General features: G+C 62.2%; 197 protein-coding genes, 6 tRNA genes, 5 pseudogenes and 1 riboswitch (2 of these 209 only partly in view). Of the genes and pseudogenes, 120 read left to right on the top strand and 88 right to left on the bottom strand.

The window, feature by feature from the left end:
* Positions 1–1,340, top strand: partial view of a PqiB family protein gene (locus ABRP30_RS24515; RefSeq protein WP_267818932.1) — the 3' portion only. 961 nt of this gene lie to the left of the window's left edge; the window shows 1,340 of its 2,301 coding nt (coding positions 962–2,301); its start codon lies beyond the left edge, outside the window; its stop codon occupies positions 1,338–1,340.
* A 392-nt stretch (positions 1,341–1,732) separates the two neighbouring features.
* Here the strand turns inward: ABRP30_RS24515 and rpsT are convergent, their stop codons facing one another.
* Positions 1,733–2,011 carry a 30S ribosomal protein S20 gene (rpsT, locus tag ABRP30_RS24510; RefSeq protein ID WP_003247625.1) on the bottom strand — a complete coding sequence of 93 codons (279 nt, stop codon included), beginning with the start codon at positions 2,009–2,011 and terminating at the stop codon, positions 1,733–1,735.
* Positions 2,012–2,261: 250 nt separating this feature from the next.
* On the opposite strand from rpsT, the gene murJ reads away from it, so the two are divergent.
* The 6 genes from murJ to ispH all read left to right on the top strand — a co-directional run bounded on the left by murJ (position 2,262) and on the right by ispH (position 9,597).
* Positions 2,262–3,800, top strand: a complete 1,539-nt coding sequence (gene murJ / locus ABRP30_RS24505) for a murein biosynthesis integral membrane protein MurJ (RefSeq protein ID WP_349976624.1) — start codon at positions 2,262–2,264, stop codon at positions 3,798–3,800.
* A gap of 118 nt (positions 3,801–3,918) precedes the next feature.
* Positions 3,919–4,869, top strand: coding sequence for a bifunctional riboflavin kinase/FAD synthetase (gene ribF, locus ABRP30_RS24500; protein WP_349976623.1), 951 nt, complete (start codon positions 3,919–3,921; stop codon positions 4,867–4,869).
* Entirely contained in the window at positions 4,866–7,697 is a 2,832-nt protein-coding gene (ileS, locus tag ABRP30_RS24495; protein ID WP_267818925.1) for an isoleucine--tRNA ligase, read from the top strand. The genes ribF and ileS overlap by 4 nt, the downstream gene beginning before the upstream one ends.
* Positions 7,690–8,205 (top strand): signal peptidase II, encoded by a 516-nt coding sequence (lspA, locus tag ABRP30_RS24490; protein ID WP_241807161.1) that lies wholly within the window; start codon positions 7,690–7,692, stop codon positions 8,203–8,205. The genes ileS and lspA overlap by 8 nt, the downstream gene beginning before the upstream one ends.
* Positions 8,198–8,635, top strand: a complete 438-nt coding sequence (gene fkpB / locus ABRP30_RS24485; RefSeq protein ID WP_103445784.1) for an FKBP-type peptidyl-prolyl cis-trans isomerase — start codon at positions 8,198–8,200, stop codon at positions 8,633–8,635. Before lspA ends, fkpB begins: the two co-directional genes overlap by 8 nt.
* Positions 8,636–8,649: 14 nt before the next feature.
* Entirely contained in the window at positions 8,650–9,597 is a 948-nt protein-coding gene (gene ispH, locus ABRP30_RS24480) for a 4-hydroxy-3-methylbut-2-enyl diphosphate reductase (protein ID WP_241807162.1), read from the top strand.
* Here the strand turns inward: ispH and ABRP30_RS24475 are convergent, their stop codons facing one another.
* Positions 9,598–10,089: a GspH/FimT family pseudopilin gene (locus ABRP30_RS24475; RefSeq protein ID WP_349976622.1), complete on the bottom strand. Its 492-nt coding sequence runs from the start codon at positions 10,087–10,089 to the stop codon at positions 9,598–9,600.
* A gap of 109 nt (positions 10,090–10,198) precedes the next feature.
* Between ABRP30_RS24475 and ABRP30_RS24470 the strand changes: the two genes are divergently transcribed.
* The 5 genes from ABRP30_RS24470 to thiO are packed head-to-tail and all read left to right on the top strand — an operon-like array spanning position 10,199 to position 13,064.
* On the top strand, positions 10,199–10,408 hold the full coding sequence (locus ABRP30_RS24470) for a prepilin-type N-terminal cleavage/methylation domain-containing protein (RefSeq protein WP_349976621.1): 210 nt from the start codon (positions 10,199–10,201) through the stop codon (positions 10,406–10,408).
* The gene (locus ABRP30_RS24465; protein WP_349976620.1) at positions 10,405–11,052 is read left to right on the top strand and encodes a prepilin-type N-terminal cleavage/methylation domain-containing protein; all 648 of its coding nucleotides are present in this window, start codon (positions 10,405–10,407) and stop codon (positions 11,050–11,052) included. Before ABRP30_RS24470 ends, ABRP30_RS24465 begins: the two co-directional genes overlap by 4 nt.
* Positions 11,049–11,522, top strand: coding sequence for a hypothetical protein (locus tag ABRP30_RS24460; RefSeq protein ID WP_267818909.1), 474 nt, complete (start codon positions 11,049–11,051; stop codon positions 11,520–11,522). Before ABRP30_RS24465 ends, ABRP30_RS24460 begins: the two co-directional genes overlap by 4 nt.
* A gap of 1 nt (position 11,523) precedes the next feature.
* Complete coding sequence (locus ABRP30_RS24455; protein ID WP_349976619.1) at positions 11,524–11,913, top strand: type IV pilin protein; 390 nt, start codon at positions 11,524–11,526, stop codon at positions 11,911–11,913.
* A gap of 53 nt (positions 11,914–11,966) precedes the next feature.
* Positions 11,967–13,064: a glycine oxidase ThiO gene (gene thiO / locus ABRP30_RS24450; protein ID WP_267818905.1), complete on the top strand. Its 1,098-nt coding sequence runs from the start codon at positions 11,967–11,969 to the stop codon at positions 13,062–13,064.
* A gap of 99 nt (positions 13,065–13,163) precedes the next feature.
* Here thiO and ABRP30_RS24445 read toward each other — a convergent pair whose 3' ends face one another.
* Both ABRP30_RS24445 and ABRP30_RS24440 read right to left on the bottom strand, forming a co-directional pair.
* Positions 13,164–13,394, bottom strand: coding sequence for a PP0621 family protein (locus tag ABRP30_RS24445; RefSeq protein ID WP_241807169.1), 231 nt, complete (start codon positions 13,392–13,394; stop codon positions 13,164–13,166).
* Between the two features lie 93 nt (positions 13,395–13,487).
* A complete protein-coding gene (locus ABRP30_RS24440) occupies positions 13,488–14,507 on the bottom strand; it encodes an outer membrane protein assembly factor BamD (protein WP_349976618.1) in 1,020 nt (339 codons plus the stop codon).
* Between the two features lie 147 nt (positions 14,508–14,654).
* On the opposite strand from ABRP30_RS24440, the gene rluD reads away from it, so the two are divergent.
* The 6 genes from rluD (at position 14,655) to ABRP30_RS24410 (ending at position 19,737) form a co-directional block, all read left to right on the top strand.
* Positions 14,655–15,617 (top strand): 23S rRNA pseudouridine(1911/1915/1917) synthase RluD, encoded by a 963-nt coding sequence (rluD, locus tag ABRP30_RS24435; RefSeq protein WP_241807170.1) that lies wholly within the window; start codon positions 14,655–14,657, stop codon positions 15,615–15,617.
* On the top strand, positions 15,614–16,354 hold the full coding sequence (pgeF, locus tag ABRP30_RS24430) for a peptidoglycan editing factor PgeF (RefSeq protein ID WP_267818901.1): 741 nt from the start codon (positions 15,614–15,616) through the stop codon (positions 16,352–16,354). Before rluD ends, pgeF begins: the two co-directional genes overlap by 4 nt.
* A gap of 157 nt (positions 16,355–16,511) precedes the next feature.
* A complete protein-coding gene (gene clpB / locus ABRP30_RS24425; protein WP_241807172.1) occupies positions 16,512–19,076 on the top strand; it encodes an ATP-dependent chaperone ClpB in 2,565 nt (854 codons plus the stop codon).
* A gap of 422 nt (positions 19,077–19,498) precedes the next feature.
* Positions 19,499–19,574 (top strand) — tRNA-Asn (locus ABRP30_RS24420).
* A gap of 4 nt (positions 19,575–19,578) precedes the next feature.
* Positions 19,579–19,655 (top strand) — tRNA-Pro (locus ABRP30_RS24415).
* 6 nt (positions 19,656–19,661) lie between these two features.
* Positions 19,662–19,737 (top strand) — tRNA-Lys (locus ABRP30_RS24410).
* Positions 19,738–20,227: 490 nt separating this feature from the next.
* Here the strand turns inward: ABRP30_RS24410 and ABRP30_RS24405 are convergent.
* From ABRP30_RS24405 to ABRP30_RS24395, 3 genes are all read right to left on the bottom strand, one after another.
* Positions 20,228–21,523, bottom strand: coding sequence for an NAD(P)/FAD-dependent oxidoreductase (locus ABRP30_RS24405; RefSeq protein WP_267818897.1), 1,296 nt, complete (start codon positions 21,521–21,523; stop codon positions 20,228–20,230).
* Between the two features lie 84 nt (positions 21,524–21,607).
* On the bottom strand, positions 21,608–21,781 hold the full coding sequence (locus tag ABRP30_RS24400; protein WP_267818895.1) for a DUF3094 family protein: 174 nt from the start codon (positions 21,779–21,781) through the stop codon (positions 21,608–21,610).
* Positions 21,782–21,913: 132 nt separating this feature from the next.
* Positions 21,914–22,543: a DUF1780 domain-containing protein gene (locus ABRP30_RS24395; RefSeq protein WP_012316343.1), complete on the bottom strand. Its 630-nt coding sequence runs from the start codon at positions 22,541–22,543 to the stop codon at positions 21,914–21,916.
* Between the two features lie 34 nt (positions 22,544–22,577).
* Here ABRP30_RS24395 and ABRP30_RS24390 point away from each other — a divergent pair, with 34 nt between their 5' ends.
* Entirely contained in the window at positions 22,578–23,324 is a 747-nt protein-coding gene (locus tag ABRP30_RS24390) for an energy-coupling factor ABC transporter permease (RefSeq protein ID WP_349976617.1), read from the top strand.
* A gap of 36 nt (positions 23,325–23,360) precedes the next feature.
* Here ABRP30_RS24390 and yacG read toward each other — a convergent pair whose 3' ends face one another.
* From yacG to ABRP30_RS24370, 4 genes are read right to left on the bottom strand one after another with little or no spacing between them, the layout of a single operon-like run.
* The gene (gene yacG, locus ABRP30_RS24385) at positions 23,361–23,561 is read right to left on the bottom strand and encodes a DNA gyrase inhibitor YacG (protein ID WP_241807175.1); all 201 of its coding nucleotides are present in this window, start codon (positions 23,559–23,561) and stop codon (positions 23,361–23,363) included.
* Positions 23,558–24,181, bottom strand: a complete 624-nt coding sequence (coaE, locus tag ABRP30_RS24380) for a dephospho-CoA kinase (protein ID WP_349976616.1) — start codon at positions 24,179–24,181, stop codon at positions 23,558–23,560. The genes yacG and coaE overlap by 4 nt, the downstream gene beginning before the upstream one ends.
* Positions 24,181–25,047 (bottom strand): A24 family peptidase, encoded by an 867-nt coding sequence (locus ABRP30_RS24375; protein ID WP_349976615.1) that lies wholly within the window; start codon positions 25,045–25,047, stop codon positions 24,181–24,183. The genes coaE and ABRP30_RS24375 overlap by 1 nt, the downstream gene beginning before the upstream one ends.
* A 2-nt stretch (positions 25,048–25,049) precedes the next feature.
* The gene (locus tag ABRP30_RS24370) at positions 25,050–26,258 is read right to left on the bottom strand and encodes a type II secretion system F family protein (protein WP_349976614.1); all 1,209 of its coding nucleotides are present in this window, start codon (positions 26,256–26,258) and stop codon (positions 25,050–25,052) included.
* Between the two features lie 214 nt (positions 26,259–26,472).
* Here ABRP30_RS24370 and ABRP30_RS24365 point away from each other — a divergent pair, with 214 nt between their 5' ends.
* The 6 genes from ABRP30_RS24365 (at position 26,473) to ABRP30_RS24340 (ending at position 31,669) form a co-directional block, all read left to right on the top strand.
* A complete protein-coding gene (locus ABRP30_RS24365; RefSeq protein ID WP_349976613.1) occupies positions 26,473–26,883 on the top strand; it encodes a pilin in 411 nt (136 codons plus the stop codon).
* Between the two features lie 70 nt (positions 26,884–26,953).
* Positions 26,954–27,029, top strand: a tRNA-Thr gene (locus tag ABRP30_RS24360).
* A 164-nt stretch (positions 27,030–27,193) separates the two neighbouring features.
* Positions 27,194–28,522, top strand: a complete 1,329-nt coding sequence (locus ABRP30_RS24355; RefSeq protein WP_267818882.1) for an integrase arm-type DNA-binding domain-containing protein — start codon at positions 27,194–27,196, stop codon at positions 28,520–28,522.
* A gap of 902 nt (positions 28,523–29,424) precedes the next feature.
* Positions 29,425–30,405, top strand: a complete 981-nt coding sequence (locus tag ABRP30_RS24350) for an integrase domain-containing protein (RefSeq protein ID WP_267818880.1) — start codon at positions 29,425–29,427, stop codon at positions 30,403–30,405.
* A complete protein-coding gene (locus ABRP30_RS24345) occupies positions 30,402–30,695 on the top strand; it encodes a hypothetical protein (protein ID WP_267818878.1) in 294 nt (97 codons plus the stop codon). The genes ABRP30_RS24350 and ABRP30_RS24345 overlap by 4 nt, the downstream gene beginning before the upstream one ends.
* Before the next feature lie 302 nt (positions 30,696–30,997).
* Positions 30,998–31,669 (top strand): hypothetical protein, encoded by a 672-nt coding sequence (locus tag ABRP30_RS24340; protein WP_267818876.1) that lies wholly within the window; start codon positions 30,998–31,000, stop codon positions 31,667–31,669.
* A gap of 1,468 nt (positions 31,670–33,137) precedes the next feature.
* Here ABRP30_RS24340 and ABRP30_RS24335 read toward each other — a convergent pair.
* The 3 genes from ABRP30_RS24335 to ABRP30_RS24325 are packed head-to-tail and all read right to left on the bottom strand — an operon-like array spanning position 33,138 to position 36,827.
* Positions 33,138–34,076, bottom strand: coding sequence for a hypothetical protein (locus ABRP30_RS24335; protein ID WP_267818874.1), 939 nt, complete (start codon positions 34,074–34,076; stop codon positions 33,138–33,140).
* Entirely contained in the window at positions 34,073–35,944 is a 1,872-nt protein-coding gene (locus tag ABRP30_RS24330) for a hypothetical protein (RefSeq protein ID WP_267818872.1), read from the bottom strand. Before ABRP30_RS24330 ends, ABRP30_RS24335 begins: the two co-directional genes overlap by 4 nt.
* The gene (locus ABRP30_RS24325; RefSeq protein ID WP_267818870.1) at positions 35,931–36,827 is read right to left on the bottom strand and encodes a hypothetical protein; all 897 of its coding nucleotides are present in this window, start codon (positions 36,825–36,827) and stop codon (positions 35,931–35,933) included. The genes ABRP30_RS24330 and ABRP30_RS24325 overlap by 14 nt, the downstream gene beginning before the upstream one ends.
* Before the next feature lie 904 nt (positions 36,828–37,731).
* Here ABRP30_RS24325 and ABRP30_RS24320 point away from each other — a divergent pair.
* The 4 genes and pseudogenes from ABRP30_RS24320 to ABRP30_RS24305 form a co-directional block, all read left to right on the top strand.
* Positions 37,732–37,929 (top strand): Arm DNA-binding domain-containing protein, encoded by a 198-nt coding sequence (locus tag ABRP30_RS24320; protein WP_349976612.1) that lies wholly within the window; start codon positions 37,732–37,734, stop codon positions 37,927–37,929.
* Between the two features lie 607 nt (positions 37,930–38,536).
* Entirely contained in the window at positions 38,537–39,001 is a 465-nt protein-coding gene (locus ABRP30_RS24315; RefSeq protein ID WP_267818866.1) for a helix-turn-helix domain-containing protein, read from the top strand.
* Positions 39,001–39,576, top strand: coding sequence for a PIN domain-containing protein (locus tag ABRP30_RS24310; RefSeq protein WP_267818864.1), 576 nt, complete (start codon positions 39,001–39,003; stop codon positions 39,574–39,576). The genes ABRP30_RS24315 and ABRP30_RS24310 overlap by 1 nt, the downstream gene beginning before the upstream one ends.
* A gap of 116 nt (positions 39,577–39,692) precedes the next feature.
* Positions 39,693–39,927, top strand: a pseudogene (locus tag ABRP30_RS24305) (transposase); the annotation flags it as partial.
* Between the two features lie 60 nt (positions 39,928–39,987).
* Here the strand turns inward: ABRP30_RS24305 and ABRP30_RS24300 are convergent.
* Positions 39,988–40,437: a GNAT family N-acetyltransferase gene (locus ABRP30_RS24300; RefSeq protein WP_267818862.1), complete on the bottom strand. Its 450-nt coding sequence runs from the start codon at positions 40,435–40,437 to the stop codon at positions 39,988–39,990.
* Positions 40,438–40,729: 292 nt separating this feature from the next.
* Here ABRP30_RS24300 and ABRP30_RS24295 point away from each other — a divergent pair, with 292 nt between their 5' ends.
* Positions 40,730–40,849, top strand: coding sequence for a hypothetical protein (locus tag ABRP30_RS24295; RefSeq protein WP_372490508.1), 120 nt, complete (start codon positions 40,730–40,732; stop codon positions 40,847–40,849).
* Between the two features lie 1,138 nt (positions 40,850–41,987).
* Here ABRP30_RS24295 and ABRP30_RS24290 read toward each other — a convergent pair.
* Together ABRP30_RS24290 and ABRP30_RS24285 are read right to left on the bottom strand one after the other, a co-directional pair.
* Entirely contained in the window at positions 41,988–43,160 is a 1,173-nt protein-coding gene (locus ABRP30_RS24290) for an MFS transporter (RefSeq protein ID WP_267818860.1), read from the bottom strand.
* Positions 43,153–43,965 carry an alpha/beta fold hydrolase gene (locus ABRP30_RS24285; protein ID WP_241807191.1) on the bottom strand — a complete coding sequence of 271 codons (813 nt, stop codon included), beginning with the start codon at positions 43,963–43,965 and terminating at the stop codon, positions 43,153–43,155. The genes ABRP30_RS24290 and ABRP30_RS24285 overlap by 8 nt, the downstream gene beginning before the upstream one ends.
* 125 nt (positions 43,966–44,090) lie before the next feature.
* Here ABRP30_RS24285 and ABRP30_RS24280 point away from each other — a divergent pair, with 125 nt between their 5' ends.
* From ABRP30_RS24280 to ABRP30_RS24255, 6 genes are all read left to right on the top strand, one after another.
* Complete coding sequence (locus ABRP30_RS24280) at positions 44,091–44,597, top strand: MarR family winged helix-turn-helix transcriptional regulator (RefSeq protein WP_241807190.1); 507 nt, start codon at positions 44,091–44,093, stop codon at positions 44,595–44,597.
* A 25-nt stretch (positions 44,598–44,622) separates the two neighbouring features.
* Positions 44,623–45,561 (top strand): LysR family transcriptional regulator, encoded by a 939-nt coding sequence (locus tag ABRP30_RS24275; RefSeq protein WP_267818857.1) that lies wholly within the window; start codon positions 44,623–44,625, stop codon positions 45,559–45,561.
* Positions 45,562–45,689: 128 nt separating this feature from the next.
* Positions 45,690–46,622 carry a TauD/TfdA family dioxygenase gene (locus ABRP30_RS24270; RefSeq protein WP_267818855.1) on the top strand — a complete coding sequence of 311 codons (933 nt, stop codon included), beginning with the start codon at positions 45,690–45,692 and terminating at the stop codon, positions 46,620–46,622.
* A complete protein-coding gene (locus tag ABRP30_RS24265) occupies positions 46,619–48,100 on the top strand; it encodes an AMP-binding protein (RefSeq protein ID WP_267818853.1) in 1,482 nt (493 codons plus the stop codon). The genes ABRP30_RS24270 and ABRP30_RS24265 overlap by 4 nt, the downstream gene beginning before the upstream one ends.
* A gap of 16 nt (positions 48,101–48,116) precedes the next feature.
* A complete protein-coding gene (locus ABRP30_RS24260) occupies positions 48,117–48,716 on the top strand; it encodes a thermostable hemolysin (protein ID WP_241807186.1) in 600 nt (199 codons plus the stop codon).
* A gap of 49 nt (positions 48,717–48,765) precedes the next feature.
* Positions 48,766–49,956 (top strand): multidrug effflux MFS transporter, encoded by a 1,191-nt coding sequence (locus ABRP30_RS24255; RefSeq protein ID WP_267818850.1) that lies wholly within the window; start codon positions 48,766–48,768, stop codon positions 49,954–49,956.
* A 59-nt stretch (positions 49,957–50,015) separates the two neighbouring features.
* Here ABRP30_RS24255 and ABRP30_RS24250 read toward each other — a convergent pair whose 3' ends face one another.
* From ABRP30_RS24250 to ABRP30_RS24240, 3 genes are all read right to left on the bottom strand, one after another.
* A complete protein-coding gene (locus ABRP30_RS24250; protein ID WP_241807184.1) occupies positions 50,016–50,969 on the bottom strand; it encodes an arsenic resistance protein in 954 nt (317 codons plus the stop codon).
* A 114-nt stretch (positions 50,970–51,083) separates the two neighbouring features.
* On the bottom strand, positions 51,084–52,337 hold the full coding sequence (glyA, locus tag ABRP30_RS24245) for a serine hydroxymethyltransferase (protein ID WP_012316314.1): 1,254 nt from the start codon (positions 52,335–52,337) through the stop codon (positions 51,084–51,086).
* A 243-nt stretch (positions 52,338–52,580) separates the two neighbouring features.
* On the bottom strand, positions 52,581–56,411 hold the full coding sequence (locus ABRP30_RS24240) for a GGDEF and EAL domain-containing protein (RefSeq protein WP_267818846.1): 3,831 nt from the start codon (positions 56,409–56,411) through the stop codon (positions 52,581–52,583).
* A 258-nt stretch (positions 56,412–56,669) separates the two neighbouring features.
* On the opposite strand from ABRP30_RS24240, the gene ABRP30_RS24235 reads away from it, so the two are divergent.
* The 3 genes from ABRP30_RS24235 (at position 56,670) to gdhA (ending at position 60,628) form a co-directional block, all read left to right on the top strand.
* A complete protein-coding gene (locus ABRP30_RS24235; protein ID WP_267818844.1) occupies positions 56,670–57,086 on the top strand; it encodes a hypothetical protein in 417 nt (138 codons plus the stop codon).
* 291 nt (positions 57,087–57,377) lie between these two features.
* Entirely contained in the window at positions 57,378–59,045 is a 1,668-nt protein-coding gene (ettA, locus tag ABRP30_RS24230) for an energy-dependent translational throttle protein EttA (protein ID WP_267818842.1), read from the top strand.
* A 242-nt stretch (positions 59,046–59,287) separates the two neighbouring features.
* Entirely contained in the window at positions 59,288–60,628 is a 1,341-nt protein-coding gene (gdhA, locus tag ABRP30_RS24225; protein ID WP_267818840.1) for an NADP-specific glutamate dehydrogenase, read from the top strand.
* Between the two features lie 491 nt (positions 60,629–61,119).
* Here the strand turns inward: gdhA and ABRP30_RS24220 are convergent, their stop codons facing one another.
* From ABRP30_RS24220 to ABRP30_RS24210, 3 genes are all read right to left on the bottom strand, one after another.
* A complete protein-coding gene (locus ABRP30_RS24220) occupies positions 61,120–61,617 on the bottom strand; it encodes a GreA/GreB family elongation factor (protein ID WP_241806283.1) in 498 nt (165 codons plus the stop codon).
* Positions 61,618–61,716: 99 nt separating this feature from the next.
* The gene (locus ABRP30_RS24215) at positions 61,717–63,570 is read right to left on the bottom strand and encodes a DUF4105 domain-containing protein (protein WP_241806284.1); all 1,854 of its coding nucleotides are present in this window, start codon (positions 63,568–63,570) and stop codon (positions 61,717–61,719) included.
* A 75-nt stretch (positions 63,571–63,645) separates the two neighbouring features.
* Complete coding sequence (locus ABRP30_RS24210; RefSeq protein ID WP_012316307.1) at positions 63,646–64,134, bottom strand: DUF3015 domain-containing protein; 489 nt, start codon at positions 64,132–64,134, stop codon at positions 63,646–63,648.
* A gap of 251 nt (positions 64,135–64,385) precedes the next feature.
* On the opposite strand from ABRP30_RS24210, the gene ABRP30_RS24205 reads away from it, so the two are divergent.
* The 6 genes from ABRP30_RS24205 to ABRP30_RS24180 all read left to right on the top strand — a co-directional run bounded on the left by ABRP30_RS24205 (position 64,386) and on the right by ABRP30_RS24180 (position 70,341).
* On the top strand, positions 64,386–66,824 hold the full coding sequence (locus tag ABRP30_RS24205; protein WP_267818835.1) for a Lon protease family protein: 2,439 nt from the start codon (positions 64,386–64,388) through the stop codon (positions 66,822–66,824).
* Between the two features lie 163 nt (positions 66,825–66,987).
* Positions 66,988–67,326: a hypothetical protein gene (locus tag ABRP30_RS24200; RefSeq protein WP_012316305.1), complete on the top strand. Its 339-nt coding sequence runs from the start codon at positions 66,988–66,990 to the stop codon at positions 67,324–67,326.
* A gap of 173 nt (positions 67,327–67,499) precedes the next feature.
* Positions 67,500–67,988, top strand: coding sequence for a TIGR00645 family protein (locus tag ABRP30_RS24195; RefSeq protein ID WP_008092009.1), 489 nt, complete (start codon positions 67,500–67,502; stop codon positions 67,986–67,988).
* Between the two features lie 144 nt (positions 67,989–68,132).
* Complete coding sequence (locus ABRP30_RS24190; protein WP_267818831.1) at positions 68,133–68,438, top strand: DUF6482 family protein; 306 nt, start codon at positions 68,133–68,135, stop codon at positions 68,436–68,438.
* Between the two features lie 85 nt (positions 68,439–68,523).
* Positions 68,524–69,141, top strand: coding sequence for an FKBP-type peptidyl-prolyl cis-trans isomerase (locus ABRP30_RS24185; RefSeq protein WP_241806287.1), 618 nt, complete (start codon positions 68,524–68,526; stop codon positions 69,139–69,141).
* A 246-nt stretch (positions 69,142–69,387) separates the two neighbouring features.
* A complete protein-coding gene (locus ABRP30_RS24180; RefSeq protein ID WP_372490323.1) occupies positions 69,388–70,341 on the top strand; it encodes an IS110 family transposase in 954 nt (317 codons plus the stop codon).
* Between the two features lie 311 nt (positions 70,342–70,652).
* Here the strand turns inward: ABRP30_RS24180 and ABRP30_RS24175 are convergent, their stop codons facing one another.
* The 3 genes from ABRP30_RS24175 to ABRP30_RS24165 all read right to left on the bottom strand — a co-directional run bounded on the left by ABRP30_RS24175 (position 70,653) and on the right by ABRP30_RS24165 (position 72,452).
* Positions 70,653–70,898 carry a hypothetical protein gene (locus ABRP30_RS24175; RefSeq protein ID WP_012316301.1) on the bottom strand — a complete coding sequence of 82 codons (246 nt, stop codon included), beginning with the start codon at positions 70,896–70,898 and terminating at the stop codon, positions 70,653–70,655.
* 83 nt (positions 70,899–70,981) lie between these two features.
* Positions 70,982–71,323, bottom strand: coding sequence for a zinc ribbon domain-containing protein YjdM (locus ABRP30_RS24170; RefSeq protein WP_267818828.1), 342 nt, complete (start codon positions 71,321–71,323; stop codon positions 70,982–70,984).
* A 160-nt stretch (positions 71,324–71,483) separates the two neighbouring features.
* Positions 71,484–72,452, bottom strand: coding sequence for a polyprenyl synthetase family protein (locus ABRP30_RS24165; protein ID WP_241806289.1), 969 nt, complete (start codon positions 72,450–72,452; stop codon positions 71,484–71,486).
* 245 nt (positions 72,453–72,697) lie between these two features.
* Here ABRP30_RS24165 and rplU point away from each other — a divergent pair, with 245 nt between their 5' ends.
* The 5 genes from rplU to ABRP30_RS24140 all read left to right on the top strand — a co-directional run bounded on the left by rplU (position 72,698) and on the right by ABRP30_RS24140 (position 76,389).
* On the top strand, positions 72,698–73,012 hold the full coding sequence (rplU, locus tag ABRP30_RS24160; protein WP_008092021.1) for a 50S ribosomal protein L21: 315 nt from the start codon (positions 72,698–72,700) through the stop codon (positions 73,010–73,012).
* A 38-nt stretch (positions 73,013–73,050) separates the two neighbouring features.
* The gene (gene rpmA / locus ABRP30_RS24155; RefSeq protein WP_008092023.1) at positions 73,051–73,308 is read left to right on the top strand and encodes a 50S ribosomal protein L27; all 258 of its coding nucleotides are present in this window, start codon (positions 73,051–73,053) and stop codon (positions 73,306–73,308) included.
* 190 nt (positions 73,309–73,498) lie between these two features.
* Positions 73,499–74,725 carry an Obg family GTPase CgtA gene (gene cgtA, locus ABRP30_RS24150; protein ID WP_241806290.1) on the top strand — a complete coding sequence of 409 codons (1,227 nt, stop codon included), beginning with the start codon at positions 73,499–73,501 and terminating at the stop codon, positions 74,723–74,725.
* An 87-nt stretch (positions 74,726–74,812) separates the two neighbouring features.
* Positions 74,813–75,931, top strand: a complete 1,119-nt coding sequence (proB, locus tag ABRP30_RS24145; protein ID WP_241806291.1) for a glutamate 5-kinase — start codon at positions 74,813–74,815, stop codon at positions 75,929–75,931.
* Positions 75,928–76,389, top strand: coding sequence for a CreA family protein (locus ABRP30_RS24140; protein ID WP_267818821.1), 462 nt, complete (start codon positions 75,928–75,930; stop codon positions 76,387–76,389). Before proB ends, ABRP30_RS24140 begins: the two co-directional genes overlap by 4 nt.
* Positions 76,390–76,644: 255 nt before the next feature.
* Here ABRP30_RS24140 and mksF read toward each other — a convergent pair whose 3' ends face one another.
* The 3 genes from mksF to mksB are packed head-to-tail and all read right to left on the bottom strand — an operon-like array spanning position 76,645 to position 81,447.
* Positions 76,645–79,476 (bottom strand): Mks condensin complex protein MksF, encoded by a 2,832-nt coding sequence (gene mksF, locus ABRP30_RS24135; protein WP_267818819.1) that lies wholly within the window; start codon positions 79,474–79,476, stop codon positions 76,645–76,647.
* Positions 79,473–80,180: an Mks condensin complex protein MksE gene (mksE, locus tag ABRP30_RS24130; protein ID WP_241806294.1), complete on the bottom strand. Its 708-nt coding sequence runs from the start codon at positions 80,178–80,180 to the stop codon at positions 79,473–79,475. The genes mksF and mksE overlap by 4 nt, the downstream gene beginning before the upstream one ends.
* Positions 80,170–81,447: an Mks condensin complex protein MksB gene (gene mksB / locus ABRP30_RS24125; protein WP_241806295.1), complete on the bottom strand. Its 1,278-nt coding sequence runs from the start codon at positions 81,445–81,447 to the stop codon at positions 80,170–80,172. Before mksB ends, mksE begins: the two co-directional genes overlap by 11 nt.
* A gap of 221 nt (positions 81,448–81,668) precedes the next feature.
* Between mksB and ABRP30_RS24120 the strand changes: the two genes are divergently transcribed.
* Together ABRP30_RS24120 and rimI are read left to right on the top strand one after the other, a co-directional pair.
* Positions 81,669–82,457, top strand: a complete 789-nt coding sequence (locus ABRP30_RS24120) for an energy transducer TonB (protein ID WP_241806373.1) — start codon at positions 81,669–81,671, stop codon at positions 82,455–82,457.
* Complete coding sequence (gene rimI, locus ABRP30_RS24115; RefSeq protein ID WP_012316291.1) at positions 82,454–82,909, top strand: ribosomal protein S18-alanine N-acetyltransferase; 456 nt, start codon at positions 82,454–82,456, stop codon at positions 82,907–82,909. The genes ABRP30_RS24120 and rimI overlap by 4 nt, the downstream gene beginning before the upstream one ends.
* A gap of 72 nt (positions 82,910–82,981) precedes the next feature.
* Here rimI and ABRP30_RS24110 read toward each other — a convergent pair whose 3' ends face one another.
* Positions 82,982–84,136 (bottom strand): hypothetical protein, encoded by a 1,155-nt coding sequence (locus tag ABRP30_RS24110; protein ID WP_349976561.1) that lies wholly within the window; start codon positions 84,134–84,136, stop codon positions 82,982–82,984.
* A gap of 66 nt (positions 84,137–84,202) precedes the next feature.
* Between ABRP30_RS24110 and ABRP30_RS24105 the strand changes: the two genes are divergently transcribed.
* Positions 84,203–84,787: a D-Ala-D-Ala carboxypeptidase family metallohydrolase gene (locus ABRP30_RS24105; protein WP_267818812.1), complete on the top strand. Its 585-nt coding sequence runs from the start codon at positions 84,203–84,205 to the stop codon at positions 84,785–84,787.
* On the opposite strand, the gene ABRP30_RS24100 is transcribed toward ABRP30_RS24105, so the two are convergent.
* Positions 84,727–85,641, bottom strand: a complete 915-nt coding sequence (locus ABRP30_RS24100; RefSeq protein ID WP_267818810.1) for a LysR substrate-binding domain-containing protein — start codon at positions 85,639–85,641, stop codon at positions 84,727–84,729. The genes ABRP30_RS24105 and ABRP30_RS24100 overlap by 61 nt on opposite strands.
* A 145-nt stretch (positions 85,642–85,786) precedes the next feature.
* Here ABRP30_RS24100 and ABRP30_RS24095 point away from each other — a divergent pair, with 145 nt between their 5' ends.
* On the top strand, positions 85,787–86,398 hold the full coding sequence (locus tag ABRP30_RS24095) for a LysE family translocator (RefSeq protein WP_267818808.1): 612 nt from the start codon (positions 85,787–85,789) through the stop codon (positions 86,396–86,398).
* A gap of 75 nt (positions 86,399–86,473) precedes the next feature.
* Here the strand turns inward: ABRP30_RS24095 and ABRP30_RS24090 are convergent.
* Both ABRP30_RS24090 and ABRP30_RS24085 read right to left on the bottom strand, forming a co-directional pair.
* Positions 86,474–86,550, bottom strand: a tRNA-Met gene (locus ABRP30_RS24090).
* Between the two features lie 95 nt (positions 86,551–86,645).
* Positions 86,646–87,472, bottom strand: a pseudogene (locus ABRP30_RS24085) (FecR domain-containing protein).
* Positions 87,473–87,650: 178 nt separating this feature from the next.
* Between ABRP30_RS24085 and ABRP30_RS24080 the strand changes: the two are divergent.
* The 3 genes from ABRP30_RS24080 (at position 87,651) to ABRP30_RS24070 (ending at position 90,559) form a co-directional block, all read left to right on the top strand.
* Entirely contained in the window at positions 87,651–88,862 is a 1,212-nt protein-coding gene (locus ABRP30_RS24080; protein ID WP_349976560.1) for an MFS transporter, read from the top strand.
* 308 nt (positions 88,863–89,170) lie between these two features.
* Positions 89,171–89,314 carry a hypothetical protein gene (locus tag ABRP30_RS24075; protein WP_267818804.1) on the top strand — a complete coding sequence of 48 codons (144 nt, stop codon included), beginning with the start codon at positions 89,171–89,173 and terminating at the stop codon, positions 89,312–89,314.
* 84 nt (positions 89,315–89,398) lie between these two features.
* Positions 89,399–90,559, top strand: coding sequence for an MFS transporter (locus tag ABRP30_RS24070; RefSeq protein ID WP_241806300.1), 1,161 nt, complete (start codon positions 89,399–89,401; stop codon positions 90,557–90,559).
* 52 nt (positions 90,560–90,611) lie between these two features.
* On the opposite strand, the gene ABRP30_RS24065 is transcribed toward ABRP30_RS24070, so the two are convergent.
* The 3 genes from ABRP30_RS24065 to ABRP30_RS24055 form a co-directional block, all read right to left on the bottom strand.
* Positions 90,612–93,086 carry a TonB-dependent siderophore receptor gene (locus tag ABRP30_RS24065; RefSeq protein ID WP_267818802.1) on the bottom strand — a complete coding sequence of 825 codons (2,475 nt, stop codon included), beginning with the start codon at positions 93,084–93,086 and terminating at the stop codon, positions 90,612–90,614.
* Between the two features lie 94 nt (positions 93,087–93,180).
* Positions 93,181–94,137: a FecR domain-containing protein gene (locus ABRP30_RS24060; RefSeq protein WP_267818800.1), complete on the bottom strand. Its 957-nt coding sequence runs from the start codon at positions 94,135–94,137 to the stop codon at positions 93,181–93,183.
* Positions 94,124–94,639 (bottom strand): sigma-70 family RNA polymerase sigma factor, encoded by a 516-nt coding sequence (locus ABRP30_RS24055; RefSeq protein ID WP_267824101.1) that lies wholly within the window; start codon positions 94,637–94,639, stop codon positions 94,124–94,126. The genes ABRP30_RS24060 and ABRP30_RS24055 overlap by 14 nt, the downstream gene beginning before the upstream one ends.
* A 169-nt stretch (positions 94,640–94,808) precedes the next feature.
* On the opposite strand from ABRP30_RS24055, the gene ABRP30_RS24050 reads away from it, so the two are divergent.
* From ABRP30_RS24050 to ABRP30_RS24040, 3 genes are read left to right on the top strand one after another with little or no spacing between them, the layout of a single operon-like run.
* On the top strand, positions 94,809–95,435 hold the full coding sequence (locus ABRP30_RS24050) for a DNA-3-methyladenine glycosylase (protein ID WP_267818798.1): 627 nt from the start codon (positions 94,809–94,811) through the stop codon (positions 95,433–95,435).
* A gap of 29 nt (positions 95,436–95,464) precedes the next feature.
* A complete protein-coding gene (ada, locus tag ABRP30_RS24045; protein WP_267818796.1) occupies positions 95,465–96,517 on the top strand; it encodes a bifunctional DNA-binding transcriptional regulator/O6-methylguanine-DNA methyltransferase Ada in 1,053 nt (350 codons plus the stop codon).
* A 56-nt stretch (positions 96,518–96,573) separates the two neighbouring features.
* Positions 96,574–98,973, top strand: coding sequence for a DUF3772 domain-containing protein (locus tag ABRP30_RS24040; RefSeq protein ID WP_267818794.1), 2,400 nt, complete (start codon positions 96,574–96,576; stop codon positions 98,971–98,973).
* A 141-nt stretch (positions 98,974–99,114) separates the two neighbouring features.
* Here ABRP30_RS24040 and ABRP30_RS24035 read toward each other — a convergent pair whose 3' ends face one another.
* The 3 genes from ABRP30_RS24035 to ABRP30_RS24025 all read right to left on the bottom strand — a co-directional run bounded on the left by ABRP30_RS24035 (position 99,115) and on the right by ABRP30_RS24025 (position 102,542).
* Positions 99,115–100,545: an aldehyde dehydrogenase family protein gene (locus tag ABRP30_RS24035; RefSeq protein WP_267818792.1), complete on the bottom strand. Its 1,431-nt coding sequence runs from the start codon at positions 100,543–100,545 to the stop codon at positions 99,115–99,117.
* A gap of 13 nt (positions 100,546–100,558) precedes the next feature.
* On the bottom strand, positions 100,559–102,061 hold the full coding sequence (locus ABRP30_RS24030; RefSeq protein ID WP_267818790.1) for a cytosine permease: 1,503 nt from the start codon (positions 102,059–102,061) through the stop codon (positions 100,559–100,561).
* A gap of 91 nt (positions 102,062–102,152) precedes the next feature.
* A complete protein-coding gene (locus ABRP30_RS24025; protein ID WP_267818788.1) occupies positions 102,153–102,542 on the bottom strand; it encodes a nuclear transport factor 2 family protein in 390 nt (129 codons plus the stop codon).
* Positions 102,543–102,769: 227 nt separating this feature from the next.
* Between ABRP30_RS24025 and ABRP30_RS24020 the strand changes: the two genes are divergently transcribed.
* From ABRP30_RS24020 to ABRP30_RS24000, 5 genes and pseudogenes are all read left to right on the top strand, one after another.
* Positions 102,770–103,759, top strand: a complete 990-nt coding sequence (locus tag ABRP30_RS24020; RefSeq protein ID WP_267818786.1) for a Fic family protein — start codon at positions 102,770–102,772, stop codon at positions 103,757–103,759.
* 107 nt (positions 103,760–103,866) lie between these two features.
* Positions 103,867–104,487, top strand: coding sequence for an isochorismate family cysteine hydrolase YcaC (gene ycaC / locus ABRP30_RS24015; protein WP_046784574.1), 621 nt, complete (start codon positions 103,867–103,869; stop codon positions 104,485–104,487).
* 51 nt (positions 104,488–104,538) lie between these two features.
* Positions 104,539–105,357, top strand: a complete 819-nt coding sequence (gene ppk2 / locus ABRP30_RS24010) for a polyphosphate kinase 2 (RefSeq protein WP_267818783.1) — start codon at positions 104,539–104,541, stop codon at positions 105,355–105,357.
* Between the two features lie 77 nt (positions 105,358–105,434).
* Positions 105,435–105,581, top strand: coding sequence for a DUF2955 domain-containing protein (locus ABRP30_RS24005; protein WP_267818781.1), 147 nt, complete (start codon positions 105,435–105,437; stop codon positions 105,579–105,581).
* Positions 105,563–105,891 (top strand): annotated as a pseudogene (locus ABRP30_RS24000) (hypothetical protein); the annotation flags it as partial. The gene ABRP30_RS24005 and the pseudogene ABRP30_RS24000, both read left to right, overlap by 19 nt.
* A gap of 4 nt (positions 105,892–105,895) precedes the next feature.
* Here ABRP30_RS24000 and ABRP30_RS23995 read toward each other — a convergent pair.
* Positions 105,896–107,617: a SulP family inorganic anion transporter gene (locus ABRP30_RS23995; RefSeq protein WP_267818778.1), complete on the bottom strand. Its 1,722-nt coding sequence runs from the start codon at positions 107,615–107,617 to the stop codon at positions 105,896–105,898.
* A 553-nt stretch (positions 107,618–108,170) separates the two neighbouring features.
* Between ABRP30_RS23995 and ABRP30_RS23990 the strand changes: the two genes are divergently transcribed.
* On the top strand, positions 108,171–108,440 hold the full coding sequence (locus ABRP30_RS23990) for a hypothetical protein (RefSeq protein ID WP_267818776.1): 270 nt from the start codon (positions 108,171–108,173) through the stop codon (positions 108,438–108,440).
* A 53-nt stretch (positions 108,441–108,493) separates the two neighbouring features.
* A pseudogene (locus ABRP30_RS23985) lies at positions 108,494–108,739 on the top strand (DUF1016 domain-containing protein); the annotation flags it as partial.
* Positions 108,740–108,877: 138 nt separating this feature from the next.
* On the opposite strand, the gene ychF reads toward ABRP30_RS23985, so the two are convergent.
* The 8 genes from ychF to ABRP30_RS23945 all read right to left on the bottom strand — a co-directional run bounded on the left by ychF (position 108,878) and on the right by ABRP30_RS23945 (position 115,668).
* Complete coding sequence (ychF, locus tag ABRP30_RS23980; RefSeq protein WP_008099042.1) at positions 108,878–109,978, bottom strand: redox-regulated ATPase YchF; 1,101 nt, start codon at positions 109,976–109,978, stop codon at positions 108,878–108,880.
* Positions 109,979–110,000: 22 nt separating this feature from the next.
* A complete protein-coding gene (gene pth, locus ABRP30_RS23975) occupies positions 110,001–110,585 on the bottom strand; it encodes an aminoacyl-tRNA hydrolase (protein ID WP_176512175.1) in 585 nt (194 codons plus the stop codon).
* 76 nt (positions 110,586–110,661) lie between these two features.
* Positions 110,662–111,258, bottom strand: coding sequence for a 50S ribosomal protein L25/general stress protein Ctc (locus ABRP30_RS23970; protein ID WP_267818769.1), 597 nt, complete (start codon positions 111,256–111,258; stop codon positions 110,662–110,664).
* 118 nt (positions 111,259–111,376) lie between these two features.
* Entirely contained in the window at positions 111,377–112,318 is a 942-nt protein-coding gene (locus ABRP30_RS23965) for a ribose-phosphate pyrophosphokinase (protein WP_003247410.1), read from the bottom strand.
* A 48-nt stretch (positions 112,319–112,366) separates the two neighbouring features.
* Positions 112,367–112,441, bottom strand: a tRNA-Gln gene (locus ABRP30_RS23960).
* Between the two features lie 19 nt (positions 112,442–112,460).
* Entirely contained in the window at positions 112,461–113,321 is an 861-nt protein-coding gene (ispE, locus tag ABRP30_RS23955; RefSeq protein ID WP_267818767.1) for a 4-(cytidine 5'-diphospho)-2-C-methyl-D-erythritol kinase, read from the bottom strand.
* A gap of 3 nt (positions 113,322–113,324) precedes the next feature.
* Complete coding sequence (lolB, locus tag ABRP30_RS23950) at positions 113,325–113,942, bottom strand: lipoprotein insertase outer membrane protein LolB (protein WP_267818765.1); 618 nt, start codon at positions 113,940–113,942, stop codon at positions 113,325–113,327.
* Between the two features lie 4 nt (positions 113,943–113,946).
* A complete protein-coding gene (locus tag ABRP30_RS23945; protein ID WP_267818763.1) occupies positions 113,947–115,668 on the bottom strand; it encodes a tetratricopeptide repeat protein in 1,722 nt (573 codons plus the stop codon).
* Between the two features lie 433 nt (positions 115,669–116,101).
* Between ABRP30_RS23945 and hemA the strand changes: the two genes are divergently transcribed.
* From hemA to ABRP30_RS23915, 6 genes are all read left to right on the top strand, one after another.
* Entirely contained in the window at positions 116,102–117,379 is a 1,278-nt protein-coding gene (hemA, locus tag ABRP30_RS23940) for a glutamyl-tRNA reductase (RefSeq protein WP_241806319.1), read from the top strand.
* Positions 117,376–118,458: a peptide chain release factor 1 gene (gene prfA / locus ABRP30_RS23935; protein ID WP_267818761.1), complete on the top strand. Its 1,083-nt coding sequence runs from the start codon at positions 117,376–117,378 to the stop codon at positions 118,456–118,458. Before hemA ends, prfA begins: the two co-directional genes overlap by 4 nt.
* Positions 118,458–119,288: a peptide chain release factor N(5)-glutamine methyltransferase gene (gene prmC, locus ABRP30_RS23930; protein ID WP_267818759.1), complete on the top strand. Its 831-nt coding sequence runs from the start codon at positions 118,458–118,460 to the stop codon at positions 119,286–119,288. The genes prfA and prmC overlap by 1 nt, the downstream gene beginning before the upstream one ends.
* Positions 119,282–120,037 carry a molybdopterin-synthase adenylyltransferase MoeB gene (locus ABRP30_RS23925; protein ID WP_241806322.1) on the top strand — a complete coding sequence of 252 codons (756 nt, stop codon included), beginning with the start codon at positions 119,282–119,284 and terminating at the stop codon, positions 120,035–120,037. Before prmC ends, ABRP30_RS23925 begins: the two co-directional genes overlap by 7 nt.
* Complete coding sequence (gene murI / locus ABRP30_RS23920; protein WP_267818756.1) at positions 120,030–120,827, top strand: glutamate racemase; 798 nt, start codon at positions 120,030–120,032, stop codon at positions 120,825–120,827. Before ABRP30_RS23925 ends, murI begins: the two co-directional genes overlap by 8 nt.
* Before the next feature lie 104 nt (positions 120,828–120,931).
* Positions 120,932–121,450, top strand: coding sequence for an acyloxyacyl hydrolase (locus tag ABRP30_RS23915; protein ID WP_267818754.1), 519 nt, complete (start codon positions 120,932–120,934; stop codon positions 121,448–121,450).
* 57 nt (positions 121,451–121,507) lie between these two features.
* Here the strand turns inward: ABRP30_RS23915 and ABRP30_RS23910 are convergent, their stop codons facing one another.
* From ABRP30_RS23910 to ABRP30_RS23890, 5 genes are all read right to left on the bottom strand, one after another.
* Complete coding sequence (locus tag ABRP30_RS23910) at positions 121,508–122,206, bottom strand: SDR family oxidoreductase (RefSeq protein WP_267818752.1); 699 nt, start codon at positions 122,204–122,206, stop codon at positions 121,508–121,510.
* A 17-nt stretch (positions 122,207–122,223) separates the two neighbouring features.
* Positions 122,224–123,645, bottom strand: coding sequence for a deoxyribodipyrimidine photo-lyase (gene phrB, locus ABRP30_RS23905; RefSeq protein ID WP_267818750.1), 1,422 nt, complete (start codon positions 123,643–123,645; stop codon positions 122,224–122,226).
* A 7-nt stretch (positions 123,646–123,652) separates the two neighbouring features.
* A complete protein-coding gene (locus ABRP30_RS23900) occupies positions 123,653–124,534 on the bottom strand; it encodes a MerR family transcriptional regulator (RefSeq protein WP_267818748.1) in 882 nt (293 codons plus the stop codon).
* Entirely contained in the window at positions 124,524–125,492 is a 969-nt protein-coding gene (locus ABRP30_RS23895) for a DUF523 and DUF1722 domain-containing protein (RefSeq protein ID WP_267818746.1), read from the bottom strand. Before ABRP30_RS23895 ends, ABRP30_RS23900 begins: the two co-directional genes overlap by 11 nt.
* 106 nt (positions 125,493–125,598) lie before the next feature.
* Positions 125,599–126,585 (bottom strand): NAD(P)/FAD-dependent oxidoreductase, encoded by a 987-nt coding sequence (locus ABRP30_RS23890; protein WP_012316253.1) that lies wholly within the window; start codon positions 126,583–126,585, stop codon positions 125,599–125,601.
* Between the two features lie 186 nt (positions 126,586–126,771).
* On the opposite strand from ABRP30_RS23890, the gene ABRP30_RS23885 reads away from it, so the two are divergent.
* Together ABRP30_RS23885 and hemH are read left to right on the top strand one after the other, a co-directional pair.
* Complete coding sequence (locus ABRP30_RS23885) at positions 126,772–127,677, top strand: TIGR01777 family oxidoreductase (RefSeq protein WP_241806329.1); 906 nt, start codon at positions 126,772–126,774, stop codon at positions 127,675–127,677.
* Between the two features lie 13 nt (positions 127,678–127,690).
* A complete protein-coding gene (gene hemH / locus ABRP30_RS23880) occupies positions 127,691–128,704 on the top strand; it encodes a ferrochelatase (RefSeq protein ID WP_349976559.1) in 1,014 nt (337 codons plus the stop codon).
* A gap of 46 nt (positions 128,705–128,750) precedes the next feature.
* On the opposite strand, the gene ABRP30_RS23875 is transcribed toward hemH, so the two are convergent.
* Positions 128,751–130,016, bottom strand: a complete 1,266-nt coding sequence (locus ABRP30_RS23875) for a uracil-xanthine permease family protein (protein ID WP_241806331.1) — start codon at positions 130,014–130,016, stop codon at positions 128,751–128,753.
* 2 nt (positions 130,017–130,018) lie between these two features.
* Positions 130,019–130,657 (bottom strand): uracil phosphoribosyltransferase, encoded by a 639-nt coding sequence (upp, locus tag ABRP30_RS23870; protein ID WP_011532223.1) that lies wholly within the window; start codon positions 130,655–130,657, stop codon positions 130,019–130,021.
* A 159-nt stretch (positions 130,658–130,816) separates the two neighbouring features.
* On the opposite strand from upp, the gene ABRP30_RS23865 reads away from it, so the two are divergent.
* The 4 genes from ABRP30_RS23865 (at position 130,817) to ABRP30_RS23850 (ending at position 132,732) form a co-directional block, all read left to right on the top strand.
* Entirely contained in the window at positions 130,817–131,374 is a 558-nt protein-coding gene (locus ABRP30_RS23865) for a hypoxanthine-guanine phosphoribosyltransferase (RefSeq protein WP_012316248.1), read from the top strand.
* A 2-nt stretch (positions 131,375–131,376) separates the two neighbouring features.
* Positions 131,377–131,850 (top strand): WbuC family cupin fold metalloprotein, encoded by a 474-nt coding sequence (locus ABRP30_RS23860; RefSeq protein WP_349976558.1) that lies wholly within the window; start codon positions 131,377–131,379, stop codon positions 131,848–131,850.
* A gap of 53 nt (positions 131,851–131,903) precedes the next feature.
* A complete protein-coding gene (locus ABRP30_RS23855; protein WP_349976557.1) occupies positions 131,904–132,374 on the top strand; it encodes a hypothetical protein in 471 nt (156 codons plus the stop codon).
* 67 nt (positions 132,375–132,441) lie between these two features.
* Positions 132,442–132,732: a PA4642 family protein gene (locus tag ABRP30_RS23850; RefSeq protein ID WP_241806334.1), complete on the top strand. Its 291-nt coding sequence runs from the start codon at positions 132,442–132,444 to the stop codon at positions 132,730–132,732.
* Positions 132,733–132,930: 198 nt separating this feature from the next.
* On the opposite strand, the gene ABRP30_RS23845 is transcribed toward ABRP30_RS23850, so the two are convergent.
* The 3 genes from ABRP30_RS23845 to ABRP30_RS23835 all read right to left on the bottom strand — a co-directional run bounded on the left by ABRP30_RS23845 (position 132,931) and on the right by ABRP30_RS23835 (position 136,694).
* Positions 132,931–133,884: an IS110 family transposase gene (locus ABRP30_RS23845; protein WP_372490346.1), complete on the bottom strand. Its 954-nt coding sequence runs from the start codon at positions 133,882–133,884 to the stop codon at positions 132,931–132,933.
* Between the two features lie 466 nt (positions 133,885–134,350).
* Positions 134,351–135,856, bottom strand: coding sequence for a malate dehydrogenase (quinone) (gene mqo, locus ABRP30_RS23840; protein ID WP_349976596.1), 1,506 nt, complete (start codon positions 135,854–135,856; stop codon positions 134,351–134,353).
* 604 nt (positions 135,857–136,460) lie between these two features.
* Positions 136,461–136,694 carry a hypothetical protein gene (locus ABRP30_RS23835; protein WP_267818731.1) on the bottom strand — a complete coding sequence of 78 codons (234 nt, stop codon included), beginning with the start codon at positions 136,692–136,694 and terminating at the stop codon, positions 136,461–136,463.
* A 192-nt stretch (positions 136,695–136,886) separates the two neighbouring features.
* Here ABRP30_RS23835 and ABRP30_RS23830 point away from each other — a divergent pair, with 192 nt between their 5' ends.
* Positions 136,887–137,471, top strand: a complete 585-nt coding sequence (locus ABRP30_RS23830) for a YajG family lipoprotein (protein ID WP_241806337.1) — start codon at positions 136,887–136,889, stop codon at positions 137,469–137,471.
* A gap of 72 nt (positions 137,472–137,543) precedes the next feature.
* Here the strand turns inward: ABRP30_RS23830 and ABRP30_RS23825 are convergent, their stop codons facing one another.
* Positions 137,544–137,750 carry a hypothetical protein gene (locus ABRP30_RS23825; RefSeq protein ID WP_267818729.1) on the bottom strand — a complete coding sequence of 69 codons (207 nt, stop codon included), beginning with the start codon at positions 137,748–137,750 and terminating at the stop codon, positions 137,544–137,546.
* 160 nt (positions 137,751–137,910) lie between these two features.
* On the opposite strand from ABRP30_RS23825, the gene ABRP30_RS23820 reads away from it, so the two are divergent.
* The gene (locus ABRP30_RS23820) at positions 137,911–138,171 is read left to right on the top strand and encodes a hypothetical protein (RefSeq protein WP_349976597.1); all 261 of its coding nucleotides are present in this window, start codon (positions 137,911–137,913) and stop codon (positions 138,169–138,171) included.
* Between the two features lie 31 nt (positions 138,172–138,202).
* Here the strand turns inward: ABRP30_RS23820 and ABRP30_RS23815 are convergent, their stop codons facing one another.
* Positions 138,203–139,372: a 1-acyl-sn-glycerol-3-phosphate acyltransferase gene (locus ABRP30_RS23815; protein WP_241806340.1), complete on the bottom strand. Its 1,170-nt coding sequence runs from the start codon at positions 139,370–139,372 to the stop codon at positions 138,203–138,205.
* A gap of 122 nt (positions 139,373–139,494) precedes the next feature.
* On the opposite strand from ABRP30_RS23815, the gene ABRP30_RS23810 reads away from it, so the two are divergent.
* The 5 genes from ABRP30_RS23810 to ABRP30_RS23790 all read left to right on the top strand — a co-directional run bounded on the left by ABRP30_RS23810 (position 139,495) and on the right by ABRP30_RS23790 (position 143,035).
* Entirely contained in the window at positions 139,495–139,680 is a 186-nt protein-coding gene (locus tag ABRP30_RS23810; protein ID WP_012316238.1) for a CPXCG motif-containing cysteine-rich protein, read from the top strand.
* Complete coding sequence (locus ABRP30_RS23805) at positions 139,680–139,940, top strand: putative signal transducing protein (RefSeq protein ID WP_115273872.1); 261 nt, start codon at positions 139,680–139,682, stop codon at positions 139,938–139,940. The genes ABRP30_RS23810 and ABRP30_RS23805 overlap by 1 nt, the downstream gene beginning before the upstream one ends.
* 15 nt (positions 139,941–139,955) lie before the next feature.
* On the top strand, positions 139,956–140,576 hold the full coding sequence (locus ABRP30_RS23800; protein WP_349976598.1) for an SOS response-associated peptidase: 621 nt from the start codon (positions 139,956–139,958) through the stop codon (positions 140,574–140,576).
* A 108-nt stretch (positions 140,577–140,684) separates the two neighbouring features.
* A complete protein-coding gene (locus ABRP30_RS23795) occupies positions 140,685–142,019 on the top strand; it encodes a M60 family metallopeptidase (protein WP_349976599.1) in 1,335 nt (444 codons plus the stop codon).
* A gap of 200 nt (positions 142,020–142,219) precedes the next feature.
* Positions 142,220–143,035: a M48 family metallopeptidase gene (locus ABRP30_RS23790; RefSeq protein ID WP_267818717.1), complete on the top strand. Its 816-nt coding sequence runs from the start codon at positions 142,220–142,222 to the stop codon at positions 143,033–143,035.
* Positions 143,036–143,156: 121 nt separating this feature from the next.
* Here ABRP30_RS23790 and ABRP30_RS23785 read toward each other — a convergent pair whose 3' ends face one another.
* The 3 genes from ABRP30_RS23785 to ABRP30_RS23775 form a co-directional block, all read right to left on the bottom strand.
* Entirely contained in the window at positions 143,157–143,741 is a 585-nt protein-coding gene (locus tag ABRP30_RS23785) for a TMEM165/GDT1 family protein (RefSeq protein WP_267824099.1), read from the bottom strand.
* Between the two features lie 91 nt (positions 143,742–143,832).
* A riboswitch (yybP-ykoY riboswitch) is annotated at positions 143,833–143,952 on the bottom strand.
* 42 nt (positions 143,953–143,994) lie between these two features.
* Entirely contained in the window at positions 143,995–144,990 is a 996-nt protein-coding gene (locus ABRP30_RS23780; RefSeq protein WP_267818715.1) for a class I SAM-dependent methyltransferase, read from the bottom strand.
* A 53-nt stretch (positions 144,991–145,043) separates the two neighbouring features.
* Positions 145,044–146,009 carry a 2-hydroxyacid dehydrogenase gene (locus ABRP30_RS23775; protein ID WP_241806344.1) on the bottom strand — a complete coding sequence of 322 codons (966 nt, stop codon included), beginning with the start codon at positions 146,007–146,009 and terminating at the stop codon, positions 145,044–145,046.
* 161 nt (positions 146,010–146,170) lie between these two features.
* Between ABRP30_RS23775 and ABRP30_RS23770 the strand changes: the two genes are divergently transcribed.
* The 8 genes from ABRP30_RS23770 to ABRP30_RS23735 all read left to right on the top strand — a co-directional run bounded on the left by ABRP30_RS23770 (position 146,171) and on the right by ABRP30_RS23735 (position 158,501).
* Positions 146,171–147,853 (top strand): fatty acid--CoA ligase, encoded by a 1,683-nt coding sequence (locus ABRP30_RS23770; protein ID WP_241806345.1) that lies wholly within the window; start codon positions 146,171–146,173, stop codon positions 147,851–147,853.
* Between the two features lie 331 nt (positions 147,854–148,184).
* Positions 148,185–150,071 carry a DUF1302 domain-containing protein gene (locus ABRP30_RS23765; RefSeq protein WP_241806346.1) on the top strand — a complete coding sequence of 629 codons (1,887 nt, stop codon included), beginning with the start codon at positions 148,185–148,187 and terminating at the stop codon, positions 150,069–150,071.
* Positions 150,072–150,096: 25 nt separating this feature from the next.
* Entirely contained in the window at positions 150,097–151,461 is a 1,365-nt protein-coding gene (locus tag ABRP30_RS23760; RefSeq protein WP_349976600.1) for a DUF1329 domain-containing protein, read from the top strand.
* 273 nt (positions 151,462–151,734) lie between these two features.
* The gene (locus ABRP30_RS23755) at positions 151,735–154,452 is read left to right on the top strand and encodes a LuxR C-terminal-related transcriptional regulator (protein WP_349976601.1); all 2,718 of its coding nucleotides are present in this window, start codon (positions 151,735–151,737) and stop codon (positions 154,450–154,452) included.
* Positions 154,453–154,611: 159 nt separating this feature from the next.
* A complete protein-coding gene (locus ABRP30_RS23750) occupies positions 154,612–156,219 on the top strand; it encodes a tetratricopeptide repeat-containing response regulator (RefSeq protein WP_241806349.1) in 1,608 nt (535 codons plus the stop codon).
* A complete protein-coding gene (locus ABRP30_RS23745; RefSeq protein ID WP_267818707.1) occupies positions 156,216–156,908 on the top strand; it encodes a sensor histidine kinase KdpD in 693 nt (230 codons plus the stop codon). The genes ABRP30_RS23750 and ABRP30_RS23745 overlap by 4 nt, the downstream gene beginning before the upstream one ends.
* A 116-nt stretch (positions 156,909–157,024) precedes the next feature.
* A complete protein-coding gene (locus tag ABRP30_RS23740; RefSeq protein ID WP_241806351.1) occupies positions 157,025–157,669 on the top strand; it encodes an MBL fold metallo-hydrolase in 645 nt (214 codons plus the stop codon).
* Between the two features lie 109 nt (positions 157,670–157,778).
* Positions 157,779–158,501 carry an OmpA family protein gene (locus ABRP30_RS23735; RefSeq protein ID WP_241806352.1) on the top strand — a complete coding sequence of 241 codons (723 nt, stop codon included), beginning with the start codon at positions 157,779–157,781 and terminating at the stop codon, positions 158,499–158,501.
* A 227-nt stretch (positions 158,502–158,728) separates the two neighbouring features.
* On the opposite strand, the gene pta is transcribed toward ABRP30_RS23735, so the two are convergent.
* Together pta and ABRP30_RS23725 are read right to left on the bottom strand one after the other, a co-directional pair.
* Positions 158,729–160,816: a phosphate acetyltransferase gene (gene pta / locus ABRP30_RS23730; RefSeq protein WP_349976602.1), complete on the bottom strand. Its 2,088-nt coding sequence runs from the start codon at positions 160,814–160,816 to the stop codon at positions 158,729–158,731.
* 31 nt (positions 160,817–160,847) lie between these two features.
* Complete coding sequence (locus tag ABRP30_RS23725; RefSeq protein ID WP_241806354.1) at positions 160,848–161,150, bottom strand: DUF3565 domain-containing protein; 303 nt, start codon at positions 161,148–161,150, stop codon at positions 160,848–160,850.
* Here ABRP30_RS23725 and ABRP30_RS23720 point away from each other — a divergent pair.
* The 3 genes from ABRP30_RS23720 to ABRP30_RS23710 all read left to right on the top strand — a co-directional run bounded on the left by ABRP30_RS23720 (position 161,149) and on the right by ABRP30_RS23710 (position 163,487).
* Positions 161,149–161,634 (top strand): peptidylprolyl isomerase, encoded by a 486-nt coding sequence (locus ABRP30_RS23720; RefSeq protein WP_267818700.1) that lies wholly within the window; start codon positions 161,149–161,151, stop codon positions 161,632–161,634. The genes ABRP30_RS23725 and ABRP30_RS23720 overlap by 2 nt on opposite strands.
* Before the next feature lie 142 nt (positions 161,635–161,776).
* Positions 161,777–162,259: a glutathione peroxidase gene (locus tag ABRP30_RS23715; RefSeq protein WP_046784531.1), complete on the top strand. Its 483-nt coding sequence runs from the start codon at positions 161,777–161,779 to the stop codon at positions 162,257–162,259.
* Positions 162,260–162,383: 124 nt separating this feature from the next.
* A complete protein-coding gene (locus tag ABRP30_RS23710; protein ID WP_267818697.1) occupies positions 162,384–163,487 on the top strand; it encodes an NADH:flavin oxidoreductase in 1,104 nt (367 codons plus the stop codon).
* On the opposite strand, the gene ABRP30_RS23705 is transcribed toward ABRP30_RS23710, so the two are convergent.
* Positions 163,456–164,670, bottom strand: a complete 1,215-nt coding sequence (locus ABRP30_RS23705; RefSeq protein ID WP_349976603.1) for a glycosyltransferase family 1 protein — start codon at positions 164,668–164,670, stop codon at positions 163,456–163,458. The genes ABRP30_RS23710 and ABRP30_RS23705 overlap by 32 nt on opposite strands.
* Positions 164,671–164,844: 174 nt before the next feature.
* Between ABRP30_RS23705 and ABRP30_RS23700 the strand changes: the two genes are divergently transcribed.
* The gene (locus ABRP30_RS23700; RefSeq protein ID WP_349976604.1) at positions 164,845–166,161 is read left to right on the top strand and encodes a PAS domain-containing methyl-accepting chemotaxis protein; all 1,317 of its coding nucleotides are present in this window, start codon (positions 164,845–164,847) and stop codon (positions 166,159–166,161) included.
* A gap of 64 nt (positions 166,162–166,225) precedes the next feature.
* Here ABRP30_RS23700 and ABRP30_RS23695 read toward each other — a convergent pair whose 3' ends face one another.
* Together ABRP30_RS23695 and cysZ are read right to left on the bottom strand one after the other, a co-directional pair.
* Positions 166,226–166,603 (bottom strand): hypothetical protein, encoded by a 378-nt coding sequence (locus ABRP30_RS23695; RefSeq protein WP_349976605.1) that lies wholly within the window; start codon positions 166,601–166,603, stop codon positions 166,226–166,228.
* Between the two features lie 92 nt (positions 166,604–166,695).
* Positions 166,696–167,421, bottom strand: a complete 726-nt coding sequence (cysZ, locus tag ABRP30_RS23690) for a sulfate transporter CysZ (protein WP_241806360.1) — start codon at positions 167,419–167,421, stop codon at positions 166,696–166,698.
* 330 nt (positions 167,422–167,751) lie between these two features.
* On the opposite strand from cysZ, the gene trxB reads away from it, so the two are divergent.
* Positions 167,752–168,714, top strand: coding sequence for a thioredoxin-disulfide reductase (gene trxB, locus ABRP30_RS23685; RefSeq protein WP_003247318.1), 963 nt, complete (start codon positions 167,752–167,754; stop codon positions 168,712–168,714).
* A 333-nt stretch (positions 168,715–169,047) separates the two neighbouring features.
* Here trxB and nadC read toward each other — a convergent pair whose 3' ends face one another.
* Entirely contained in the window at positions 169,048–169,896 is an 849-nt protein-coding gene (gene nadC, locus ABRP30_RS23680; protein ID WP_267818691.1) for a carboxylating nicotinate-nucleotide diphosphorylase, read from the bottom strand.
* Between the two features lie 242 nt (positions 169,897–170,138).
* On the opposite strand from nadC, the gene ABRP30_RS23675 reads away from it, so the two are divergent.
* The 5 genes and pseudogenes from ABRP30_RS23675 (at position 170,139) to ABRP30_RS23655 (ending at position 175,904) form a co-directional block, all read left to right on the top strand.
* The gene (locus ABRP30_RS23675) at positions 170,139–172,304 is read left to right on the top strand and encodes a DUF1631 domain-containing protein (protein ID WP_349976606.1); all 2,166 of its coding nucleotides are present in this window, start codon (positions 170,139–170,141) and stop codon (positions 172,302–172,304) included.
* 85 nt (positions 172,305–172,389) lie between these two features.
* Positions 172,390–172,962, top strand: a complete 573-nt coding sequence (gene ampD / locus ABRP30_RS23670; RefSeq protein WP_267818687.1) for a 1,6-anhydro-N-acetylmuramyl-L-alanine amidase AmpD — start codon at positions 172,390–172,392, stop codon at positions 172,960–172,962.
* The gene (gene ampE, locus ABRP30_RS23665) at positions 172,959–173,789 is read left to right on the top strand and encodes a regulatory signaling modulator protein AmpE (RefSeq protein ID WP_349976607.1); all 831 of its coding nucleotides are present in this window, start codon (positions 172,959–172,961) and stop codon (positions 173,787–173,789) included. Before ampD ends, ampE begins: the two co-directional genes overlap by 4 nt.
* 135 nt (positions 173,790–173,924) lie before the next feature.
* Positions 173,925–174,998, top strand: a pseudogene (locus tag ABRP30_RS23660) (methyl-accepting chemotaxis protein); the annotation flags it as partial.
* Positions 174,975–175,904 (top strand): methyl-accepting chemotaxis protein, encoded by a 930-nt coding sequence (locus tag ABRP30_RS23655; protein WP_372490507.1) that lies wholly within the window; start codon positions 174,975–174,977, stop codon positions 175,902–175,904. The pseudogene ABRP30_RS23660 and the gene ABRP30_RS23655, both read left to right, overlap by 24 nt.
* 39 nt (positions 175,905–175,943) lie before the next feature.
* On the opposite strand, the gene ABRP30_RS23650 is transcribed toward ABRP30_RS23655, so the two are convergent.
* Both ABRP30_RS23650 and cra read right to left on the bottom strand, forming a co-directional pair.
* The gene (locus ABRP30_RS23650) at positions 175,944–176,720 is read right to left on the bottom strand and encodes a TatD family hydrolase (protein ID WP_241806366.1); all 777 of its coding nucleotides are present in this window, start codon (positions 176,718–176,720) and stop codon (positions 175,944–175,946) included.
* 2 nt (positions 176,721–176,722) lie between these two features.
* A complete protein-coding gene (cra, locus tag ABRP30_RS23645; RefSeq protein ID WP_241806367.1) occupies positions 176,723–177,718 on the bottom strand; it encodes a catabolite repressor/activator in 996 nt (331 codons plus the stop codon).
* A 296-nt stretch (positions 177,719–178,014) separates the two neighbouring features.
* On the opposite strand from cra, the gene ptsP reads away from it, so the two are divergent.
* Genes ptsP through ABRP30_RS23630 form a run of 3 tightly spaced genes read left to right on the top strand, consistent with a single transcriptional unit; the run spans position 178,015 to position 183,551 of the window.
* Positions 178,015–180,867, top strand: coding sequence for a phosphoenolpyruvate--protein phosphotransferase (gene ptsP, locus ABRP30_RS23640; protein ID WP_349976609.1), 2,853 nt, complete (start codon positions 178,015–178,017; stop codon positions 180,865–180,867).
* Positions 180,868–181,815: a 1-phosphofructokinase gene (pfkB, locus tag ABRP30_RS23635; RefSeq protein ID WP_349976610.1), complete on the top strand. Its 948-nt coding sequence runs from the start codon at positions 180,868–180,870 to the stop codon at positions 181,813–181,815.
* A complete protein-coding gene (locus ABRP30_RS23630) occupies positions 181,812–183,551 on the top strand; it encodes a PTS fructose-like transporter subunit IIB (protein WP_267818673.1) in 1,740 nt (579 codons plus the stop codon). The genes pfkB and ABRP30_RS23630 overlap by 4 nt, the downstream gene beginning before the upstream one ends.
* Before the next feature lie 206 nt (positions 183,552–183,757).
* Here ABRP30_RS23630 and ABRP30_RS23625 read toward each other — a convergent pair whose 3' ends face one another.
* Together ABRP30_RS23625 and ABRP30_RS23620 are read right to left on the bottom strand one after the other, a co-directional pair.
* Positions 183,758–184,711, bottom strand: coding sequence for an IS110 family transposase (locus ABRP30_RS23625; protein WP_372490323.1), 954 nt, complete (start codon positions 184,709–184,711; stop codon positions 183,758–183,760).
* A gap of 293 nt (positions 184,712–185,004) precedes the next feature.
* Positions 185,005–185,226, bottom strand: a complete 222-nt coding sequence (locus ABRP30_RS23620) for a DUF3820 family protein (RefSeq protein ID WP_012316204.1) — start codon at positions 185,224–185,226, stop codon at positions 185,005–185,007.
* 201 nt (positions 185,227–185,427) lie between these two features.
* Between ABRP30_RS23620 and ABRP30_RS23615 the strand changes: the two genes are divergently transcribed.
* Positions 185,428–185,904, top strand: coding sequence for a PA2169 family four-helix-bundle protein (locus tag ABRP30_RS23615; RefSeq protein WP_267818670.1), 477 nt, complete (start codon positions 185,428–185,430; stop codon positions 185,902–185,904).
* Here ABRP30_RS23615 and ABRP30_RS23610 read toward each other — a convergent pair.
* The 7 genes from ABRP30_RS23610 to ABRP30_RS23580 all read right to left on the bottom strand — a co-directional run bounded on the left by ABRP30_RS23610 (position 185,901) and on the right by ABRP30_RS23580 (position 195,915).
* On the bottom strand, positions 185,901–187,397 hold the full coding sequence (locus tag ABRP30_RS23610) for a sensor domain-containing diguanylate cyclase (RefSeq protein WP_349974838.1): 1,497 nt from the start codon (positions 187,395–187,397) through the stop codon (positions 185,901–185,903). The two genes, ABRP30_RS23615 and ABRP30_RS23610, sit on opposite strands and share 4 nt — an antisense overlap.
* A gap of 302 nt (positions 187,398–187,699) precedes the next feature.
* Complete coding sequence (locus ABRP30_RS23605; RefSeq protein WP_349974837.1) at positions 187,700–189,034, bottom strand: OprD family porin; 1,335 nt, start codon at positions 189,032–189,034, stop codon at positions 187,700–187,702.
* 204 nt (positions 189,035–189,238) lie between these two features.
* Entirely contained in the window at positions 189,239–189,460 is a 222-nt protein-coding gene (locus tag ABRP30_RS23600; protein ID WP_349974836.1) for a hypothetical protein, read from the bottom strand.
* 131 nt (positions 189,461–189,591) lie between these two features.
* Positions 189,592–191,004: a heavy metal sensor histidine kinase gene (locus tag ABRP30_RS23595; RefSeq protein ID WP_267818662.1), complete on the bottom strand. Its 1,413-nt coding sequence runs from the start codon at positions 191,002–191,004 to the stop codon at positions 189,592–189,594.
* Positions 190,979–191,653 (bottom strand): heavy metal response regulator transcription factor, encoded by a 675-nt coding sequence (locus tag ABRP30_RS23590; RefSeq protein ID WP_267818660.1) that lies wholly within the window; start codon positions 191,651–191,653, stop codon positions 190,979–190,981. Before ABRP30_RS23590 ends, ABRP30_RS23595 begins: the two co-directional genes overlap by 26 nt.
* Positions 191,654–191,662: 9 nt before the next feature.
* Positions 191,663–194,755 carry a multidrug efflux RND transporter permease subunit gene (locus ABRP30_RS23585; protein WP_349974835.1) on the bottom strand — a complete coding sequence of 1,031 codons (3,093 nt, stop codon included), beginning with the start codon at positions 194,753–194,755 and terminating at the stop codon, positions 191,663–191,665.
* Positions 194,752–195,915 carry an efflux RND transporter periplasmic adaptor subunit gene (locus tag ABRP30_RS23580; protein WP_349974834.1) on the bottom strand — a complete coding sequence of 388 codons (1,164 nt, stop codon included), beginning with the start codon at positions 195,913–195,915 and terminating at the stop codon, positions 194,752–194,754. Before ABRP30_RS23580 ends, ABRP30_RS23585 begins: the two co-directional genes overlap by 4 nt.
* Positions 195,916–196,358: 443 nt before the next feature.
* Between ABRP30_RS23580 and ABRP30_RS23575 the strand changes: the two genes are divergently transcribed.
* Positions 196,359–196,613, top strand: a complete 255-nt coding sequence (locus ABRP30_RS23575) for a hypothetical protein (protein WP_267818654.1) — start codon at positions 196,359–196,361, stop codon at positions 196,611–196,613.
* Positions 196,606–196,857, top strand: coding sequence for a DUF3077 domain-containing protein (locus tag ABRP30_RS23570; RefSeq protein WP_241804135.1), 252 nt, complete (start codon positions 196,606–196,608; stop codon positions 196,855–196,857). The genes ABRP30_RS23575 and ABRP30_RS23570 overlap by 8 nt, the downstream gene beginning before the upstream one ends.
* Before the next feature lie 115 nt (positions 196,858–196,972).
* Here the strand turns inward: ABRP30_RS23570 and ABRP30_RS23565 are convergent, their stop codons facing one another.
* The 8 genes from ABRP30_RS23565 to norR form a co-directional block, all read right to left on the bottom strand.
* Positions 196,973–197,707, bottom strand: coding sequence for a YkgJ family cysteine cluster protein (locus tag ABRP30_RS23565; RefSeq protein WP_349974833.1), 735 nt, complete (start codon positions 197,705–197,707; stop codon positions 196,973–196,975).
* A complete protein-coding gene (locus ABRP30_RS23560; RefSeq protein WP_349974832.1) occupies positions 197,704–198,015 on the bottom strand; it encodes a hypothetical protein in 312 nt (103 codons plus the stop codon). Before ABRP30_RS23560 ends, ABRP30_RS23565 begins: the two co-directional genes overlap by 4 nt.
* 97 nt (positions 198,016–198,112) lie before the next feature.
* Positions 198,113–199,012 carry a chemotaxis protein gene (locus ABRP30_RS23555; RefSeq protein ID WP_241804138.1) on the bottom strand — a complete coding sequence of 300 codons (900 nt, stop codon included), beginning with the start codon at positions 199,010–199,012 and terminating at the stop codon, positions 198,113–198,115.
* A 242-nt stretch (positions 199,013–199,254) separates the two neighbouring features.
* On the bottom strand, positions 199,255–200,439 hold the full coding sequence (locus ABRP30_RS23550; RefSeq protein ID WP_241804139.1) for an HlyD family type I secretion periplasmic adaptor subunit: 1,185 nt from the start codon (positions 200,437–200,439) through the stop codon (positions 199,255–199,257).
* Positions 200,436–202,604, bottom strand: coding sequence for a type I secretion system permease/ATPase (locus tag ABRP30_RS23545; protein WP_349974831.1), 2,169 nt, complete (start codon positions 202,602–202,604; stop codon positions 200,436–200,438). Before ABRP30_RS23545 ends, ABRP30_RS23550 begins: the two co-directional genes overlap by 4 nt.
* A complete protein-coding gene (locus ABRP30_RS23540; protein ID WP_267818642.1) occupies positions 202,601–204,034 on the bottom strand; it encodes a TolC family outer membrane protein in 1,434 nt (477 codons plus the stop codon). The genes ABRP30_RS23545 and ABRP30_RS23540 overlap by 4 nt, the downstream gene beginning before the upstream one ends.
* Before the next feature lie 63 nt (positions 204,035–204,097).
* Positions 204,098–216,700, bottom strand: a complete 12,603-nt coding sequence (locus ABRP30_RS23535) for a BapA/Bap/LapF family large adhesin (protein ID WP_372490357.1) — start codon at positions 216,698–216,700, stop codon at positions 204,098–204,100.
* Positions 216,701–216,884: 184 nt separating this feature from the next.
* Positions 216,885–218,429 (bottom strand): nitric oxide reductase transcriptional regulator NorR, encoded by a 1,545-nt coding sequence (gene norR / locus ABRP30_RS23530; protein WP_267818640.1) that lies wholly within the window; start codon positions 218,427–218,429, stop codon positions 216,885–216,887.
* Positions 218,430–218,584: 155 nt separating this feature from the next.
* Here norR and hmpA point away from each other — a divergent pair, with 155 nt between their 5' ends.
* The 10 genes from hmpA to ABRP30_RS23480 form a co-directional block, all read left to right on the top strand.
* A complete protein-coding gene (gene hmpA / locus ABRP30_RS23525; RefSeq protein ID WP_267818638.1) occupies positions 218,585–219,763 on the top strand; it encodes an NO-inducible flavohemoprotein in 1,179 nt (392 codons plus the stop codon).
* A gap of 548 nt (positions 219,764–220,311) precedes the next feature.
* Complete coding sequence (locus ABRP30_RS23520) at positions 220,312–220,818, top strand: disulfide bond formation protein B (RefSeq protein ID WP_039601973.1); 507 nt, start codon at positions 220,312–220,314, stop codon at positions 220,816–220,818.
* A gap of 558 nt (positions 220,819–221,376) precedes the next feature.
* On the top strand, positions 221,377–222,321 hold the full coding sequence (gene cyoA, locus ABRP30_RS23515; protein WP_241804144.1) for a ubiquinol oxidase subunit II: 945 nt from the start codon (positions 221,377–221,379) through the stop codon (positions 222,319–222,321).
* Positions 222,322–222,324: 3 nt separating this feature from the next.
* Positions 222,325–224,343 (top strand): cytochrome o ubiquinol oxidase subunit I, encoded by a 2,019-nt coding sequence (cyoB, locus tag ABRP30_RS23510; protein WP_241804145.1) that lies wholly within the window; start codon positions 222,325–222,327, stop codon positions 224,341–224,343.
* Between the two features lie 3 nt (positions 224,344–224,346).
* Positions 224,347–224,970, top strand: a complete 624-nt coding sequence (gene cyoC, locus ABRP30_RS23505) for a cytochrome o ubiquinol oxidase subunit III (RefSeq protein ID WP_241804146.1) — start codon at positions 224,347–224,349, stop codon at positions 224,968–224,970.
* Positions 224,970–225,302: a cytochrome o ubiquinol oxidase subunit IV gene (cyoD, locus tag ABRP30_RS23500; RefSeq protein WP_012316180.1), complete on the top strand. Its 333-nt coding sequence runs from the start codon at positions 224,970–224,972 to the stop codon at positions 225,300–225,302. The genes cyoC and cyoD overlap by 1 nt, the downstream gene beginning before the upstream one ends.
* Positions 225,303–225,313: 11 nt before the next feature.
* On the top strand, positions 225,314–226,201 hold the full coding sequence (cyoE, locus tag ABRP30_RS23495; RefSeq protein ID WP_267818635.1) for a heme o synthase: 888 nt from the start codon (positions 225,314–225,316) through the stop codon (positions 226,199–226,201).
* A 299-nt stretch (positions 226,202–226,500) separates the two neighbouring features.
* Complete coding sequence (alaC, locus tag ABRP30_RS23490) at positions 226,501–227,709, top strand: alanine transaminase (protein WP_241804148.1); 1,209 nt, start codon at positions 226,501–226,503, stop codon at positions 227,707–227,709.
* 153 nt (positions 227,710–227,862) lie between these two features.
* Positions 227,863–228,246 (top strand): YkgJ family cysteine cluster protein, encoded by a 384-nt coding sequence (locus ABRP30_RS23485; protein WP_241804149.1) that lies wholly within the window; start codon positions 227,863–227,865, stop codon positions 228,244–228,246.
* A 361-nt stretch (positions 228,247–228,607) separates the two neighbouring features.
* Positions 228,608–228,635: the beginning of a hypothetical protein gene (locus ABRP30_RS23480; protein WP_267818632.1), read on the top strand. The gene runs 227 nt beyond the window's last position; 28 of the gene's 255 nt are visible here — the first part of the coding sequence; it begins with the start codon at positions 228,608–228,610; its stop codon lies beyond the right edge, outside the window.

Genomic DNA, 228,635 nt, shown 5'->3' with positions numbered 1-228,635 from the left:
GCGCAATGGCTGAACTGACCCTGGACCCCCTGACCGAAGACTATCTCGTCGATGGCACGCAGTTCTGGGTGGTCAAGCCTTCCATTTCCCTGGCGGGTATCACAGGCCTGGAGGCCTTGGTGAAGGGTAACTACATTGCCATCCGCCCCGGTGAAAAGGGGGCCGCCCCGCAGCGCGAGTTCGAAGCAAGGGCCAAGGCACCGCCGCTGGACCTCAAGGCGCCTGGGCTGCACATGGTGCTGTTCGCCGATACGCTGGGCTCGCTGGAGGTCGGCAGCCCGGTGATGTATCGCCAGGTCAAGGTGGGTAGCGTGCAGAGCTACCAGTTTGCCCGCAACAGCAGCCGCATCCTGATCGGAGTGCACATCGAAAAAGAGTACGAGAACCTGGTCAATGGCTCTTCTCGCTTCTGGAACGTCAGTGGCATCACCCTCACCGGTGGCCTGTCGGGCATCAAGATAAAGAGTGAGTCGCTGCAGACCCTGATGGCTGGTGGTATCGCCTTTGACACGCCAACGCCGAACGTACCGCTCAAACGTCATATTCCAAGGTTCCGCCTGCATGAGAGCCAGGAGGCGGTAAACCGTGCCGGCACCCTGATTACCATCCGTGTAGATCGTGCTGACGGCCTCAAGCCGGGCACGCCCATCCGTTTCCGTGGCCTGGATGTTGGCAGTATCGAGAGTGTCGACCTGACCAAGGACCTGCAGGCTGTGTTGCTGCGCGCACGTATCACCGAAGCGGCAGACCGCATCGCCCGTGCTGGCACGCAGTTCTGGGTGGTCAAACCGGCCCTTGGCCTGGTGCGTACCGAAAACCTCGATACCCTGATTGGCGGGCAGTACCTGGAAGTGCAGCCGGCTGTGAAGGACAAAGGCCCGCAGCGTGATTTCATCGCCTTGGCTGACGCGCCTGAGGTCACCGGGGTGGAAGTCGGCCTGCCTTTGACGCTTAGCGCGCCGCGCAGGGGGTCGATCAAGCCGGGCGTGCCGGTGACCTACCGCGAGGTCGCGGTGGGTAAGGTAACGGGCTTCGAATTGGGGCAGACGGCCGACCGCGTGCTCATTCACATCCTGATCGAGCCGCGCTATGCCGCACTGGTGCGCGGTGGCAGCCGGTTCTGGAATAGCAGCGGTTTCGGTTTCGATTGGGGCCTGTTCAAAGGCGCCACGGTACGCACCGAGTCGCTGGAGACCCTCATCGACGGTGGGATTGCCTTCGCCACGCCCGATGGCGAGCAGATGGGCAATCCGGCGCGGCCGCAGCAGACCTTTGCCTTGTTCGACAAGCCTGAGGACGCCTGGCTACAGTGGGCCCCGAAGATTCAGATCGCCAAGTAGGGAAGGGGCCGCGCTGCGGCCCTCATTGATTGAATGAAGCAACCGTTTTGCCCACTTTCTAAAAGCCGGCGCAGTCCATGTGGGAGCCGGGCTTGCCGGCGATGGGCCGCAAAGCGGACCCAGATGCTCGCTGATCCCGACGAGCGTGCAGCTCCGTTATGGGGGCTGTTGCGCAGCCCGTCGCCGGCAAGCCGGCTCCCACCTCGACCGTGCAGTTCTTCAGGTCTGGGCTTTACCTGAGCAAGCAACGGTCTTACCCATTTCTAAAGCTCGGCGCAAATCCCTGTGGGAGCCGGCTTGCCGGCGATGAGGCCACAACAGGCGACACAAGCATCACCAAATCGCAGGCAATAAAAAACCGACCCTAGGGTCGGTTTTTCGACAAGCGTCGCTTAGGCAGCTGCAGCTTCTTTCAGCGCCTTGATGTGGCCATTCAGACGGCCTTTGTGGCGAGCAGCTTTGTTCTTGTGGATGATACCTTTGTCGGCCATACGGTCGATTACAGGTACAGCCAGAACGTAAGCGGCTTGCGCTTTTTCGGCGTCTTTTGCGTCGATGGCTTTGACTACATTCTTGATGTAGGTGCGGACCATGGAACGCAGGCTGGCGTTGTGGCTGCGACGCTTCTCAGCCTGTTTTGCACGTTTCTTGGCGGAAGGTGTGTTGGCCACCGTCGAGCTCCTCGAAAGACTTTAGGTAAATAGCAAACAAAATAGGCCGCGAATCATGCCGATCAGTTGAGCGGATGTCAAGGCCACCTGCAGGGTTCCGCCGAGCGGTGCACCAACAGGAGGGAAATATTCCTTTCTGCTGCACGACCTGTAAACTCGGGAATTTTTGGCTCCCCTGCGAAGGCGCGGGAGTATCGCACATTCGGACGCTGTCTGGCAGCGTCCTCTGCCCTTGGCGTGAATCTTTTCGATGAACCTGCTCAAATCCCTGGCTGCAGTCAGCTCCATCACCATGATTTCCCGGGTGCTGGGGTTCGTGCGTGACACCATCCTGGCCCGTGTCTTCGGCGCCGGCATCGCTACCGACGCCTTTTTCATCGCCTTCAAGCTGCCCAACCTGCTGCGGCGGATTTTTGCCGAGGGGGCCTTTTCCCAGGCGTTCGTACCAATCCTTGCCGAATACAAGACCCAGCAGGGCGAGGAGGCGACGCGCACTTTCATCGCCTATGTCAGCGGCCTGCTGACGCTGGTCCTGGCCCTGGTGACGGTGATTGGCGTGCTAGCGGCACCCTGGGTGGTCTGGGCTACCGCCCCCGGGTTTGTGGACAATGCCGAGAAATACCAGCTGACCACCGACCTGCTGCGGGTGACCTTTCCTTATATATTGCTGATCTCACTGTCGTCACTGGTCGGCGCGATCCTCAATACCTGGAACCGTTTCTCGGTCCCGGCCTTCACGCCGACCCTGCTCAACGTGGCGATGATCATCTTCGCCCTGCTGCTCACGCCGTATTTCGACCCGCCCATCATGGCGCTGGCCTGGGGCGTGCTGGCCGGTGGCCTGGCGCAGTTGCTGTACCAGCTGCCGGCACTCAAGAAAATCGGCATGCTCGTGCTGCCGCGCCTGAACCTGCGTGACACAGGCGTGTGGCGTGTGCTCAAACAGATGCTGCCGGCCATCCTCGGTGTTTCGGTCAGCCAGATTTCGTTGATCATCAACACCATCTTCGCCTCTTTCCTGGTGGCCGGATCGGTGTCCTGGATGTACTACGCCGACCGCCTCATGGAGCTGCCCTCGGGCGTACTTGGCGTGGCCCTTGGCACCATTTTGCTGCCGACCCTGGCCAAGACCTACGCCAACAAGGATCGCGAGGAGTATTCGCGGATTCTCGACTGGGGCCTGCGCCTGTGCTTCCTGCTCGTGCTCCCCTGCACGCTGGCCCTGGCGATACTCGCCGAGCCGCTGACCGTTGCCTTGTTCCAGTACGGCAAGTTCAGCGCCTACGACGCGGCGATGACCCAGCGGGCATTGATCGCCTATTCGGTAGGCCTGCTGGCGATCATTCTGGTCAAGGTGCTGGCACCGGGCTTCTATGCGCAGCAGAATATTCGTACACCCGTGCGGATCGCGATCTTCACCCTCATCTGCACCCAACTGTTCAACCTGGCCCTGGTCGGCCCGCTGCAGCACGCCGGCCTGGCTTTGGCGATCAGCTTGGGTGCCTGCCTGAATGCGGGCCTGCTGTTCTGGAAGCTGCGCAGCCAGCAGCTGTTCCAACCGCAGCCGGGCTGGACGCTGTTCCTGCTCAAGCTGGTGCTGGCGGTGGCGCTGATGGTGGCCGTACTGCTGGTGGGCATGCATTACCTGCCTGCGTGGGAGCAAGGCAACATGTTCGAGCGTTTCGTCCGCCTTGGGGCACTGATCACGGCCGGCATCGTGACCTATTTCGGTTGCCTTTACCTCTGCGGCTTCAGGCCCCGGCATTTCGCCCGTAAGGCCCTGCACTGAGCTACAAGGCGGGTCAGGCGTCGGTTTTTCGTTTTCCACGCCGCACCCAGGCGCTGCTGCCTGTCACCAGCGCCCGGGTGTGGTTATAATCGGCCACTTTATGAGCAAGAAGCGCGTTATGCAGCTGGTTCGAGGTCTTCACAACCTGCGCCCCGAGCACCGGGGCTGTGTCGCCACCATTGGCAACTTCGACGGGGTTCACCGCGGCCACCAGGCGATCCTGGCGCGTCTGCGCGAGCGTGGCCAAGTGCTTGGCCTGCCTACGTGCGTGGTGATCTTCGAGCCGCAGCCGCGCGAGTACTTCGCTGCGGACACCGCGCCGGCTCGCCTGGCGCGCCTGCGCGACAAAATCGAGCTGTTGGCTGGCGAAGGTATCGACAGGGTCTTGTGCCTGGCGTTCAACCAGCGCCTGAGCCAACTCAGCGCCGACGAATTCGTCAAGGCGATCCTGGTCGACGGCCTGGGCGTGCGCCACCTAGAAGTGGGCGACGACTTCCGCTTTGGCTGCGACCGCGCGGGCGATTTCACCTTCCTGGTCGAAGCCGGCAAGCAGTACGGCTTCACCGTCGAGGCCGCCAACACGGTGATCCAGGACGGCTTGCGGGTCAGCAGCACCGAGGTGCGCCAGGCGTTGTCCGAAGGCAATTTCGAGCTCGCCGAGCACTTGCTGGGCCGCCCTTACAGCATTACCGGGCGCGTATTGCACGGCCAGAAGCTGGCCCGCCAGCTCGGCACGCCCACCGCCAACATCCAGCTCAAGCGGCGTCGTGTGCCGTTGTCCGGGGTCTACCTGGCCAGCATCGAAATCGACGGCAAGGCCTGGCCCGGGGTTGGCAATATCGGGGTGCGCCCCACCGTGGCCGGTGACGGCCGCCCGCACCTTGAAATTCATCTACTGGATTATGCCGGCGATCTGTATGGCCGGCGCCTGACGGTGGAATTCCACCACAAGCTGCGTGAAGAGCAGCGATTCGCCTCCCTGGAGGCGCTGAAGTCGGCGATCGATGCGGATATCGCCGCCGCACGTGCACATTGGCACGCTCAACCGCTAACGAAGAGCCTGAAATGACCGACTACAAAGCCACGCTAAACCTTCCGGACACCGCCTTCCCCATGAAGGCCGGCCTGCCTCAGCGCGAACCGCAGATCCTGCAGCGCTGGGACAGCATTGGCCTGTACCAGAAGCTGCGCGAAATTGGCAAGGATCGTCCGAAGTTCGTCCTGCACGACGGCCCGCCCTATGCCAACGGCAAGATTCACATCGGTCATGCGCTGAACAAGATTCTCAAGGACATGATCGTCCGCTCCAAGACCCTCTCGGGCTTCGACGCGCCTTACGTGCCGGGTTGGGACTGCCACGGCCTGCCGATCGAACACAAGGTCGAAGTCACCCACGGCAAGCACCTGACCGCCGACCGCACCCGTGAGCTGTGCCGCGAATACGCTGCCGAACAGATCGAAGGGCAGAAGACCGAGTTCATCCGCCTGGGTGTACTGGGCGACTGGGACAACCCGTACAAGACCATGAACTTCGCCAACGAGGCCGGTGAAATCCGTGCCTTGGCCGAAATGGTCAAGCAGGGCTTCGTTTTCAAGGGCCTCAAGCCAGTGAACTGGTGCTTCGATTGCGGCTCCGCGCTCGCAGAAGCCGAGGTCGAATACGCCGACAAGAAGTCGCAAACCATCGATGTGGCCTTCCCGGTCGCCGACGCCGACAAACTGGCTGCCGCCTTCGGCCTGCCGGCCTTGGCCAAGCCCGCTGCCATCGTGATCTGGACCACCACCCCGTGGACCATCCCCGCCAACCAGGCGCTGAACATCCACCCGGAGTTCAAGTACGCGCTGGTCGATACCGGCGAGCGTCTGCTGGTGCTGGCCGAAGAGCTGGTCGAGTCGTGCCTCAAGCGCTACGACCTGGAAGGCTCGGTCATCGCCACCGCCCAAGGCTCGGCCCTGGAGCTGGTCAACTTCCGCCACCCCTTCTACGACCGTCTGTCGCCGATATACCTGGCCGACTATGTCGAGCTGGGAGCAGGTACCGGTGTGGTCCACTCCGCGCCAGCCTACGGTGAAGACGACTTTGTCACCTGCAAGCGCTACGGCATGGTCAACGACGACATCCTCACGCCGGTGCAGAGCAACGGTGTGTACGTCGAGTCGCTGGAATTCTTTGGCGGCCAGTTCATCTGGAAGGCCAACCCGGCCATCGTCGAGAAGCTGAGCGAAGTCGGTGCGCTGATGCATACCGAAACCATCAGCCACAGCTACATGCACTGCTGGCGCCACAAGACCCCGCTGATCTACCGCGCCACCGCGCAGTGGTTCGTGGGCATGGACAAGCAGCCCAACACCGGCGAGCCGCTGCGTGAGCGCGCGCTCAAAGCCATCGAAGACACCCAGTTCGTCCCGGCCTGGGGCCAGGCGCGCCTGCACTCGATGATCGCCAACCGCCCGGACTGGTGCATCTCGCGTCAGCGCAACTGGGGTGTGCCGATCCCGTTCTTCCTGCACAAGCAGACCGGTGAACTGCACCCGCGCACCGTCGAACTGATGGAAGCGGTGGCCAAGCGTGTCGAGCAGGAAGGTATCGAGGCCTGGTTCAAGCTGGACGCTGCCGAACTGCTCGGTGATGAAGCCGGCCAGTACGACAAGATCACCGACACCCTGGACGTGTGGTTCGACTCTGGCACCACCCACTGGCACGTATTGCGCGGCTCGCATGACATCGGCCACGCCACCGGCCCGCGTGCGGACCTGTACCTGGAAGGCTCCGACCAGCACCGTGGCTGGTTCCATTCCTCGTTGCTGACCGGTTGCGCCATCGACAACCACGCGCCGTATCGCGAACTGCTGACCCACGGCTTCACCGTGGACGAAAGCGGTCGCAAGATGTCCAAGTCGCTGGGCAACACCATCGAGCCGGAAAAAGTCAACAACACCCTGGGTGCCGACATCCTGCGCCTGTGGGTCTCGGCTACCGACTATTCGGGTGAGATGGCCGTTTCCGAGCAGATCCTGCAGCGCAGCGCCGACGCCTACCGCCGTATCCGCAACACCGCACGCTTCCTGCTTTCCAACCTGTCCGGTTTCGACCCGGCCCGCGATCTGCTGGCCCCGGAAGATATGCTGGCCCTGGACCGCTGGGCAGTGGACCGTACCCTGCTGCTGCAGCGCGAGCTGGAAGAGCACTACAGCGAGTACCGCTTCTGGAATGTCTACTCGAAGATCCACAACTTCTGCGTGCAGGAGCTGGGCGGCTTCTACCTCGACATCATCAAGGACAGGCAGTACACCACCGGCGCCAACAGTGTTGCACGTCGCTCCTGCCAGACCGCGCTGTACCACATCAGCGAAGCGCTGGTGCGCTGGATCGCGCCGATCCTGGCCTTCACCGCCGATGAAATCTGGCAGTACCTGCCGGGCGAGCGCAACGAGTCGGTCATGCTCAACGGCTGGTACCAGGGCCTGGCCGAGCTGCCCGAAGGCACCGAGCTGGATCGCGCTTACTGGGACCGCGTGATGGCGGTCAAGGCTGCGGTCAACAAGGAGCTGGAAAACCAGCGCGCCGCCAAGGTCATCGGTGGCAACCTGCAGGCCGAAGTCACCTTGTTCGCCGAAGAAGGCCTTAGCGCCGACCTGGGCAAGCTGGGCGATGAGCTGCGCTTCGTTCTCATCACCTCCGCTGCCAGCGTGGTGCCGTTCGCGCAGGCGCCGGCCGATGCCGTGGCCACCGAAGTCGAAGGCCTCAAGCTGAAAGTGGTCAAGTCTGGCCACACCAAGTGCGGCCGCTGCTGGCACTTCCGCGCCGACGTCGGCAGCCATCCGGAGCACCCGGAAATCTGCAGCCGTTGCGTCGACAACCTGAGCGGTTCCGGTGAGGTGCGCCACTATGCCTAACCCTGCAGTGGGGCGCTTCGGGCGCCTTGCATGGCTCTGGCTCAGCCTGCTGGTCCTGGTCGTTGACCAGGCCACCAAGCTGTATTTCAACAACGCCCTGAGCATGTACCAGCAGATCGTGGTCATTCCTGACTACTTCAGCTGGACCCTTGCCTACAACACCGGCGCGGCGTTCAGCTTCCTGGCCGACAGCTCTGGCTGGCAGCGCTGGCTGTTCGCCCTGATCGCCGTGGTGGTCAGCGCCGTGCTGGTGGTCTGGCTCAAGCGCCTGGGGCGCAACGAGACCTGGCTGGCCGTGGCGCTGGCACTGGTGCTCGGTGGCGCGCTGGGCAACCTGTACGACCGCATCGTGCTGGGCCATGTGGTGGATTTCATCCTGGTGCACTGGAAGAACGTTCATCACTTCCCGGCCTTCAATGTGGCCGACAGTGCCATCACCGTTGGTGCGGTGATGCTGGCGCTGGATATGTTCAAGAGCAAGAAGTCTGAGGATCCGGTCCATGACTGACACCCGTATCGGCCAGAACACCGAAGTTACCCTGCACTTCGCGCTGCACCTGGAAAACGGCGATACCGTCGACAGCACGTTCGACAAGGCCCCAGCCACCTTCAAGGTCGGCGACGGCAACCTGCTGCCGGGCTTCGAGTCCGCACTGTTCGGCTTCAAGGCCGGTGACAAGCGCACGGTCGTGGTTGCCCCGGAGAATGCCTTCGGCCAGCCTAACCCGCAGAACGTACAGGTCATGCCACGGTCCCAGTTCGAGGGCATGGAATTGTCCGAAGGGCTGCTGATCATTTTCAACGATGCCGCCAACACCGAATTGCCCGGTGTGGTCAAAGCGTTCGATGACAACCAGGTGACCATCGACTTCAATCACCCACTGGCAGGCAAGACCCTTACCTTCGAGGTGGAGATCCTCGAGGTGAAGGCCCTGTAAGCCTGGAGCCGAGCATGCAAATCAAACTCGCCAACCCTCGCGGTTTCTGCGCAGGGGTCGACCGGGCGATCGAGATCGTCAACCGTGCGCTGGAAGTCTTCGGCCCACCGATCTACGTGCGCCATGAAGTGGTGCACAACAAGTTCGTGGTGGAAGACCTGCGCAGCCGTGGCGCCATCTTCGTCGAGGAACTGGATCAGGTACCGGACGACGTCATCGTCATTTTCAGTGCCCATGGTGTTTCCCAGGCCGTGCGCCAGGAAGCCGCCGGTCGCGGCCTGAAAGTGTTCGATGCCACCTGCCCGCTGGTGACCAAGGTGCATATCGAGGTCGCCAAGTACAGCCGTGACGGTCGCGAGTGCATCCTGATCGGCCATGAAGGGCACCCGGAAGTCGAAGGCACCATGGGGCAATACGACGCCAGCAACGGCGGCGCCATCTACCTGGTCGAAGACGAGGACGATGTGGCCCAACTGCAAGTGCGCGACCCGGACAACCTGGCGTTTGTCACCCAGACCACGCTGTCTATGGACGATACCAGCCGTGTCATCGATGCCCTGCGTACGCGCTTCCCGAACATCGGCGGCCCGCGCAAGGACGACATCTGCTACGCCACCCAGAACCGCCAGGACGCCGTCAAGCAACTGGCCGGTGAGTGTGACGTGGTGCTGGTGGTGGGCAGCCCCAACAGTTCCAACTCCAACCGCCTGCGTGAGTTGGCCGAGCGCATGGGTACCCCGGCCTACCTCATCGATGGTGCCGAGGACATGCAACGCGGCTGGTTCGACCAGGCGGCACGGATCGGTATAACTGCCGGCGCTTCGGCCCCGGAAGTGCTGGTGCGGGGCGTGATCGACCAGCTCAAGGCCTGGGGTGCCACGGGTGCTGAAGAGCTCGATGGGCGCCCCGAGAACATCACGTTCTCCATGCCCAAAGAGCTACGGGTGCGTTCACTTATCTGATCAGCGGCCTGCGCACAGGGAATCTTCCGGTTCTCCCGTGCGCAGGCTGACCCTACCGCTGGTCGCCAGCACAACATGATGCCGGCTGGTTGCAGACGAACCCTCACAGACCTCAAGCCGCCCCCCAGACAAGTTGTTGTTCTTTCCCAGCGGCACACCCAGTGCGCTGAACCTTATCTGGCTCCCAGTATTGGCCTTCACCCGCTGGGGCCGAGCCGGTCGGTACTCGCGCAGCAACTGCTGGTTATGCTCCAGCAGTACGCGCCAACCTTTGCCCCAATCATCATCCAAAGGCTGGACCACCACCGCCTGGCTCTGCAGGGCCGCGTGGCCGCGTGCGCTACGCAGCGTCTGGGCCAAGTTGCGGGCCACTGCTGCGCTGTGCAGCTCATCGCTCAATTTCGCGTAGGCCGGCACGCCAAGCTGGGTCAGCAGCGCGGCCATAGCCAGCCCGAACATCATTTGTATCAGTGTTACGCCCTGTTGCTTCACCGTGCATTCCTCCCTGGAAGTGCTTGGCTGTAGCTTCAGGCTCGGTAGGCAAGAGGTCCAGTCGAGCAGGTGCAAGGCAATTGCGGGAAATATCGCAGGAGGTGCAGGGATGCACACGAATCAACGGGGCATGACGCTTCTGGAGGTACTGTTGGCCGTAGCGGTCGTGGCACTGGGCATGTTCGCCGCTGCAGGGTTGCAGCTTCAGGCATTGCAGGCCACTGACAGCGCGCGCCGCGACATGCTGGATGCGTTGGGCGCGCATACATCGCTTGAACGGGGCCGAGCCGCGGGCACGCTGAAGGTGCCGAGGCAATGAGGCGTAAGCACGGTGGCTTCGGCCTGGTCGAAACGATGCTTGCGCTGGCCATCGGCCTGATGCTGCTGACTGCAGCCAGCCACCTTTTCATCTCGGCCCACCAGGGCTGGCGCCTTCAATCTGCGGCGCTGCGCATGCAGGCGGACGCCCGTCTGGCATTGCTGCGCATGGCTCAGGATATCCGTATGGCGGGCATGTTCGGTTGTTTGCGCCTGAGGCCTGAGGACTTCAAGGACCCATCTGCGCGGGATGCTTTTGCGCGGCCTGTGCTGGTTGGCCCGGCAAGCCTGAGCCTGGTAGTGGCAGAACTGCCAGGGCACCCCGGGGTCCCGGACTGGACCTTGCTCACCGATTGCGTCAAGAGCGCCGAGGTGCAGAAGGGGCGTGCGAACAGCGCGAGCTTGCCGTTGGCCTTTCCTATCAGCCGGCACCACTACCAACTCTACGACGGCACGCTGAGGTTCGTGCGGCGCAACAACCCTCAGCCATTGGTCGACCACGTGCGTGAACTGCACATTGAGTCTGCCGAAACCGCCGAGGGGCAGCGGGTGGATGTGCAACTGACATTGTTCGATCCTGATCTGGGCATCGAACAGCGTTACGGCATGAGTGTGGCGGTCCGCAATCCGGTTGCCCGGCCATGAAGCGCCAGCGTGGCATGGTCCTGCTGCTGGCGCTGGTGTTCAGCCTTTTGCTTGGCCTGCTGACGGCTTCGGCGTTGCGCGATGCCTTGGTGGAAGCGCGCATGGTCGGCTACCTGCGCGAGGGTTTGCAGGCACTCGATCAGGCCGAAGCCACGCTGCTGGTCGCAGAGGCCGAACTGCAGCGCGCGCCCCCTGGGTTGTGCCAGGCGTGCCTGCCACCCCCGCGCGCGCATGACTTGCCGGGGCAATGGCAAGCCAGCCAGAGCGGTTACTTCCAACTGCAGAACCTTGGCCAGACAACCCTGGCCGCGCATCGGCCGGGGGATGAGCCCGTCACGCTTTACCGAGTGACCGCAGTCAGCCGGCAACTCGCGGCCAGGCAAGTGCTGGAGGCGGTGTATGCCGTGCCAGCGGCTCAAACACAGGCGCCGCAGCGGATTCTGTGGCGGCAGAGACTGAAGGGAGACTGACATGCAGCAAGGCCTGAGCCTGATCGAACTGTTGATTGTCGTGGCTGTCACCGGCATTCTGGCAGCCATTGCCTACCCCAGTTACAGCGACCAGCTCAGGCGAGCCGCACGCAGCGAAGTGGTTGGCCTGCTGCATGACGCTGCCCTGCGCCTGGAACACCACCGTGTACGCACCGGCCAGTACGCCGAGGGCGAACCGGTATTGCCCGTTGGCAACCGCCATTACAGCCTGCATACCGAACGTGGCAGCGATACCTTCACGCTGCGTGCACGGCGGCTGCCGCATGGTTTGATGGCCGATGATCGCTGCGGTGATTTTCAGCTCGACCAGGCAGGTGTACAGAGCAATCCGGGTGGCACCGTGGCCATTGCGCGCTGCTGGGGAAGCTGAAGATTGAATGATGCCCGTGCATCGCGGTTTTACTTCAGGTGTTGGATCGACAGATGAACAAGCAAGTAGTGGTGGTCGGCGGCGGGGTGATCGGCCTGCTGACGGCGTTCAACCTGGCTGCGAAGGTCGGCCAGGTAGTGGTATGTGATCAGGCCGAGGTCGGGCGTGAATCGTCTTGGGCGGGCGGCGGCATCGTCTCGCCGCTTTACCCTTGGCGCTACAGCCAGGCAGTCACCGCGCTGGCGCACTGGTCGCAGGACTTTTATCCACAGCTGGGGGAACACCTGTTCTCCAGCACCGGTATCGACCCGCAAGTCCACACCACCGGCTTGTACTGGCTCGACCTGGACGACGAGGCCGAGGCGCTGGCCTGGGCGGCGCGCGAGCAGCGGCCGCTCAGCCCTGTGGATATCTCGGCGGCCTACGACGCGGTCCCCGTACTGGGCCCAGGCTTCAAGCGCGCCATCTACATGGCAGGCGTGGCCAACGTACGCAACCCCCGGTTGGTCAAGGCGCTAAAGGCGGCGCTGCTGGCACTGCCCAACGTGACCTTGCGCGAGCACTGCCAGATCACCGGCTTTGTTCGCGACGGTGAGCGCGTGACTGGCGTGCAGACGGCAGACGGCGTGCTGCAGGCCGATGATGTCGTGCTCAGCGCGGGCGCCTGGAGCGGCGACCTGCTGCGCACGCTGGGGCTTGAACTGCCGGTGGAGCCGGTGAAGGGCCAGATGATCCTGTTCAAGTGCGCTGCGGACTTCTTGCCGAGCATGGTGCTGGCCAAGGGGCGCTATGCGATCCCGCGCCGTGACGGGCACATTCTGGTGGGCAGCACGCTGGAGCATGCCGGGTACGACAAGACCCCGACCGAGGAGGCACTGGCGAGCCTCAAGGCTTCGGCGGTGGAACTGTTGCCGGAGCTTGCCGATGCCACGGTGGTGGCGCACTGGGCCGGGCTGCGGCCGGGGTCGCCTGAAGGTATTCCGTATATCGGCCAGGTGCCGGGGCATGACGGGTTGTGGTTGAACTGCGGGCATTACCGCAATGGGTTGGTGCTGGCGCCGGCATCGTGCCAGTTGTTCACTGATTTGCTGACGGGGGGCGAGCCTATCATTGACCCGTCGCCTTATGCCCCGGCCGGGCGTTTGGGCTGATATCGCCTGGGCCGCTGGGCGGCCCAATCGCCGGCAAGCCGACCCCACAGGTTGTGCACCTGTTTTGAATGCTACGTAGTGCCTGTGGGCGGTACTGGCTCAGTTTTGCTGGCTTGGCCCCTGCTGAAGGTGCGCCTGGCTGCAATACCACTGGCTGCCTTGCTGCAGCGCCCGGTCATTGGGCAGGTGTACGCCGCAGTGGGCGCAGCGCACCATCTTCAGCGGGTCGTCGAGTTTCGGCTCGGACGGCGACTGCTGGCTGATCTTGAATTTGCGCCACAGCCAGAACGCGGCGGCGATCAGGGCGATCCAGAAAAGTAGGCGAACCATGGTGTCCAGCTTGTCTATTGATTGAGGCGATAGTCTAGGGCGCGGCCAATAAAAAAGGGAGACCTCAGTCTCCCTTTCTCGTACCCCGTTGGATCAGTCGAACAGACCAAAGGTCATGTAGCTGAACCAGGAACGGTCTTTCTCGGCTTCCTTTGGCCCTTCCGGCAGGATCGGGTCGCCGTTTTCATCTTTGGGCAGCAGGTCCTGCGGCATCTCGGAGCGAGCATCCTGGAACTGGCGGACCACGTCCTGGTTGGCGCGGGTTTCACCCGGTGGCAGCGGGGCGTCGGTCTCGATCAGGCCCAAGGTGGCCTTGGACAGCCAGCCGCGGCCGTCAGACTCGGTCTGCTTGGGCTGGAACTCGCCATCGACCAGGCTCGGGTGGTCAGGGTAGTTGAGCTTGAGGGTTTCCAGGCTGGTGGCGGCCAGTTCGTTCAGGTGCATCTTCTGGTACGCCTCGACCATCACGGCCAGGCCGTCGCCGACCGATGGGGTTTCCTGGAAGTTTTCCACCACGTAGCGGCCACGGTTGGCGGCTGCCACGTAAGCCTGGCGGCTCAGGTAGTAGTCGGCCACATGGATTTCATAAGACGCCAGCAGGTTGCGCAGGTAGATCATGCGCTGCTTGGCGTCCGGGGCGTAGCGGCTGTTGGGGAAGCGGCTGGTCAGCTGGGCGAACTCGTTGTACGAGTCGCGGGCGGCACCCGGGTCACGCTTGGTCATGTCCAGCGGCAGGAAGCGCGCCACCAGGCCGCGGTCCTGGTCGAACGAGGTCAGGCCTTTGAGGTAGTAGGCGTAGTCGACGTTCGGGTGCTGCGGGTGCAGGCGGATGAAGCGCTCGGCAGCCGACTTGGCAGCCTCGGGCTCTGAGTTCTTGTAGTTGGCGTAGATCAGCTCGAGCTGCGCCTGGTCGGCGTAACGGCCGAACGGGTAGCGCGATTCCAGGGCCTTGAGCTTGTTCACGGCGCTGTTGTAGCTGGAGTTGTCCAGATCAGCCTGGGCCTGCTGATACAGCTCGGCCTCGCTGAGGTTCTCGTCAATGACCTCTTTATTAGAGGAACAGGCCGCGGTAAGCCCGAGGATGGCGATCAGCAGCAGGTGTTTCACTTGCATAGCGGCTTGCGTCCCTTTGACGGCCGCTGTCTTGGGCGGTGCCGTCCTGTTATGATGAGCGCCCCGGCCAACCCCGGGACAAAAGAAGCCGTATTTAACCACAAGCTCGCAGCCGAAACCAAAGGCTGTGCGCCCGCCGAATCGAGCATGTCCGAGATCATTCAACTTAGCGCAGAGGTACCGTCCGAACTGGGCGGTCAACGCCTCGACCAGGTCGCCGCCCAATTGTTCGCCGAGTACTCGCGTTCGCGGCTTACTTCGTGGATCAAAGAGGGCCGCCTGACGGTCGATGGCGCCGTCGTGCGCCCTCGAGACACCGTCCATGGTGGCTCTGTGCTTGCACTTGAGGCCGAGCAAGAGGCCCAGGGCGAGTGGATCGCCGAAGACATCGAGCTGGACATCGTCTACGAAGACGACCAGATCATGGTGATCAACAAGCCGGCCGGGCTGGTCGTGCACCCGGCTGCCGGGCACGCCAGTGGCACATTGCTCAACGCCTTGCTGCACCATGTGCCGGATATCGTCAACGTACCGCGCGCTGGCATTGTCCATCGCCTGGACAAAGACACCACCGGCCTGATGGTCGTGGCCAAGACCTTGCAGGCGCAGACCAAGCTGGTCGAGCAGCTGCAAAGCCGTACGGTCAGCCGGATCTACGAGTGCATCGTGATCGGCGTGGTGACTGCCGGCGGCAAGATCAACGCCCCGATCGGCCGTCACGGTGGCGCACGCCAGCGCATGGCGGTGACCGAAGGCGGCAAGCCGGCGGTCAGCCACTACCGTGTGCTCAAGCGCTTCCGTTCGCACACCCACGTGCGGGTCAAGCTGGAAACCGGCCGTACTCACCAGATCCGTGTGCACATGGCCCATGTTGGTTTCCCGCTGGTCGGTGACCAGACCTACGGCGGCCGCTTCCGCATCCCGCCGGCAGCCAGCCCGACCATGGTCGAGGCGGTCAAGACCTTCCCGCGCCAGGCCCTGCACGCACGCTTCCTGGCGCTGGACCACCCCACTACCGGTGAGCGCATGGAGTGGGCGTCGGAGCTGCCGGATGATTTCGTCTGGTTGCTGTCGCTGCTGAACCAGGACCGCGAGGCGTTTATCGGATGAGTGGCCTGGCGCAGGCGCTGCTGTTCCCCGACTGGCCCGCACCGGCCACGGTTCGCGCCTGTGTCACGACCCGCCAGGGCGGCGTCAGCTTGCCGCCCTACGCATCTTTCAACCTCGGTGATCACGTGGGCGACGACCCCCTTGCGGTCGCCGAGAACCGCCGCCGCCTGAGCGACGAATTCGTCATTCAGCCCGCCTGGCTCAAGCAGGTGCACGGACTGGCCGTGGCGGATGCCGACCCCTCGGTGGTCGCCGAAGCCGACGCCAGCTGGACCGACCAGCCAGGCATTGCCTGCACCGTAATGACCGCCGACTGCCTGCCCGTGCTGTTCTGCGACCGCGCAGGCACCCGTGTGGCTGCCGCGCATGCCGGCTGGCGCGGGCTGGCCGGTGGCGTGCTGGAAGCCACGCTGGAGCGCCTGGCATTGCCGCCTGAAGAGGTGCTGGTGTGGTTGGGGCCTGCCATCGGCCCGCAAGCATTCGAAGTGGGCCTGGAGGTACGGGATGCCTTCACCGCCGTGCACCCAGAGGCTGCCAAGGCTTTTGTCGAGGGTGAGCGGCCGGGCAAGCTGATGGCCGACATCTATGCACTGGCGCGCATTCGCCTGGCGGCGCGCGGCGTTACTGCCGTCTATGGTGGTGGCCTGTGCACCGTCAGTGATGCACGGTTCTTCTCTTATCGCCGTACCCCGCAGGGCGGGCGATTCGCTTCGCTGGTCTGGCTGGCCCCGCACTGATTGGCTGGCACCGTTAATCCATAAGGCTGACTTTAGTCAACCCCGCTACGCTTGAATCTTCCAGAATCACCCTTATCTATAAGGTCATCTCAGGCAGGTTTCTTCATCAAAGGCGCTGTCCATCGCTCCGACCTGCCCTTATCAGGAAGGTATCCCCATGCGAATAGACCGTTTGACCAGCAAGCTTCAATTAGCGATATCCGATGCCCAGTCCCTGGCCGTTGGCATGGACCACCCTGCCATCGAGCCCCTGCACCTGTTGCAGGCGTTGATCGAGCAGCAAGGTGGTTCGATCAAGCCACTGCTGATGCAGGTTGGCTTCGACATCAACAACCTTCGCCAGACACTGGTAAAAGAACTCGACCAGCTGCCGAAAATCCAGAACCCCACCGGCGATGTGAACATGTCGCAGGACCTGGCGCGCCTGCTCAACCAGGCCGACCGCCTGGCCCAGCAGAAGGGTGACCAGTTCATTTCCAGCGAGCTGGTGCTGCTCGCCGCCATGGATGAGAACAGCAAGCTCGGCAAGCTGCTGCTCAGCCAGGGTGTGAGCAAGAAGGCCCTGGAAAACGCCATCAACAACCTGCGCGGCGGCGCGGCGGTGAATGACGCCAACGCCGAAGAATCGCGCCAGGCGCTGGACAAGTACACCGTCGACCTGACCAAGCGTGCCGAGGAGGGCAAGCTGGACCCGGTCATTGGCCGTGACGACGAGATCCGCCGCACCGTGCAGGTGCTGCAGCGCCGTACCAAGAACAACCCCGTGCTGATCGGCGAGCCCGGCGTGGGCAAGACTGCCATCGCCGAAGGCCTGGCCCAGCGCATCATCAACGGTGAAGTGCCCGACGGCCTGAAGGGCAAACGCCTGCTGGCGCTGGACATGGGCGCGCTGATCGCCGGTGCCAAGTACCGCGGTGAGTTCGAGGAGCGCCTCAAGTCATTGCTCAACGAGCTGTCCAAGCAGGAAGGCCAGATCATCCTGTTCATCGACGAGCTGCACACCATGGTCGGCGCCGGTAAAGGCGAAGGCGCCATGGACGCAGGCAACATGCTCAAGCCGGCGCTGGCGCGTGGCGAACTGCATTGCGTTGGTGCCACCACGCTCAACGAATACCGCCAGTTCATCGAGAAGGACGCAGCCCTTGAGCGACGCTTCCAGAAGGTACTGGTGGAAGAACCGAGCGAGGAAGACACCATCGCCATTCTGCGTGGCCTCAAAGAGCGCTATGAAGTGCACCACAAGGTGGCCATCACCGACGGCGCGATCATTGCTGCGGCCAAGCTCAGCCACCGCTACATCACCGACCGCCAGCTGCCGGACAAGGCCATCGACCTGATCGACGAAGCGGCCAGCCGTATCCGTATGGAGATCGACTCCAAGCCGGAAGTGCTCGACCGCCTCGACCGTCGCCTGATCCAGCTGAAGGTGGAGTCCCAGGCGCTGAAGAAAGAAGAAGACGAAGCCGCCAAAAAACGCCTGGAGAAGCTGACCGAGGAAATCGAGCGCCTGGAGCGTGAGTATTCCGACCTGGAAGAAATCTGGGCGTCGGAGAAGGCAGAAGTGCAGGGCTCGGCGCAGATTCAGCAAAAGATCGAGCAAGCCCGCCAGGAACTGGAAGCGGCCCGTCGCAAAGGCGACCTGAACCGCATGGCCGAACTGCAGTACGGGGTGATCCCGGACCTGGAGCGCAGCCTGCAGATGGTCGACCAGCATGGCAAGACCGAAAACCAGCTGCTGCGTAACAAGGTGACCGAGGAAGAAATTGCCGAAGTGGTGTCCAAATGGACCGGCATCCCGGTGGCCAAGATGCTCGAAGGCGAGCGTGAAAAACTGCTGAAAATGGAAGACCTGCTGCACCAGCGCGTGATCGGCCAGAACGAGGCGGTGACCGCCGTGGCCAACGCCGTGCGCCGCTCGCGTGCCGGGCTCTCCGACCCGAACCGGCCAAGTGGTTCGTTCATGTTCCTCGGCCCGACCGGTGTGGGCAAGACCGAGCTGTGCAAGGCCCTGGCCGAATTCCTCTTCGACACCGAAGAGGCCATGGTGCGGATCGACATGTCCGAGTTCATGGAGAAACATTCCGTGGCTCGCCTGATCGGCGCCCCACCAGGCTACGTAGGTTATGAAGAGGGCGGTTACCTGACCGAAGCGGTACGGCGCAAGCCCTATTCGGTGGTGCTGCTGGATGAAGTGGAGAAGGCTCACCCGGATGTGTTCAACGTGCTGCTGCAGGTGCTCGAGGATGGCCGCCTGACCGACAGCCATGGCCGTACGGTGGACTTCCGCAACACGGTGATCGTGATGACCTCCAACCTGGGCTCGGCGCAGATCCAGGAGCTGGCCGGTGACCGCGAAGCGCAGCGTGCAGCAGTGATGGATGCGGTGGGTGCGCACTTCCGTCCGGAGTTCGTCAACCGGATCGACGAAGTGGTGGTGTTCGAGCCGTTGGGCCGCGAGCAGATCGCCGGTATCACCGAGATCCAGCTTGGCCGCCTGCGCAGCCGCCTGAGCGAGCGCGAACTGGCCCTGAGCCTGAGCCCGGAGGCGTTGGACAAGCTGATCGCGGTAGGGTACGACCCGGTGTATGGCGCGCGGCCGCTGAAGCGAGCGATCCAGCGCTGGATCGAGAACCCGCTGGCGCAAATGATCCTGGCCGGCAAATTCATGCCGGGTTCGGCGATCACTGCCAAGGTGGAAGGCGAAGAAATCGTCTTTGCCTGATCCTTTCGCCGCAAAAACCAGCCCCGCACCTGCGGGGCTTTTTTATAGCTGCAGCCTTTGCCCAGCCATCGGGGAGCCCTGTGCAAGCCAGCCTGCCGGCCAGGATGCCCGGCCAAACCCCGCAAAACCGGGGCCTCGCCAGTTTTTTTCATAACTTGCTGAAATTTTTGAAAAAAGTGCTTGCACAGAAATAAGAGTGCCCCTAATATACGCCGCGTTGTCAGGCACTAAGCGAATCACCAGCAACACCGGTGACCGCAAAACAACTTAGAAATCAGTAAGTTGAATGAAAAAAAGTGGTTGACAAGCAAAACGAAGAATGTAGAATAGCCGGCCTCAGCAGCGACAACGCGAAAGCGGATAGCCAAAGAGATCGAAGCTAACACAGACTTCGAAGCTGTAAAGATGTACCGAAGTTCAGTTCCGCGATAGCTCAGTCGGTAGAGCAAATGACTGTTAATCATTGGGTCCCTGGTTCGAGTCCAGGTCGCGGAGCCAATCTCGGGGTGTAGCGCAGTCCGGTAGCGCGCCTGCTTTGGGAGCAGGATGTCAGGAGTTCGAATCCCCTCACCCCGACCATTTTCAGGGTCGTTAGCTCAGTTGGTAGAGCAGTTGGCTTTTAACCAATTGGTCGTAGGTTCGAATCCTACACGACCCACCATGTAAAAAGGGCATCTCGACTGAGATGCCCTTTTTCTTTTGCCTCGGTTTTATCCAGCGCAAAAAAATGCACCGCCTGGTGCACATCTCCCGCATTCATTCGTCATGAACCTCCCCAAGAAGTTGGACACCCATCCAACGTCCTTGGGCAGTCCATCCTGCGACAGCGACTGTCTTGCTCAACGTCTAAAGCTGGCGCGATCCAGGTGGGAGCCGGCTTGCCGGCGATGGTCCGCAAAGCGGACCCAGATGCTCGCGGGTCCCGTCGAGCGCGCTCGGACTATTACAGGTCCGCTATGGGGGCTGCTGCGCAGCCCATCGCCGGCAAGCCGGCTCCCACCCCGACCGCGCAGCTCTTAAGACCTGCGTTGTACCTGCTGAAGCAACTGTCTTGCTCAACGTCTAAAGGCTGGCGCAATCCCGGTGGGCGCCGGCTTGCCGGCGATGAGGCCAGTACAGACAACCTGAACCTCAAGCCTCTACCAGGCAGGTCAGTGCAGCTTCAGTCGCGGCTCAGTGCCCCGCCCAATCTTGCTACCCAGCATCATCATCGCCGTGCGGAAGAACCCGTACAGCGCCATCTGGTGCATGCGGTACAGCGACACATAGAACATCCGCGCCAGCCAGCCCTCCAGCTTCACGCTCCCCATCAGGTTGCCCATCAGGTTACCCACCGCCGAGAAGCGCGACAGCGATACCAGTGAACCGTAATCCTTGTAGCTGTACGTCGGCAGCGGCTTGTTCTCCAGGCGCGCTTTCAGGCTCTTGGCCAGCATGTCGGCCTGCTGGTGCGCCGCCTGGGCGCGTGGCGGTACATTGCGGTCGCTGCCCGGTTGTGGGCAGGCTGCACAGTCACCGAAGGCGAAGATGTCATCGTCGCGGGTGGTTTGCAGGGTAGGGCGCACCACCAGCTGGTTGATACGGTTGGTTTCCAGGCCGTCGATATCCTTGAGGAAACCCGGCGCACGAATACCGGCCGCCCATACCTTGAGGCTGGCCTGGATCACTTCGCCGCTGGCGGTCTTCAGGCCATCGGCGGTCACTTCGCTGACGGCAGCGTTGGTCATCACCGTAACGCCGAGCTTTTCCAGGGTTTTGTGCACCGGCACGCTGATGCGCTCTGGCAGCGCCGGCAGTACGCGCGGGCCCGCCTCGATCACGGTGATGTGCATGTCCTTGGGTTGGATACGGTCCAAACCATAAGCCGCCAGCTCATGCGCGGCGTGGTGCAGTTCGGCCGCCAGCTCCACACCGGTAGCACCGGCGCCGACGATCGCCACGCTGATCTTCTCACTGGCCTGATCACCGGCATGGGCACGCAGGTAGTGGTTGAGCAGTTGCTGGTGGAAACGCTCGGCCTGCTTGCGGGTATCCAGGAACAGGCAGTGCTGCGCCGCGCCCAAGGTACCGAAGTCGTTGGTGTTGCTGCCCACGGCAATGACCAAGGTGTCATAGCGCAAGGTGCGCGCAGGCACCAGCTCGCGGCCCTCTTCATCCAAGGTGGCGGCCAGTTGGATCTGCTTGCCTTCACGGTCCAGGCCGCTCATGCGCCCCAACTGGAAGTTGAAGTGGTTCCACTTGGCCTGGGCCACGTAGTTCAGTTCGTCTTCCGAGGAGTTGAGCGAGCCGGCGGCCACTTCGTGTAGCAGCGGCTTCCAGATGTGCGTGAGGTTGGCGTCGACCAGAGTGATGTCGGCCTGCTTGCGCTTGCCAAGGGTTTTACCCAGGCGGGTCGCCAGTTCCAGGCCGCCGGCGCCGCCGCCGACAATCACGATGCGATGAGTCATGGGGATATCTCATAAGGTTTACGGAATTCTTGGCCCAAAGGGCCGGCCGCAAACTGCATGAGGGGAGGGCGAGCGCGAGGCAGCTCATAGCACCAGTCCACTCAACAGGCGGCTGAGGAGGCCCAGCCCGATGGTCACGGCCACCACCAGCACAAGGAGCAGCCACGGCCGGAATGGCTTGCGCTCGACTTGGTGCTGAGGGGCTCGCAGATACTCATCGACACGACGCTGATCTTCCGGATTCAGTCGGCTGGTCATGGTGGGCCTCGTCAGGTAGACGTATGTGACTGCCCGAACGCTACAGCGTTCCGGCAAGTACTTGAGACAAATGATAAAGCTTTCTATCCCTGGCGCCGAGTGTACGCCATCGCAAAGCGTCTCGGCACTGGATCAAAGACTGATGCCCACGTCGAACACAATGCTGCGCCCCAGGTTGCCGCGCAGAAAGTCTGGGGCGTCCGGGTGGGCGAACAGCACACGGGCGAAGGTCGGACCCACCAGCGACAGCGAGCGCCAACCCTGGCGCAGGTACTCGGTGGGGGGCGGGAAGTGGGTGTTGAGATCGAGCACTTCACGCTTGAGGCTGGCGAAAGCGATGATGTCCAGCTCGCTCAGGTCCAGCCCGCGTTCGCGATAATTGTGGGCCTTTTTGCGCAAGGTGGGTGCCAGCCGCGCCAGCAGCTCGGTGGCCGCGATACGCCTGGGCCGCGCCTCGCGCCGTACCAGCTGGGCCAGTGAAAAGGCGCTGCGCCTGCGCTGCAGCTCTTCGCGCCACTCATCATTGAGCCGGCGGCCCTCATCGAGCACGAAAAACACCTCGAACGACGCATCGCGGAACAACACATCGGGCGGCTCCTGGCCGGCCGGGGTGAAATCTTCACTGCGATAGGGGATGTTCAGCCCCTGCAGCAGGCGCTGGCATACCCACCGCTCCCGCTCCCATTTGCGAGCATTGGAAAGGAAGGCATTGGCTTGTTCGGCCTGGATGGTAAGCAGGCGCAGGTAGTCTGAGTCATCCATGCTCACAGCTTAGACGCTAAACCATGACGATAAGATGCTGTTTTTGAATGGGTGTAGACTCAGGTATGTCCACAGGCTCGACAGGGGCATTCGTCAAGTGATCAGCGCGCACGTCTTGTCCAGCACCAGCCTCACGCTCGGTTGGGTAGGCTTCGTCCCCTTGCTGCTGTGGGCAGCCAGCCGCACCCGCTGGCTGGAACTGTTCGCCGACAGCCGCCGGCAGCACCTGCTGTTCGGTACGGTGTTCTGCCTGTTCGCACTATGGCTGGTCAGGCGCGACTTCGACACCGGTGTGTCGTACCACTTCATCGGCATGACCGCCGTGACCTTGTTGCTGGACTGGCCGCTGGCGGTGCTCGGCGGGTTTCTGGCCCAGCTCGGCTTGTTGGCGCTGGGGCGCCAGGACCTGGCCGCGCTTGGGGTCAACGGCCTGCTGCTGATCGGCCTGCCGGTGCTGATCACCGAAGTGTGCGCCATTCTGGTCGAGCGGGCGCAGCCGCGTAACCTTTTCGTTTATATCTTTTGCTCAGGGTTTTTTCCCGCAGCACTGACGGTGCTGGTATGCCTGCTGGCCGGGTTGGGCTTGCTGTGGCTGGACGGGCGGTTTGCCATGCCAGAGTGGCTCAGCGACTTTGTCGGTTACCTGTGGCTGATGATGTTCCCGGAGGCCTTCATCAACGGCATGGTGATCAGTGCGCTGGTGGTGTTCTGCCCGGAATGGCTGGAGACGTTCAACCGCACGCGGTACCTGCAGGCACCGTGGAAGGACGATGAGCGGTGATCACTTGCCCCGCTCGGCCCGCCCCGGTGCAGCGCCTTAGTGCCGTGGCTCCAGGTCCCCCGAATACAACTCATCCTCGGCCTCTTGCGACCCCGCGATCTTGTGCTCTTCAGCCGCCCAGGCACCCAGGTCGATCAACTTGCAACGGTCAGAACAGAACGGCCGGAACGCGTTTTTCGCGTCCCATTCCACAGGTGCGCCACAGGTAGGGCAATCGACGGTCAATGGCTGGCTCATGGCTGGCCTCCTCGTAAAGTCAGGTAAAAGTGGTGCAGATGGTCGATCTGCGCATGCAGCGCGGCAAGGTCACTGTCGTTGACCACCACATCATCGGCATGGCGCAAACGCTCTTCGCGGGCCATCTGAGCCTTGAGAATGGCCTGCACCTGCTCGGGGCTGGTGTTGTCGCGCTGCAAGGTGCGTGCAACCTGCAGCGCTTGCGGTGCATCGATCACCAGGACGCGCTGGGTTTTCTGAAACTGGCCAGACTCGATCAGCAGCGGCGACACATACACCGCATACGGCGACTCGGCCTTGGCCAGGTAGCTGAAGATCTCCTGCCCGATCAGCGGGTGCAGCAGCTGTTCAAGCCACTTGCGCTGGGCCGGGTCGGCGAATATCAGCTGGCGCAACGCTGTGCGGTCGAGCTGGCCGTCCTCCAGCAGCACGCCCGGGCCAAAGCGCTCGACGATGCTGGCCAGGGCCGGGCGGCCAGGCTCCACGACCCAGCGCGCTGCCTGATCAGCATCGACCAGGTGCACACCAAGCTCGACGAAGCGCTCGGCGGCGGCACTTTTGCCGCTGCCAATGCCGCCGGTGAGGCCGAGAATCCAGGGGGTGAACGGCGCAGTGGTCATCAGAATCCAAGCAGTTGCAGGTATGAGGCGTATATTTCATCACCCCAGAGCACGGCAATCCACCCCGCAATGGCCAGATAAGGACCAAAAGGTATCGCCGTGCCCATCGAATGGCTACGCAGGCGCAGCATGCACACCCCCACCACCGCCCCGACCAGCGACGACAACATCAAGGTCAGCGGCACTGCCTGCCAGCCGCCCCAGGCTCCGATCAGCGCCAGCAGCTTGAAATCGCCGTAACCCATGCCTTCCTTGCCGGTGACTAGCTTGAACAGCCAATACACCAGCCACAGGCTGAGATAACCGGCCACCGCGCCCCAGATGGCGTCAGGCAATGGCACCACGGTAGCGAAAACGTTGACGATCAGCCCCAGCCACAGCGTTGGCAGCACCACCACATCCGGCAGGATCTGCTTGTCGTGGTCGATAAGGCTCAGCGCCAGCAGGCTCCAGGTAAAGGCCAGCAAGGCCAGTGCTTGCAGCCCGGCACCGGAATGCCAGGCCACCGCCAGCGACAGCAAGGCGCAGGCCAGCTCCACCAGCGGGTACCGTAAGCCGATAGGCTGTTTGCACGCAGAACAGCGCCCGCGCAAGGCCAGGTAACTGAGCACCGGAATATTTTCCCAGGCACGAATCGCGTGCCCACAGTGCGGGCAACGTGAGGCGGGCAGGCACAGGTCGAAGCGCTCGTGCGCATCGCTCGGCAGCCCCAGCGCCTCCTGCGCTTCACGCTGCCATTGGCGCTCCAGCATGATCGGCAGCCTGTACGCCACCACATTGATGAAGCTGCCAACCAACAGGCCAAGCACAGCCGCCACGGTGTAGAAATACGCCGGATGTTCGGCCAGTAACGTCCATAAAGTCATGTTCAGATCAAACTACCCAACTGGAAGATCGGCAGGTACATCGCCACCACCAGGCCACCGACCAGCAGGCCCAGGATCAGCACGATGGCTGGCTCCAGCAGGCTGGTCAACTGGTCCAGCGCCTGGCTGACCTGGTCCTCGTAAAGGCTGGCGGCTTTTTCCAGCATCTGGTCCAAGGTGCCGCTCGATTCACCGATGGCCGTAAGCTGTACCAGCAGCGGCGGGAATAACGGCTCAGCCGCCATCGCCTGGTGCAGCCCTTGCCCATTGGCCATGCCCTGGCGCAGCCGCAAAACGGCCCGTTCGTGCAGCTCGCCGCCACAGGCCCTGGCCACGGTGGCCAGGCCATCCAACAGCGGAACCCCAGCGGCATACGCCGTGGCCAGGCTGCGCGCGAAACGGGCCAGCGCCGCTTGCCCCAGCAGCCGACCGAACACCGGCAGGCGCAGCACATAGCAAGCTATCCACAGGCGCGCTGGCGCATGGCGCCGATACAGCTGGCGCACACCCAACATCACCCCAAGCAGGCTTATCAACAGCAGCGGCCCATGGCGGCCCAGCCCTGTGGACAAGTCGATGACCCATTGCGTGAACGCCGGCAGCCCAGCATCAAAGCCGCTAAACAGGCTTTCAAAGCGCGGAATCACCTCCAGCAACAGCACCGCCGACACGCCCAAGCCCGTGAGCAACAGCAGCAGGGGATACAGCATCGCCTTACGCACCCGTTTGAGCAGTACCTGGCGCTGCTCCAGCATACCCGCCAGTTGCTCGAGCTGCCGGTCGAGCGTGCCGGACTGCTCACCCACCCGTACCAGGTTGCAGTACAGCCCGTCGAACCACTGCGGGTGGCGCTGCAACGCGTCCGCCAACCCCAACCCCGCCGCGACATCCTGTTGCAAACGCTCCAGCAACGCCGCCTGCCCCGCGCTGCACCCACTGCGGCCCATCACCTCAAAGGCTTGCAGCAGCGGTACACCCGCCTTCAGCAACGTAGCCAACTGCCGGCTGAAACCCGCCGGGTCGCTTTTCACCCGACGTTCAGGCCAGCGCCATGCCAGCCCGCCAGCGGGCCGTAAACTGGCAACGCGAATGCCCTGGCGCTGCAGCCCGGCCCGCACATAGGCCGGGCTGCGCCCAGCCATCTGCCCGCGCACTGCCGCGCCATTGGCATCGGTGCCCTGCCAGGCGTACAGCTGTGTTGAATGGTTCATGCAAAGGTCCTTTTCTGCCCGAGCGACAAGCCTGGAAACAGCTTGCCGTGTCCATGAAGGGGCGCGCATTGGCGATGCTCACTAGAGTAGTTCAGCGAAGGTGACGCCCCGGCAGGCAGGGGTGACAAAAGGTGTCTGTTCAGGCCTACTGCGCCGCTGCCAGCCGGGTCGAGCCTGACCCCAACGAACACGCGTATCAAAAAGGAATCCGTTCATGAAAGGGCAACGCGGTATCACCCTGATCGAACTGATGATCGTCGTCGCGATCATCGGCATCCTGGCGACCATCGCCATCCCGATGTACACCAACCACCAGTCACGCACCAAGGCGGCTGCCGGTTTGCTGGAGATCAGCGCGCTGAAGGCAGCGATGGACCTGCGCTTGAATGAAGGGAAAGATGTGGCCGATGCAGCCGCACTGGGCGGCCAGCCCGCCACCGCGCATTGCGCGATCACCGCCGCCGGCAAAGCTGCCGACGGCAGCGCGAGCATCGTCTGCACCCTGGTGGATGCACCGGCCAACGTGGTGGGCAAAGCCCTCACCCTGACGCGTTCGGCTGCCGGCTGGCGCTGCACCACCAACATCGAGGAAGACCTGGCGCCCAGTGGCTGCAAAGGGGCCTGAGGGTAGGGGAATAAGTTAGGCGAAACAGGCGTTTGCGTAACGGCTGCGGCAGTGGTACGTTGCGCTACACGCCGGTGTAGCTCAGTCGGTAGAGCAGCGCACTCGTAACGCGAAGGTCGCAGGTTCGATTCCTGTCTCCGGCACCACATCCAGCTCCACTGCATTCCGCTGAATGCTTTGGAAGCCCTCTAAACCGGCCTTATGGCCGGTTTTTCGTTTCCACGACCCTCCGTCGGTAACCAACTAAATCCCCAATAACCAGGGGTATTTTTGGGGTACAGCGTCTTTCCTGAATGGAGAACGTACCCCTATGCCACGGCTAGCCATTCCGCTCAGCGACCTCAAATGCCGCACGGCCAAACCGCGTGATCGCGCCTACAAACTGTTCGACGGCGGGGGTATGTACCTGTACGTCACGCCCTGTGGCTGGAAGACTTGGCGGCTGCGGTATTTCAAACCCAGTGGCAAGGAAGGCACGCTGATCATCGGCAAGTACCCCATCGTTTCGTTGGCCGTCGCGAGGACCAAGCGTGATGAGGCCAAGGCTTTGTTGCTCGACAACCTTGATCCGATGGAAGAAAAGCAGAAGGCCAAGATCGCAGCCCAGCGGGCGAGCCTTCTCTTTGAAACCGTTGCCCTGGAGTGGCACGTCGAAATGTCCCGGCGCTGGACCGAGGGTCACGCCAAGACGGTGCTGAGCAGGTTGCGCACCCATGTGTTTCCGCTGATTGGCCAGCGGCCTATCGCTGAGCTCGACACTCATGATCTCCTTGAGGTCACCCAACGAATCAAGGATCGCGGCACCTTGGATGTAGCGCTGCGTGTGCAGAACTATCTATCCACGATCATGCGGGGTGCGAAGCGGGCGCGGCAGATCACTCAAAATCCGGCGCTCGATCTGGCCGGCTCGATTCAAGCGCCGCGCACCGTGCATCGTCCTGCACTCTCGCTGAACCGTCTTCCTGAGTTGTTGAGCCGAATCGACAATTACACCGGTCGCGAGCTGACCCGGCTCGCAGTGCTGCTGACGCTGCATGTGTTCGTGCGCTCCAGCGAACTGCGCTTCGCCCGGTGGGATGAATTCGATCTGCAACGGGCGATGTGGGAAATTCCCGATACCCGTAAGCCGATTGAAGGCGTCCGCTATTCCACGCGCGGGACCAAGATGAGTGGGCACATTCAGATAGTGCCGCTGTCGCCTCAAGTCATCGAGATCCTTGAACGGCTGCGCAGCTTGAATCGCTTCTCTGAACTCGTGTTGCCCGGTGATCACAGGTCCTGGAAACCCTTGTCGGAGAATACGCTTAACCAGGTGCTGCGCACTATGGGCTACGACACGACCAAGGACGTGTGCGGGCATGGTTTCCGGACCATGGCTTGTAGTGCCTTGCTCGAATCAGGGCTGTGGACGGACGCGGCGATTGAGCGGCAGATGAGCCATCAGGAGCGTAACCGCGTGCGCGCTGCTTACATCCACAAGGCCCAACTTCTGGAGCAGCGTCGGTTGATCATGGCGTGGTGGAGTAACTACATCGATGCCAACAGATCGGGCCATGTCACCCCGCATGAGTTTGCCCACCCGGTCGGCGACAACGTCACCGCCTTGCCGAATAGTCATGGCGCATTCAATCGCGGGTGAGCCTGCGAGATCGGTGCGGGCTGCTCTTCAAAGTGAGGTCCATCCAAACAGGGCTGCAAAGCCGCCCTGTTTGGATGGACCTCACTTTGAAGAGCTAAAAGCCACGACGTTGTCCCGGATTTACCACTCAATTCCACCGGTGGATAACCGCTTTCAACGTCCTCAATAGCGCTGAATTTCGATCCTTGACCGGGTTTATCCACAGGCGTAGAACTGGCCGTGCAAGCGCTGTCGATGACAGCAACCCAGGTGGCCCGAACCTTGAAGGTCACGCCGCTCCCGCGGTGGTTCTCCCCCCAAATGGCGATTCGCGTCCGGCAGCTCGCCCGGCACCTCCCCGGTGATGGATGCCAACTACATTTCATGGCCCTCGTGCGCCAGACGACACTTTCTATTGCGCTGCCCTGCAGCAACCTATCCGATTGGCCGACTATTGCGCCAACCTGTGCCCGTCTCTTTCTTCTGGAAAGAGACGGGCGCTCCTAAAACTGCTGTAGCCCTTATCGCACATGGCTTTGCGGCAATTCCCCTCGTGACAATCGGCGTGACAAACGCCGATGTCACCAGCAACAGCCTTGTAGATGATGGTGCCGCAGACCAGGGAATGGACTGCACCTGACTGACAGTTAGGCATGCCCCGGTCATCGCATTGCTGCTTGCACCTGGCTCAGGATCTTCAGGTACTGGTTTCGTCAGCCAATGCTGCCTCCACCCGCCCATCGGTAACGGTGCTCAGGAGGTCAGATCATGAGATGCCCTTGCTCCCGGACGTAAGGAGCCGCCAGTCCCGCGTAGAGGACATTCCCCACAGGTCGCAGGGGCCTTGATCCCTGATAACACTCAACATTCTTGGCGGGATGACGTGGGGCGAGGATCGGAGAACGGTAGAGGAGGTGACTGACATGGCATTCGTGGGTAGACGCGATGGTCGTAATTTCGGCTACGGCAGGCAATTGAGCTACGCGGGGCCGCAGGCGCTGAAAGACATGTTCGGCGGCGGTCACTACGGCACGGTGAAGGCACACTGTGATCGGTGGCAGGCATTCGCGAAATGGTGCCGCTCAGAACAGGGGCCGGGTATCAATGATGCGCGGCAGATTGATCGGAAAGTGTTGGCGGACTATGCGGCGTATCTACGCGACGTGGTTAGGCGCGGTGACCTTGCGGTCAGCACCGCACAAAACCGCCTATCCAGCGTTAATAGGACCATGGCGGCGCTTCGCGGTGATCAGTATGTGACATTGCGCAGTCCGAGCAAGGCATTGGATATGCAGCGCACCGGGGTTCGACACTCGGTGCCTCAGGGCCAAGACCGCGAACAGGTTAAGCAGATCGTCGAAGCACTTTGCAGTCGTGATCATCTGCGGGCCGCCGCGATCGTTCTGTTGGCGCGAGCCACCGGCATGCGCTTACGTGAGGGAATCCTGGCAGACCTACCACGGCTAAGTCGTGAGGCTAAAGAGCTAGGCAGGATTAATATTCAGGATGGTACCAAAGGTGGTCGCGCCGGTGCCTCGGCTCCACGCTGGATTGGTGTGGACGAACATGTTCAGAGCGCGCTTGGATTTGCACAGCAGGTGTCGCCCGGAGGTAGTCGAAACCTGATTGCGCCACATGAAAGCTACCTGAATGTTCTGCAAGAAATCATCCGCCCTGCGCGGGACATCCTACATGCACACAACCTCAAAGGCTTCCATGAGCTACGAGCAACGTATGCGTGTGAGCGCTATGAGCGGATCACAGGTCACCGTGCGCCGATCAATGGGGGTGAGCTTTGTCAGGTTGATCGGCGCTTTGATCGTGAGGCCAGGAGGAAAATCAGCTATGAGCTTGGGCACGGTCGGATCGATGTAGTGGCTGCCTACATAGGGGGAAGGCCATGAATAAGCCATTCGATATGGAACTGTTCTTGGCTGGAGTGTTGACCGGCTCGCATGCAACACGGCAACGCCATCTACGACAGGCAAAAATTATCCAAGCTGAGATCGCAGAGCGCTGGCAGCAAGAGACACCGTGGGAATGGCGGAGAAAGCATGTGACTTGGTTCATCGAACATCGCCTAAATCGACACAGCGATGCAACGCGCTATTACTACCTGTTGACCGTACGTTTGCTAGCTCGTCGTTTAGAAAAGTCGTGGGCCTTCAAGCTCAAAGAAAAGATCTTATCTTGAAAATCACGGTCAACTGGATTTGATCCTAATATTCCTGTCGCGATGTCCAGGCAATTAATGATAATAGGGGTATAGCGCATGCAGTTATCTGCAATTATAATTTATTTGGAAGCAATAATTTGCTTGCTGGCTAGTATTGGGTGTAAGCCATTCGGAAGTGGTTGGGTCATTAAGGTGCGAGGTGGTTAGAAGATTTTTTGTTTGTGAGTAGGTGCTTCCAATTTGGTTGTTTTTATAGTAAGTTGTTTCGATTTATGTGTGGAAGAGTAGTTTATTAATTTTGCGCCTGAGATGAGAGCTATATGACGGATCAAGAGAAAACCGCCATTACTAATACTGAAGCTGAGTCAATCTTGAAGCGAGTTAGAGCGATTACTGATGAACTGTTGACGGAGCTAGACCCGGCTATAGCTAGGCGTGCGCAAGAGATTATGAATTTCCGAAGCTCCATTACCCAAGAAACTGCTAGAGGATCGGTGTTGATGTCTGCGGCGTTTCTTGATGATCGCCTTAAGAGCTTGTTGGAAGCAAGGCTGGTAAATAATAAGACTATTGTTTCTCAAGTATTTGATTTTAATGGTGCGCTTGGGACGTTCTCGTCGAGGATTAATTTCTCGTACTTATTAGGTCTTCTGCCTGTAAATGCAAGAACGGATCTGCATACTATTCGTGGTATCAGAAATATTTTTGCGCATAGTGCTTTGCCATTGGAGTTTGAGTATTCTGAAGTTGTCAAGCTGTGCAACAAGCTAAAGTTTCATGGGGTAAATGAGGTAACTGATCCAGGTGCTAAATTTAGGCGATCTGTAATGGCTCTGTTGACGTTTATATTGCAAGCTACCGAAGAGACTAGCCATATAGAACCAAAGGATAACTACGAAATCCCTGATCGTACAGAAGCTTACAAAGTAGTGTCTGCTATTTATAAGGAGGTAACAGGAGAGGAATATCCATTAAAAAGCCAGCATGAATGATGGGGCTGTGCACTAGTTTTATAAGAAGGAATCCGTCTGAATCGTATGGATGATTTATGATGGTCTATAGCCAATCGACCACGCTTGCAGGGAACATCGGTATAAGCACTATGGTTACATCAGGCTAGAGTCTTGCAAATTGACTGGGTTGAGTGCTACTGCTCGCGAAGGGCCACATTGAAGTATGATTAAAAACTTTTCATCCTTCAATTATGAAAAAGAAATACCTTCATGGAGAGAATGACTCATGCGTCGCTCTCCGGAGGTTTGGATGACGAATAAAGCGCAGTAGTGCATGAGAGTTAGGAAGGCGCTTCTGATCATTGAAGCTGCCTCTCTAGCGGGGTTCCATACCTTGTTCTAGATTGATGCAGCGCATTTTAATTGCTCTAAGTTGATGCGATTTTAGCAGTTCAACATAGGGTCAGGGGAGACTCCGATAGTAGAAAGCCAAAGATTCAGTCTTGCCATAGTTATATAACGAGCGCCTGTACCTCGGTAGAGGCCCTTAAATTCAGGCCAGCGAGAGTGAATCCGTTTCTCCGCTTTGATTGCCACCGCCTTTGTCGAGAATTCCAGGGCGATTACACAGTCTGAGAGTTGTACAGTGCAATCCAACTTAATCGCTTTTACGGCCTGACAGTCCGGGAGCCCTACTCTAGGGACTAAAACGACCCACCCTTTTGTCCTTCCTTTAGCCACATTGCGAGTCTTGGATAGACCCTCAAATTTGCCAGCAACTGCAATGTTCTTAAGATCTGTGGAGTGTATGAAGGGTACTCCAGAGGGGTCAGAGACGCTCAGGTGCACTGGAAGGCTGCCACGAACGATTTTGGTCTGGATAAGACCATTGTAATACCTGATTTCTTGATGAGACTGCTGATGGCCTCCAGGTAAAATCTGGACGACGGATGCTTGAACCCTAGCGCCACGAAAAGTACATCGTTGCAAGTCTGTCAATTTTGTAAGTTGATAGTCCTCCGCAAGCGCTTGTCGAGCGTCCTGATCAGTTTCAGAATATAAAAGAGATTCTGGCGCTATAACGATGGCTCCCAGACTGGGCTGAAACAATTCAAAGCTTCGCAGGAGGTGAGCCATGGCGATGCTTCCTCTCATTTTTTTGCCCAAAAACTGGATATCTACGAATTTCTTATGCCCGTGGCTGAATGGTGGGTTTAGGACTAGCAAGTCGACAGGCGGCCGCCAATACGTGGTCTCGCTGGTGCTGGGGTGGAGCAAGTCACCTACAGACAAATGCCAGTCAGGCCTTCTCAGCCGTAGCTGGCTGATCGCTTCCGCATCACGGTCAATTCCAATAGATTCTACTGATCCAAAGACCGCGTTCGCGGCATCTAGAAGCCGCCCTGACCCACACGTAGAGTCGGCACACACCTTAGGCACAAATGGAAACGTGCCGCGCTCTAGGGCGCTAACCGCAACGTCTTCCGGCGTGTAGTACCTATCCAAATCAATAGGCATGGAAGTCCTCAAAATCGTAGACATGGACTATCCCCACCCCTGACGTTCGTCCACTTTTTTTAACGGGATGATCGAACAAAATTTCGGTCGTTTCGGCATGTTTCATCGCGAATAGTACAGATCCTATAGCGTGCGGCTTGGTGCCGACAAGCGCTAAGTATATATAATGCTCGGGGTAATCTCTACGTATCTTGGTCAGTGCTTCGAATGCCGCGAATGGACAGCTTGCACGAGCATATCTGACCTCCGAATGGGCTTTGTACTCATCCAGGAACATCCGGTTGCAACCGACCGTAAAAGCTGGGTACTCAAGTTGAAAGCCCGGAGCCCCAACCACAGGGATGACTTTCGGAACCGGGTCTAGCTGCGCAGCGAGGTGTTCAGGGCGATTACCCTCAAAGCCCAGCATTGCTATGAATAGACACCTGTCTTCGTCATCTGGCCCCGCAAGTTGTGCGAAGCCTGGCAATGGAGCCAATCCACCAAATGTGACGCTCAAATCAAAAATGGCAGAGGATGCTGGGCTGGGATGAGGGGTATAAGACTCTGGTTCAACGTACATCAAGCGTGTGTTGATTTTTTGGGTGTATGCACTTTTGAATAGTGGCGCCCATACGTTGTGGGGGAAGCCCGTTACATCAATTAAGAAATTTTGAGAAGTAAAAATAGAGTTGATAGAGTCTTCGTCTCTAAGTGAGATTCGTACTTCTTGGTTTTTATGATGTACGGCTATTGTCTCTTCATCTAAGCTTTTGATCGAAACGATTCGCTCAGGAGAAGTTCGCTGGACTTCTTCCCATGCTTCGAGCCTGTCCCTATTCTCCGCCAAGTCACCGGCGAGGATTATGGTCTCTTCCGGCTTTAAATCATTGATCGTGAAGGTTTTGAAACGCTTAGTGTGGAGCGACGGCAAAGGCAGTGTGGTCATTTTTTTTGCCCGTCATCATAAAACGCAGAAAAAAGTGCCAACTGCTCAGGCAGATCATCTTCCGTCGTCTGGGGTCTTTCATCAAGAAGTGCAGAAATTGCTCGTGCAGGACGATCTTCCAGTACACTTATTAAGGTCGAGGCTTCGATAGACATACGTCTTTTTTTACGATGTGAGATCTCAAAGAATGCGCTGAAGATTCTGTGCAGGCGGTATTCGTCATCTCTGAGTTCGACGCTGCTGGTGGATTTTGTTCTGGGTGCTGACTCGAATGCGAGATGACCGACGCCTTCTTGCAGCAAGCAGTGAATCTTAGCTGTTTCCGACTGGTTACCTGATAGGACAAAGGATGTAACTTCAGGGGTTTTACCGCTTGGTTCTCTCGCAAGTTCGAAGAACACTTTACCTATAGCTAGAACGAGGCGCTTGAGCTGTACACCATGGTCTGCTAGCCCCTCTAACTGATTGAGGCGTCTCTTTCCAACTTCTCTAGCTGCGAGAGTTTGAGATTTTGCGGAAATAATCAGGGGCTGCTGGGTAGCTCCCTCCTCATCTAGCTGGTAACCGATCGCGGTATCTATCAGTTCCAAGAAATAACGTATGTTTCCAGCTGCGAGTGAGAGCAGCGTCCGTTCACCACAATAGTATTTTCTAATCCTCGCGCCTTTTCTGCCTTTTGAAAGCCAAAAAAGGCTGGCATAGCCGTGATTACCTAGTCTGGTTTTCCATTCGGCCTCATTCTCAAACCAGTCATTTGCTAATTCCTCTAATGAGCCTCCTTCGCTTTGTTGCCAGTACTTAAGAAAGGACAGCTCAGCTTGGGACTTTTGACTGAAATAACCGTAATTCTTGTTGGTTTTAAGTTCGTCGAGCACTGCAGTAGCGACCCGATCTGCTCCTAAAACGACTGCCTCATCAGCAAGCGACAATTCCTGCAAGAAGTCGCGAAGGTTGTCAGAAATCTGCGCGCCAACGCCTTGTGCGTATTTCAGTCTCAACTCTGCAACTGCTTTAGCGAAGAAATCGAAGCCTTCGTCAGCGATTTCAATTTCAAGGCAGTCGTCTGGTACACGCAGCAAATCTTGTCCATCTAAGGTTTGTCTGTTTCTTAGTCCATTTTTTCGGACTCCGACTTTGTAAGATAGTGGTGGTTCAGCATGTTTTATGTATGTGTTAAGTATCGCTTGTTGATAATCTAAAAGATTTTCGTATTCATCGATGCAGCAAAATATTACTCTATTATCTAGCAAGTGTTGAGACTGGATTGCTTCGGCAAAAGTTCGTAGGGGGGACTCCGCCATTGACAGGGTAATCCCGAGGTCCTTCATAGGGTTGTTAACTTGAAGTTGTAGCGCTGAAATTGCCTTCTTTATCAATATTTTCAGTTGATCAAGCGTTTCGCAGCATTCTAAACCTAGCTCTAGTGTGATTGTCTCCAAGTGCTCAGGCTGCAGCCTTAAGCCCTTCTTAGTTTCCAGCCAGAGTGCTAGATTAACCATTTCGCTACAGACTGATAGGTTGAAGTAATGTGCAAATAATTTTGCCCATCTTTCTTCTTCGATGCCGCTACCTGAAAAAGCACGAACCCGATTCTTGTTCATTCGAACAAGTACGCCTAAGTACTCTTGGTCTTCGAAGGATTGACCGCTACCTTCTAGGCGCTCCAGCATTGAGTCGTATCGTAATGATTGTAATGCTGTTGTCTTCCCTGTTCCGCGTCCCCCAACCAAGAAGCAAGGACGCATTACCTCGAGTTTTCCAAGGTAAGCCGGCTTGACAAATAATTCTTTAAAATTGGCAGATGGCCACTCTGCCCGATTATCACCAAAAAGTTGTCTTAGGACACCTGCGGAATTATGTTCGCTCAATTAGGGGCTCCCAGTTGTCTCGCCCTGGTGACCAAAAGATCGGTAGGGTGGCGTCAGGTATTGAATGTTCAAAGCCGAACATAAGGCCTCGATTCTTGTATCCAAACATTAGGTAGTCTTTGTTTCTAGCGATGTAAATTTCTGTCGGCGTAAGTCGAGGCGTATATTTTGCTAAAAATTGCATGATGGGTGCTTTCCAACTGGGGTTTGAATCCATCACGCCTTCTAGAGTGGATTTTTTCTCCAGTATGTGTGTGGCGCAGACCGCAACAGAAGGAGCGCAACCGTTTATATTAATAAGTCCGAAGTCTGTTGTTACTAGGGTCACGTATATAGCAGTGAAGTTGTTTTTTGATTGAGCGTCTGCAAATGATCTTTTCTGCTTGTCCAGCATATTCCACGTCGAGACAAACTGATCCCCAGATCCGACAAAATCATCAATGAAGATCACCGTACCACCCGCATACGCATGGTCAAGTGCAGCGTCAGACTCCACTATGAAGCTGTCATTCAGGTGCAGTAGCTGCCGGGCGCTGCGACATAGAAAGTAGCCGGAGTCAGTAGGGTTGGGGGTTTCCCCTCTTACTGGTGTCAAGACCGCTGAACTGATACTCGCAACAAGTTTCGAGCCACAGGGAGCCGATGGCCCCTTAGCCATTCCATCACCAATTGAATTATAAGAGGCAACCAATAGTGCGTCAGTGAGTGCTTTGTTGTAGAAAGTGAACTTATCTAAAAGAAAAGCGGCAATGTGGACGTCTGAGTCGTCAAAATTTCTGAGCCAAGCCCGAGGACGTAGCTTGGGCTCGGGCGGCCACAAGCCTGCTCGCTTGAGGATGTCACATTTAGACAAGATTTCTTGTACTTGAGTATCAGCGCGCAATCGGGAACTCCATGTTTTGTAGCTGCAGCTCAAGGAGGCCGATGCTCATTCTGGTATCCGCATCCATGTCCAGAAACTGCGAATTGTGGCGAAGAAGCTCTTTTAGCCGGGTATTGTATTGGCCCGAGCCGCTTTGCTTCCGTGTAGAAAGCCTGTTTGAGGCTATCAAAATGCCATGCAGGCGTCTAGCTGCCGTCGACCCGCGCAAGGCGTAACCAACGAGCATTAGTTAAGGCAGTTGAGACGTAGGGCGTGTTTGGCATAGTCGAGGCTACGTAGGAGTATCCTGTCAAAATAGCAATACGCTGCTCAAAATGTGGGACGCCAACCATTGAGCCTAGCCCCCGCCCTAAATCTGCAAAATACGGGCTAGCTCAGCGATGGTCCACTGTTCGCTTTTGGCCGGTAGCTGCCAAAAGCGAACAGTGGTGGATGGGGGCAGTTGAAGTACTCACAGCAGAGCTGTGTTTCGTAGTCTCATCTCATCTGTGTGAAAAGTATCTAAGCTGCGAAGCATGTGAGCTTCCGCTGACTGAGTCGCGCGCTTGTAGTCGACTGGGCTACAAGAGCCACGCACAGGGGCAAATATCCGTTAAACCATGAAAGGGCTTTTCTTACGGCGATCCGCATTCTGGACTAGCCTGGGGATAATTTTAGGGATACAGATATTGGCTATTATCAATAATATCTATAAAATTCAATACGTTATATTGTGATACGATTCCTGTCTCCGCACCAGTCTATAGGTTCATGCACTGCCAAGCAGTCGCATGACACCCCTTTGAAGCCCGCCTAGTGCGGGCTTCTTGTTTCATGCAGTGCCATCCGGTGTCATCCCAGCGCTTATCGTGTGAGTACATATCCGAGCACCTTAGGTTAGTTCAATAATCTATGGGTACTCATCATGCCTTTGACGGCTTTGCAGGTTAAGAATGCTGCACCACGTGAGAGGAACTACGGCCTTGCGGATGGCGGTGGCCTTTTTCTATGGATTCGCGCGGCAGGCGGCAAGTCCTGGCGCTTTCGCTTCCGTCTGGATGCCAAGCAATCTCACATTTCCCTTGGCACAGTCGGCAAGGTAACCCTTGCACAGGCGCGGTAGCTTGCTTCCGAGTCTCGCCCACTTGTGGCGCAGGGGCGGCATCCTAGACTTGAACGGAAGGTTGCGCGAACGCAGGCGGCAATCTCTCGTGGCAACACGTTCAAAAGCCTTGCGCTGGAGTGGCATCAACACAAGTCGCAGCGCTGGTCGGTAGGGTATGCCTGCTAATTGGTGCAAGGGTAGGTTGTCCAGCTCCCTCCCTCCCTCCCTCCCTCCCTCCCTCTCGGATGCGCAGATGGTGAAAACCGCCACGCTCCTGACTAGCGCTGATCTGCAGTAGAGAAGCTTCCTCTCGGGTCGGCGGAGGCCGTCATACCGCAGTGCGGTCAGCATGGTCCCATCGAGTAGCGCCTTGGCCTAGTGGGGCTCTGTGTATCCCTTTATTTCCTGGAGACCGCTTCGGAGCGGGCACTTGCTTTTCAGTCTCAGCGGGAGTAACGGCCGAGGGGCTGTGGGCGACCGGTCACTAGCTCACGGCTATGCTTAGGCCAGCACATCGCTGTGTTTCGTTTATTTCGTTTGTTGCGATTTTCGTTTATTTCGATTATAAAATCTCTACCTGCCGTATGAGACGCCAGGAATTTCAAATCGCTTGTGGAGATACATCATGACCACCGCCGATCTCGCTCGAAGCATCCTTCCAGATGAGAAAGCGATCGCCGCGGCTACTGAATCAAGCCGCCAGATTGCTGCTTTCGTTTCGACGAAGCTGGATACTCAGCGTATTGAACTGGTTGATGAAGCCCAGCAACGCCAAACCGTTGAGCTACCAACGTTCGCTCTTAGACTGCTCGGGGACATACTTAACGAACTGGCCTTAGGCAACACCGTGAAGGTGGTGCCGATCCACGCAGAACTGACTACCCAAGAAGGCGCCGACATGCTCAACGTCTCGCGTCCGCATCTTGTCAAGCTGCTGGACGAGGGTCAGATTCCACACACAAAAACCGGCAGCCACCGTCGCATCAAGTTCACCGATATCATGGCCTACAAAGCCGACCGTGACAGAGCGAGCCAAGCCGCCATGGAAGAACTGGCTGCACAAGCCCAAGCGCTTAATATGGGCTATTAATGAGGCATTCACCGTTCACTGTTATCTATGACGCCTGTGTGCTGTATCCAGCACCTCTGCGTGATTTGCTGATGCACCTGGCCTTGACCGGCGCGTATCGTGCGCGCTGGTCCGGGCAGATCCATGAGGAGTGGACGCGAAATGTGCTGAAAAATCGTTCTGACCTGACAAAAGCTCAGCTTGATCGTACTGTTGAAGCCATGAACCGGGCAGTACCTGATTGTCTTGTGAACGACTACGAGCCGTTGATACAAGGGCTTGACCTTCCTGACGAAGATGATCGGCATGTCTTGGCCGCTGCAATCAAATGCGGTGCATCGGTCATCGTCACATACAATCTCAAGGATTTCCCCGCTGAGATCCTGATGCGCTTTGAGATCGAGGCTTTGCATCCCGATGTCTTTCTTTCTGACATCTGGGACCTAGACCAAGCAGCTGTGCTCGAGGCAGTCCAAAAGCAGCGCGCCTCTTTGAAAAATCCTAGGTACACGCCTCGCGAGCTACTAGATACCCTGCTTAAGCAACGTCTCCCAGAAATCGTCAAGCACCTTTCCAGCTACGAGCTGTTGATTTGATCCTGCTTGGGCCGAGATTCACTCGGTCTCATGCGAACCCCGCATCTTATACTCTCAGGAGTGGCAATCAGAGGGCCACAGGCTGCGCGACACGATGAAACCCGTCTGTCGAAGGCCTGCGCCAGGGCAGCTATTCTTCTGGTTTCCTTGAGCCCCGACGCACTGCTGAGAAAACGATGCCGGTGGGTCTTCAGGGAGGCCTACATCCAAGGCTTTTCAACACGCTCGGTAGGCGGGCTAGTCAAGGTCATGAGCATGACCGGCATCCCTCAAAGCCAGGTATCTCAGCTGGCTGGGGAGATCAATGAGCGCGTTCACGATTTGCTTGAGCGCCCGCTTGAAGGTGACTTTGCCGCCGCCATGGTCTCACTGGCTTGCGCGCGCTGCTTGCCACCTCTCTCCGTACAGAGCCTAGAGCCGTTTTTCCATAACGATGGTGCGCTCCGCCCCATGAAACTCGTCGCGGATTTTCTGATACCCCAACGCGGCATAGAACCCTTCAGCAGTAATCGACGATGGCACACGTACAGCCACAATGCCGGCGTGGGCAGCGGTTGCATGAATGACATCCATCAAATGCCGACCAATCCCGCCTTTTTGGTGAGCTGGATCGACGAAAACACTTCTGACGACATCACCATCGAGCCCAGCAGTGCCGATGATTTTTTCGCCCAGCAGGGCTACGAAAACCCTGCGCGTAGCAAGTTGCGCGGTGACGACCTCAGGAGCAAAACTGCGCTCAACCTGAGCGATCACATCGGGCGCGTAGTCTTGGGAATTTGACTCACGCAGGGCGGCTAGAACTACACGGCTAATCGCTGCTGCATCTCTGCTGGTGGCCGGACGAACGTGGCATTGCATACTGAGACCTCAATCCTAGAGGATCACAGCTTAGCCCATCACACTGAGCCTCCCGAGTCGCTCACCCATCCCTGACAAGCCGCGAAACCTTTTTAACCATACCTTGAAGCACATCGCCGCACACCCGATCAATCGGTTCGATAAACTGCCCCCTTGAAGCGGTTCTTTCACCCTATCCACACTGCGAGGTGGCCGCCCTCATGGTCAAAGCTGTTCGCTCACTCAAACCTGCAGCAAACCTGTTGTTGCTGCACATGAATTGAAATATGTCGAGCCAGCTATCTGGCGCCGCGTGGCGGTGCCGGAAAACATCACCTTGGGCAGATTGCATTCAGTGATCAAAGGCGCGATGGGATGGGAGGGGGGCCATGATGGAATGGCATGGGGATATCTTCGACCCGGCGGCTTTTGACTGTGAAATTACTAATAGTTGGTTAAAGGTAATCAGGGGCTGAAAGTCCCGGGCGGTGCGGATTCTCGCGCAATCGCCGGCGCGGCGCATATCTACGGGGCGCCTCAAAGGGCCTCGGCACGCACTCCCAAATTCGCCACTTCCACGGCAATCAGTGAAGACCCACTGCATTTGCTTTTTGGGGGCGCCGTTTCATGTCATGGCGGCTGTGCGTGGGAGACCCTCGCGTCTGCCGGGTTCCTTTTCCTCGGTTCGCCAACCTGCGTACAGCTGCCACTCTAACCGTTTGGCGACGGTCAGCGTGGTGTTCTAACCGAAAAGGACCTCATGCATGCTTACCCTAAGCCTATCCAGGATCCTCGCATCACTACAGCTGGTGGTGGGCACCAGTCGGCCAACCGACGTGTTCTAGCGTCTCGTGTAACCGCCGCCGTGCGTGGGAGATCCTCGGGTCTACCGGGTGCCTTCTTATTGGTTCGCCAACTTGGTACAGCTTCCACACAAACCGTATTTAACTGCAACTGCCAGTTTTTGATCGCTTCCTACGAGAATCGATGACTTTTCCCACATTATCCAACCTTGCCCTTCTATGGTTACGGAGATAAATTTCTCCTGTCGCGGAAAATTTCGTGACAGGGCGTAGGAACCCGTTGGTAAACTTGGCGCACGCACTAGGCGCCCCCTGCACCGCAGCTGGCGCTTTTTTTGTGCCAGCCGTGCTGTGTCATGGCGGCTGTGTGTGGGCAGGCTTCGGCCTGGCCGGGTTTCCAAGTTTCCCGGTATTCCTACCCCATACACAGCTGCCACCCAATCCCGTAGGAAGGATCGTGACAGCTCCAACTGAAAACTTGGAGTCCCATGCATGCTTACCCTAAGCCTATCCAGGATCCTCGCATCCGTTCTCCGCCGCCGTCGCCCTTCGCCGGCTCCCGAACCCCACCGTCTCTACCCCATCTACGACCCGTCACGTCCGCGGCAGATCAAGGGCTGTCTGTGCCTCCCGTAACAGGGCAAGTCCAGGCGCCCCCGATCAGTCGTTGTAGCCTGTAAGCCCTGCCTTGCAACGCGAACGCGGTCTCCGGTTTGCACCGGAGGCCCGCACGCCCAGCCTGTCCCTCCAATTGAAACCTCACCCCGCTCACGCTTCGTGCGCCGCCCCCGGCAACTGCACGGCCTTAGGCCTCAGCAGCGTGCTCAACCCCAGCAATAACACGGCACCGATCGCCATAATCCCCCAGGCCCAGTGCAACGAACTGAGCTGGTCACGGACAATGCCGGCAACCAGTGGCATGCTCGCAGCGATCAGGTAGCCGCCGCCCTGCACGAACGCCAGCAGGGCGCCCGCTTGGGTTGGTGAGTGGGTGTGGTCAAGGGTGACGATGAGCGACAGCGGGAACAAGGCACCGATGCCAAGCCCCAGGCACAGGGTGGCCAACACGGCCAGTTGCACAGGGGCGAGCATCAGGCAGGCCAGGCCGGCAAGCAATAGCAGTATCACCACGGTCAGTGGTTGCCTGCGGTCTGGGTAGCGGTGAATGAGGGCTGAAACCAGCAGGCCGGCGATGACTTCGGTGACGGTGAGGGCGCCAAGCAGGTAACCCGCCTGGGTGGCCGTCCAGCCCAGTTCCACATAAAACGGCGGCAGCCAGGCCAGCACCAGGGTGTAGGCGCCCGTGCCAATGCCGAAGAACAACAACAGCAACCAGGCCCGGCCGCTGCGGTACGGCAAGGTGGCATCGCTGTGGCTGCCGGGGTCGCTGCCGGCGGCGAGCAACCAGGCGATCAAGCCGACCAGCGCCGGCAAAGCCGCAACCCCCAGCGTCAGTTGCCAGCCGAAGGTGCTGGCACCCGGTGCCGCAAAGGCAGCGGCCAGCGCGGCGCCGCCCATGATGCCGGTGGTGAACAGCCCCATCAGCATGCCTGCGCTTTGCGGGTGGCTGCGCTTGATGAAGGCGGGCATCAATGCCTGGATGACTGCAATGCCGACCCCGCCCAACGCGGCTGTTGCGATCAGCGCCGTGGCGGAGGTGATATAGGCCCGTGCGGCGCAGCTGATGACGATCAGCGTGATCCCCATCGCCACACCCCGCACTTCACCCACCAGGCGCAGCAGCCAGGGGCCGGACAGCGCGAACAACCCCATCATCATCACGGGCAGGGTGGTCAGCAGGCCGCCTTGGGCGTTGCTCAGGCCCAGGTCGTGTTGCAGGGTGCCGAGCAAGGGGCCGATGGCCGCCATGATGGGGCGTAGGTTCAAGCCGATCAGCATGGCCAGTAGGCCTATGCACGCTTTGCTTGGCATATCACGCATGTTGAAGTGGCTCCTGCAGGAAGGTGCATAGCGCCTGGTTGAAGGCCTGGGCGTACGGGATGTTGAACACGTGGCCGTCACCCGGCAGGGTGACCTGGCGGGCATGGGCGATGCGTTGGGTGATGTCTTCGGCTTCCGAGCGTGGGCTGATGAGGTCGCCTTCGGCGGCAAGTACCAGGGTCGCTGCTTGAATGGCTGGTAATTGATCGCGCAGGTCGTAACGCTTCATGCCATTGCACCAGCGGATCTGGCTTTGCGCTGACAGTTGAGCGGCCTGGGCGTGCCAAGCCTGGTAGAGGCATTGGCCGTCGGCCGAGGCGGCATAATCAGCGCCCACCAACGCCGGCCAAGTGGCCTTGAAACGCTTCAGGCAGCCGTCCGCCTGCGCAAGGTTTGCGGCCCACTCGTTCAGCAGCCCTTGGCGATACGGGCTGTTCATGCTGGCGAATGTGCCGGCGACCACCAGTTGCTGTACGGCCTCAGGTGCATGGCAGGCCATTTCCAGTGCCACCATGCCGCCCAGAGAAAGGCCGACCAGGTGGGTACTTTCCAGCCCCAGGTGGTCGAGCAGGGCCAGCATTTCCAGTGCCTGGGCATGGGCCGTGATACCTTCTGGCGCTTCGCTGGACGCGCCGTGGCCCAGCAGGTCGGATACGATAACGCGGTGGCCCAGGCTGAGCAGTGCACTGGCTTGGGGCCCCCAGGCGCGCCCGCTGTTGCCCAGGCCGTGCAGCAGCAGTACTGGGCTGCCGGCGCCTGAGTCGTAGTAATAGTGCCGATGCGGTCCGTGTACGAAAAATGCCATGTGCTCTCCTGATCCTTCAGTCGTATCGCCAGCAAGATAGCTTAACGTTAAGATAGTTTAAAGGCGTCGGCGTTCAGGAGTTTGCACGGGTTAACAGTTGATCAATTGCCCGGTGAAGGACAGCTATGAACGATCATGTGGATTTCGTCGTCGCGCAGTGGGCGCAGGCGATGCCCTCGGTGGACGTCACATCCATGGAGATTTTCGGGCGCATGGCGCGCATCCAGAAGCACCTGGAGCGCATGCGTGCCGAAGCGTTGGCACAGTTCGGCTTCAAGGAAGGCGAGTTCGATGTGCTGGCGACGCTACGCAGGGCAGGGGCGCCGTACCGCCTGACGCCAACCGAGCTTTACCGCTCTTTGTTGATCACATCCGGGGCGATGACCAACCGGCTGGCCCGGCTGGAAAGCGCCGGCATGGTCGAGCGCGTTGCCGACGACCACGACAAGCGCAGCTACCAGGTGGCGCTGACGGCGGCAGGTAAGGTGTTGATCGAGAAGGCTCTGCTTACACATACTGAGATTCAGGAGCTGGTGCTGGCCCCTTTGAGTGCCAAGCAGCGCGCAGGTTTTGCGCAATTGTTGAAGCAGGTGCTCGCGTGCCTGCCTGGCGAAGGGGCGCCCAGCCAATGAACCGGAAAATTCAGGAGGAATTTTCATGCTGCACAGCAACTACCTCAAGCAGTTGGATCTGCAAGACATCGTGGTGTTTCTCAACCTGCTCGAGTTACGCAGCGCCAAGCGCACCGCCGAGCTGATGAGCGTCAGCCAGCCTACCGTCAGTTATTGCCTCAAGCGCCTGCGTGGCTGCTTCGATGACACGCTGTTTTCTTCTTCCCAGGGCGTGTTGCTGCCCACCACCAAGGCCGAGAAAATCGCGCCCTACCTGCGCGTGGTGGTCGAGTCGGTCAACCGCTGCGCGGAAGACGACAGCACGGCTTCGCCGCAGGCGGTGCGCAAGATCTGGAGGCTCTGCGCCCCGGAATATTTCGAGTTGTCATTCCTGCCCCAGGCCTTGGCGGTGTTGTCCCGCAGCCACGGCAATACCTCGCTGCACCTGGACCGCCTGAGTCGCGACTTGCCAGTGGACCGGCTGATATCCGGCGAAATCGACATCGCCATCGGTTTTGGCCCGGGCTACCACCAGATGCACCCCGAGTTGCAATGGCAGCCGGTGCTCAATGACGACTTCGTGTGCCTGACCAGCCAGAACACGCTGGCCAACGAGGGGGCCATGAACCTCGATGAGTTCTGTGCATCGCCCCATGTGTTCCCTACGCCATGGATCTCGGAAAAGAACATGGTCGACAGCTGGTTGGATAAAGTCGGCCGTTCACGCAACGTGCTGGTGCGCGCCAACGGCTATCAGGCCTGCGTGAACATCGTTGCCGCCGTGCCTTGCACCTTGGCATTGCCGGCGCGCTTGTTGCCGCACCTGCGCATCGCCCCGCAAGTAAAAGTTTGCCAACCGCCGCTGGGTTTCCCCAGTTTTACGCTGGACATGATCTGGGCGCGCGATCGCAGTGACAGCAAGGATATTTCCAGCCTGCGCGCGTTGGTCGAACACGTGGCCGAAGCCTTGTTGACGGAACGGTGACACGGCCTATTTAAATTTTCGCAACGCCTTTAGATTTCTTAAAACCAGCAGCGTGCTCATTTCACTTACTGTGTGGTCATCGGGTAGCGGATGTCTACCTGACCCCACAGTTCACGGAGGAATGAGTCATGTTGGCGCAAGTTCAACCCTGGGTGTTCCCTTATTACCGGCAGCCGACCCCCTGTTACGGTTTTGAATGTGTAGTTGCTGTTGACCGTGATATGCGGGTCAGCGACGGTATCAAGGGTGCAACGCTTTACGAAGACCTGGCCCACAGCGGTGCGGTCATCTACCGCGATTTTGCAGATACCCTTGCAGACTTCAATGAGTTTGTCAGCGCACACTCGTCGCGCGTCACCTTTGACCCGGCACGCAAGGCAGCTACCTCCAACACCGCGGAAATCGAAGCGGGTGTGCACGAGATGGGCCTGCACCGCGAGAATGGCAACCTGCCGTTCAACCCTGATCTGCAGTGGTTCTATTGCCTGGAAGCGGCTTCGGTCGGGTCGCAAACTACCCTGTGCGATGGCCAACGGGTGTTGTTCGACTTGTCGGCTAAAACCAGAAAGTTATTTGAACAGCGCGATATTCGTTATGCCCGGCGTATTCCATGGCAGAACGTCAAACGCTTCCTCAGCATCGAACTTCAGTTACCGCTGGAGGCTATTACGGATGACCACCTGCAGCAGGTCAACGACCAAGTAGTGGGGCAAACTTACCGGCGCATCGATCAAAACCTTATTGCGTCAGAGTTGATTATTTCTGCTGTCGAAACCAGTTGCTTCAGCGGGCGCAAGGCCTTCTGCAATTCGATGCTGGGCCCTAGCGTCAATTACGAACCGCCGCGTATTACCTGGGCTGATGGCGAAGATATTGCCCTGGACATCTGGGATGAAATCAAGGAAGTGACCGAACGCAATACCTACAGCCACTTCTGGCAGAAAGGCGACATCGTGGTGATCGACAACACTCGCGTCATGCACGGCCGCCGCCGACTGGAAGACACTTCGCGGCGCATTTTCGGCGCTCAGAGCTACCGCATCGCAGGGACCAGCCAATGATCAGCAAAAAAATGCAGGACTACCTGGCGGCAACGCCCGACCGCATTGTCATCCGTGAAATGAATGGCCGCACCCATACGCTGCACGAACTGCGACGCGATGTGATGCGCCTGGCCAGTGCCCTTGAAGGGCGCGTGGGGCGCTGTGAACGCAAGGTCTTCGGTATCGCCATGCGCTCATGCTACGAGTGGGTCTATACGCTGCTGGCGATTCAGAAAGTCGGTGCAGTGTTGTTGCCGGTGCCTATCGAGTTCTCCGACGACCAGATCGGCAGCCTGCTGGGCAAGGCTGCCGCGGTGTTCGTCAGCGACGAGCAAACTGCCAGCCGGCTGCACGGCATCCTGCCGGGCAAGGCCTGCTTCATTCCTGGCCAGCTGATGAACCAGGCCATCGGCGAGGAGTGGCGCAACGAGGATGAGTTGATCCCGGAGGGCATCGTTTCGATCATCCATACCTCCGGCACCACCTCCAAACCCAAGGGGGTGATGATTCGCGACGAGGCCGTGGGGCTGCTGGTGGACAACGTCATGAAGCGCCTGCCACAGCAACCGCTGCACTACTTCTCGATCGTGCCGATGAGCTTGTTGATCGAACAGGTGCTCGGCGTGTTCATCCCGATTCTGTCGGGCGGTTCACTGACGTTGATGCCCGAGGGCGTGACCGAATATGGCGCGGCGAGCGGCAATGCCCGGCAGTACCTGGAGCTGATCGCACCCAACCAGCCCAACTTCCTGTACCTGCCGCCCAAGTTGCTTGAGGAAGCCAAAGGGCTGCTTGAGCATTGCACGGTCGAGCAACTGTTCGGCCCGCAACGGCCGCACATCATCACCGGCGGCGCGAAGATTCCGGCCACAGTGCTGGAGGCGCTGGACGCGCGCGGCGTGCAGGTGTTCGAGGCGTATGGCCTGAGCGAGAACTCATCGATCATCTCGCTGAACTCGCCCGCCGAGCGGCGCATTGGCTCGGCCGGCAAGCTGCTCGACGGTATCGAACCCAAGCTGGTCGATGGCGAACTACTGGTGCGCACGCCCACCCTGTGTGCGGGGTACTACAACGCTGACGATACCGCCTGCGACCTGTCCGACGGCTACTTGCATACCGGTGATATCGCCGAATTTCGCGACGGTTACCTCTACATCACCGGGCGCAAGAAACACGTGATCATCCTTTCCACGGCGCGCAACATCTCGCCGGAATGGGTGGAGAACGTCTACAAGGAGAGCCCGCTGGTGGACGACATGATCGTCATGGGGGAGGGCAGGGACGAGCCCTGCGCCATCGTGCTCAGTGCTGCGGGTGCGGAGCGCGTACGCAGCGAAATGGCGCGCCTGGAACATCGCCTTGCCGATTTCGCCCGGGTTCGCCAGGTGCGCGTCATCGAGGATATCGCCCTGTTCCGCGAGCAGTTCTACACCGTGACCGGGCGGCCGCGGCGCGCGGAAATCGAAGCCCGCTTCATCGACCAGCTGTACGCCTGAGTACGAGGGAGCCAGCATGTACATCGTGCGTAATTTCTATAAAGGCCGGCCCGGTTACCGATGCCTGCAAGAGGCGGTGCGGGCGCACTACCTCAAGCACTACCAGGCAACGCCAGAACCTGAGCCCGATCTGTTCGTATGCCTGACCGACCCCAATGGTGGCGCACCAGGCTATGCCTGTGCCGGCATCAGTTACGGTGATTCCGGCAAGCTCTTCAGTGAGTACTACCTGGATCAGGGGCTGGATGAGCGCTATGGGCTGGACCGCGCCCGTATCGCCGAAGTGGGCGCCTTCGCTTCATTTCGCAGTGGCAGCGGTGCAGGCAAATACCTGCTCAACAATGTCATCAAGACCTTGGCGCTGCGCAACTTCGGACTGGTGGTGCTGACCGCTACCGAACAGGTGCGCCAGTTGCTGGCGCCGATCGTCGACAACCTCGACGACCTGGGCGGTGCGGACAGGGGGCGGGTAAGAGACCCAGGCGTCAATTGGGGCTCCTATTACGACCACAGGCCGCGGGTGGTGGTGTCGCGTTTGTCATCGCCCAGCATCTGGATGAGTGCACCTGCACCCGGCCTCGCCCATCCCCATTTCGCCAATCAGGCATCTGCCTGACCTGATCACCATGCCGGGCATCACTGTGCCCGGTGTGCTGGAGGTAAACATGAACGCGACCAAGCGTTATGAGAATTTCATTGTGTTCCTGGCGCCGCTGATCAACAGCGTTGGCGGCATCGCCATCGACCTGTATGCGCCCAGCATTCCTTCCATCGGCCGGGAACTGTCGGCCAGCCCTGCATTGATGCAGAACACCATCACCATCACGCTACTGTTCTATGCGATCGGCCAGCTGTTCTTCGGGGTCATGGCCGATGCCCGCGGGCGCAAGCCGGCGGTTCAGTTGGGCCTTTTGGTGTTCCTCGGCGGCAGCGTGCTGGCAACGGTTGCCAGCTCGATAGAAATGCTGCTGCTGGCCCGAGCGCTGCAAGGGTTCGCTATCGGCGCTTGCCAGGTGGTCGCGCGGGCTTTGCTGGTGGACGTCGTCAAGGGGCCTCGCTTCTATGTGGCGATCATCTACCTGAGCCTGGCCTTTGGCCTGGGCCCGGTCATCGCGCCCTACGTGGGTGGGCTGATCGAAGTGCATCTGGGATGGCGCTACAACTTCGTGCTCTATGCGGTATACGCGGTGATCGTGCTGGCCTTCGTGCTGGCGGGGCTCAAGGAGTCGCTGGGGGTGACGGGCAGGCGCAGTGCACTGCAGACCATCGCAGGCTACCGCTGCATCCTGGCCGACAGTCGCTTTCGTTCATCGGTCATCGTGCTCGGTTCCAGTTTCTCTGCCTTTTTGCTGTGGAACGTGTTCGGGCCGCACATCGTCCAGGAGCGCCTCGGGCACAGCGCTCAGTACTTTGGCACCACAGCGCTTGCAGTAGGCAGTTGCTACCTGGTGGGGACCTTGGTCAACCGCGCGCTGGTCCGTCATGTCAACGCGCATGCCTTGATGTGGGCCGGGATGGCGCTGTTCCTGCTCGGTGTGGCGGTGATCGCGGCGATGCCGGGCGGTTTGAACCTGGTGAGTATCCTGGGTGGCATCATGCTGGTCGCATTTGGCCAGGGTTTCATCTTCTCCAATGCCATGGCCCGTTCCATGTCCCTGTTCCCGGACCGGGCAGGGGTGGCGGCAAGTTTGCAGGGCTGCTTGATGCTGGTGTTCGGCTCCCTTGCCTCGGGCATCGTCAGTGCCTTGCCGCTGGCATCCAACCTGGCCATCGCCGGCGTGTTCCTGGTGCTGTGGCTGGTATCGCTCTCGGGCATGCTGAGCGTGCGGATGCAACAGCAGGCGTCGGTGGCCTGAAGCCACGCAGTGCTGGGTGGGTTGGCTGGCGGGGTGGTGCAACCCCCCGCCATGCGCTGTCAGCGGATCAGGGCGGGCACCGCCCTTACGTAAATCAACTCACTGATCAGCTCGATCAATGTTTGCGTGATCACCGCCGCGGCCGCCAGCGTGCGCATGTCTTCGGGCAATGCGAGCGCCAGCGGCAACACCACCAGCGAATTGCGCGTGGCGCTGCTGAACGTTACCGAGCGGGCCTCGGCCACCGGCAAACGCAGCAGCCGCGCCGAGGCAAACCCCAGTACCGGGGCCAGCACCATGAAGCCGATGTACACCGGGATCACCGGCAGCAGGCGGTCGAAATCGCGCACCACCACGGCGATCTGCGAGCCGATCACAGCCACCAGCACCAGTGCCATCGCCGGCACCGGCATCCACGCCCAGGCGTCATTCCACACCGAAACGCTACGTGACTGGCGTGCTCCGGCCGAGGTGAGCACCGCCAGGATCAGCGGCAGCACGATCAGCAGCGCGAACGCCTCCACGAATGGCGTGATGGAAATCGCCACGTCGCTGCTGTCGCCCAGCATCACCGCCAGGTACACCGGCAACAACAGCAGTTGCACCAGTAACAACAAGGGGGTGGCGGCGAGGGTGAGGCGCGAGTCGCCTTTGCCGATGTGGGTGAACACCACCACGTAGTCGATGCAGGGCGTAAGCAGCACCAGCAGGGCGCCGATGAGGATGGCCGGGTGCTCGCCCAGGCCTCGGGTGGCGGCCCACACCAATAGCGGCACGAGGATGAAGTTGGCCAGCAGCAGCGCGGCCATGAAGCGGCGGTTGCCCAGGCCTTGGCGCAGGTCCAGGAAGGGGATTTGCAGAAACATCGCGTACATCAGCACGGCAATGGCCGGGGTGACCAGTGCTTGCAGGTGGCGCGCGGTGTCGGTGGCCAGCAGGCCGAAGGCTGCGGCGGCGAGTACGGCAGCGAAATACAGCGCAATTTGATGGGTTTCGAGTTGCTCTCTGGTCAAGGCGGCGTCCTGGCGTTCGCGGTGGTGTGAGGTTGGCTTGCAAGGGCAAAGCTTGCCCAGGCATGAAAAAGCCCGGCACGAGGGCCGGGCTTTTTCACATCAGGCTACTGCCAATCAGTTGCCGTACACCGGCAGCTTCTTGCAGATGGCCTTGACCTTTTCACGTACGGCGTCGATGACGGCGTCGTTGTTCAGGTCTGCGAGGATGTCGCAGATCCAGCCGGCCAGTTCTTTACACTCGGCTTCTTTGAAGCCGCGGGTGGTAACGGCCGGGGTGCCGAAACGCAGGCCCGAGGTCACGAACGGGGAACGTGGGTCGTTAGGGACCGAGTTCTTGTTGACGGTGATGAAGGCTTTGCCCAGGGCAGCGTCAGCATCCTTACCGGAGATTTCCTGCTTGATCAGCGACAGCAGGAACAGGTGGTTCTGGGTGCCGCCGGAAACGACGTCGAAACCACGCTCGATGAACACACTGGCCATGGCCTGGGCGTTCTTCACCACTTGCTGCTGGTAAGCCTTGAACTCAGGCTGCAGGGCTTCCTTGAAGCAGATGGCCTTGGCCGCGATCACGTGCTCCAGCGGGCCGCCCTGGGCGCCCGGGAAGACGGCGGAGTTCAGCTTCTTCTCGATGTCGGCGTTGGCACGGGCCAGGATCAGGCCGCCACGCGGGCCGCGCAGGGTCTTGTGGGTGGTGGTGGTGACCACGTCGGCGAACGGCACCGGGTTCGGGTACACGCCAGCGGCAACCAGGCCGGCAACGTGGGCCATGTCGACGAACAGGTAGGCACCTACTTTGTCGGCGATGGCGCGGAAGCGCGGGAAGTCCAGGACCTGCGAGTAGGCCGAGAAACCGGCAACGATCATTTTCGGCTTGTGCTCGACGGCCAGGCGCTCGACTTCGTCGTAGTCGATCAGGCCGTTGGCGTCGATGCCGTACTGGATGGCGTTGTACAGCTTGCCCGAGGAGCTTACCGAGGCACCGTGGGTCAGGTGGCCACCGTGGGCCAGGCTCATGCCCAGGATGGTGTCACCGGCCGACAGCAGGGCCAGGTAGACAGCGGCGTTGGCCTGGGAGCCGGCGTGCGGCTGAACGTTGGCGTAGTCGGCGCCGAACAGCTCCTTGGCGCGGTCGATGGCCAGTTGCTCGACCACGTCGACGTACTCGCAGCCACCGTAGTAACGCTTGCCCGGGTAGCCTTCGGCGTACTTGTTGGTCAGGACCGAACCCTGGGCTTCCATGACGGCTGGGCTGGTGTAGTTTTCCGAAGCGATCAGCTCGATATGCTCTTCCTGGCGCAGAGCTTCTTGCTGCATGGCTTCGAAGAGCTCGGCGTCGTACTTGGCAATGGTCAAATCACGGCTGAACATAACGGTCCTCAAGGATCGGGCTGAATTGGGGGGGCATTCTAACCGATTGATTCGCGCCTGGCATATGAAGTGGCATCAAGTCGCGGACCAATGGCTTTCATGTTGCATCCCGCGCCCTGCCTGGGCTGGATGCGGGCGGGAGTTGACCTTGGGGTCCGCTTTTCGGGGCCGCATTGCGGCGGTTCCGCTGCCCGTTCCCTGGAGGGGCCTGCTTGCCGGCGATGAGGCCGGTGCCGGCAACCCTCACTGGAACATGAACAGCGTCTCGTTGCTGAACTGCGCCTCGAACTGGCTGGCCGGCATCGGCCGCCCGAACAGGTAGCCCTGCACCTCGTCACAGCCATGCTCACGCAGGAACTCCAGCTGCTCGTGGGTCTCGACGCCCTCGGCGATCACTGCCAGGTTCAGGCTGTGCGCCATGGCGATGATCGCCCGGGCGATCTGCGCGTCCTGCTCGCCCTCGGGCAGGCCGTCGACGAAGGTGCGGTCGATCTTCAGCACGTCGATGGGGAACTGCTTGAGGTAGTTGAGCGACGAGTAGCCGGTACCGAAGTCGTCCACCGCAATGCTCAGGCCCAGTACCTTCAGGCTGTCGAGTATCTGCATCGCTTCGTTCACATCGCGCATCAGGATGCTTTCGGTCAGCTCCAGCTCCAGGCACGCAGGCGGCAGGCCGGTTTCATCGAGGATGGTGGCGATGCGCTTGCCCAGTTGGCCGTCGGAGAACTGCCGGGCCGAGATGTTCACCGAGACCTTCGGCACGCGCACCTTGGCCTTGTGCCAGGCCTTGAGCTGGCGGCTGGCCTCGCGCAGCACCCAGTCGCCGACATCCACCACCAGCCCCAGCTCCTCGATCACAGGGATGAAGTCGCCCGGCGGCACCAGGCCGCGCGTCGGGTGGCGCCAGCGCAGCAGTGCCTCGGCACCGGTCAGGCGCTTGCCGTCGCCGCTGAACTGCGGCTGGTAGTAGAGGATGAACTCGTTCTGCTCCAGGGCATGGCGCAGGTCGCTTTCCAGCTCCAGGCGCTCCAGGGCGCTGGCGTTCATCTCGGCCTGGTAGAACTGGAAGTTGTTCTTGCCGCGCTCTTTGGCGTGGTACATGGCGGTGTCGGCGTTCTTCATCAGTTGGCTCAGTTCGCCGCCGTCCTGCGGGCTGAGCGCGATGCCGATACTGGCGGTGACGAAGAACTCGCGCCCTTCGAGCACGAACGGCCGCACCAGGCTGGCGAGGATGTTCTCGGCCACATGGATGGCGCGGTTGAGCGCCGTTTCGCGGGTGGCGCGCGATTGCAGCAGCAGGGTGAATTCATCACCGCCCATGCGCGCCACGGTGTCGTCATCGTCGACGCAGGCCAGCAGGCGCAGGGCCATGTCCTTGAGCATGCGATCGCCCGCAGCATGGCCCAGGGAGTCGTTGATCGGCTTGAAACGGTCCAGGTCGAGGAACATCAGTACCACCCACGATTTCTGCCGCTCAGCTTGTTGCAGGGCGGTGTGCAGGCGGTCCTGGAACAGCGTGCGGTTGGGCAGGTGGGTCAGGGCGTCGTAGTAGGCCAGGCGATGAATGCGCTGTTCGCTGGCCTTGCGCTCGCTGATGTCAGTGAAGAAGCATACATAGCTGGCCAGGTCGCCTTCGTCATCGAGCACCGCGGTTATACCGACCCAGGCCGGGTAGTGCTCGCCACTGCGGCGCTTGAGCCACACTTCGCCTTCCCAGCTGCCGCGCTGGTGCAGCTGTTTGAGGACGTAGCGCAGATGGCCCTCCTGCTGGTCGTCGACCGTCAGCATGCTGGGCAGCTGGTCGAGCACATCGCTGACCGAATACCCGCTGACCCGGCTGAACGCTTCGTTGGCCTGCACGATGTAGCCGGCCGGGTCGGTGATGAGGATGGCCGAGGTTGAGTGTTCGAACACCGTGGCGGCCATGCGCAGGTCTTTTTCCGCCCGGCGTTGCTGGCTGATGTCGCGGCCCACGCCCAGCACACCCTCGAAGCGCTCGCGGTCGTCCCACACCAGCACCAGGCGCAGCTCGATGGGGATCTTGCGGCCATCGGCGCGCAGGCAGTCGAACAAGAACAGCTGGTTGGGCAGGTGCTGGCGCAGGTGTGCCAACTGTTCCCGGTCGCCCATGGCCTTGCTGACCCGTTCCATCAGGCTGTAGATGCCGGTGAGCTGGGACGGGTTGGCGACGATGGACTGCCAGCCGTTTTCAAAGATCCAGTCGGTGTTGTAGCCCAGCACTGCCTGCACCGATGGGCTGACGTAGTTGAGCTGCAGCTTGCTGTCGGTGGAGAAGATCACGTCGCTGATGCTTTCGGCGAGCATGCGGTAGCGCTGTTCGCTGTCACGTAGCGACTGGCTGGCCTCGATCTGCACGGTGACGTCCTTGCCCACACCGATGATGCGGGTAACCTGGCCATCGCTGTCGCGGGTCAGTACTTGTTCACGGATGTCGTAGCAGCGCCAACCGCCGTCGCGGTGGCGGAAGCGCAATTGGCAATGCAGCGACTGGCCGTGGCCGTTGTCGCGTTGCTGCTGGCGCAGCGCCTGGTAGTGCGCCGCATCTTCAGGATGCAGCAGCAACTCCCAGAACCGTTCGCCCATCTGCGCCAGCTCGGTGCGGTCGTAGCCCAAGGTCTCGCCGAGGTGGCGGTTGCTGAAGATCATCCGTTGGCTGAGTATGTCCTGCACGTACAACTGGTCGGGCACGGTACGCACCACGTCCGACCAGAAGCTTTCGCGCTCCAGCAGCGACAGCTCCACCTGCTTGCGGCTGGTGATGTCGCTGATGCTCAGGATCACCGCCTGGTAGTCGCGGCGCTGTTCCGGCAGCCGCGCCATCAGCCACAGGTGCAGCTCACCGCCCAGCGGGGCGGGCAGGCGTACTTCGAGTTCGAGCAGCGGGCGCTGTGCGATCAGCGCATCGATCAGCTGCATGCCGACGCTGGCACGGCCGTCGCCGCTGCCCTCGATCAACCGTTGCCAGGCCCCTTCGTGGGAGTCGACGTTGAGCAGGTGGCGCGCCACCTGATTGATTTCGGTGATCTTCAGCTCCAGCAGCAGCGAGCGGCGCAGGCTGGCGTCCAGCGCCAGGCTCTGCTTGAGCGCGGCGAGGTTGCGCAGGTGGTAACGGTCAAGCTGGCCGGGCAAGCTGGAGAGGTCGAGCACGCACAGGGCTACGCCGGTGCCCTCGAAAATTTCCTGGTAGCGCCGGCGGTCATCCTGCAAGGCGCGCTGGCGGCGGCGCATATTGATCAGTGCCAGCACCGGCAGCAGGGCACAGAACAGCGCCAGCAGGCACTTGCCCAGCAGTGCCGGCAACAGTTTCTGCTGGGCAAGGCCTGCATCGAACAGGCCACGCAGCTGCCAGACACTGTTGTCGATGAACACCAGCATCACGCTTTGCAGGGGCTGGCCGCTGGTCTGCGTTGGCGCGTGGCGTTCCAGCACCTCGCCGCTGCGGCTGTTCTCCAGCAGCCACAGAGGGTGCCCGGGGCCGTCCAGGTGCTGGGTCAGGGTGCGGTAAAAATCGTTGGACAGGCGCAGCAGCCAGTAGCCGCGACCCTGCTCGGCGGCCTGGCGCAACAGCAGGTAGACGGTGCGGTTGTCCGCCGAGTTGGCGAAGAAATAAGGCCGGCCCTGGTTCAGCGCGAACAGCTCGTCAATCTGCGCACGGTCGGGGCTGCCGGCCAGGCTGTCGCTCAGTAGCCGCCCGCTGTGGTCCAGCCAGGCCAGGTCGCGCAGGGTTGGCAGGCGCTCGCGCAGCGTGTCGAGCAGGCTGGGCAGGGCGGCAGGCGTCGGCGCTTTGGCATACGGCTGCACCACATTCAGCGCCTGCTGGGCCTTGAGCGCCATGTTCAGGCCCAGGTGGTCTGCCAGTTCGACGCTGGCGTCCAGGTGCTGCTGGCGCTGTTCGGCCTGGGTGTGGCGGAACTGCGAGAACATTTGCCAAAGCAGCAACGCCAGCAGCAGCAGGGCCAGCAGGGCCAATGCACCTTTGACCGAGCCACGCACCGAAGTGGCTGGGGCCGGTGTAACGGTGCGCGGCGAGGACGGATGATTGAGATTGGTCAAGCGTTGGTCCTGCTATTGGGCTGGCGACGGCAGGGATTGATAAGCACGGTGGATACCGGTGCCTGGGCGACCGGACCGTGGTGGCGCACTATAAGGCCGTATACCCGAAACGGGCTAGCATGCCTGTCATTATGGCAAAGTGCCAGTCCTGCTGTCGGGTGCCGACGGTCGTGGTGGCACCTGCCCGTTCGGCAATGCCCGGCTTGCTGTGCGAGAATGCCGGCCGCCTCAATGACAACGCATCGGAGATGTTCGGTTTTGGTTACTCACTTTTCCACCAATGGCCTCGATTCCGCCTGTGGGCGCAGCAGTCAGACCCTTGTCAGCACTGCCGTGACCGAGGATGTATCCTGCAAGTCGTGCCAGCGTTCGCTGGTCAAACCTGAGGCTTCGGCTTCGAAAGCCAAGGCGCCTTCGCTGGCCGAGCTGCGCAAGACCGCCAGGGCGGCTGCAGCACCGGCTGAGATTGAGGCGGCGGCCAAGCCTGCCACCAAGGTCGTCAGCAAAACACCGGCTAGCCAGCCTGCCGTGCAGCCGGCCAAGGTTGCCGAGCAGCCTGCTCGCAGCGGTGGCTTCTGCGTCAAATCCGCCTGGGCCGCGCGCCTGGCCGGGCAGGGCGACCGTTGCCGGCTGCCGCGTGGCACGCGTGGCAAGGCCAAACAACGTCACGTCTGATTTTTGTGTGGTCAGTGCCGGCCTTATCGCCGGCAAGCCGGCTCCCACTGGGGTAGGCGTGCCTTACGGGGCTTTGGGGAGCAGCTGTCTAACGCCATTTCCAGAAGCTAACGCTATCCCTGTGTGCCGGCGTGCCGGCGATGGGCCGCACCATCCGACCACCCTGTGCAACGCCGCGCGTTGGCGTAGAATGGTCGACTTTGTTAAATGACACCCTGTAAACACATCCGCCTGGCCACCTGGCCGGGGCAATCGTCGATGTCTTTACCTATCTGATTAGAGGGCTTGGTTTTGGCTCAATACGTCTACACCATGCATCGGCTGAGCAAGGTCGTGCCGCCGAAGCGGGAAATTCTCAAGAACATTTCCCTGTCGTTCTTCCCGGGCGCCAAGATCGGCGTACTCGGCCTGAACGGCGCGGGTAAATCGACCCTGCTGCGGATCATGGCGGGCGTCGACAAGGAATTCGACGGCGAAGCCCGTCCGATGCCCGACATCAACGTCGGCTACCTGCCCCAGGAGCCGCAACTGGACCCGAGCAAAACCGTACGCGAAGTGGTCGAAGAAGCGGTCAGCGTGATCAAGGACGCCCAGGCCCGCCTGGACGAGGTCTACGCCGCCTACGCCGAACCTGACGCCGACTTCGACAAGCTCGCCGCCGAGCAGGCCAAGCTCGAATCCATCCTGCAGGCTGCCGACGGCCACAACCTCGAGCGCCAGCTCGACGTCGCCGCCGATGCCCTGCGCCTGCCGGCCTGGGATGCGCGCATCGAACACCTGTCCGGTGGTGAGAAGCGTCGTGTGGCCCTGTGCCGTCTGCTGCTGTCGGCCCCCGACATGCTGCTGCTCGACGAACCCACCAACCACCTGGACGCCGACTCGGTGGCCTGGCTGGAGCGCTTCCTGCACGACTTCCCAGGCACCGTGGTAGCGATTACCCACGACCGTTACTTCCTGGATAACGTCGCCGGCTGGATCCTCGAACTGGACCGCGGCGCCGGCATCCCGTACGAAGGCAACTACTCGGGCTGGCTGGAAGCCAAGTCGGACCGTCTGGCGCAGGAATCCAAGCAGCAGAGCGCCCACGAGAAGGCCATGAAAGAGGAACTGGAGTGGGTGCGCAAAGGCGCCAAGGCCCGCCAGTCCAAATCCAAGGCACGTCTGCAGCGCTTTGAAGAAATGCAGTCGCAGGAATTCCAGAAACGCAGCGAAACCAACGAGATCTACATCCCGGCCGGCCCGCGCCTGGGCGACAAGGTCATCGAATTCAAGAACGTGTCCAAAGGCTATGGCGACCGCGTGCTGATCGACAACCTGTCGTTCGCCATGCCTAAAGGTGCCATCGTCGGCGTGATCGGTGGTAACGGTGCCGGTAAGTCGACCCTGTTCCGCATGCTGATGGGCAAGGAACAGCCAGACTCGGGCAGCATCGAGATCGGCGAAACCGTGCAGCTGGCCTGTGTGGACCAGAGCCGCGAAGACCTCGACGGTGCCAAGACTGTGTTCCAGCAGGTCTCCGATGGTTCCGACATGATCCGCATCGGCAACTACGAGATCCCGTCGCGTACCTACGTTGGCCGTTTCAACTTCAAGGGCGGCGACCAGCAGAAGTTCGTCAAGGACCTCTCCGGTGGTGAGCGCGGCCGCCTGCACCTGGCCCTTACCTTGAAAGAGGGCGGCAACGTGCTGCTGCTCGACGAACCGTCCAACGACCTGGACGTCGAGACCCTGCGTTCGCTGGAGGAAGCCCTGCTGGACTTCCCGGGCGCCGCGATCGTGATTTCCCACGACCGTTGGTTCCTGGACCGTGTGGCTACCCACATCCTGGCGTACGAGGACGACTCGAACGTGGTGTTCTTCGAGGGTAACTACACCGAGTACGAAGCCGACCGCAAGAAGCGCCTGGGCGACGCCGCTGCCCAGCCGCATCGGGTACGGCACAAGAAACTGGCCCAGTAAGCCGGTTTCCGATGCACAAGAATGGGGCCATCAGCGGCCCCATTTTTGTGCCTGGCATACAGTGCTATTGCCGCGAAAAGGGCTATTTTTCCACCGTATAGCCACATGCTTTGTATACAGTTATATAAAACGCACCAAATAATTTCATAAAAACGACATTTTGCCCTGTTCCAGTGCAATTGCTTCTTGGTACATTCCAGAAAAACCAATAAGTCCAATCCCTCTTGGTGAGATGTCTGCCCATGATCGAATCTGTCGACCATTTCCTCGAGCGCCTGAAGCAGCGCGACCCGGCCCAGCCCGAATTCCACCAGGCGGTGGAAGAAGTGCTGCGCAGCCTCTGGCCGTTCCTGGAAGCCAACCCACACTACCTGCAGGCCGGCATCCTCGAGCGCATGGTCGAACCTGAGCGTGCGGTGTTGTTCCGCGTATCGTGGGTCGATGACCAGGGCAAGGTTCAGGTCAACCGCGGCTACCGCATCCAGATGAGCAGCGCCATCGGCCCCTACAAGGGCGGCCTGCGTTTCCACCCTTCGGTCAACCTGGGTGTGCTCAAGTTCCTGGCCTTCGAGCAGGTATTCAAGAACTCCCTCACCTCGTTGCCCATGGGTGGCGGCAAGGGCGGCTCGGACTTCGACCCCAAGGGCAAGAGCGACGCCGAAGTGATGCGCTTCTGCCAGGCCTTCATGAGCGAGCTGTACCGCCATATCGGCGCCGACCTGGACGTGCCCGCCGGTGACATCGGTGTGGGCGCCCGCGAAATCGGCTTCATGTTCGGCCAATACAAGCGCCTGGCCAACCAGTTCACGTCGGTGCTGACCGGCAAGGGCATGACCTACGGTGGCAGCCTGATTCGCCCTGAAGCCACCGGCTACGGCTGCGTTTACTTCGCCGAAGAAATGCTCAAGCGTCAGGGCCTGCGTATCGATGGTCGTCGTGTGGCGATTTCCGGTTCCGGTAACGTTGCCCAGTACGCCGCGCGCAAGGTCATGGACCTGGGCGGCAAGGTGATCTCGCTGTCCGACTCAGAAGGCACGTTGTACGCCGAAGCCGGGCTGACCGACGCCCAGTGGGAGGCTGTGATGGCGCTGAAGAACGTCAAGCGTGGCCGCATCAGCGAACTGGCCGATCAGTTCGGCCTGGAGTTCCGCAAAGGGCAGACGCCATGGAGCCTGCCATGCGACATCGCCCTGCCGTGTGCCACGCAGAACGAACTGGGCAGCGAAGACGCCCGCACCCTGCTGCGCAACGGCTGCATCTGCGTGGCGGAGGGCGCCAACATGCCGACCACGCTGGAGGCTGTGGATATCTTCCTGGAGGCTGGCATCCTGTACGCACCGGGCAAGGCATCCAACGCCGGCGGTGTGGCTGTGTCGGGCCTGGAGATGTCGCAGAACGCCATGCGCCTGCTGTGGACTGCCGGGGAAGTGGACAGCAAGCTGCACCACATCATGCAATCGATTCACCATGCTTGCGTGCACTACGGTGAAGAGGCCGATGGCAAGGTCAACTACGTGAAGGGCGCCAACATTGCCGGCTTCGTCAAAGTCGCTGACGCCATGCTGGCCCAGGGCGTGGTCTGATTTGAAAGACTGGGGCTGCGTTGCAGCCCATCGCCGGCAAGCCGGCTCCCACCTCGACCGCGCAGTTCTTCAGGCCTGCGCTTTACCCGTGGTAGCACCCGTCTTGCCCAATTTCTAAAAGCTGGCGCAATCCATGGAGCAACTGTCTTGCCCAACTTCTAAAAGCTGGCGCAATCCATGGAGCAACTGTCTTGCCCAACTTCTAAAAGCCGGCGCAATCCATGGAGCAACTGTTCTGCCCAACTTCTAAAAGCCGGCGCAATCCATGGAGCAACTGTCTTGCCCAACTTCTAAAAGCCGGCGCAATCCATGGAGCAACTGTCTTGCCCAACTTCTAAAAGCTGGCGCAATCCATGGAGCAACTGTCTTGCCCAACTTCTAAAAGCTGGCGTAATCCATGGAGCAACTGTCTTGCTCAACATCTAAAAGCCGGCGCGATACCTGTGGGAGCCGGCTTGCCGGCGAATGGGCCGGGCACCGGCCCCTTGGTTTCAGGCCTCAGTTACAATATCCATCACCTCGATCACCTGATCCCCCGCCGGCCGCCGCCACATCACTTCATCCCCTGGCCCTGCGCCCAGCAACGCCCGCCCCAGCGGTGACCCCCAATTGATCAGCCCTCGGCTGGCATCGGCTTCATCCTCTCCAACCAGTTGCACGGTCTGTTCCTGCCCTTGTTCATCGGCAAAGCGCACCCGGCTGCCAATCTGCACCTTGCTGGTCGAGGTAGCAGCGGGTACTACCTGGGCGCTCTGCACCCTGGCGCTGAAATAACGCAAGTCACGCTCAGCGTCTGCCAGGCGTTGCTTATCACCCTGTTCGCCCAAGGCCTGCAGTTCGGCACGCAAGGCATTGAGTTCGGCCAGGCGCTGCTGCAGCTGGCGCATGCCACTGGCAGTGACATAGTTGGGCTGGTCGCTGACGTGCCGTTCCACCGGCTGGTCGGCCTGGGCGGCGGCTTGGTCTTCGTTGACGAATGCGCGGCTCATAGGGGCCTCCTTGTGCTCGAAACAGCGTCAGAAAGTTGGTAGGTTCACGTTGGCCTCAAGGGCCCTATCGCCGGCTTGCCGGCGATAGGGCCAGTGCGGTCAGTAGTGGTACCACTTCAGCTCCAGCATCACCTCATTCTGGGCTGTAGCCAAGTGGCTGAACGCCCGCGAAGCACTCAGCCTCAACCCCAGGTTCTGGCTGATCTCCCACTGCTGGTTCAGGCTCACACTGCGCCGCACTTCGCCATTGGTGAAGTAATCGCCTTTGGCTTCCAGTGTCATGTTGCCCAGCCCGTTGCGCCACAGCAGCCCGCCATTGAACCCCGCCGCTGGGGCGATGAACTGGGCGAAGTCGTTATGGTGCTCGACCCGCACAGTGCCCAAGGCGAAGCCCAGCAGCCCGTCGGCCAATTGCCAGGTGCCGCCGGCACCGCCATTGACATGGCTCACCAGCACTTCATCGTCATGTTTGCCCGGCACCCGCTCCAGGCCACCGGCGACCTGCCACGACCAGGGCTTGAGCAGTTCGTTGCGAGGGGTCAGCGAGCGAATCGTGGCCAGATCCAGGCGTTGCACCTGCCAATCGTTGCCTTCGTACTGGCGCACCTTGAGTTGCAGGATTTCGATCTGCGCGCCAAGCGGGAAGCCGTAGGCATTGTCGTTCAGGTCGTGATACGCCATGCGCAGCCCGTATTCGGCGTAGGCGCGGTCTTCCCGGGTGCCGACGCCAAGCTGCCAGGTGCGGGAGTCATGGCCATCCTCGGGCAGGCCGGGGCGTTCGATCTGCAGCGGCGGTGGTGGGTTGCGGTTGATCGCCCGCAACAGCTCGAAGCTACGCCGTGCCTGGCCGGGGTCGCGCTCCTGGCCGTTGGCCCGATAACGCTCCAGGCGGTAAGCGGCGTCCTGCACCAGGGCCTGGCGCTCGCGGGGCAGGGCGGTGAAGGCCGGGCTCTGCAGCTGCGCCGTGTCGGCACTGACGGCCAGCACCTGGCGTTTCTCATCCAGGCCCAGCGGTTCGGCCCGGGCCAGCAGTTCCCGCTCACGCGAGGGCCGGTAAGTCTCGCTGGCGACCATGCCCGACTGTTTCACCGCCTTGACCGTGTCGGTGGGGATTGCGGTCAGCGGGAACTGCGAGGTCAGGTCCAGGCCCGGCCGCGCCACCTGCAGCAGTTCCAGCAGGCGGTAGGAGCAGTTTTCGTCGAAGAAGAAATAATCGAACTGGACCTGCTTGAGTTCCCACACATGCTCGACCATGCGCCCGGTTTCTTCTGGCGTCAGGTCCAGCTGGTACTCCCACAGGTCACGGTTTTCCAGGCTGCGGTATTCGGACAGTTTTTCCTGATAGGGCATCAGGGCGAACAGCCCGGGATAGCCACCCATCAGGCCCTTCCAGGCATACAGGATGCTGTTGTCGCTGCCTTCGATGTAGGCGCCGAAGTTGATGGCATAACTCAGCAGCGTGGTGTCGTCGCTGCGGGTATTGGACTGGTCGATGCGCAGCAGGGTATGGCCGAACATCGACGACGGGCTGTTCAGGTAGGCCGCCGGGAAGATCAGCGCCGCGCTGTGCGGGTCGACCGATTCGTACCAGGTCTTGAACTCCTGGCAATCCGGCTGCGGCAAACCTTGCAGGCCCAGTTGCTCCTTCAGCCAGCGGGTGCGGGCGGGGAACACGCATTGGGCATGCTTGTCGCCCAGGCTGGCCGGGGCATACAGCGCCTGTACCGTGGCCCGCAGCTCTTGGTCCGGGTGGTGCGCGCCGTCCTCGGCGAGGAAGAATTTGCGGTCGTCGACATAGCTGCGCCAGCCGCCGAGTTTGGCGGTTTCGTAGTGGCCCAGGGCAATCCAGTAAGGGGTATTGGCCAATTGCTGGAGACGGCCTTCATCCAGCGCAGGCGCGGCATGAACAGGGGCGCAGGCACACAGCGCCAGGTAAGCAAGGCGTTTGAGCATGTCGGGCAACTACTTCTTAACGATGCCGATAAAAAGGCGAAAACCCGCCCCGGGAGGGGGCGGGAGCAGCTGCGCTTAGGCCTCGGTAGCGTACTTGGCCAGGCGTGGGTCGTTCTTCAGAACGGCCAGGGTGTTGCTGTGGACAGTTTCAGCATTTACGTCGGCGCTGCTGAAGATCTGGTTGAAGTGCTGGTGGGTGACCGAGTTGAAGTAACCGCGGTCTTCCGGCGCTACACCCAGTACCACCGCGTAGGTGGTGAGTGCTTCGCCTTGGCCCATGGCCATGTCTTCGGACAGTTCGTTCATCATGCCATTCATGGCGAACCAGGACTTGCCGCCATAGGTCAGCGAGGCCTTGGTGGAGCAGCCGTTGGTGCCGGAGGTCATGCCGAAGGTAGCGTTACCGGATGTACCGTTGGTGGTGGAGGCCAGGAAGTGAGCCGGCGTGCCGCGCTGGCCTTCGAACAGCATGTTGCCCCAGCCGCAGTTCGGGCCGCCCGGCGCTTCGGCCATGGCATTGAGCGAGACTACGGTGAACAGAGTACCCAGAAGAATCCGTTTCATAGCATTTGTTCTCTATTTGTCTTAACCAAGGGTCAGGGTTGCTGGCAACTCGGTTGCCAGGTCGGGAAAGCTTTTCACCCACCCGCGCAGCTTGGAGTTTAGGCACGATCTAAAGGTTGCGTCGTTGATTGCGAAAAATTTGCTTGGGTCGCTGATCGATACTGCGACATAAAGTCCCGCTGAGCCTTGCAAGGCGCGCGCGGGCGGCGCCAGAATGCTGCGTATCTGCCCCGCCGAAGTAAGGAAACCCAATGCCCGATCCTGTCGCTGCGCGCCTGCGTCTCGCGCCTGAAGCTTTGACCAGGCGTTTTTCTCCTGAGCAGTTTGCCTTTGCCAATACCGACGATCTGGAACCGTTTCGCGGAGTCCTGGGCCAGGAACGTGCTGTCGAGGCCCTGCAGTTTGGGGTGGCCATGCCACGCCCCGGTTACAACGTATACGTGATGGGCGAGCCCGGTACCGGGCGCTTCTCGTTCGTCAAGCGCTACCTCAAGGCCGAGGGCAAGCGCCAACAGACCCCTGCCGATTGGGTCTACGTCAACCACTTCGATGACACCCGCGAGCCGCGGGCACTGGAGCTGCCGTCGGGCAGCGCCGCCGCGTTCATCAGCGACATGGGCGGCCTGATCGACAACCTGCTGGCGACGTTCCCGGCGGTATTCGAACACCCGTCGTATCAGCAGAAGAAGGGCGCCATCGACCGTGCCTTCAACCAGCGCTACGACCGCGCCCTGGATGTCATCGAGCGCGCCTCGCTGGAAAAGGACGTGGCCCTGTACCGTGACGCCAGCAATGTCGCCTTCACCCCGATGGCCGACGGCAAGGCACTGGACGAAGCCGAGTTCGCCCAGCTGCCGGAAGAAGTCCGCGAGCAGTTCCACGAGGACATCGCCTACCTCGAGGAGCGCCTCAACGAAGAGCTGGCCAGCCTGCCACAGTGGAAGCGCGAGTCGAACAACCACCTGCGCCAGCTCAACGAAGAAACCATCACCCTGGCTTTGCAGCCTTTGCTGGCGCCGCTGTCGGAAAAGTACGCCGAGAACGCCGCAGTGTGTGCCTACCTGCAATCGGTGCAGCTGAACCTGCTGCGTACCGTGGTCGAGCAACTGGTCGATGACAGCAAGACCGACGCTGTCGCGCGCAAGCTGCTCGAAGAGCAGTACGCCCCGAGCCTTGTGGTCGGCCATCACGCCGTCGGTGGTGCGCCGGTGGTGTTCGAGCCGCACCCGACCTATGACAACCTGTTCGGGCGGATCGAATACAGCACCGACCAGGGGGCGCTGTACACCTCCTACCGTCAGCTGCGCCCGGGCGCGCTGCACCGCGCCAACGGTGGGTTCCTGATTCTCGAAGCGGAGAAGATGCTCGGCGAGCCGTTCGTCTGGGATGCGCTCAAGCGTGCCCTGCAGTCACGCAAGTTGAAGATGGAGTCGCCGATCGGTGAACTGGGCCGCGTCGCCAGCGTCAGCCTGCAGCCGCAGATGATCCCGCTCAACGTCAAGCTGGTGATCATCGGATCGCGTCAGCTGTACTACGCCTTGCAGGACCATGACCCGGACTTCCAGGAGATGTTCCGGGTACTGGTGGACTTCGACGAAGACATGCCGATGGTCGACGAAAACCTCGAGCAGTTCGCCCAGCTGTTGCGCACCCGTACCAACGAGGAGGGCATGGCGCCGCTGACCAGCGATGCGGTGGCTCGCCTGGCCACCTACAGCGCGCGCCTGGCGGAGAACCAGTCGCGCCTGTCGGCGCGTATCGGTGACCTGTTCCAGCTGGTCAGCGAGGCCGACTTCATCCGCCAGCTGGCCAGTGACGACATGACCGATGCCGGGCACATCGAGCGTGCGCTCAAGGCCAAGGCCACCCGCACCGGGCGCGTTTCGCAGCGGGTGCTCGACGACATGCTGGCAGGCATCATCCTGATCGACACCGAAGGCGCCGCTATCGGCAAGTGCAACGGCCTGACCGTGCTGGAGGTGGGTGATTCGGCCTTCGGCATGCCGGCGCGCATTTCCGCCACCGTCTACCCGGGCGGCAGCGGCATCGTCGACATCGAGCGCGAGGTCAACCTGGGCCAGCCGATCCACTCCAAGGGGGTCATGATCCTCACCGGTTACCTGGGCAGCCGCTACGCCCAGGAATTCCCCTTGGCGATTTCCGCGAGCATTGCCCTGGAGCAGTCCTACGGTTATGTGGACGGTGACAGCGCCTCGTTGGGCGAGGCGTGCACGCTGATCTCGGCATTGTCGCGCACCCCGCTCAAGCAGTGCTTCGCGATCACCGGCTCGATCAACCAGTTCGGTGAAGTGCAGGCAGTGGGTGGGGTCAACGAGAAGATCGAAGGCTTCTTCCGCCTGTGTGAGGCCCGTGGCCTGACGGGCGAGCAGGGGGTGATCATCCCGCGTGCCAACGTTGCCACGCTGATGCTCGATGAGCGTGTGCTGCAGGCGGTCGAGAATGGCGTGTTCCACGTCTATGCGGTCAGCCAGGCTGACGAGGCGCTGAGCCTGCTGGTGGGTGAGGACGCCGGGGAGCTGGACGAGCAGGGGCAGTTCACCGAAGGCAGCGTCAACGCCCGGGTGGTCGAGCGCTTGCGCGAGATCGCCGAGATGGTCAGCGAGGAGGATATCGAGAAGGCGGAAAAGGAACGCCTGGAAGAGGTGATTGCCCAGGCCAAGCCAGCCTGAGTCAATAAATCGGCGCTGGCGGCCATGTGCTACCGTTCAGCGCCGGTTTTCCATCTTTTTGCGTTGCTCTTCTATGCTGGAACTTAGGACGGCGTCAGGGTTCAGGATGGAAACAGCCCGAACGTTTCGAGCTGAACACGGCTTATTGGAGGGGGACGCGGCCATGCGCAACCTCTGCCTTACTCGCCAGTGCCTGGGCCTGGTGACGCGTATCGAATGCAGCATTCGCCCATTGGCCGGTGATAACGGCATGTGGACCTTGCTGTTCGCTGCCGGCATGGCCGGTGAGCAACCCTCAGCCATCAAGGCCCAAGGACCGTTCCATGGGCCGTTGGTCGCCGAGTCCGTGCTCAACGCCATTGTCGACAGCCTTACCCTGCATGGGTACCAGGTGGCCGAAGATCCGCAGATCTGGTGCCTGCACCTGCAGGCGCAATTGCGCCGGATCAACGGTGAACGTTGTCGCAACCTGGGGGACTATCAGTTCCACCCTGAAACCTGAGCGCTCGTTCCTGGGGCAATCGCCGGCTTGCCGGCGATCACCGGTGAAGCCGGTGCCATCCACTCCTGCGTTTGCGCTACACGCAGCCCGCTTGAGTCCGGGCTTTTGCTGTAACAGGCGGCTGGCTATACTCGGCGTCGCTTTTTCAGTCACCTGACGAGTCCCAACCCTCCATGGAACGTATTCTCGAAAACGCGATGTATGCCTCGCGCTGGCTGCTCGCCCCTATCTACTTCGGCCTTTCCCTTGGCCTGTTGGCCTTGGCGCTGAAGTTTTTCCAGGAAGTCATTCACGTCCTGCCCAACGTATTCGCCCTGAGCGAAGCCGACCTGATCCTGGTGATCCTGTCGCTGATCGACATGTCGCTGGTGGGCGGCCTGCTGGTCATGGTGATGATCTCTGGCTACGAGAACTTCGTCTCGCAACTGGACATCGATGACAGCAAGGAGAAGCTCAACTGGCTGGGCAAGATGGACTCTTCGTCGCTGAAGATGAAGGTCGCTGCCTCGATCGTGGCCATTTCCTCCATCCACCTGCTGCGGGTGTTCATGGACGCGCAGAACATCTCTACCGACTACCTGATGTGGTACGTGATCATCCACATGACCTTCGTGGTGTCCGCCTTCTGCATGGGTTACCTGGACAAACTCACCAAGCACTGAGCCCTTGCCGGCCCCTGCGCAGGCTTGCCGGGGCTGGGGCCGGCGCGGCCCAACTGACGAGCGGCGTCAGTAATGCCTTGTGTATTCCCAGGTCCTGTACAAAAAATGAGCACTCATGCCGGGTTGCAGCAGCGAGGTGCTCCCATGAACCTGCATCAGCTCAATACCGAGGCCAGGGCCGGCCATGTCGATGAATTGAACCTGATTGCCATCGAAGGTGGTGATTACCTGCTCGAGGCCCGTATCAAGGGCCATGCCCACCCCTTGGCTGATACCCGCGGTGAACGCCTGCGCGTGCACTCGGTGGAAGACGCCCGCACGTTGCTGCAAACCATCCCGATGGTCTCGATGAACCTGGTGCACTGGTCCGTCCAGGACGAAATGTGCGGCATGGGTTCGCACCCCGAAGAAGACCTCAAGGTACCCATTTCCCAGCGTTCGGCCTGGTAGCTGCTCGCAGCGTCCCAGTGTGCTAGGCTGCTCGCCCTTTTCATCAAGGGCGCGGCTGCACTGCGCCCTGCAGTGGAGCACGACAATGTCCGAACTCAACCTGTCCACCGACGAAACCCGCGTCAGCTACGGCATCGGCCGTCAGCTGGGCGGCCAGCTGCGCGACAATCCGCCACCAGGCGTCAACCTGGAAGCCATCGTGGCCGGCCTGACCGACGCCTTCAACGGTGCCGACAGCCGCGTCAGCGAAGCCGACCTGTCGGCCAGCTTCAAGGTCATCCGTGAAGTGATGCAGGCAGAAGCTGCCGCCAAGGCTGAAGCTGCTGCTGCCTCCGGTAAGGAATTCCTGGCTGAGAACGCCAAGCGCGAAGGCATCACCACCCTTGCCTCGGGCCTTCAGTTCGAAGTGCTGACCGCAGGCGAAGGCGCCAAGCCGACCCGCGAAAGCAACGTACGTACGCACTACCACGGCACGCTGATCGACGGCACTGTGTTCGACAGCTCTTACGAGCGTGGCCAGCCGGCTGAATTCCCGGTCGGTGGCGTGATCGCTGGCTGGACCGAGGCCCTGCAGCTGATGAATGCAGGCAGCAAATGGCGCCTGTATGTGCCGAGCGAGCTGGCCTACGGCGCCCAAGGCGTCGGCAGCATCCCGCCGCACAGCGTGCTGGTATTCGACGTCGAGCTGCTCGACGTTCTGTAATGCCTCTGGGGCCGCTTCGCGGCCCATCGCCGGCAAGCCGGCTTGTATGGTTAGACTTGAAGGGGTGGTGGGACTAAATGCCGGATTCTGACTGTTGACGCAGTACAGACTGTGGGAGACATCGCCCCACCCCTTCCACCAAAGCGCCGATAAAGAATGCATCGTTTGCAAACGACGATAGAAGCAAGCCAGCGCCTCTTGGTGAAAACCCTTCAAGCTCAAAAACCATAACGCGAGGAGCCGCCCATGGCAATGCAGGTAAACAAACTGATCGTGGGTGCGGATGTCGCAAAAGCCGAATTAGTGATTCATCACGATGATCGTGATGAAATTATCAGGCTGAAAAATACCAAGCCCGAAATCAAAAGCTGGCTAAAGCAACAGCCCCTCGGCACTGCAATCGCTGTTGAGGCGACCAATGTCTACCATCTGGACCTGGTTGAGCTAGCCCATGGCTTCGGTTTCGACGTTTATGTCATCGATGGTTTCCAACTGAGCAACTACAGGAAAAGTGTTGGAGGGCGGGTTAAAACTGACCCCTCTGATGCTCGGTTGCTGTCCCGATTTTTGAAAAACGAGGGCGACGATCTTCGTCCTTGGACCCCGCCTCCTGCTGTCTACGGCAAGCTTCAGAGCCTCCTTCGACGCAGAGCTGTCTTGGTGACTGCTCGCACTGCATTAGCTCAGAGCTGGACAAACGAAAGCCTGCTGAAGGCCGCCTTCAAAACCTTCGTAACATCGATAGATCGGCTGGATCAGCTGATACAAAAAAAGATTAAGGAAGTGCTACGAGAGGCTGGGCTGCACGAGCAAGTTGCCCGCTGTCAGGCGGTAGAGGGAATTGGGTTTCTTACCGCTACAGCCCTGGTAATGGCTTTTGTAAGGGGCGAGTTCAAGAGCAGTGATTCGTACATCGCATTCCTGGGAATGGACCTACGGGTTAATGATTCTGGAGAGAAGAATGGACGTCGTCGGCTCACCAAGCGCGGCTGCTCGGAAATCCGTCGTTTGCTGCATAACGCAGCAATGGCGGCCAGCAGGTCGGCCGCTTGGAAAGGGGTATATGAGCAGTACAGAAACAGCGGTAAGGCAACGACCCAGGCGTTGGTAATTCTGGCCAGGAAGCTCGCACGAGTGGCATTCGCCCTGATGAGAAATCAGGACGAATACGTTACCAAAGGCGGGAAAATGGCTTGCTGATAACCATAGAATCTCCCACATGGATTGCGCCGCCTTTAGAAATTGGGCAAGACAGTTGCTTCCACAGCTAAAGCGCAGGCCTGAAGAGCTGCGCGGTCGGGGTGGGAGCCGGCTTGCCGGCGATGGGCTGCGCAGCAGCCCCCATAGCAGAGCTGTAATAGCCCGAGCGCGCTCGACGGGCCCTGCGAGCATCTGGGGCCGCTTCGCGGCCCTATCGCCGGTAAGCCGGCTCCCAACAGGGCCGCGCAGAACCTGAGGTTTGCACTGCACCTGGCGCCGACTTGCGGGGGATGAGGCCGGTGCTGCCGGCTTCAATTCCAGTCTGTTCCCACCGGGCGCAACGCCCGCGCATAACAGAACAGGAACAAATTGCGCACCAGCTCCTTGAGCACCACCGGTTCACTCGAATTCAACCCGCTCATGTCCAGGTCACCCTGGTCACGCAGTTCGTCGAGCGCCTCTTCTTCAAGCACGGCGCACACTTCGCCGGTTTCGCGATGCAGGATGCGCAGGTAAGGGTGGGGGCGGTCCAGCCAAGCGTCGATCAGATAAGTCATGGCTATTCTCCTTGGTTAACGGTCCAATGAGAATAATTCTTATTATCAAAATAGCAAGAGACTATTGGCTGTTTTTCAGGTAATCAGACCTTGCGCACGAATTCCGACTTCAGCTTCATGGCGCCAATGCCGTCGATCTTGCAGTCGATGTCGTGGTCGCCGTCGCACAGGCGGATGTTCTTGACCTTGGTACCGACCTTGACCACCAGGGAAGAACCCTTGACCTTGAGGTCCTTGATCACGGTGACCGTGTCGCCGTCCTGCAGCACATTGCCCACTGCATCCTTTTTCACCACGTCATCGCTGCCGGCGTCGGCTTCGCCGGTGGCCGACCACTCGTGGGCGCATTCAGGGCAGATCAGCTGGGTGCCATCCTCGTAGGTGTACTCGGAATTGCATTTAGGGCAGGGCGGCAAAGTGCTCACTTCGGTTCCTTAAACAGACAGACGGTTAAAGGCCCATATTGTATAAGGTTTTAACAGGGAAATGTTTTTGTCCGCACAAATGCATCGCGGGCAAGCCTGCTCCTGCAGAACCCTGTGGATCCTGCGGAGCGGGCTTGCCCGCGAGGAGGGTGGCGCGACCTTAGTGCGTGCGCGCTACGGCAAACTCACTGAGCTCCACCAGTGCATCCCGGTATTGGCTGGCCGGCAGCACTTCCAGGCACTCAATGGCCCGCTTCACGTAATCACGTGCCAGCTGCGCGGTGTAGTCCAGCGCGCCCGAAGCCTCGACCGCCACGCGGATCTGTTCCAGGTCTTCCAGGCCACCCTTCTGGATCGCCTTGCGCACCAGTGCAGCCTGCTCAGGCGTGCCTTCGCGCATGGTGTAGATCAGCGGCAGGGTGGGCTTGCCTTCGGCCAGGTCGTCGCCCACGTTCTTGCCCAGGGTCTGCGAATCGCCTTTGTAGTCGAGCAGGTCGTCGACCAGCTGGAAAGCCACGCCCAGGTGGTCGCCGAAGGTGCGCAGGGCCTCGCGCTGCTCGTCGGTGGCACCGGCCAGTGCGGCGGCGCTGTGGGTCGAGGCCTCGAACAGCATCGCGGTCTTGCCCCGGATGACCTCCATGTACACTTCTTCGGTGGTGCTGGCATCGCGCACCCGCGACAGCTGCAGCACTTCGCCTTCGGCGATCACCCGGGTGGACTTGGAGAGGATCTGCATGACCTGCATGGAGCCCAGCTCGACCATCATTTCGAACGAGCGCGAATAAAGGAAGTCGCCCACCAGCACGCTCGGTGCATTGCCCCACAGGGCATTGGCGGTGGAACGGCCGCGGCGCATGCCGGACATGTCGACCACATCGTCGTGCAGCAGGGTGGCTGTGTGCAGGAATTCGATGGTTGCAGCGAGCAGGCGCAGGTCGTCGCCCTCGCGGCCCAGAGCCTTGCCGCACAGCAGCACCAGCAACGGGCGCAAGCGCTTGCCTCCGGCCGACGTGATATAATCGCCGATCTTCGATACCAGCGGCACGCGCGAGGTCAGCTGCTTCTTGATGATCTCGTCGACGGCGCTGAAATCGTCAGCTACCGCGCGGTAGAAGGTTTGGGGTTGCATCGGCTGCTCCAGTGAGGTTGCGCGGCATGCTAGGTCGCGGGTCCCGGTGTGTCAAGGCACGCCGCCCGGTGAGCGGGGCCGGTACTTGCAAGCAAAACCATGGTTGCGTACAATCGCGCACCCTAACTTCCTGGGCAGCACCTGCCTTACGCAATTGCGCCGGGCCGTTCCAGCCCTGTGCAGCCATGCCAGCCAATACTCATCATATAAAGCGCTGGGTGAGCAGGATTATCGGAGAAATACCCATGTCTTACGCAGTAATCGTTACCGGCGGCAAGCAGTACAAAGTCGCTGAAGGTGAATTCCTCAAAATCGAAAAGCTGGAAATCGCCACTGGCGAATCCGTGACTTTCGATCGCGTTCTGCTGGTTGCCAACGGTGAAGAAGTCACCATCGGCGCTCCAGTCGTCGCTGGCGCTAAAGTTGTTGCCGAAGTCGTTTCGCAAGGCCGTCACGATAAAGTACGCATCATCAAGTTCCGTCGCCGTAAGCACCACATGAAGCGTATGGGCCACCGCCAGTGGTTCACCGAGATCAAAATCACCGGTATCCAGGCTTAATCGCTCAGATCCCCTGAATTTATTTGGAGAATTGAACCATGGCTCACAAGAAGGCTGGTGGTAGTACTCGTAACGGTCGCGACTCAGAATCGAAACGCCTTGGCGTGAAGATGTATGGCAGCCAGGTCGTCAAGGCCGGCAACATCATCGTCCGTCAGCGCGGCACCCAGTTCCACGCCGGCTACGGCGTTGGCATGGGCAAGGATCACACCCTGTTCGCCAAGATCGAAGGCGTGATCAAGTTCGAGAAGAAAGGCGAGTTCAACCGCCGTTACGTGAGCATCGTCGCCGCTTAATCGCGACGTCGCTCCAGAAGCCCCGTCATGCGACGGGGCTTTTTCGTTTGTGGTGAGCCTCTTGCAAAGCTGTTTGTATGGGCTGCCGGCGTGGGTTTCTTCGGTCGTACGGGGCCGCCGCGCTCATTTTTGCAAGAGCCTCAGGTTTTTTAAGTATTCAGCTCGTCGGAAGGCGAGAGGCGGTTTTTGAATGAAGTTTGTTGACGAAGTATCCATCCGGGTCAAGGCCGGTGATGGTGGTAACGGTTGCATGAGCTTCCGTCGCGAGAAGTTCATCGAGAACGGTGGCCCCAACGGGGGTGACGGTGGCGATGGCGGCTCGGTGTACATGGTGGCCGACGAAAACCTCAACACCCTGGTTGACTACCGCTATACCCGTCACCACGAAGCCCAGCGCGGCGCCAATGGTGGCAGCACCGATTGCACCGGCAAGAAGGGCGAGGACCTGTTCCTGCGTGTGCCGGTCGGTACCACCGTGATCGACGCCTCCACGCAGGAAGTGATCGGTGACCTGGTCACCCCCGGCCAGAAGCTGATGGTCGCCCAAGGCGGCTGGCACGGCCTGGGCAACACCCGTTTCAAATCCAGCACCAACCGTGCGCCGCGCCAGACCACCCCAGGCAAGCCGGGCGACCAGCGCGACCTGAAGATGGAGCTGAAAGTCCTGGCCGATGTGGGCCTGCTGGGCCTGCCGAATGCCGGCAAGAGCACCTTCATCCGTTCGGTGTCGGCCGCCAAGCCGAAGGTCGCCGACTACCCGTTCACCACCCTGGTACCGAACCTGGGCGTGGTCAGCGTCGACCGCTGGAAGAGCTTCGTCATCGCCGACATCCCCGGCCTGATCGAAGGCGCATCCGACGGTGCCGGCCTGGGTATCCGCTTCCTCAAGCACCTGGCGCGTACCCGCGTGCTGCTGCACCTGGTCGACCTGGCGCCGCTGGACGGCAGCAGCCCGGCCGACGCCGCCGAAGTGATCATCAACGAGCTGACCCGCTTCAGCCCGTCGCTCACCGACCGTGAGCGTTGGTTGGTGCTGAACAAGGCCGACATGCTGATGGACGACGAGCGCGACGAGCGCGTCAAGGAAGTGGTCGAGCGTCTGCAGTGGGAAGGCCCGGTCTACGTGATCTCGGCCATCGCCAAGCAGGGCACCGAGCAGCTCTCTCACGACCTGATGCGCTACATCGAAGACCGCGCCGATCGCCTGGCCAACGACCCGGCCTACGCCGAGGAACTGGCCGACCTGGACCAGCGCATCGAAGACGAAGCCCGCGCCCAGCTGCAGGCCCTGGACGACGCCCGTACCTTGCGTCGTACCGGCGTCAAGAGCGTGCACGACATCGGCGACGATGACGCGTGGGACGATGATTTCGAGGACGACGAAGACGGCCCGGAAATCATTTACGTGCGCGACTGACCGGTTGCAGTACACTAAACGCCGCTCTCTGGAGCGGCGTTTTTGTATCCACGGTATCTACAGATTCGACATAGGTTGGAAGAGAAGATGCGAAGCAAGGTGACTGGCGCCAAGCGCTGGGTCGTGAAGATCGGTAGTGCATTGCTCACGGCCGATGGCAAGGGCCTCGACCGCGGTGCCATGGCCGTATGGGTCGAGCAGATGGTTGCCCTGCGTGAGGCGGGTGTTGAGTTGGTGCTGGTGTCCTCTGGGGCCGTGGCTGCCGGCATGAGCCAGCTGGGCTGGACCGCACGACCGAGCGCGATGAACGAGCTGCAGGCTGCCGCTTCGATCGGCCAGATGCGCCTGGTGCAGGCGTGGGAGTCGAGCTTTGGCGAGCACGGCAAGCACACCGCGCAGATCCTTCTGACTCACGACGACCTGTCCGACCGCAAGCGTTACCTCAACGCCCGCAGCACCTTGCGCACCTTGGTCGACTTGGGCGTGGTGCCGGTGATCAACGAAAACGACACCGTGGTTACCGACGAGATCCGCTTCGGCGACAACGACACCTTGGCTGCGTTGGTGGCGAACCTGGTCGAAGCTGACCTGCTGGTGATCCTCACTGACCGTGACGGCATGTTCGACGCCGACCCGCGTAACAATCCAGAGGCGCAGCTGATCTACGAAGCCCGTGCCGATGACCCAGCGCTCGACGCCGTAGCCGGCGGTACCGGCGGCGCTCTGGGCCGGGGCGGCATGCAGACCAAGCTGCGCGCCGCACGCCTGGCTGCCCGTTCTGGTGCCCACACCATCATCATCGGAGGCCGTATCGAACGGGTACTCGACCGGCTCAAGGCTGGTGAGCGCCTGGGTACCCTGTTGTCGCCTGAGCGCGGCATGCTGGCTGCGCGCAAGCAGTGGCTGGCTGGCCACTTGCAAACCCGCGGCACTCTGGTGCTGGACGCCGGTGCCGTGCAGGCGCTGCGCCAGGCCAACAAGAGTTTGCTGCCGGTCGGTGTGAAGACCGTCCAAGGCAGCTTCCGCCGTGGCGAAATGGTGGTGTGCGTGGGCCCCGACGGCCTGGAAGTGGCCCGTGGCCTTGCCAACTACAGCGCGCTGGAAGCACAGAAAATCATCGGCCAATCGTCCGATGCCATCGAGTCCCTGCTTGGCTACAGCGCCGAGCCGGAGCTGGTCCACCGTGACAACCTGGTGCTGGTATGAACATGCTCAAACGCGTGATTGCCGTGGCGGCCCTGGCGCTGCCGGTGCTGGCAGGGGCCGAGGAAATCGGCCAGGTATCTACGGTGTTCAAGTTCGTCGGGCCCAACGATCGCATCGTGGTCGAGGCCTTCGATGACCCCAAGGTCGAAGGTGTGACCTGCTACCTGTCGCGCGCCAAGACGGGTGGAGTGAAGGGTGGCCTGGGCTTGGCCGAGGACCGTGCCGAGGCGTCGATTGCCTGCCGCCAGGTGGGGCCGATCAACTTCAAGGGTGAGTTGAAAGATGGCGAGGAGGTGTTCAAGGAACGCACCTCGCTGGTGTTCAAGACCATGCAGGTGGTGCGCTTCCTGGACAAGAAGCGCAATACACTGGTGTACCTGGTGTACAGCGACCGCATGATCGAAGGCAGCCCGCAGAATGCGGTGACGGCGATTCCGATTCTGCCTTGGGCCCATTGAGGCAACAGCGGAGGCCTTCGGCCTCCAATCGCCGGCAAGCCGGCTCCCACAGGGTGGAGTGGCCCGGGCATTGAGCTGGTATCCAGCTTCCTGGTGGCACTCCACACCCCTGTTGGAGCAACTGTCTTGCTCAACGTCTAAAAGTTGGCACCCCTGATGGAGCAACTGTCTTGCTCAACGTCTAACAGTTGGCGCGATACCTGTGGGAGCCGGCTTGCCGGCGATAGGCCGCAAAGCGGCCCCGTCACACACTAATCAGGCCAGCTCCTCGGCCTGATCCTCGCGCACGATCGCCTTCTCCACATCACGACGGCTGATGTACTTCCAGTCCGCTTCGTCGATATAGATGCCATTAGGCCCGCTACCGCCTTCCAGGTCGATCGCCACATGCGCCGATACCTGTGGCTTGACGCTCGCCAGAATCGGTACGAAGCCCAGCTGCAGGCTGGTCTCCAGGAGCGCGGCCTGGTTGCGCTCATCGATGTCCGCCGCTTCGTCCAGGTAGTAAGGCAGGCGAATACGCCCGGCCAGGTCGCGATCCATCAAGTGCAGCAACAGGTACATGTTGGTCAGCGCTTTGATGGTCATCGTGGTGCCGTTGGAGGCGGCGCCGTCGATGTCGGCGTGAATCACCGGCTGGCTGTTGATCTTGGTGATCTCGAACGCCAGTTCGAACAGGTCCTTGAGGCCCAGCTGGTTGTGGTTGGCCGCCACCAGCCGTGCCAGGTACTCCTTGGCTTCTTCGTTCTTGTGATCCTGCTCCGAATTCTGAGTCAGGTCGAACACCGACAGGGTCTCGCCTTCCTCGTACTGGCCGGCGCTGTGGATGATCTGGTCGATATGCTTGAGCGCTTCCTTGTTCGGCGCCAGTACCACGCGGAAGCTCTGCAGGTTGGAAACCTGGCGCTTGTTGATCTCGCGGTTGAACAGCGCCAGCTGGTGCTCGAGGCTGTCGTAGTCGCTGCGGATGTTGCGCAGGGTGCGGGCGATGTCGGTGACTGCGGCGCGGCGCGCCTTGGCCAGGGTCAGCGCCTCGTCGGTGCGGTGGGCGTACGCATTGACCAGCAGCTGCAGGCGCCGCTCCATGTCATCTTCACTGTCGAACTTGGCCACGCCCTTCAGACGCACCTGGGCGTACAGCGCCTCGATCTGGTTGTCGACGCGCTGCAGGGCCTGCCAGCTGTCCTGGTAATCGTTGAGCAGCGGCAGCAGGTTGTCCATGGAGTCGTCAACCGCTTCCATGAACGGCGTGCCGAACGGCAGGTCGGCAGGCAGCAGCTGGCGACGGCGCAAGGCGTCTTCCAGGGTGCGCTGCTTGGCTTCCAGGTCGGCGATCTGCCGCCCGACCAGTTGCAGCTTGGCCGACAGTTGCTGGACGCGCTCGGTGAAGGCATCGCTGGAGCGTTTGAGTTCGTCCTGGGCCGCTTCCAATTGCGCCAGTTGTTCCAGCTTCTCCGGCTCTTCCGCCGCCAGGGTTTCGCTGCGACGGTAGTCTTCCAGGGCCTTCTGCGCGTCCAGCACCTGCTGGTACAGGGCTTCGGTCTGGGCTTTGGAGGCGCTGCGGTCGGCGGCCACCGACTGCTGGGTCTTGAGCTGCTTGAGCTCGCGCTCCAGGCGGTCCTTCTGGTCGCGCAGGGCCGCACGGTCGGCCAGGGCTTGCAGGGCGGGTGGGTCGATGTGCGAAAGGTCGATGGAAATGCCCGGGGCCTCGAAGCGCTCGCCCTTGAAGCTATCGAGCACCGCTTCCAGCGATTTCACCCACAGGTCGCTGTCGTCCAGTTCGATACCGCGCTCGCCCAGCGGCAGGCTGAACAGTGCGCCGTTGAACAGGCGCATCAGGCGGTCGACGTCTGCCTGCGAAAACTCTTCGCGCAGGCGGGCGTAGCTGTTGTTGTCGGCGTGGTCGAGCTGCTGCCTGACCTGCTTGAGGCGTTTTTCCAGGTCGCGTACACGCTCGTCGAGGTCTTCGGCAGAGAACTGCCGCGACTGGGCCAAGGCGCCGGCCAGTTCGTCGTGGGCGTCCTTGGCGGCCAGCAGTTGCTGCTCCAGCACTTTGACGTCATCGATCAGGGCAAAGCGGTGCTTGAGCACCGACAGCTCACCGAGCCAGCGCTGGATACCGGTGATTTCACGTTCCAGGCGCATCAGCTCCTGGGTGCCGCCACGCTGGTCGTTCTGCAGGCGGTCCTGCTCGCCGCGGTAGTGCTCGGCCTGGATCACCAGCTCTTCCTTGCGCGCCATGGCGTATTCCTGCCAAGTGGCCAGCAGGTTGTCGAGCAGTGGCGAGAGGCGGTGCAGCTTGCCGCGCAGGATGTCGCGCTGGGCCACCCCGCCGGCCAGGGCTTCGACCAGCGGGCCGGCGGCAACCAGCGCGTTGTAGTCCTGCTCCATGCGGCGTACGTCGCGGAAGGCTTCTTCACAGGCGGCGATGTAGTCGACGCTGCCCGAGCGCAGGCTGTGCTCGAACGCGTCGAGGAACAGCTGTTTGAGCTTGGCGGCGGTGATTTCGCGCATGTGCAGCAAGTTGATGAACAGTGCCCGGAAGGTTTTCAGGCTCTGTTCGCTGGTCGAGCGCAGCGGGATCATGGTCAGGTCCAGCGGCACCGACGTGTGGCCGCCGACCAGCAACCGGCGCAGCTCGTCCGGCTTGAGCTCGTAGGCTTTGAGGCCCAGGCGTTCGAGGTTGGTGAACAGCTCTTTCTGGCGCAGGCAGGTGTCGTTCTTCTGGTAGTGGTCCAGGTCCAGTTCACCCTTGTAGGCAAAGAACTGGTGGCCGAAACCGCCGCCCGGCCCGCGCCCGACCACGCCAATCACGTGGGGCCCGTGGGGCAGGTTGAGTTCGCAGAGAATGTACGAGGTGTCGCTGGCGAAGTAGAAGCGGCGCGACTGCTCCAGGCTGTACTTGCCGAAGCTCATGTCGGACATGCGCGCCAGGATCGGGAACTGCAGGGCGTTGATCGAAGCGGATTTGCCCAGGTTGTTGGCGCCGTAGACCGACAGCGGGTGCTCCAGCGGGAACAGGCCCAGGCTGTAGCCGGCGGTGTTGAGCAGTGCGAAGCGGCGGATGCCGTAGCGTTCCTGGCTCATGCGTCAATCTCCTGTTGCTCTTCGCGGATGGCCCGGGCCAGGGCCTCTTCTTCGCTTTCTTCGCCCTCGAACGGGGTGAGGTCGAGCGGGTCGTCGGTGTGGGCCAGCGCTTCGGGGCTTTCTTCCTCGACCAGCACCGGCGTTGGCAGCGGTAGATCGCTGTGCAGGCTGGCGGCCAGGTCGCGGTCCTGCTGCACCGACAGGCACACATCGAGGAACCGGTGCATCGGCGGCAGGAAGCGGTAGATCCCGTTTTCCTCGTGGGCGAAGCCGAGCTGGGTCATGCGGCGCATGATCTTTTCTTCCAGCTCGTCGACGGTTTGCACTTCAGCCTGCAGGAACAGGTCACGGTATTTGTCCAGCAGCGAGGGCAGCTCATCGCGCCCGATGCTGCCGCCGTCGAGTACCGCCATCGGGTCGCGGCCCTGGTCGGCCAGGTGTTCGACCAGAATGAAGGTGAACAGCGACAGGCGCTGGGCGGTCTTGTTGACCTGCGCGGCGGCCTGCTCGGGGACGAAGTAATAGAAACCGCGGGTATCGCACACCAGCTCGAAGCCCAAGGCCTTGAACAGGGTGCGGTACTGGTCCTGGAAGTTCGACAGCTGGGCGTACAGCTCCGGGTCGCGGCGGCTGATGTGGAACCCTTTGAACAGCTCGCGGAAGATCGGCGCGAGCTGGGACAGTTCGGAAAGATCAAGATGCATTGGCTGGGCTCGCGTTGGTTTCAGGTTGCGCTTCGCGGCTGGATGTCAGGGCGTACGAGCGCAGGCTGACCAGGTGTTCGTGGGTGGTGTACTCGCGCCGTTCCAGGCGTTCGCGCTTGAAGCGCTTCTCACGTGACAGGCGCGAGAACCAGTACAACAGTTCGTCGGTGGCGCCGTCGGGCTCCTGGTCCAGCAGCCAGACCATCAGGTCAGGCAGCGGCAGGGCATCTTCGCAGCGCTCGAGCATTTCCTTGACCGTGCGTGGCGCGCGCGGCAGCGGGCCAGTCTGGGTCTTGTGCGCCTTGGGGAACCTGGCCGGTTTCGGCTCGAAGCGGGCGAGGGCATAAACGTACGCCTCGACCTGGCTGGCGCTGCCCAGGAAGGTGCTCTGCGGCCGGGTGAACAATGGCATGGCCGCCTGCGGCACCGCGTCGATACCTTTGCGCCGGATCACCGACAGGGCCAGGGCGGCGCCGCGGGTCACGGCATTGTGCCGGCGCGCTTCTTCGCGCAGCGGCAGCAGCAGTTCACGGGCGTGGCGCAGGGTCAACTGGGCGCTGGTCTGCATCTCGAGGATGCGCGCATGGGTGCGCAGCAGCATGTCGTCGTCGACCAGGTGGCCCAGGCGCGCCTGTTCGCCGAGCAGTTTCAGCAGCACGGTCTCGACCTTGCGCACGCCCTGCTCGAAAGCGCCGTCGGCGTTGACCAGCTGGATCATCGGCTCGACGTATTCGTCCCAGGTCGCCAGTACTTCGGCATAACGCTGGCGCAGCGGGATCTGACGGTTGCTGGTCTTGGCCCGTTCGGCCACGGCGACCAGCGCCTGTTCATCGTTGTCGAGCTTCTTCAGCACGTCGCGCACGCGCATGTCGAGCAGGCGCAGCTGGCGCGCCAGGTCATCGCTGTCGCGGTTGTCGAAGGCATCCTGGATATGCCCGGCAAGGCGCTCCAGGTGGCGCAGGTAGGCCTCGATCTCCAGGCACAGGCCCAGACGGTGCTCACGGCGCAGGTAGGCGAGGAAGTCGTGGATCTGGGCGTTGAGCTCGAAACGGTTCGGGCTCTTGGCCACCGGGACCAGGATATCCAGGCGGATCCACACGTCGAGCAGCTGGGTGATGTCCTGCGGCGTGCTTTCCACTTGCTGGCGGCCCAGCTGCTGGCGCAGTTCGACCAGGCTCAGGGTGCCTTGGTCGAAGCGCTCGCACAGCGGCTCGATCAGGGCCCAGTGTTCGGCTAGGGCGCGCAGGACGCGCTTGGGTTCGATCATTGGCGTCTACTCGTTGCCAAGTAAAAAGGGGGCGATTGTACTGCATCCGGGGGTGAGGATTTCACCCCTTGGTCTGTAATCAGGGATAACCCTGAGTTGCCTGGGGGGTTCACTGGCCCCCTGGCCAGTTCAGGCGGCAATTTTCTGCCGACCAGTTGCGGCGCTCGGCAGCCAACAGCGTTAGAATGCCCGCTTGTTCCAGCCCCCCGGATACCCGTGCCTTGCTGACCGAGCCCCGCCGCCGCGCCTACCTTTCCGCCATGCAAGTGGTGCATTGGCTGCCGCGCGCCGAACTGCCGTTCGCTGCGCCGTCGCGGCCCGAGCTGCTGTTGCCGCAGGTTCCGGTCGAGCAGGCCGCGTTCGAGGTCAGGCCTTCGCCAGCCTCTGCCAACGAAGCGCCGGTCGCACCACAGGCGCGCTCCGGTGAGCGGCCGAAAATCGAGATTCCGCGCCCGGGCACTACCCCCAAGCCCGCTGCTAAACCGGTCGAGGCCGAGGAGCAAGCCCCCGCACCACGCCCGGCCCCCGTGCCGCCACCGCGTTTTTCGCTGCAACTGCTGCGCGCCGGCAACTGCCTGCTGCTGGTGGAATTGGCCACCGGCCAGCCGTTCCAGAGCCGCGACCCGTCCTACCTGCTGCTCAAGGACATGCTGCGCGCCGCAGGCCTGCCAGATGCCCCGCAGATCATCGGCGAGCCGGTACGCTGGCCGCTGCTGGTGCGTGGCAACATGGACCAGGGGCCGGAGGCAGCGCGTGATTTCGTCCAGGGCTTCATCCAGGCGCGCCTTGAACAAGCCCCTTGCACCTGCCTTTGGCTGATCGGCATGCCGGCCTTGCGCTTTGCCGCCAATACCGACGCCCAGGCCTATTACCAAGTACTCAAGCTCGACGGCCTGGGCGATGCCTGGGCCTTGCCGGGCCTTGAACTGTTGATGGACGAGCCGCAGCGCAAGGCGGACGTCTGGAAAGCGATGCGCCAGCTGATGGCGCGCTGGAAGAGCGTTGAATGAGTGAATCGATCAGTTTCCGCCCCATGACCGAGGCGGATCTGGATGCCGTGCTTAAGATCGAATATGCCGCGTTCAGCCATCCCTGGACCCGCGGGATTTTCCAGGATGCGCTCAAGTCCTACGAAGTGTGGCTGATGTTCGATGGCCAGCAGCAGGTCGGCCATGGTGTGATCAACGTGATCATCGACGAAGCGCACCTGCTGAACATTACCGTCAAGCCAGAGAACCAGGGGCGTGGCCTGGGGCTGCGCTTGCTCGAACACCTGATGGCGCGCGCGTATCAGCTCAATGGGCGGGAGTGCTTCCTCGAGGTTCGGGCCAGCAACCAGTCGGCCTATCGCCTGTATGAGCGCTACGGCTTCAACGAGATTGGCCGGCGGCGGGATTACTACCCGGTGGCTGGCGGGCGTGAGGATGCGCTGGTGATGGCGTGTACCTTGCTCGAAGACTGACAATGCGTTGCGTTTGCTGGCCTCTTCGCGGGGCAAGCCCGCTCCCTCAGAGACCAGCAAAGGCTGCATCGATCAAAGATCCTGAAGCCTCTCGATTGGTGCACGCAAATCTCTCAGGGCCCTCGTAACCACCCCCGTATTGCACTTGGCCGCCGCCTGCTCTGGTGGGTACTGGCGTACGGTGCGGAAGAACAATTCACAGGTCTGCTTCTTCTGCGTGACCTGCCACTTGTTCGAGCACGCTTCCAGCGTCAGCTTCGCATCGGCTTGCCGATTGCGCCCCATGCCGGCCTGCCAGCACGCCGCCGTCAGGTCCTGGCCCATCATCTTCAGCCCTGCTGCATCAGCTTCGTCCTCGTTGCCACCATGGCTTTGCTTGTCTGCCGCATACCAGATCGCGCTCGGGTGGTTGGCTCCCAGCACCGGCACGCTGGCGCCCGCCTGCGGGCTGATGCTGACCAGGCCCAGCACGCCGACGCGGGGCCCATACTGCTGCTCGACCCAGCTGCGCACGGGGGCGCCGAAAGCCACCATCGGCAGGGCTGATGCATCGAGGGGCGCGGTCATCTCCCTGACCATGCGGGTCTGGTAAGTGTTGAAGTGGCTGTAGGTGTCTTTCAGCGCTTCCCCGGCACTGGCCGGGGCTGCAATCGGGGCGATATCGATGATGGTCTGGTAGGCCGGTGTGTCGCTGGCCGCCACGCCATTGAAGGTCAGCAGCTCTGCCCAGCGGTCCGTGGTGTTGGAGCGCAGGTAGTCCTGGGCCTGGGTCAGCGAATAATCCGGCGGGAAATGCAGCAGCTCAATGCTGCGGCGGTTCTGCAGGGCCATGCCCAACGGCAGGAACAGGTACCAGTCGTAGGACCATTTGCCGTCCCTGTTCAGCTCGGTGGCGCCTTGGTAGGCCAGCTCGCCGCTGTCGAGCAGCTGGCGCAGTGGCTCGGTATAACTGCCTGGCACATCGCTGATGGTCGCGTGCAGGCGGTCTGCGTCGCGGCTCACGTGCACCTGGGCGCCCGCGTAGCCGTCGCGGCGTACGCTCATGGTCAGGTAGTGCTCGACCGTCTGCTCCAGCGTCCATGGGCGAAAGCAGATCACGTGGCAGTTGTTGGGGAATGCGAACAGGCGAGTGACACGCTGGGCATCGCCCAGGTCGAGCTGAGCATCGGCTGCGGCCAGCCCGCTGAAGGCGAGGGCGGCCAGGCTGGGTAAGGCAATCTTGTGCATGCTTAACTCCTTGTAATGGCCGCCCCGATTGGCGGCGATACTCATACTGGGGCAGAGGAAGCGGGGATGAAAAGGACGAAATGGCTGCTGATGGCCACAAGCCTGATGCTGGGCGGCGTGGCTCAGGCCGATGAACGTGACCTGTGGATGTTCGCGCAGTGGGCCGGGGATCATCAGACCCGGCCCTTCCGCGAGATGTTGGTGGATGCCCGCCTGTATGGCGTGGTGCCGATTCATCAGCTGCTGCGCTCGGCTTCCGACTGGCGGCTGTGCAAGGCTTCACCGTTTGCCGTGCCGCCGCCAGGCAACTGGCCGGCGGTGCGTTCCACGCTGGCGCTGATCAAGACGCTGGCTGATGAAGGCATCCTGCGTCAGTTCGAAGTAGTCTCGGCCTACCGTGACCCTGGCTTGAACAGGTGTGCAGGGGGCGCCGTGAACAGCGCCCACACCCGTGCCTTCGCCGTCGATATCCTCTTGCCGGGCTGGGCCGACCCCAATCCGTTGTGCCGCTTCTGGCAACAGCATGGCCAGGCCTGGGGCATGGGGCTGGGGCGCTACCCGACAGGCCGCATCCATATCGACACCGCGGGCTATCGCACCTGGGGCGGTGATGGCAGTCCTGGCTCGTCGTTCTGCAGCAAGCCCAGGTGAGCGAGGCACGCTTGGCTTTCTTCCATCACCCAGTCGGCAAAGCGCTGGCGTTTGCCGCCGTCATCCAGCGGTTGCGGGCTTAGCAGGTGATAGGCGGAGCCATCGCGCACAAAGCCGAACGGCGCCTGTAACTGCCCGCTGTCGAGGTCATCGCGCACCATCAGCGCTGAGGCTATCGCCAGGCCCAGGCCGGCACTGGCGGCCTGCAGTGACAGGTAGAAGTGTTCGTAGTCGCTGCGTTGGCAGTGCCGGGCTTGCTGGCCACTCAGGCGCAACCACGTGGGCCAGGCACTTGGGCGGGTGTTGCTGTGCAATTGGCGTTGGCCATCGAGTGCGGTGCTGCCATCGCGATTGACCGGGCCGATCCATTCGTCGCAGACCTTCCGTGCGTGCAGCATGGGCGGCCAATGGAAATCATCACGTCGCAGTGCCAGGTCGACGCCGCTACGGGCAAAGTCCAGCGGCCCACCGGCGGCCACCAGGTGCAGTTGCAGGTCCGGGTGAGCGGCATGGAAGCGGGGCAGGCGGGGGATCAGCCAGCGCATGGCGATGGTCGGCTCGCAGGAAAGTACCAGCACATTGCCCCGTTCCTGCTGCTGAAGGCGCTGCACTGCGCCTTCGATTTGCTCGAAGACGGCCTGGGTGGTGCCGTGCAGTGCGCGACCGGCCGGGGTCAGGAAGATCGCCCGGTTACGCCGTTCGAACAGCTCGATGCCGAGGCTTTCCTCAAGCAGGCGGACCTGCCGGCTGACGGCGCCATGGGTAACGTGCAGGCGTTCGGCGGCACGCACAAAGCTTTCGGTTTCGGCAGCGATATCGAAGTATCGCAAGGCACTGAGCGGGGGAAGTTTCATGGGCTTGAAGTTGCCGGCGACGGCACTGCACCTGTGTGAGAAAAACTAGCGAATTTGCGTCACTATAAATCGGTTTCCCTTCGTTTTCGCGCTTTCGATAATGGCGACATCTGTGCATTTTCATCGCCTATCGAGGACCTTCTTCGTGACTGAGCTTTTCGCCGTAGCCCTCTTCACCATCTTGGCCGTCATCAGCCCCGGCGCCGATTTCGCCATGGTCACCCGCAGCAGTTATGCACAGGGCCGCGAGGCCGGCCTTGCGGCTGCCGTGGGTATCGCCCTCGGCGTTCAGGTGCATGTGCTGTACACGGTGTTGGGCATCGCCGTGGTCATCAGCCAGAGCCCTGCGCTGTTCCTGGCCATGAAAGTGCTGGGCGCGGGATACCTGATCTATCTGGGTTATCAGTCGTTGACCAGTACCGCTCGCATCAGCCTGGATGGCCAGGAGCCAGCGGCGGGGCTGCTGGCTGCCCTGCGCACGGGTTTTCTGACCAACGCCCTGAACCCCAAGACCATGCTCTTCGTGATCAGTGCCTACACCCAGGTCGTGCAGCCAGGCAGCCCGCTGGCGCTGGATTTTGCTTACGGTGCCTTCATGTCGCTGGCCCACTGGGCGTGGTTTAGCCTGGTGGCGGTGTTTTTTTCCAGCGCCGGCTTGCGCAAAATGATGATCGAGCGCCAGCGGCTGGTCGACCGGCTGATTGGTGTCGCGCTGATTGGGCTCGGCTTGGCAGTGGCGGTATCGGGGGTGCGCTGAAGGCGAAAGAGAGGGGCTGAACGTTTCTGCGGGCAAAAGAAAAGGGCCTACCTTGCGGTAAGCCCTTTTCAAGTTTGGTGGCTACACAGGGACTTGAACCCCGGACCCCAGCATTATGAATGCTATGCTCTAACCAACTGAGCTATGTAGCCGATGGCGCGCATTATTCCCTTGTGATGCCCCTCTGTCAACACTCATTTCAAAAAAAATTTGCACGCTTTCAAAAACTTAGCCGCCCAGCCTGGTTTCAGCGCACGATCAGCCATTGGCCGAGAATGCTGTACAGCTGCAGATGCTGCTCGGCAACCAGCGCGTCGAGGGTTTCCGCTGCGCGGTCAAGGTCGAAGTCGCTTACCCGCCACTGCGCCAGGCGCCCGCGTTTTTGACATCGACCCTTTGCACCGGGCCGATCCGCGCCTCGGTGAAGGTCACCCGCTCACCCGCAGACACCATACGCTGGTCGCTACCCTGGGCGATCAGGGCTTTGCCATTGAGTACCACCAGTTCGTCATGATCGGCATGACGCGCCACCATCAGGCGAGTGCCGAACACCTGGATACGCGAATCATCCACCTGCAGTTCAAGGGCGCGGCCGTCGAGCGCCACGTGCACCTCTACCTGGCCCTGCACAACCTGCAACAGGCGGGTGCGCCCGCGCAGGTCGACATTCAGTGCACTCGCGCTGCCCATGTGCAGGGTAGAGCCATCGGCCAGGCGCACGCTGCGCCGCTCTCCAGCGCCAGTGTGCAGGTCGCTGCCCAGGCGCTGCATCAGTGGCCAGTACAGGTACGCCGCCACGCTCAGCGCCAGCAGAAACAGCAATGCCAGCGCTTTGCCGAGGTGGCTGCGCCGCACGGTGAGCTGGCGCGGGCGGGGCCGTGCCGGTGGCGCCTGCAATTGCTGCCAGCAAGCTTCGAGCTCGGCGTAGGCATGGGCGTTGAGCGGGGCCTGGCACCAGCGGGCGAAAGCCTGCCGTTCACGATCATCGCAGCCCGGCTGGCGCAGGCGGGAGAACCACGCCAGTGCTTCCTGTTGCGCGTCGGCCTGAATCTGCGTGGCGGGCATCGGGCTCATGCTGAAATGTGCTCGCTAAAGGGCGTTATCGCCCAACGATTACGGGAATTGTCGGTAAGGATGCTAAATATATTGAGAACCATTTGCAAGAACGCGATTGGAAGGAATAAAAAGGTAGCTATGTATCCATTTGTTTCCTGATAATCGGATCCTACACCTGAGGACGGAACTCAAACTCATGGCCATCAGCAGCACCTCCACTGCCAGCACCGGTTCGGCAACCCAAGCCAACCCCCTGGTGATGCGCATCATCGCCTTCTGTGCACTGGCGCACCTGATCAATGACCTCATCCAGTCGGTGCTGCCGGCGATCTACCCGATGCTCAAGGCCAATTACGACCTGAGTTTCACCCAGATCGGCCTGATCACACTGACCTTTCAGATAACGGCGTCGTTGCTGCAGCCCTGGGTTGGCTTCTTCACCGACCGCCGGCCGACACCGAACCTGTTGCCGCTCGGCACCCTGTGCACATTGGTGGGTATCGTCATGCTGGCTTTCGTCGGCAGCTTCCCGATGATCTTGCTGGCTTCTGCACTGGTGGGTATCGGCTCGTCGACCTTCCACCCGGAGACCTCGCGGATTGCGCGGCTGGCCTCAGGTGGGCGTTTCGGCCTGGCGCAGTCGACCTTTCAGGTGGGTGGCAACGCTGGCTCGGCCTTTGGCCCGCTGCTGGCGGCTGCCATCGTCATCCCGTTCGGCCAGACCCATGTGGCATGGTTCGGCGTGGCAGGGCTGCTGTTCTTCGCCGTGACCCTGATGCTGCGCCGCTGGTACACCGAGCACCTCAACCAGGCCAAGGCGCGTAAGGTGGTGCAGGCCACCCATGGCATCTCGCGCAAGCGCGTGATCGGGGCGTTGGTCGTCCTGGGCCTGCTGGTGTTCTCCAAGTACTTCTACATGGCCAGCTTCACCAGCTACTTCACCTTCTATCTGATCGAGAAGTTCGACCTGTCGGTGGCCAGCTCGCAGTTGCACCTGTTCCTGTTCCTTGGCGCGGTCGCGGCCGGCACCTTTTTTGGTGGGCCCATCGGTGACCGTATTGGGCGCAAGGCGGTCATCTGGTTCTCCATCCTCGGTGTGGCGCCTTTCACCCTGGCGCTGCCGTACGCCGATCTGTTCTGGACCACCGTGCTTAGCGTGGTCATCGGCTTCATCCTGGCGTCGGCGTTCTCGGCGATCGTGGTGTACGCCCAGGAGCTGGTACCGGGCAGTGTGGGCATGATTGCCGGGGTCTTCTTCGGGCTGATGTTCGGCTTCGGCGGGATTGGCGCGGCGCTGCTGGGGTACGTCGCGGATTTGCGCGGTATCGAGTACGTGTATGGCGTATGTTCGTTCCTGCCATTGTTCGGCCTGTTGGCGGTGTTTCTGCCCAACACGGGTAAGCGCTGAGCAGGGGCTGCTTTGCAGCCCAATCGCCGGCAAGCCGGCTCCCACGAGGGATTCGCGCCAGCTGTTGGACGTTGAGCCAGACATTGGATGGGTGTCCAACTTCCTGGGGGCAGGCCGCCATCTTGTGGGAGTCGGCTTGCCGGCGATCACCGGTGAAGCCGGTGCCATGCGCCACCTTCACCGGCAAGACCGTCACTTGCACTGTCGGGGCAGTGCTGCTGCGCGCGGTGGGCGCGGCAATTGACGGCTCAACCTGGCTTGGCCTAGAGTGCCGCCTCTTGTCTCCAACCTGCGTAGTAGCCAAAGCAATGCGCCGTACCCAATCCCGTCCATACGCCCGCCAGCCTGCCCTCCAGGCCATGCGTCGCGCGTGGCCGAGCGATACGGTGCTCAAGCGTCGCCGCAGTGTGCTGTTTGCCTTTACCTTCTCGCCACACCTCGCCCTGAACTGACCTGCGCCCCTGCGTCACCCGCTTTCCCGGCGTGCGCCCGGGCGCCTGTATCTGCGCGTCTTTTCAGTTTGCTTGGAGTGGTACATGAACATGCGTTTGCTGGCGGGCCTTCTGTTCGCCGTGTCTGTGGTTGGCTTCAGCCTGGGAGCCAGCCTGCCGCTGGTGTCGTTGCGCCTGCATGAGGCCGGCGCCGGCACCTTGCAGATCGGTATCATCTCGGCCATACCCGCGGCGGGGATGATGCTGTCGGCGTTCATGGTCGACGCCTGTTGCCGGTACCTGACCCGGCGCACCATCTACCTGCTGTGCTTCAGCCTGTGCACCGTCAGCATCGCCTTGCTGGAGCTGGCCTTCGATTCGGTCTGGATGCTGGCCCTGCTGCGCCTGGGCCTGGGTATCGGTATGGGCATCGCAATCATCCTGGGTGAGTCGTGGGTCAACGAACTGTGCCCGGACCACAACCGCGGCAAGATCATGGCGCTTTACGCCACCAGCTTCACCGGCTTCCAGGTGCTCGGCCCGGCGATGCTCGCAGTGATCGGCGCCAACAGCCCGTGGATCACCGGTGTGGTGAGCCTGTGCTATGGCCTGGCGCTGGTGTGCATTGTGCTGACCGTGCCGAACGATCATGTGGAGCATGGTGACGAGGGTGAGAAAAGCTTCGGCCTGGCGGGCTTCTTCCGCGTCGCCCCGGCGTTGTGCGTGGCAGTGCTGTTCTTCTCGTTCTTCGATGCGGTCGTGCTGTCGTTGTTGCCGGTGTACGCCACCAGCCATGGGTTTGCCGTGGGGGTGGCGGCGCTGATGGTGACGGTGGTGTTCGCCGGTGACATGGTTTTCCAGTTGCCGCTGGGCTGGCTGGCCGACCGGGTTGAGCGTACCGGGCTGCACCTGGTGTGCGGGCTGGTGGCGATGGCAATCGGTATCGCCTTGCCGTGGCTGCTGCAGATGACCTGGCTGCTGTGGCCGCTGCTGGTGGTGCTTGGCGCCGTGGCAGGCGGTATCTACACCTTGGCGTTGGTGCTGATCGGGCAGCGTTTCAAGGGCCAGGACCTTGTCACCGCCAATGCCAGCGTAGGCTTGTTGTGGGGCGTTGGCAGCCTGGTCGGGCCGCTGGTCAGCGGCGCGGCGATGGATGTGGCGCCGCATGGGTTGCCGATGGCGCTGGCGATCATGGCAGGGCTGTTCGTGTGCGTTGCCCGGCAGTCGTACCGGCGGGCCGGTAAGCTGCGGGCAGTGGCGGACTGAAGCGTGTCGTTGCCAGTGCTTGCCCGGCCGCCGGGCAAGCCGGCAGCCTGCGTCAGAAGCTGCCGCGCAAGGTCACCGAGACATTGCGCGGATCACCCCAGTAATAGCCGGTCGGCGTCGGCGCGACCTGGCGGTAGTACTTCTTGTCGAAGATATTGTTGGCATTGAGCTGCAACGAGTAATGCTCGTTGAACCGGTAATTGACCATCGCGTTATACACCGCATACCCCGCCTGGGAGGCTTCGGCGCTGCCGCTGCGGTTATAGATGTCACTCTGCGCTTGCACGCCGCCGCCAACGGTCCACGCTTGCAGCTCACCCGGCAGGCGATAGCTGGTGAACAGGCGTAGCATGCGCTTGGGGTCGGTGGTGCGGATGGCGTTGCCGGTGTTGCTGATGGTGTCCTTGAGTTGCTTGGTGGTGTTGTAGGTGTAGCCACCGGTTACGTTCCAGCCTGGCAGCACTTCGCCGGAAATCTCCAGCTCGAAGCCTTGGCTGCGGTTCTTCCCTGCAGCGACCTTGCAATAGCCCGAGGTGTAGTTGGGCGGGCAGGGGTTGGGGCCGCTCAGGTCATCCAGGGCGTTGCCGACCTGGTAGATGCGGAAGAACGCCAGCGAGGTGTTCAGCCTTCCTTCGTAGAACTCGCCCTTGATGCCGGTCTCGTAAGCTTCGCCTGTGGTTGGCTCCAGCACCGAGCCGCTGACGTCGGTGGCGGTCTGCGGGTTGAAGATTTCGGTGTAGCTGGCGTAGGTACTGAAGTTGTCGTTGAGGTCATAGATCAGCGCTGCGTACGGCACGATCTTGTTGTCGACGCTGAACTTGCCGTTCGCCTTGACGTTGTTTTCCTGCTCGTAGTCATACCAGTTGGCCCGCGCCCCGATGATTGCCGTGAGCGGGTCGGCCAGGGAAATGCGCCAGGTGGCGTAGGCCGCTTCCTGGGTGGTGCGCGTGCGCACCGGATGGGCGGTGATGTCGATGTCCGGTTCGGCCAGGCTGGTCTTTGGGTCCCATTCGCGGATGTCGAACACCCCAGAAGAGACGAAATTGGTGGCAGAGGCGTAGGAATCGTTGCGGATGCGTTCGACACCCAGCATCAGGTCATGGGTGCGACCCAGCAGCTCGAACGGCCCGTTGAGGGTGGCGCTCAGGTTGTTCTGCAGGCTCTCGCCGCCGTCGCCCTCGGTAACCTGATAGTTCATCAGATAGGGGTTGTTGCCCGGGTTGGCCGCGCCGCTGGCCCGGGTGAAGTAGGTCTGCTTGAACCCGTGGTCATCCAGCTCGAAGTGCGTGCGCTGGGCCATCAGCTTGAGCGACCAATCGTTATCGAAACGGTGTTCGAGCTCGGCAAAGGTCTGCAGGTTGCTGCGGTCCCAGCGGTTCCAGTCGGCACCCAGGTAAGTGCTGCGGCCAAGCGGCAGGGGCGAGCCATCGTAGTTGGCGGGCAGGTTGCCCCAGGCGCCGGTGGCATCGAGCTTGGTCCACTCAAGGCCTGTGGTCAGGGTGGTGCTGTCATTCAGATCGAAGGCCAGCACACCGTAGAACACTTCTTTGCGCTCTTGGCGCGAGTCCTGGAAATGGTCCTTGTCATCGTGCACGGCGATCACCCGGCCGCGCACGTTGCCGGTGTCTGTCAGCGGGCCGGAGAGATCGGCGACATACCGCTGGGCATCCCAGGAACCGAGGGTGACGCTGCCTTCGCCCTGGAATGCGTGCGTCGGGCGCTTGCGCACCAGGTTGACGGTGCCGGACGGGTTACCCGCGCCGCGGATCATGCCGGTGGCCCCGCGCAAGATCTCGGCGCGGTCGATGATGGCCGAATCGCTCTGGATGAATGAGCCTCCGCCGCTGCCCTGCACCACGGTGGCGCCATCGTACTGGATGGCATCGATCGCATAGCCACGCGAGTAGTACTGCACACGTTCGCTGTCGGTGAGGTTCACCACCACACCCGGCGTCTGCTCCAGCAGGTTGCTCAGGTTGGTGATGTTCTGGTCATCTATGCGCTGACGGGTGACCACGGTCACCGACTGCGGGGTGTGGCGAATGCTCTGTGCCGTCTTGCCGATGGTGACCGCACCGGTCGTGTACGAGCCACTGTGCTCGGTGGTTTCGCCCAAGCGATCGCTGGAAATGCTGGTCGCACCCAGTTGCAGTGCGCTGCCCGCGTCCAGTGCCGGTATCAGCAGAAAACTGTTGTCGCCTTCCTGCTGCACTTGCATACCGCTACCCATCAGCACCAGGGTCAATGCCTGAGCCGCCTCATGGCGGCCCTGCACGCCCTGGGTGGTCTTGCCCAGCAGGCTGTTCGCATCGAACGACAGGCTCAGGCCGCCTTGGCGCGCCAACTGGTCCAGTGCCGGGGCCAGAGGGCCTGCGGGGATGCTCCAGTCGATTTGCCGGTGCTCGCTGGCGGGTGCAGCGGTGGCCTGTACAGGCAGTGCCAAGGCGCTGCCCAGACCAATGCCGAACACGGCGGCGCGCACGGCATGGCGCAGCCTGTCGTTGCGGGGGGAACACGGGTGGATCATGGACCGCTCCTGAAGGTTTCGTAGACCACTTTTCGGGTTTTGTTCCTTCAGGCCGAACGAGAATGAGATTCCACCTCATTCTTTTTCAAAAAGTTCAGGCAGCCCCTACGCTGACCCAATAGCGTGTGCGGTAATCGACCCGTACCGGCAGGCTGCGGGTCAGCAGTTGCAGAATCTGCCCTGTATCGTTCAGTTGGTAAGTGCCGGATACCTTGAGCCCTGCCACCTCGCCAGCGCAGCGCAGCAGCCCTGGGCGATAGCGGGCCAGTTCGGCGCAGAACTCGCCCAGTGGCATCTGTTGCACGCTCAGCACACCGTCGGTCCAGCCCCACGGGTCGCCATGCAACGAGGCAAGTGCATGGGCCCCGCGCGGCGACACCTGCAGCACCTCGCCTGCCCGAACCACCCGTGGTGTAGCGGAGGCGGGGAACAAGGTGACTTCGCCGCGGCGCACAGCCAGCAGCAGCCCCTGGTCGTTCTCGCGCAGCAGCAGTTGGCCGTCCCGGGTGGCCATGGCCCCAACCCGGGTGGTGATGCGGAACGGGCGGTTGTCGCCAGGGTTGCAGGCCAGGCTGACTTCACCGCGCAGCAGCGCCAGTTCGCGCAGCTCGGCGCCGTATCGCAGGTCGATAGCGCTGGCGGTGTTGAGCTGGATCTGGCTGCCATCGCTGCCTTGTAAGCGGCGACGTTCGCCAGTGCCGGTGCGGCTGTCGGCCACCAGGGCGGGCAGGCCTAGCGGCTCGCGCGCGGCCCAACCGACACTGCCGCCGATCGCTATCACCGCCAGCAACTTGAGGTGGTCACGGCGATTGATGCGCTGACGTTGGCGGCCATCCAGGGTGCGTCGGCTAAGGTCGCTGGGCAGCCCCGCCAGCTCGTCGCTAAGGGAGCTCACCCGCTGCCAGGCCTTGGCATTGTGTGGGTGGTGGGCCAACCATTGCTGGAACTGCCGTTCGGTAGCCGGGCTGGGGGTGTCGAAGCGCAGCTTCACCAGCCACTCGATGGCCTGGTCGACCTGAGCCTGGGCGGGCGCGTGATCACAGTTCGGCATAGCGCAATCGGTAGCAGACGCCCAGGGCCTTGGCCAGGTCGCGCTCGACGGTGGCGCGCGAAACGCCCAGGCGCAGGGCTATCTGCGCGATACTCAAGCCATCGAGCTGGGCCAGCAGAAAGGCCTGACGGGCGCGTGGCCTGAGCTGGTGCAGGGCGCGGTCAAGGCGCTCGAGGGCATCCAGGATCACCAGGCGATGCTCTTCACTGGGTACTTCGCCTTCAGGTACCTGGGCCAGGCTTTCCTGGTAGGCGCGCTCCAGGGCGCGACGGCGGAACTGGTCGATCATCAGGCCGCGAGCGATGCTGCTCAGGTATGCCCGCGGCTCTTTGATCGGCGAAACCTGGCGCGCACGCAGCAGGCGCACGAAGGTGTCCTGCGCAAGGTCTGCAGCGTGTTCCTGGCAGCCGACCCGGCTGCGCAGCCAGCCACGTAGCCAAGCGTGATGGGACTGGTAGAGCAGGGCGACTTCGGCGGGTTTGAGCGTGTCGTTGAGCTGCATCGTAGCGGCTGACCCCATGAAGCGCACGTGACTGTGAATAGTTCTCAATTCTATGCGTGGATGATGGCACGGGGCAATGGTTGCCAGGAATTAGCTGCGCAAGATTCGGCGTTTCCACGATGCGTGGCTGGGCTAAGCTGGTCCTGCCTTGAACCCACTGGAGTTACGGATGATCCTGGCCGACCTCTCGCCTGAAGCCTACCGCGAAGCCACCGAGTACCTGGCCGCGTTGGACCCTGACTGGGCGCGGCACATTGCTGCGACCGGGCCCTGCCTGCACCGGGCGACGCCGGGGCGCGAGCCTTATGAGGCGTTGGTCCGGGCGATTGCGTACCAGCAACTGCATGCACGAGCGGCCGAGGCGATACTCGGACGATTGCTGGCGTTGTTTCCTGGCGATGGGTTCCCCGGGCCGAGGCAGTTGCTTGAGGTGGCGCCGGAAACGCTGCGTGCCTGTGGGTTTTCCGCCAGCAAGCTGGCGACGATTCAGGGGATTGCCCTGGCCGCGCTGGATGGCGCGGTGCCGTGCCGGGAAGAGGCATTGGGCATGAGCGACGAGGCGTTGATCGAGCGCCTGGTTGCGTTGAGGGGCGTGGGCCGCTGGACCGTCGAGATGCTGCTGATCTACAGCCTGGAGCGTTCCGATGTATTACCGGTGGACGATTTCGCCGTGCGCGAGGGGTATCGTCGCCTCAAGGGGCTGGGCAAGGCGCCGACACCGGCGCAGATGCGTTCGCTGGGCGCCGGTTGGCGCCCCTACCGGACTGTGGCAGCCTGGTATCTGTGGCGGGCCTGAGACGATCAGCTTAGTTGAGGCATACCCCAATGACGCCCTACACCACTGACGAACAACGCTGGCAAGCCGTATACACCCGCGATGCGGCGGCGGCAGGCCATTTCGTCTACGCCGTGCGCACCACCGGCATTTACTGCCAACCTGGCTGCAAAGCGCGCATGGCCAAGCGCGAGAACGTCGAATTCTTCACCGATGCCGCCACCGCGCAGGCCGCAGGCTATCGGCCCTGCCGGCGTTGCCAGGGCAAGCCGTCGAGCGTTCGCCACGGCGAACTAGTAGCACGCGCCTGCCGCCTGCTCGAAACCTCGGACAACCCACCCGGCCTGGCCCAGCTCGGTACCCAACTGGGTGTCAGCCCGTACCACCTGCACCGCCTGTTCAAGGCCGAAACCGGCCTCACGCCGAAGGCCTATGCCACAGCCTTCCGCGCCCGGCGCCTGCGCGAGGGGCTGGGCGAGGGGAAAACATCGGTGACCGATGCCATCTTTGCTGCAGGGTACAACTCCAACAGCCGTTTCTACGAAAGCGCCGATCAGCGCTTGGGCATGCGCCCGCGCCAGTACCGTGCCGGTGGTGCGGGCACGGCCATTCATTTTGCCGTGGGGCAGTGTTCACTGGGGGCGATCCTTGTGGCGCAGAGTGAAAAAGGCATTTGCGCGATCCTGTTGGGGGACGCGCCTGAGGCGCTACTGGAGCAATTGCAGGACCAATTCCCCAATGCGCACCTGGTCGGCGGCGATGCCGAGTACGAACGCCTGGTGGCGCAGGTGGTGGGCTTCGTCGAGGCGCCTGCCCTGGGCCTGGACTTGCCTCTGGATGTGCAGGGCACCGCGTTTCAGGAGCGGGTCTGGCAAGCTCTGTGTGAAGTGCCAGTGGGCGGCCGGGTAAGCTATACCGAGATCGCCGAGCGCATTGGCGCGCCCAAAGCCGTGCGCGCAGTGGCCATGGCGTGCGCGGCCAACCGTATCGCCGTGGCGATTCCTTGCCACCGGGTGGTGCGCCGGGACGGCGACATCAGCGGCTACCGCTGGGGGGTGGAGCGTAAGCGGCAACTGTTGGAGCGAGAAACGGCACTCTCCTGAACGCCGCAAGCCGCGTAGAATCCACCGCCAAATAGCCTTGTGATGAGGAACGTTCGATGAGGCGTGTCTGCCTTGCCCGATTTTACCTGGGTGTAATGGCCCTAATGCTGGCGCTTGCGTCGCCGGCCTGGTCGGCCTCCGTGCCGGTTGCCAACCTGGTTGCCGGCGAGCTGCCGGTGCTTGATGAAAACGCAAGCATCGAGCAGTTGAGCGACAGGCTCGACCAGATTCGTCAGGGCGTTACCAGCAACGCCAACGACGACCTGCTCTCGCAACTGCGCATGGCTACCGTGCAGGTCCAACGCCAGGCTGATGCGCTGAGTAGCTTGCGCGCTGCCGACGTGCAGAGCCTCGACGACAAGCTCAAGGTCATCGGCCCGGTGCAGAAGGACGAAGCCGCCACCCTGGCCTTGCAGCGCAAGGAGCTGGAGGCGCAGAAGAAGTCCGTGCTCGCTGAGCAGGATCAGGCCACCAAGCTGACCCAGTCGGCGCGCGACCTGTCCACGCAAATCGTCAACCTGCGCCGTAGCCAGTTCAACTCGCAAGTTACCAGCCGCGCAGCCAGCCCACTGAGCCCTGCCTTCTGGCAGTCGCTGATCCGTCCTACCGAGGACGATGTGATGCGCCTGCGTGACCTGCGCGGCGAGGCGGTCGATGCCGTCGCCAGTGCCTTCAGCGCTGAACACCGTGTGCTCTTCATCACCAGCCTGGTGGCTGCGACCCTGGTCTGGACACTGGTCCGCCTGGTCCTTGAGCGCTTGCTCGCGGCCGCCATGGTCCGCTGGCTGCCCGAAGGCCGGCTACGTCGAAGCGCACTGGCGTTGAGCGTGAGCCTGGCCACCCTGGGCACCATCGCCGGTGCCGTGTCGCTGCTGCGCTGGGGCCTTGAAAGCAGTGCCAGGTTGGGCTCGGACATGGCCAACCTGACCAACCACTTCCTCCTGCTCGTGGTGTTCAGTGCCTTCATCACCGGCCTTGGCCGGGCCATGTTGATGCTGCAACGGCCGTCCTGGCGCCTGCCGCCGATCCCCGACGAAGTGGCCACTGCTCTGGGTTGGTTCCCCAAGTTGCTGGCCCTGGCGCTGATGGTGATGCTGACCTTCGAGCGCATCAACAGTGTGATCGGCACCAGCCTGGCGCTGACTGTGGCCACCAACGGCCTGACCGCGCTGGTGGTGGCCGCCATCTTCTCGGCAGCCCTGGTACGTTACCGCCGTACCTTGCGTAAACATGGGCTGGCGCGCCCGACCGGCCTGGCAGGGCTGATTCCGTTCGTGATCGTGGTGTGGGTCGGGCTGATCCTGCTCACATTGCTGGCCGGCTACCTCACCCTGGCCTACTTCCTCACTGCCAAGCTGCTGTGGATCAGTGTGGTCGCCACCTGCGCCTACCTGTTGACCACCTTCCTGGCTGACCTGTGCGAAACCCTGCTGTCGCCGCGCCAACCCGGCGGCCTGGCACTGGCGTCGTCGCTGGGCCTGGCACCACGCCACCAGGCGCAGGCCAGCACCATCCTGACCGGTGTCAGCCGCACGGTCCTGCTGTTCCTGGCCGTGATGCTGGCGTTTATGCCGTCTGGCACCAGCCCTGGCGAGCTGCTGCTGAGCCTGGGCGATTGGGACGGCACCGGTGGCAAATTGCTCGGCAACCTGAACATCGTGCCCCAGGACATCCTGCTGGCCGTGGCGTTGCTGTTGGGCGGCATGCTCGGTATCCGTGTGCTCAAGCGCTGGCTGAGCGAGCGCCTGCTGCCGGAAACCGACATGGACGCCGGCATGCGTGCCTCGCTGGTAACGCTGGTCGGTTATTTGGGCTTCCTGTTCCTGGCCATGCTGGTGATGTCGACGCTGCGCATCAACCTCACCAGCCTGACCTGGGTGGTCAGTGCGCTGTCGGTGGGTATCGGTTTCGGCTTGCAGCAGATCGTGCAGAACTTCATCTCCGGTCTGATCCTGCTCACCGAACGTCCGGTGAAGGTGGGCGATTGGGTGAGCCTGGCCGGCGTCGAGGGTGACATACGCCGTATCAACGTGCGCGCCACCGAGATCCAGATGTCTGACCGCTCCACGGTGATCGTGCCCAACTCGCAGTTCATCTCGCAGAACGTGCGCAACGTGACCATGGGCAATGCCTTGGGCGTGGTGGGCATCACCCTGACCTTGCCGCTGGAGACTGATGCCAACCAGGTTCGCGACCTGCTGCTGACTGCTTTTCACGAGCATGAAGCGATCCTGGACGCGCCGGCTGCGTCGGTAACCTTCAAGGACCTGACGGCCAGCGGCATGGTGATCAGTGTCAGTGGCTATGTGGCGGGGCCGCGGCAGGTGTCGGGGGCGCGCAGCGACCTGCTGTTCACCATCCTGGGGCGTTTGCGTGATGAGGGCATCGCCCTGTCTTCACCGCAGAGCATGGTGCTGGTGCAGGAGGGCGCGCGTCAGGGCGACGAGCCGGCGTGAGGGCGTTGCGCGCAAGCCGGCCTGCGGTGGTGCTGTGTCAGGGCTGAGCGTGGGAGCGACTGTCTTGCTGGCGATACCGGTGCAGCGGTGAATGGCACCGGCTTGACCGACGATTGGGCCGCCTGGCGGCCCACAGGGCAATCAGCCCAGGCAACGCGTCACATGCTTGACCGACAGGTAGCCCGACAACCCCCAAGGCCCGAGCTCGCGCCCGATGCCGCTACCCTTGGTGCCGCCCCAAGACGTTTCGACGAACACCGCTTGTACCGAGTTGATCCACACATGCCCGACTTCCAGCGCATCGGCCACCCGCTCGGCGCGCTCCAGGTCCGCTGAGCAAACGGTGGCGACAAGGCCGAAACGGCTGTCGTTGGCCTCGGCAATTGCCTGTGCTTCGGTGGTGAAACGGCGCGCGCACAGCACCGGCCCAAAGATCTCTTCAGTCCACAGACGGCTCCCCACCGGTACGTCGGTATACAGCGTCGGGCTGACAAACCAGCCGTCGCGGTCCAGCGCTTTGCCACCGGCCAGGCACTGCAGCCCCTCTTCACGGGCTGTGGCGAAGTAGCTGGCAACCTTCAGCCATTGCGCCTGGCTGGTCAGCGGGCCCATGTCCACTTCTTCGGTCAGTGGGTTACCGACGCGCAGCGTTTCCAGTGCCTGTTGCAGGCGTGGCAGCAGCGCATCGGCAATGCCCTCGTGCACCAGCAAGCGAGAGGTAGCCGAGCACATTTGCCCTGCGTTCCAGGTAATACCGGCGACAATCCACTCTACCGCCTGGTCCACATCGCAATCATCGAAGACCACGATTGCCGATTTGCCGCCCAGCTCCAGGGTCACCGGCCGGCACTGTGCCGATGCGCTGCGCATCACCTGGCTGCCGACACTGTTGCTGCCGGTGAACGACAGCTTGTCCACACCGCTATGGTTGCTCAGTGCGGCGCCGGTCTCGGCTTTGCCGTTGACAATGTTCAGCACGCCCGCAGGCAGGCCCAGGGTATCGGCGATCTGGCCGTAGGCCTGCTCGATCAGTGGGGTGATCTCCGAGGGTTTGAGCACCACGGTGCAGCCTGCAGCCAAGGCCGGTGCGAGCTTCCACGCGCTGGTCACCAACGGGAAGTTCCACGGCACGATCAGGCCGACCACACCCACCGGCTCCAGCCGGGTGCGGGCGGTGAACCCCGGTGCGGCCAACGCCACTTCGCGGTTCCTTTGCGGCAGTTGCTCGGCCAGGTCGGCGTAATACGCGAAGGTGGCTATGGCATCGTCCAGGTCGATTTCGGCCTCGTGGCGAGGCTTGCCGTTGTTGCGCATTTGCAGGCTGATCAATGCTTCACGGCGTTGCCCGAGCTGCTCGGCAAAACCGCGCAGGTAGGCCGCACGCTCGCTGGCGCTTACCTGCTTCCATGTGGACAGGGCTTCGCGCGCCGCCGCCACGGCCTGGTCGACCTGGGCAACGCTGGCGGCCATCAGTTCGGCGAAAGGTTGGCCCAGTGCAGGGTCATTGACACTGATGCAGTCGCTGCCCAGGCCTTCGACCCAGCGGCCGGCAATGTAGTGGGAAGTGGTCATGATCGTTATCCAGTCAGGCTATTTCGGCCGGGTTCAGCACCGGCGTGTGTGAGGTGCTTTTGCAGCGTACCCAGCGCGGGCCGTTGGGGCCATACACGCCGGCAGGTTCAGGGAAGAGGTTGAGCAGCAGCAGGTAAAGCACACCGGCCATGCTCAGGGTGACCGGCAGGCTCACGTCGATGCCGCCAGCCAGGTCGCCCAGCGGGCCGACGAACTGCCCAGGCAGGTTGACGAAGCTCAGGCCGACCACCGCGCTGGGGATCCACGCCCCCATGCCGCGCCAGTTCCAGCCATGCAGGAACCAGTAGTGGCCGCCGCGTTGGCCGCGGGTGAACACTTGCAGGTCGTCGGCGTGGTAGAAGCCGCGGCGGGTGATCAAGCCGAGAATCATGATGACCATCCACGGGCTGGTGCAGGTAATGATCAGCACGGCGAAGGTCGAAACGCTCTGTACCAGGTTGAAGGTGAAGCGGCCAATGAAGATAAAGGCAATGGCCATTACCCCGATCAGCACGGTGGCGCCCGCGCGGCTGAGCAGGCGGGGGAACACGCTCGACATGTCCAGCCCGGTGCCGTAAAGGGCAGTCGTGCCGGTAGACATGCCACCGATCACCGCGATCAGGCACACCGGCAGGAAGAACCAGCTAGGCGAAATCGCCAGCAGGCCACCCACATAGTTGTTGGCGGCGATATAGTCCGCGGCCTGGGTGGCCACCAGGGTCGCGGTGCACAGGCCGAACAGGAACGGAATCAGCGTGGCAGCCTGGGCGGCGATCACCGCGAGCATGATGCGCGCCTTGGGCGTTTGCCGCGGGATATAGCGCGACCAGTCGCCCAGGAAGGCGCCGAACGAGACCGGGTTGCTCATGGCCAGGATCGCCGCGCCGACGAAGGCTGCCCAGAACCCGGCCTGGCCAAGGCTGACGCTCCCGGCGTAGCCCGCATCGAACGGGCCGGCGAAGGCGAAGATGCCCAGCAGGAACAACAGGCTCGAGGCCCACACGGCAATCTTGTTGACCCACAGCATGAAGCGGAAGCCGAAGATGCACACCACCAGCACCAGTGTGGCGAACAGGCCGTAGGCCAGGCCCAGGGTCAGGTCGGTTTCCGGCAGCCCTGCCAGGCGCTTGGCGCCGCCGACCAGGGCATCGCCGGAACTCCATACCGACAGCGAGAAGAACGCCACGGCGGTGAGCAGCGACAGGAACGAGCCGACGATGCGCCCGTGCACGCCGAAGTGTGCGCCCGACGACACCGCGTTGTTGGTGCCGTTGAGCGCACCGAACAAGCCCATGGGTGCAAGGATCAGCGCACCCACGCCGACGCCGAGCAGGATCGCCCAGACCCCAGCCTGGAACGACAGCCCGAACAGCACCGGGAAGCTGCCCAGCACGGCAGTGGCAAAGGTGTTGGCACCGCCGAAGATCAGGCGGAACAGGTCCAGCGGGGAGGCGTCGCGTTGATCGTCAGGGATCTGTTCGACGCCATTGGTCTCGATACCGGTCGAGTGGCTCATGGTGATGCTCCAGCGCGGTTGTTGTAGGCCGGCGCGGGGCGCGGCCCTCTTGTGGGTGCGATGGCAGGGCGGCAGGGCCGCGTAAGGTGAATCAGGTTGCGGTGACGACCGACAGGTGCTCATGGCAGGCCAGCCAGCGTTCGCCGTGGCGGCGGAACACAATGGTTTCGCGCTCGGCCAGCTGGTGTTCTTCGCCAGCGATGCGGATGCGTGTGGCCACATCGTGCATGAAAACCGCCACCTCACCCTGCAGGCTTACCTGGGCATTGCTCGAAACGCAGCTGAGCACGGCAAAGCCATCGGCCTGCCATTGGGCCCAGAGGTCCTCGTAGGCACCGCGCGACAGCAGCGGTTGCGCCAAGGTGTGGAAAAGGAAGGTGGCATCTTCGCTGAAGCAGGCGAAGTAGCGGGCGGTGTCGTTGCTGGCGAAGGCGGCGACGAGGTCGGCGGCGGCCTGCCGTACCTGGAGTGTCTGGTCCACGGGAGTGGCCTCACGGTTTTTGTGATTGTGGTGAAGCGATTCTGGTGGGGAGGGGCGGGGGGAAAAATCGCTGGGGGGAAATAATTAGTTTAGAAATTCGTGAACCAATAGCCCCGCTTGCTTTACCCATGCCATAGCAGTGGATAAGGTGAAGGCAATTGCATGTGGCCTTTGGGTGGCAATGCAGCCCCTCTTCAGGTCTTTTGAATTCAAAGGAAATACAGGCGATGAGCAATTATCAGCCGCCGCTGACAGTAACGCCGCGAATATTGGCACTGGTCGCCGAGATCAGTGAGTGCGTGGGGCAACTGACGGCTTATCGGGAGGATACCTTCACACCACAACTGCGCCGAGGTAACCGTATACGGACCATCCAGGCTTCGCTTGCCATTGAAAACAATACCCTTACCGTCGAGCAGGTGACCGCGCTATTGGATGGAAAGCGAGTAATGGGTTTGCCACGCGAGATCCAGGAAGTCCGCAACGCCTTCTCTGCTTACGATGCGATGCCGACCTGGCAGCCGGATCGTCAATCCGATTTGCTGACTGCGCACGGTTTACTGATGCAGGGTCTGATTGATGATGCAGGTCACTTCCGCGAGAGTGGCGTGGGTATCTACCGTGAGGCAAAGCTGCTGCACATGGCGCCACCCGCCAGCCGGGTTGCAACGCTGGTACAGGACCTTCTGCATTGGCTGGCCCGCAGTGAGTGGCATCCTCTGATTGTAAGCTGCGTGTTTCATTACGAATTTGAATTCATCCATCCGTTCGCTGACGGTAACGGGCGGATGGGGAGGTTATGGCAGACACTCCTGCTAAGTCGCTGGCGCCCTGTTATGGCATTCATGCCGGTGGAAACTGTTATCCGTGAGCAACAGGACGCCTATTACGCAGCGCTTGCAGCTTCAGATCAGGCAGCTGAGGCAACACCGTTCGCTGAGTTCATGCTGAGTGCTCTGCTGCAGGCACTTGTTGAAGCCAGGGCTACCGATCAAGTAACCGATCAAGTAACCGATCAAGTAGCCAGCCTTTTGAGTATTCTTCCGCCGGGTTCAGCGTTGAAAAGCAATGAGTTGATGCAGCGTCTGGGACTTTCTCACCGCCCCACGTTCAGCAAAAGCTATCTGAAACCTGCTTTGGCTGCAGGGCTGATCGAAATGACAGAGCCAGATTCACCGCGCAGTCCGACCCAGCAGTACCGACGAGTGCGTAACTGACATGCTGTGGACGTGATCATCCAGGCCTTCGCCGACTGACGGCGTATCCCAACCTCAATCCTTGCCTACGCTGAAACTCCCAACCTGCGTTCGCAAGGAGATCTGTCATGGCCTTCCAATACAAACGTCTGGACAAGAACAACGCCGCAGTGCTGCTGGTCGATCACCAGACTGGCTTGCTGTCGCTGGTCCGCGATATCGACCCCGACCGTTTCAAGAACAACGTGTTGGCACTGGCCGACCTAGCCGAGTATTTCAAGCTGCCCACCATCCTCACCACCAGCTTCGAAACCGGTCCCAACGGGCCGCTGGTGCCAGAACTCAAGGAGCAGTTCCCCGACGCGCCTTACATCGCCCGGCCGGGCAACATCAATGCCTGGGACAACGAAGATTTCGTCAAAGCGGTGAAGGCCACGGGCAAGAAGCAGCTGCTTATCGCCGGCGTGGTCACCGAAGTCTGTGTGGCCTTCCCGGCGTTGTCGGCGCTGGAAGAGGGTTTCGAGGTGTTCGTGGTTACCGATGCCTCCGGCACCTTCAATGAGCTGACCCGTGATTCGGCCTGGCGGCGGATGGAGGCAGCCGGGGCGCAACTGATGACCTGGTTCGGGGTGGCCTGCGAGCTGCATCGCGACTGGCGCAATGATGTCGAAGGGCTGGGCACGTTGTTCTCCAACCACATTCCCGACTACCGCAACCTGATGACCAGCTACAGCAAGTTGGCCAAGTAAAACCCCGGGGATCGACCATACTGACTTTCATTCGCCCCAAAGGAGCGTGTCATGGCCAAGCCGTCCAGGAAAAAAGACTTGCAGGCGCCCGCTGAGAAGCTGAGCGGCAAGGCCTATGACAAACAGCTCAAAACCCTGCATGTGGAATTGGTGAAACTGCAGGAATGGGTCGTGGCCAAGGGCCTGAAGGTGTGCATCTTGTTCGAGGGCCGGGACGGTGCCGGCAAGGGCGGTACCATCAAGGCCATCACCGAGCGGGTAAGCCCGCGTGTGTTCCGGGTGGTGGCGCTACCGGCGCCGACTGAACGGGAAAAGTCCCAGATGTACTCCCAGCGTTACCTCAACCATCTGCCCGCAGCGGGGGAGGTGGTGATTTTCGATCGCAGCTGGTACAACCGCGCCGGTGTTGAACGGGTAATGGGCTTCTGCACCGAGGAGCAGGCCAGCAAGTTCCTGTCGGTGGTCCCCTTGCTGGAGAAGCTGATGGTCGAGTCGGGGATCATCCTCATCAAGTATTGGCTCGAAGTCAGCGCCCAGGAGCAGACCCGCCGCCTGCAAGATCGCATCAATGACGGTCGCAAGTTATGGAAACTCTCGCCCATGGACCTTAAGTCCTACACCCACTGGGACGAATACACCCACGCCCGCGATGAAATGTTCGCTGCCTCCGACTCGTCGTGGGCGCCGTGGTTTCTGGCCCACTCCGACGACAAACGCCGTGCTCGCCTGAACATCATCAGCCATCTGCTCTCGCGCATTCCCTACAAGGACGTCACCGGCGACAAGGTGGTGAAGCTGCCCAAACGCGGCAAGATCGGTAAGTACAAAGCCATAGCCTATCCCTTCAAAGTGGTCCAAGAGCGTTTCTGATTCCCTTACTGCGCAAGGTCGCAAGGGTACGAACCTATGCCACATGACGGCAGCCTACTGCAGGCCACGGTGGTCCTATGCCTATTGAGCTGCGCCGCCTGCGCGCGCTGCGCCTGGCGCTAGGCGTGGCGCTCTGCCTGGTGGAGGGTTTCGGCCGTGGCTTGCCGGTGCCCATATTGGCGCCGGTGTTCGCGGTGCTGTTGCGTTCATGCCGCTTGTCATGAAGGCGGTGAGCCTTGGGCAGCAGGCTGGCGAAACCCGGGCTCGGCATGCCAGCCGCGAACTCATCGGCTCGCCGGTGCTGGCAAGGGGCGCAGGCTCTATCAGGTGGCAAGCACGCGGCACAGCCCTGCGTACTGGGTAAGCTGCCTGACCACCCTGCTCATCCTGCTGGGGCAGTCAGTGCAGGACAGTGCCGCTGGCCAGGACGTCTATCGGGCGTTTGCGGTCCGCATGGCGTTGTTTCTGGCCGTGTCGCTGTATGCGAGTGCCTTGCTGATAGGGCTCGACCGGCGTCGGCTCAAGGCCGTTTAGCGGCTCATGGCTTCCAGTCCACCCCGGTGTCTTGCAGATAGGCATCCACCGCCGCGCCGACAGTGGGGTGAAACGCCGTCTCGCCCATGTGCTGGAACAATTCGAACCGTTTCATCTTGTCTTTCACCGGGTCCTTCATCTCGGCGAACTGCAACTCGACCCCCCGGGCCTCCAGGGCCCGGTCGAGCTCGGCCAGCATGTCGGCGGACGTGATATCGATACTGGTCACCGGCTCCGCCGCAATCACCAGGCGCTGCACCGGGGTAGGCGACTCCTCCACAGCTGCCAGCACCTTGGCCTGAAACTGCTCGGCATTGGCGAAGAACAGCGGCGCATCCCAGCGCAGCAGCACCAGCCCCGGTACCCGGCGAGCCTGTGGATAACGCTGCACGTCATGGTAGCCACGGGTGCCGTCGACGCGGCCGAGCACCGCATGGTGCGGCCGCCAGCCATCCCACAGAAACTCGATCACCGAAATCGCCACGGCGATGCAGATACCGGGGATGGCGCCGAACACCGCAACCCCCACGAAGCAGGTGAACGACAGCCAGAACTCCCATTGCTGCATGCGAAAGATGCGCTTGAGGTCGGCGAACTCGAAAAGCCCCAATGCCGCCGCGATCACCACTGCGGCCAACGCACTGATGGGCAGGTGCTGCATGAGGTTGGGGGCGACCAACAGCAGGATGGTCACCGCCACTGCGCCGATGATGCCGGTAAGCTGGGTTTTCGAGCCGGCCGCCTCAGCCACCGGCGTACGCGACGAACTGCTGCTGATCGGGATGCCTTGGAACAGCCCGGATGCCAGGTTGGCTACCCCCAGGCCAAACATTTCCTGGTTCGGGTTGACCGTCGTTTTCAGGCGCGCCGCGTAGGTACGTGACAGCACACTGGTATCGGCGAACGACACCAACGCCACGGCGATGCCGCCCAGCAGCACCTCGATCAGGTCGATGTCGGTTACCCAGGGGAAGGCGAAGCTGGGCAAGCCCTGGGGAAGCTCACCCAGTACTTTGACGCCCATCTGGTCGAGGCCGAACAGGCTTACCGCCAGGGTGGCGAGCACCACGGCGATCAGGATGCCCGGTAAGCGCTTGTAGGGCTTGAGCAGCAGAATCAGCGCCAGGCTGCCGGCACCGATGGCAAAGCTGGGCCAGTGCCCCTGGCCGGCGATCAGGGCCTGTGCCAGCTGCCACAGATCGCGCAGGGGCCCCTGGCTGTCGATCGAGAGGCCGAACAGCTTGGGCAACTGGCTGATCAGCACGGTCAGCGCGATACCGTTCATGTAGCCATAGCGGATAGGCTTGGACAGCAACTCGGTGATGAAGCCCAGGCGCAGCAACCCGGCGATCATGCAGAAGGCGCCGGCCACCAGGGCCATCAGGCTGGCGATGGCGATGGCGCGCTGGGGGTCGCTGGCGGCGTACTGCACCACCACCGCCAGGATCGGCGCGGCCAGCGCCGAATCAGGGCCGAGCACCAGGATTCGGCTGGGGCCGAACAAAGCGTAGGCCAGCAACGGCACGATGGTCGCGTACAAGCCGTAGATGCCGGGTACACCGGAGGCTTCGGCGTAGGCGATGCCCACGGGCACCAGCATGGTGGTCAGTACCAGCCCGGCAGCGATGTCCTTGGGCAGCCAGGCGAGCTGGTAGTGCACCAGGGTGGCCAGCCCGGGGAGCCAGCGTTGCCAGTCGAAGCCGGGGCGTGGAGGTGTTTCATGCATGGTGGGGCTCCTGGGCGGAGGACGCATGAAGTGCTTGTGGTGGGCTGGGGCAAACAGGCGGCACTGCGCCAGCCCCGAGGCGTGGGCCAGGTACTCACTTGAAACCAGATGCTTCAATTCACGATAGCTTGGTAATTGTCCTGCGCGGGCTACAGCAACCCATTACTGTCAACGTTGGCCGGGTTTCTTACCACCATTCGTTTTTTTGGGCACTACTGCCGAGCAAGCCTTCAGGCGTAGGATCTTTCCTAACCTGAAACCAAATGCTTCAGTTCAAGTTAGCTTGGGAATTATCCTACGCGCGCAGCTGCCGTTTCTCTGTTGTCGATGATGAGCATCAGGGCTAATTTCCCCAGGTCGTCATGGTTTGACGATCGGGTGTGAGAGCCCGGTGATACATCGTGCCAGTGTTATGGCAGCCGTTCGTGGGCAGGCGTTTGCCTGGCCGGAATTCCGATGTTCGCCGGTCTCTCACCCCGCGTTCGGCTGCCACCCTGCTTCTGTGAGAGGAAGTTGAGTGGGGGGCTTCGTGTACTGAACTCGGAGAAGCATCATGAAAAAGCTTGTACCTGATCCGCCCACCGCAAAACCCAGCTCCCGCTCGTTCTACACCATCAACAACGACATGCCCTCAGCCGAGGCATTGCTCTATGTCATTCAGTTACTGCGCGGTATTGAAGACACCCTCGACGAATACATCTGCGGCAATGTCGGCGAGCCGGGTATCGGCATGCTGGTCAATTCCGTGCACAACGTGCAGATGGGTCGGGCGTTGACCGAATTGGTGCTGACTCGGGAGGCTGGAGATATTACTTGGCACTGACCGTTTACCCTCAGGTCTCTTAGCGACTGGCCGCGCAGAGGCCTCCTCAATCGCTTCTCAGGGTCGACAGCGACATCGCTCGACAGTGGTACATGAATGAAGCTGCCCTCCAGAATTGGAGCAGCCGTGCGCTGAATCGGCAAATCGGTACGCTGTTTTACGAGCGTCTGTTGGCGAGTCAAGATCGCGCGGCTGTGAGGTAGGAAGCTGTGACCTATGTGCATACGGGGTGCCAGAGTCCGCGTGATTTTGTGCGTGATCCGATTCTGTTGGAGTTTCTTGGTCTCCCCAAGTCCGGGGCTTTTCACTGGCCTGAAACGGCGGCGCCCCGTTCGCGGGTAAACCCGCTCCTACAGGTTTAGCACCAGCCTGAAGCGCGGCGCAGTACCTGTGGGAGCGGGTTCACCCGCGAACGGGGCGCCGCGGATTTACTGCCGTTATACGTTGAAGCGGAAGTGCATCACATCGCCGTCTTTGACGATGTAGTCCTTGCCTTCCAGGCGCCATTTACCGGCTTCCTTGGCTCCGCCTTCACCCTTGAACTGGATGAAGTCGTCATAGGCCACCACTTCAGCGCGGATGAAGCCTTTTTCGAAGTCGGTGTGGATCACGCCCGCTGCCTGCGGTGCAGTGGCACCGACACGCACGGTCCAGGCACGTACTTCCTGCACGCCGGCAGTGAAGTAGGTTTGCAGGTTCAGCAGTTCGTAACCGGCGCGGATCACGCGGTTCAGGCCAGGTTCTTCCAGGCCCAGGGCCTCGAGGAACATGTCCTTCTCTTCACCGTCGTCCAGTTCGGCGATCTCTGCTTCGATCTTGTTGCACACCGGCACCACGACCGCGCCTTCTTCTTCGGCGATGGCCTTGACCACGTCCAGGTGCGGGTTGTTGTCGAAGCCATCTTCAGCCACGTTGGCGATGTACATCACCGGCTTGCTGGTCAGCAGGTGGAAGCCACGGATGACGGCTTTCTCGTCGTCGGCCATGTTCTTCATCAGGCTGCGTGCCGGCTTGCCTTCGGTGAAGTGCGGGATCAGCTTTTCCAGGATTGCCTTTTGCGCCAGGGCTTCCTTGTCGCCACCCTTGGCATTGCGGGTGACCTTCTGCAGTTGCTTCTCGCAGCTGTCCAGGTCGGCGAAGATCAGCTCGAGGTCAATGATCTCGATGTCGCGCTTGGGGTCGACGCTGTTGGAAACGTGGATCACGTTTTCGTCTTCGAAGCAGCGCACCACGTGGGCGATGGCGTCGGTCTCGCGGATGTTGGCGAGGAACTTGTTGCCCAGGCCTTCACCTTTCGAGGCACCGGCCACCAGGCCGGCGATGTCGACGAACTCCATGGTGGTCGGCAGGATGCGATTAGGCTTGACGATTTCCGCCAGCGCAGCCAGGCGCGCATCTGGCATCGGCACGATACCGCTGTTCGGCTCGATGGTGCAGAAGGGGAAGTTCTCCGCCGCGATGCCAGACTTGGTCAGGGCGTTGAACAGGGTGGACTTGCCGACGTTGGGCAGGCCGACGATGCCGCAATTGAAACCCATGGGTATTCCCCTCTCTAGGAAATCAGGCCTTCTGGCTGTGCAGCTCGCGCATTGCCTTGGCGAAATCGCCGGCAAGCACGTCAGGCAACACGCCGAGGGCAAAATCGATGCTGGCGTCGAGCTTCTCCTGCTCGGCGCGCGGCGCGCGGCCCAGGACGAAGTTGGAGACCAGTTTGGCGTCACCCGGGTGGCCGATGCCAAGCCGCAGGCGGTGGAAGTCGTTCTGGTTGCCGAGCTGCGCGATGATGTCGCGCAGGCCGTTATGCCCGCCATGGCCGCCGCCGCGCTTGAGCTTGGCGACGCCCGGAGGCAGGTCGAGTTCGTCATGCGCCACCAGGATCGCTTCCGGCTTGATGCGGAAGAAATTGGCCAATGCCGCCACGGACTGGCCGCTACGGTTCATGTAGGTGGTGGGGATGAGCAGACGAACGTCGTTGCCCTGATGGCTGAATTTAGCCGTCAGGCCGAAATACTTGCGGTCAGCGGTCAAACAGACGCGCTGGGCGCTGGCAATGCGTTCAACGAAAAGAGCCCCTGCGTTATGCCGGGTCTGTTCGTATTCGGGGCCGGGGTTACCCAGGCCGACGATCAACTGGATGGCGGTCACGTAGGGGCTCTTCCTTGGAGTTGGTGGGTTACGGTGCGCGGCACTGTAACCCGATCAACACCGGCGCGCGAGTGGATTACTCAGCGGCGCCTTCTTCAGCTTCTGGAGCAACGCGTGGCGCGTGAACGTTGGCAACAGCTTTGTCATCACCGTGGGCCAGAGCAACGAACTCTACGCCTTTCGGAGCTTTCAGGTCCGACAGGTGGATGATGGTGCCGATTTCAGCATTGCCCAGGTCGACTTCGATGAACTCAGGCAGGTCTTTGGCTTCGCAGGAAACTTCGATCTGCGATTCAACGTGCGAGATCTCGCCGCCTTTCTTGACCGGTGCTTCTTCGTTGATGAAGTGCACTGGAACAACAGCGGTCAGCTTCTGGCCAGCAACGACGCGAACGAAGTCGGCGTGCATGATGAAGCCTTTGGCCGGGTGGCGCTGCATGGCCTTGACTACGACGTTCTGCTTGGCGCCGTCGACGTTCAGCTCGATAACGTGGCTGAAGGCAGCTTCGTTTTCGAACAGCTTGGCGATTTCCTTGGCCACGATGGTCAGGGATTGAGCTTCTTTATCGCCACCGTATACAACGGCTGGGATGTTGGCGGTGTGACGCAGGCGGCGGCTCGCACCTTTCCCCAGGTCACTACGCACTTGGGCGTTCAGAGTGAAATCAGTCATTTTGTTTCTCCAAAATAGCCCCCCGAGGGCGTTTGCGACCAGCGCCAACGGGGATGGCAAAAAAGCCCCGCCCCAACACATGTTGGGGCGGGGCGCTTCATATCAGTACCTGTTCCGCTTAGCGGAACATCGCACTGATCGATTCTTCATTGCTGATACGGCGGACCGCTTCAGCGACAACCGGTGCGATATCCAGCTGGCGGATACGGTCACAGGCTTGAGCAGCGGCGGACAGCGGAACGGTGTTGGTCACCACCAGCTCGTCCAGTACCGACTTCTCGATGTTCTCGATCGCACGGCCCGAGAGGACAGGGTGCGTGCAATAGGCATAAACCTTGGCCGCGCCGTGTTCTTTCAGTGCCTTGGCCGCATGGCACAGGGTGCCGGCGGTATCGACCATGTCGTCTACCAGGATGCAAGTGCGCCCTTCGACGTCGCCGATGATGTGCATGACTTCGGAGTGGTTGGCCTTTTCACGGCGTTTGTCGATGATACCCAGGTCGACACCCAGGGACTTGGCGACGGCACGTGCGCGCACGACACCACCGATGTCCGGGGAGACGATCATCAGGTTCTCGAAACGCTGGTCTTCGATATCGTCGACCAGTACGGGCGAGCCGTAGATGTTGTCGACCGGGATATCGAAGAAACCCTGGATCTGGTCAGCGTGCAGGTCGACGGTGAGAACACGGTCGATACCCACGACAGTGAGCATGTCAGCGACGACTTTGGCGCTGATGGCTACACGTGCCGAACGCGGACGGCGGTCCTGGCGGGCGTATCCGAAGTAAGGAATCACGGCGGTGATTCGGGATGCTGAGGAGCGGCGGAAGGCGTCGGCCATCACTACCAGTTCCATCAGGTTATCGTTGGTCGGGGCACAGGTCGGCTGAATAATGAAGACGTCTTTACCGCGGACATTTTCATTGATCTCAGTGCTGATCTCACCGTCGGAGAATTTACCGACAGAGACGTCACCGAGAGGGATATGCAGCTGACGTACGACACGCCGAGCCAGATCGGGGTTAGCGTTCCCCGTAAAGACCATCATCTTGGACACGCGCAGTACCTGGAGGCTGAGGGTATACCTGGATGAGTATAAGGAAAATGGCAGGGGCGGCTGGATTCGAACCAACGCATGGCAGGATCAAAACCTGCTGCCTTACCGCTTGGCGACGCCCCTGTATCTGTTGCTGCGAGCGCTATGCACTCGACTTCTTGACCAGACTTTGCAGCTTGCGATGCAACATCGAAACATTGCTTCCTTTCGCCACAAACCCTGTTTGGGTCGCTGAAAGAAGGGCCAGAACTTTATCAGCTTCGGCTTTGCTTGGGAAGGCCCCAAACACGCAACTTCCAGTGCCGGTTAATCGAGCTTCAGTAAATTTACCCAGTGAATTCAACGCGTTGCGAACTTCCGGGTAACTTTGCTCTACCACCGGTTGGCAGTCATTTCGACTGTTTCCCTCGGGAACGGGGCGCATCTTAAGGGGGAGGGAATCACGTGTCAACTGTGGATGCGAAAAAATTTCTACTGTGCTGACAGACACTTGCGGCACCAGCACGACGTACCAGGGTTCTGCCGGGTCGACCGGGGTCAGTTGCTCACCCACACCTTGGGCGAATGCAGCATGGCCACGGACGAACACCGGGACGTCGGCGCCTAGTGTCAGGCCCAGGGCCGCCAGGCGATCTTCGTCCCAATCCAGTTGCCACAGGTGCGCCAGCGCCAGCAATGTGGTCGCGGCATCCGAGCTTCCGCCGCCGATACCGCCGCCCATGGGCAGCACCTTGGTCAGCCAGATATCGGCGCCAAGCCCGGTGCCGGACTGTTCCTGCAGCTTGCGCGCGGCGCGCACGATCAGGTTGCTGTCGTGGGGCACCGCTTCGATTTCGGTGTGCAGGCGGATCGCGCCGTCTTCACGCAGGGCGAAGGTCAGTTCGTCGCCGTGCTCGAGAAACTGGAAGACGGTTTCCAGTTCGTGGTAACCGTCCGGACGGCGGCCGATGATGTGCAGCCACAGGTTGAGCTTGGCCGGGGCGGGCAGGGTGAGCCTGTGCATCGGTCAGTGCCCCAGCTGGCGCGGCTGCCAGTCCTTGACCACCAGGGTCACGTCGAGGTCCTTGCCGTGCAGTTTCAGGCGCTCGGGCAGCCAGTAGCCGTTCTGCTCGGTGTAGCTCAGGTACTGCACCTGCCAGCCGTCCTGGTCCAGGCTGGCCAAGCGGCTGTCGCCATCGAGGGTCAGCTTGCTCTTGCTGTCGGGAGCGGGCAGGCCGCGCACCCACCAGACCAGGTGCGACACCGGCAACTGCCAGCCCAGCTGTTCTTCCAGCAACGCTTCGGGGCTGGCGGCTTCGTAGCGGCCCTGGTTGGCTACTTCCAGTACCACACCACCGGGGCGGCCGGTCAGGCGTGCTGCGCCTCGGCCCAGCGGGCCGGCCAGACGGATGTCGTAATAGTCCTGGCGCTGCAACCAGAACAGCGTGCCACTGCCGGAGTCGCGCGGCGCGCGTATGCCGACCTTGCCGTTGATCTGCCAGCCATCGAGGCTGCTCAATTGCTCTTTATGGGTGCGCCACTGCTGTGGGTCGCCGTGGCCTTGAAGGGCCTCGCGGCTACCGAAGCCGGCACAGCCAGCCAGCAGGGCGATCAGGGTGAAGGTGATGCAATGGCGCAAAAACATGGCGTTAAAGGGTCTCGGATCCGGTCAGGCGCAAGACGGTCTTGCGCAGGATAGGGCTGTCGGGCTGGGCCTCGAAGGCCTTGGCCCAGACATGGCGAGCTTCACGGCGCTTGCCGTTGGCCCACAGAACCTCGCCCAGGTGAGCAGCCACTTCATGGTCGGGGAAGCGCTCAAGGGCCTGGCGCAGGTAACGCTCGGCCTCCTCGAGGTTACCCAGGCGGTAGGCGACCCAGCCCTTGCTGTCGAGGATTGCCGGGTCGTCCGGGGATAGCTCATAGGCCTTGTCGATCAGGGCCTTGGCTTCAGTGTAACGGGTTGTGCGGTCGGCCAGGGTATAACCCAGGGCGTTCAGCGCCATGGCGTTTTCCGGTTCGCGAGCGATGATGGCGCGCAGGTCTTTTTCCATCTGCGGCAGGTCGTCACGCTTTTCGGCGAGCATGGCGCGGGTGTAAAGCAGGTTGAGGTCGTCCGGGTAGCGCTGGATGGCCTGTTGCAGCACCTGGTTGGCCTGGGCGTCCTTGTTGTTGTTGCTGTAGCTTTCCGACTCGATCAGGTAAAGCTGGATGGCGAGCTCCGGCTGCGCCTCGCGGGCCTGGGCCAGCTGGCGGGACGCCTCGGTGCCACGGCCGTTGGCGATCAGGATATCGGCCTGGCGCAATTGTGCCGGCAGGTAATCCGGGCCCGGGCCGACCAGCGCGTATTCGCTCAGGGCTCCGGCGGGGTCGTGGCGTTCTTCGGCAATGCGGCCCAGGTTCAGGTGGGCGGCGTCGACGTTGCTGTCACGCTCGATCAGCTCGCGCAGGTAGCTCTCGGCCTCATCCCAGTCCTTGTTCTCCAGGCATACCAGCGCCAGCGAGTAACGCAGCTCGTCATCATCGGGGTATTGCTGGACCAGGCTGATGAACTCGGCCTTGGCATCGGCGATGCGGTCCTGTTCGACCAGGGTGCGCGCATAGGTCAGCCGCAGGCGCTTGTCGTCTGGGTTGTCGCGGATCGCCCCGCGCAGCAGCGGCAGCGCTTCCGGGCCGCGGTCCAGGGCCTGGAGCAGGCGGGCGCGCAGCAGGGTCGAAGCGATCTCGCCATTTTGCGCCGGGTGCGACTCAAGCAGCTCGAGGGCTTCTTCAGCCTTGCCATCCTGATTCAGCAACAGGGCCTTGCCGAACACCAGCTGGTTGTTGTCGGGGTACTTGACCAGCAGGCGGTCGAAACTCTGCATCAGGCCGTCGCGGGTGCTCTGGTCGGTTTCGGCGGCCGACAGGGCGAGGAAATCGAAATGCGTGTCGCCCTGGCCTTGCAGCACCTTCTCCATATAGGTCATGGAGTCGTCATAGCGGCCTGCCCGCGCCAGCTGGATGGCAGCGGCGCGCTGGGCGTCGAGGTTCTGTGGGTCGTTGCGGGCCCAGATCAGTGCGCTGTCCAGGGCCGGCTCGTCGGCGCCGAGGTACTCGGCGATGCGGTAGGCGCGCTCGGACACGCCCGGGTCCTGGGTTTTCTCGGCCTGGTCGGTGTAATTGGCCAGGGCGATATCGAACCGGTTGCGCTGGCCGGCGAGTTCGGCCACCAGCAGGCTGTAGAGCGTGTCCTGCTTGAACGACCCATACACCACGGGCTTGTCGGCCTCTGCCTTGCCGGCTTCGGCAACGGGAGGCTCGGCCTTGTGTGGGGCCAGGCTCTGGCAGCCCTGGAGCAGGGCGAAGGCAAGCAGCAGTGCGTAGGGTCTGTTCATATGAAGAGGCTTAGAAGGACTTACCGGCGGTCGGAGCATGATGACACAAGCGCGGGGGCAAACCCACCTGCGAAGGTCGTGCTTTACAGCGTTGCTGGTGATTAGGTGGGACAGCGGGGTAGGTGGGATGTTCACTGCCCTGTGGCTTGTCGCCGCCGGCTCGGCAACGCGCCAGTCTGACTGCTTTTAAGTGTTGGCCAAGGGCTTGAGCCTGGATATCGTCGATTTTTATAGGCGATAAAGGGCATGTTTCCCGCTCCCTGGCCATTTTTTGACATGGGTTTCGTGGCCCAGGGGCAATGGCTCCAGGCGAGGGGTTGGCAAGGTTGCGCGGCCTGCGCCCCTCACCCTCACGACAATAGCGAACGGTGGTTGTTCTAAAACCTGCGAAAGAGGACAATTATCGGCTTCTCGTCACAACCAGCGACCTTGCATGGCCTTTCTTGCACTTGGTATCAACCATAAGACTGCCTCGGTAGACGTACGCGAGCGCGTGGCGTTTACCCCAGAGCAGCTGGTCGACGCCCTGCAGCAGCTTTGTCGGCTGACCGCCAGCCGTGAGGCGGCGATCCTGTCGACCTGCAACCGCAGCGAGCTCTATATAGAACAGGATCAGTTGTCCGCCGAGGCGGTCCTGCAGTGGCTGGCCGATTATCACCGCCTTAGCCTGGATGAGCTGCGCGCCAGTGCCTACATCCATGAAGAGCATGATGCCGTCAGGCACATGATGCGGGTTGCCTCGGGCCTCGACTCGCTGGTACTTGGCGAACCGCAGATCCTCGGCCAGATGAAGTCGGCGTATGCCGTGGCGCGTGAGGCTGGCACCGTGGGCCCGCTCCTCGGGCGCCTGTTCCAGGCCACCTTCAGCGCAGCCAAACAGGTGCGCACCGACACCGCGATCGGCGAGAACCCGGTGTCGGTGGCGTTCGCCGCGGTCAGCCTGGCGCGGCAGATCTTCAGCGACCTGGGGCGCAGCCAGGCACTGCTGATCGGCGCCGGTGAAACCATCACCCTGGTTGCTCGTCACCTGCATGAGCAGGGCGTGCGCCGTATCGTCGTGGCCAACCGTACACTGGAGCGGGCCAGCCTGCTGGCCGAGCAGTTCGGGGCTCACGCCGTGTTGCTGGCCGATATCCCACAAGAGCTGGCGCACAGCGACATCGTCATCAGCTCGACCGCCAGCCAACTGCCCATCCTGGGCAAGGGCGCGGTGGAAAGCGCGCTGAAGCAGCGCCGGCACAAGCCGATCTTCATGGTCGACATCGCCGTGCCGCGCGACATCGAGCCGGAGGTAGGTGAGCTCGACGACGTGTACCTGTATACCGTCGATGACCTGCATGAAGTGGTCGCGGAAAACCTCAAGAGCCGCCAGGGCGCGGCCCAGGCGGCCGAAGAGCTGGTCTCGGTGGGCGCCGAAGACTTCATGGTGCGTCTGCGCGAACTGGCTGCGGTCGATGTGTTGCGCGCCTATCGCCAGCAAAGCGAGCGCCTGCGCGACGAAGAACTGCAAAAGGCCCAGCGTCTGCTGGCCAACGGTGGCAACCCCGAGGAGGTACTGGCGCAACTGGCCCGGGGGCTGACCAACAAACTCCTGCATGCGCCCAGCGTGCAGTTGAAAAAGCTCTCGGCCGAGGGCCGGCTCGATGCGCTGGCCATGGCCCAGGAACTCTTTGCCCTCAACGAGGGCTCGACGGACAAATCCTTGCAATGAAAGCGTCGCTGCTGAACAAACTGGACACGCTCCAGGACCGCTTCGAGGAACTCACCGCCTTGCTGGGTGATGCCGAAGTCATTTCCGACCAAACGCGCTTTCGCGCCTATTCTCGCGAATACGCCGAAGTGGAGCCGGTGATCGGCGCCTATAAAGAGTGGCGCAAGGTGCAGGACGACCTCGAGGGTGCCCAGGCGCTGCTCAAGGACGCCGACCCCGATATGCGCGAAATGGCTGTGGAAGAAGTACGCGAAGCCAAGGAGCAACTGCTGGGGCTGGAGTCGCAGCTGCAACGCATGCTGTTGCCTAAAGACCCCAACGACGGGCGCAACGTGTTCCTCGAAATTCGCGCAGGCACCGGCGGCGACGAGGCGGCCATCTTCTCGGGCGATCTGTTCCGCATGTATTCGCGCTATGCCGAACGGCGCGGCTGGCGCCTTGAAATTCTCTCCGAGAACGAAGGCGAGCACGGCGGCTATAAAGAGATCATCGCCCGCGTCGAAGGCGACAGCGTTTACGGCAAGCTCAAGTTCGAGTCTGGCGCGCACCGCGTGCAGCGGGTGCCTGAAACCGAATCGCAAGGCCGTATCCACACCTCAGCGTGTACTGTCGCGGTGCTGCCCGAGCCGGATGAGCAAGTGGCTATCGAGATCAACCCGGCCGATTTGCGCGTGGACACCTACCGCGCATCCGGCGCCGGTGGCCAGCACGTCAACAAAACAGACTCCGCCATTCGCATCACCCACTTGCCTACTGGCATCGTGGTGGAGTGCCAGGAGGAGCGTTCGCAGCACAAGAACCGCGCCCGAGCCATGTCCTGGCTGTCGGCCAAGCTCAATGACATGCAGACCAGCGCGGCGCAGAACGCCATCGCCAGTGAACGTAAACTGCTGGTCGGTTCGGGCGACCGCTCAGAGCGTATCCGTACTTACAATTATCCACAGGGGCGGGTGACCGATCACCGTATCAACCTGACCTTGTATTCCCTCGACGATATCCTTGCCGGGGGCGTGGACGCGGTGATCGAACCGTTGCTGGCCGAATACCAGGCTGATCAGCTGGCGGCACTGGGGGATTGATGACCATCATCGCCAGCCTGCTGCGCACTGCGCAATTGCCGGATTCGCCCACCGCACGCCTGGACGCCGAACTGCTGCTGGCAGCGGCCATCGGCAAGTCTCGCAGCTACCTGCATACATGGCCTGAACGCATCGTCAGCAGCGAGGATGCGCAGACCTACGCGGGCTACCTTGAGCGTCGCCGGGGGGGCGAGCCCGTTGCCTACATTCTAGGCCAACAGGGCTTCTGGAAACTCGACCTGGAAGTGGCACCACACACGTTGATTCCGCGCCCTGATACCGAGCTTCTGGTCGAGACGGCGCTTGAGCTGCAGCCTGCAACGCCCGCCAAGGTGCTCGACCTGGGCACCGGCACTGGCGCGATAGCGCTGGCCTTGGCCAGCGAGCGCCCGGCCTGGCAGGTCACGGCACTGGACCGGGTCGAGGAAGCGGTAGCGCTGGCTGAGCGTAATCGTCAACGCTTGGGCCTGGGCAACGTGAAGGTGCTCGCCAGCCACTGGTTCAGTGCCTTGAGCGGGGAGCGTTTCGACCTGATCCTCAGCAACCCGCCGTACATCGCTGCCCAAGACCCGCACCTGGCTGCCGGTGATGTGCGCTTCGAGCCCAGCAGTGCACTGGTGGCCGGGGCCGATGGCCTGGACGACCTGCGGCTGATCGTTGGCCAGGCACCGGCGCATCTGCTGCCCGGTGGCTGGCTGCTGCTGGAACACGGCTACGACCAGGCACAGGCGGTGCGCGCTCTGCTGGCCGGGCAAGGTTTCATCGAGGTGGCCAGCCGCAAGGACCTGGGCGGTCACGAACGTATTTCCCTGGGGCGCCTGCCATGCTGACCGATCAGGAATTGTTGCGTTACAGCCGGCAGATCCTGCTGGCACAGGTGGACATCGAAGGCCAGTTGCGCCTCAAGCAAAGCAAGGCGCTGATCATCGGCTTGGGTGGTCTGGGCTCACCGGTGGCGCTCTACCTGGCAGCCGCGGGTGTGGGGGAACTGCACCTGGCGGACTTCGATACCGTCGACCTGACCAACCTGCAGCGCCAGGTCATCCATGACAGTGGCAGCGTTGGCATGAGCAAGGTGGACTCGGCGCTGCAGCGGCTTGCGGCCATCAACCCTGAAATCACCTTGGTCGCCCACCGTCAGGCGCTGGACGAAGATTCCCTGGCCGCTGCGGTAGCAGCCGTCGACCTGGTGCTGGACTGTTCCGATAACTTCGGTACCCGCGAGGCGGTCAATGCAGCGTGCTTCGCCCACGGTAAGCCGCTGGTCAGTGGGGCAGCCATCCGCCTCGAAGGGCAGCTGTCGGTGTTCGACCCTCGGCGCGATTACAGCCCTTGCTACCATTGCCTGTATGGCCATGGCAGCGAAGACGAGCTGACCTGCAGCGAAGCCGGCGTGATCGGCCCGCTGGTGGGGCTGGTCGGCAGCCTGCAGGCGCTGGAAGCCATGAAACTGCTGGCGTGTTTTGGCGAGCCGCTGGTGGGCCGCTTGCTGCTGATCGACGCCATGGGCACGCGCCTGCGTGAGCTGCGGGTCAAGCGCGACCCGGCTTGTGCGGTGTGTGGCAAGCGCGATGGCTGAGCGCTCGGCAGCGGTTGGCGTGATGGACTCCGGGGTCGGCGGTTTGTCCGTGCTGGCCGAGATCCAGCGCTTGCTGCCCAGCGAGTCGCTGCTCTATGTGGCCGATTGCGGGCATGTGCCGTATGGCGAGAAAACCCCCGACTACATCCGCCAGCGTTGCCGGCGCATTGCCGAGTTTTTCCAGGCGCAGGGCGCCAAGGCGATGGTCCTGGCCTGCAACACGGCAACCGTGGCAGCGGTTGCCGACCTGCGTGAGCTTTACCCCGACTGGCCGCTGGTAGGCATGGAGCCGGCCGTGAAGCCTGCTGCTGCCGCCACCCGTTCCGGCGTGGTCGGTGTGCTGGCCACTACCGGCACCTTGCAGAGCGCCAAGTTCGCCGCCTTGCTCGACCGCTTCGCCAGTGACGTACGCGTGGTCACCCAGCCTTGCCCTGGGCTGGTCGAGCTGATCGAGACGGGTGACCTGGGTAGCCCGCAATTGCGCCAGCTGTTGCTTGGGTACTTGCAGCCCTTGCTTGCGGCAGGGTGCGATACGTTGATTCTCGGGTGTACCCATTACCCATTCCTGCGCCCATTGCTGGCCGGGATGGTGCCCGCCGACGTCGCTATCATCGATACCGGGGCGGCGGTGGCGCGCCAACTGCAACGGTTACTCGCCGCGCGCGGGCTGCTGGCCGAGGGGCCGGCACGCGAAGCGGCATTCTGGACCAGCGCCGAGCCGCGGTCATTGGAAACCATCCTTCCTGTGCTGTGGAACACGTCGGGTAGTGTGAACAAGTTCGAATTGTAAAAAAAACGTGAAAACAGCTGAACTATCGTCCCACTCCTGATTTCTATGTTTTGCCTGCCATGAGGCAAACACTTACAACAGCATTGGAAAGAAGGATGTTTCTCATGAGGAAACTGCTCGGCTTGGCGGCGGCTGCCGCCATCACTTTGGGACAAGTCGCGGCGGTGCATGCTGCCGATGTTTCGTTATCGGTGGGGCAGACGGGGGACTCCACCCAAGTTTACCGCCTGGGTCTGCAGTCAAACTGGGATGCCAGCTGGTGGCAGACGAGCGTCGGTCGGCTGACGGGTTATTGGGACGGTGCTTACACCTATTGGGACGGCGACGAGACGGCGAGCAACCACAGCCTGTCTTTCGCACCTGTATTCGTCTACGAGTTCGCCGGTGAGTCGGTGAAGCCCTACATCGAAGCAGGGATCGGTGTGGCTGCATTTTCCAGCACCGAACTTGAAAGCAACGAGTTGGGCTCGTCATTCCAGTTCGAAGACCGCATCGGTTTCGGGCTGCGTTTTGCGGGTGGGCATGAGATTGGCGTGCGGGCAATCCACTATTCCAATGCCGGCATCAAACAGCCCAATGATGGGGTCGAGAGCTACAGCCTGCATTACCGCATGGCACTGTGAAGTTGTCTTGCCATCCACTTTGCGGGGCCGCGAAGGGGATGGCAATCGCCCCATCACTTAGCGTGACAACGGCCACAAGCTGCTGGGGTTCGTGACCTCCAGCACGAGCTCCGGCTCGCGCAGTGGCAAGCGTCGCAGCAGCTCTTGTGCCGCGCTCTCTGGCGTCCACTCTTCTGGGTAGGCCATCGCTGACGTGACTGGCGTCTTCAGCGATTGCGGCGCCACCACTGTCAGGTCAATACCTTCATTTTTCAGCGACTGGCGCGCCTCGCGAAACCACTGCGGTGTGTTGTTCCAGCCTGCTGTGACTTGGGTGGGCGCATACAGCTGCAGGGCTGAATAACGGTTGAAGATCGCCATTACCTGCGGCTTGTCGCCTTTGATCAGCAACGGTAATACCTTGCCCATACAGTGCTCGGCCGCCAGCTGATTACTGCTGACGATCGTCTCGAACACGTCTGTGGCCGATACCGTATCCGGCAGGTAATCGCTGGCCCCGGCATTGATGATCAGGCTGTCCAGCGAGCCCCAGGTATGGCAAAGCTGAAGGCAGGCATTGGCTGCCTGGTCTTCGTCATGCAACTGCCATGGCAGGCGCAACATACGGCTGCCATGGTGCGCTGCCAAGCTATCGAGCGCTTGGCAGTCCTTGCCACTTGCCGCTACCCGGTGCCCTTGCCCGAGCAGCTGTTCCACTAACGCCAGTCCCAGGCCGCTGCCGGCCCCCGTAACCCAGAAAAATCGCGGATGATTCAATGCACGGACCCCTCACCCTAACTACGCGACAACCCCTTGAAGGCCTCCAGTGCACGCTGGCGACTACTACTTAGGTCAACTATAGGACGATGGTACGAATTATCGGCGAAAAGATCCTTATTTTGCGTAGGCTGATGGATACTTTTTTCATCCAAACCGCGCAGCTCGGGTACCCAGTGGCGAATGAAGTGCCCTTCTGGGTCGAACCGTTGCGACTGCGAAATGGGGTTGAAGATACGAAAATAAGGTACCGAGTCCGTGCCCGTGGACGCGCTCCACTGCCAGCCACCATTGTTGGCGGCAAGATCACCGTCTATCAGGTGGCGCATGAAATGTCGTTCGCCCTTGCGCCAATCGATCAGCAAGTTCTTGCTGAGGAACATGGCGACGATCATGCGCAGGCGATTGTGCATCCATCCGGTGTGCAGCAACTGGCGCATGGCCGCGTCGATGATCGGGAATCCGGTACGTCCCTGTTCCCAGGCCTCAAGGTCGGCAGGGGCATCGCGCCAGGGCAACGCCTCAGTGTGTGTGCGGAATGCTCGGTGGCGTGACACCTGTGGATAACCGGTCAAGATATGTTTGTAGAACTCGCGCCAGAGCAATTCGTTGATCCAGGTCTGGGTGCCAGTACTACCACTGTCGAACTCGCCGCGGTTGCTCGCCAGTGCGGCGTGCAGGCACTGGCGGGGTGAGACCACCCCGGCCGCCAGGTAAGCCGAAAGTTGGCTGGTACCCGGTTTAGCCGGCAGGTCGCGCAGGTGATGGTAATCCTCGATGGTTTCATCCACGAAGCGTGACAGCCGGGCGTGCGCTTCGTCCTCGCCAGCAGGCCAGTGTTCGCTCAGTGCACGCGGTGGTTTGTCAAAGCCTTCGATGTGTTGTGGGATGGGGTCGCTGGCGACGTCCACCGCCGCCTGCCTTTTTACCCGAGGCGCTTGCGACGGCAGGCTTCGGTGCAGGTGTTCCAGGCAGACTTTCTTGAACTGGCTGAAGACCTGGAAGTAATCCCCACTGCGGGTCAGCACGGTGCCAGGGCGGAACAGCAGCTGGTCGAGGTAGCTGTGGGCCTGAACGCCGGAAGCTTCCAGTAGCGCCCGGGTCGCCTGGTCGCGGCTGTTCTCGTTGATGCCGTACTCATCGTTCCAGTGCACCGCTTCGATCTTGTGCTGGCGGCATACGTCAAGCAGCGTTTGCGCCGCCTGATCCCAGGTGTGGATCCTGCGGACCAGCAGCGGGATATTGAGGCCCTCGAGTGACTTTCGCAGGTCGCGCAGGTTACGCAGCCAGAAGTCGACCTTGCAGGCAGCGTCGTCGTGCGCCTGCCATTGGCCTGGGCTGGCCAGCCACAAGGCCACGGTAGGGCCGCGTTCACAGGCGGCGCTAAGGGCAGTGTTGTCGTTGACGCGCAGGTCGCTGCGCAGCCAGATCAATTGCATGGGGTATCTACTCTACAGGCGGGCGGTCATTGCCTTGCAGCGTTCGCAATGCCGCCTGCGGGGTATCGAACAGGAAAAGCTCGGGCAGACCGAAGGCTTGCAGTTGAGCTTGATGGAGGGAAATCGTGGCACCGCCCAGCAGCTTCGTGCCTGCTATGCCCTGCAGGGTGCGCAGCAGGGCCCTGCCTTCGATGCGCGGGCCCAGGTGCAGCAGCAGGGCGCGAGGTTGCAGAGCGGTGACGGCGCGCTGCAACTCCACCCCGCTCACGGGGTATTCCAGCACTTCGACGGGGATGCCACTGCTGCTCAGCAACCAGGCAGAAAGCCAAAAGCTGGGGTCGAAGGCGTGCTCGCTGTCTTGGGCCAGCAGCACGGCAGGGCCGTGCAGTGATTGATTGTCGTGGTAGACCCGCGCCCCCAACTTGCTGCGCAGCCACGTGTGGAAGAACACCTGCTCAAGCCTGGCATTGAAGTAATTGCACCAACGCTGCGCCAGGCTATCGAGCAACGGCAGCAGCAATTTCTCGCACAGGGTGATGGCAGGGTACAGCGCCATGGCTTGGTTCAGCTGCTGGTCGAGGCTGCGCTGGGACAGGTTGGCGATGGCCTCGATCAACTGTTGCTGGCGAGTTTGCCAGTCGCCTTGCGGGGCAGCACCGGGTGGTTTGTCGAGCAACTCACGCACCTGGCCGACCGATGCGCCCCGTTCCAGCCACGCCAGGATCGCTTGGACCCGTTCGACCTGATCGCGGCCATACAAGCGGTGGCCTTTGGCGGTCCGTTGTGGCTTCAGCAGGCCATAGCGCCGCTCCCAGGCGCGCAGGGTGACTGGGTTCACGCCGGTGCGCCGGGCCAGTTCACCGATGGGCATGGGCGTTTCAGACTGCATTACGTAACCCCAGGCTGTCGGGGTGTGGCTGCAGGTAGGCCTGCTGCAGCAGGTACGGGTCTGGGTGCTTGCGCAAATGGTGTTTGAGCAAGGTCAGCGGCACCACCAGCGGCACGACCCCTTGCTGGTACTGGTCGATGATGTGTTTCAGCTCGGCCTTGTCCTGCTGCGTCAATGCGTCTTTGAAATAGCCACTGAGGTGCTGCAGAACGTTGCCATGGGTGCCGCGGCTGGCGCAGCGACGCAGCGCCTGCATCAACTGGCTGAAATAGCGGGGCCCGATGACCTCAGGGTCGTCGTCCCGGCTCATGCTGCCAAGCAGGCGCCCAAGCTGTCGGTAAGCCTGCGGGTTGTTGGCCATGAGCAGGTACTTGTAGCGCGAATGGAAGCGCACCAGTGCGCCACGGCTCAAACCCTCGGCCAGCAGATGCTGCCAGTCCGCATAGGCGTAGACGCGGCTGATGAAGTTTTCGCGCAATACCGGGTCGTGCAGGCGGCCCTCTTCCTCCACCGGCAGGTCCGGGCGACGGGCGCAGAAGGCCGCGGCATAGGCGCCCCTGCCGCCCTGTACTGCCGGGTGACCGTTATCCTGATAGACCTTGACCCGTTCCAGCCCGCAGGACGGCGACTTCTGCATGAAGATGTAGCCACAGATATCATCCAGCTCATCGGCCATCTGTTCGCCGTAGCTGGCGAGTGGGCCAGTGAAGTCCATGCCAGGGTTGCGTGTCCCGACCACGGCGGGGTGTTCGGGGTCACCGACCAGGCGGATCGGATCGCGGGGCACGCCCAGGCCGATGGCGACTTCTGGGCAGACCGGCCGCCAATCGAAATGTTCTTCCAGCTGGGTACGGCACAGATCGGACGATTTGTGCCCGCCGTTGTAGCGCACACTGTGGCCTGTCAGGCATGAGCTGATGGCAATGCGGGGCTTACGCTGGGCGGATGGATCGTGCATGGCTGCCTCCGAAAACTTGTACATGGAATCGCGCGTGTACAAGGTTATTCCAGCACAGCCACAAACTTATGCAAACTAGTATTTTTGTATAGTTTTGCAGTTTTGCTTATTCGAGATGCTCCAGCAGGCGTCGGGCCGCCTCCTGACCGCTGAGCCAGGCGCCTTCCACGCGGCCAGACAAGCACCAGTCGCCGCAGGCATAGAGCCCTTGGTCGGCATCGGCCAGCGCGCCCCATTCGTGACTGCCGGCGGGCCGCGCATACAGCCAGCGATGCGCCACGGAGAAGGACGGTGCGGGCACCACGCAGCCGACCAGTTCGGCGAATTCGCCCCAAAGCTGTTCGATCACTTCTTCCTTGGCCAGGTCGATGTGCTGCTTGCTCCACGTGGAGGTGGCATGCAGTACCCAGGTATCGAGCTGCTCATCGCGGCCTGGCTTGCTACGGTTGCGGGCCAACCAGTCGAGCGGGTTGTCCTGTACGAAGCAGCCCTGCATCGGGGTGTCCAGCGGTGTCTGAAAAGCCAGGGCAACGGCCCATGTGGGCTCCATCACCACGCCCGCTGCCACAGCGGCCAGTTTGGGGGTCGCGGCCAGCAGCGGCGTGGCTTGCGGCGCGGGGACGGCAATCACAACGCGGCTGAACGGGCCATGGCTGCAGCCTTCGGTGTCCTGAAGGTGCCAGTACTGCTTGCCGCGGAACACTTCGGCGATGCGGCAACCGAAGTTGACCGTGACGTCCTTTAGCATGCCGCGGGTGATCGCGCTCATGCGCGGCACGCCGACCCAGCGCGTCTGTTCGTCGGGGGAGGGCGTCAGTTCACCGTCACGGTAGTTGTACAGCTGCGGCTTCCACTGTTCGGCCCAGCCGGCGGCCACCCATTGCTGCACTTGCTCGACGAAGCGCCGGTCGCGCGCGGTGAAGTACTGGGCACCCAGATCGAGCGCTCCGGCCTCGCTGCGTTTGCTGGCCATGCGCCCGCCACTGCCGTGGCCTTTGTCGAACAGGTGAACGGATTGCCCGGCCTTCTGCAGGGCCTGGGCAGCGGAAAGGCCGGCGATACCGGCACCGATGATGGCAATAGGTACTGTCATGATGGCCTCTTCGAACCTTGCTGTAAGCAGACTACGCTGTCAGGCAAACCTGTACAATGCTTAAAATCTGTATAAGGTTATACCGCTTCTTAGGGCAGGTTGGCCTATGTTTATCTGAGAGCGTTGGGTTAAAAAAGTGCCTTGCTGTAAAAATAGACCATCGCCGCACTCTGTGAGGACACAGCCATGCATATATTGCTGACAGGCGGCACTGGCTTGATCGGCCAGCATCTTTGCCCGTTCTGGCTCGCCCAAGGTCATCGCCTGACCGTGTGGAGCCGGCGCCCCGACCAGGTTGCGCGCCTGTGTGGCAGCGGGGTGCGAGGGGTTGCCCGGCTGGAAGAGCTGGCCGCAGACGAGCCCGTGGACGCCGTGATCAACCTGGCCGGCGCACCGATTGCCGACCGGCCCTGGACTGCGTCACGGCGCAATGTGCTATGGGCCAGCCGTATCAGCCTTACCGAGCAATTGCTGGCCTGGCTTGAGACCCGCGAGCAACGTCCCGAAGTGCTGATTTCGGGTTCGGCGGTGGGCTGGTATGGCGATGGCGGTGAGCGAGAATTGACCGAGGCTTCGCCGCCGGTACGCGAGGATTTCGCCAGCCAACTGTGCATCGCGTGGGAAGAAACCGCGCAGCGTGCGCAGGCCCTTGGGCTGCGCGTGGTGTTGGTGCGCACGGGGCTGGTGCTGGCCAGCGATGGGGGCTTCCTGTCGCGCCTGCGCCTGCCGTTCAAGCTGGGGCTGGGCGGCCCGTTGGGCAATGGCCGGCAGTGGATGCCTTGGGTGCATATAGACGACCAGGTTGCCCTGATAGATTTTCTGTTACGGCACAAGGACACCAGCGGTCCTTATAATGCCTGCGCGCCAGAGCCTGTGCGTAACCGCGAATTCGCCCGGCGCCTGGGCCGTGCGCTGCACCGGCCGGCGCTACTGCCGGTACCCGGTCTGCTGCTGAAGGCGGGCCTGGGCGAGCTGTCGACGCTGTTGCTTGGTGGCCAGCGGGCACGGCCTGTGCGTTTGCTGGCCGCAGGCTTCACCTTCCGTTTCAACGATCTGCAATCGGCCTTGGACAACCTGTCCAAGCGCCTCTGACATAGGACGCTGCATGACCGATCACGCGCTGTTGCTGGTCAACCTGGGTTCTCCGGCTTCCACATCGGTAGCCGATGTGCGCCGCTACCTCAATCAGTTCCTGATGGACCCCTACGTAGTCGACCTGCCATGGCCGTTGCGGCGCTTGCTGGTGTCGCTGATCCTGATCAAGCGCCCGGAGCAGTCTGCCCACGCCTATGCCTCGATCTGGTGGGATGAGGGCTCGCCCCTGGTGGTGTTGACGCGTCGGCTGCAGGCCGCGATGGTCGAGCACTGGCCCCACGGCCCGGTGGAAATCGCCATGCGTTATGGCGAGCCGGCGCTGCCGCAGGTGCTCGAGCGCCTTGCCGCTCAAGGTGTGCGCACCGTGACGCTGGCGCCGCTTTACCCACAATTCGCTGACAGTACGGTGACTACGGTGGTGGCGCAGGCCAACCAGACTGTCACCGAACGCGCCTTGCCGTTGCAGTTGCGTGTGCTGCAACCGTTCTACGACCACCCTGAATACATCGATGCCCTGGTGGCCAGCGCCCGGCCTTACCTTGAACAGGACTATGATCACCTGTTGCTGAGCTTCCATGGTTTGCCGGAGCGGCACCTGAAGAAGCTCATGCCTGGCAGCAAGCATGATCTGCGGGCAGCGGACTGCTGCAAGGACGCCAGCGCCGAAGTGCGCGCGGTGTGCTACCGCGGGCAGTGCCTGGCGTCGGCCAAGGCGTTCGCCACCAGGATGGGCATCCCGGATGGCAAGTGGTCTGTCTCGTTCCAGTCGCGGTTAGGGCGGGACAAGTGGATCGAACCCTATACCGAGACGCGTCTGGATGAGCTGGCCAAGGCCGGTGCCAAAAAGCTGCTGGTGATGTGCCCTGCATTCGTGGCCGATTGCATCGAGACGCTGGAGGAGATTGGCGATCGCGGCAAGGAGCAGTTCATCGAGGCGGGGGGCGAAGAGTTGGTCCTGGTGCCGTGCCTGAATGATCACCCGGAGTGGGTGAGGGTGCTGGCGCAGATGTGTGAAAAGGCGTGAATGAAAAAGGGCCGCTTAGCGGCCCTTTAGCGACGCGAGGCCGCTTCTACACATCCAGCTTCTCTTTCTTCCAGCCATCGTTGCCCGGCAGGATCAGGTTCAGGGCAATGGCCACGATAGCGCACAGGGCGATGCCCTTCAGGCCCCAATCATCTGGGCCGTCGCCGCTGCCGATCAGCACGCCGCCGATACCGAATACCAGGGTCACCGACACGATCACCAGGTTGCGTGCTTCGCCCAGGTCGATCTTGTGGCGGATCATGGTGTTCATGCCCACCGCTGCGATCGAGCCGAACAGCAGGCAGAGGATGCCGCCCATCACCGGCACCGGGATGCTTTGCAACAACGCGCCGAACTTGCCGATGAAGGCCAGGGTGATGGCAAAGATCGCCGCCCAGGTCATGATCTTCGGGTTGTAGTTCTTGGTCAGCATCACGGCGCCGGTCACTTCGGCATACGTGGTATTGGGTGGGCCGCCGAACAGGCCTGCTGCCGTGGTGGCCAGGCCGTCACCGAGCAGGGTGCGGTGCAGGCCAGGCTTCTTCAGGTAGTCGCGGCCGGTCACGCTGCCGACTGCGATCACGCCGCCGATGTGCTCGATCGCCGGGGCCAGGGCTACCGGTACGATGAACAGGATGGCCTGCCAGTTGAACGCTGGTGCGGTGAAGTTGGGGATCTCAAGCCAAGGCGCGGCGGCAATCTTGGCGGTGTCGACCACGCCAAAGGCGAACGCCAGGGCAAACCCTACCAGTACCCCGGAGATGATCGGCACCAAGCGGAAGATGCCTTTGCCGAACACCGCGACGATCAGGGTGGTGAGCAACGCCGGCATTGAAATCAGCATGGCGGTCTTGTACGGCATGAGTACCGCGCCGTCACCGCCCTTGCCCATTGCCATGTTGGCCGCGATCGGTGCCATGGCCAGGCCGATGGAGATGATCACCGGGCCGATCACCACGGGTGGCAGCATGCGGTCAATGAAGCCGGTGCCCTTGATCTTCACCATCAGGCCCATGAAGGTGTACACGAAACCTGCGGCCATCACGCCGCCCATGGTCTCGGCCAGGCCGAACTGGCCTTTGGCAAGGATGATGGGCGTGATGAAGGCAAAGCTCGAGGCCAGGAATACCGGGACCTGACGGCCGGTGACCAGCTGGAACAGCAGGGTGCCGATACCCGCGGTGAACAGCGCGACGTTAGGGTCCAGGCCGGTGATCAGCGGCATCAGCACCAGCGCGCCAAATGCCACGAAGAGCATCTGCGCGCCCGAAACGACCTGGCGCCAGAGCGGGTCGTTGAAGCCGTCCTGCATGGTCAGGCGTCCTTCTGCTTGGTGCCGAAGATCTTGTCACCGGCGTCGCCCAGGCCCGGCACGATGTAGCCGTGTTCGTTGAGGCGCTGGTCGATCGAGGCGGTGTAGATCTGCACATCCGGGTGGGCTTTTTCCACCACTTCGATACCTTCTGGGGCTGCGACCAGCACCATGGCGCGGATTTCCTTGCAGCCGGCTTTTTTCAGCAGGTCGATGGTGGCGACCATCGAACCACCGGTGGCGAGCATCGGGTCGATGATCAGCGCCAGGCGCTGGTTGATGTCCGGCGCCAGCTTTTCCAGGTAGGTGTGTGCTTCGAGCGTCTCCTCGTTGCGGGCGACACCCACGGCACTGACCTTGGCGCCCGGGATCAGGCTGAGCACGCCATCAAGCATGCCGATGCCGGCGCGCAGGATCGGTACCACGGTGATCTTCTTGCCGGCGATTTTTTCAACTTGCACCTTGCCACACCAGCCATCGATCTCGTAGGTTTCCAGTGGCAGGTCCTGAGTGGCTTCGTAGGTCAGTAGCGCGCCGACTTCCTGGGCGAGTTCGCGAAAGTTCTTGGTGCTGATGTCGGCACGGCGCATCAGGCCGAGCTTATGGCGGATCAGCGGGTGGCGGATCTCACGAGTGGGCATAGGGGGGCTCCGAAAGGCGGGCAAAAAAACCGCGCTAGATTAATCTATTCAGCCTTTGCTGTCGTGCAGTCCTTTTGCACGTTAGTCCATAAATGCTTGATCTGTGACGAGCGGATGCGTACCTTTGCCCGCTTTTCCAAAATCCCCCTGGAGAGCGCAATGTCCGCTGATCTCGAGCACATCCGTCAAGTCATGCGCGAGGCAGACTGCCTGTACAACGAAGCCGAAGTCGAAGCGGCCATTGCCAAGGTTGGCGAGCAGATCTGCAAAGACCTGCACGACAAGAACCCGGTGGTGTTCTGTGTCATGAACGGAGGCCTGATCTTCGCTGGCAAGCTGCTGACCCACCTGCAGTTCCCGCTGGAGGCCTCGTACCTGCATGCCACGCGTTATCGCAACCAGACCAGTGGCGGTGAGCTGTTCTGGAAGGCTAAACCTGAGGTGTCGTTCATCGATCGTGACGTGTTGATCGTCGACGATATCCTCGACGAGGGTCACACCCTCAGCGCCATCATCGAGTTCTGCAAGCATGCCGGCGCCCGCTCGGTGCACACTGCGGTGCTGATCGACAAAGACCATGACCGCAAGGCCAGCCCGGACCTGAAGGCCAGCTATGTGGGCCTGCCGTGCATCGATCGCTACATCTTCGGTTATGGCATGGACTATAAAGGTTACTGGCGTAACGCGAACGGCATCTTCGCCGTCAAGGGACTGTGATCATGAGCCAGCCTGCTTTCATCGACCAAGCGTTGTTTGCCGGGCTGGCGCAAAACGCCGCCGAGGCACCGCGTGGACGCTACCATCACAACTTCCATGACATGCAGGACCCCTGTCACCGTTTGGCAGTGGGCTTACAGCCGTCCACCTACATCGCGCCTCACCGGCACCTGAGCGCGGACAAGGCCGAGACCTTGTTGGCGCTCAAAGGCCGCTTGGGGCTGCTGATGTTCGATGAGCAGGGTGCCGTCATCGACAAGCGCGTGCTCGAGGCCGGTGGCGACTGCCTTGGCGTGGACCTGCGCCCGGGCATCTTCCATTCTTTGGTGGTGCTCGAGGCAGACAGCATCCTGTTCGAATGCAAGGCGGGCCCGTACCGGCCGTTGGTCGACGGCGAGCATGCCCCTTGGGCCCCGCGTGAAGGCGAAGAGGGTGTTGCCCAGTATCACGCCTGGATGCTCGCGCAGTTCGATTGACAGCCCCTGTCGTTGCGCGTGCTAGAGTGCGCCTTCATGCCAAGGAGCCTCACATGCGTGCGATCGTTCCCCTGTTGCTGGCGGTCAGCCTGCCTCTTGCCGCCGCACCGCTGCACAGCCAGTTTCTCCCGCCCGATGACCAGGCCCTGCGCCAGGAAGCGCCGACCGGCCAGCAACTGTTGCAGGTCACCGACTACTCGGTAGTGGTTGGGGCGCAGCGCCAATCTGACCAACAGCCCATTCCGATCACAGCCTCCTTGCAGATGCGCCTCAAAGGCAAGCCGCTGAGTAAAGGGGCGACCCTCAGCCAGGTGTTGCTCACCTTCGATGGCGAGGCGGGCAAGAGCCTGAAAAAGCCGGTGTATGACGACAAGACCCGTACGTTGAGCCTGAATTATCCGGTCAGCGACTACCGAGTGGTGATGGACCTGCTGCGCAACGAGACGGTGTATGTACAGTTTCTGACCTACCCCAACGGCCATGTCTGGGCCGACTTGCACACGGGTACCGTACGTACGCGTTGAGACGTGCTGCGTGTGGGGGGTAAACTGCCGGCCTTCGAAATTCGTGATGGTCCAGTTGGAGCCGGCAATGCGCAAAGACAAGAAGCAGGTGATTGGTGACGAAATCAGCGACGACTATATCAAGTCGTTCCTTCAGTTTGAGCCTGCGGATGGTGTGACCTCACCTTCTCAGCACAAGCTGATCAAGGCTTACCGCGGTTTGCGTGTCGACGATTTCGAGCGTTTCGTAGGGTTCTTCGTTGAAGCCGGGTTGGACCTGGATGGCAAAGACGAACAAGGCAAGACCTTCGTCGAAGTGATCGCCGATCAGCGCAATGCGGCTGAGTACATCGAGATCATCGAAAAAGCCCGGGGCTGACGGATCCCCAGGCACAAAAAACGCCCCAGCGGCGATGCCATACAGTTAGTGTGATCAGGGCTGCTACGCAGCCCATCGCCGGCAAGCCGGCTCCCACAATGACCGCGCAGTTCTCGAGCCTTGCGCTGTACCCGTGGGAACAACTGTCTTGCTCAACTTCAAAAGCTGGCGCGATCCCTGTGGGAGATTCTATGGTTATCAGCAAGCCATTTTCCCGCCTTTGGTGACGTATTCGTCCTGATTTCTCATCAGGGCGAATGCCACACGTGCGAGCTTCCTGGCCAGAATTACCAACGCCTGGGTCGTTGCCTTACCGCTGTTTCGATACTGCTCATATACCCCTTTCCAAGCGGCCGACCTGCTGGCCGCCATTGCTGCGTTATGCAGCAAACGACGGATTTCCGAGCAGCCGCGCTTGGTGAGCCGACGACGTCCATTCTTCTCTCCAGAATCATTAACCCGCAGGTCCATTCCCAGGAATGCGATGTACGAATCACTGTTCTTGAACTCGCCCCTTACAAAAGCCATTACCAAGGCTGTAGCGGTAAGAAACCCAATTCCCTCTACCGCCTGACAGCGGGCAACTTGCTCGTGCAGCCCAGCCTCTCGTAGCACTTCCTTAATCTTTTTTTGTATCAGCTGATCCAGCCGATCTATCGATGTTACGAAGGTTTTGAAGGCGGCCTTCAGCAGGCTTTCGTTTGTCCAGCTCTGAGCTAATGCAGTGCGAGCAGTCACCAAGACAGCTCTGCGTCGAAGGAGGCTCTGAAGCTTGCCGTAGACAGCAGGAGGCGGGGTCCAAGGACGAAGATCGTCGCCCTCGTTTTTCAAAAATCGGGACAGCAACCGAGCATCAGAGGGGTCAGTTTTAACCCGCCCTCCAACACTTTTCCTGTAGTTGCTCAGTTGGAAACCATCGATGACATAAACGTCGAAACCGAAGCCATGGGCTAGCTCAACCAGGTCCAGATGGTAGACATTGGTCGCCTCAACAGCGATTGCAGTGCCGAGGGGCTGTTGCTTTAGCCAGCTTTTGATTTCGGGCTTGGTATTTTTCAGCCTGATAATTTCATCACGATCATCGTGATGAATCACTAATTCGGCTTTTGCGACATCCGCACCCACGATCAGTTTGTTTACCTGCATTGCCATGGGCGGCTCCTCGCGTTATGGTTTTTGAGCTTGAAGGGTTTTCACCAAGAGGCGCTGGCTTGCTTCTATCGTCGTTTGCAAACGATGCATTCTTTATCGGCGCTTTGGTGGAAGGGGTGGGGCGATGTCTCCCACAGTCTGTACTGCGTCAACAGTCAGAATCCGGCATTTAGTCCCACCACCCCTTCAAGTCTAACCATACAAGCCGGCTTGCCGGCGATGGGCCGCAAAGCGGCCCTGGATCACCTAGCTCACAGGCATAACCCCAAGGGGCGTTTTCGTTTCAGCCTGTTCAGGCGTAATGCCCCCAGGGACAGCGCACTTTTTGAGCAACAACTGTCTTGCTCAACTTCAAAAGCTGGCGCGATCCCTGTGGGAGCCGGCTTGCCGGCGATGGGCCGCAAAGCGGCCCTGGATCACCTAACTGACAGGCACACCCCCAAGGGGCGTTTTCGTCTCAGCCGGTTCAGGCGTAATGCTTGGCCGGGCTGTTCTCTACCAGGTCCAGCGCCTCATCATTCTCGGCACTGATCTTGTGGTACAGGGCTGCATCGGTGGCCAAGGTCTTCTCGCGAGCCGGGAAGATTTCCTTGAGCTTGGCGGCCCAGGGGCCCTTGGTCTGCTCGGGGAAGCAGCGTTCGATCAGTTCAAGCATGATCGACACCGTCACCGATGCGCCAGGGGACGCGCCGAGCAGCGCTGCCAGGCTGCCGTCCTGTGCCGACACCAACTCGGTACCGAACTGCAGGATGCCGCCTTTTTTCGGATCCTTCTTGATGATCTGCACGCGCTGGCCAGCCACTTCCAAACGCCAGTCTTCGGCCTTGGCCTGCGGGTAGAAGCGGCGCAGCGACTCGAGGCGCTGTTCCATCGACTGCATCACTTCGCTGACCAGGTACTTGGTCAGGTCCATGTTGTCGCGGGCAACGGCCAGCATCGGGCCAATGTTGCCCATGCGCACCGACAGCGGCAGGTCCATCAACGAGCCGTGCTTGAGGAACTTGGTAGTGAAGCCGGCGTAGGGGCCGAACAGCAGCGATGTCTTGCCGTCCACCACGCGGGTGTCCAGGTGCGGCACCGACATCGGCGGCGCGCCGACGGCGGCCTGGCTGTAGACCTTAGCCTGGTGCTGCTTGACGATTTCCGGGTTGTCGCAACGCAGCCACTGGCCGCTGACCGGGAAGCCGCCGAAGCCTTTGCCTTCCGGGATGCCCGACAGTTGCAGTAGCGGCAGTGCCGCGCCGCCGGCGCCGAGGAACACGAAGCGGGCGTCCACTTCACGGCTGCCGCCGCTGTTGACGTCCTTGATGCTGACGGTCCAGCCAGCGCCATTACGGCGCAGGCCAACGACCTTCTTGCTGTACTTGACCTGCGCGTTCTGCGAGTCGCCCAGCAGCTTGAGCAGCTTGTTGGTCAGTGCGCCGAAGTTGACGTCGGTACCTTTGGTCACGCGGGTGGCGGCGATATGCTGGTCGGCCGGGCGGCCTGGCATCATCAGCGGCATCCATTCATTCATCACCGCCTTGTCTTCGGTGTATTCCATCTCGGCGAAGGCGTGGTGCTGCTTGAGCAGCTCGAAACGCTTCTTGAGGAAGGCAACACCTTTGTCACCTTCGACGTAGCTCAGGTGCGGGACAGGGTTGATGAAGGCACGGGCCGGGCCGAAATTGCCTTTTTTGCTCAGGTAAGCCCAGAACTGGCGCGATACCTCGAACTGGGTGTTGATGTGCACGGCCTTCTTGATGTCGATGCTGCCATCGGCGGCCTGGGGCGTGTAGTTCAGCTCGCACAGGCCGGCATGGCCGGTGCCTGCGTTGTTCCAGGGGTTGGAGCTTTCCGCGGCCCCGGAGTCCATCGCCTCGACGACCTCAAGCTTCAGGGTCGGGTCGAGCTCCTTGAGCAGTACGGCCAGGGTGGCACTCATGATGCCCGCGCCTACCAGTACTACATCAACCGATTCGTTCTGCGCCATTTAACGCGTCTCCACAATCTACAGCTACCTAATTGACAGCATAGGACCCCAGGGGTGCCAGGATCGCCATGTCCGACTTTTCGCAGTTCTTGCAACTTCCGCGGACACCGCCAAATCAGTCTTCGGGTTCGTCTATTGAACGCCGTTTGCCCCAGGTGCGGCAATTCGACTTATGGTCAAGGTGTCGTGCGTGCGTTATGGAACGGATTCAGACACCCATGTGAAATGAGCGTATCAGCCGCCTGTTCAGGGCCGTTCGGGACACATCTGTCGCTATTGCACATGCCAGACTGTTCATTTGCTCGCCACACTCTCGTGAAGTTGTGAAAACCGTTTTTTTCACGCTCTTTTGGAGACGTGAACCTCAAAAGGGGACTGCGCGATGGCAACCCACAGGTTCATGCAGTGCGAAGGGCCGGAAAAGCAGGCACGACAGCCGATGCAAGACCTGAGTGGAAGGCTCTCTGTGGGCGAAGCGGTGAAGGTGCCGGGGTCAAACGGCAAATGCGGGGCCCGATCAGGAGACGTCCTTATAATCGGGGGGAGATTATAACGATGTCGCGGGCAGAAAGGTCGTTATTCGTGCTTTTTATTGCAGCGTTTGTCAGGCGGGCAGGGTGCGCCGCTGCCAATGGCGGCTTGCATGGGCGCAAACCCGGGCGTTGGCGGGCAGCGGGCGGCCCAGCCAGGCAAGCTGGATTTCCGTGACCTGCACCCAGCCGCTGTTGCCGGGTGGCTGGCTGCATTGCTTGAACCCCAGGCAGATGCCGTCGCCATCGAGGCGGGCATAGGTCGTGTGGCGCGAGCGTTGCAAGAGCAGGGTCCAGAGCGAGGCCATGGTGTTGAGTCCTGTGTGGTAGGGCTTGTGGCGAGGATAACCGCCGGACCATGAACCGCGTGTGACAGGCGCGCCTGGTATCAAGCGGCAAGCCACAACAAGGCGCCCGCGGGCTTTTACTTCTAGCTTGCCGCTTGTAGCTTGCCGCTAGGTATACTGTGAGCCTTCGCCGCATTTTCTGGAGAAACACGCATGTTGCAACGTCTGTTGTTCGGTTTGCTTGCCGTGGCCAGCCTGAGCCTGGTGGGTTGTGCCCACAGCCCGCAACAACTCAGCCCGCAACCCAAGCTCAACGCCCAGCTCGCCCCGGTCGGCCACGGCCAGCCGGTGGTGGTCAAGGTAGTGGACGGCCGGGCTTCGCAGTCCCTGGGTACTCGTGGTGGCATGTACCCCGAGACCAGCACTATCAGTGTCAGTGGCAATGACATCGTGCCCAAAGTGCAGGCCCAGGCCGAGGCCGCCGTACGCCTGTTGGGCTTTACCCCCACGGCCAACGCCGGCAATGCGCCGCAGCTGACCGTGACCCTGGCCGAGTTGAAGTACCAGTCGCCCAAGGACAACCTGTACGTGACCGAAGCCACCATCGGCGCCACCTTCCGCGCCGATGTGTCGAACGCCAACCGCCGTTACAGCGGCCGCTATGGCGCCTCGTTGGACCAGCGCTTCGGCATGGCGCCCAACCAGGAAACCAACACCAAGCTGGTGAGTGACGTGCTGAGCGATGCGTTGACCCGCCTGTTCAAGGACCCGACCATCGGTCAGGTGCTGGGCGAATAAGCTTTTCGCTGGAGCGAGAAAAAACCGCTGCCTGTTTGCCAGGCAGCGGTTTTTTTTGCTCGTGCACAGGCCTCAGGCCGCGTCGAAATGGAAGTCCAGCACGCTTACGCCCGTCAGCAGGTCCACCTCTGGCAAATGCTCATGCGCATGCCCGCCCAGTGCGCAATACACCAGCCACTGGCGGTCCTGGACATTGATGGCGAAACCATCGATCAACGCCTGCTGTTCATCGCTCTGGGCAACGAGATAGAGGCGATCCTGGTTTTCGGCGTGCAGCATGAACAAGCTCCGGCTCGGGAAAAGGCCGACAGGGTGGCCTGCCCTTATGACGAGCGTGTGACAGATGAAATTTAGTGACACTTTGTCGCCAATTTCGGGCGTCGGGGCCGGCCTTCGGTAGAATGCCGGCCTTCGCTGACGTTCTGACCGAGGTTGCGTGATGTCCTTGCAAGTGCTCTGGGGGGTTCTGGCCGCCCATCCGACCAAGCTGATCAATCTGCTGGCACTGTTGATGACCTGCCCGGGCGGGTTGCTGCTGCACAGTGCACGGCGTCGCCAGGCCATCACCCGCGAGAGCCTGGCAGCGGACGAAGGCCTGGTGGATGCGTTCGAGCAGCGGGTGCCGCGCTATTACTACATTCTCGGCTTTGCCTGCCTGGCGATGGCCTTGCTGCTGTCCTGGTTCAGTACCTGGATCTGAACCCTGCGGGGCCGCCAAGCGGCCCCTGTGATCAGGCAACCGGTGCCTGTTGCCTGACCTGATACTGGTTGCGCACCGGGGTGGCGTATTGCAACACCAGGTATGGCCGCTGCTCCTGCGGGCAGGCGTCCAGGCGGCGTTGCCATTCTTCCTTGGCTTTTGCCAGCTCCTCTGCGGGGAACACCTTCTCGGCGCTCGGCACCTGCAGTGCCTCATCCTTTTCGTCCCACATTGCATAGGCCAGGTAGTGCACCGGGAACAACCGGTAGCCACCCAGGATCTGCCGGTCGATCTCCTGCGCCAGCTGTTTGGTGTCCTCGTAGAACGCGGTTACCGGCGGGGCGAAGTTGATATGGACACGGCCCTTGTAGCCGGTGATGCCTTTGGCAATGCTGTTGTCGTCTTCACCCGGCGCTTTCTGGTAGGTACCGGTGGTCGCACGGATATACAGCTCGCGCGCCTTGGCCTGGTCGCAAGGGTCGTACTCGTAGCTGATGGACACCGGGGTGAGGTTGAGGCCCTGGATCACTGCACCGAAAGGCTCGTCCTTGCGGCTCATGTGGAACATCTTGAGGATGGCCGAGTCGGTACGGTCATCACCATCCTTGGCACGGCCTTCGGCCTGGGCGATCCAGATCGAGGTACCGTCGTTGCGGATCGAATGGTTGATGTAGGCCGAGAGCAACTGGTAGGCCGCGAGCTTTTCACGCCGGCCGCTGAGCGAGCGGTGGACGATGAAACTCTTGTTCAGGCGCATCATGTCGCTGACGAATGGCTTTTGCAGCAAGTTGTCGCCAATGGCGATGCGTGGCGTCGGCAGGCCGGCGTGGTACACCGCGTAGTTGACGAAGGCCGGATCCATGACGATGTCACGGTGGTTGGCCAGGAACAGATAGGCGGTACCGGATTTGAGTTGCTCGACGCCTGTGTACGTGACCCCGTCGGTAGCGCGCTCGATGGTGTGGTCGACGTAGTATTCGACCTTGTCCTGCAACGTGGATACGCAGGTGACCCCGGCGAACTCCTTGCGCAGGCGGCGGGCGATCAGCGGCTTGAGCAGCCAGCCGAATGCCCCGGCTGCGCGCGGGAAGCGGAAGTGGGTGAGGATATCGAGGAATGCCGGGTCGCTGAGCAGGCGTGCCAGCACGGCAGGGACCTCAGCATCGTCGTACGGTCGGATGGCATCGAATTCGCCCATCATGCTCTCTTGTTGGAAACGGCTAGGGTAATAAGGTAGGGGTGGGGCCCGAAAAACGGCTCGGACACACGCAGGCCCTGTAAACAGACCGGCAATTATACGCATAAGTCACTGCGGAGGCCGCGATGCTGGAAACCGACTTCTACGATTGCCCTTATTGCGGCGAGCGCGTGGAAACCACCGTGGACATCTCCGGTGGCGACCAGATGTATACCGAAGACTGCCAGGTATGTTGTCAGCCGGTGGTCTTCATCCTGCAGGTGCACGGCGACGAATGGATGCTTGAAGTCAGACGCGAGGACGATGCCTGATGCGGCGGATCTACGAACCAGAAACGTTGCTGGAAGCAGAAATGCTCGCTGGCATGCTGGCCAGCGAGGGTATCGAGGTGCACCTGATAGGCCGTGACCTGATGGGCGGTGTGGGCGAGTTGCCGATGCAAGGCTTGCTCGGGCTTGCGGTGGCCGACGAGCAGGCCGGGTACGCACGGCAGCTGATCGATGCGTACAATGGTGCCCAGCCGCTTGTCGGCGACGAACCGGAGAGCTATCCCGGTACCTTGATCTGCTAGGTTCTGAATTCGCCCATGTGTGGACGCTATGCCCTGTTTCGCTGGCCCCAGGCGCTTGCCAGCCTGCCAGGCTTTCCTGCCGGCCAGCCGGCGCAATGGAATATCGCGCCCGGCGCTTCGGTGCTGATCCAGCGCCAGGTCGACGGCCAGATGCAATTGGCCAAGGCACGCTGGGGCCTGACCCCGGCCTGGCTCACTGACCTCTCACGCACCCCCGCGCATGCTCGGGCCGAAACCTTGGCCGAGCAGCCCATGTTCCGCGAAGCGTTGCGTCTGCGGCGCTGCCTGATGCCCGCCAACGGCTTTTACGAATGGCGCGGCACGGCGCGCAAGCGCCCTTACTGGCTGACGCCGGGGGAGGGCGCGTCGTTGTGGTTCGCGGCCATATGGGAGGCTTATCCGGTCCAGGACCAGGTGTGGTTGAGCTGTGCGGTAGTGACCCAGGCGGCGATGAACCAGCGTCGGCCGCTGATCCTGGATGAGGCGGGGCAGGCTGCTTGGCTGGACCCTGACACGCCGCTGGCGCGTTTGCATGAGCTGCTCGCCAGCCCACCAGCCACGCTACGGGAACGTGCGCTGGCGAATTTCGTCAATGACCCGAAGCTGGACGCGCCGGAGTGTTTGACACCGGTATGACTGTAGTTGGCTGCCAATAACGCCTGTCATTTATGCTAGTTGACCACCTCTAGGTCCCGCCATAACGTTGTTCGTACCTAATTGGTGCAACCGTTTAAAGGGGCCATTATGAAAAATAACCCGTTGCCAGGCGAGGAGCAATCTGCGGTTTCGACTGCACTCACGAATTTCAAAGTTCTACCTTCGGCCGATACAGATAGAAGGGTGTATGGGCGCTGGTTTCGTTATGCTGACTTTCAGCCAACGGGCATCTTCATTGAACCCGGAGGTTATGTCATGTATCACTTCTCGATGCCGCCCAGGGCAAACGTCAAAATGCATTTCATGGTCGGGACTCCCGGCTTCAATACACAAGGCGCTGAGACTGAAGATCCTCGTACCTATGAAGTGCTCGAATCCCCCGGGATGATAAGCGACCCGGAAGGAGGGTTGCTGTGGTTGCGGGTAATACCTGACGAGCTCGCCCCGGCTGCCGAGGAGGTAACGTGCAATTTTGAATGCGTCGCTCTTTCGCATCGAGTACCTGTATTTATACAAGGTGAAACCTCCGCTGGTCAGTGGGGCCAGATGCTTGAGGCGGCCAGAGCAAAAGGACGAGCGCCAGTGCAGCTCATCAGTGATAAAGTCGTTCTAACCGCGTGGTGGGAGACGGCCTATGAATTTAAGGATTACGACCCCTCGAAAGTATTAGATGAATACAAAGAAATTCTGAGAGTTGAAAATGAAATTGGCGCAATTGGTGAGGGTGCGGATCAAGCCCGGCCAAGTCCGCTGCGCATATTGGTCTCGGAGAAAGAAAGCGGCAATCCTAACGCCACTCACTTTCGAATAAGCCTACCGCAATACGGCAGTTCGTTATTGACGCCCGAGGGTGTGCGCGGCGAATGGGGCGTCTGGCATGAGTTGGGTCATATGCAGCAACAAATTGCTTGGAGCGCTAATGCGTTGACGGAAAATTCTGTCAATATATTTTCTCTTGCGGTTGAGCGCTCACAAGATAAACCCTCTAGCGCCGTGCGTTATGACAGCGAGGCTCATGCCTTCTTAAACAATACTGATCCGAACAAAAAGTTTGAAGATAATGGCCCCTACGTCTGTCTTGTCATGTGGGAACAGCTGCGCATAGCTTACGGTGACGCCTTCTTTCATAGGCTCCACCGCGAAACCCGTGCGAATGGCAACAGTGACTCCGGCCAGGGTGATGCTCAATATCGCCATTACTTTATGGTCACCACCGCACTGGCTGCGCAGCACGACCTCACGCGATTCTTCATTCGCTGGGGTTGGCACCCCACTCAGCGCACGCTAGATGCTATTCGAGATTTGCGGCTGCCTTCACCTGACCCCGACCCCTCTACCATCCACCTGAGAGCCGACACACAGATTGATGCGGGCGCGCAATTTTCCAGTTGCACGGCACATACGGGAGGTGACGATCATTGACAGTCGGGGATGGCAATTGACAGGGAAGCATGGCCATTCAGTACGCCGGTCAAATGCCGGCGTGCTGCAGTGTGTGAAAGCCCAAAGGTGGCGTGAGTGCGAGCGCAGGTGTAACGGATGTCAAGAATCTTCCCTGCGGCTCTGGTAGCGCATGGGCGACTCGGCCTAGGATATCCCGCATGTAAAAAGGGAGTGTTTTCATGCGTAAGTCTTTTGTCGTCAGCCTGTTGAGTGCTGGCATCCTGCTGGCTGGCTGCCAGGCGGTCAATACCACCAGCGGGGGTGCTGTGGGCGTTGAGCGCAAGCAGTACATGTTCAGCATGCTCTCGACCGATGAGGTCAACCAGATGTACGCCCAGTCGTACCAGCAGACCCTCGGCGAAGCGTCGAGCAAGGGCGTGCTGGACAAGACCAGCGCTGATGCCAAGCGCGTGCAGGCGATTGCCGACCGGCTGATCGCTCAGGCGCCGAAATTCCGTCCTGATGCCGCGCAGTGGCAGTGGGAGGTCAATGTGATCAAGAGCGATGAGCTCAACGCCAACTGCGGCCCTGGCGGCAAGATCATCGTCTACACCGGTCTGATCGACCAGCTCAAGCTCACCGATGCCGAGATTGCCGCCGTGGTTGGCCATGAAATCGCGCATGCCTTGCGTGAGCACAGCCGCGAAGCGATGTCCAAGGCTTATGGCGTGGAAATGGCCCGCCAGGGTGCAGGTGCGTTGTTTGGCCTTGGCCAGAACAGTATTGCGCTGGCAGACCAGGTGGTGAACTACGCGATGACCCTGCCCAACAGCCGTGCCAATGAAAACGAAGCTGACCTGATCGGCCTGGAGCTGTCGGCGCGTGCCGGCTACGACCCGAATGCCGCGATCACCTTGTGGAACAAGATGAGCAAGGCGTCCGAAGGCGCGCCGCCTGAGTTCATGAGCACTCACCCGGCGTCCGAGAGCCGGATAGCCTCGTTGCAGGCAGCGATTCCCAAAGTCATGCCTCTGTATCAGGCCGCCAAGAAGTAACAGCAGCTGCAAGCTGCAAGCTGCAAGCTACAAGCTACAAGCTACAAGCTACAAGCAAGAGCAGTACGCGTATGTCTGCCTCTCTCGTACAGCTTGCAGCTTGCAGCTTAAAGCTTGCAGCTCAGGCCCCCACCCAGCCGCTGGCTTTCATGGCCGAGTAGACTGCGACGATTGCCAGCACGATGAAGGCGGTCGCGGCGAGGCGGCGAATCAGCGTCAGCGGCAGCTTTTCTGCGGCAAAATTGCCCGCCAGGACTACCGGTACATTCGCAATCAGCATGCCCAGCGTGGTACCGATGATGACCATGATCAGGTGCGGGTACTGCGCTGCCAGCATCACCGTCGCAACCTGGGTCTTGTCACCGATCTCGGCCAGGAAGAATGCGATCAGCGTGGTCAGGAACGGGCCGAAACGTCGCGCAGGGTTTTCATCATCATCCATCTTGTCCGGCACCAGGGTCCACAGGGCCGTCGCAGTGAAGCTCGCAGCCAGTATCCAGTGCAGCGCTGTCTCGCTGAAGAACCCGCTGACCCAGGCACCCACTGCACCTGCTGCGGCATGGTTGGCCAGGGTGGCGGCGATGATGCCGGCGATGATCGGCCACGGCTTGCGGAAACGGGCAGCGAGAATGAGCGCGAGCAGCTGCGTCTTGTCGCCAATTTCGGCTAACGCGACGATCGCGGTGGGTACGAGAAGAGATTCCAGCATCAGGATTCCTGTGGGGGCGGGTCGACACGGCTATGACACGTACAGCCTCCCCGCCCCGGGTAAGGTGTGCGTGTCATAGGTCTTGTCAAACCCCGGATCCGTCTGCGCAGATCGTGGGTCGCACGCGCCATGGCCTGTGGGCCAAGTGTGTTGACGCGTGCCGGGCAAGCAGGTTGCTTGCGGGAGACTACTCCCCTAGGACGGTGCGGATTCTGCCTAGGCGAAACGGTTTGGGCAAGCCCTGTTTTTGTCAGCGTGTTGCCTGATAGATGCGAAAGCCGTCTGCCTCGGCGCAGGTCCGGCAGTTGCCCAGAGCGCCTTCGATCAGCGGCTGATAACGCAGGAAACTATTGGCAACCAAGCGCATTTCGCCGCCTTTTCGCAGATGTTGCCCTGATTTTTTCAGCAGGTTTTCCGAAGCCTGGTAGTTGGTATGCACACCGGTATGGAACGGCGGGTTGCTCAGGATCAGGCTCAAGTCGCCGGGCGCAGCATTGATACCGTCGCCACTGATGACTTCACCTTCCAGCTGATTGGCCGCCAGTGTCAGGCGACTGGCGGCCACGGCGAAGGCGTCCACGTCCAGCATCGTGACCCGGCTCTGGGGGTAACGGCGTTTGACCGTGGCGCCGAGTACGCCGGCACCACAACCGAAGTCCAGTACATGGCCCACGGGCAGGTTATCCAAGTGTTTGAGCAGCAACGCCGTGCCGCGGTCCAGACGGCCGTGGCTGAACACCCCAGGCAGGCTGACCACTTGCAGGGGGCCGTCCTCCAGCTCGAGCGTAAAGCGTTCGGCCAGGCTTTCCAGGGGCTTGGCTTCGGGCGCGTTGTCCACGGTGACCTGCCACAGCTGGCAATGCCGGGCACTGTCGAGCTTGCGTGGTTTGCCCAAGGCTTGCAGAACCTTGGCCGCGCCTTCGATGCCGCCGCGTTTTTCGCCCACCAGATAGAGTTCGCCACCGCCCAGGCGTGATGCCAGTGCGTTAACCAAGTAGGCCGCCAGTTCGCGCGACTTGGGCAGGTACAGCACTGCCGCCTCGAAGGGGACCGGCGGCACGTCGACGCCGTAATGGCTGCGCCCGGCAAAGCGGGCGTCGAGCATGGCCTGATCGCCCGCATGCCACGTCCAGGCCTGAGCCTGCGGCAACTGGCCGAGCAGGTCATCGGCGGGGGCGCCGGCAATCAGCAGCCGACCCTGGAACAGCTCCGCCTGGCGGAGCAAAACTTCACTGCGCGGGTCCATGGACGACGCCTCCTGAAAAAAGTGGCGCAGTGTAGCAGAGCCTGCCCTTGCGCTCAGCTGACCACGCGGCGTGGCTGGCCGGCAAAGAATGCCTGGGTGTTCTCGCTGAGCTGGCCGACGATGCGCTGGCGCGACTCCACCGCGCCCCAGGCGCTATGCGGTGTGATCAGCAGGCGTGGGATGTCGCTGGCCAACAGCGGGTTGCCGTTGACCGGTGGCTCGACGCTCAGTACATCGGTGGCAGCGCCGCCCAGATGGCCGCGACGCAGGGTTTCAGCCAGGGCGTGCTCGTCGATCAGGCCGCCGCGGGCAGTATTGACCACCAGCGCGCCGGGCTTGAGCAAGGCCAGCTCACGTGCACCGATCATATGCCGGGTGTGTTCGTTGAGAGGGCAGTGCAGGGTCAGGGCATCGACTTGCGGCAGCAATTCATCCAGCGGCAGGCGGTCGTCCCGCGCCGGGCGCCCGGGGATCTGCCCGCTCAACACGCGCATGCCAAAGGCTTGCGCCAGCCGCGCGACGGCGCCACCGAGTTCACCATGGCCGAGCAGGCCCAGGGTTTTGCCTTCCAGTTCCACGATCGGGAAGTCCAGCAGGCAGAACTGGCTGGCCTTGGCCCATTGCCCCTCGGCCACCGCCCGGTTGTAGTCGCACAGGCGCGTGGCCAACGCCAGCAGCAGGGCCAGGGTGTGCTGTGCCACCGAGGGTGTGCCGTAGCCCTGGCAGTTGCAGACCGTGATGCCCTGGGCGCGGGCGGCAGCCAGGTCGACGTTGTTGGTGCCGGTGGCGGCGACCAGGATCAGCTTGAGCTGTGGGTTGGCAGCCAGGGCGTTGGCGTCGAGCATGACCTTGTTGCTGATCACTGCAACGGCGCCCTGCAGGCGCTCGGCTACCTGATCCGGGCGGGTGGCGTCGTACAGTTCGAAGGCGTCGAACTGGCTCTGCAGCGGTGACAGGTCGAGGTCACCAAGGTCCAGGGATTTATGGTCGAGAAACACGGCGCGACGCGGGCTGGGCATAGGTACGGCTCCAGTGGCAGGGCAAGGGTTGGTCCATCGACCGCACAATGCCACTCATACCTCGCGCAGCCAAATCATTCCTTCGGCTGATTTGACCGTCACATTGACGAACTACAGTAGGTAGCAGACTTGTCCGGCCAGCTTTTCAAGAAGGGATAACCATGCTGCAGACCCGCATCATCAAGCCCGCCGAGGGCGCCTACAGCTTTCCTCTGCTGATCAAACGCCTGCTGATGTCCGGCAGCCGCTATGAAAAGACCCGCGAAATCGTCTATCGCGACCAGTTGCGGCTGACTTATCCACAGCTCAACGAACGTATCGCCCGCCTGGCCAACGTGCTGACCGAAGCCGGGGTCAAGGCCGGTGACACCGTGGCGGTGATGGATTGGGACAGCCACCGTTATCTGGAATGCATGTTCGCCATCCCGATGATCGGCGCGGTGGTGCACACCATCAACGTGCGCCTGTCGCCTGAGCAGATCCTCTACACCATGAACCACGCCGAGGACCGCTTCGTGCTGGTCAACAGCGATTTTGTCGGCCTTTACCAGTCCATTGCCGGGCAGTTGACCACGGTCGACAAGACCCTGCTGCTGACCGATGGCCCGGACAAGACCGCCGAGTTGCCGAACCTGGTGGGCGAGTACGAGCAGTTGCTCGCTGCGGCCAGCGCGCAGTACGACTTCCCGGACTTCGACGAGAACTCGGTCGCCACCACGTTCTACACCACCGGCACCACAGGTAACCCCAAGGGCGTTTACTTCACCCATCGCCAGTTGGTGCTGCACACCTTGGCCGAGGCTTCGGTGACCGGCAGTATCGACAGCGTCCGCCTGCTTGGCAGCAATGATGTGTACATGCCCATCACCCCGATGTTTCACGTGCATGCCTGGGGTATCCCGTATGCGGCCACCATGCTCGGCATGAAGCAGGTGTACCCGGGCCGCTACGAGCCCGACATGCTGATCAAGCTGTGGCGGGACGAAAAGGTCACCTTCTCGCACTGCGTACCCACCATCCTGCAGATGTTGCTCAATTGCCCGAGCTCCCAGGGCCAGCACTTCGGCGGCTGGAAGATCATCATCGGTGGCAGCGCGCTCAACCGCTCGCTTTATCAGGCGGCGCTGGCCCGGGGCATTCAGCTGACTGCAGCCTATGGCATGTCCGAGACCTGCCCGCTGATTTCTGCCGCGCACCTGAACGATGAGCTGCAGGCCGGCAGCGAAGACGAACGCGTGACCTACCGCATCAAGGCCGGTGTGCCGGTGCCACTGGTGGAGGCAGCGATCGTCGATGGCGATGGCAATTTCCTCCCGGCAGATGGCGAGACTCAAGGCGAGCTGGTGTTGCGTGCCCCGTGGTTGACCATGGGCTATTTCAAGGAACCGCAGAAAAGCGAGGAGCTGTGGCAGGGTGGCTGGCTGCACACCGGTGACGTCGCCACACTCGACGGCATGGGTTACATAGACATCCGCGACCGCATCAAAGACGTTATCAAGACCGGGGGCGAATGGATCTCCTCTCTGGACCTCGAGGACCTGATCAGCCGCCATCCTGATGTGCGTGAGGTTGCCGTGGTTGGGGTCGCCGACCCGCAGTGGGGTGAGCGCCCGTTCGCCCTGTTGGTGGTGCGTGACGGCCAGATGGTCGATGCCAAGGCGTTGAAGGAGCACCTCAAGCCGTTTGTGGAACAAGGGCACATCAACAAGTGGGCGATTCCCTGCCAGATCGCCGTTGTTACAGAAATTCCCAAGACCAGTGTCGGGAAACTCGACAAGAAGCGCATCCGCCAGGACATCGTCCAATGGCAGGCAAGTAACAGCGCCTTCCTTTCCACGCTGTAGCCGCATGGCGGGTCGTGTGCCCCGCGACACGACCCGCAGGCCAGAGCGGCTGGCACCTTGCCATTCAGTAAAAATCGGCCATGCTTGAGCACTGCCGGTGCGCAACCTGGTTACACGCCAGGGCGAATTGGCCAAGGGAATGCAAATCACACTTTAGAGGGATCAAGCACCTTGGTCGGCTGGCTATAGTCGGGGCCAGGGGATTTTCAGGAATGGGGGAGGGCGACACGCGCAACACGTGTCGTCACGGGCGCAAGCCCGAACACCGGTCGCACGGGCCGTTCTTGAAAGGACTCACTGCCATAACAAAAAAGTACATGGAGTAGCGTCGATGACATCTGCATACCCGTTCTGGCGTCGGGCCAAGCTGCCTTTGGCCGTCAGCCTTGCTTCCACGCTCGCAAGCCCTGCTTTCGCGGTCAGTTTCAACATCGGGGAAATCGAAGGCCAGTTCGACTCGTCGCTCTCTGTCGGGGCCAGCTGGTCGACCGCCAACCCGAACAGCAACCTGATCGGGGTCAATAACGGCGGCAAGGGCCTTTCGCAAACCTCTGACGATGGTCACCTCAATTTCAAGAAAGGCGAAACCTTCTCGAAGATCTTCAAAGGCATCCATGATCTTGAGCTGAAGTACGGTGACACCGGCATCTTCGTGCGGGGCAAGTACTGGTACGACTTCGAACTCAAGGACGAGAACCGCGAGTTCAAGGACATCAGTGACTCCAACCGCAAGGAGGGCGCCAAGTCCTCCGGTTCCCAGCTGCTCGATGCCTTTGTCTACCACAACTACTCGATCGGTGATCAGCCCGGCTCGGTGCGTCTGGGCAAGCAGGTGGTGAGCTGGGGTGAAAGCACGTTCATCGGCGGTGGTATCAACTCGATCAACCCGATCGACGTGTCCGCCTTCCGCCGCCCTGGTGCGGAGATCAAGGAAGGCCTGATCCCGGTCAACATGTTCTACATCTCGCAGAGCCTGACCGACAACCTTTCGGCCGAAGCCTTCTACCAGATCGAGTGGGACCAGACCGTCGTAGATAACTGCGGTACCTTCTTCTCGCAGCCCGACATCATTGCTGATGGCTGCACCGACAACCTGCGCGTGCTCAACAGCAGCCGCACAGTGCCTGCAGCCGCCCGGCAGTTTCTTGCCACCCGTGGCGTGAACATTAACGAGGAAGGGGTGATGGTGGCCCGTGGCGCCGACCGCGACGCCCGCGACAGCGGCCAGTTCGGTGTCGCCCTACGCTACATGTTCGATCCGCTGGACACCGAGTTCGGTGCCTACTTCATGAACTATCACAGTCGGGCGCCCATTTTCAGTGCAACCGGTGCATCGCCATCGGTGTTCGCAGGCCTGAGCGCGCTGCCAGCGCAGCTGCGTGCCCTGGCACCGCTGATCGTGGCGGGTAACTCCCAGTACTTCGTCGAGTACCCTGAAGACATCCGCCTGTATGGCCTGAGCTTCTCCACCACGCTGCCCACCGGTACCGCATGGAGTGGTGAGATCAGCTACCGCCCGAATGCGCCAGTGCAGCTGAACACTACCGATATCCTGTTCGCTGGGGTGCGTCCAATAGGTGGCGCGTTGAGCAACGCCTCGCTGCTCACTGGCACGCCAGGGCAAGACCTGAACGGTTACCGCCGCAAAGAAATCACTCAGTTCCAGACCACCCTGACGCACTTCTTTGACCAGGTGATGGGTGCCAGCCGCATGACTGTGGTCGGCGAACTGGGGGTCACCCATGTCGGTGGCCTGGAAAACGCGCGCGAAACCCGCTACGGCCGTGATCCTGTGTTCGGCCCTGGTCCACTGCCAGCCACGGGTGGCGCCGACACCTGCCAGGCGCTCAATGCTAGCACCATCGCTGGCGCCGGTGCTGGTGCCTCGACCGCCAACCTGAACCGCAAGTGCGAAAACGACGGCTATACCACCAGCACTTCTTGGGGTTACCGCGCCCGGGTCATCTGGGATTACAACGACGTGTTTGCCGGGGTCAACCTCAAGCCCAACGTGGCCTGGTCGCATGACGTATCCGGTTATTCGCCCGGCCCTGGTGGCAACTTCGAGGAAGGTCGCAAGGCCGTCAGCCTGGGCCTGGATGCCGAATACCAGAACACCTACACCGCGAGCCTGTCGTACACCAATTTCTTCGACGGCAAGTACAGCACCGTGGATGATCGCGACTTCGTCGCCCTCAGCTTCGGCGTGAACTTCTAAGCACACAGATCCAGGACGACACGACATGAACAAGACCAGAAGTCTGCTGCAAGCCGGTGTACTGGGCCTGTCCCTGCTGGCAACCAGCGTCATGGCTGCGGTTTCCGCCGATGAAGCGGCAAAGCTGGGCAGCACCCTGACCCCGATGGGCGCGGAAAAGGCCGGTAACGCCGACGGTTCCATCGGCCCGTGGCAGCCGCTGTCAAAGACTGCAGGCAGCGTCGATGCCAAGGGTTTCCTTTCCGACCCCTATGCCAGCGACAAGCCGCTGTTCACCATCACCGCGCAGAACGTTGACCAGTATAAGGACAAGCTGTCGCCAGGCCAGGTGGCAATGTTCAAGCGCTACCCGGAAACCTTCAAGATCCCGGTGTACAAGACCCACCGCGGTTCCACGGTACCTGACGATGTGTTCGCCGCCATCAAGAAGAATGCCACTGCGACCACGCTGGTCGAAGGCGGCAACGGCCTGAACGACTTCCAGACCGCCGTGCCATTCCCGATTCCCAAGAGTGGCATCGAGGTTATCTGGAACCACATCACCCGCTACCGTGGCGGCAGCGTCAGCCGTTTGGTAACCCAGGCCACGCCGCAGCAGAACGGCTCCTACAGCCTGGTGTACTTCGCCGACCAGTTCGTCTTTCGCGACAAGATGAAGGACTTCGATCCGAACAACCCGGGCAACGTCCTTTTCTACTTCAAGCAGGAGGTGACCGCACCGGCACGCCTGGCCGGTACCGTGCTGCTGGTGCACGAAACCCTCGACCAGGTGAAAGAGCCACGCAAGGCCTGGATCTACAACGCCGGCCAGCGTCGCGTGCGCCAGGCACCGCAGGTGTCGTATGACGGGCCAGGTACCGCAGCCGACGGCCTGCGTACCTCGGACAACCTGGACATGTACAACGGTGCGCCAGACCGCTACGACTGGAAGCTTGAAGGCAAGAAGGAGATGTACATCGCCTCCAACGCTTACAAGCTCGACGATCCGAAGCTCAAGTACGCCGACATCCTCAAGGCCGGTCACATCAATCAGGACCTGACCCGTTACGAGCTGCGCCGGGTCTGGCATGTGGTCGCGACGCTCAAGCCGGGCCAGCGCCACATCTATGCCAAGCGCGACTTCTATATCGACGAGGACACCTGGCAGGCAGCGGTGGTCGACCAGTATGACGGCCGCGGCCAGCTGTGGCGGGTTTCCGAGGCGCACGCCCAGGATTACTACAACGTGCAGGTACCGTGGTACACCCTGGAGGCCATCTACGACCTGCAATCGGGCCGTTACCTGGCCTTGGGCATGAAGAACGAGGAGAAGCGCGCCTACGACTTCGGCTTCAGCGCCAGCAAGGCAGATTTCCAGCCAGCTGCGCTGCGCCAGTCGGGTATTCGCTGACCCGCTAGTGTTTCACCCCTTGTGATACTCCCAGAACGCCCCGGCTTGCCGGGGCGTTTCTGTTACGGCCCCGCCATTGAGTCGCCGGCGCAGTCATAAAGCGGGTGAATATCTCGCTAAACCGGGCGCCAGCCCTCTGTCAATCAGCCCCGTCTTTTTTTGTCGTAGTCTTTTACGGGCCATTTGCGCCCATCATCTTCAAATGCTCCGCATTACCCGCTAGTCTCGGAACAATCCGTACTGCCGTAGTCTTCCAATCAGAACGAGCCGGCCATGACTGATTTGTCCCGTACGCATGGAGTCGCCAGCCAGGCCGTGGGCCTGCTGGACGGGCGTTTCTTCCGGCCGCCGCTGCCGCACGGCCACGTGCCGCGTGCGCGCCTGTGCCAGCGCTTGCAGGCTGGTCTCGGCGGCCGTTTGTTGCTGGTCAATGCACCAGCAGGCTTTGGCAAGAGCTCCTTGGCCATGGAATTCTGCGAGGCGCTGCCCGACCATTGGCGCAGTCTCTGGCTGGGGCTGAGCCAGCGCGATGCCGACCCGGGCCGTTTTCTCGAACGCTTGCTAGAGGGCCTGCAGCAGTACTGCCCGGCGTTGGGCGGCCAGGCCATGGGCCTGCTGAAAATGCGCCAGCGCCACCAACCCTTCGCCTTCGAGGAATGGATCGACGGCCTGCTCGACGAGTTGGCGATGTACCTGCACGCCGACACACCGCTGCTGCTGGTACTGGACGACTATCACCTGGCCCAAGGGCCAGTGCTCGATCGCTGCCTGCAGTTTTTTCTCAACCACTTGCCAGGTGGCCTGGTATTACTGGTCACCAGCCGCCAGCGGCCAGACTGGCACCTGGCGCGGCTGCGGCTCTCGCGGCAATTGGTCGAGATCAACGAGCAGGAGCTGCGCCTGACGCCCGACGAGGCCCTGGCCGTTATCGGTCGCCAGCCTACAGGCCTGCGCGGCCAGGCCTTGGACAACCTGATCCAGCGCAGCGACGGCTGGGTTGCCGGATTGCGGTTCTGGCAACTGGCGGCCAGCGAGTCCGGCGACGAGCATGCGCTGCCCCAGGCTCTGCATGGCGGGGAGGGGCTGATCCGCGATTATCTGCTGGAAGAAGTCATCGAAATCCTGCCGGAAGACGTGCAGGCGTTTCTGTTCGACACGGCGTGCCAGGAGCGCTTCTGCGCGGCGTTGTGCGATGCCCTGCGCGAGCGCGACGACAGCGCGGCCATCCTGCACTACCTGCAGGCGCACCAGGTGTTTCTGGTGCCGCTGGACGAGCATGGCCACTGGTATCGCTACCATCACCTGTTCTCCGACCTGTTACGCAGCCGCCAGTCCAACGAACCGCAGGCGCACCTGCACCTGCGTGCCTGCCGTTGGTTCCAGGCTCAGGGGCTGCTTGACGAAGCGGTGGAGCAAGCCCTGCGGGCTGGCCATCTGGACGTTGCCGCTGACCTGGTGCAGAGCCTGTCGGAGGAGCAACTGCTGGCCGAGCAGAACGTCGGCATGCTGCTGCGCTGGAAGATGGACTTGCCCGACAGCCTGCTGATCAGTACGCCCCGGCTGATCGTGCTGTACAGCTGGGCGCTGGGCCTGGCGTGCCAGTTGGACGCCGCCGAAGAGCTGGCAAGCTACCTCAGCCGCTTTTTGCCAGCGCCTTCAGCCACCGCGCAACGCTCCATGCTGGCCCAGTGGCTGGCCTTGAGCGGGGTGATCGCACGTGGCCGCGGTGATCGCGAACGCACCCTGGCCTATTGTGGTGAGGCGCTGCAAAGCCTGCCTTGCAAACGTTACGGGCAGCGTCTGGTGTGCCTGTCGACGCTGTCCAACCTGGCCATTGCCGATGGCGACTTCTGGCGAGCGCGTGGTTGGAACCGCGAGGCGCTGGAGCTGGCCCAGCGGGTTGGCAACCCTTTGTTCGAAGCCTTGGCGCACTATGACCGTGCCCGGGTGCTGCATGCCAGGGGCGAGGCACTGCGCGCGCTGGATGAAGTACGGCAAGGGCTGCAACGCCTTCAGGGCCTCTCGGCGCAGCGGCTGTATGCCGTGCGCGCGCGGCTGACGTTGTACGAGGGTTACCTGCTGGTGACGCGCCTGCAACCTGCGCAAGGGCGTGCGCGCTTGCGTGCGGGGCTGGGCGAGGCGCGCGCCTGCCGCGACATCAGCGTGCTGATAGGCCACTGCGTGATCGCAACCCTCGACGGCCGTGAAGGGCGCTACGCCGACGCCTTCGCCGAGTTGGCCGAAGCCGAGAGGCTGATGCATATCTGGGATGTGCCGCCGATCTTCTACCTGGCCATGATCACGCTGGTGAAGTGCGAGTTGTGGCTGGCGCAGGGGCGTATCGACCTGGCCGAGTCCTGGCTGCTGCGCCTGGGCCAGACGTACGGTGGCGAACAGCCGGCGGCGGCGCCGGAGTTCCACCCGTTGTTACCGCTGCACATCGAGCTGCAGCAGGCCTTGCTCGAACGCATCCAAGGCCGCAGTGAGGATGCCGCTGGGCGCCTGCGCGGCCTGGTCGAGCGCGGGCAGGTCAGCGGCGGCATGATGCTGACCCTCAGCGCGCTGTGCCAATGGATCGCCTTGTCGTTGGAGCAGGGGGCCGAGGCGCAGGCTGCCGAGCGTTTGCCCGTGGCCCTGGCAGCAGCCCAAGGCGGGGTGATGCAGCCGTTTCAGTGGTTGATCGAGCAGCATCCGCTGTGGCTTCGCGAGCAACTGCTCGCACGGCCCGCCTGCAAGGTTCAGGTGGAGCTGCTGGCTCGTCTGCCCGAGCTGGCGGCGCCGAGTAGCGGCACGTGCGAGGCGCTGAGTGGTCGTGAGCTGGCAGTGCTGGAGTTGATCGCCCAAGGCTGCTCGAACCAGCAGATCAGCGAGCGCCTGTTCATCTCCTTGCACACGGTCAAGACCCACGCCAGCCATATCAACAGCAAACTCGGGGTAGAGCGGCGTACCCAGGCGGTGGCACGGGCCAAGTCGTTGGGCCTGCTGGCCTGACGCCGGCCGTTGACAGCCTGGCCGGATAAACGACCGCCCAGGCCAGCCTCTGGCTGCTGCACGGCCTGCCCTCATCTTTTGCGCCTGCCTGCCGATACACGTTTCGGCGGTATGCATCGCCGCACGCCACCCTCCCATCATCCAATACAGGTCGTGTTGATGCTGCAGTACGGGCAAAAGAGCTTTCTGATCGTCGATGACTTCACCGACTTTCGCACGTCGACGCGCTCCATGCTGCGCGAGCTGGGCGTGCGTGACGTCGACACTGCCGACAGCGGTGAGCAGGCCCTGCGCATGTGCGGGCAAAAGCGCTATGACTACATTCTTCAGGATTTCCACCTTGGGGATGGCAAGAAGAACGGCCAGCAAGTGCTGGAGGACATGATCCTCGACAAGCTGATCAGCCATGAGTGCGTGTTCATCATGGTGACCGCCGAGAGTAGCCAGGCCATCGTGCTCAGCGCCCTGGAGCACGAGCCCGATGCCTACCTGACCAAACCGTTCAACCGGGTAGGCCTGGCTCAGCGCCTGGACAAGCTGACGCAGCGCAAGACCTTGCTCAAGCCGATCCTGCAGGCCCTGGACCGTGGCCGCCCGGCCGAAGTGCTGGCAGCGTGCGCCGAGTTGTGCAAGAAGGACCCGCGTTTCGCGCCCCTGTGCCTGCGTTACCGGGCTGATGCTTTGCGCGATCTGAACCGCTTCGACGAGCTGGAAAAATTCCTCAAGGGCATTCTCGCCAGCCGTCCGCAGCCGTGGGTGTATGCGGCATTGGGCAGCCTGATGCACAAGCGTGGCCAGCATGCCCAGGCCCAGGGCGTTTATGAGCAGGCGCTCAAGGCCTTCCCGATCATGCCCGGGCTTTACGACGGCATGGCGGATGTTCTGGTGGCCCAAGGCGAGACCAAGCGCGCGCAGAACATGCTTGAAGAAGCCGTGCGCCTGTCGCCCCTGGCAGTACGCCGCCAGGCCGCGCTGGGCAAACTGGCGCTGGACAACGAAGACTTCGAAAGCGCCTCGAAGGCGTTTCGCCATGCGGTGAACCAAGGCCAGAGCTCGCGCTACAAGGATGCAGAAAGCAACCTTGGGCTGGTGCAGGCATTGATGAACAAGAACGCCGGCTTCGGCCTGGATGCACGTACCCGGGTCGAGATCAACACCGTGCTCAGCGAGGTGGCCAAGGACAACGTCGAGGATCAGGGCCTGCAAGTGCGTGCGCGCTTGATGAAGGCTGCCAGCCTGCAGCAGGCCGGTGATGCAGAGACCGCCGCCAAGCTGACCGAGCAGGCCCTGCAGCGGCTGGACAAGATGGACCAGTTCTTCTCGGTCGAAGCCGCCCTCACCGTGGCCAAACAGCTGCAGGCCCTGGGCCAGGAAGACGCCGGCGGTACGATCCTCAAGGGCTGTGTGGAAACCTACGGCGATGACCCCAAGGTCATGCAGAGTGTGGCCAAGCTGACGGATGACCCCACTGTGCTCGGGGCGGTTACCGAAGCGGTGGACCTCAACCGCCAGGGTGTACGCAGCTATCAGGCCGGGCAGCTCAATGAAGCCCTGCAGATGTTCCGCAAGGCCCTGTCACTGCAACCGAAGAACATCAGCATCGCCCTGAACACTGCCCAGGCGCTGTTGCGCATCGGTGGCGAAGCCACACCGCCGGCAATCATGCAGGAGTGTCGCAATTGCCTGACCAGCGTCGCGGGTATCCCTGCCAGCGACAGCCGGTATGACCGTTACCGCAAACTGCACATCAAGGTGTTCGGCGCATGAGCCAGGACAATCAGGGGCTGGATTTTTCCACGGTGATCGCCTCCACCGTGCACGACCTGAAAAACTCGTTGTCTGCGCTGATCCAGTCCCACGACCAGTGGCTGGCGCGCCTGCCCGAGGAGCTGCGCGGGGGAACCGAGCAGGGCGTGATCGAGCACGAATTCCGCCACCTCAATGGCATGCTGGTACAAATGCTGGGCTTGTACAAACTGGGCGTCAACCAGCTGCCGGTGTGCCCGGACTATCACGAGCTAGACGACTTCATCGAAGCGCAGCTGGCGGCTCATCAGCAAGTGCTGGAGCACAACGATATTCTCGCCACCTGGCGCATCGACAGCGAAAATCCGCTGGGTTTCTTCGACCGGGAACTGGTCGCTTCGGTGATTGCCAATGTGATCACCAATGCCACTCGCTATGCTGGCCATGCGCTATTGATCAGCATCGCGGAAGAAAACGAGCAATTGGTGATCAGCGTCAACGATGACGGCCCTGGCTATCCGGCCCGCATGCTTGAGCGGCAGCAGGATTATGTACAGGGCATCGATGCTCGAAGCGGCAGTACCGGGCTAGGCCTGTATTTCGCCGCGCGCATCGCTGCGCTGCATGAGCGCGATGGCGTGCGGGGGCGGATCGAGATCGCCAATGGTGGCGCGCTTGGCGGAGGCTTGTTCAGGTTGTATCTGCCTTAGGCGCGATTTCACAGGCCCTGAAAGCTTCCAGCCAGGCTTTCCATCCTCGACAAAACCGCATAATTGCCTCCCTGGGGCGGGCAACGATAACATCCAGGCAGTCGTCAGGAGCCCCCATGAACACTGCCCCAACCACCCTCATCCGCGAAACCTTCCCCGTCGGGCCATTGCAGTGCAATTGCACCCTGATCGGCGATCCGCTGACCAAAAAGGCCATCGTCGTCGACCCCGGTGGTGACCCGGAGAAGATCCTCGCCCGCCTGCAGGCCCACGGCCTGACCCTGGTGAGCATCATCCACACCCATGCGCACTTCGATCATTTCCTCGCCTCGGGCAAGCTCAAGGAGCTGACCGGTGCCACCTTGCACCTGCACAAGGACGACCAAGTGCTGTGGGACAACCTGGAGATGCAGTGCCAGATGTTCGGTGTCCCTTATACCCCGGTGCCCTCGCCAGACCGCTGGCTGGGTGACGATGAAGCGCTGGCCTGCGGCTGTGGCGTGGCGTTGCACACGCCCGGGCATACGCCGGGTTCGATGAGTTTCTGGTTCGCTGACGCCAAGCTGTTGGTGGCCGGGGACACCCTGTTCCGGCGTGGCATCGGCCGTACCGATTTGTGGGGCGGCGATCAGCGGGCTATCGTTCGCTCGATCAAGGAGCGGCTGTATCGTCTGGATGAAGATGCAATCGTGGTCACCGGCCACGGCCCTGATACCCGGCTGGGTGACGAGATGCGTGAGAACCCGTTCGTGCGGGCCTGAGCCAGCATGAACAGTTCGTCATGGAATTTTTTTGCCCAGGCGCGATCCAAGGCTGGCATAGATGCATTCATGATGTGCCGCACACACGAATTATTGTAGGAGCTTGTCCATGTTCACCATGCGTCGCCTGATTATCGTCGCAACCGCTGCAGCCCTGATGACCGGCTGTGCCGGCCAGAACCCCTACGACAGCCAAGGTCAGGCGCAAGGTGGTTCGACCGGGATGAGCAAGACCGCCAAGTACGGCGGCCTGGGCGCGCTGGCCGGCGCCATCGCCGGTGCCGCCATCGACCATGACAACCGTGGCAAGGGCGCGCTGATCGGCGCCGCTGCGGTAGGTGCTGCCGCCGCGGGTTACGGTTACTACGCTGACAAGCAAGAAGCCGAACTGCGTGCGCAGATGGCCAACACCGGCGTCGAAGTGCAGCGCCAGGGCGATCAGATCAAGCTGATCATGCCGGGCAACATCACGTTCGCCACCGATTCGGCGAACATCGCACCAAGCTTCTACTCGCCGCTGAACAACCTGGCTACCTCGTTCAAGCAGTTCAACCAGAACACCATCGAAGTGGTTGGTTTCACTGACAGCACCGGCAGTCGCCAGCACAACATGGACCTGTCGCAGCGCCGTGCCCAGGCAGTGAGCACCTACCTGACCTCGCAAGGCGTGGACGCGTCGCGCGTGTCAGTGCGTGGCATGGGCCCGGACCAGCCGATCGCGAGCAACGCCGATGCCAATGGCCGTGCGCAGAACCGCCGCGTCGAGGTCAACCTCAAGCCTATCCCTGGCCAACAGTACGATCAGCAGGGGCAGGTGCAGCAGTACCCTTGAACCAGCAGGGCCGCTGTGCGGCCCAATCGCCGGCAAGCCGGCTCCCACCGGGATCGCAAGCGCCACGGACCCGTGTGGCCGGCTTGCCGGCGATTGGGCTGCAGAGCAGCCCAGGCTAGCGCCATCAGTACTGCGTTGCACCGCCTCCCACAGTCCAATCTGAATGCGCCACGGACCCGTGTGGGAGCCGGCTTGCCGGCGATTGGGCTGCAAAGCAGCCCCCGGTTTCAACGCACCACGCTGGCCTGAATGGCTGTCAGCGCGATCGTGTGCACGATATCGTCCACCTGAGCGCCCCGCGGCAGGTCGTTCACCGGTTTGCGCAGCCCTTGCAGCATTGGCCCCAGGCTAACGCCATCGGTACTGCGTTGCACCGCCTTGTGGGTGGTGTTACCAGTGTTCAGGTCTGGGAACACGAACACGGTGGCGCGCCCTGCCACTTGGCTGTTCGGCGCCAACTGGCGGGCGATGGCCGGGTTGGCGGCAGCGTCGTACTGCAGCGGGCCGTCGATCACAAGGCCCCGCTCGGCCTCTTGTGCCAGGCGCGTTGCTTCGCGCACCTTCTCGACTTCTTCGTCGCTCGCCGAGTCACTTGAATAGCTGATCATCGCCACCCGTGGCGCAATGCCGAAGGCATGCGCCGATTCAGCGCTCTGCCGCGCGATTTCAGCCAGCTCGCTGGCGCTGGGGTGCGGGTTCATCACGCAGTCGCCGTACACCAGTACCTGCTCGGGGAACAGCATGAAAAAGACCGAAGACACCAGGCTGGCCCCGGGTGCGGTCTTGATCAGCTGCAGGGCAGGGCGGATGGTGTTGGCGGTGGAATGCACCAGGCCGGACACCAGGCCGTCGACCTCGTCCAGCGCAAGCATCATGGTGCCGATCACCACCGGGTCTTCCAGCTGTTGCTCAGCCATCGGCGCATTGAGGTTCTTGCTTTTGCGCAGGTCGACCATCGGCTCGACATAGCGCCCGCGAATCAACTCAGGGTCAAGGATTTCCAGGTCCGCCGGCAGTGTGATCCCCTGCGCACGGGCCACCGCTTCGACGTCCTCGGGCTTGGCCAGCAGCACGCAGCGGGCGATGCCCCGCGCCTGGCAGATCGCAGCGGCCTGTACCAACAAGGGTTCGGCGCCTTCGGGCAGGACAATACGTTTGTTGGCCTGCTGCGCCCGCTGTATCAGCTGGTAGCGGAACACTGCAGGTGACAGGCGCAGCTCACGTGGAGTACCACAGCGCTGGTGCAGCCAGGCAGCGTCGAGGTGGCTGGCGACGAAATCGGTGATGAACTCGGCGCGCTCACGGTCGTCCACCGGGATCTCGCGGTTGAGCGAGTTGAGCTGGTTGGCCGTGTCGTACGAACCGGTGCTGACCGAGAGGATCGGCAAGCCAGCCTGCAGGGCGCCGCGGCACAGGCCGAGGATGCGTGCATCGGGCTTGCTGTCGCTGGTCAGCAGCAGGCCGGCCAGGGGCACGCCGTTGATCGCGGCCAGGCTCACCGCCAGAATGATGTCGTCGCGGTCGCCCGGAGTCACCACCAGGGTGCCTGGCGTAAGCAACGGCACGGTATTGGCCACGGTGCGTGCACAGATGATGATCTTGTTCATGCGCCGTTGCTCGTAGTCACCGGCATTGATCACCTGGGCGCCAAGCAGGTCGGCCACATCACGGGTGCGCGGGGCGTTGAGTTCGGGTTGGTAGGGGATGCAGCCGAGCAGCCTGAAATCGTTGCCGCGCAGCAGCGGCGAGTGCTCGCGCAGGCGTGCGGCGAACTCGGCCATGCTTTCGTCGGTGCGGACCTTGTTGAGGATCACCCCGAGCACTTTCGGGTCGCGCGGGCCACCGAACAGTTGGGCCTGCAACTCGACCCGCCCGGACAGTTCGCTGAGCACTTCGTTTTCTGGCGCCGACACCAGGATCACTTCGGCATCCAGGCTCTTGGCAAGGTGCAGGTTGACCCGTGCTGCGTAGCTGGCGTGGCGGGTCGGCACCATGCCTTCGACCACCACCACGTCGTTGCCCACGCAAGCCTGCTGGTAAAGGCGGATGATTTCTTCGAGCAGCTCGTCGAGCTGGCCATCGCCGAGCATACGCTCGACCTGAGCGAGGCTCAGCGGCATTGGCGGCTTGATACCGTGGGTGCGTGCGACCAGTTCGCTGGAGCGTTCCGGGCCGGTATCCCCAGGGTGGGGCTGGGCGATCGGCTTGAAAAAACCGACCTTGAGCCCGGCGCGTTCCAACGTGCGCACCAGGCCGAGGCTGATGGATGTCAGGCCGACACCAAAGTCGGTCGGCGCAATGAAAAATGTCTGCATGCGTGCTTCTCGGAATAAGCGTTGCAAGGAATCAACGGCCAAGGGTATCGCTATCGGCCTCTTGTGCACACCAGCCACAGGCGAAAGCCTGGCCAATGCGCAGTGCACGTTGCTGGGGGTCGAGCACCCACGGGCGTGCCTGCCACGGTGGCTGATGGCGCAGGTGCTGGGTGTGGCCGCAGGACAGCTCGACCACCCAGTGGCCTTCGTGGTCCTGGTGAAAGCCCATGATCCGACTGATGGATCTCCCAGCCGCCGCGCTGCGTTCGCAATCGGGCGATGCGTTGGTTACACTTGTGCGCTCTACATTCTTTTGCAAAAGGTCTTGCCCCATGCTGATCGCCGCCAACAAGGCAGTCTCCATCGACTATACCCTGACCAACGACGCCGGGGAGACCATCGACAGCTCCGCCGGTGGCGCGCCGCTGGTCTACCTGCACGGCCACTCCAACATCATCCCGGGCCTGGAAAAAGCCCTGGAAGGCAAACAGGCTGGCGACGAACTGAACGTCAGCGTCGAGCCTGAAGACGCTTACGGCGAATACCTGGCCGAACTGGTCAGCACCCTGAACCGCAGCATGTTCGAAGGTGTCGACCAAGTGGAAGTGGGCATGCAGTTCCATGCCTCGGCACCGGACGGCCAGATGCAGATCGTCACCATCCGTGACGTGGACGGCGACGACGTGACTGTCGACGGCAACCACCCGCTGGCCGGCCAGCGTCTGAACTTCCAGGTCAAGGTCGTCAACGTGCGTGATGCCAGCGAAGAAGAAATCGCTCACCGTCACGTCCACGGTGAAGGTGGCCATCACCACTGATTTTCTGCGCTAAGCTCAGAAAGTCGCCAGGCGCTCGGACAAGCCGACATACCTCCCCGCGAGGTGCACGGCTTGGATGAGCGCCTTTTTAGTGGGCGCTGTTCGCCCCAGCGGCAACCGGGAACCTGAGAGGGGATTCATCATGAGTGCATTTCACGACCTGACGTTAAAGGCGCTTAACGGCCAGGACCTGCCTTTGGCACCGTTCAAGGGCCAGGTAGTGCTGGTGGTCAATGTCGCCTCCAAGTGTGGCCTGACGCCGCAATACGCTTCGCTGGAAAAGCTGCAGCAGCAGTTCAAGGGTAAGGGCTTCAACGTGCTTGGCTTGCCCTGTAACCAGTTCGCCGGCCAGGAGCCGGGCAGCGAGAAGGAAATCCAGGAGTTCTGCAGCCTCAACTATGGCGTGAGCTTCCCGTTGGGGGCCAAGCTCGAGGTCAACGGGCCGCAGCGTCATTCGCTGTACCGCCTGCTGGCGGGTGAGGGCGCGGAGTTTCCTGGCGATATCAGCTGGAACTTCGAAAAGTTTCTGGTGGGCAAGGACGGGCGGGTGTTGGCGCGTTTCGCACCGCGTACGGCGCCGGATGATCCGACCGTGGTGCAAGCCATCGAGAAAGCGTTGGGCTGACGATCCCTGGGGCCGCTTCGCGCCCCCAGCGATACCGCAGAATCACCCCGATCAATAATGCTGGGCCATGCCTTCCACTGGCCCTAACCTCAGGCGTATTTCCTCACCCAGACGGAAGCGCCCAATGTCCACCAACCCCCTGTTCCAGCCATTCACCCTCGGCGCGCTCCAGTTGCCGACCCGTGTCGTGATGGCGCCGATGACCCGTACCTTCTGCCCTGGCGGCGTACCGCACGACGGCGTGGTCGAGTACTACCGCCGTCGCGCCGCTGCAGGTGTGGGCCTGATCATCACTGAAGGCACCACGGTCGAACACAAGGCTGCCAACGGTTATGCCCATGTCCCGCGTTTTCATGGCGAAGATGCCTTGGCCGGTTGGGCGCGCGTAGTCGATGCTGTCCATGCCGAAGGTGGGCGTATCGTGCCGCAGTTGTGGCATGTGGGTGCGGTTCGCCGCCTGGGCACCGAGCCGGACCCGGAAGTGCCGGGCTATGGGCCAAGCGAAAAGGCCAAGGATGGCCAGGTGCTGGTGCATGGCATGACACACGATGATATCCGTGAGGTGATCGCCGCGTTCGCCGCTGCAGCACGCGATGCCCAGGCCATCGGCATGGACGGCGTGGAAATCCATGGCGCCCACGGCTATCTGATCGACCAGTTCTTCTGGGCAGCCAGCAACCGCCGCGAGGATGAGTACGGCGGCGACCTGGCCGGCCGCTCGCGCTTTGCCATCGAGCTGATCCAGGCCGTGCGGGCAGCTGTGGGCCCTGACTTCCCGATCATCTTCCGCTTCTCGCAATGGAAGCAGCAGGATTACAGCGCCCGCCTGGTTGAAACACCTGAGGCCCTGGCCGCGTTCCTCAAGCCCCTGTCCGACGCGGGTGTGGATATCTTTCATTGTTCGACGCGACGGTTCTGGGAGCCGGAGTTCGAAGGTTCCGAGCTGAACCTCGCCGGTTGGACGCGCAAGCTGACTGGCAAACCGACCATTACCGTGGGTAGCGTCGGGCTCGACGGCGAGTTCCTGCAGTTCATGGTCGATACCGACAAGGTGGCCAAGCCTGCGAGCCTCGAAGGTTTGCTGCGCCGCCTGGGTGATGAGGAATTTGACCTGGTGGCCGTAGGCCGGGCTTTGCTGGTGGATGCCGAATGGGCGCAGAAGGTTCGCGAAGGCCGCGAAGCACAGGTGCTGCCGTTCAGCCGCGAGGCGCTGGCGACCCTGGCTTGACCGCCAGGGCGGTGCCTGCGGGCTCGCTACCCGCGCGCGCTAGCAGGCAAGCGTTGTACAGGTGCGTCTCGAATTGCTCGACGATCGCCGGCCAGCCTTGGCGGCTGGCGTGCTGGCGGGCATTCAGACGGACCCGGCGCAGGGTTTCGCTTTCTTCGAGCAGCCAGCAGGCGGCATCGATGAACGCCACCTGATCCCCGGGCATGGCCAGGGCGCCACTGTGCCCCTGGCGGATATGCTGGGCGGCGGCGGCTTCATCATAGGCCACCACCGCCAGCCCCGAGGCCATGGCTTCGAGCACTACATTGCCAAAAGTCTCGGTCAGGCTGGGGAACAGAAACAGGTCGCCGCTGGCATAGTGCTCGGCCAGTGATTCACCCCGCTGGGCGCCACAGAACACGGCATCGGGCAACTGCTGTTCGAGCGCCGCGCGCTGCGGGCCGTCACCGACCACGATCAGGCGCAGCCGCTTGTGTGGATAAGTCTTCTTCAGGGCGTCCATACAGGGGCGTAGCAGGCCCAGATTCTTTTCTGCCGCCAGGCGCCCAACGTGCAGTACGGCGATGTCTTCAGGGCCCAACTCCCAGGTATCACGCATCGGCTGACTGCGCCTGGTCGGGTTGAACAGGCAGGCGTCCACCCCACGGGCCATCAACGCCAGGCGTTCGAAGCCACGCCGCTCCAGTTCCAGCGTCTGGCTGGCGCTGGGTACCAAGGTGGCGGCGGTGCGTCGGTGGAACCAACGCAAGTAATGGGTGAGCAGCCGCGCCAGCAGGCCAAGGCCATAACGGCCGCAATACTGCGGGAAATTGGTATGGAAACCGCTGACCACCGGGACGCCCAAGCGCCGGGCCGCCCTTAATGCGCTGAGCCCCAGAGGCCCTTGCGTGGCAATGTACAGCACATCCGGGCGCTGCCGGCGCCAGCGCCGCAATAGCGTGTGCATCGACACTTCGCCCCATTGCAGCCCCGGGTATCCCGGCAGGCCCCAGCCGCGGCACAGCAACAGGTTCTGATCGTCGCCTGCAGGCAATTCGCCGGCCTGGCGTGGCCGTACGATCTCGACCTGGTGGCCACGCTGTCGCAGGCCATCGCCAAGTTGGCCAAGGGTATTGGCCACGCCGTTGATTTCGGGTGGGAAGGTTTCGCTGACGAGGGTGATGCGCAGGGCTGGTGTGTTCATGAAAAAAGTTTCCGCCCGCCGCGTTGCGCCCATGTGACAGCCTTGTGACGCGCCCGTGACGCCTGATCGCCGGCCGTTTCAGTGGGATGAATATTTCCTTGAACAGCACTCAAGAGCCCTGATAGGCAGCCGATGAAGATGCATCTGATCAGGTGACGCGCTCCGGGAGCGGTGATGTTCAACAGCAAGCTCAAAAAAGAAATCCAGCAACTGCGCGAGGAGCTTCATTCCGTCGAGCAGATCAAGAACAGCCTGGACAGCGAAATGCTGGTGCTACAGCTCGACCCACAAGGGCGTATCGAGCTGGTCAACGGCAACTTCGAGAAAGAGATGCTGTACCGTAGCGAGCAACTGATCGGGCGCAGTATCGAAGAAATCGTGCCGGAACATGTGAAGAAGCTCGACTTCTACCAGCGCATGAAAAGCGCCATCCACCGCGGCGAACACCTCAATGGTGCCTTCCGCTTGCTGCGTGGCAACGGCGAAGAAGCCTGGCTGCGCTCGATCCTGCAACCGGTCAAGGGCAGTGATGGGCGCATCAGGCACTTCTCCATGCACTCCAGCGACCTGACCCGCACCATCGAGACCTCGCGCGAACACGAAAGCCTTATCAAGGCATTGATGCGCTCCACTGCGGTGATCGAATTCAATCTTGACGGCCTGGTGCTGACTGCCAATGACCGCTTTCTGCAGACGGTGGGCTACAGCCTGGAGCAGGTTCGCGGCAAGCATCACCGCATGTTCTGCGAGCCGGAAGAAGCCAACTCGGCGGGCTATCAGGCATTCTGGGACAAGCTGCGCCGCGGTGAGTACGTGGCTGACCGCTTCAAGCGGATCGATGCCCATGGCCGTACCGTGTGGCTGGAGGCTTCCTACAACCCGATCATCGATGCCCATGATGTGCTGTACAAGGTAGTGAAGTTCGCCACCGTGATCACCGACCAGGTCAATCAGGAGCAAGCCGTGGCGCAGGCAGCGGACATCGCCTACACCACCTCGCTCGAAACCGACAGCAGCGCGCGCAAGGCTACCGATGTGGTGACCCAGACCGTCGAGGTGATGCGCGGCTTGGAGGGCTCGATGCAGGACGCCGCGGAAGGTATCCAGGCGTTGGACAAGCAGTCCAAGGTGATCGGCGCGATCATCAAGACCATCAGCGATATTGCCGGCCAGACCAACCTGCTGGCGCTCAACGCCGCCATCGAGGCCGCGCGTGCCGGGGAGCAGGGGCGTGGCTTCGCGGTGGTCGCCGACGAAGTGCGCCAGTTGGCTTCACGTACGAGTACCGCTACTGAAGAGATCGCCAAGGTCGTGCAGCAGAATGAGCAATTGGCCCAGGCGGCGGTGGACATCATCGATACCAGCAAGCGCCAGGCCGAACAGGGGCTTGCGCTGGCGGCGGATACCGGAGGCGTGATCGTCGAAATTCAGGAGGGGGCGAAGAAAGTGGTGGATGCGGTGGGGCAGTTTTCCAGCCAGCTGAGCCATTGAGACGGTTGCCGCATGACAACGCCAAATACCCGGAGCAGGTAGGCGCCGGGTACGCCGTCATGGGTCAGGCAGTCAGTTGCTCGTAGACGTCACTGGCAATGGCAGCGAAGGTTTCGATACTGGCGTACTTGCCATCGATGCGGTGCTCGTCAGCGAACGAATGCGCGACACCGAAGACGCCGCTGGTCTCACCCCTGATGACCGGATGCTCATTGTTTTGCACAGCCTCGACCAGCAGGATTACCAGCGAGGCGCTGTGAGTCACCACCTGCTCATTTGGGGCATTGACGCTGTTGACGAACAGCGCGGAGGCCGGAAAATCGATGCCTTGGGCCTGCAACGCTTCATTTAGCCGCCAGTTGGCCTTGTGCTTGAGAATCTCGAAGCCTTGCAGGTGCTCAGGAATGCCAGACAGGTCCAAATAGTCTTTATCATCGTTCATAGTGTTCAACTCCTGATTATCGGGCTGCGAAGGTGCGGCCCGATAATCAGTAGACAATGGCGGGTAATGCGGCTAGCCGTACATATGTCTCGCTAGCGCTCTCTCACCCAGAACAGCGTCGCCCCGGCCACCGCAGCCGGCATCATCAGCACGTTTACGCCTGGTATAAGCAACGCCAGGTACGTGATGCCACCGAAGCCCATCGACTGCCAGCGCTTCTCGCGCAACCAGGCCAGCATGTCCTGCCAGCTCATCTTGTTGTTGTCCGCCGGGTAGTCGATGTACTGGATGGCCATCATCCACACACCGAAGATCAGCCACAGCGGCGCGGCGATCACGTTGACCACCGGGATGAACGAGAGGATGAACAGCGCGATGGCCCGTGGCAGAAAGTAACCGAGCTTGCGCATTTCGCGGCCGAAGGTGCGTGGCACCATCGCCACCAGTTCGCCCCAGCTGAAGGCTGGGAAGTTATCCTCGCCACGCACCACCACCTCGACCTTTTCGGCCAGAAAACCATTGAAAGGCGCGGCGATGATGTTGGCCACCAGGGTGAAGGTGAAGAACACCATCAGCACCAGCAAGGCGACGAAAAGCGGCCAGAGGATGTAGCTGAGAAAGCTCAGCCAGTCGGGCAGGGTTGGCAACAGGGCATCGAGCCAAAGGCCGAACTGGTGGCCGGCGAAGTAGATCATGCCGCCGAACAGCAGCAGGTTGATCGCCAACGGCAGCAGCACGAACAACCGCAGATTGGGGCTGAGCACCAGTTTCAGGCCTTCGCGCAGGTACTGGGGGCCGGAGAGGACAGGGGCTTGCATCGAGACGCTCCGCAGAGAAGGGAAAACGCGCTGACCTTACCGGCTTTGCCGCGCCGACGAAAGGCGGGCAGCGTGCGGGAAACTGCCTGTAACAAAAGCGCCAGGGCCTTTTTCGTAGGTGAAATTGACGTATAGAGGGTGCCTATGAGGTGGATTGTCGAAGGATATTTCCTTAATCTCTGCCACCTCGCTACAGTGCGCTCAACTTTCAGGTTTCGGACCTGCGCGTTGTAGCCTTCCCCAAGTGCTGCGTGGGTCCTTTTTAATTTCCAGCTGGCGCAGCCGGTATACCGATGCCGGCCCCTGAGGCCCGCTCGACAGGAGTTCGACATGTCTGAAGTACGTCATTCGCGCGTCATCATCCTCGGTTCCGGCCCTGCCGGTTACAGTGCGGCGGTGTACGCCGCCCGCGCCAACCTCAAGCCGCTGCTGATCACCGGCATGCAGGCTGGCGGCCAACTGACCACCACTACCGAAGTCGACAACTGGCCAGGCGACCCCCATGGCCTGACCGGCCCGGCGCTGATGCAGCGCATGCAGGAACACGCCGAGCGTTTCGAGACCGAGATCGTCTTCGACCACATCAACGCCGTGGACCTGGCCAACAAGCCCTTCACCCTGCAGGGTGACAGCGGCAAGTACACCTGCGACGCGCTGATCATCGCCACGGGTGCCAGCGCGCGCTACCTGGGCCTGCCGTCGGAAGAAACCTTCATGGGCAAGGGTGTTTCGGCTTGCGCTACCTGCGACGGCTTCTTCTACCGCAACAAGCCGGTGGCAGTGGTTGGCGGTGGTAACACCGCCGTGGAAGAGGCGTTGTACCTGGCCAACATCGCCAGCAAGGTAACCCTGGTGCACCGCCGCGAAACGTTCCGCGCCGAAAAGATCCTGGTCGACAAGCTCAACGCCCGCGTCGCCGAAGGCAAGATCGAGCTCAAGCTCAACGCTACCTTGGATGAAGTGCTGGGTGACAACATGGGCGTGACCGGTGCGCGCTTGAAGAACAACGATGGCAGCAGCGACGAAATCAAGGTCGACGGCGTGTTCATCGCTATCGGTCACACGCCGAACACCTCGCTGTTCGAAGGCCAGCTCACCCTGAAGGACGGCTACCTGGTGGTCAACGGCGGCCGTGAAGGCAACGCTACCGCTACCAATGTCGAAGGTGTGTTTGCCGCAGGCGACGTGGCTGACCACGTTTACCGCCAGGCGATCACCTCTGCTGGTGCCGGCTGCATGGCGGCGCTGGATGTCGAGCGTTACCTGGACGGCCTGGCCAACGCCTCGTTCTGATCTGTTGCCGGTTTTTAGCGTTTCAGGGCTGCTACGCAGCCCATCGCCGGCAAGCCGGCTCCCACAGGGACCGCGCAGGCCGTAAGCTTTGCGCTATACCGGTGGAAGCCGGCTTGCCGGCGATGGGCCGCACAGCGGCCCCAAATCAGAAGACACCGTGTAGCTCTCAATCTCAGCGCAGTACAAGAGCGAGCAACTGTCGTGCTCAACTTCTGAAAGCTGGCGCGATCCCGGTGGGAGCCGGCTTGCCGGCGATGGGCCGCACAGCGGCACCAGATCCGAAGACACCGCGCCATCTGGCCGGTGTTTTCTTTAATACCGCTACAGCCCCCTTCAGAGGCTCAGGCGCATCGACAGGTCGACAGCCTTCACATCCTTGGTCATCGCACCAATGGAGATGTAGTCCACCCCAGTCTCGGCAATCACCCGCAGGGTGCTTTCAGTCACCCCGCCACTGGCCTCCAGCTTGGCTTTGCCAGCGGTAATGCGTACCGCTTCGCCCATTTCATCCAGGCTCAGCTCATCGAGCATGATGATGTCAGCACCGGCGCTCAACGCCTGGCGCAGTTCATCCAGGCTTTCCACCTCGATTTCCACCGGCTTGCCCGGCGCAATGCGGTGGGCTGCCGCTACTGCCTCGGGCACACCGCCGCTGGCGGCAATATGGTTTTCCTTGATCAGGAACGCATCGAACAGGCCGATGCGGTGGTTGTGGCAGCCGCCGCAGGTCACCGCATATTTTTGCGCCAGGCGCAGGCCGGGCAGGGTCTTGCGGGTGTCGAGCAGTTGCACCTGGGTGCCTTCGACCAGGTCGGCGAGCGCACGGGCCCGCGTGGCCACGCCCGACAGCATCTGCAGGAAGTTCAGCGCACTTCGCTCGCCGCTGAGCAGTGAACGTGCCGGGCCTTCAAGGTGGAACAGCGCCTGGTTGGCCGTGGCACGGTCACCATCGGCCACCTGCCAGTGCACCGCAACACGCGGATCGAGTTGACGGAACACGGCATCGACCCAGGCGGTGCCGGCAATCACGCAATCTTCGCGGGTGATGATGGTGGCCTTGGCCAGGCGCTCGGCCGGAATCAGCTGCGCGGTGATGTCGCCGCTGCCGATGTCCTCCAGCAGCGCGCGGCGCACGTTGGCTTCGATCTCGGCGGTCAGGTCGGCAAGGCGTAGGTTCGGCATGGTCGGCTCCACAAGCAAGTTGCCGGCGATTATAGGGCAGGGGGCCGCTGTTTACAGCCGCCTTGCAGCTGACCTTTGGTCAGGCCAACTGAGCATTTGGCAAAAAATACAGTCATTTACCGGCGAGTGAAGCGGCGCTGGCAGGGATCGGCTTTTTTACCGATAATAGCGCCCAGTATTTGGCGTCATAGCTTTGACGATTTTCATATTTATCGAACACGTCGCCCAGCAAGGAGTTCGGGATGCATAAAGAAGGCAAGGTGGTGCCCTTGGCGGCCGCCATCGATCGAGGTGCGCGCACGCCCTTGCCTTGTCTGCCGATGCTGTTGCTGCAGGTGCGCGACAAGGCGGCGCTGCAATTGCGCCAAGGCTTGCAGGCCTTGTTCGACAACGCTGACGATACCCTCTTCGAAATGGCCGAGAAGGCTGCCGACCGTTTCGATCAGAACCTCTACTTCGAAGCCATGCGCGACCTGCGCCTCAAGCGCAAGAGCATCGAGCGCGGCTTTCTCGACACCTTCTACGAGACTTTCGCCCGCCTAGGGCAGCCCGAGCCGCTGGGTTTTGCAGCCGTTGCCGATCACCCGCGGAACAAGGCTCAGCAGGAGCGGGCCGCGACCATCGACGACATGGTCGCGCAGGTGCTGTCGCGTGACGGGCTTGCCCTGGATCAGTTGAGCCTGCGTTTGCAGGCCCTGCTCGACTGTACCCTGGACGCGCAAAAGAACCCGCTCGCACCCGGCGCATTATGTGGCTACTTCCTCGAAGCCGGGCGTAATCTGGGTGTTGGCCTGCGGGTCAAACTGGTCTTGCTGAAGCTGTTCGAACGCTATGTGCTGCGTGATACCGACGTGCTCTACGGCGAAGCCAACCAGTTGCTGGCCGCTGCCGGCGTGCTGGCTGAGCTGCCGCCTGCGCCGCGCCGGCGTGCCGAGGACCGTCGCCTGAGTTCGCGGCGGGCGCCTGCCAGCCTCAGGCCTGACGGGGCCATCGGCGCAGACAGTGCCGGGCAGGCTTTCTTCACCTCGTTGCAGGGGCTGCTGGCACCGGCGCGCGGGAGGATCGCGCCACGCTTGCAATCGATTGCCACCGCTCAGCCGATAAGCACTGCCGACCTGCTGCGCCTGCTCACGCACTTGCAGCACTATGTACCGGCCACCTTCGACGAAGACGATTTCGACCTTGGCCAGCAGCTCGAACAGTTGCTGTTGCGGGTGAGTGTGCGCAGTGGCACCCGCAGGCGCATTGCCACGGCCGACATAGACATGATCAACCTGGTCGGCCTGCTGTTCGATTACATCCAGGCCGATGACAACCTGCCGCACAGCCTGCGGGCGCTGATTGCACGCCTGCATATCCCGATGCTCAAGGTGGCACTGCTCGACAAAGGGCTGTTCAGCCGCGCCAGCCACCCTGCCCGGCGCTTGCTCAATGAGATCGCTGCCGCCTCGATCGGCTGGGAGACCGGCAGCGAAGGCCTGCGTGACAGCCTGCACCTGCGTGTAGAGCGCGTCGTCCAGCGTCTGCTCAACGACTTCACCGAGGACGCGGCGGTGTTCGCCGAACTGCTGGAGGACTTCATGGCCTTCAGCCAGGATGAACGGCGGCGCAACGAACTGCTCGAGCAGCGCACCCGCGATGCCGAAGAAGGGCGTGCGCGGGCGGTGCAGGCTCGCCAGCAGGTGCAACAGGTACTCAATCAGCGCTTGCGCGGTAAGGTGCTGCCTCAAGCGGTCGTGCAGATGCTGGTACACGCCTGGAGCCAGGTGCTGCTGCTGGCATGGCTCAAACAAGGTGAGGGCTCCTCGGCGTGGATCAACGCCCTTGCGACCATGGACACTTTGCTCGCCAGCATCCTCCCCCGGCGTGATCCGCAGGCCCTGCTGCAGCAAGTGCCCGGCCTGCTCAAGGCATTGCGCGAGGGGTTGGCCGGCGTGGCGCTGGACTCGCAGTCGACCCGCGACTTTTTCCAGCAGCTCGAGCAACTGCACCTGCGTGCCTGCGCCGGGGCCCAACTGCCGCCTACCCCAGACGATCAGGCCCTGGCCGAAGTGCTGGTGGCTGAGGACATCGTGCTGGCAATGGCCGAAGAGCCCGCTTGTGCGCCGCTGCACCCGCACGACGAGCACACCGCGCAGCTGCGTGCGGTACAACGCCTGCGCATCGGCGCGTGGATAGAAGTGCTCGACGATGACGAGCCGTTGCGCTGCAAACTGGTGGCGCGTATCGACAGCAGTGACCGCCTGGTATTCGCCAACCGCACCGGCATGAAGGTACGCGAGTGGAACCTGCTGGGCCTCGCTCAAGCACTGCGCCTTGGTGAGGTGCGGCTACTGGACGACGGCCTGCTGTTCGAGCGGGCACTGGAGAGCGTGCTGGAAAGCTTGCGCCAGCAGCAGGTTCATTGACCTGCTGCTGCAGATTCACATGCAAAGCGCGATACTGGCAGGGCATACTGCGCCTCTGTACCTAGCGTTCTTCAGGAACTGCCCCATGCAATTGGACCGTGCCACCGGCTGGTTCCACGGAAACGGAATCACCCACTGCCCTTCGCCGAACTTCAACGCGCGACCCGAGGGCGAATCGATTTCCCTGCTGGTGATCCACAACATCAGCCTGCCGCCGGCCTGCTTCGGCAGCGGCAAAGTCCAACAGTTCTTCCAGAACCGCCTGGACCCCAACGAACATCCCTACTTTGCCAGCATCAGCCACCTGACCGTATCGGCGCACCTGTTCGTGGAGCGCGACGGTGCGGTGACCCAGTTCGTGTCGTTGCTGGACCGTGCCTGGCATGCGGGGGTGTCGTGTTTTGACGGCCGAGAAGGCTGTAACGACTTTTCCATCGGTATCGAGCTGGAAGGTACCGACGACCTGCCTTACAGCGATGCCCAGTACAGGGCGCTGGAACAACTCACCCGGCAGATTCAGGCGGCCTGGCCAGCTATCGACCTGGGCCGGATCCGTGGCCATAGCGACATTGCCCCGCAGCGCAAGACCGATCCCGGCCCGGCATTCGACTGGCAGCGTTACCGCGCCGCCGTGCAGCACAACGAGGACAAGGCATGAGTTTTCTGGTGTTGATACTGGCGTTGTGGGTCGAGAAGTTCTCGGCGCTGCGCCATCAGGTACAGCGCGATGGCTTCTTCCTGGGCGAGCTGGTGCGCCTGGAACGCAGCGGGCGGGTGCATCCCTGGTGGAGCCTGGCCATCCTGGTGCTTGCACCCGTGGCGGTGCTGGTGTTGCTGCTGCACGTGCTCGACCCGGTGGCCTATGGGTTGCTGGCGCTGCCAGTGCACCTGCTGGTGCTGATCTACAGCCTGGGCCGCGGCGATGCCAAGGCTGCCTTGGGCCCGCTTCGCGATGCCTGGCGGCGCGGCGACGACCAGGCCGCGCTGCATGTGGCCGAGCGCGACCTGGGCCTGGAGGCTGATGAAGCCCAGGTGTTGCTGGTGCGCGTGCAAGGCTACCTGTTGTGGCAGGCCTATCAGAGTTTCTTCGCTGTGATCTTCTGGTACTTCGTGCTCGGCCCCGGGGCGGCGTTGGCCTATCGCTTGCTGGCGCTGACAGGCGATAACAGTAGCCAACCTGCGCTGAAGGCCCGTGCCGAGCAGCTGCGGCACATCATGGACTGGCTTCCAGTGCGCGTGCTGGCCCTGAGTTTTGCCCTGGTTGGCAATTTCGTCGCAGTGACCCGCGTGATGCTGCACGAACTGCTCAACTGGCATATCAGCGCCGGGCACCTGGTGGCCAGGGTCGGGCGGGTTGCCGATGACATTCCCGAGCAAGAGGACAGCCAGCGTGGTGTGGCCCGGCTCGATAGCCTGTGGGAGCTGCTGCTGCGCTGTGCGGTGCTGTGGTACGCGGGCTTTGCGCTGTGGACGGTGCTGGTCTGAGCGCCGGTTAACCTTAAGTTACAAACCTCCGGTTCGATCTGCGTTATACAGGTGGCCTAGTGCTACCCCTCGCAGAACAACAAGAATTCAAGGAGGTGCCCCGTGAAGCGTCTGCTCTACCCGGCAATCGCACTGATGAACCGGCTGAGCTTCGGCCAGAAGTTCAGCCTCATCAGCGCCCTGTTCTTCCTGCCCATGCTCGCCACCAGCAGCTACCTGGTGCGCGACGCCTATCAGCAGTTCCAGGCAACCCGTGCTCAATTGCAGGGCATCACCCCATTGAGTGGCAGCCTGGTATTGCGCGCCGACATGGAAACCCTCGGCAACCTCATGCAGATCAATGCCGTGCTCGGGCAGTCGGGCCAGGCCGGCGACCTGGAGTCGCGCATCGCTGCCTTGCAGGACAAGGTCCAGGCTCAGGTGCAGGCCCTGCAAGGCCATGAGTCGGTTCCTCAGGCAAAGCTCGACGAGCTGGCCGGCGCTTTTGCCAGTGCCCAGGCCGAAACCTCTTTGCAGGCCAAGGTCGCCCTCTTCGACAAACTGCTGGGCCAAGTACAGGTGCTGAGCAAATTGGTGGCCAGCCAGTCCGGCCTGAGCCAGGACAGCCAGGTTTCGGTGCGCCAGTTGAGCGAATTGCTCGGCACCGCCACCGCACAGGTGACCCTGGCCCTGGGCGAGGGCAGGGCGATGGGCGCCATTGCACTTGGCCGAGGGTTCATCGACTCGTCCGGCAGCGTGCGCTTCGAAGACTTGCTGCAGCGCCTGGAGCGTTTGGCGGCGGACTATGGCATGCGGGTGGATGAAGCCCTGGCCAGTGACCCTGGCGTCCCTGCGGCCATGACCGCCGCTGCGCAGGCCAGCAAAGCTTCCGTCAAACAAGCCGCCGCGTTGTTCGAAGAGCGTGTGGTGGTCGCTGAAACCCTGGATGCGCCCTGGCTCCCCTTCTATCAACAGGTGAGTGAGCTGATGGCTCACACCTACCAACTGAACGAACAAGTGCTTGGGCATCTGCAGCTGCAGTTGCAGGAGCGTCTTGGCCAGCAGCGCCTGCGCATGGTCGCCCTGGTGGCGGTGCTGGCAGGCGTCTTCGCGCTGATCCTCTACCTCTACGGCGGCTTTTATGTGTCGACCCGCACGACGCTGCGCAAGCTGGGTGGCGCGATGGACAAGGTGGCGGCCGGTGACATGACGGTCAGTTTCAACGCCCACAGCCGCGATGAACTGGGCGAACTGGCGCAGGGCTTCAGCGAAACCGTGCGCCGGATCCGTTGCCTGATCGAGCAGGTTGGCCACACCGTTGTGGCGGTCGAAGCGCAGGCCGGGCAGGTATTGGCCGTATCGGCACGCAGCAGCCAGTCCGTCAGCGGCCAGCGTGAACAGATCGAGCAGGTGGCCACGGCGATGAACCAGATGAGCGCCACTGCGCAGGAGGTGGCGCGCAGTGCTGCCTTGGCCGCCGATGGTGCACAGCAGGTCAATCACGAAAGTGCCAATGGCCGCACCTTGGTGCAAGAGCAGCAAGGCAGCATTGGCCGGCTGGCTGCCGAAATCGACCAGACCGTGTTGGCGATCAATCAGCTGGCTGACGACAGCCAGGCGATCAGCCAGGTCCTTGAGGTGATCCGCAGTATCGCTGAGCAGACCAACCTGCTGGCACTCAACGCTGCAATCGAGGCGGCCCGGGCCGGTGAGCAAGGGCGCGGGTTTGCCGTGGTCGCTGATGAAGTGCGTACCTTGGCCAAACGTACCCAGGACTCCACTGCGCAGATAGCGCAGATGATCCAGCGTTTGCAGGACGGTGTCGGGGCAGCGGTTCGCGCCATGGGCAGCAGCCATCAGATGGCTGCGGGCACGGTCGAGGAGGCACGCCAGGTGCAACAGGCGCTTGGCAACATCCTTGGCGCGGTGGGCGGCATCGTTGAGCAGAACCAGCAGATAGCGGCGGCGGTAGAGCAGCAGACGGCGGTGGCCCATGACATTGACCAGAACATCGTGGCGATCAACCAGGCGGCGCAGGACACCTCGTTGGGCGCTTGCCAGACCGAGGATGCCAGCCGGGCATTGTCGGAGCAGGTGGTGGAGTTGAAACGCTTGATTGGCGCGTTCAGGGTTTAGCCAGTGCCGGCCTGTGCACGGGCCGAGCCTGTGCCAGGACTACCAGCCAAACAACTCACAGGCATTTGTGCTGCTGGCCTCGGCCAGCAACTGCACATCAATGCCGATCACCTCGGCCAATGCCTGGGCGATCTCTGGCAGATGCTCCGGGCTGTTTCGCTCACCGGCAAACATCGCCGGGGCCATGTCCGGGGCGTCGGTCTCCAGCACGATGCTCTCCAGCGGCAGGCGCGGCAGGGTCTTGCGCAAGCGCACAGCCTGCGGCCAGGTTGCGGCGCCACCCAGCCCCAGGCGGAAACCCAGCTTGATGTATTCGCGCGCTTCTTCGTAACTGCCGGCGAAGGCGTGGATGATCCCTGCCCGCGCCGGCTTGTAGCGCTTGAGCGTGGCGATCACCTGAGCATGGCTGCGGCGCACGTGGAGCAGGGCGGGCAGTTCGAAGTCACAGGCCATCTGCAATTGTGCTTCGAACAGCGCTTGCTGGCGCGCCTTGTCCAGCGTTTCGATGTAGTAGTCCAGGCCGAATTCGCCCACGGCGCATAGCCGCGGATCACCATCCAGACGTTCAAGCCATTGACGCAACTGCACCAGGTGCTCGGGGCGATGCTGCTCCAGGTAGACCGGATGCAACCCAAGCGCTGCGCGCACGCGCTCATCGCTGCAGGCCAGGTCCCACACCCGCTGGAAATTGGCCTGATCAACCCCCAGCACGACCATGCGCTCCACCCCACGCCCCTGCGCACTGGCCAGCAAACGCGTGCGGTCGGCATCGAAGTCGGGGAAGTCAAGGTGGGTGTGCGTGTCGATCAGGCGCATGTTCAGGCCACAGTGATACGTTGCTTGAAGGTTCTGGCGACGGCATGCACGCCGGGTTCGTAGCGTTTGTCCTCGATGGCCGCCAAGGCAAGCTCCAGGGCGGTGGCGGCGATCAGGCCATGTTGCTGGGCCATGGCATTGACCGGCAGCGGCAGGAAATCGAGCAACTGGTTGTCACCGAAGGTGCCCAGGTGCAGCAGGCGCGAATCGGCCGGGCGCGCCTGCAGAGTGTCGAACACGCCTTGCAGCAGCACGTAGGACGTCGTGACCAAGGCATCCGGCAGGCCGCCCAGCTCGTCGATCAGCTGCTGCATCAAGCGCTGGCCGCATTCGCGGCTGAATGCCTCGCCCTGATAACGGCGCACGTCCCCGCTAAAACCCTGCATCGCTTCGTCGAAGCCGCCCGCACGGGCCTGGCTGACCGACAGCTCCGGGCGCGCGCCGATCAGCGCGATGCTGCGCGGTGCCGTGGCCAGCAGGCTATCGGCCAACTGGCGGCTGGCATCGCGATCATCGCTGATGACCGAACAGAAGTGTGCCGGGTTCAGGCGCCGGTCAATGGCGATCACCGGCAGGCCCTTGTCCTGCAGTTCACGGTAGCTGTCATCTTCCGGGGGCAGGCAACTGGCGACGAACAAGGCATCGCAACGCCGGGCACGAAACAGTTGCTGCAGTTGGCGCTCACTGTCGGGCCGGTCATCGCTGCTGGCGATCAGCAGTTGATAGCCACGGGCGCGGGCGCCTTGCTCCAGCTGCTTGGCAATGCGAGCGTAGCTGGGGTTTTCCAGGTCCGGCAGAATGAAGCCCAAGGTACGGGTATGCCGGCTGCGCAGGCCCGCAGCCTGGGGGTTGGGCGTGAAGCCGTGGGCCTCGACCACCGCACGCACCCGCTCGACGGTGCTGTTGCTGATGCGCTGCTGTTCGGCCTTGCCATTGATGACGTAGCTGGCAGTGGTCACGGACACACCAGCCAGACGGGCGATATCGCTGAGTTTCACCGAATTTTCCTTGTTATTACCGGGGCGGGCTATACCACCAGACCGGGCAGTTTGACCCGGGCTGGTCGCCACGCGCAGACGACCATTGTCGCAATTGTCCGACAGGATGGGGCTTTTTCCCCGGAAGATTATCGAGTAACGTGGCCGCTTGGTCAGATTAAACGTTTCAGCTATTCATTTTTCTGCCTTGCCTGCCGCTCGTGCAAGGCCTTTGACTGGCTGAATACGTGAATTTCACAACAATACCTCAGTACCCGGTGCAAAAGTGCGCGCAGGGGCTGCAAAAGGAGAAGGTCATGCTCGAGCTCGCCAAAGAGCAGATAGCCATGGGCCAGACGGCTACCGACAAAGGCCAGGCCCTGCGCCTGCTGGCGGATCGACTGGTCGCTGACGGCCTGGTCGCCGAAGGGTATTTGCAGGGCCTGCAGGCGCGCGAAGCGCAAGGGTCCACATTCCTGGGCCAAGGTATCGCCATCCCCCACGGCACGCCGCAGACCCGCGACCTGGTGTACGCCACTGGCGTGCGCTTGCTGCAGTTTCCTGACGGCGTGGACTGGGGGGACGGGCAGATCGTCTACCTGGCCATCGGCATTGCCGCACGCTCCGACGAGCACCTGCGTTTGCTGCAATTGCTGACCCGCGCCCTGGGCGAAACCGACCTGGCCGAAGCCCTGCGCCGTGCCAGTTCCGCCGAAGCGCTGCTCAAGCTGCTGCAGGGTGCACCCCAGGCGCTGGCGCTGGATGCGCAACTGGTCAGCCTGAACCTGCCCGCCGAAGACTTCGACGAGTTGGCCTGGCGCGGTGCCCGCCTGTTGCAACGTGCCGGGTGTGTCGACAATGGTTTTGCCGCTGTGCTGCAGCAGGCCGAGCCTCTGCCCCTGGGCGAGGGGCTCTGGTGGCTGCACAGCGAGCGGCAGGTCCGTCAGCCAGGCCTGGCCTTCGTCACTCCCCAGCAGCCGCTGCGCTACCGCGACCAGCCACTGAATGGCCTGTTTTGCCTGGCCAGCCTCGGCGCAGCCCACCAGGCGCTGCTCGAGCGCCTGTGCGAGGTACTGATCGAGGGGCGTGGGCAAACGCTTTACCAGGCCACCAGCAGCCGCGCGGTACTGGAGGTGCTCGGTGGCGAGACCGCGCCTGACTGGCCCAGCGCCCGTATCGTGCTGGCCAATCCACATGGCCTGCACGCCCGCCCGGCAAAAATCCTCGCGCAGTTGGCCAAGGGTTTCGAGGGCGAAATCCGCCTGCGAGTGCTGGACAGCGCGCAACCTGCGGTGTCGGTCAAGAGCCTGAGCAAGCTGCTCAGCCTCGGCGCACGCCGTGGCCAGGAACTGGAGCTGCTGGCCGAGCCGTCCATTGCCGCTGATGCTTTGCCAGCACTGCTGGCGGCAATCGAGCAGGGCTTGGGTGAGGATGTCGAGCCTTTGCCGAAAACCACCGCTGCGGTGAGCCCCGCGCCTGTCGAGGTGTTGCAGGCGCCGGCTGCCGGTAGCCGTATCCAGGCGGTGGCTGCGGCCCCGGGCATTGCCAGTGGGCCCGCCCACGTCTGCGTCGAGCGCGACATCGATTACCCCCTGCGTGGCGAATCGCCGGCGCAGGAGCGGGCCAAGCTACGCCGGGCACTGGAGACAGTGAACGCCGAGTTGCAGGCCTTGGTGCAGCGTAGCGACAAGGCCGTTGGCGAGATCTTCGTCACCCATCAGGAAATGCTCGCCGACCCTGCACTGGCCGACGATGTCGAGCTGCGTCTGGCCCAGGGTGAGAGCGCCGCCGCCGCGTGGATGGCCGTTATCGAAGCGGCGGCCCGCGAACAGGAGGCGCTGCATGATGCGCTGCTCGCCGAGCGTGCCGCCGACCTGCGAGACATCGGCCGCCGGGTGTTGGCGCAGCTGTGCGGTGTGCAGACGCAGGCCGAGCCTGATCAACCTTATGTGCTGGTGATGGGCGAAGTCGGCCCCTCGGATGTTGCCCGCCTGGACCCGGCGCGGGTTGCCGGTATCGTCACCGCCCATGGCGGCGCAACCGCACACAGTGCGATCGTCGCGCGGGCCCTGGGCATCCCGGCGGTGGTCGGCGCGGGGGCGGCGCTTCTGCTGCTCGAACCCGGTACGCCGCTGTTGCTCGATGGCCAGCGCGGCGTGGTCAGCGTCGCCCCGCCAGCCGATGAGCTGCAACGTGCGCTGGCCGAGCGCGACCTGCGCGAACAGCGTCTGCAAGCTGCCTGGGCCAACCGTCATGAGCCCGCGGTAACCCGCGATGGCCATGCCGTCGAGGTGTTCGCCAACATCGGCCAGAGCGGCGGCATCGACAAGGTGGTGGAGCAGGGCGCCGAAGGTATCGGCCTACTGCGCACCGAGCTGATCTTCATGGCCCACTCGCAGGCGCCGGATGTCGCCACCCAGGAAGCCGAGTACCGCCGTGTGCTGGATGGGCTGGGCGGGCGACCCCTGGTCGTGCGCACCCTCGATGTGGGCGGGGACAAACCGTTGCCCTATTGGCCGATCGCTGCCGAGGAAAACCCGTTTCTCGGTGTGCGCGGCGTGCGCCTGACCTTGCAGCGCCCGCAGATCATGGAAGACCAGCTCAGAGCCCTGCTGCGCGCCGCCGATCAGCGCCCGTTGCGCATCATGTTCCCGATGGTCGGCCAGGTGCACGAATGGCGTGAGGCGAGGGCCATGGTCGAGCGCCTGCGTGAAGAAATCCCGGTAGCCGACCTGCAACTGGGCATCATGGTCGAAGTGCCGTCCGCCGCGTTGCTGGCGCCACAACTGGCCCGCGAAGTGGACTTTTTCAGTATTGGCACCAACGACCTGACCCAGTACACCTTGGCCATCGACCGTGGCCACCCCAGCCTATCGGCCCAGGCCGACGGCCTGCACCCGGCGGTGCTGAGCCTGATCGACATGACCGTGCGCGCCGCCCATGCCGAGGGCAAGTGGGTAGGCGTGTGCGGTGAACTGGCCGCCGACCCGCAGGCGGTGGCGGTGCTGCTGGGCCTGGACGTGGACGAACTGAGCGTGGCCGCGCGCAGCGTTGCCGAAGTCAAGGCACTGGTTCGCCAGGCCGATCACCAGACGGCCCGCGCCCTGGCGCGCGAGGCCCTGCAACAGGACAGCGCCGCAGCGGTTCGCGCGCTGGTGGAGCGTTACTGAATGGCCAAGATCCTTACCCTGACCCTGAACCCGGCGCTGGACATCACCGTAAGCCTCGATGCGCTGCGCACCGGGCACGTCAACCGCGCCCAGGACCAGCACAGCCATGCCGCGGGTAAAGGGTTGAACGTGGCCCAGGTACTGGCCGACCTTGGGCACAGCGTGACCGTCGGTGGTTTCCTGGGCCAGGACAACCTGCAACCGTTCGAGGCGTTGATCCAATGGCGCGGCTTTGCCGATTGCTTCGTGCGTGTGCCGGGCGAGACACGCAGCAACCTCAAACTGGTCGAAGCCGATGGCCGTGTGACCGATATCAATGGCCAAGGCCCGCAGGTCGATGAGGCTGCTTGCGAGGCCCTGCTGCGCCTGCTTGAGCAGGTGGCTCCCCAACATGACGCCGTGGTGGTGGCGGGGAGCCTGCCACGCGGTATCAGCCCTGATTGGTTCGCCCGGTTGCTCGAACAGCTCAAGGGCCAAGGCCTGAAGGTTGCCCTCGACAGCAGCGGTGCGGCCCTGCGCGCAGGCCTGGACAGCGCCCCTTGGCTGGTCAAACCCAACACCGAAGAACTGGGCGAAGTGCTTGGCCTTGACGTGCACAGCGCCGCCGAACAGCAGGCTGCCGCCCAACGGCTGCTGGCCACGGGTGTCGAGCATGTAGTGGTGTCGGCAGGGGAGCAGGGCGTCAGCTGGTTCACGGCTGGCCGCACGCTGCACGCCCAGCCACCGCAAGTGCGTGTTGCCAGCACGGTCGGCGCGGGCGACTCGCTGGTAGCCGGCATGGTTCACGGCTTGCTGCTGGCTGAGGCGCCTTTGCAGACCCTGCGCCGCGCCACGGCCATCGCCGCCCAGGCCGTGACCCAGGTCGGTTTCGGTATCCGTGACCGCGAGCAACTGGCGCGCCTGGAGGCCGCCGTGCAACTGACAGAACAACAAGAGGCTCGCCGATGAACATTGCCATTGTCACCGCCTGCCCGAACGGCCAGGTGTCCAGCGTGCTGAGTGCGCGCCTGCTGGCCGCTGCCGCCCAGCGCCGCGGTTGGAAAACCTGCGTGGAAGTGCAGGATGCCGAACATCCCGACCGCCAACTGAGCGCCGCGCAGATCGCGGATGCTGACTGGGTGCTGGTTGTCAGCACCGGGCCGGTCGACCTGGCCCGCTTCGCCGGCAAGCGTTTGTTCCAGAGCACACCGGCGCAAGCGCTGGCCGACCGTGAAGGTTTCCTCGACGAGGCGGCGGCGAAGGCCCAGGTACAGGCCGTTACTCATCAGGCCGAACAGCCGATGGCCACTGCTGGGGCCAAGGTCGTTGCGGTCACTGCCTGCCCGACTGGCGTGGCGCATACGTTCATGGCAGCCGAAGCGTTGCAGCAGGCAGCGCAACAGCTTGGCTATCAACTCACCGTAGAAACCCAAGGTTCGGTCGGTGCGCGTAACCCGCTGTCGGCCCAGGCCATCGCCGAAGCCGACGTGGTGCTGCTGGCTGCCGATATCGAAGTGCCCACCGCGCGTTTTGCCGGTAAGCGTATCTACCGTTGCGGAACCGGCATCGCCCTCAAGCAGGCCCGTGCCACGCTGGACAAGGCCCTGGCCGAAGCCAAGGTGGAAAGCGCAGGTGACACTGCAGCCGCTGCAAGTGCCGGCAAAGGCGAGAAAACCGGTGTTTATAAACACCTGCTGACAGGTGTTTCGTTCATGCTGCCGATGGTGGTGGCTGGCGGCTTGCTGATCGCTCTGTCGTTCGTCTTCGGTATCGAGGCCTACAAGGAGCCGGGCACCCTGCCGGCGGCATTGATGCAGATCGGCGGCGAGGCTGCATTCAAGCTGATGGTGCCGTTGCTGGCGGGGTACATCGCCTGGTCCATCGCCGACCGCCCGGGCCTTGCGCCCGGCATGATCGGCGGCCTGCTGGCCAGCACCCTGGGGGCCGGTTTCATCGGCGGTATCGTCGCGGGTTTTCTCGCCGGTTACAGCGCCAAAGCCATTGCCCGCTGGGCACGCCTGCCGAGCAGCCTCGATGCACTCAAACCGATCCTGATCATTCCGCTGCTGGCGAGCCTGTTCACAGGCCTGGTGATGATCTATGTGGTCGGCCAGCCGGTGGCTGCCATGCTCGAAGGCCTGACGCAGTTTCTCGACAGCATGGGCACCACCAACGCCATCCTCCTGGGGCTGCTGCTTGGCGGGATGATGTGCATCGACCTGGGCGGGCCGATCAACAAAGCGGCCTATGCCTTTTCGGTAGGGCTGCTGGCATCCTCGAGCTACGCGCCGATGGCGGCGACCATGGCGGCGGGCATGGTGCCGCCGATCGGCCTCGGTATCGCCACGTTCCTGGCCCGGCGCAAGTTCGCCCAAACCGAGCGCGAGGCCGGCAAGGCCGCTCTGGTGCTGGGTTTGTGCTTCATTTCCGAAGGCGCCATCCCTTTCGCTGCCAAAGACCCGCTGCGGGTCATCCCGGCAAGTATTGCCGGCGGCGCGTTGACCGGCGCACTGTCGATGTACTTCGGTTGCAAGCTGATGGCGCCCCATGGCGGGCTGTTCGTGCTGCTGATTCCCAACGCGATCAACCATGCGCTGCTGTACCTGCTGGCCATCGTCGCGGGTAGCCTGCTGACAGCGGTGGTGTATGCGCTGATTAAAAAGAGCGAGCGGGTGGAAATGGTCGTGGCGCCGGCCAAGGGCTAGGTGGTTCGACCATCACTGGCCTCAGCGCTGGCACGCCGGCCCCCTAGGTTCACCAGGCCTCCCGAGGGCAAGGGTTGGATCGGTGGCCAGCTTCTTGGGGGCAGTCCAATCGCGCCAGCTTTTAGACGTTGAGCAAGACAGTTGCTTGCACAGGTACAACGCAGGTCTGAAGCGCTGCGCGGTCGGGGTGGGAGATTCTATGGTTATCAGCAAGCCATTTTCCCGCCTTTGGTAACGTATTCGTCCTGATTTCTCATCAGGGCGAATGCCACTCGTGCGAGCTTCCTGGCCAGAATTACCAACGCCTGGGTCGTTGCCTTACCGCTGTTTCTGTACTGCTCATATACCCCTTTCCAAGCGGCCGACCTGCTGGCCGCCATTGCTGCGTTATGCAGCAAACGACGGATTTCCGAGCAGCCGCGCTTGGTGAGCCGACGACGTCCATTCTTCTCTCCAGAATCATTAACCCGTAGGTCCATTCCCAGGAATGCGATGTACGAATCACTGCTCTTGAACTCGCCCCTTACAAAAGCCATTACCAGGGCTGTAGCGGTAAGAAACCCAATTCCCTCTACCGCCTGACAGCGGGCAACTTGCTCGTGCAGCCCAGCCTCTCGTAGCACTTCCTTAATCTTTTTTTGTATCAGCTGATCCAGCCGATCTATCGATGTTACGAAGGTTTTGAAGGCGGCCTTCAGCAGGCTTTCGTTTGTCCAGCTCTGAGCTAATGCAGTGCGAGCAGTCACCAAGACAGCTCTGCGTCGAAGGAGGCTCTGAAGCTTGCCGTAGACAGCAGGAGGCGGGGTCCAAGGACGAAGATCGTCGCCCTCGTTTTTCAAAAATCGGGACAGCAACCGAGCATCAGAGGGGTCAGTTTTAACCCGCCCTCCAACACTTTTCCTGTAGTTGCTCAGTTGGAAACCATCGATGACATAAACGTCGAAACCGAAGCCATGGGCTAGCTCAACCAGGTCCAGATGGTAGACATTGGTCGCCTCAACAGCGATTGCAGTGCCGAGGGGCTGTTGCTTTAGCCAGCTTTTGATTTCGGGCTTGGTATTTTTCAGCCTGATAATTTCATCACGATCATCGTGATGAATCACTAATTCGGCTTTTGCGACATCCGCACCCACGATCAGTTTGTTTACCTGCATTGCCATGGGCGGCTCCTCGCGTTATGGTTTTTGAGCTTGAAGGGTTTTCACCAAGAGGCGCTGGCTTGCTTCTATCGTCGTTTGCAAACGATGCATTCTTTATCGGCGCTTTGGTGGAAGGGGTGGGGCGATGTCTCCCACAGTCTGTACTGCGTCAACAGTCAGAATCCGGCATTTAGTCCCACCACCCCTTCAAGTCTAACCATACAAGCCGGCTTGCCGGCGATGGGCTGCGCAGCAGCCCCCATAGCGCAGATATAGCTCAACGGGACCCACGCGCATCTGGGTCCGCAACAGGCTCAGCGCCGGTGCTTTTGCCGCAGCGGCACCAGCAGATCCCCCAGGCCGTTGTGATCGACCTCGTGCATCAACGCCAGCAACCCGCCCAGCTCACCCGCCGGAAACCCCTTGCGCGCAAACCATGCCAGGTAGTCACCCGGCAAGTCGGCGATGATCCGGCCTTGGTATTTGCCAAAGGGCATGGTGCGGATTACCAGCAGTTCGAGGGTTTCCGGTTTCATCGGTAAGACCTGGCAGTAGACGTGCGCCGACCATACTGCAATCTGCACGAGCACCCAAGCGGCAATCATGCATAACGCCGTTTTCCATGGTTTCCACTCTTCAAGCAACTTATTGTTTTTTAAGAATTTTTATTTAATGGTCGGTTTGGCACGAAGGCTGCTCCTGTTTACATGACTATTACCTGCCAAGGAGTTACAGCCATGAGCGACCTCAACAAAGACGTAATCAACGTGCTTAACGACCTGATCGAGTACAGCAAGGACGGCGAGAAAGGCTTCAGAACTTCGGCTGAGGATGTGAAAAACCCGGAGCTGAAATCCTTCTTCGCCCAACGCGCTGGCGAGTGCGGCAATGCAGCAAGCGAACTGCAGAGTGAAGTGCGTCGCCTGGGCGGCGACCCGGAAACCTCCACCAGCATCAGCGGCGACCTGCACCGCGGCTGGGTGAACCTGAAGTCGATGGTTACCGGTAAGGATGACGAGGCCGTGCTCAACGAAGTAGAACGCGGCGAAGACCATGCCCTCAAAGCCTACAAGGAAGCCCGTGAGAAACTGGTCAAGCTGGGCCGTTCTGCCACCGACCAGAGCTATATGCTCGTTGAAAAGCAACTGCAGGGCGTACAGCGTAACCATGACCAGGTGAAGGCACTGCGCAACGCCGCACGCGCCCGCTCCTAATCCTCAGGGCCCTCTACCCGGTTTCGGCCCTTGGCTTTGGCCCGGTAGAGCGCCTCATCCGCGGCACCCAGCATGGTCGCCAGATCTTGCTGGGTGCCGGGGGTGTGGACGCTGATGCCGATGCTCACCGTCACCGCGTGTGCATCATCGGCAAAAGGTGCCAGTGCCTCGACATGGGTACGGATCCTCTCCGCCAGCAGACGGGCACCGGACAGTTCGGTTTCCGGCAAAACCACTTGAAATTCCTCCCCCCCGTATCGCGCCGCCAAGTCTGCCGGGCGTCGTATGCACTGTTCGATCGTCTTGGCCACTTCTCGTAACGCATGATCGCCCCCGGCGTGCCCGTGGCGCTGGTTGAATGCCTTGAAGTGATCCACATCCACCATCAGCACGGCCAACGGTCTGCGGTTGCGCTGGGCGCGCGCCCATTCCTGGCGCAGCACCTGATCCAGCCGGCGGCGGTTGGCCAGGCCGGTCAGGCTATCGGTTGCCGCCAATGTGGCCAGGCCCTGTTCAGCCTCATGCCTGCGGCGCAATTCGCGACCCAGCAGCAGGGTAAGCCAGAGAATACCGATGCACAGCACGCCGGTGGCGATACTGACCACCAACGCCGTGCGGCGCCATGACTGGAACACCTCATCGCTTGAGTGCACCACCAGTACGATCAACGGCAGGTCGGCGACCCGGGCGAAGGTGTACATGCGCTGGGTGCCATAGAAACTGGAGCGGGCTGTAAAGCTGCCGCTGCGCTCGCCGAGGATGCGCTTGAAGTTGGGCCGGTCGGCGAAGCTGGTGCCGATCAACGGGTCTTGGTCGCGTTGTGGCTGGCGGGCGAGCAGTTGGCCATCGACGTTGAGCAGGTTGATGCTGCTTTCATGGCCGATATCAAGGCGCTGGAACAGTTCGTTGAAATAGGAGAGGCGCAGGGCGCCGGCGGCCAGCCCGGCAAAGCTGCCATCGGCTGCGGAGATGCGCCGGCTGAAACTGATGCACCAGTCAAGGTCGCCGAGCCGCGCCTTGAATGGCGGGCTGATCAACAACCCCAGGTCAGGGTCGCGGCGATGGGCCCGGAAGTCGAAGGTATCGGCGAAATTGGCTTGGCGCGGGGTCACGCTGGTGGAGTCGGCCACGACGTCGCCATTGGCATTGAGCCACAGAATATCGCCGCGCACCGGGGCCGCGAAGGTCTGGTTGAAAAGGATCTGCTGGCGCAGGCTGGGCGTGACCTGCAGCAGTTCGGGGTGCTGCACGGCCCAGATCAGCCCGCGCAGGGATTGGTCATAAAGTTCGACGTTGCGCAGAATGTCGCTTTCGATCAGTTGGACGATATTGCTGGAGGAGCGCACGGCCGATTGTTCGACACTCTCACGCTCACGCCCCAGCAGGTAACCGACGATGCCCACGATGGCGAGCACGGCGATGCAACTGCCCAGATTGAGGATCAGTTCGGGGTGCGACCTGTAGAGGGCGAGACGCGGTAATCGAGTGGGCATTCGCGCTACTGCTGAGGCAGGGCCGGTTGCGGCGGGCGATATTCTAGGGAAGTGGTGATTGTCGGACAAGATTTGTCCGACGGAATCGAGCAGGGGGCTGCTGCGCAGCCCATCGCCGGCAAGCCGGCTCCCACCGCGACCGCGCAGCTCTTCAGGTTGCGCTTTGCCAATTTCCAGAAGTAGACGCCCGTCCTGTGGCAGGAACTGCCATGCTCAACGTCTAAAAGCTGGCGCGGTCCCGGTGGGAGCCGGCTTGCCGGCGATGGGCCGCGAAGCGGCCCCAGGCTATCGCCGGCCTCAGGTCAGAACACGTTCAACGGATAATCGACGATCACCCGCAGTTCGTCGTTATCGCTGTTGCTGTCGATCGACGCATAGCCCTGGCCGCCGCGATGTACGGCATAGCGCACCAGTACCGACAGGTCCTTGAAGTCGCCTTCCTGGAACACGTACTTCACATCCAGGTCACGTTCCCAGTGCTGGGCGTTCTTGCCGTCGGCGCGGTAGTAGTCGTAGTGGGTGTTGTTCTGGTCAGCCTTGGACAGGTCCGCCTCGCCGCGCGAGTACGACACGCTAGTGGTCAGGCCAGGCATGCCAAGGCCGGTGAAATCATAACCGTACTGCAGCTTCCACGAACGCTCGTTGGGCGCGTTGAAGTCCGAGTACATGCGCGAGTTGTCCAGGTACACGCTATCGCCCAGGTTGATGTAGTCGAACGGCGTGTCGCCATTGACCCGCTGGTAGGCAGCAGTGACGTTGTGGTAGCCGGCGTTGACGGTGAAGTGCACGCTGTAGGTGTTGTTGTCGATCTTGCCCAGCAGCGCCTGGCCGGTGTCCTGGGTGTGGTAGAAGTGCACGCCCGGGTTGAGGCTGACCAGGTCGTTGACCACATAGATGTAGTCGAAATCAGCGTAGTACTGGTTCCAGATGTCCTTCAGCTCGGCGGCATAAAGGTTGGCCGTGATGTTCTCGGTGCCGCTCCACGACGCGCCCGCCCAGTTCAGATGCTTGCTTTTGTCCTGCTCATCCAGCAAGCCGTAGTAAGTGTCGATGCGGCGGTGGCCGCTCTGGTTGTACGGCTTGGTGAAACTGACCTGGCCGCCTTCGAGCAGCAGGCCGTCGACGCTGGTGTTGGTCAGGCTGACGCCCCGGAAGGTTTGCGGCAGCATGCGGGTTTCGCCACCGGCGATCACCGGGTTGGTCAGGAACAGGTCACCGGCTTTGAGTTCTGTGTCGAAGGCCTTGAGCTTGACCGCCGCGCCTGCGGTGGAGAACGCGTGGGGGGCAGCGCCCAGTTCACCGTTGTCCTTCACGTGCTTGGGCAGGATGCTGGTGCCGGCATGGCCGCCACCGCCATCGAGCTTAAGGCCCAGCATGGCGTGCGCATCGAGGCCAAAGCCGACTACGCCGGGCGTGTAGCCCGATTCAAAGCGGGCAACCGCGCCCTGGCCCCACTCGCGGGTGTCGCGCACGCCGCGGTTGTGGTTGTCGCGGTTGAAGTAGGCATTGCGAAAATGCAGGTTGAATGACGAACCTTCGATGAAGCCATCAGCCTTGTCTTCATCTGCCTGGGCGGCGAAGGGAATCGTTGCAGTCAATGCAATGAACAACGGGGTAAAACGAAACGCGGAAGGCACCGGTACTAGCTCCTTTGGTCTGACGGTGGGGCAGTTTTTATTTTTGAATGTGCAACTTTCTTGTTAGAGAAATAACGGCCGGGCTGATCGTCAACGCACATAAAAAAAGCCGCTGATCGGCAGCGGCTTTAAAAGGCTAACATATCGGCGCCGGGGGTGCCCATGGTGTAGCCGGGGGGAAACGGGAGCGGTAGTGGTGCGCGATCAGCCTTCGGCATTGGCGTCGCTATGGACTCGGGAGGCTGTCTGTTCTGCATCTTTGCCTGCGTCGACCTTGTGCGCGACAGCCTCTTGGGCTTGCTGGTGCACAGCGGCCAGCTCTGCATTACGGGCGACGAAAGCCGGGGATTCTTCGGCCATGGCCAGGGGCGACAACAACAGGGAAGACAGAACGAAAACGCTGGCAATACCCATACTGTTGGACATGTTGAAACTACCTTCTTGCGCTGCAAGTGCTAATGGAGACAGGGCTAAAGTTAGTCGCTTGATGGCCTTGGAAACAGCGCCTGGTACGATAAGCACTGTTGCGCAAAAGGTAACTATCTCTGCAAAAACCGTCACCCCTTCGGCGCAAAACCCTGCAGTTGAGCGTTTGGCAGGCGAATGCCGAAGGTGTTGGCACCTGCCTCGCTGCGTACGAAAACTTCGCCCCCATGCATCAAGGCAATCGCCTTGACGATGGCCAACCCCAATCCATGGTTGCCCCCGCCACTGTTGCTGCGTGCCGCATCCACCCGATAGAACCGCTCGAACAGCAGCGGCAGGTGATCATCGTCGATAGCCGGCCCGGGGTTGCTCACGGCAATGCTGACCTGCTCCAGCCCGGCATCGATATGCACGCCGATCACCTGATGCGGCGCGGTGTGCTGCACGGCGTTGTTCAGCAGGTTGATCAATGCCCGGCGCAAGTGGGCTTTTTCGATGGGGGCCTGGGCATCGCCGCTGACGGTGACGCTGACCTGGGCGTCTTCGAGGATGTAGTCGAGGTAATCGAGGGTGGTGGCCACTTCTTCGGCCAGCGATACCTCGGTCAGGGCGGTGGCTTTGCTGCCCTGGTCGGCGCTGGCCAGGAACAGCATGTCGTTGATGATGTTGCGCAAGCGTTCGAGCTCTTCCAGGTTCGATTGCAGCACCTCGAAGTAGTGTTCGGCGCTGCGCCCCCGGGTGAGGGCGACCTGGGTCTGGCCGATCAGGTTGGTCAGCGGCGAGCGCAGTTCGTGGGCAACGTCGGCGTTGAACGCTTCCAGCTGCGAATAGGCCTGGCTGACCCGGTCGAGCGCGGCATTGAATGCGCCGGCGAATTGCGCCAGTTCCGGGGCCAGGTTGACGGTTTGCAAGCGGCCATCCAGGCGCGGGGGGGCCAAGGCCTGGGCCTCGTTGGACAGCGCCAGCAGCGGGCGCAGGCCGATGCGTGCTACCCAGTAGCCCAGTAGCGAGGCCAGCAGCACGCCGAGCACCGCCAGCCCGATGATGGCCACCAGCAGGCTGTGTTGGGCCTGCCAGAAGGTCTCGGTATCGATGGCGATCAGAAACCGCAGGGGCGGGCGGCCTGCCAGGGCCGGCAACTCGCTGACCAGCACCTTGTAAGGGTAAGGCCTGTCAGGCAGGCGCAGGTCGCGCATCCCTTCAGGGCCTTGGGCGAATGCGCGGACCTGTTCGCTGGGCTGGCCATATTCGAACGCGGGGTCGCTGCCGACCACCCAGAAGCGGATACGTTTGTCTTCCTCGCTCAGCAGGTTGAGCTTGTTACTGATCTTGGCCCAGTGCTCGCGGGTACCGTAGCGATTGAGGGTGGATTCGAGCACGCTGAAGCGGGCGTCCAGCTCGGCCGCTGGGAGCATGTCCAGGCTATGGTCGACCTGGCGGTAAAGGGCCGAGCCGATAACCAGAAACACGCCCATCGCCACCAGAATGAACAGCGCCGACAAGCGCAATGCGAGGGAGTTAACCGGCACGGTTTTCCAGGACATAGCCCATGCCTCGAATGGTATGCAGCAGCTTGTTGTCAAATGGCCCGTCGAGCTTGGCGCGCAGGCGCTTGATGGCCACTTCGACGACATTGGCGTCGCTGTCGAAATTGATGTCCCAGACCAGTTCGGCGATGGCGGTCTTGGAGAGGATTTCGCCCTGACGCCTGGCCAGCACGCTGAGCAGCGAGAATTCCTTGGCGGTCAGGTCCAGGCGTTGGCCGGCACGGCTGGCCTTGCGCGCCATCAGGTCGATCCACAGGTCGCCGACCTGCACCTGCAGCGGTTCATGGCTGCTGCTGCGACGGGTCAGGGCCTGCAGACGGGCGACCAGTTCAAGGAAGGAGAACGGCTTGCCCAGGTAATCGTCGGCGCCCTCGCGCAGGCCGTGGATGCGGTCCTCGACGCGCTCGCGTGCGGTGAGCATGATCACCGGCGTCTGCTTGCGTGCACGCAAGGCACGCAGCACGCCATAGCCATCCAGGCCCGGCAGCATCACATCGAGTACGATCACCGCATAGTCACCTTCAAGCGCCAGGTGCAGGCCATCGATGCCGTCCCGCGCGAGGTCGACAGTGAAGCCTTGCTCGCTCAGGCCGCGATGCAGGTAGTCCGCGGTTTTCTCTTCGTCTTCGATGATCAGCACACGCATGGTCTTGTCTCAGTGGGTACTCGGCGCGACCGCGCTGGCGGCCTTGGGGCGATGGAACAGGCGCTCCAGCGCCAAGTATATGACCGGGGTGGTGAACAGCGTCAGGGCCTGGCTGACCAGCAGGCCGCCGACCACAGCGATACCCAGCGGCTGGCGCAGCTCGGCACCGGCGCCAAAGCCGAACATCAGCGGCAGCGCGCCGAGCAGGGCGGCCAGGGTGGTCATGATGATGGGCCGAAAGCGCGTCAGGCATGCCTGGTGGATGGCCTGCTCCGGCGTCAGGCCACGCTGGCGCTGAGCTTCCAGGGCAAAATCGATGAGCAGGATGCCGTTCTTCTTGACGATGCCGATCAGCAGCACCACCCCGATCAGGCCCATGATGCTGAAGTCCTGGCCCATCGCCCACAGCAGTATCAACGCGCCCAGGCCCGCCGACGGCAGGGTCGAGATGATGGTCAGCGGGTGCACCAGGCTCTCGTAGAGCACGCCAAGGATGATGTACACCGCCACCAGTGCGGCGAGGATCAGCCACGGCTGGCTCGACAGCGAACTTTGGAACGCCTGCGCCGCGCCCTGGAAGTTGCCGCTGATCGAATCGGGCATGCCCAGCTCGCGCTGGGTGCGCTCCAGGATCGCCACCGCATCGCCCAAGGCCACGCCGGGGGCCAGGTTGAACGACAGGTTGGCGGCCGGGAACAGACCGTCATGGCTGATCGACAGCGGCCCGGTGCTGGGCGCGGCGACATGCGCCAAGGCTGACAGCGGCACCATTTCGTTGGTCAGCGGCGAGCGCAGGTAGAAGAAATTCAGGCTTTCGGCCTTGCCGCGCTGTTGTGCGTCCAGTTCCAGGATCACCTTGTACTGGTTGGTCTCGGTCTGGAATTCGCTGATCTGTCGCTGGCCAAAGGCGTCGTACAGCGCCTGGTCGACGTCGGTGGTGGTCAGGCCGAAACGGGCCGCCGCCTGGCGGTCGATGTCGATGCGGGTAACGCTGGCGCCCAGTTGCAGGTCGTTGGACAGGTCACGCAACGCCGGGTTTTCGCGCAGGCGCTCGGTCAGGCGTTGGGTCCACAGGTTGAGGGCGACGCCGTCGTTGCTCTTGAGCACGTACTGGTATTGGGTGCGTGACGGGCCGGAGCTGAGGTTGATGTCCTGGCCGGCACGCATGTACAGCACCACGCCAGGCACCTGCGCAAGCTTTGGGCGCAGCCGGTCGATCAGCTCGCTGGCCGAAACATCGCGCTCGCCGCGGGGCTTGAGGGCGATCCAGAAACGGCCGTTGGCGATGGTCTGGTTGCTCCCGGTAACGCCCACCGAATGGGAGAAGGCCCTCACGGCGGGGTCGGCTTCGATGATTTTCGCCAGTGCCAGGTGCTTGTCGATCATCGACGGGTATGACACATCCGCCGCCGCTTCAGTGGTGCCAAGAATGAAACCGGTGTCCTGCAGGGGGAAAAAGCCCTTGGGGATGGCCACGTAACCCACCACAGCCAGGGCCAGGGTCAGGCCGAACACGCCGAGGGTCAGGCGCTGGTGGGCCAGGGCCCGGTCCAGGCCCTTTTCGTACCACTTCACCAGCCGCTCGCCGAAGCCACCTTGATGTGCCGAGGGCGGGCGACGCATTAACAAGGCGCACAGGGTCGGTGCCAGGGTCAGCGACACGACCACCGAAATCAGGATGGTAGCGGTGGCGGTCAGGGCGAACTCCTTGAACAGCCGGCCAACCACCCCGCCCATGAACAGCAGCGGAATGAACGCGGCAACCAGCGAGAAGCTGATCGACACCACGGTGAAGCCGATCTCGCCTGCCCCTTTGAGCGCTGCCGTGCGGCTGTCTTCGCCGGCTTCCAGATGACGGTGGATGTTTTCCACCACGACGATGGCGTCGTCCACCACGAAGCCGACAGCAATGACGATGGCCACCAAGGTCAGGTTATTCAGGCTGAAACCGAACACGTACATCAGTGCGCACGTGGCGATCAGCGACACCGCCAGCACACTGGAGACAACCAGGGTGGCCGACCATTGGCGCAGGAACAGCGCCATCACCCCGATCACCAGGGCCACGGCGATCATCAGCGTCAGTTCCACCTCATGCAGCGACGCGCGGATGGTCCGGGTACGGTCCTGCAGCACCGACACCTCGACCGAGGCCGGCAGCATCTCCTGCAGCTTGGGCAAGGCGCCGAGCACGCGGTCCACGGTTTCGACGATGTTGGCGCCAGGCTGGCGGAACACCACAAGGTTCAGCCCCGGCTGGTTGCCGGACCAGGCTTTGACGTAGGCGTTTTCGGCACCGTCGATCACCTTGGCCACGTCCTGCAGGTGCACGGGGGCGCCGTCGCGGTAAGAGACGATCAGCCTGGCGTAGTCCTCGGGGTGGAACAGCTGGTCGTTGGCGGCGATGGTCGACACGCTGTGCTCGCCATACAGGGCGCCCTTTGCCAGGTTCAGGCTGGTCTGCTGGATGGCCTGGCGCAGGTCGGCGAGCGTAAGGCCCATGGCAGCGAGCTTTTCCGGCTGCGCCTGCACACGGATGGCCGGGCGCAACTGGCCGGTGATGTTGATCAGGCCGACGCCTTCGATCTGGCTCAGCTGGCGTGCCAGCAACGTCTCGGCATAGTCGCTGAGGTCATTGCCAGGCATCTGCGCGGAGCTGACGGTGAGTACCAGCACCGGGCTGTCGGCCGGGTTGACCTTGCGCCAGGTCGGTGGGTTGGGCAGGTCCTGGGGCAGGCGCGCGATAGCCGTGTTGATGGCCGCCTGGACTTCCTGGGCGGCAGTGTCGATGTTCTTGTCCAGGGTGAACTGCAGGATCAGGGTGGTGGAGCCCAGTGCGCTGCTACTGGTCATCTGGGTCATGCCTGGGATGGCGCTGAACTGCACCTCCAGCGGCGTGGCCACCGAAGAGGCCATGGTTTCCGGGCTGGCCCCAGGCAACTGGGCGGTGACTTGTATGGTCGGGAAGTCGGCTTCGGGCAAGGGCGCCACGGGCAGCCGTGGAAAGGCGATGGCGCCTAGCAGTACCAGGGCGAAGGTCAACAGCAATGTGGCGATGGGGTGGTCGATGCACCAGGCCGATACACTGTTGCGGCTATTCATGGCTGGCCCCGGCCATCGGCCATTTCCGACGGTGGCGGTGCGTCCGGGGCGACCTCCACGCGCGAGCCGGGCTTGAGCCGCGACTGGCCATCGAGCACCAGACGCTCGCCCGGTTTGACCCCGGCAATGATGTTCAGCCCGCTGTCCTGGTACAGCACTTTGACTGGCACACTGGTGACCTTGTCACCGTCCAGGCGGTAGACGAAGTGGCCATCGGCGCCGCGCTGCACCACCGGCGGTGGCACCACCAGGGCGTTCTCCTGCACCGCGGTGCGCAAACGGATGGTCACCAGTTGCCCTGGCCACAGCCGGCCGTCCTTGTTGTCGAATTCAGCCTTGACCCGCACCGTCCCGGTGTTGGCCGAAATCTGGTTGTCGATCAACGCCAGGTGGCCCTCACCCAGCAGGGTGCGTTCGCCATCGGCGTCCATGTAGGCCTGCACCAATGCAGGGGCCGACGCCTTGAGCAGGCCTTGCAGGGTTGGCAGCATCTGTTGCGGCAAGGAGAACTCGACCGCGATGGGGTCGATTTGGGTCACGCTGAACAGGCCCTGCGTATCGCTGGCGCGCACCAGGTTGCCGGGGTCGATGTTGCGGATGCCAACGCGCCCGGTGACCGGGGAGCGAATCTGCGTGTAGGAGAGTTGCACTTCGGCATTGGCGATGGCGGCCTGGTTGCCTTTTACGGTGGCCTGCAGCTGATTGACCAGCGCCTGTTGCTGGTCGAGGGTCTGCTTGGACACGCCGTCATCGCTGCTGAGCAGGCGGTAACGCTTGAGGTCTACACCGGCGACCTGGATTTGCGCCTGGCTCTGGCCGAGCTGCGCGCGGGCCTGGTCCAGGCTGGCGCGGATGCTGCGGTCGTCAAGGGTTGCCAGCAGGTCGCCTTGCTTTACCCACTGGCCCTCTTTGACCAAGACCCGGGTCAGCACCCCTTCGACCTGCGGTTTTATTTCGACGCTGTGCAGCGACAGCACTGAGCCGATGGCGCTGGCGTAGCGCGGCACGTCCTGCTGGGCAACGCTGACCACGCGCACCGGGATGGCGCTTTGCGCGCGCGCAACCGGCGCCTCGTGGCGCTGGCCATACCAGATGCCCAAGGCTGCGAGGGCGAGCAGGGCGGTGGTAGCCAGCAGGAGAGGGCGGGTAGGACGTCGCATCGGCGCGGGCACCTTGGCCAAGAGGGAGGTTGTATTGAAGCTTATAGCGCTCTGACCGGGTCGGCAGCGTGACAGCTGGCTGACAGCGCTGACAGGTTGGGTGGCTTAGCTGGCAGTCCTTAGCGCGTAAGAAGATTCTGAATCTGAAACCAGATGCTTCAAGAGTGCGGCCATGAGGAATTATCCTACGCGCTCTGTCGGATGGCGTCTGATAGTCGGGGAAATGCTTCAGCGATAACTTCGCGGTTCGCCACAACGGCGAGCGGCTGTGAGAAGCTGCGGTCTTCCCCTCGTCATGGCTTCATGTCATGGCGGCCGTGCGCGTGAGACTTCGGTCTGGCCGCAGATGGGGAGCGGTTTTCTCACCTCGCGTACGGCTGCCACCCTATCCGTGAGAAAGAGAAGGTGGTCGCTATTCAGGTAAATCCCTAAGAGATTTAGTCATGAAGAAGATCGTTCCCGATCCACCGACCTCATTCCCTATCCCTTACATCACAATAATCGCCGGCCTCTCCGCCGAGGACGCCAAGGCTCACGCTGCCACGCTGATGGACTGCTTCTGCAAAACCAGCCAGCTCTACCTCGACACCGAAGCCGAAGACCATCGCTACGCACTGCTGGAAAACCTCGGCATCCTCACTGAACTGCTGCGTGTCCTTGTCGCCCATATGGCGATGCAGGAGATCAACCGTGAGTGATGAACTGAAACTGCGCAGCACAGCCGGTAAGGAAACATTCCTCGGCTTGTACGCCATCCAGCCGGGCATACCGCTCAATCATGCGTTCGATGAGCTGTCGGTCTTGCTCGGTTGTATCCGGCATTTGAGCGAGGAAGCCGAGATGGAGGGCAACATGATCGCTGGCAGTGCGGCACGCATTCTCAGTGCCATGGCCAAAGCATTGATCAACGACATGGAAATGGGCATGAACCGCAGCGCCTAAGCGGTTGTGGGGCCGCTTTGCGGCCCATCGCCGGCAAGCCCGGCTCCCACTTGGATTGCGCTGGCCTCTAGAAATTGGGCAAGACGGTTGCTTGCACAGCTAAAGCGCAGGCTTGTCAGAAGCCGATGAAGGCGTAGTACTGCGAAGGCGTGTCGCCGGCCTGCAAACCCTGCGCCTGCAGGCTGGCCAGCAGGGCTGCGTCCTGGACGTGCAAGGCCCACGGCGCGCCGTGCGGTGCCGGTATATCCGCCAGCGCTGCAGCCAAGGCCCCCATATCTGGAAGGTAGGCCGTGAAGCCATTGCCCTTGAGCGCGCTGATGGTCATGCCCAAGGCCTGGCACACGGCAACCTTGGCCGCGATGTCATCGCGATCTGCCTGCTGGGACGCCTGCACCAGTGCCTGCAGCGCCGGGTCCACCGGCAATGAACCATGAATCAGCTCAGGCCCTTGCTCCCAAGCCTCGGGCGGGCAGTCCTTGTTCTCTGGCCGAAGTGGAATGTGCGGGTTGATTTCCACCGGGTAGATGCGGCAAACCAGCGGCCGGCTCTCGTAGATGGTGCACAGGTCGTTTTCGTCCAGGTTGCGGCAGCGCCCAGGGTTGAACGCGGCAAAGGTCACCGAAACCCGCACCTCGCTGTCGCCACAAGGCACCGGGTGCGAGCGGCGCAGCACATGCTCACGCTGGTCTGCCGGCATCCCTGGGCCGTCCTCCACAAAGGCTTCGATCAGCACCACCACCTGGCCACCGGAGGCCGCCCACTGGCGCGCCTCGGCCAAGGTCAGTGGCACATGGTGGCCGGTGCAGCACTTGCCACAGCCGGTACAGGCAAAACGCAAAGAGTCGTTCACTTGGCGCCCAGGCTCCATTCGCTGACGAAGGCCCGCTGCTGCTGGCGGTCGTACAGGCACAGCTCGGAGCCGGTGCGTCGCTGCATGTGCTTTTGTGGATACACCCCTTCGATGACCAGGGCGCTGAAGCCCACCTGGTCATCGAACTCCGCAGGTTTGCCGCGGGCGTGGGCATCCTTGAACTGGCTGGCAGCCAGGCAGGCCTTGAGCATCTGCTGGCGTTGTTCGTTCCAGGCCTGGCTGCTGGAGGCCTGGGCAACACCGCTGAAAACGGCGCAGGCGATCAGGAGAGAGCTGAAAAACTTCATACGCTATACCGTGAAACGTTCGAGGGTGGCGAAGTATGACCGACTCATCCCTGGCAACAGGCCAGGGAGTTTGTCGCTGGATATGACAGCACGGCCTTCATCGTTCGGCAAACACTACCGTGCGCGCCGCCACCACCAGGCAATCGGTCAGCTCCGGGGAGGAGAACTTGGTGAGGATGGCATTGGCCCCGGCCAGCCTGGCCTTTTCGGCACTCATCGCGCTGTCCAGCGAGGTGTGCAGCAGCACGTAAAGGTGCTGGAAGTCCGGTGTTTCGCGCAGCGTGCGGGTGAAGGCATAGCCGTCCATCTCCGACATCTCGATGTCGGACACGATGATGTTTATCTCCTGCGCAGTACCTTGCAGCTCCAGCAGCACGTTGATCGCATCCTTGGCACTGCGGGCGGTGTGGCAGTCGATGCCCAGGTTACGCAGGGTGTGCACCGACTGCTGCAGCGCCACTTGGCTGTCGTCCACCACCAGGATGTTGGCGGCGGCCAGCAGGCTGGCGTCTTCTTCGTTCAGTTTGCCCGGAGCAGGCTCCGGCTCCGGCGGGGCGATGGCGTGGATCACCTTTTCGATGTCCAGCACCTGCACCAAGGTGTTGTCGACGCGGGTCACGCCGGTGATGAACGAGCGGTTGCCCGAGCCAAAGGGCGGCGGTTTGATGTCGGTGCTCAGGCAGTGGACGATGCGGCTCACTGCCTGCACATGCAGGCCCTGGCGCGAGCGGCTGATCTCGGTGACGATCAGGCAGCCACCGTCGGGGTCGGCCAGTGGGCGTTCACCGATGGCCCGCGACAGGTCGATCACCGACAGCGGGTTGCCGCGCAGGGTCGCCACGCCTTTCACGTGGGGGTGCGATTCGGGCAACTTGGTCAGCGACGGGCAAGGGATGATCTCGCTGACCTTGAGCAGGTTGATTGCCATCAGCTTGCCGCTGCGCAGGGTGAACAGCAGCAGGGACAACGCGTCCGCGCGGGCATTTTGCGTGGCCATGGTGACCTTCATGGAAGACAGGGGATAACCGGTTATCGGCCTGTTCGGGCCAGGCTTTAACTTGGCGGTAGCCTTCACTGGCCCTATCGCCGGCAAGCCGGCTCCCACAAAGTGGACCTCCACAATACATTGGGTTGGTGTCCAACTTCCTGGGGACAGTTCGGAGCTGCCTTACCCAAGACTTGGAAGCTGACACGGTCCCGGTGGGAGCCGGCTTGCCGGCGATGGCCGCGCAGCGGCCCCTAGCGCTCGCGCAAGGCTTCCTTGGCCCGGTTCAGCGGCTTGATCAGGTAATCGAGAATGGTTTTCTCACCGGTGCGGATATCCACCGTGGCAATCATCCCCGGCACGATCGCAAAGCGCTTGCCGGCCTTGTTCTGCAGGCTGTCCTGCTCGGTACGGATGAACACCCGGTAGTAATAGATTTCCGGTTTCACCTCATCCTGCAGGGTGTCCGGCGAGATGCCCACCACCTTGCCTTCCAACCCACCATATACCGAATAGTCATAGGCACTTATCTTCACCTTGGCCGCCTGGTCGGGGTGGATGAAGGCGATGTCGCGGGGGGCGATGCGTGTCTCGATCAGCAAGCGTTCGTCCATCGGCACGATCTTCATCACCTGCCCACCAGGCTGTACCACCCCGCCCAGGGTGTTGACCTCGATGTCCTTGACGATGCCCCGCACCGGCGAGCGCAAGGTCAGGCGTGACAGCGAATCGCTGCGCCCGCGGATCACTTCCGAGAGGCTGTCGGCTTCGGCGCTGGCCTTGGCCAGTTCTTCGCGGGCGCGTACCAGATAATCGGAGCGCGCTTCGTTGGCCTTGAGCTCGAGTTCCGAGCGCTGGCGGTTGAGGCGGATCACTTCGACCCGGCTGGAGGCCCCCATCTTGGCGAGGTTCTCGGTAATCTGCAGTTCGCTGCGCACCAGCCGCAGCGAGTCCTCGATACCCGCCAGGGTCTGCTCCAGGCCGCGGCGGCGGGTCTGGTACAGCGCGGTTTCGGCGTCGATCAGCTCCGGCGAGTCGCGCAGGCTGTCAGGGAAAACCAGCGGCTTGCCGGTGACCTCGGCGCGCAAGCGGGCAACGCTGGCGGTGGCCGCACGGTACTTGGCCTCACTTTCACCGACACTGGAGGCCGTCTTGGTCGGGTCGAGCTGGGCCAGCACCTGGCCGCGCTCGACCAGATCGCCTTCGGCCACGTTCATCTCGGCGACGATGCCGCCTTCGAACGACTGGATCACTTGCTCGCGCGAGCTGGGGATCACCTTGCCGGTGCCGGTAGAGACTTCGGTGACCTCGAACCAGGCAGCCCAGGCCAGGAACGCGGCCAGCATCAGTGCGCACACGGTGATCACGCGGCCGGCGCGCAGCACGGCCTGATCGTCCTGGCCATCGAGGTAGGACGCGGGGAGTTCATGGTTGCTCATGCCTGCGCTCCTTGCAGTTTGGCCAGGGCGGCGTCACGGCTGTCGTCGATGACGATGCGCCCGCCTTCGAGCACGATGATCCGCTCCACCCGTTGCAGCACACTCAACCGGTGGGTGGCGATCACCAAAGTGCGGCCTTGGCAGAAGCGGTCGAGGTTATCGAGCAGCTTGCGTTCGGTCGTGTCGTCCAGCGAGGCGGTGGGTTCATCCAGCAGCAGTACCTGCGGCTGGCGCACCAGCAAACGTGCCAGCACCAATGCCTGACGCTGCCCGCCGGACAGGCCCAGGCCGCCTTCCAGAATCAGGTGGTCCATACCTTTGGGCAGGCGGCGCACGAACTCCAAGGCGCCCGTGGCGGCCAGCGCGGCCACCAGCTCCTGGTCACTGGCCTGGCCGGCGCCGAGGGTGAGGTTCTCACGCAGGGTGCCGTGGAACAGCCGCGCATACTGCGCCAGCAAGCCGACGTCCCGGCGCAGGTCGGCCGGGTCCAGGTGGGCCAGGGCAATGCCGTCGAGCGTGACCTCGCCTTGCACCAGGTCCATGGCACCGCCCAGCGCCTGCAGCAGCGTCGACTTGCCGGCGCCATTGCGCCCCAGCACGGCGATGCGCTCGCCCGGCCGGATGTCCAGCTGGCCGATGTTCAGCACCGGAGGTGCCTCGGGGTCGTAGCGGAAGTTAGCCTGGCGCAGCCGGTACTCCCCGCGGATGGCCGGCAGGTGTACCCGGGCTTCGCCTTCGGGGTGATCGACCGGCGCCTGCATCAGTTTGTCCAGGCCCTGTAGCGCCACCTTGGCTTGTTGCCAGCGGGTCAGCACATGGGTCAGCTGCGCCAGCGGCGCCATCATCCGCGAGGACAGCATCGAGGCGGCCACCAGGCTACCGGTGGTGAGGTCGCCGGCAATCACCATCGGCGCGCCGATGACGATGACCACGGCAAACACCGCGCCTTGCACGTTCTGGGTCCAGGTCACCAGGCCGTTGGTCAGGGTGCGCAGATGCAGGTTGGTGTGCGCGCAGGCTGCGTTGTACTGGTTCCACTGGCGTTCGAAGCGCGCTTCGGCCTGCAGTGCCTTGATTTCATCCAGGCCCTGAACGCTTTCCACCAGCATGGCGTTGCGCAGGGACGATTCGCGCATCGAGGCATTGGCCAGGCGTGCCAGCCGGCGCTGCGCCAGCAAACCAGGCAGGAGCATGGCCAGCAGCGCCAGCAGCGGGATGAACACCAGCACGCCGCCGATCAGCCAGAACACGAACAGGAACAACAGGAAGAACGGCAGGTCGGCCAGCGCGGTGGCGGTGCTGGAGGTGATCAGGTCGCGGATCGACTCCAGCTCGCGCAGTTGCGAAATGAACGAGCCGGTGGATTTCGGCCGCGCCGAGTTGCGCAGGCGCAGGGCATGGCCGTAGACCAGGTCCGACACGCGCAGGTCGGCGCGTTTGCCGAGCAGGTCGGTAACCTTAAGGCGCAGCAGGCGCATGCTGAAATCGAACACCAGCGCCAGCACCACACCGCCGAACAGCACGTACAGGGTGGGCAGCGATTCGGCGGGGATCACCCGGTCATACACCTGCATCGAGAACAGCACGCCGGCCAGGGCCAGCACGTTGGCCACCAGCGAGGCGACCATCACCTGCCCGTACGGGCGCAGGTCGCGCAGCACGATGCGGGCGAACCAATGGCGGTCGTACGGGGCGGTGTAGTCGTCGGTACGCACGTCGCGCAATGGCCGTGCCGGGCGCATCAGTGCCACGCGGTTGATGCGCCCTTCGAGCGCTTCGCGGGGCAGGCGCGAGGTGAGGCCCTGGTCGCCGGCGAACACCACGGCCAGCTGGTTGTCCTCGGTCACGGCTTCGACCACAGCCAGCTGGCCATCGTTGAGTTCGAGCACCAGGGGGGTACGCCATTGCCGCAGGGCTTTGGCATCGAAGCGCACGAAGCGCAGGGACAGGCCGGCCTGGCGCGCCATGTGGCGCAGAATTTCATCCAGCGGCCGGGCATCTTCGACCGCCGCCAGGCGGATGCGCTGGGGCGATACATCCAACCGGTAGTGGTGGGCGACCTGCAGCATGACTTCAAGCCAAGGGCCAAGGTCCGGCCGATGGACGACAGCTGGCTCCGGGTTTTGCTGCTGCGTGGCTTGGCTCAGGTTGACCGTATCGTTCATGGCTCGATCTCCACCCCTTGCAGGTTGCGCCCTTCGAGGCCCAAGGCCATGCGCAGGGCGCCGGTGTTGTACAGGCAGTCGACATCCAGGCGCAGCAGGTCGGAACGGGTGCCGGCAAGTTCGAAGCGCGACTGGTAGATTTCCTGCTCGGCATTGAGCAGGTCGAGCAGCGGCCGTGTGCCCAGGTCCAGGTATTGCCGGCCGTAGAGCATGCGTGCTTCCTTGATGCTGGCCTGGCGCGCCTGGAGCGAACTCAGCCGGCGGCCCAGCCCCGAGGTTTGCGCCATGGCTTCGGCCAGGCCGCGGCGGGCCTGCAGGCGTGCAGCGTCTTCGGCGGAGTCGGCAGCGGTCAGGGCATACCCGGCCGCGCGGCTGCGGGCGCTGATGGCACCGCCTTGGTAGATCGGCACCTCGAGGTTCAGGTAAATGCCCGCCTGGGTGCGGTCGAGGCGGTTGTTGTCGCGGTCGTAGTCGTTGTCCAGGTAGTGGTTGACCTGCGGCTGCAGCGACAGCGTCGGGTAGGCCTCGGCCTTGGCCTGTGCCAGTTCGGCTTGGGATTGTGCGCGCAGGGCCAGGGCCATGAGCACTGCAGGCAGGCGGTCGTCGCCCTGTGGTGGGCGCTTGCAGGCCTGGTCGAGTTCGGGGGGCGTTTCTTCGGCCAGGGCCGGCGGTGAAACGCGGCCGAGCAGGGCGGCGAGGGTAGAGCGCCAGCGCTGGTACTGGGCCTGATATTCCTCGAGGGTCGCGCGGGCGCCTTCCACCCGGGACTCGGCCTGGACCACGTCGGAGCGCGTGCTGGCGCCCATGTCGCTGCGCTGGCGCGCCATGCCGGCAATAGCATTGACGCCGTTGATCTGCTCACGGGCAATCACCATCAGCTGCTCGTAGCGGCGGGTTTCGATCCAGGCGTAGGCGGTATCGCGGGCCAGGTCGTCGATGACCAGCAAGATGTTGGCCTGGGCCCGGGCGGCAGCGGCCTTGGCGGCGTCGACGGCGCTGTCGACCTTGCCGAAATCGTAGAGCATCTGCTTGAGCGACAGGTTCAGCGCCTGGCTGCTGCGGTCGCCGCCATACCCGCTGTCATAGCCGGTGCGGATACCGCCGGACACCTGCGGGTAGTAACCGGCGCGCGCCACGTTGATGCCTTCGCCTTGCTTGTACAGGTTGCCGACGGCTTCAGCGATGCTGGGGTGCCACTGCGCAGCGGCCAGCACTGCCTCGGCCAGCCCGAGCCGATCGCCATGGGTGGCGGCCTGGCCTGCCGCGGGGCGGGCAGGGATGGCATCGGGGGCATCGCGTAGCAGTGACGGGCCGATGGTGCGTAGCGAGGGGTCTATGTCATCGGCTGCCTGCGCAACCGGGTTCCAAATCAATGCCAGGAGCGCGACGGCTCCCGGCAACAGCGGTGACAGCGGACTGCTTCGCTTCACATAATTCCCTTACTGCTGATCGTCCTTGCCGCCGGGCATGGCGCCCGGCGGGTTACTGCGGCCTCAGACGACATGGATGCCGTTCTGCACCCACAGGTGGTGGCTCGGATCCTCCTGGGCCGTGTATTGGTTATAGTCGATGCCGTCGGCGCTCTGGCTGCCGGTCAGGCTCCAGTTATCGGTCATGTGCACCGAATCCTTGTCGTCACCTTTGATCAGCAGCGTGCTGCTGCCGCTTTCGGTGACGGCCACCACATCCGCCAGGCTCAGCGTCAGGGCCACTGCGCTGGTGTCGTTGAGGTCGATGATTTCGATGTCGTGGACACGCTCAGCCAGGGAGCCCAGGTCGATGCTGGCATCGCCGCCGCCCCACAGCAGGGTGTCGGTACCACTGCCGCCGTCGACGCTGGCAAAGGCCTGGTCGACCACCACGAGGGTGTCGTCGCCCGCCCCGCCTTGCAGGCTGATGTGCCCGCCCTGGCTGCCATCGAGGTGGTCATTGCCATCGCTGCCGGCGATCACCTCGGTCGATGCGGCCGCGGCCACACTAGCCAAGGTCGCCCCCTCGTCACCGCTTTCAGCCAGCAGCGAAGTGGTCGCGGTAAACCCGGCAGCGTTGTCCAGGTTGATGGTCAGCGTTGCGGTATCGGTGGTGCCGTTGGGGTGCGTCAGTTCGTAGGTGAAGGTGTCCTGTTGGCCGATCACTGCCGAGGTCAGGCCCTCCTTGAGGGTATAGGTGTAGCTGCCGTCAGCGTTCACCAGAAGCGTACCGTAGGTGCCGGCCACGCTGACGCCGTTGTAACCGGGGATGGCGTAAGTGTTGGCCGCTACCAGCACGCTGAGCACGGTCAGCGTCGAACCGAGGTTGTCGGCACCGCCCCCGGCGGTGTCGGTCAGCAGGTTGCCGGTCACGGGGGTGTAGCCGCTGACCACGAACTCGTTGGTGTGCGTGGTGGTGGTGTTGAGGCTGGTGGTGATCGAGCTGGCCAGGCCAATGCCACCTGCGCTGACACGGATCTCGTAGGTACCGGCGCCCTGGTTCTGGAAGGTGTAGGCCGAACCGCCGCCGAGCAGGCTGACCAGCGACCCACCGGGCACAGACTGCACGAGGACGTACTGGCCGGTAGCCGTGTTGAGTTTGTAAAGGCCGAGGGTGGTGCCGTTGAGCAGGCCCAGCAGGTTGGCGGAGTTGAGTACCACTTGCAGGTTGGCGGTGGTGTCAGCGGCAACGGTGGTGGTGTAGGCCGCTTGCCGCGAGCCGATCAGCGGCAGGGACAGTGTGCCCAGTGTGGCGCTGGCGGTGTCCACCCGGTTCGCCAGGCTGATGTTGGTGCTGTCGATGTCGTTGACGGCATCGACCACCGTGGCGGGCGCGCTGAGGTTGCTGTCGCTCCAGACCTCCGTGGCTTGCGGGCTGTCGATCCGCACATAGAGGTTGGCGACATCGGTCAGGCCGTTGCCGTGCACCAGTTGATAGCTGAACACGTCCACCTTGCCGACGCTGGCGGGGGTGCCGTTGGGCGTGTAGGTGTAGCTGCCATCGGCGCGGATCACCAGGGTGCCATACAGGCCCTGCACTTCGGTGGCGCTGCCGGCGGTGACGTAGCTGCCGTTCTTGAGCACTTGCAGCACGGCACTGCTGTCCGGGCCACGGGCATCGGTGGTGCCGTCGACCCCGGGGTCGGTGATGACGTTGCCGGTAGTGGGGGTACCGGTGCCGGTGAACTGGGTCAGGCTGGTGGTTTCGATGTCCAGCGTGGTGGTCACGTTGGTCACCAGGCCGATCCCGCCGCTGCCGACGGTCAGCCGGTACTCACCGGCTTGCAGCTCGCCGATGTCGACGCGCACCCCTTGGCCCAACGGCAACAGGATCAAGTCCAGCAGGCCCTGGCTGTTACCGGTCGCTAACGTGACCCAGGCCCCGGCAGCATTTTTTACCTGCAAGGTGAAGGTGGTGTTGTCGAGCAGGGCCAGGGCACTGCTTGTGGTCAGCGTCAAGGTAGGGTCAACCGTGGTGCCGGCCCCGACCGTCCAGGTGTAGGTCTTGCTGAAGCCCGTCAGCAGGGTGGTGAAACTGTCGGTGTAGGTCTGCGTGGCGACAACCGGTGCCAAGTTGACGGTGGCGGTTGCCAGGTTGTCGCTGGCGATCACCGGTGCATTGGCGTCGACGTCCGGCGCGGTGATGGTGACGTTGCCGGATACGTTGTTGCGGGGGTCGGTGAGCGACACCGACAGGCTCTGGCCGTTGTCCTGGGCAGGTGTCAGGGTGACGGAGAAGGTGCCGTCGGGCTGCACCGTGCCGGTTTGCAGGACGGTGCCGTTGGCGCTACGCACCGTGACCGTGGCGCCAGCCTCGCCGCTGCCGGTCAGCGTGCTGCCGTCGGCGCTGATCACCAGGTTGCTGGCCAGCGCTGGCGGGGTGAGGTCTGGAGCGGTCAGTGCGGTGCCGGTCGAAGCGTTGCCGCTGGCGTCGGTCAAGGTGACCGTCAGGGCCTGGTTGTCGATCTGCGCCGCCGCCAGGCTGACCACGAACAGGCCGTTGCTGCCGACTGTGGCGGTGCCGAGCACGGTGCCTGCCGCGTCGCGCACGGTGACGGTGCTGCCGATCTGGCCAGAGCCGCTGACCGTGGTGCCGTTGGCGTTGATGGCGGCCACTGGCGCCGCGGGTGGCGTGGTGTCGGGTGCTGTGACGCTGGCGCTGCCGGACTGGTTGCCGGCGGCATCGGACTGGCGCACGGTGAGCAACTGCCCGTCGTTCTGCGTGGTGGAGAGGTTGACGGTGAAGCTGCCATTGGGTTGCACCACGGCGCTGCCCAGCGGCCCGCCCGGGCCGGTGACGGTGACTGTCGCGCCGGGCTCGCCGACACCGGTCAGCACGGTGCCTGCGCCGCCCACGGCCAGGTTGGTCGGTGCCGCCGGCGCCTGAGTGTCCGGCGCGGTATAGCTGGTGCTGCCCGAGGCATTCTGTGCCGCGTCGACCTGCGTCACACCGAGTACCTGGCCGTTGAGCTGCGCGCTGGCCAGGTTGATGCTGAACACGCCGCCCGCGTTGACCACGCCGGTACCGAGCACATTGCCGTTGGCATCGCGCACGGTGACTGTGGCATTGGCTTCACCGGTGCCGGTCAGCACCAGGCCATTGGCGGACAGCGCAGTGACCACCGGGTTGGCCGGCGGCGTGGTATCGGCCGCCTGCACGAACACGGGTTGCGACTCAGTGCCCGCCACCGCCTCGGCAGTGACCGACAGCGATTGGCCATTCAACTGGGCGCTGTCGAGCTGCAGACTGAAGTCGCCGTTGCCGTCCGCTGTACCAGTACCGATCACATTGCCCTCACTGTCATAGACAGTGATGGACGCCCCGCTGGTGGCGTTACCCGTGAGGGTCAGGCCGTCAGGGTCCAGCACCACGTTGGTCGGGGGCGCTGAGGGTGGAACATCCGGGGTGAGGTAGGTCTGTACTGGCGAGGGGTTGGTACCGTCGTTTTGGATCACTTCCAATGTGACGTCTGCGCCAGGTGCGGGGGCGAGGTCGATGGAGAAGTTGCCATTGGCATCGACCACGCCGGTGCCGATTACAGCGCCTCCCAGGCTGACCGTCACTGTAGCGTTGGGCTCGCCGCGCCCGGTCAGCACGTCGTAGTCGGCATTGATGGCCAGATTGGTCACCGGTGCAGGCGGCGACGTGTCGCCAGCCTGGTAAGTGGCTGGCAGCGAAGCGTTGCCCGCCTCATCAAGGGCGACCACGGTCAGCAATTGGCCGTTGTCCTGTGCCGGGCTCAACGTCACGCTGAAGGTGCCGTCTTGGTTGGCCTGGATGGTGCCGAGAATGGTGTTGTCCGGGCCACGCACGGTGATGATGCTGTCGGGTTCGGCACTACCGGTCAGCAGCGTGCCCGTCGCGTCCAGCGCCAGGCCGGTGGGTTGCCCCGGTGGCACCAGGTCCGGGGCGGTCACTTCGAGTGGCGCGCTGGGGTTGCCGGTGGCGTCCTGAGCGACCACGGTCAGTACCTGGCCGTCGATCTGTGGGGTGGTGAGGTCAAGCACGAAAGTGCCATCAGGGTCGATCACCCCCTGGCCGACCATGTCGCCACGGTCGTTCATCACGGTGATGCGCGCCCCTGCTTCGCCGCTACCGGTGAGCTGGGTGCCGCTGGCGTTGAGCACCGCGACCACCGTGGCCGGCGGCGTGGTGTCGGCTGCGGTGGCCGAGCTGATGGGCGATACGTTGTCGCTGTCGTCTGTCAGGGTTACCTGAAGCGTCTGGCCGTTGAGCTGCGCCGAGCTCAGATCGACCACGAAGGTACCGTCGGCCTCCACGGTGGCGGTGCCGATTTCAGTGGTGCCCAGGTACACGCGTACCGTGGTGCCCGCTTCGCCGACGCCGCTTAGCTGATCGCCTGCAGCATTGAAGCGCAATTCGGTCGCCGCTGCAGGGGGCGTGAGGTCGGGGGCATCGACGGTGACCGGCGCGCTGATGTTGCCGGGTGGGTCGGCCTGCTGTACCGACAGCACTTGCTGGTTGATCTGGGCGGGCGACAGTTCTACTGAGAAGCTGCCGTCGGTGAGCACAATGGTCGTACCGAGCACTACGCCTGCGGCATTGGTCACCGTGACGGTGGCGCCTGGTTCACCCTGGCCGGTGACCACGCTGCCATCGGCATTGATCGCCACCTGTGTGAGGATGGCCGGCGGCGTGAAGTCGGGCGTTTGCAAGGTGGCGACCGCCGACACGTTGCCGGCTGCGTCGGCCTGGCTGAGGCTGAGCAGTTCGGCGTTGCCCAGCGCCGGGTTGAGCGTGACGGTGAAATTACCGCTGGCATCGACCACTGCCGTGCCGATTTCGTCGCCCTGGGCGTTGGTCACACTCACCTGTGCGCCGGGCTCGCCGCGGCCGGTGAGGGTAACCCCGTCGCTGGAAATCGCAAGCTCGGTGGGGGCGGCTGGAGGGGTGGTATCGGCTGCGGTGATGGGGCTGGGGTCGGACTGGTTGCCGGCGGCATCGGTCAGTACCACCTGCACCTGCTGGCCGTTGGCTTGTGGCGCGCTGAGCGTGACCTGGAAGGTACCGTCGGCGCGGACCACTGCGCTGCCCAGTGTACTGCCATCGGCAGCCAGCACTTTGACGGTGCTGCCGGCCTCGCCGGTACCGTTGAGCACGCTGCCGCCGCCGGCGAATGCCAGGTTGCCAGCAGCCTCGGGCGCCACGCGGTCGGGCGCAGTCAGGCTGACACTGTCGGACTCATTGCCCGCGGCGTCGGTCTGCTGTGCACTGAGCTGCTCGCCATTGATCTGGGCGGTACTCAGGCCAATGCTGAAATTACCATCGGCACCGACCACAGCGGTGCCCAGGTCGACACCGCCTTCGCCGAGCACGGTCACCGTGGCGCCCGGCTCACCTCGGCCGGTGAGCGTCAGGCCATCGGCGCTCAGCACCAGGTTGGTCAGCGCTTGTGGAGCGGTGGTGTCCGGCGCCTGCAGGGTCGCAGGCAACGAAGCACTGCCATCGGTGCCCACGGCACTGACCAGCAAGACTTCGCCGTTGGCCTGAACGCTGTCGAGGTTGACCGTGAAGCTGCCGTCATTGCCCACTGGCGCAGTGCCCAACAGCACGCCGTCAGGGCCATACACACTGACGGTGCTGCCGGGGGATCCATTGCCGGTAACCACCAGGCCATCGGCTGAGAGCGTCAGGTTGTCCGGAATGTCCGGTGCCAGGTCGCCCGGCGCGGTCACGGTCTGTGCCGGCGAGGTGTTCTGCGCGGCATCGGCCTGGGTCACGCTGAGGTTTTCGCCGGCTATCGCTGCAGGGCTGAGCGCGACGGTGAACCGGCCATCGCTGCCGACCGTGGCGGTCCCCAGCGAGGTGCCGTCGGGCGCGCGCACGGTGACCGTGGCGCCGGCTTCGCCGGTACCGGTCAGGCTGGCGCCGTCGGCAGCGACGGCCAGGTTGGCGACGGCGGTGGGTGGTGTGGTATCGGCTGCGGTGTAAGGCGCGGCAGGCGACACGTTGCCTGCGGCATCGGTGGCCGTAACCTGCAAGGTCTGGCCGTTGGTTTGGGCGCTGCTCAGGGTGACCTGGAAGGTGCCATTGCTGCTGGCCACGGCGGTACCCAGGATATTGCCTGCGGCATCACGCACGGTAACGGTGCTGCCTGCTTCGGCGCTGCCGCTCAGTTGCACGCCGCTACTGGCCAGGGCGAGGTCGGTTGGCGCCGCGGGTGGGGTGAGGTCCGGCGCTGTTACCGCAACGGGCGGCGAGGTGTTGTTGCCCGCGTCGGTCTGGGTCACGCTCAAGTTCTGGGCGTTGAGTTGCGCGCTGGTCAGGGTGAGGGTGAAGCTGCCGTTGGCGGCCACCTGGCCGGTGCCAATGATGGTGCCATCGGGGCCGCGTACCGTCACGCTGGCACCCGCTTCACCCAGGCCGGTGAGGGTCAGGCCGTTGTTGTTGAGCACCACATTGGTCAGCGGGGCTGGTGCGGTGAGGTCGGGTGTACTGAGGGTGACAGCAGGCGAGGTGTTGCCAGCTGCATCCAGCTGGCTCACACCGATCGCCTGGCCAGTTGCCTGTGGCGTATCGAATGTAACCGTGAACCGCCCATCGGCGCCCACGGTCGTGGTGCCGACCACGGTGCCGGCGGCGTTGCGCACCTGCACGGTGGCGCCGGCTTCGCCACTGCCTGATAGCTGCCTGCCATCGGCGCTGAGCACGGGGTTGCCGACCGCCGCCGGTGGCGTGCGGTCCGGTGTCGCCAGGCTCGCCGGGCCAGAGATATTGCCAGCGGCATCGCTGAGGGTCACCTGCAGGGCGCTGCCGGTGGTTTGCGCACTTGGCAGGGTGACCTGGAACTCGCCGCTCTGGTTGACAGTGCCGGTGGCCAGTACTGCGCCACTGGCATCGCGCACAGTAACGGTGGCGCCGGCCTCACCCTGGCCGCTGACGACGGTTGCCGCGCTGTTCAGGCTCAGGCCGGCGGGCGCATCAGGCGCTTGCAGGTCAGGCGCCTGCAAGGTTGCGGCCAGCGAGCTATTGCCCGCCGCGTCGCTCTGGGTGACGGTGAGGTTCTGGCCGTTGGCTTGCTGGGGTGTCAGTGTGACGCTGAACAAGCCGTTGCTGCCAACGATGGCGGTGCCCAGTTCGGTGCCTTGGGCATCGACCACGCGCACGGTCGCGCCCACCTCGCCCTGGCCGGTGAGGGTACTGCCGCTGCCGTTGAGGGCAAGCTGGGTGGGGGCATCCGGGGCGGTATTGTCTTCGGCCACGATTGTGGCCGGTACGGAAGGTTTACCGCCGGCTGAAAGGCGTGCGCTGACCTGCAGGGTCTGGGCATTGAGCTGGGCGTCGCTGAAGAACACGCGGAAGATGCCGTCGCTGCCGACCGTCGCGGTGCCCAGCGTGGTGCCGCCGGAGGTCACGGTGATCAGCGAGCCCACGGTGCCTTGGCCGGTCAGGAGGAAGCCGTCGGCACTGATGGTCAGCGCCGTTGGTGTGGCGACCTCGGTGCCGTCTGGCCCGTCCACGTTTACTGGGGTCTCGTTGCCAGCGTCGTCCCGGACCACCACCTGCACGGTGTCGCCGGCAACCAGGGGTGGGTCGACTTCGACCACGAAGGTGCCGTCCGGCCCGGCGGTTGCGGTGCCCAGTTCAGTGGTGCCGTCGCGAACGATGATGGTGGCGCCGGGTTCGGCAGTACCCCCGATGGTCCCGCCATCCGGGCTGATCGTGATGTCGGTGGCCGCATCAGGCGGTGTGGTGTCCGGCGCGGTGACGGTCGATGCGCCAGAGTCATTGCCGGCCCCGTCGCTGACCACCACGGTCAGGGTCTCGCCATTGGTGAGCGGGGTATCAAGCGGCACGCTGAAGCTGCCGTCGCCGTTCACTGCAACGGTGGTGGTATTGCCACTGGGGTCGGTTACCGTGACCGTACTGGCCCCGGGGGCGTTGCCGGTCACCGTGGTGCCATCCGGGCTGACGTCTACATCGGTCGGCAGCGCAGGCGGCGTGAGGTCCGGCGCAGTGGCCTGGGCAGCGAGGGAGGTGTTGCCGGCTGCATCGGTGAGGGTCACCTCGAGGCTCTGCCCATCCAGTTGCGCTGGCGACAGCGGCACGCTGAAGTTGCCGCCCACTGGCACCACGACCGTGCCCAGCAGGTCGCCGTTGGCATTGCGCACTTCAACGGTGGAGCCGACCTCCCCGTTGCCCTGCAGGGTTGTGCCATCGGCACTGACTTGCACGCCGGTCGGGGTGGCAGGGCCGGTTGAATCGTCGGCGGTGAAGGTGGCCGATGGCGAGGCATTGCCCTGCTCGTCGACAAGCACCACCGACAGGACTTCGCCGTTGGTCTGGGCAGGGGCGAGGGTGACGGTGAAGCTGCCGTCGGGTTGCACTTGGGCATCGCCCAGCAATTGCCCGCCAGCATCGCGCACTTCTACGGTGGCGCCTGGCTCACCTTGCCCGCTCAACACACTGCCATCGGCGCTCAGCCCCAGGCCTTGTGCAGGTTGCGGTGCTTCGAGGTCGTTGGCGGTGACGGTGTCGGCAGTGGAGGTGTTGCCCGCCGCGTCCGCCTGGGTGACGGACAGCGTCTGGCCGTTGAGCTGCGGTGGGTCGAGGGTCACCCGGAAGCTACCGTCGGCCTCCACCACGGCGGTGCCCACTACTGCGCCGCCGGTGCCGATGACGCGCACCTGCGCGCCGGGCTCGCCGCTACCGGTGAGCACGCTGCCATCGGCGGAAAGGGCCAGGCCGGTGGGGGTGTCGGGCGCCTGATTGTCCGGGGCTGGCAGGTCGACCGCTGCAGACACGTTACCGGTTGGGTCGCGTTGCTCCACGGTCAAGGCCTGGCCATTGGTCTGCGGTGGGGCAAGGGTGAGCTCGAAGGTACCGTCGCCGGCCACCTCGACGCTGCCCAGTACAGTACCGTCGGGGCTGCGCACGATCACGGTGGCACCCGGTTCGCCAGTGCCGCTGACGGTGGTGCCGCTGTCGTCGATGCTCGGGTTGCCGACGACTTGCGGTGGGGTACTGTCGGGAGCGGTGAAGTCGACCGGCCCGGCACTGTTGCCCAGATTGTCGGTGGCCTCTACGGTCAGGCTCTGGCCGTTGCGCTGTGGCGAGTCGAGGGTGACATCGAAGCGCCCGTCGGCGCCGACTCTCGCGGTGCCCAGTACGGTGCCGTCCTCCGCGCGCACCGTGACGATCGAGCCGCTCTGGCCCTGGCCGGTGAGGTGCAGGCCTGTGCTGTCGATGGCCAGCGCGGAAGGTTGCAACGGGCCGTCCAGATCCGGCGCGGTCAGGGTTGCGGTCGATGTGTTGCCGGCAGCGTCACTCAGCGCCACGTCGAGCATCTGGCCATTGGTCTGGGCCGGTGTCAGGGTGACGGTGAAGACGCCGTTCGCACCCACCACTGCCGTGCCGAGCACTGTGCCCTGGGCATCGCTGACCTGCACGGTGGCCCCGGGTTCACCGCGGCCGGTGAGGGTGACGCCATCGGCGCTCAGGGCCAGGTCACTGGCAAGGTTGGGCGCGGTGATGTCCGGTGCGCCGACCTGGGTCGGCAGCGAGCTGTTGCCGTCTGCGTCCAGGGCCACCACATCGAGCAGTTCGCCATTGGCTTGAGGGGGGTTCAGGCCGACGGTGAAGGTGCCGTCATTGCCCACTTGCACGCTGCCCAGCACATTGCCTTGGGCATCGCGCACTTCCACAAAGCTGCCTGCAGGCGCCGTGCCGCTGACGGACGAGCCATCGGGGGCCACCACCAGCCCGGCAGGGCCTTCCGGTACGGGCGTCTGCGGCACGGTGATGCTCAGCTCAGGCGATGCATTGCCGGCAGCGTCGGTTTGCACCAGCACGATGCTTTCGCCCGCCACCACCGGAGCATCCAGTTCGACCAGGAACGTGCCGTTGGCTGCCACCGTGCCACTGCCGATCACATTGCCGTCGGCATCCAGCACTTGCACGGTGGCACCCGCTTCACCGCGGCCCGCGATCACGGCACTGCCGGCGCCCACTATCACGCCGGTGATCAGTGCCGGGGGCGTGATGTCCGGCGCGGTATACGCCAGTGGTGCGGAACTGTTGCCAGCGGCATCTGTGACCGTGATGGCCAAGGGTTGGCCGTTGGCCTGAGCAGGGTCGAGGGTGAGGCTGAAGCGGCCATCCGGCCCGGCGATAGCGCTGCCGATCAGGTCGCCGGAGCTGTCGCGCACTTCTACCCGTGCACCGGGTTCGGCGCTGCCGGTCAGCGTCTGGCCATCGGTGAGCGTCAGCCCGGTCGGTTGCCCGGGAGCTACCAGGTCCGGTGCCGTCAGCGGGCTTGTCGGTGATACGTTGCCAGCGGCATCGGTCAAGGTCACTTGCAGCGACGAGCCATCGGTCACGGGCGTGGTCAGCTGCAGGGTGAAGGTGCCGTCAGGCTGCACCGTCCCAGTGCCCACGACCTGCCCCTGGTCGTTCGTTACGGTTACCGTTGCACCTGCTTCACCGCGCCCCGATACGGTACGGCCATCGCCGCTGATGATCAGGTCAGTGGCGGGCGCCGGCGCAGTGGTGTCACCCCCGCCGGTATCGATGTCCGGCGCGTTGACGGTGCCGGCAGTGGAGGTGTTGCCGGCGGCGTCACTGGCAGTGACTCGCAGCGCCTGCCCATCGGTTTGTGGGGGTTGCAGGGTGACGTTGAACAGGCCGTCGGCACCTGCCACGGCGGTACCCAGCACGGTGCCGTCGGCGGCACGCACTTGCACGGTGGAGCCGGGCTCGGCACGGCCGCTGACGACTCTACCGTCAGCGCTGACAGCCAGGTCGGTCGGTGGCGCGGGCGGGGTGGTGTCAGGCGGGTTGCCAGTCCCGTCATCGGGTGCGTTGATGGCGGCGGCCGGTGAGGTGTTGCCAGCGGCGTCACTGGCAGTGACTTGCAGCGCCTGCCCATCGGTTTGTGGGGGTTGAAGGGTGACGTTGAACAGGCCGTCGGCACCTGCCACGGCGGTACCCAGCAGGGTGCCATCAGCGGCACGCACTTGCACGGTGGACCCGGGTTCGGCACGGCCGCTGACGATCCTGCCGTCGGCGCTGACAGCCAGGTCGGCCGGCTGCGCGGGCGGGGTGGTGTCGGGCGGGTTGCCAGTTCCGTCATCTGGTGCGTTGATGGCTGCGGAAGGTGAGATGTTGCCAGCGGCGTCACTGGCAGTGACTTGCAGCGCCTGCCCATCGGTTTGTGGGGGTTGAAGGGTGACGTTGAACAGGCCGTCGGCACCTGCCACGGCGGTACCCAGCAGGGTGCCATCAGCGGCACGCACTTGCACGGTGGACCCGGGTTCGGCACGGCCGCTGACGATCCTGCCGTCGGCGCTGACAGCCAGGTCGGCCGGCTGCGCGGGCGGGGTAGTGTCAGGCGGGTTGCCAGTCCCGTCATCGGGTGCGTTGATGGCTGCGGCAGGTGAGGTGTTGCCGGCAGCGTCACTGGCAGTGACTTGCAGCGCCTGCCCATCGGTTTGTGGGGGTTGCAGGGTGACGTTGAACAGGCCGTCGGCACCTGCCACGGCGGTACCCAGCACGGTGCCGTCGGCGGCACGCACTTGCACGGTGGACCCGGGCTCGGCACGGCCGCTGACGACTCTACCGTCAGCGCTGACCGCCAGGTCGGTCGGTGGCGCGGGCGGGGTGGTGTCGGGCGGGTTGCCAACCCCGTCATCGGGTGCGTTGATGGCTGCGGCAGGTGAGGTGTTCCCGGCAGCGTCACTGGCAGTGACTTGCAGCGCCTGCCCATCGGTTTGTGGGGGTTGCAGGGTGATGCTGAACGCGCCGTCGGCGCCTGCCACCGCGGTACCCAGCACGGTGCCGTCGGCGGCCCGCGCTTGCACGGTGGACCCAGGTTCGGCACGGCCGGTGAGTGTGGTTCCCTGCTCGTTCACGGCCAGTTCGGTGGGCGCCACGGGGGCGGTTGCATCCGGCGCGGTCACGTTGCCAGGCTGCGAGATGTTGCCAGCCGCGTCGGTCAAACTGACGTCCAGGTTTTCGCCATTGACCTGGGGTGGGTTCAAGGTGACGGTGAAGGTGCCGTCGGCGCCCACGGTACCGGTGCCCAACAGGTTGCCAGCGGCATCACGCACGTTCACCGTGGCGCCTGCTTCGCCGCGGCCGGTGAGGCGCAAGCCATCGGGCGATACCAGCAGGTCGATCGGTGTGGCGGGTGGCGTGGTGTCACCTGGGGCGGAGCCGCCGCTGCTACCGCCACCACCGCCGCTGCCTGCGGCGGCGGCAGCGCCACCAACACCCAGCAGGCTCAACCCGGCAATCGCCCAGGTTGGGGTTTCGCTGCCCGCGACGCCGATGCCGGCGACCAGGTCATCGAGCGAGTCGACTTCCTGGAAGGTGAAACCGGTGAAGGCTTCGGCATCGTAGTTGGCGTACCACAGGGTGCCGTCTTCACCGACGAAGACCATGTCACTGCCCACACCTGCCTGGTCCACGGCAAAGAAGTTGCCGACGGTGACCTTTTCCCCAGACTTGAGGGTGACGATCAGGTCCTGACCGCGCCGGGTCACGGTTGCCACCTGGTCCGGCGCAACGGGCATCTGCACCACGCCTGGGCTGTTGAGCGTGATATTGCCCCAGGCATTCTGGGTGGCGACGGTGGTTTGCTTGTCGGCAACGACGATATTGTCCATGGAGGCTCCCTGCTGATGTGCGGTGCACAGGGTCGGCGTAAGCGATCCTGCTGGTGCAACCGCTTGTGCAGTAGCACGCAGCCCGGTCGTCTAACGGTCCTGTTACCGGTGGTAAGGGAGATATAGCAGCCCAACGGAAAGCAACCAGAGGCTTTCTGGGTTAATCCTTTTGTACGAAACGCGTCTAGCGCAGGCCCAAGCGCCGCGCCAGGCGGTTCAAGTTGGCGCGGTCCAGGCCGAGCTCGCGGGCGGCGGCGGCCCAGTTGTCCTGATGGCGCTGCAGGCAGGCATCGATCACCTGGCGTTGGTAGCCGTCGACAGCCTCGCGCAAGCCACCTTCGGCCAGCGCCGGCGCCGGCAAGGGCGCGGGTGCCTGTACCACGCCCGCCTCGGTACGCAGGTCCAGGTCACTGGCTTGCAGTGTGAGAATGCGTGGCCGGTCCGGGTGCTGGCCCAGTGCCTTGAGGGCTGAGCGGCCGATCAGGTGTTCCAGTTCGCGCACGTTGCCGGGCCAGCCGTAAGCCAGGAGCGACGATTGCGCGTCGTTGCTCAGGCGCAGGCTGTTCAGGCCCAGGCGTGATCGATTCTGTTCGAGGAAGTACCCCGCCAACAGCAGCACATCACGCCCACGCTCGCGCAGGGGCGGAACCTGCAGCGGGTACACGCTCAGGCGGTGGTAGAAGTCGGCGCGGTAGTTGCCATTGCGCACCTCGGCGGCAAGGTCGCGATTGGTCGCTGCGATCAGGCGCACATCGACGGTGTGTTCGCGGTCTGAGCCCAGACGCTGCAGTTGCCCGCTTTGCAGTACCCGCAGCAGCTTCGCTTGAACCGCCAGCGGCAGTTCGCCCACTTCGTCGAGAAACAGCGTGCCGCCATTGGCCAGTTCGAACTTGCCGCGCCGCTCACCGTGGGCGCCGGTGAAGGCCCCGCGTACATGGCCGAACAGTTCGCTTTCCACCAGCGTGTCGGGCAGCGCGGCGCAGTTGAGGCTGATCAGTGGCTTGTGGGCACGGTGGCTGGCCTGGTGCAGGGCCTGGGCTACCAGTTCCTTGCCCACCCCGGTTTCACCGGTGATCAGCACCGTCAGGTCGCTGCCGCCGACCAGGCGTATTTCATCCAGCAGGCGCTTGTGCGCCGGGCTTTGGCCAATCAGCTCTTTGCCCTGGCCGCTGGCCTGGCGGTAGATCTCGGCGCGCTGGTGCTCATCCTCGGCGCGCAGGGCCAGGTGTTCGATGCGTTCGGCCACCGTGACCGTGGCCGCTGCCAGGCTGGCGAAAGCCTGCAGGGCATCGAGCTCCAGGCTCTGGAACTGGCCAGGGGTGAGGGCATCGAGCGTCACCAGGCCCCAGGGGCGCTCGTCGACCATCAGCGGGCAGCCCATGCAGTCATGCACGTGAAGGTCGACGTCGTGGGCATTGACCAGCCCGTCATAGGGGTCGGGCAACTGGGAATCGCTGGGGAAGCGCGTAGGCTCGGCGCGGCTGAGCAGCACCTGGAAGCGCGGATGCTCGCTCACTTTGAAGCGCCGGCCCAGGGTATCGGCAGACAGCCCGTCGACAGCCAGTGGCACCAGCCATTCGCCATCCAGCCGCAACAGCGCAGCGGCATCGCAGGGTAGCAGGCCGCGCATGGCTTGCAGCAGGCGGCGGTAGCGTTCCTGGTCGGGCAGGTCGCGGGACAGGTCGCTGACCAAGGGGAGCAGGGCGGTGAGCAACGGCTTTGCGGTCATAAGGACTCCTGTTGGTCTAAATGACTATACTCCGTGGCTGGTCTTTTTGACATCAAACAGTATAAGTGCTTGATTTTGATGGTATTAAAGTTTGGCACGAATACTGATACTGCACATGCAACCTTTCCAAGCCCCTGGTTCAGGAGTCGTTGCAAATGCTCAATGCCGAACAACGTGCAATCATCAAAGCCACCGTCCCGCTGCTGGAAACCGGTGGAGAAGCGCTGACCACCCACTTCTACCAGTTGATGCTCAGCGAGTACCCGCAGGTGCGCCCACTGTTCAACCAGGCCCATCAGGCCAGTGGCGACCAGCCGCGCGCCCTGGCCAATGGCGTGCTGATGTACGCCCGGCACATCGACCAGCTGGAACAGCTCGGCGGCCTGGTCGGCCAGATCATCAACAAGCACGTCGCCTTGCAGATCCTGCCGGAGCACTATCCGATCGTTGGCAGCTGCCTGTTGCGGGCCATCGAGGAAGTACTCGGTAAGGACATCGCCACTGCCGAGGTGATCGCTGCCTGGGGCGCGGCCTACGGGCAGTTGGCCGAGATCCTCATCGGCGCCGAGGAAGGCCTCTACAAACAGAAGGAAGCGGCCGTCGGTGGCTGGCGCGGTACCCGCGAATTCCGCTTGGTGCGCCGCGAGCAGGAAAGCAGCGAGATCGTTTCGTTCTACTTCGCTCCCGTGGACGGCAAACCGGTGCTCAAGGCTGAACCGGGCCAGTACATCGGCTTGCAGCTGTTCATCGACGGCGCCGAGCAGCGTCGCAATTATTCGCTGTCGGCGTTGTGCGATGGCAAGCAATACCGTATCAGCGTCAAGCGTGAGGCGGGCGGCAAGGTGTCCAATTACCTGCATCATGAAATGATGGTCGGTGACACACTGCAACTGTTTCCGCCGTCCGGCGACTTCACCCTTGCCAGCAGTGACAAGCCGCTGGTGCTGATCAGTGGTGGGGTGGGCATCACGCCGACCCTGGCGATGCTGGAGGCGGCCCTTCAGACCCAGCGCCCGGTGCACTTCATCCACTGTGCACGCAATGGTGCGGTGCATGCCTTCAGCGACTGGGTGGATGGGCTGGCCAAGCAGCATCCTCAACTCAAGCGCTTCTATTGCTATGCCGAGGATGATGGGTCGCGCGATGCCAATGCGGTTGGGCTGTTGAGCCAGGAGCTGTTGGCTGAATGGATGCCGAGTGAGCGTGATGTGGAGGCGTATTTCCTCGGGCCCAAGGGCTTCATGGCGGTGATCAAGCGCTACCTGGAAGCGCTGGGCGTGCCGCCGGAGCAGAGCCGCTATGAGTTCTTCGGGCCAGCGGCAGCCTTGGAATGATGTATTGACCGGGCTGCCCCCATCGCCGGCAAGCCGGCTCCCACCAGGATCGCGGTTGGCTTTGGGGCAGGGGGGTGCCTTCAAAGGCCTGCGCTGAGCTTGAGGGCAGTCCACTTTGTGGGAGCCGGCTTGCCGGCGATGGGGCCGGTACATCCGATGCAAGGCTCAAATGAACCCCCACAAAGGTCATCCCCGCTACAAACCTCCCCCCAGGCACGCTGCCGGTCTCAGGGCCGGCGGCGTATCGTCGATTGCTCATATAAAGGAAAGATGAACCGCGCCGGCCATCTTTCATCCTTAATCGTCCTTTAATCACTGTATCCTTCACTCCCGGGTGTCGAGGGGCTTGCCTCTGCGCGGCATCCGGGCAGCTGCTTTTTTACCGGCCGGCGTTGAACCGACGGCACGCCCGCCGGTCTCAAGCCCACTCCGGATAGCCCTCGCAGTGCTGTCTTGCCGCTTCCTCGACACGCTAACGGTCAGACCTGCGTGTAGAATCGCGCCAGGCAGGTGGACCACGCTGCCCCTATCCATCGAAGGAACCGGCAATGAACGAACAAACATCGCGCCTGAATCGGGAACGGCGCTTTCTGGTGCTACTGGGGGTGATCTGTCTCGCCCTGATCGGTGGCGCTTTGTACATGCAGGTGGTGCTCGGCGAAGCGCCCTGCCCGCTGTGCATCCTGCAACGCTATGCCCTGCTGTTCATCGCCGTGTTTGCCTTCATCGCCGCCGCGATGCCCGGGCGGCGCAGCCTCACGCTGTTCGAGGGGCTGGTGGTGCTTAGCGCAATTGGCGGAATCGTTGCGGCCGGCAACCATGTGTATATACTCGCCAACCCCATGGTCAGTTGCGGTATCGACACCCTGCAGCCGATCGTCGACGACCTGCCGCTGGCCAAGCTCTGGCCGCTCGCCTTCCAGGTCGACGGGTTCTGCAGCACGCCATACCCGCCGATCCTCGGCTTGTCCCTGGCGCAATGGGCATTGATGGCGTTCGTGCTGACGGCCATCCTGGTACCGCTGGGCATCTATCGCAACAGGCGCCAGCCTTAGACATAAGTCCCGATTTTGCTGTGGTCTTTTGCACCTACAGAGAAGAGGGAAAAGTCGCCCGCCGCTTGATCCAGATCAACCACAAAGCCTTGCAGGACGCGGGTTTGAGGCCTATCAAGCGGGGTGCGACAAACTGTCGCGAAGTTGAATTTCCAACCACTATTGTTACGCATTCTGTAAAAGACTGTTGCTCAATAAGTCATAGTCAAGGGTTGGCGACCTCACTACAATCGCCCCCAATTTCCGTTCGGCACTGCTTGCGAGTCGCAGGATTGAAGGAAGCCCCAGCGCTTTCTTTTGCTGACTTCGTCAAGTTTCGCCCAGCGGCGATACCGGGCGGATACCCCTCCGCGTTTTCCCGCACCAAACGGACTTGGTCTGAAGTACAGGCCTGTTGCCTACGAAACCATAAGCACCGCTAACACGCTTGAGCCAAGGTCCTGCAGTCGGGCCCCAGGCAGGAGCGTATTCGGGCGCGAAATGCCTCACTTGGCAGGACGAAGTGTTGGCTACCAAAACACAAATTGCATTGAAGCAAGCTGATCTAGAGGTCGTGAGATGAGTAAAAAGCGTTACCCCAGACTGTTTGGCATATTGCCCTTTTTAGGCATGCTTTTACTCAGCGGGTGCAACTGGACCCTGCTCGACCCGAAAGGTCAGGTCGGCATTGAGCAAAAGAACCTCATCCTCATTGCTACCGGCCTGATGCTGCTGGTGGTGATCCCGGTCATCATCATGACCGTGGCGTTCGCCTGGAAGTACCGTGCTTCCAACAAGGCGGCCACCTACACCCCAGATTGGTCGCACTCGACCAAGATCGAGGCTGCGGTGTGGATCATCCCGATCCTGATCATCATTGCCCTGGGTTATGTCACCTACAAGTCCACCCACAAGCTGGACCCCTACCGTCCACTGGATTCGGACGTGAAGCCGATTCAGATCGACGTGGTTGCACTGGACTGGAAGTGGCTGTTCATCTACCCGGAACAAGGCATCGCCACGGTCAACAAGATCGTCTTCCCGGCTAACACCCCGGTCAACTTCCGCGTCACCTCCGACGCCGTGATGAACTCATTCTTCATCCCGGGCCTGGGCGGCCAGATCTACGCCATGGCCGGCATGACCACCAAGCTGCACCTGATCGCCAACGAAAACGGCGTGTTTGACGGTATCAGCGCCAACTACAGCGGTGCTGGCTTCACCGGCATGAAATTCAAGGCCACTGCAACCTCCCAGGAAGACTTCGACAAGTGGGTCGCCGAGGTCAAGCAGTCGCCGAAGAAGCTGGACAAGGCCGAATACGACGCCTTGGCCAAACCAAGCGAAAACAACCCAGTCGCGCTGTATAGCGAGGCCTCGCCTGACCAGTTCCAGATCATCGTCGACAAGTACGAAGGCATGAACCGCGGTCGTCCGAGCCACGAAGAAGCAGGCAGCAAAGATCTGGCCACTACCAAGGGTGTGGAATCGAGTATGCAACCAGCTGCCGGTGCAGAGGAGTAAGAGATGTTCGGTAAATTAAGCCTGGAGGCGATACCCTATCACGAGCCGATAGTCATGGTGACGCTTGCCATGATCGCGCTCGGTGGTATCGCTGTCGTCGGTCTTATCACCTATTTCCGCAAGTGGACCTACTTGTGGACCGAGTGGCTGACCACGGTCGACCACAAGAAAATCGGGGTGATGTACATCATCGTCGCGATGGTCATGCTGCTGCGCGGCTTTGCCGACGCCATCATGATGCGTACCCAGCTGGCTGCTGCTACCGGCGGCTCCGAAGGCTACCTGCCGCCTGAACACTATGACCAGATCTTCACCGCGCACGGTGTGATCATGATCATCTTCATGGCGATGCCGTTCTTCACCGGCCTGATGAACCTGGCGGTTCCTCTGCAGATCGGTGCACGTGACGTTGCCTTCCCGTTCCTGAACTCCCTGAGCTTCTACCTGCTGCTGGCAGGCGTGCTGCTGGTCAACATCTCGCTGGGCGTTGGTGAATTCGCCAAGACCGGCTGGGTTGCCTATCCGCCACTCGCGGGCATTCAGTACAGCCCTGGGGTGGGTGTCGATTACTATATCTGGGCGCTACAGCTATCCGGATTGGGTACGACGCTTACCGGTGTGAACTTCCTCGTCACCGTGATGAAGATGCGCGCACCTGGCATGAAACTGATGGACATGCCGATCTTCACCTGGACCTGCACCTGGGCCAACGTGCTGATCGTCGCTTCCTTCCCGATCCTGACCGCTGCACTGGCACTGCTGACTGTTGACCGTTATCTGGACTTCCACATCTTCACCAACGAGCTTGGTGGGAACCCGATGATGTACGTCAACCTGTTCTGGGCGTGGGGTCACCCTGAGGTTTACATCCTGATCCTGCCGGCCTTCGGCGTGTTCTCGGAAGTGACTTCGACCTTCTCCGGCAAGCGTCTGTTCGGCCACCACTCGATGATCTACGCATCGGGCGCGATCGCCATCCTGGGCTTCGCCGTATGGCTGCACCACTTCTTCACCATGGGTGCCGGCGCCAGCGTCAACACCTTCTTCGGCCTGGCGACGATGCTGATCTCCATTCCGACCGGTGTGAAGTTGTTCAACTGGCTGTTCACCATGTACCAGGGCCGTGTGCGCTTCACCGCACCGATGATGTGGACCCTGGGCTTCATGATCACCTTCTCCATCGGTGGCATGACCGGCGTTCTGCTGGCTGTTCCAGGTGCTGACTTCGTGCTGCACAACAGCCTGTTCGTTATCGCCCACTTCCACAACGTGATCATCGGTGGTGCGGTGTTCGGCTACATTGCCGGCTTCGCCTTCTGGTTCCCGAAAGCCTTCGGCTTCACCCTGAACGAGAAGTGGGGCAAAGCTGCCTTCTGGTTCTGGATCTCGGGCTTCTACGTAGCGTTCATGCCGCTGTACGCCCTGGGCTTCATGGGCATGACCCGTCGTCTGAACCACTCCGACAACCCGCTGTGGGAACCCTACCTGTACGTTGCCGTCGCCGGCGCCGTGCTGATCCTGTTCGGTATCGCTTGCCAGCTGATCCAGATCTACGTTTCGGTCCGCGACCGCAACCAGAACCTGGACGTGACCGGCGACCCATGGGGCGGCCGTACCCTGGAATGGTCGACTTCGTCGCCACCTCCGTTCTACAACTTCGCTCACATGCCTGAGAAAGTTGGTCTGGACTGCTGGCACGAAGCCAAGGAAGCCGGTGTTGCGTACAAGGCTCCGGCCAAGTACGAAGCCATCCACATGCCGAGCAACACTGCTACCGGTCTGTTCATGGGCCTGTTCCTGACCGTCTTCGGCTTCGCCTTCATCTGGCACATCTGGTGGCTGGTGGGTGCGAGCCTGGTTGCGACCATCGCTGTCTTCGTTCGCCACGCTGCGCGTGACGACCAGGGCTACATGGTTCCGGCCGAAGAAGTGGCGCGCATCGAAGGCGAGCGCATGAAAGCGCTGGCCAAAGCAGGTGCTCTGCCTGCCGGCGCACGTGTCGAATCGTTTGAGCGGGTGTAATCAATGTCCAGTCAAGTAATCCACGGCGATGCTCATGGTCACGACCATGGGCACGACGATCACCACCACGACTCGGGCCAGATGACCGTACTCGGTTTCTGGCTGTACCTGATGACCGACTGCATCCTGTTTGCGTCGCTCTTCGCCACCTACGCGGTGCTGTCCGGCAGTTTTGCCGGCGGCCCGTCGGGTCATGACATCTTCCAGCTCGATTTCGTAGCTGTAGAAACACTGTTCCTGCTGCTGTCCTCGATCACCTTCGGCTTCGCCATGCTGAAGATGTTCGACGGCAAGAAAGCAGGCGTGCTGGGCTGGTTGGCAGTGACCTTCCTGTTCGGTGCTGCGTTCATCGCGATGGAAATCTACGAGTTCCATCACCTGATCGTTGAGGGCTACGGCCCGCAGCGCAGTGGCTTCCTGTCGGGCTTCTTCGCCCTGGTAGGCACCCACGGCCTGCACGTGACCGCCGGCCTGATCTGGATGGCAATCATGATGTACCAGATCAACAAGCACGGCATCACGCCGACCGCCAAGACCCGCATGAGCTGCCTGAGCCTGTTCTGGCACTTCCTGGACGTGGTCTGGATCTGCGTATTCACCGTCGTCTACCTGCTGGGGGTTCTGTAATGGCTAACGCACACGACACTCATCACGAAGGTAACCACGGTAGCGTGAAGTCCTACATGATCGGCTTTGTACTGTCGATCATCCTGACCGCGATCCCGTTCGGCCTGGTGATGTACCCGAGCTTGCCGAAGAACCTGACCGTCCTGATCGTGGTGGCCATGGCCGTCATCCAGGTGGTTGTGCACCTCGTGTACTTCCTGCACATGGACCGCTCGAAAGAGCAGCGTTCCAACGTGTCGACGTTCCTGTTCACCACCATGGTGATTGCACTGCTGGTCGGCCTGTCGCTGTGGATCATGTTCAGCATCCACTACGAAATGATGGCCAAGTGAGGTAAGACTGCATGTCCGTTAAGCACTTTATCCAAATCACCAAACCGGGGATCATTTTCGGTAACGTGCTTTCCGTGGCAGGCGGTTTCTTCCTTGCCTCGAAGGGCCATGTAGACTTCGCCCTGTTCCTGGCGGTGGTAATAGGTACGTCCCTGGTGGTTGCGTCCGGTTGCGTGTTCAACAACTGCATCGACCGCGACATCGATATCAAGATGGAACGCACCAAGAACCGCGTCATGGTCCAGGGCGGCATGTCGCTGACCCTCGCGCTGGTCTACGCCACCCTCCTCGGGATGGCGGGCTTCAGCCTGCTGTATGTCCAGGCCAACCCGCTGTCGGCGTTCTGCGCGCTGATCGGGTTCATCGTCTACGTCGGTTTCTACAGCCTCTGGCTGAAGCGCAAATCGGTGCACGGCACCTTGGTCGGCAGCCTGTCCGGTGCCATGCCTCCGGTGATCGGCTATTGCGCCGTCAGCAACAGCTTCGACCTGGCGGCAGTGACCCTGCTGGTGATGTTCAGCCTGTGGCAGATGCCGCACAGCTTCGCGATCGCAATCTTCCGCTTCAAGGATTACAGCGCCGCCAACATTCCGGTCCTGCCGGTGGCGCGCGGTATTCTTGCGGCCAAGAAGCAGATCGTGCTGTACGTGCTGGCATTCGTGCTCGCAACCCTGATGCTCACCCTCGGCGGTTACGCCGGCCTCGGCTACCTGGCCGTGGCAGCAGCCATGGGCCTGTACTGGCTGTACATGGCCTGGGGTGGTTACAAGGCCGAGGACGACAGCAAGTGGGCCCGCAAGGTATTTGGCTTCTCCATCCTCACCGTCACCGCCCTGAGCGTGATGATGTCGGTGGACAGCCAGACTGCAGCGGACGTGCTGATGACCTACGCGCGCTGATACAGTCGCCTGCAACATCGAAAACCCTGGCCTTGGTGCCAGGGTTTTTTTATGGGGGTCATTCAGTGCTGGCTTCTTCGGGGCGCAAACGGCAACCGTGTGAATGGCTTTAGCGTGGAAGAGGGCAGTGCAAACAATGAAAATCCTGGTAATTCAAAAAATAAGCCTGAAAAGTTCTAAGTAATCAGGAAATTATCCTTTACACGTACGCCTGATCGGCACTATCTTCTGAATCAGGCCGCCGCAGCGGCCAGCGTCGCTCGGACGGTTCCGGGCGCTTACGTTTCGTAGAGGAAACCATGGCCGACCAAGGTTCGCCGCGCCGCTTCGCGCGCATCGATCGTCTCCCCCCGTATGTCTTCAACATCACTGCCGAGCTCAAGATGGCTGCCCGCCGCCGTGGTGAGGACATCATCGACCTGAGCATGGGCAACCCTGATGGCGCGACGCCGCCGCACATCGTCGAGAAGCTGGTGCAGGTTGCCCAGCGTGAAGACACCCACGGCTATTCCACCTCGCGCGGCATCCCGCGCCTGCGTCGGGCCATTTCCAACTGGTACAAGCAGCGCTACGAGGTCGACATCGACCCGGACAGCGAAGCCATCGTCACCATCGGCTCCAAGGAAGGCCTGGCCCACCTGATGCTCGCCACGCTCGATCAAGGCGACACGGTGCTGGTACCCAACCCGAGCTACCCGATCCACATCTACGGCGCAGTGATCGCCGGTGCCCAGGTGCGTTCGGTGCCGCTGGTGCCCGGTGTCGACTTCTTCAACGAGCTGGAGCGGGCGATCCGCGAGTCCATCCCCAAGCCGAAGATGATGATCCTGGGCTTCCCGTCCAACCCCACTGCCCAGTGCGTGGAGCTGGACTTCTTCGAGCGCGTGGTGGCCTTGGCCAAGCAGTACGACGTGCTAGTGGTACACGACCTGGCCTACGCCGATATCGTCTACGACGGCTGGAAGGCGCCCTCGATCATGCAGGTGCCGGGGGCCAAGGACATTGCGGTGGAATTCTTCACCTTGTCCAAGAGCTACAACATGGCTGGCTGGCGGATCGGCTTCATGGTGGGCAACCCTGAGTTGGTCAGCGCCCTGGCGCGGATCAAGAGCTACCACGACTACGGCACCTTCACCCCGCTGCAGGTGGCGGCCATCGCCGCGCTGGAAGGCGACCAGCAATGCGTGCGCGACATCGCCGAACAGTACCGCCAGCGCCGCAACCTGCTGGTCAAAGGCCTGCACGAGCTGGGCTGGATGGTCGAGAACCCCAAGGCGTCGATGTATGTCTGGGCCAAGATCCCCGAGCAGTACGCCCACCTGGGGTCGCTGGAGTTTGCCAAGAAGCTGCTGGCTGAAGCCAAGGTGTGTGTTTCGCCGGGCATCGGTTTTGGCGATTACGGTGATGACCACGTGCGCTTCGCCCTGATCGAGAACCAGGACCGGATTCGCCAGGCGATCCGGGGCATCCGGCAGATGTTCCGGGCTGATGGCCTGAGCCGTAAATAGCGCAGTTTCAGGGGCCGCGATGCGGCCCCTGATGTTTGCCGGATCGGCGGCAAACTATTTTTCATTGCCCCTCTTCTCAGCCGACCTGGCTTCGATTACAAATGGCGCCGCGGGCCAGCCCCGATAACAATAACCTTCCCCTTCCGTGCCATCATGTCCGAATACAACCCTTGCCTTGACTGCGGCGCCTGCTGCGGGTACTTCCGTGTGTCCTTCTTCTGGGGCGAATGCCAGTCAGCCGGTGGCCTTGTGCCCGATGACCTGGTGGTGCAGATCAACCCAACCCGGGTAGCCATGATCGGCACCGATGCCAAACCCTGCCGTTGCGTCAGCCTCAAGGGCGAAATCGGCAGCGAAGTGGCGTGCACCATCTACGCCAACCGTTCCAGCCCTTGCCGTGAGTTCGAAGCATCGTGGGAGGGCGGCGTGCACAACCCCAGTTGCGACGATGCGCGTGCTGCTTATGGCCTGCCACCGCTGACGCCACCGGGGGCCAATGAGCCGCATTGGCCGGATGATGGGGCCGAGGTGGCTTGAGCCCTTTGCGGCGGCCTGCGGCGTAACTGCCGCAGGCCGTTGTAAGAAGTTTCTGAACCTGAAACCAAATGCTTCAGAAAGACGGGCTTGGCGAATTATCTTACGAGCCCTGTCGGATGCCGTCTGATAGGCAAGCCTGTACCTCATAGGTAACTTTTCGCGGTCGCTGTGGTTTGGCGACCGGGTGTGAGAAGCCTGTAGTTTGAGATCGCTTGCCAGATATGGCAGCTGTGCGCGTGCAGGCTTCGGTCTGGCCGTGGTGATCTCGGACACGGTCTTCTCACCTCGCGCATGGCTGCCACCCAATCTGTGAGAAGGATGTGAGTGGTTGCTTCTGAAACCTCTACCGAGAGAAGTGACTATGAAAAAGCTCGTTCCCGATCCACCTG

This window comes from Pseudomonas sp. WHRI 8519 (assembly GCF_040224055.2).
Taxonomy (GTDB): Bacteria; Pseudomonadota; Gammaproteobacteria; order Pseudomonadales; family Pseudomonadaceae; genus Aquipseudomonas; species Aquipseudomonas putida_X.
The sequence above is the reverse complement of the archived record's forward strand: the minus strand, read 5'-3'. Positions and strand labels throughout refer to the sequence as shown.

Coding starts and splice junctions, on each gene's coding strand:
- murJ (WP_349976624.1), top strand. CDS start 2,262: ATGAACCTGCTCAAATCCCTGGCTGCAGTCAGCTCCATCACCATGATT.
- ribF (WP_349976623.1), top strand. CDS start 3,919: ATGCAGCTGGTTCGAGGTCTTCACAACCTGCGCCCCGAGCACCGGGGC.
- ileS (WP_267818925.1), top strand. CDS start 4,866: ATGACCGACTACAAAGCCACGCTAAACCTTCCGGACACCGCCTTCCCC.
- lspA (WP_241807161.1), top strand. CDS start 7,690: ATGCCTAACCCTGCAGTGGGGCGCTTCGGGCGCCTTGCATGGCTCTGG.
- fkpB (WP_103445784.1), top strand. CDS start 8,198: ATGACTGACACCCGTATCGGCCAGAACACCGAAGTTACCCTGCACTTC.
- ispH (WP_241807162.1), top strand. CDS start 8,650: ATGCAAATCAAACTCGCCAACCCTCGCGGTTTCTGCGCAGGGGTCGAC.
- ABRP30_RS24470 (WP_349976621.1), top strand. CDS start 10,199: ATGCACACGAATCAACGGGGCATGACGCTTCTGGAGGTACTGTTGGCC.
- ABRP30_RS24465 (WP_349976620.1), top strand. CDS start 10,405: ATGAGGCGTAAGCACGGTGGCTTCGGCCTGGTCGAAACGATGCTTGCG.
- ABRP30_RS24460 (WP_267818909.1), top strand. CDS start 11,049: ATGAAGCGCCAGCGTGGCATGGTCCTGCTGCTGGCGCTGGTGTTCAGC.
- ABRP30_RS24455 (WP_349976619.1), top strand. CDS start 11,524: ATGCAGCAAGGCCTGAGCCTGATCGAACTGTTGATTGTCGTGGCTGTC.
- thiO (WP_267818905.1), top strand. CDS start 11,967: ATGAACAAGCAAGTAGTGGTGGTCGGCGGCGGGGTGATCGGCCTGCTG.
- ABRP30_RS24445 (WP_241807169.1), bottom strand. CDS start 13,394: ATGGTTCGCCTACTTTTCTGGATCGCCCTGATCGCCGCCGCGTTCTGG.
- ABRP30_RS24440 (WP_349976618.1), bottom strand. CDS start 14,507: ATGCAAGTGAAACACCTGCTGCTGATCGCCATCCTCGGGCTTACCGCG.
- rluD (WP_241807170.1), top strand. CDS start 14,655: ATGTCCGAGATCATTCAACTTAGCGCAGAGGTACCGTCCGAACTGGGC.
- pgeF (WP_267818901.1), top strand. CDS start 15,614: ATGAGTGGCCTGGCGCAGGCGCTGCTGTTCCCCGACTGGCCCGCACCG.
- clpB (WP_241807172.1), top strand. CDS start 16,512: ATGCGAATAGACCGTTTGACCAGCAAGCTTCAATTAGCGATATCCGAT.
- ABRP30_RS24405 (WP_267818897.1), bottom strand. CDS start 21,523: ATGACTCATCGCATCGTGATTGTCGGCGGCGGCGCCGGCGGCCTGGAA.
- ABRP30_RS24400 (WP_267818895.1), bottom strand. CDS start 21,781: ATGACCAGCCGACTGAATCCGGAAGATCAGCGTCGTGTCGATGAGTAT.
- ABRP30_RS24395 (WP_012316343.1), bottom strand. CDS start 22,543: ATGGATGACTCAGACTACCTGCGCCTGCTTACCATCCAGGCCGAACAA.
- ABRP30_RS24390 (WP_349976617.1), top strand. CDS start 22,578: ATGCTGTTTTTGAATGGGTGTAGACTCAGGTATGTCCACAGGCTCGAC.
- yacG (WP_241807175.1), bottom strand. CDS start 23,561: ATGAGCCAGCCATTGACCGTCGATTGCCCTACCTGTGGCGCACCTGTG.
- coaE (WP_349976616.1), bottom strand. CDS start 24,181: ATGACCACTGCGCCGTTCACCCCCTGGATTCTCGGCCTCACCGGCGGC.
- ABRP30_RS24375 (WP_349976615.1), bottom strand. CDS start 25,047: ATGACTTTATGGACGTTACTGGCCGAACATCCGGCGTATTTCTACACC.
- ABRP30_RS24370 (WP_349976614.1), bottom strand. CDS start 26,258: ATGAACCATTCAACACAGCTGTACGCCTGGCAGGGCACCGATGCCAAT.
- ABRP30_RS24365 (WP_349976613.1), top strand. CDS start 26,473: ATGAAAGGGCAACGCGGTATCACCCTGATCGAACTGATGATCGTCGTC.
- ABRP30_RS24355 (WP_267818882.1), top strand. CDS start 27,194: ATGCCACGGCTAGCCATTCCGCTCAGCGACCTCAAATGCCGCACGGCC.
- ABRP30_RS24350 (WP_267818880.1), top strand. CDS start 29,425: ATGGCATTCGTGGGTAGACGCGATGGTCGTAATTTCGGCTACGGCAGG.
- ABRP30_RS24345 (WP_267818878.1), top strand. CDS start 30,402: ATGAATAAGCCATTCGATATGGAACTGTTCTTGGCTGGAGTGTTGACC.
- ABRP30_RS24340 (WP_267818876.1), top strand. CDS start 30,998: ATGACGGATCAAGAGAAAACCGCCATTACTAATACTGAAGCTGAGTCA.
- ABRP30_RS24335 (WP_267818874.1), bottom strand. CDS start 34,076: ATGACCACACTGCCTTTGCCGTCGCTCCACACTAAGCGTTTCAAAACC.
- ABRP30_RS24320 (WP_349976612.1), top strand. CDS start 37,732: ATGCCTTTGACGGCTTTGCAGGTTAAGAATGCTGCACCACGTGAGAGG.
- ABRP30_RS24315 (WP_267818866.1), top strand. CDS start 38,537: ATGACCACCGCCGATCTCGCTCGAAGCATCCTTCCAGATGAGAAAGCG.
- ABRP30_RS24310 (WP_267818864.1), top strand. CDS start 39,001: ATGAGGCATTCACCGTTCACTGTTATCTATGACGCCTGTGTGCTGTAT.
- ABRP30_RS24300 (WP_267818862.1), bottom strand. CDS start 40,437: ATGCAATGCCACGTTCGTCCGGCCACCAGCAGAGATGCAGCAGCGATT.
- ABRP30_RS24290 (WP_267818860.1), bottom strand. CDS start 43,160: ATGCGTGATATGCCAAGCAAAGCGTGCATAGGCCTACTGGCCATGCTG.
- ABRP30_RS24285 (WP_241807191.1), bottom strand. CDS start 43,965: ATGGCATTTTTCGTACACGGACCGCATCGGCACTATTACTACGACTCA.
- ABRP30_RS24280 (WP_241807190.1), top strand. CDS start 44,091: ATGAACGATCATGTGGATTTCGTCGTCGCGCAGTGGGCGCAGGCGATG.
- ABRP30_RS24275 (WP_267818857.1), top strand. CDS start 44,623: ATGCTGCACAGCAACTACCTCAAGCAGTTGGATCTGCAAGACATCGTG.
- ABRP30_RS24270 (WP_267818855.1), top strand. CDS start 45,690: ATGTTGGCGCAAGTTCAACCCTGGGTGTTCCCTTATTACCGGCAGCCG.
- ABRP30_RS24265 (WP_267818853.1), top strand. CDS start 46,619: ATGATCAGCAAAAAAATGCAGGACTACCTGGCGGCAACGCCCGACCGC.
- ABRP30_RS24260 (WP_241807186.1), top strand. CDS start 48,117: ATGTACATCGTGCGTAATTTCTATAAAGGCCGGCCCGGTTACCGATGC.
- ABRP30_RS24255 (WP_267818850.1), top strand. CDS start 48,766: ATGAACGCGACCAAGCGTTATGAGAATTTCATTGTGTTCCTGGCGCCG.
- glyA (WP_012316314.1), bottom strand. CDS start 52,337: ATGTTCAGCCGTGATTTGACCATTGCCAAGTACGACGCCGAGCTCTTC.
- gdhA (WP_267818840.1), top strand. CDS start 59,288: ATGATCGAATCTGTCGACCATTTCCTCGAGCGCCTGAAGCAGCGCGAC.
- ABRP30_RS24220 (WP_241806283.1), bottom strand. CDS start 61,617: ATGAGCCGCGCATTCGTCAACGAAGACCAAGCCGCCGCCCAGGCCGAC.
- ABRP30_RS24215 (WP_241806284.1), bottom strand. CDS start 63,570: ATGCTCAAACGCCTTGCTTACCTGGCGCTGTGTGCCTGCGCCCCTGTT.
- ABRP30_RS24210 (WP_012316307.1), bottom strand. CDS start 64,134: ATGAAACGGATTCTTCTGGGTACTCTGTTCACCGTAGTCTCGCTCAAT.
- ABRP30_RS24205 (WP_267818835.1), top strand. CDS start 64,386: ATGCCCGATCCTGTCGCTGCGCGCCTGCGTCTCGCGCCTGAAGCTTTG.
- ABRP30_RS24200 (WP_012316305.1), top strand. CDS start 66,988: ATGCGCAACCTCTGCCTTACTCGCCAGTGCCTGGGCCTGGTGACGCGT.
- ABRP30_RS24195 (WP_008092009.1), top strand. CDS start 67,500: ATGGAACGTATTCTCGAAAACGCGATGTATGCCTCGCGCTGGCTGCTC.
- ABRP30_RS24190 (WP_267818831.1), top strand. CDS start 68,133: ATGAACCTGCATCAGCTCAATACCGAGGCCAGGGCCGGCCATGTCGAT.
- ABRP30_RS24185 (WP_241806287.1), top strand. CDS start 68,524: ATGTCCGAACTCAACCTGTCCACCGACGAAACCCGCGTCAGCTACGGC.
- ABRP30_RS24180 (WP_372490323.1), top strand. CDS start 69,388: ATGGCAATGCAGGTAAACAAACTGATCGTGGGTGCGGATGTCGCAAAA.
- ABRP30_RS24175 (WP_012316301.1), bottom strand. CDS start 70,898: ATGACTTATCTGATCGACGCTTGGCTGGACCGCCCCCACCCTTACCTG.
- ABRP30_RS24165 (WP_241806289.1), bottom strand. CDS start 72,452: ATGCAACCCCAAACCTTCTACCGCGCGGTAGCTGACGATTTCAGCGCC.
- rplU (WP_008092021.1), top strand. CDS start 72,698: ATGTCTTACGCAGTAATCGTTACCGGCGGCAAGCAGTACAAAGTCGCT.
- rpmA (WP_008092023.1), top strand. CDS start 73,051: ATGGCTCACAAGAAGGCTGGTGGTAGTACTCGTAACGGTCGCGACTCA.
- cgtA (WP_241806290.1), top strand. CDS start 73,499: ATGAAGTTTGTTGACGAAGTATCCATCCGGGTCAAGGCCGGTGATGGT.
- proB (WP_241806291.1), top strand. CDS start 74,813: ATGCGAAGCAAGGTGACTGGCGCCAAGCGCTGGGTCGTGAAGATCGGT.
- ABRP30_RS24140 (WP_267818821.1), top strand. CDS start 75,928: ATGAACATGCTCAAACGCGTGATTGCCGTGGCGGCCCTGGCGCTGCCG.
- mksF (WP_267818819.1), bottom strand. CDS start 79,476: ATGAGCCAGGAACGCTACGGCATCCGCCGCTTCGCACTGCTCAACACC.
- mksE (WP_241806294.1), bottom strand. CDS start 80,180: ATGCATCTTGATCTTTCCGAACTGTCCCAGCTCGCGCCGATCTTCCGC.
- mksB (WP_241806295.1), bottom strand. CDS start 81,447: ATGATCGAACCCAAGCGCGTCCTGCGCGCCCTAGCCGAACACTGGGCC.
- rimI (WP_012316291.1), top strand. CDS start 82,454: ATGAGTGAATCGATCAGTTTCCGCCCCATGACCGAGGCGGATCTGGAT.
- ABRP30_RS24110 (WP_349976561.1), bottom strand. CDS start 84,136: ATGCACAAGATTGCCTTACCCAGCCTGGCCGCCCTCGCCTTCAGCGGG.
- ABRP30_RS24105 (WP_267818812.1), top strand. CDS start 84,203: ATGAAAAGGACGAAATGGCTGCTGATGGCCACAAGCCTGATGCTGGGC.
- ABRP30_RS24100 (WP_267818810.1), bottom strand. CDS start 85,641: ATGAAACTTCCCCCGCTCAGTGCCTTGCGATACTTCGATATCGCTGCC.
- ABRP30_RS24080 (WP_349976560.1), top strand. CDS start 87,651: ATGGCCATCAGCAGCACCTCCACTGCCAGCACCGGTTCGGCAACCCAA.
- ABRP30_RS24075 (WP_267818804.1), top strand. CDS start 89,171: ATGCGCCGTACCCAATCCCGTCCATACGCCCGCCAGCCTGCCCTCCAG.
- ABRP30_RS24070 (WP_241806300.1), top strand. CDS start 89,399: ATGAACATGCGTTTGCTGGCGGGCCTTCTGTTCGCCGTGTCTGTGGTT.
- ABRP30_RS24065 (WP_267818802.1), bottom strand. CDS start 93,086: ATGATCCACCCGTGTTCCCCCCGCAACGACAGGCTGCGCCATGCCGTG.
- ABRP30_RS24060 (WP_267818800.1), bottom strand. CDS start 94,137: ATGCCGAACTGTGATCACGCGCCCGCCCAGGCTCAGGTCGACCAGGCC.
- ABRP30_RS24055 (WP_267824101.1), bottom strand. CDS start 94,639: ATGCAGCTCAACGACACGCTCAAACCCGCCGAAGTCGCCCTGCTCTAC.
- ABRP30_RS24050 (WP_267818798.1), top strand. CDS start 94,809: ATGATCCTGGCCGACCTCTCGCCTGAAGCCTACCGCGAAGCCACCGAG.
- ada (WP_267818796.1), top strand. CDS start 95,465: ATGACGCCCTACACCACTGACGAACAACGCTGGCAAGCCGTATACACC.
- ABRP30_RS24040 (WP_267818794.1), top strand. CDS start 96,574: ATGAGGCGTGTCTGCCTTGCCCGATTTTACCTGGGTGTAATGGCCCTA.
- ABRP30_RS24035 (WP_267818792.1), bottom strand. CDS start 100,545: ATGACCACTTCCCACTACATTGCCGGCCGCTGGGTCGAAGGCCTGGGC.
- ABRP30_RS24030 (WP_267818790.1), bottom strand. CDS start 102,061: ATGAGCCACTCGACCGGTATCGAGACCAATGGCGTCGAACAGATCCCT.
- ABRP30_RS24020 (WP_267818786.1), top strand. CDS start 102,770: ATGAGCAATTATCAGCCGCCGCTGACAGTAACGCCGCGAATATTGGCA.
- ycaC (WP_046784574.1), top strand. CDS start 103,867: ATGGCCTTCCAATACAAACGTCTGGACAAGAACAACGCCGCAGTGCTG.
- ppk2 (WP_267818783.1), top strand. CDS start 104,539: ATGGCCAAGCCGTCCAGGAAAAAAGACTTGCAGGCGCCCGCTGAGAAG.
- ABRP30_RS24005 (WP_267818781.1), top strand. CDS start 105,435: ATGCCTATTGAGCTGCGCCGCCTGCGCGCGCTGCGCCTGGCGCTAGGC.
- ABRP30_RS23995 (WP_267818778.1), bottom strand. CDS start 107,617: ATGCATGAAACACCTCCACGCCCCGGCTTCGACTGGCAACGCTGGCTC.
- ABRP30_RS23990 (WP_267818776.1), top strand. CDS start 108,171: ATGAAAAAGCTTGTACCTGATCCGCCCACCGCAAAACCCAGCTCCCGC.
- ychF (WP_008099042.1), bottom strand. CDS start 109,978: ATGGGTTTCAATTGCGGCATCGTCGGCCTGCCCAACGTCGGCAAGTCC.
- ABRP30_RS23970 (WP_267818769.1), bottom strand. CDS start 111,258: ATGACTGATTTCACTCTGAACGCCCAAGTGCGTAGTGACCTGGGGAAA.
- ispE (WP_267818767.1), bottom strand. CDS start 113,321: ATGCACAGGCTCACCCTGCCCGCCCCGGCCAAGCTCAACCTGTGGCTG.
- lolB (WP_267818765.1), bottom strand. CDS start 113,942: ATGTTTTTGCGCCATTGCATCACCTTCACCCTGATCGCCCTGCTGGCT.
- ABRP30_RS23945 (WP_267818763.1), bottom strand. CDS start 115,668: ATGAACAGACCCTACGCACTGCTGCTTGCCTTCGCCCTGCTCCAGGGC.
- hemA (WP_241806319.1), top strand. CDS start 116,102: ATGGCCTTTCTTGCACTTGGTATCAACCATAAGACTGCCTCGGTAGAC.
- prfA (WP_267818761.1), top strand. CDS start 117,376: ATGAAAGCGTCGCTGCTGAACAAACTGGACACGCTCCAGGACCGCTTC.
- prmC (WP_267818759.1), top strand. CDS start 118,458: ATGACCATCATCGCCAGCCTGCTGCGCACTGCGCAATTGCCGGATTCG.
- ABRP30_RS23925 (WP_241806322.1), top strand. CDS start 119,282: ATGCTGACCGATCAGGAATTGTTGCGTTACAGCCGGCAGATCCTGCTG.
- murI (WP_267818756.1), top strand. CDS start 120,030: ATGGCTGAGCGCTCGGCAGCGGTTGGCGTGATGGACTCCGGGGTCGGC.
- ABRP30_RS23915 (WP_267818754.1), top strand. CDS start 120,932: ATGAGGAAACTGCTCGGCTTGGCGGCGGCTGCCGCCATCACTTTGGGA.
- phrB (WP_267818750.1), bottom strand. CDS start 123,645: ATGCAATTGATCTGGCTGCGCAGCGACCTGCGCGTCAACGACAACACT.
- ABRP30_RS23900 (WP_267818748.1), bottom strand. CDS start 124,534: ATGCAGTCTGAAACGCCCATGCCCATCGGTGAACTGGCCCGGCGCACC.
- ABRP30_RS23895 (WP_267818746.1), bottom strand. CDS start 125,492: ATGCACGATCCATCCGCCCAGCGTAAGCCCCGCATTGCCATCAGCTCA.
- ABRP30_RS23890 (WP_012316253.1), bottom strand. CDS start 126,585: ATGACAGTACCTATTGCCATCATCGGTGCCGGTATCGCCGGCCTTTCC.
- ABRP30_RS23885 (WP_241806329.1), top strand. CDS start 126,772: ATGCATATATTGCTGACAGGCGGCACTGGCTTGATCGGCCAGCATCTT.
- hemH (WP_349976559.1), top strand. CDS start 127,691: ATGACCGATCACGCGCTGTTGCTGGTCAACCTGGGTTCTCCGGCTTCC.
- ABRP30_RS23875 (WP_241806331.1), bottom strand. CDS start 130,016: ATGCAGGACGGCTTCAACGACCCGCTCTGGCGCCAGGTCGTTTCGGGC.
- upp (WP_011532223.1), bottom strand. CDS start 130,657: ATGCCCACTCGTGAGATCCGCCACCCGCTGATCCGCCATAAGCTCGGC.
- ABRP30_RS23865 (WP_012316248.1), top strand. CDS start 130,817: ATGTCCGCTGATCTCGAGCACATCCGTCAAGTCATGCGCGAGGCAGAC.
- ABRP30_RS23860 (WP_349976558.1), top strand. CDS start 131,377: ATGAGCCAGCCTGCTTTCATCGACCAAGCGTTGTTTGCCGGGCTGGCG.
- ABRP30_RS23855 (WP_349976557.1), top strand. CDS start 131,904: ATGCGTGCGATCGTTCCCCTGTTGCTGGCGGTCAGCCTGCCTCTTGCC.
- ABRP30_RS23850 (WP_241806334.1), top strand. CDS start 132,442: ATGCGCAAAGACAAGAAGCAGGTGATTGGTGACGAAATCAGCGACGAC.
- ABRP30_RS23845 (WP_372490346.1), bottom strand. CDS start 133,884: ATGGCAATGCAGGTAAACAAACTGATCGTGGGTGCGGATGTCGCAAAA.
- mqo (WP_349976596.1), bottom strand. CDS start 135,856: ATGGCGCAGAACGAATCGGTTGATGTAGTACTGGTAGGCGCGGGCATC.
- ABRP30_RS23835 (WP_267818731.1), bottom strand. CDS start 136,694: ATGGCCTCGCTCTGGACCCTGCTCTTGCAACGCTCGCGCCACACGACC.
- ABRP30_RS23830 (WP_241806337.1), top strand. CDS start 136,887: ATGTTGCAACGTCTGTTGTTCGGTTTGCTTGCCGTGGCCAGCCTGAGC.
- ABRP30_RS23825 (WP_267818729.1), bottom strand. CDS start 137,750: ATGCTGCACGCCGAAAACCAGGATCGCCTCTATCTCGTTGCCCAGAGC.
- ABRP30_RS23820 (WP_349976597.1), top strand. CDS start 137,911: ATGTCCTTGCAAGTGCTCTGGGGGGTTCTGGCCGCCCATCCGACCAAG.
- ABRP30_RS23815 (WP_241806340.1), bottom strand. CDS start 139,372: ATGATGGGCGAATTCGATGCCATCCGACCGTACGACGATGCTGAGGTC.
- ABRP30_RS23810 (WP_012316238.1), top strand. CDS start 139,495: ATGCTGGAAACCGACTTCTACGATTGCCCTTATTGCGGCGAGCGCGTG.
- ABRP30_RS23805 (WP_115273872.1), top strand. CDS start 139,680: ATGCGGCGGATCTACGAACCAGAAACGTTGCTGGAAGCAGAAATGCTC.
- ABRP30_RS23800 (WP_349976598.1), top strand. CDS start 139,956: ATGTGTGGACGCTATGCCCTGTTTCGCTGGCCCCAGGCGCTTGCCAGC.
- ABRP30_RS23795 (WP_349976599.1), top strand. CDS start 140,685: ATGAAAAATAACCCGTTGCCAGGCGAGGAGCAATCTGCGGTTTCGACT.
- ABRP30_RS23790 (WP_267818717.1), top strand. CDS start 142,220: ATGCGTAAGTCTTTTGTCGTCAGCCTGTTGAGTGCTGGCATCCTGCTG.
- ABRP30_RS23780 (WP_267818715.1), bottom strand. CDS start 144,990: ATGGACCCGCGCAGTGAAGTTTTGCTCCGCCAGGCGGAGCTGTTCCAG.
- ABRP30_RS23775 (WP_241806344.1), bottom strand. CDS start 146,009: ATGCCCAGCCCGCGTCGCGCCGTGTTTCTCGACCATAAATCCCTGGAC.
- ABRP30_RS23770 (WP_241806345.1), top strand. CDS start 146,171: ATGCTGCAGACCCGCATCATCAAGCCCGCCGAGGGCGCCTACAGCTTT.
- ABRP30_RS23765 (WP_241806346.1), top strand. CDS start 148,185: ATGACATCTGCATACCCGTTCTGGCGTCGGGCCAAGCTGCCTTTGGCC.
- ABRP30_RS23760 (WP_349976600.1), top strand. CDS start 150,097: ATGAACAAGACCAGAAGTCTGCTGCAAGCCGGTGTACTGGGCCTGTCC.
- ABRP30_RS23755 (WP_349976601.1), top strand. CDS start 151,735: ATGACTGATTTGTCCCGTACGCATGGAGTCGCCAGCCAGGCCGTGGGC.
- ABRP30_RS23750 (WP_241806349.1), top strand. CDS start 154,612: ATGCTGCAGTACGGGCAAAAGAGCTTTCTGATCGTCGATGACTTCACC.
- ABRP30_RS23745 (WP_267818707.1), top strand. CDS start 156,216: ATGAGCCAGGACAATCAGGGGCTGGATTTTTCCACGGTGATCGCCTCC.
- ABRP30_RS23740 (WP_241806351.1), top strand. CDS start 157,025: ATGAACACTGCCCCAACCACCCTCATCCGCGAAACCTTCCCCGTCGGG.
- ABRP30_RS23735 (WP_241806352.1), top strand. CDS start 157,779: ATGTTCACCATGCGTCGCCTGATTATCGTCGCAACCGCTGCAGCCCTG.
- pta (WP_349976602.1), bottom strand. CDS start 160,816: ATGCAGACATTTTTCATTGCGCCGACCGACTTTGGTGTCGGCCTGACA.
- ABRP30_RS23720 (WP_267818700.1), top strand. CDS start 161,149: ATGCTGATCGCCGCCAACAAGGCAGTCTCCATCGACTATACCCTGACC.
- ABRP30_RS23725 (WP_241806354.1), bottom strand. CDS start 161,150: ATGGGGCAAGACCTTTTGCAAAAGAATGTAGAGCGCACAAGTGTAACC.
- ABRP30_RS23715 (WP_046784531.1), top strand. CDS start 161,777: ATGAGTGCATTTCACGACCTGACGTTAAAGGCGCTTAACGGCCAGGAC.
- ABRP30_RS23710 (WP_267818697.1), top strand. CDS start 162,384: ATGTCCACCAACCCCCTGTTCCAGCCATTCACCCTCGGCGCGCTCCAG.
- ABRP30_RS23705 (WP_349976603.1), bottom strand. CDS start 164,670: ATGAACACACCAGCCCTGCGCATCACCCTCGTCAGCGAAACCTTCCCA.
- ABRP30_RS23700 (WP_349976604.1), top strand. CDS start 164,845: ATGTTCAACAGCAAGCTCAAAAAAGAAATCCAGCAACTGCGCGAGGAG.
- ABRP30_RS23695 (WP_349976605.1), bottom strand. CDS start 166,603: ATGAACGATGATAAAGACTATTTGGACCTGTCTGGCATTCCTGAGCAC.
- cysZ (WP_241806360.1), bottom strand. CDS start 167,421: ATGCAAGCCCCTGTCCTCTCCGGCCCCCAGTACCTGCGCGAAGGCCTG.
- trxB (WP_003247318.1), top strand. CDS start 167,752: ATGTCTGAAGTACGTCATTCGCGCGTCATCATCCTCGGTTCCGGCCCT.
- nadC (WP_267818691.1), bottom strand. CDS start 169,896: ATGCCGAACCTACGCCTTGCCGACCTGACCGCCGAGATCGAAGCCAAC.
- ABRP30_RS23675 (WP_349976606.1), top strand. CDS start 170,139: ATGCATAAAGAAGGCAAGGTGGTGCCCTTGGCGGCCGCCATCGATCGA.
- ampD (WP_267818687.1), top strand. CDS start 172,390: ATGCAATTGGACCGTGCCACCGGCTGGTTCCACGGAAACGGAATCACC.
- ampE (WP_349976607.1), top strand. CDS start 172,959: ATGAGTTTTCTGGTGTTGATACTGGCGTTGTGGGTCGAGAAGTTCTCG.
- ABRP30_RS23655 (WP_372490507.1), top strand. CDS start 174,975: ATGACGGTCAGTTTCAACGCCCACAGCCGCGATGAACTGGGCGAACTG.
- ABRP30_RS23650 (WP_241806366.1), bottom strand. CDS start 176,720: ATGCGCCTGATCGACACGCACACCCACCTTGACTTCCCCGACTTCGAT.
- ptsP (WP_349976609.1), top strand. CDS start 178,015: ATGCTCGAGCTCGCCAAAGAGCAGATAGCCATGGGCCAGACGGCTACC.
- pfkB (WP_349976610.1), top strand. CDS start 180,868: ATGGCCAAGATCCTTACCCTGACCCTGAACCCGGCGCTGGACATCACC.
- ABRP30_RS23630 (WP_267818673.1), top strand. CDS start 181,812: ATGAACATTGCCATTGTCACCGCCTGCCCGAACGGCCAGGTGTCCAGC.
- ABRP30_RS23625 (WP_372490323.1), bottom strand. CDS start 184,711: ATGGCAATGCAGGTAAACAAACTGATCGTGGGTGCGGATGTCGCAAAA.
- ABRP30_RS23620 (WP_012316204.1), bottom strand. CDS start 185,226: ATGAAACCGGAAACCCTCGAACTGCTGGTAATCCGCACCATGCCCTTT.
- ABRP30_RS23615 (WP_267818670.1), top strand. CDS start 185,428: ATGAGCGACCTCAACAAAGACGTAATCAACGTGCTTAACGACCTGATC.
- ABRP30_RS23610 (WP_349974838.1), bottom strand. CDS start 187,397: ATGCCCACTCGATTACCGCGTCTCGCCCTCTACAGGTCGCACCCCGAA.
- ABRP30_RS23600 (WP_349974836.1), bottom strand. CDS start 189,460: ATGTCCAACAGTATGGGTATTGCCAGCGTTTTCGTTCTGTCTTCCCTG.
- ABRP30_RS23595 (WP_267818662.1), bottom strand. CDS start 191,004: ATGTCCTGGAAAACCGTGCCGGTTAACTCCCTCGCATTGCGCTTGTCG.
- ABRP30_RS23590 (WP_267818660.1), bottom strand. CDS start 191,653: ATGCGTGTGCTGATCATCGAAGACGAAGAGAAAACCGCGGACTACCTG.
- ABRP30_RS23585 (WP_349974835.1), bottom strand. CDS start 194,755: ATGAATAGCCGCAACAGTGTATCGGCCTGGTGCATCGACCACCCCATC.
- ABRP30_RS23580 (WP_349974834.1), bottom strand. CDS start 195,915: ATGCGACGTCCTACCCGCCCTCTCCTGCTGGCTACCACCGCCCTGCTC.
- ABRP30_RS23575 (WP_267818654.1), top strand. CDS start 196,359: ATGAAGAAGATCGTTCCCGATCCACCGACCTCATTCCCTATCCCTTAC.
- ABRP30_RS23560 (WP_349974832.1), bottom strand. CDS start 198,015: ATGAAGTTTTTCAGCTCTCTCCTGATCGCCTGCGCCGTTTTCAGCGGT.
- ABRP30_RS23555 (WP_241804138.1), bottom strand. CDS start 199,012: ATGGCCACGCAAAATGCCCGCGCGGACGCGTTGTCCCTGCTGCTGTTC.
- ABRP30_RS23550 (WP_241804139.1), bottom strand. CDS start 200,439: ATGAGCAACCATGAACTCCCCGCGTCCTACCTCGATGGCCAGGACGAT.
- ABRP30_RS23545 (WP_349974831.1), bottom strand. CDS start 202,604: ATGAACGATACGGTCAACCTGAGCCAAGCCACGCAGCAGCAAAACCCG.
- ABRP30_RS23535 (WP_372490357.1), bottom strand. CDS start 216,700: ATGGACAATATCGTCGTTGCCGACAAGCAAACCACCGTCGCCACCCAG.
- norR (WP_267818640.1), bottom strand. CDS start 218,429: ATGACCGCAAAGCCGTTGCTCACCGCCCTGCTCCCCTTGGTCAGCGAC.
- hmpA (WP_267818638.1), top strand. CDS start 218,585: ATGCTCAATGCCGAACAACGTGCAATCATCAAAGCCACCGTCCCGCTG.
- ABRP30_RS23520 (WP_039601973.1), top strand. CDS start 220,312: ATGAACGAACAAACATCGCGCCTGAATCGGGAACGGCGCTTTCTGGTG.
- cyoA (WP_241804144.1), top strand. CDS start 221,377: ATGAGTAAAAAGCGTTACCCCAGACTGTTTGGCATATTGCCCTTTTTA.
- cyoB (WP_241804145.1), top strand. CDS start 222,325: ATGTTCGGTAAATTAAGCCTGGAGGCGATACCCTATCACGAGCCGATA.
- cyoC (WP_241804146.1), top strand. CDS start 224,347: ATGTCCAGTCAAGTAATCCACGGCGATGCTCATGGTCACGACCATGGG.
- cyoD (WP_012316180.1), top strand. CDS start 224,970: ATGGCTAACGCACACGACACTCATCACGAAGGTAACCACGGTAGCGTG.
- cyoE (WP_267818635.1), top strand. CDS start 225,314: ATGTCCGTTAAGCACTTTATCCAAATCACCAAACCGGGGATCATTTTC.
- alaC (WP_241804148.1), top strand. CDS start 226,501: ATGGCCGACCAAGGTTCGCCGCGCCGCTTCGCGCGCATCGATCGTCTC.
- ABRP30_RS23485 (WP_241804149.1), top strand. CDS start 227,863: ATGTCCGAATACAACCCTTGCCTTGACTGCGGCGCCTGCTGCGGGTAC.